Genomic DNA, 230,686 nt, shown 5'->3' with positions numbered 1-230,686 from the left:
GCGCGCCGTGGTGGAGGACGGGACCTGGACCACCCGCGCGGTGACCGACGGCCGGCCCATGGACACCTACCGCGCGCGCACCCTCATGCGCAAGATCGCCGAGGGCACCCACGTCTGCGGTGATCCGGGCATGCAGTTCGACACCACCATCAACGACTGGCACACCTGCAAGAACACCGATCGCATCCACGCATCCAATCCTTGCAGCGAGTACATGTTCCTGGACAACTCGGCCTGCAACCTGGCCTCGCTGAACCTGATGAAGTTCCGCAAGGCCAGCGGCGAGTTCGACATCGACAGCTTCCGCCACGCCATCAACGTGGTGCTGACGGCGATGGAGATCATCGTCGACAACAGCAGCTACCCGCGTGAGGAGATCACCGAGAACAGCAAGCGCTTCCGGCCGCTGGGCCTGGGCTACGCCAATCTCGGCGCGCTCCTGATGAGCCGCGGCCTGCCCTACGACAGCGACGAGGGCCGCGACTTCGCCGCCGCCATCACCGCGCTGATGTGCGGCCAGGCCTACCTGACCTCGGCCGAGATCGCCAAGGAGACCGGGCCCTTCGCCGGCTACGAGGAGAACCGCGAGCCCATGCTCGAGGTGATCCGCAAGCACCGGGCGGCGCTGAACGGGATCAACCGCAACCGCCTGCCCGAGGAACTCCTGGAGTCCGCCGACGAGGTCTGGCGCAAGGCCTTCGTGGTCGGTCACGATTACGGGTTCCGCAACAGCCAGGTCACGGTGCTCGCGCCCACCGGCACCATCGGCTTCATGATGGATTGCGACACCACCGGCGTGGAGCCCGACATCGCGCTGGTGAAGTACAAGAAGCTGGTGGACGGCGGGCTGATGAAGATCGTCAACCAGACCGTGCCCGAGGCGCTGGAACGGCTCGGCTACGAGGACGAGCAGATCCGCGACATCCTCCAGTACATCGACGAGCAGGAGACCATCGAGGGCGCCCCGCACCTGGCGGCCGAGCACCTGCCGGTCTTCGACTGCGCCTTCAAGCCGGCCAACGGCACCCGTACCATCCAGTACATGGGGCACATCCGCATGATGGCCGCGGTCCAGCCGTTCCTCTCGGGCGCCATCAGCAAGACCGTCAACATGCCCAACGACGTCTCGGTCGACGAGATCATGCAGACCTACGTCGAGTCCTGGAAGCTGGGCCTGAAGGCCGTGGCCATCTACCGCGACGGTTCCAAGCGCCTGCAGCCGCTGAACACCGCCCGGGACAAGGGCGACAGCAAGGACAAGACCGACAAGCTGCTGGCCCCGCCCGAGCCGCACCGGGTCCGTCTGCCCGACGAGCGCCAGGCCGTGACCCACAAGTTCTCCATCGCGGGACACGAGGGCTACATCACCGTCGGTCTCTACCCCAACGGCAAGCCCGGCGAGATGTTCATCAGCATGGCCAAGGAGGGCTCGGTGGTCTCGGGGCTCATGGACAGCTTCGCCACCGCGGTCTCGATCATGCTGCAGTACGGCGTGCCGCTGAAGGTGCTGGTCAACAAGTTCAGCCACATGCGATTCGAGCCCAGCGGCATGACCAGCAATCCCGAGATCCCGCTGGCCAAGTCCGTCATGGACTATATCTTCCGCTGGCTCGACCACAAGTTCGGGGAGCAGGCCCAGCAGCGGCAGCCCGATCAGGCGACCGTGGACCAGGCCAGCGCCGAGGCCGAGCCGGCCATGAAGGCCATGGCGGCGGCGGCCGGGGCTCTCGAGGACAAGGAGCACCGGATCTTCGAGACCCAGGCCGACAGCCCGCCCTGTCCCGAATGCGGGTCGGTGACCGTGCGCAACGGGGCCTGCTACAAGTGCAACAACTGCGGCGCCACCACGGGCTGCAGCTGAGCTGGGGGTCTGGCGAACGGACTCGCGATAAGCCCCCACCGGGCCGACCAGGATGGTCGGCCCGGTTTTTTACCCGACCGGGGCTGGATTCCTGGATCCGGATGTGCCAGGATGCTGCCGACCCCACCGTCCACATGTCAAGGAGGAGAGCTGGACATGGCGAGTCTCCACCCGCGCCGGCACGCAACGGTCGTGCTGGCGAGCCTGGCCCTGGTCATGCTGCTTGCGGCCAGCGCCCCGGCGGCCCCCGACTGGAATCGCCTCGATGATCCCATGCAAGGCGGCATCGGCCTGCACGCCGGCAAGATCGGCGGCACCGGCCTGGCCTTCAAATGGCCGCTGAAGTGGTTCCTGCAGTTCCAGGTGGCCGGCGGCATCTGGCGGAGTTCCACCACGCGCTGGGGGAACATCGGCTTCGAGCTGCAGTACATCCTGCGGCAGGATCCCAAGCTTCGCCTCTACCTGCTGACGGGGCTCGGCTTCTACAACGACCAGGACCGGAAGCGGAACGACGCCGGCCAGGAATACTGGGCCAACGACAAGCAATGGAACACCGGGTTCGGAGTGGGCGCCGAACGCCTGCTGGGGGAGCGGTTCGCCTTCAAACTCGACGTGGATTTCACTTACGGGGACAAGGACGAGTCCATCACGGTCTGGCCGCAGGCCGGCCTGCTCTTCTACTGGTAGAACCATGACCGACCGACGCACCGTCCGGGCCTGGATCCTCTACGACTGGGCCAACAGTGCGTTCGCCTGCACCGTGATGGCCGCGCTCTACCCGCCGTTCTTCCGTACCATCGCCGAGGCCGACGGCCTGGGCCCCGCCGCCGCCACCGCCCGCTGGGGACTGGTGACCGGCGCCGCGCTGCTGATCATCGCCCTCAGCGGCCCCATCTTCGGGGCCCTGGCCGACGCCTCGGGGGCCAAGAAGCGCATCCTGGCCGCGTTCCTGGCGCTCGGCGTGGTGACCACCGCGGGCTTCGCGCTGCTGCCGCAGTCGAACTGGCCGCTGGCCGGCGCGGTCTTCGCGCTGGCCAACCTGGGCTTCGCCGGCTCGATCATCTTCTACGAGTCGCTGCTGCCCCACATCGCCGCGCCGGGCGACCTGGATCGGGTCAGCGCCCAGGGGTACGCCTGGGGCTACGCCGGCGGCGGCCTGCTGCTGATCGTCAACATGCTCTGGGTCACCATGCCCGAGCGGTTCGGCCTGGCGGGGACGGGCGCGGCCGTGAAGGCGAGCTTCGTGAGCGTGGCGGTCTGGTGGGCGGTGTTCTCCATCCCGCTGCTGCGCCGGGTCCCCGAACCGCGGCCCCTGGGCGTGGTCGAGCCCCGGCGGCTCTGGCGCGAGAGCTTCGGCCGCTTGCGGGCCACCTGGCAGGATCTGCGCTCCTACCGTCCGCTCCTGATGCTGCTGGTGGCCTACTGGATCTACAACGACGGCATCGGCACCATCATCAAGATGGCCACGGCCTACGGCGGCGAGATCGGTCTCGAGACATCGCACATGATCCAGGCGCTGGTCCTGACCCAGTTCGTCGCCTTCCCCTGCTCCTGGTTCAGCGGCCGCCTGGCCCGGCGCTTCGGCGCGCGGTCCGTGCTGGTGGCCGGCCTGGCGGTCTACGCGGTGATCTGCGTGCTGGGGTACTTCATGACCACGACCTGGCACTTCTTCCTGCTGGCGGGTCTGGTGGGCACGGTGCAGGGGGGCTGCCAGGCGCTCAGCCGTTCGCTCTTCGGTCGTCTGGTCCCGCGCCACAAGAGCGCCGAGTTCTTCGGCTTCTACTCGACCAGCGGGAAGTTCGCCGGCATCGCCGGTCCCCTGATCTTCGCGGCGGTCAGCCAGCTGACCGGCCAGAGCCGGCTGAGCATCCTGGTGCTGGTGGTGCTGTTCGTGGCGGGAGCCTGGCTCCTGATGCGGGTGGATCTGGACGCGGGGGAGGCCCAGGCGCGGGCGGTGGAGGCGCGCGCGGCCCGCGCGGCCCGCCCGGCCTGAGCGCCGACAGTCAAGTCCTGCGAGGATCATCCGATACCATGGCTGAGGACCGTGCCTGACCCGTCGAGGAGATCCGCATGAAGGCCCAGCGACCGCAGTTCACCAAGGATCCCATGTACCTGCTGCTGCGGGTGGACGACACCCAGGGCTTCAACCTGCGCAAGGAGCAGGGCGGCACCTGTGATCTCCGTCAGGTCGACCTGCGCGGGCTCGACCTGCGCGGACTCGACGCCGAGGGACTGGACTTTACCGGCAGCTACTTCCGCGACAGCGACCTGCGCGGGATCGACTTCTCCGCCGCCTGCCTCGAGGGCTGCAGCTTCTACGGCTGCAAGGTCTCGGGCGCCCTGTTTCCCGCCGAGCTGTCGGCCGAGGAGATCCGGCTCTCGGTGGAACACGGCACGCGCGTGCGCTACCGCCGCTGAAATCCAACTTGATTACTCTGACAACCCGGGCTTTCGTTGGCCGTGGAGGTGATTCATGGCCCGTGCCGCCGTCGACCCCATCCTGCCCACCGGATCCCACCGCCGTCTGACCGCCGCGCTGTCCTTCGTGCTCACGGCGGGCCTGCTCTCGGTGGTGCAGGCCGTGGTGGACAACCCTCTGCTGCTGGCCGAACGCTTCGTTCCCGGCGCCGGTTGGCTCGAGGTGGTCGTGCTGGCCGCCTACGCGGCCTGGCTCGCCGCGGCGCTCCAGCAGCCCGGGCGCTGGGAGCGTCTGCGGCCACGGATCTGGCTGCTGTTCTCGGTGGTGTTCTTCGGCCAGCTCCTGCTGGGCCTGGCCGGGGTCGAGCGATGCCTGATGACCGGGGAGCTCCACCTGCCGGTGCCCGCGATGGTGGCCGCCGGGCCCGTCTACCGGGGCGAGGGCCTGTTCATGCCGATCCTCTTCCTGTCCACCCTCGTGCTGGTGGGCCCGGCCTGGTGCAGCTGGCTGTGCTACATCGGGGCCTGGGACGACCAGGCGGCGCGCCGCCGGCGCCTCCAGCGGCCGTGGTCGCCCCGCCGGCGCGAGGCCCTGCGCCTCGCCCTGCTGGCCCTAGTGGTCGGGGTAGCCTGGTTGTCGCGGCGGTTCGGGGTGGCCACGTCCACGGCGGCCATGCTGGGAGGGGGCTTCGGACTGATCGGAGTGGGGGTGATGGGGATGGTGTCCGCCCGACGCGGCTGGCTGGCGCACTGCACCGCCTACTGTCCGCTGGGCTGGCTGGCGGTGCGCCTGGGACGGCTCTCGCCCTTCCGGCTCCGCCTGACGTCGTCCTGCGTCGCCTGCAGCGCCTGCCGGCCGGTCTGTCGCTATGGTGCGCTGGACAGGCAAGCCTGGCAGGATCAAAAACCACACCTTTCATGTACACTATGTGGCGATTGCCTCGAGACCTGCGGTGCCATCACGCTGCATTTTCCCGGGCTCTCGCCGGCCAACGCCAGACGACTGTTGAGTGTGCTGCTGGTCTCGCTCCACGCCGTGTTCCTGGGCGTGGCGCGGATCTGAAGGACAGGCCATGGATTTCCTCCTCGATTTCGCCCGGGCTTTCTGGCTGGTGACCGCGCAGATGGCGCCCTGGCTGCTGCTGGGGTTCCTGATCGCCGGCCTCCTGTCGGTCTACGTCTCGCCGCGCTGGCTCGAGCGTCATCTCGGCGGGCGCGGCATGGGCCCGGTCTTCAAGGCGGCGCTGCTGGGGGTGCCGCTGCCGCTCTGCTCGTGCGGCGTGATCCCGGTGGCGGCGAGCCTGCGCCGGCACGGCGCCAGTCCGGCCGCCACCACCGCCTTCCTCATCTCCACACCCCAGACCGGGGTCGATTCCATCGCGGTGACCGGCGCGCTGCTGGGGCCGGTGTTCGCGGTGATCCGACCGGTGGCGGCGCTGGCCACCGGCGTCCTCGGCGGCGGGCTGGTCCAGCTGGCCGAGGGCCGCCAGCCGACGGCGATCGACGGCAACGAGGCCGAGGGACCGCCCCGGCGCGGGGATCGCCTGCGCACCGCGCTGCGCTACGGGTTCGAGACGCTGCCCCGCGACATCGGTCGGGCGCTCCTGGTGGGCCTGCTGCTGGCGGCGTTGATCTCGGTGCTGGTGCCCGCGGGCTCGCTCGGACGGTTCCTCGGCGGCGGCGTGGTCCCGGTGCTGGTGCTGATGGCCGTGGGCGTGCCGCTCTATGTCTGCGCCACCGGGTCGGTGCCGCTGGCCGCCGGGTTCATCCATGCCGGGGTCTCGCCCGGCGCGGCCCTGGCGTTCCTCATCGCCGGTCCGGCCACCAACGCGGCCACCCTGACCACCCTGCTCAAGGTCCTGGGCCGCCGCACCACGGCGATCTACCTGGCGACCGTGGCGCTCAGCGCGCTGGGCGTGGGCCTGTTGACCGATGCCCTCGCCGCGGGGCTCGATCTGCAGTTGCCGCTCCTGCACACCGCCCACGATCACGAAGCGATCGGCTGGCTCGGCCACCTCTGGGCCGGCCTGCTGGTGGCCTGTCTGGCCTGGGCCTTTCGACCCCGGGGCCAGTCGGCGGCCTGCGGTTGCGAGGGGGAAACCTGCCCATCGGATGACGAGGAGACGACCATGCAGACGCTCGAACTCGACATCGCCGGAATGAACTGCAGCCACTGCACGGCCAGCGTGGAGCGGGCGCTCGGGGAACAGCCCGGCGTGCGCAGCGTGGCGGTGACCCTGACCCCGGGGCATGCGACCGTCCAGGGCGAGAACCTCGAGTTGGCGGCCCTGACCGCAGCCGTCGCCGCGCTGGGCTACGAGGTCACTCCGGGATAGAGAAGCTGTTCATGGAGCGCACCAAATGTGTTAAAATCATGCCTCGGTAAGCCATGGACCAGGGTGGTCGCCTCAGCAACCGGGGGATGGAAGCATGTCCAGCAGGATCCAGATCTCACTTCTCTTTGCCAGTGTCCTCATCCTGGGACCCCTGCTGGGGCCGATCTCGGCGCAGGATCTGCGCCTGAACGAGATCCAGGCCGACAACGAACAGACCCTGGCCGACGACTTCGACGAGTATGACGACTGGCTCGAGCTGTACAACGCAGGGTCGGCGCCGGTCGACCTCATGGGACTCTACCTCACCGATGATGCCGACCTCGTCGACCTGCACCAGATTCCCGCCTCGCTCATAGTGCCCGCCGGCGGACGCCTGATCCTCTGGGCCGACGGCCAGCCCGGCCAGGGGCCGGCGCACCTCTCGTTCCGGCTCTCCTCCGGCGGCGAGGACCTGTTCCTGCTGGCGGCCGACGGGATCACCGTGCTCGACCAGGTCGAGTTCCCGCGCCAGTTCCCGGACCACGTGTACCAGCGCCTGCCCGACGGCGCCGGCGACTGGACCTGGGGCCGCGATCCCTCGCCCGGCCTGCCCAACACCGAGGCGCACCACGAGGGCCTCCTCATGCTCAACGAATTGATGAGCATCAACGCCACGGTCATCGCCGATGCGGCCGGGGACCACGATCCCTGGTTGGAGATCGCCAACCCGCTGCCGATCCCCGTCGACCTGTCCGGCACCCTGTTGCGCGACGCGGTGGGCACCGAGGCGGCACTGTCGGGGCTGATCGTGCCGGCCTCCGGGTACCAGTTGCTCTGGCTCGACGGCGAGCCCGCCGAGGGGCCGACCCACGTGGCGCCCCTGCTGTCGGCCAGCGGCGGAGCCCTGGTCTTCGAGGCCACCGACGGCCTCGCCACCGACTCGGTGATCTACCCGGCGCTCGGGGTGGACCAGGCCTATGCGCGCATTCCCGACGGTGGCGACTGGGAGGCCACCGACATGGTCACTCCGGGCCAGACCAACCCCGCCACGCTGGAACCCCTCCTGGTGATCAACGAGTTCCTGGCCAGCAACGAGAACGGCATCCAGGACGAGACCGGAACCGCCGAGGACTGGGTCGAGCTCTACAATCCCGGCAGCGAGCCCGTGTCGCTTTTGGGCCTGTCCCTGACCGATGATCTGACCGATCCCGAGCAGTGGCTCTTCCCCGACGTGGTGATCGGACCCGGCGCCTTCCTGCTGGTCTGGTGCGACGACGACCCCGATGACGGGCCGCTGCATGCCACCTTCAAGCTGTCGGCCGGGGGCGAGGAGATCGGTCTCTTCCTGGGCGAGGAGCTGCTCGACAGCGTGGTCTTCGGCGCCCAGACCACCGACATCAGCTACGGCCGCCGCGTCGACGCCGGCCTGCCCTGGATCACCTTCACCAACCCCACGCCCGGAGCGAGCAACGGCTCGGGAGTGAGCGCTCCCCTCGGGGAGGTCCCCAAGCCCCAGCTGGCCGTTCCCCACCCCAACCCCTTCAACCCGCGCACCAGCGTGGACTTCTACGTCCCGGCCGCCGACCGCGTGCACCTGGCGGTCTTCGATCTGCGGGGCCGGCACGTCCGCACCCTCGTGGACGGCCGGATGTCCGCGGGCCGGCACTCGCTCGTCTGGTGCGGCGATGACGCGGCCGGCCGGGCGTTGCCCAGCGGCGTCTACTGCCTCCGGATGCGGTGCGGCGGGCTGGTTCGCAGCCAGCGGGTGACCCTGGCGCGATGATCACGGTGCCGGGCTGCCGGTCTCGTGCTAGTCTTTATTTGACAAGACCTTAACAATTATTGTACAATCCTGTGGTTGACCGCCCTGGCGTGCCTCCCGGCCTAGGAAGGCTGCTGGGGGAACCGGGGGATGCAACCACGACGCCGGCGAATGCCATCATGCAGACCAATCTTGCACATGCCCACAACCCGGGATCTCGAGACCGCTTCTGCCGGTACGAGTTCAAGTATCGTCTGCCCCGGGGGCTGGCCTCGCCGGTCCGCGCCTTCGTCGCCGCCCATCTGCCCCACGACCCGTACAGCCTCGCCACCGGCGATCATCACTACGACATCTGCAGCCTCTACCTCGACTCGGCCGACCTGCGCCTCTGCCGCGAGAGCCTCAACGGCAAGAAGAACCGCTTCAAGCTGCGCATCCGCGGTTATGACGACCTGCCCGACAGCCCGGTCTACCTCGAGATCAAGCGCCGCCTCAACACGGTCATCCTGAAGGACCGCTGCTCGGCGCCGCGCTGCGACCTGGCCACGTTCTCGTCACCCTCCGCGAGCCAGGAGGGGACCCCGGCAGCCGCCCAGTTCCGCTTCTATCGCTCGTACCTCGCCGCCACGCCCCAGGCCCTGGTGCGGTACCGGCGCGAGGCCTTCGAGGGGGACGGGCCGTCCCGGGTGCGGGTGACCTTCGACCGCGATCTGCGCACCCGGCTCACCGGGGCCTGGGACGTGCACATGGGCGGCTGTGGCTGGCGGAACGTCCTCGCCGAGGAGGTGGTGCTCGAGATCAAGTTCAACGGTCGCTATCCCGCCTGGCTGCAGGAGATGGTGCGCCGCTACCAGCTGCAGGCCCGCTCGGTTTCCAAGTACACCATGTCGTTGAACGCCGGCACCCCGGCGGCGTTCGGGCTCATGGCCAGACAGGTGGAGGGCTGAGATGTCGGAACTCTGGTCCCTCCTGGAATCCGGCGCCGGGCCGAGCACGGCCTCGGCCACCGACATCCTGATCAGCCTCTTGCTGGCCTTCGTGCTGGGGCAGGCGCTGGCCTGGGTCTACTACGCCACTCACAGCGGTCTGAGCTACAGCCGCAACTTCGTCCAGTCGCTGGTCCTGATCACCGTGGTCATCGCCATGGTCATGGCGGTGATCGCCAACAGCATCGTCACCGCGGTGGGCCTGATGGGCGCCCTGGCCATCATCCGCTTCCGGAACATGCTGAAGGACACCCGCGACATCGCCTTCATCTTCTGCGCCCTGGCCATCGGCATGGCCTGCGGCTCCATGCGCTTCGCGGTGGCCATCCTCGGCACGGTGGTGCTCTCGGCCATCGCCTTCTACTTGCATCGGTTCGGGTTCGGAGCGCACGAGCCTCACAACGCGTTCCTGCGAGTGCGCACGGCGAGCCCGGTGGGCGACGGCACGGCGGTGCTCGACATCCTGGGCCAGTATTGCCGCCAGTGGGTGCTGGCTGCGGCCAACGAGCCCGGCGAGGGACCATCCGAGTACACCTTCCATCTGCAACTGCACGACATGCGGCAGAATCCCCAGTTGCTCGACGCCCTGCAGAAACTCGATCTGATCACCGATCTCGACCTCACCCTGCAAGAACAGCTGCTGGAGATCTGAGATGAGCCTGCTGAAGCAGAAGCCCCTGGTGAACCTGGTCCACCGCCATCGCGGTCCGATCATGGTGTGGCTGATGGCCTGCCTGGCGGTGGGGCTGATGCTCCGGGAACGGTCGGTTGTCGTGGAGGCGCAGGGACTGGTGCAGGCCAACAGCGTGGTGGTCTCACCGCTGGAGACCGGACAGCTGACCCGCATCGAGGTGGGACTGCTGCAGGAGGTGCGCCGCGGCCAGGTGGTCGCCCGACTGGACGATGCGCGGCTCCACGCGGAAGCGGCGGTGGTGCTGGCCGAGGTCGAGGCGTTGCGCCAGGAGAGCATCCTCGAGGATTCGGATCGCCGGCTGGACGAGGCGGGTGAACTGCGCCGTTTCACGGCGGATGTGGAGCAGGCCCGGCTCCACATCCTGGAGATCATGGCGATCCTCCAGCCCGACCGCATCACCCTGGCCGACCTCGAGCGCGACGTGGCGAGCTATGCCGAGCTGCTGGCCGGCGAGCTGGTGTCGGTGCGCGAGTGCGAACGGGTCCGCGCCGAACATGACGCCATGGCCGAGAAGGTGGCCGAGCACGAGGCCTTGCTGGTCCAGGCGCGCGGCGACCTCGAGCAGGCCGAACAGCGCCGGCAGGCCTTCCTGGCCCGGCAGCCGGCGTTGACGGCCGACGCATTGGCGGGCGACATGGCGGCCCAGAGCCTGGCCGCCCGCCTCGAGGTGCTGCAGCGCCAGCTCGAGGAGGTCGCCGTGCGGCGCGAGGACCTGGTGCTGACCGCGCCGTTCGACGGCGTGGTGATCCAGATCCCGGCGTCCCCGGGCCAGGTGGTGCGGCCGGGCGATCCGGTCCTCACCCTGACCACGGCCCGGGCCGAGCAGATCGTGGTCTGGCTCGATGAGCGGTCGGTCGAGCGCCTGCGCCGGCGCGAGGATCTGCTGGCCACGGTGATCCAGACGCGCGATGGCCAGCAGCGCCGCGCCGAGTGCCCCGTGGTGCGGATCGGACCGACGGTGATCCCGCTGCCCGAGGAGCTCTGGCCCAGCCCCACGCGACCGGTGCGCGGACGGCCGGTGGTGCTGGAGATCCCGCCCGGCCTGGACATGGTGCCCGGCGAGCTGGTGACCGTGCGCTGGGGCTGATCCCCGCCCTCCGCTCAGCGCCCTGCCGCATCCTCGCGCATGCTCAACGAGATCCGCCGCCGATCCGTGTCCACCTCGAGCACCGTCACGGTGACCTGCTGCTGCACCTTGACCACCTCGTTGGGGTCGCGCACGAAGCGGTCGGCGAGCTGGCTGATGTGCACCAGGCCGTCCTGGTGAACGCCCACGTCGACGAAGGCGCCGAAGTTGGTGACGTTGGTGACGATGCCGGGCAAGCGCATCCCCTTCTGCAGGTCGGCCAGATCGTGGACGTCGGCGAAGGCGAAGACCTCGAAACGCTGGCGCGGATCGCGACCGGGCTTGAGCAATTCGGCGCGGATGTCCTCGAGGGTGGGCAGGCCCACGGTCTCGGTGACGTAGTCACGCAGCTTGATGCGGCCGACCAGATCGGGATCGCCGAGGAGGTCGGCCACGGCGCGGTCCAGGTCGCGGGCCATGGTCTGGACCAGTTCGTAGCGTTCGGGGTGCACCGCGCTGGCGTCGAGGGGGTTTTTGCCGTCGCGGACGCGCAGGAAGCCGGCGGCCTGCTCGAAGGCCTTGGGCCCGAGCCGGGCCACGTCCAGGAGCTGCCGGCGCGAGGCGAAGGGCCCGGTCTGGTCGCGGTGCTTGACGATGTTCTCGGCCAGCGTGGGACCGAGGCCGGAGACATAGGTCAAGAGCTGCTTGCTCGCGGTGTTCAGCTCGACGCCCACCGCGTTCACGCAGCTGGTGACCGTGTCGTCGAGCGCCTGCTTGAGCTGCTTCTGATCGACGTCGTGCTGGTACTGGCCCACGCCGATGACCTTGGGGTCGAGCTTGACCAGCTCGGCCAGCGGGTCCTGCAGGCGGCGGCCGATGGAGATCGCACCGCGCACGGTGACGTCGTGGTCGGGGAACTCCTCGCGGGCGATGGGGCTGGCCGAGTAGACCGACGCGCCCGACTCGTTGACCATGACCACGGCGCAGTTGTCGGGCAGGGCGAGCGCGCGTACCCAGGCTTCGGTCTCGCGGCCCGCGGTGCCGTTGCCCACGGCGATGGCCTCGACCCCGTGACGGGTGGCGAGCCGTTCCACCGTCGCCGCGGCGGCGTGCACGCGGTCGCCGCCGGTGTGCGGGTAGACGGTGTCGTGATGCAGGAGCGCGCCCTGGGGGTCGAGCACCACCAGCTTGCAGCCGGTGCGGAATCCCGGGTCCAGCGCGAGCACCGCCTTGCGCCCCAGCGGCGCGGCGAGCAGAAGTTCGCGCAGGTTCTCGGTGAAGACGCGGATGGCCTCGGTGTCGGCGGCCTTCTTGAGCTCGAGGCGGAGTTCGGTCTCCAGCGCCAGCGACAGCAGGCGCTTCCAGCCGTCGCCCACCGCCAGCGCGACCTGGCTCGAGGCGGGACCGCGGCCGGTGAGGAAGCGCCGTTCGAGCACGTGCAGCGCCGACTCCTCGGGCACCGTCAGCCGGACCGAGAGCACCTCCTCGGCTTCACCGCGGCGCATGGCGAGCACCCGGTGGCTCACCGTCCGCGCGATGGGCTCCTCGAAATCGAACCAGTCGCGGAACTTCTGGCCCTCCTGCTCCTTGCCCCGGCGCATCTTGCTGCGGATCGTGCCGCGCTCGCGAAGCAGCGCACGCAGCTCGGCGCGCACCTCCGGCTCCTCGCTCACCTGCTCGGCGATGATGTCGCGGGCGCCGGCCAGCGCGGCCTCCGCGTCGGGCACGTCGTTGGCCGGGTCCACGTAGCGGGCCGCCTCGCGGTCGGGGTCGGTGTGCCGGTCCTGGGCCAGGAGCAGCGCGGCCAGCGGTTCCAGGCCGCGCTCGCGGGCCATGGTGGCGCGGGTGCGGCGCTTGGGGCGGTAGGGCAGGTAGACGTCCTCCAACGCGGTCATGGTCTCGGCGGCGACCACCGCCGCGCGCAGCGCGTCGTCGAGCAGTTCGCGTTCGGTGAGCGATTTGAGGATGGCTTCGCGCCGCTGGTCGAGCGCCACGAGCTCGGCGAGGCGGTCGCGGATGCCGGTGATCTGCACCTCGTCGAGGCTGCCGGTCATCTCCTTGCGGTAGCGCGCGATGAAGGGGACGGTGGCGCCCTCTGCCAGCAGCGCGGCCACGGCGGCGGCCTGGCGCGGCTGGAGGTGGAGTTCGCGGGCGATGCGGTCGGTGGACAGGGTGGTCATGGCGTTCCTCGCGGGTCGGTGCTCCATCGGGACGGTGGCAGAATGATCGGGGACCCGGGGTCTGCTGGCAAGTCGGAGGCTCGCGGGCGCGCTCAGCGGTCGTCCGGGCGGGGCAGCGGGCGGCCGGCGGCGGTGCAGAGGCGCTGGAGGCGGGCCACCTCGGCGGGGCGGGCGAAGTCGAAGAACGCGCCGTAGGGCTCGCGCAGCAGGTCGATCACCGCGGCGGTCTGGGGGTCGGCGCTGTCGGGCAGCAGGCGGCGCACTTCGTCCAGGTCGACCGTGCTGAGCTTCAGCGGCATGAACTCCTTGACCAGACCGACGTGCAGGCGGAGCGGGTCGAGGCCGTCGGCGAGGATGGTGTCCTTGGCGCGGCTCAGCTTCCGCTCGCCTACCTCCGAGAGCACCGCCTGGTACTTCTGGTGCAACACCCATTCATCGAGCAGCAGGGCGACCTCGTCGGGGGACAGCTGCTGCCACAGGGCCACGGGGGCGGCCGGATCCACCAGGCAGCCGATGACGAACGCGCCCGCGGTGTAGCCGTGGCGGCCCTGGTCGTGGGCACGGCGCGCGGCGGCACCCAGGAGCCTGGCCTGGCGGTCGGTCGACAGCGCCCGGAAGGCGGTGAGGTTGTTCAGGTGCATGCCCAGGGTGGTGTCGAAGAGGCGCGCGACGAGTTGCTGTTCGTTGGCGTCGAAGCAGCGGTCGGCGAACTCGGTGGCCTGCTCGGCCTGGCCGCGTAGCTTGCCGCTGCGCATGGACTGGCCCAGGTCGTGCAAGCTCTCGAACTCGCTGGCCTCCACGCTGTCGAGCACCGCGTGGTACTGGCGGTAATAGGTGGCCAGCCGTTCGAAGGTGGCGCGCTCCTCGGGCTGCAGGTCCACGGCCTCGCCGTCCATGTAGCGCAAGAGGCGGGCGGTGGCGAACACGGCCTTGCCCCGGTAGAGCTGCTTGTTCTTGCTGCTGATGGTGACCCAGTCGCCCTCGTTCAGCACGAGGCCGTCGCGGTTGTGCAGGCTCCGGCCGTCGGGCCCCAGGCGCACGCCGTCCTGCTCGAGATCGAGGAGCGAGGGGATGCCCAGGGTCTGGGCGGTGGTGACGACGTGGATCGCGGCCGGGCTCAGGCTGGCGATGCCGTCGACGCTCTGCATGGTGATGGTGTCGGTGGGTGTGAACCGGGCCTTGACCAGGATGGCGTGATCGCCGCCGCGCTCGCTGCGGGTCTCCTCGATCCGCTGGCCCGAGAAGTAGACGCGCCCGGTGACCGCGGTTCGGGGCAGGACCGAGATGCCCTTGCAGAACGGGGTCAGTTGTTCGAGGGAATCGGGGTCGATGGCGTCGGATTCGAGCTGGCGGATATGGAAGGGCTCGATGAGCTCGCGCACGCGCCGGGCGTCGATCTCGCCCGCCCGGAAGAGGTCCATGACCGCGGTCAGCATGCCCACTCCGGAGAGCTGGGCCCGGTTGACCTGCAGGATGGTGAAGGTGCCGTGCACCCCGGTGAATTCCACCATGACGGGCGCGGCGAAGATCTGTTCGAGCTGCGGCAGCCGGCGCCAGAAGTGGTACACCGCCGGGAACGCCTCGCGCGCCTCCTCGGGATCGTTGAGGTGGACCTCCTCGGGGATGAGGCGGCCGGTCATCAGGTCCTCGCCGTAGATCGCCCGGGCGTATTGCAGGTGGACCCCGGTGCCCAGCCGCGGGTGGCGGCTGTAGAGCACCCCGGCGTAGGATTCCTCGTCGATGACGCTGCAGACCATGCGCTGGAGGATCACGGCGGGGTGCAGGATCTGGTTGCCCATGAAGTTGCGCAGCGCGTCGAAGTGGTCGTCGTAGTAGGCGTAGATGCTCGCGAGGAAGAACTCGATCTGGTAGTAGGGATCGTCGAGCAGGTGCGGATCGGCGGCGGCGATGACGGCCTCGATCTGGTCGGCGAGGGCGTCGTTCTCGGCCCGGGACAGCGCGGGGTCGATGCGCTCCTCGAAGGCCCGCGAACGTTCGGGGTCGAGAACCTCCAGGATGGTGCGGCGGCTGCTCAGGCGCATCCGGGCCACGGCGTCCGCGCCGTAGCGTTGCGGCAGGCCGGGCAACAGGGCGGGCGTGAGGCCCACGTTCAGGTAGGTGGGCATGAAGCCGGGCAGGTAGTCGGGCATGGCCGACCGCATGGCGATGAGCAGCGGGTTGGCGGGGTCGCCCAGGCGCCGGCCGCTGAGCTTCTCCAGGTTGTGGATGGCGGCGTGCACGCAGGTCCGGCGATCGTCCACAGGCAGCGTGTAGACGCCGGCGGCCAGCACGTTGAAGTCGGGGGTGGCGAAACCCTGTCGGGTGAGCTGGAGCAGCACCGAACCCTTGTCGCTGATCTGGGTCTCGGGGTAGTGCCGATCGGTGGTGTAGGGGACGACGTAGTCGTTCTCGATGAGGTCGGACTTGAAGAAGCGGGGGGCGATCACCGGAAGCATGTCGCGTGTGATCCGGTCGAGTTCGTGGCGCGACGGCTCATCGCCCTGACGCGCCAGGTGGATCCGGCCGACGTGGTCGACGGCCTCGGCGGCGCCGACCCGATCGAGCAGCCGCACGTCGTAATCGCGCACCTGGATGGTGACGAACGCCCCGTCGGCGGTGAGATAGTCGATCTCCGGCGGCAGGTAGCCCGGCGCGCGCCCGTAGCGGCTGCCGGAGACCCGGTGCTCGAGGTTGGCGCAGATCAGGCGGGCGCTGGTGTATTCCGAGCGCACCTCGGCGATCCTGATCACCGGGTGAGTCGCCGAGGAGCCGTCACGATTCGCCGCCGTCATGCCTGCCTGCCGATGCGAGGGGCCGTAGATCCGCTCATGTTCTTTTGCTAGACGATCCGCCGCGTGCTGTCAATCGCTGCCTTGAGGCGAGTCGGGGACCATGATAGCATGCGTGATCGTCCGCAGTGGAGGCCATCATGCTCGAGTCCATCGACCTCGATCGCCAGGTCACCAAGGAAGAGTACAAACCACAGCGCGAGGCGCTGGAGATCCGGCTCGGCGAGCTCCAGCGGCGCGTCCAGGAGCTGGGCGTGCCCGTGCTCGTGGTGTTCCAGGGCTGGGGCGCCGCGGGCAAGGGCACCCAGATCAACCAGCTGATCCTGCCGCTGGATCCGCGCGGCTTCACGGTCTACACCACCAAGGACCCCAGCGAGGACGAGGCCATGCGCCCCTTCCTCTGGCGCTTCTGGTGCCGGATCCCGGCCCGGGGACGCATGGCGATCTTCGACCGCAGCTGGTACGGCCGCGTGCTCAGCGGGCGGCTCAAGAAGAAGCTCAAGGGCGAGGCGGTGACCCAGACCTTCCAGGACATCCGCTGCTTCGAACGCCAGCTCGCCGACGACGGCATGGTCATCGTCAAGTTCTTCCTGCACATCTCGCGCAAGGAGCAGAAGCGGCGGCAGAAGAAGCTGCTCGAGAGCGAGGCCACCGCCTGGCGGGTCGACGCCTACGACCTCGAACAGAACGAACGCTACGACCACTACCAGAACCTCATCGAGGAGATGCTCGCGGCCACCGACACCGATCACGCACCCTGGACCGTGGTCGAGGCCACCGACCGCCGGTTCGCCGCACTCAAGGTGGGTGAGACGGTGGCGCTGGCGCTCGAGCGCGGGATCGCGGCGGCGGAGCAGCGGCAGGCGTCGCCGTCACCGCCCGCCCCGTTGCCGGTGGGCTTGCCGGTGGCGCTGCGCACCTCCATTCTCGACCAGGTCGATCTGAGCCAGTCGCTCGAATGGGAGGAGTATCACCGCCATCTCGATCCCCTGCAGGATCGGATCGACGAGCTGGGGCACCAGATCTACCGGCATCGGATCCCGGTGATCATCGTCTACCAGGGCTGGGACGCCGCGGGCAAGGGAGGCAACATCCGGCGCCTCGTGCACAACCTCGACCCGCGCGGCTACGAGGTGGTGCCGGTGGCGGCGCCCAACGATGAGGAGAAGGTCCATCATTACCTCTGGCGGTTCTGGCGCAAGATGCCCAAGGCCGGTCACTTCGCCATCTTCGACCGCAGCTGGTACGGCCGGGTCATGGTCGAGCGGATCGAGGGCTTCTGCAGCGAGGCCGAGTGGCGGCGGGCATATCGCGAGATCAACGAGATGGAGCAGCATCTGGTGCATTTCGGCGCGGTGCTGCTGAAGTTCTGGCTGCACATCGACACCGACGAGCAGCTCCGCCGCTTCGAGGCGCGCCAGCAGACCGAGCACAAGAAGTGGAAGATCAGCGACGAGGACTGGCGCAACCGCGAGAAGCGCGACCTCTACACCGCCGCCGTGGAGGAGATGCTCTTCCGCACCTCGACCACCTACGCGCCCTGGACCGTCGTCGAGAGCAACTGCAAGCGTTACGCGCGGATCAAGGTCCTGCGGTCGGTCTGCGCGGCCATCGAGGCGCGCCTGGCAGCCGAATAGGGACGGAAGGGATGTCGGTCAGCTCGGGGTGTTCATCTCGCCCATGGGCAGGATCCGGACCTTGTCGCGCCGCAGCGTGACGAGTCGCGGCTTGTCGTAGGAGCGGTCGCTGACCAGCACGCTCGCGCCGAGGCGGAAGGTCACGCCCGACCAGAGTCCGATCAGGACTGCGACCTCGCGCACTCCGCCGCGGGTCGCCTCCTCGAGTTCACGATTCTGGGCCTCGGACTCGGTCTTCAAAGCCTCGTCGATCTGCGCGATCTTGGTCTTCAGATGCTCGACCGCCTGGCGGCGCGCCTCGTCGAGCACGCCCTGGGCCAGGGCCTTGCTCAGCGCGTCGGTGATCTGCTCGCGGGCGCCCTGGAGCTTGGCCATGCGTTCGCGATGCGCCTGCTGCTTGGCCTCGATCCGGTAGTCGCTGCCGGCGATCAGGGTGGTGCCGGTGGCGCCGCGGGCGCCGGCGTGACCGACCTGGATGCCCCGGTAGGCCATGACCTTGCCGCCGGCGATGCGCCCGCGGGGGACCTCCACCCGGCCGCAGCACAGGACCTCGGAGTGGTCGATCTGGCTGGTCACGGTCACGTTGCCCTCGCAACGCAGGTTCACGTCGTTGAGATAGCGCGCCTGGACGTCGCCCGCCACGGTGATCGAGTGTTCCGGATCGCCGACGATCCCGCCGGCCACGGTGAGGTTGGCGCCGCCCGTGATGTTGGCCGGTTCGACCAGTCCCTTGATCACGATCTCGCCGTCGCACTCGATGGTGGCGCCCTCGGTAACGTCGCCTTGCACCACCAGCGCGCCGGTGTGCTTGATGTTGCCGGTCTCCAGGCTCACGTCGCCGCGGATGGTGTAGACCTCGTCCACCGACACGGTGCCGTCCTTGTGGTTCAGGCGGCCGGCCACGGCGGCGTGGTAGAGGATGCGGTCGTCCTCTTCCTCGGTGCGGATGCCCTTGCCGGCGCGCAGCCGCGCGGGCTTGGGTTTGGGCACCGGGACCTCGTTGCCCTGGAGCGTCCGGCCCGGCGTCCCCTCCAGCGGCAGCAGCACGATGGCCACGAGCTGGTCCTGCGAGACCGCGCGCTTCTCGGCGCGCTCCCAGTAGTCCATCTTGTCGCGGTCCTCGTCGAGGGCGAAGCCGGTGGCGAAGAAGTCGTCCTGCCACTGGACCTCGCCGTCGCGCGGCGGTTCCGGCATGTTGCCCACCAGGAGCGGGAAGTCGAGCAGGTGTTCGCCGGGGGCGCAGGCCTGGGCCAAGAGGTCGCTCAGGATTTCGGTCCCGATGTCGACGGCCAGCTCCAGCGGCGGCAACTCGGCGGCGATGAGCGTGGCGGTGGCTTCGAGGTTGGCGTGGGGATCAGGCGCACTGACGTACATCGACAGCTTGTCGCCGCTGAGTCGGACTGCGAACGCCGGGGGGGCGTCCATAGCGGTGGCCTGATGCTCGGACATGTCTTCGTCCTCGGCGCCGGCGGACCCGCGCGCGGTTTCGGGCTTTGCCCCTTCCTCCATCCCTCTTATCGTTCGGTCTGAACTGGAACTTGAGCGAATCGCCAGGATTGTCTCCGGGAGCGGACATGGCCCTGCTGGAAATGCGCAACGTGAGCCTGGCCTTCGGTGGCCCGCCGGTGCTCGATGGCGTGGACCTGCGCCTCGAGCCGGGCGAGCGCGTGTGCCTGATCGGTCGCAACGGCACCGGCAAGACCACGCTGCTCGAGGTCGCCGCCGGCCTGCGCCCGCCCGACAGCGGCGAGCTGGTCGCCGCCCGCGGGTCCTCGGCCGCGCTGTTGCCCCAGGACGTGCCTGCCGACCTCCGGGGCCGGGTTCGCCAGGTCGTCGCTGCCGGCGGCGGTGCCGAGGACTGGCAGGCCGAGCTGGCGGTGGACCGGATCCTGGCCGAGATGGAGCTCGACGGCGAGGCCGAGGCCGCCGACCTCTCGGCGGGACAGAAGCGCCGCGTGCTGCTGGCGCGCGCGCTGGTGCGCCAGCCGGATCTGCTGCTCCTCGACGAGCCCACCAACCATCTCGACATCCCGAGCATCGCCTGGCTCGAGAACCTGCTCGCCCGCTGGCAGGGGACCCTGCTCTTCGTGACCCACGACCGCGCCTTCCTGCGCCGCTTCGCGCACCGCATCGTCGAGCTGGACCGGGGCCGCCTCGTGGACTGGACCTGCGATTACGAAACCTGGCTCGAGCGCAAGGCGGCCTTCCTGGAGGAGGAGGAGGTCCGTCACCGCGAGTTCGACCGGAAGCTGGCCGAGGAGGAGGCCTGGATCCGCCGCGGCATCAAGGCCCGGCGCACCCGCAACGAGGGCCGGGTGCGGCGCCTGGAGGAGATGCGCCGCCAGCGCGCCGATCGCCGCGGCCGTGACGGCGAGGTCCGTCTCCGCGCCAACGAGGCCGAGCGCACCGGCAAGCTGGTGGCCGAGGCCCGCGCACTGACCCTGTCCCGGGGCGGACGCACCCTGTTCCGCGACCTCGACGTGACCGTGATGCGCGGCGACCGCATCGGCATCATCGGCCCCAACGGGGCGGGGAAGACCTCGTTGCTGAAGGTGCTGCTCGGCGAGCTGGCGCCGGATGCCGGCTCGCTGCGCCTGGGCACCAACGTGCAGCCGGCCTACTTCGACCAGCTCCGCATGACCCTGGCGCCCGACGAGTCGGTGCGCTGGAACGTGGCCGAGGGCCACGACAAGGTCACCGTCGACGGCCACTCCCGGCACGTCATCAGCTACCTCGCCGACTTTCTCTTCACTCCCGATCGCTGCGCCCAGCCGGTACGGTCGCTCTCCGGCGGCGAGCGCAACCGCCTGCTGCTGGCGCGTCTGTTCACCAGGCCAGCCAACGTGCTGGTCCTGGACGAACCCACGAACGACCTCGACCTGGAGACCCTCGAGCTGCTGGAGAACCTGATCTCCGAGTTCCCCGGCACGGTGCTCGTGGTCAGCCACGATCGCTTCTTCCTCGACAACGTGGTCACCAGCACCCTGGTCTTCGACGGCCAGGGCGGGGTCAAGGAATGGGCCGGCGGCTACGCCGACTGGGAGCGCCAGTCGGGCGGCTATCAGGAGCTGCGCCCGGCGCGGTCGTCCACGGCCAGACCGGAGCGCCCCCGCCCGGCGGCGGCTCCGGCGGCGCGCAAGCTGAAATGGAAGGAGGCGCGCGAGCTGGAAGCCTTGCCGGCGCGGATCGAGGAACTCGAGACCGAGCAGGCCGGGCTGCACGCCCGCCTGGCCGATCCGCAGCTCTATCGCGCGGCAGGCGAGGAGGTGGCCACGATCCAGGCCCGGCTGGCGGAGCTGGGGGGCGAACTCGCCGCGGTCTATGCGCGCTGGGAAGAACTGGAGGACATCGCCGGCTCGGAATGAGCCGCCGGAGCCCAGGCCGCTTCCAGGTCGCCGGCCAGGGGCGCCGGACCATCGGGTGGCGGGCTGTCGCCCTGCCTGGCCGGGCGGGAAGATTCGAGCCTCGAGAGGACGCGGTTCAGGTGCTCGACCCGGCTCACCGCCGCCTCGAGTTCGACGACGGCCTGGGGGTCGTGTTGCGGCAGGCGCACGGCGCGGCCGGCCGACTGCTCGCGGCATGTGAGCTCGACGAGCTGGTCGGCGGTCTCGAGCCCCTTGGCCACCACGCCGGTCAGCGATTCGACGCTCTCCTGGAGGCGCTGGATCTGCTGGTCGCCGCCGGCGAGCTGGACGCCCAGCTTCTTGCACGACGCGTTCGCCGTCATGTTGCTCTCCAGCGATTTCTCCAGGGTGCCGCTGGAATTCTCCACGGTCTCGGCCGCCTTCTGGGCCAGCTTGCGGACCTCGTCGGCCACCACCGCGAATCCCCGGCCGGCCTCGCCGGCGCGGGCCGCTTCCACGCTGGCGTTCAGCGCCAGCAGGTTCGTCTGGGTGGCGATGCTGCGGATGTCCTGCAGGAGCTTGTCGGTCTGTTCGGTGGCTTCCTGGATGCCGACCATGGCGGTTCCCAGCTTCTCCAGCGACTGGCGCGCGCCGGTGCGGCTCTGCCCCATGGCGACGGCGATCTCCTCGACCGTGGTGGCGGACTCGCGGCTGCCAGCAGCCGCTTGCAGCCATTCCTCCAGGCGTCGGCCCGCCAGCTCCCAGCTCCCGGTGCTGTCGTGGCGAGCCCCTTCCAGCAGGTTCAGCCGCTCGCTCAGGGCGCCGGCGGCGTGACGGAGGGTGGTAGTGGTGCCGGCCAGGCCCTCCTGGACCGTGGCCAGGGGACGCCCGACCTTGCGGTCGCTCCAGTGCACCAGGGCCACCGCACCGGCCAGCGACAGGACGAGCCCCAGGATCGTCCAGCGCACCCCGGCCAGGCTGGCCTGACGCGCCGCCTCGGTCCGCTCGCGGGCCTCGCGACGGCTGGCCAGGCTCAGTTCCTCGGCGGTGCGGCGCAGGGTGCGGGCGGCCACCCGGCCGTCGCCGTCCAGGTCCAACAGCTGGGTCCAGGCCAGCTCGAGCTGGTCGAGGGCGAGGGCGTGGCGGTCCACGTCCTCGAGTGCGCTGGCCAGGCGCTGGGCTTCCTGGTCGCCCTTCTCGGACCAGGGCAGCAGCAGGTCGCGGATGCGCTGATGATGGCTGCGCACCGGTTTGAGTGCCTCCAGATCGCGTTCGGTGGTCAGGTCGCGGCGGGCGAGCTCGAGCTCGAGCATCCAGCGGTCGGCCTGGGTGGCCACGAAGATGCGTTCGGCGGTGGTGGTCCGGGTGAAGAAATCGAGACCGTCACGGCTGTTCTCGGTCTTCTGGTGCTGGGCCTGGGCGGCCAGCAGCACGCGGAGTTTGGCGCGGAACCCGGTGGCGGCCCGCTGGGCGGTGCGCGCGGCGGTGAGCAGTTCGATGGCGGCGTCCTCGGCCCCGGCCAGGACCGCTCCGTAGCGCAGGGCCGACTGGTGCAGGCTGTCGGCTTCCACGGCGATCCCCGTGCGATCGAGGCCTTCCAGCGATCCGGTCAGATCGCGCAGGCCGGCGCCGGCCACCTCGATCTGGGCCGGGTCCATGGTCCGGAAATAGGCCTCGCCGGCGTTGGTGGTGCGGCGCACGGCAAGTTCCAGGTCGGCACGGTGATCGAGGCCCGCCAGTCCGGAGCTGGCCTCGGCCAGCGGTCCGGTGGTCCAGCGCGCCTGGGTCACCAGGCAGACGACGCCGATGGCCAGGGCGATCCCGGCCAGGCCAGCGCTGCCGACGATGATGGCGGGTCTGATTCTCATCACCTGGGTCCACACCTCGGTTCCCGGCAAGCAGACGATCCATCCGCTTGCGGTTTGCACGTGCCATGCCAGAACCGAGTTTTTTCGAAATGGCCTGAAAAGCGTCTATTCCCAGCATGTTAGCACGAGCAAACCGCTCCCTGGTCGGTGGCGGGCCACCGCCGGCACAGTCCTGCCCGGCAATTCCTGCCGCCCGATCATTCTGCTGGGCGAGGCGAATGGGGGACGCTAACATGCGCCTGGATGGGGCCGGGATCGCCCGAGGAGGTCGGTGTGCACGAACTGGTCAGCATGCTCCGCGAGAGTCGCCGGACGGTGGTCTTCACCGGTGCCGGCGTCAGCACGCTCTCCGGACTGCCCGATTTTCGCGGGGAGACGGGCCTTTATCGCAAGGTCGACGGCAACCTGATCTTCGATGTGGATGTCTTCCACGAGGATCCGTCGCTCTTCTATACCCACGGTCGCGACCTGATCTACGCACTCACCGATCACGAGCCGAGCCTCGTCCACCGCGAATGCGCCCGGCTGGAGGAGCTGGGTCTGGTGTGCGCCGTGGTGACCCAGAACATCGACATGCTCCACCAGCGGGCGGGGAGCGAGGAGGTCATCGAGCTGCACGGTTCGCCGGCGCTGCACTCGTGCCTCGCCTGCGGTCGCAGCTACGGCTACGACTGGGCGCGCCGCCTCGTGTTGGCCGGCGAGATCCCGCGTTGCGAGAGCTGCCAGGGCGTGGTCAAGCCCGACATCACCTTCTTCGGAGAGATGCTGCCGCCCGGCGCGCTGGAGCGGGCCTGCGAACTGGCCGCCAAGGCTGACCTGATGCTGGTGCTGGGCTCGTCGCTGGTGGTGCATCCGGCGGCGGGAGTTCCGCTGGTGACCTGCCGCTGCGGCGGCAAGCTGGCCATCGTCAACAAGGGGCCGACCCCCCTCGATTACCACTGCGATCTGCGTCTGGACGATCTCGAGACCACCTTCGCGGCGGTGGCGGCGGAAATCTGAGCGCATGGGATCGGCCGGCGCCCGCTGCCTTGTCCTTGCCTGCGACCCCACGCGGATGATAGATTCCTTCACTGTGCGCATCCCCCTGCCCGAATTCACAAAGGAAGGTTCCCGTGACTGAGACGACCACCAAAGGGAGACACCCGCAGGGTCTCTACCCCCTCTTCTTCACGGAGATGTGGGAGCGCCTGGCGTTCTACCTGATGCTGGGCATTCTGGTGCTCTACGCCACCGATACCGAGCGCGGCGGCCTGGGCCTGCCGCTGAAGCAGGCGGTGGAGATCTACGGCACCTACATGGCCTTCGTGTACTTCACGCCCTTCCTCGGCGGCATGATCGCCGACCGCTTCCTGGGCTTCCGCCGCTCGGTCTTCATCGGCGGTCTCTTCATGGCCACGGGGCTGTTCCTGCTGGGCATCCGCAGCCTGCCCACGCTCTACGCGGGCCTGACGCTGCTCTGCCTTGGCAACGGCCTGTTCAAGCCCAACATCTCGGCCATGGTGGGCAATCTCTACGAGGCGGGCGATCCCAAGCGCGACGCCGGCTTCAACATCTTCTACATGGGGATCAACATCGGCGCGGCGGCCTCGGCGCTGCTCTCGGCGCCGCTGCGCAACCTGTTCAGCTTCAACATGGCGTTCATCGCCGCGGGCGTGGGCCTGTTGATCGGCGTGACCATCCTCTCGCTCAACTGGAAGAAGCTGGCCCGGGCCGACAAGCGCTCCGAGCCCGATCCCGAGGACATCACCTTCGGGCAGATCGTGGTCCAGATCCTGGGGCCCGCGGCGCTCTGCGGCGCCCTGGGCTACTTCATCGGCAGCAAGTGGGCCTTCGTGGCCGACAGCATCGGTCCGGTGACCTTCGCCTTCCTGGTGGGCATGCTGCCGATCATGGGCTACTTCCTCTCGCTGTGGCTGCGCGCCAAGCCCGCCGAGAAGCCGGGCTTCGGGGCCCTGATCCCGGTGTTCATCGCGGGCGGCACCTTCTTCATGATCCTGCACCTCTCGGGCGGCCTGATGACCATCTACGCCGAGCACGAGACCGACCGCGAGATCCCGGCCCTGGCCATCGGGCCCTACAGCCAGCAGGCCATGCCGGGCTACTTCAACAACGCCGCCGAGTCCGTGCCGCGGCCAGACGAACGCACCCTGGTCCAGACCAGCGACGACGTGGAGGCCATGTTCGGCGCCCGCCGCATCTCCCAGTCCGGCCTGGCGGCCGTGACCGAGCCGGCGTTCATCGAGGCGGTGCCGGTGGACGATCCGGCGGTCCAGGGCGAGTGGTCGTTCCTCGCCTTGAAGGTCTTCCCCGACGAGAACCTCGAGGTCGAATCCTCCCTCGACGCCCACGGCGTGCCCGTGACCACGGTCAAGACCGTGCCCGAGACCGCCAAGGCCACCGCCGAGGTGGTGGTGCTGAAGACCGTCGAGGGCGCCCAGGTCCCGGCCCTGCTGGTCTCCGACGGCACCTACGCCACGGTCTACGAGAACGCCGGCAGCGAGCGCCTCGCCCCCGGCAAGTTCCTGGGCCTGGTCAATGCCGAGATGATCACCGCGCTGTTCAACCCGGTGTTCGTGGTCCTGCTCACCCCGGTGGTGGTCTTCATCTTCGGCCGGCTGGCCATGGCGGGGATCATGGTCTCCACCGCGCGCAAGATCTTCATCGGCATGCTCCTGACCACGGCCTCGCTCCTGATCATGGTCTGGTCGGCCAAGGTGGGGGGCAACGGCGCCATCAAGGTCTCGGTCATGTGGCTGATCATCTACTACCTGGTGATCACCTTCGGCGAGCTCTGCCTCTCGCCCATGGGGCTCAGTCTGGTGACCAAGCTCGCGCCCAAGCGCTACGTCGGCCTGATGATGGGCGGCTGGTTCCTGTCGACCGCGGTGGGCAACAAGCTCTCGGGCTTCATCAGCGGCCTGGCGCCCACGGCCATGATGTTCTTCATCCTGGCCATGTCCACCCTGCTGGTGGCGCTGTTCATCCTGGTGCTCTTGCCGAAGCTGGACAAGGCCATCAAGCAATACGGGGGTTGATGCGAACGCACCCGCCCGGCGATGTCCTCGCGCCCTTCGGGCGCTGCGGAGTTCGCCGGGCGGGTGACTCGCATCAGCGATTCCTTCTCCCCTGACATCGGAGTGATTCGATGAGACGGAGTTTGGTGCTTTGGGTGGTCGCGGTGGTGGTGACGCTCGGCAGTGCGGTTTGGCAGAGGATGACGGGGCCGTCGTATCCGTTGCGGGTGGACACCGCGGTGGGCGAGGCCACGGTCGCGGGGAAGCTGCCGCGCACGGGGACGGTGGATGTGCCGGTGGCGGTGAGGCTCGCGGCGACCGGCGAGGTCGGCGGCGAGTTGCGCTGGCGACGCTGGCCCACCGAGGACCCCTGGCAGACGGTGCGCATGTCACGCGAGGGGGACGCTCTGGTGGCCGAGCTGCCGCCTCAATCGCGGAAGGCGGCCAAGATCGAGTACCGTCTGCGGCTGAGCGACGGCGACGAGAATAGCGTCATCATCCCGACCCGGCTGCGGTTCAAGGGAGCGGTGCCCCTGCCCATCCTGGTCGTCCACATCTTCGCCATGTTCTTCGGCATGCTCTTCAGCCTGCGCGCGGGACTCGAGGCGCTGGTCAAGGGCGATGGCCTGCGCTGGCAGATCCTGGCCACGCTGGTTTGCCTGGGCGGCGGCGGGCTCCTGCTCGGCCCCATCGTCCAGCGGTATGCCTTCGATGCCTACTGGACCGGCTGGCCGGTGGGCGAGGACCTCACCGACAACAAGCTCGCCGTGGCGGTGGTCTTCTGGCTCATCGCCCTCTGGCAGCAGCGCCGTGGCTGCCGGGCTTGGTCCATCGTGGCGGCCTTGGTCACCTTCGTGATCTTCATGGTGCCGCACAGCCTGCACGGTTCGACCCACGACTGGGAGAGCGGCAGGCATATCCAGGCCGCCCTGGCCCGTTTCTGGCCGCTGGCCTAGCGATCGCCGTCTGGTAAGAACGGGCCCCGGAGCGTCATGCTCCGGGGCCTCCCTGCCCCCTCGCGGGTGGAAAGGGCCGGCGGGGCAGGGGTTGTCGGGGGATCAGCCCAGGACGGCCATGAGCGCGTCGTCCTCCCGCACCAGGGGCCACTCGGCCCGCTGGAAGCCGTGCAGCACCAGGCGATGTCCCACCACCAGGGCCGCGATGACCAGGATCCAGATCCCCACCAGTCCGCCGGGCACGTGCGCCACCAGCCAGTCGCCACCGATGAACGCCAGGGCGAGGAGGCTACCGGGGTCGAAGCCCACCGTCATGGCGAGCAGGAAGGGAGCCATGTAGAGAGTCAGCAGCAGGACCAGCAGGACCACGAACGTCACCTTGCGCCGCTTCTCCGAAACGCCCGGCCGGAAGAAACGCAGGTAGGTGGCCAGGGCGATCTGGAAGATCACTCCCGCCAGTAGCGCCTGCAGCGCCGCTCGGGCCGGCCAGGAGCGTGGCTCGAGCCCGGGATGATCGTGCCGCAATTCCATGGTTTCGCCGCGCAGGATCACGACCCGGTTCTGTTCGTCCCAGACCAGGTAACGGTCGCGGAACTCGGCGGCCGGGATGGTCTGGCCGAAGATGTGTGTGGTGGCACGTTCCAGCTGCCAGGCGACGGCTGCCAGCGAGGCGCCCAGCGGCGTGTGGTAGGGTTTGTAGAGCACCGGCCCCGAACGCCCGAACGGTCGCCAGTTGTCGGGCGGCGTGATCTCGGTGCCGTCGGGCGCCACCTCCGTCGGTGGTGTGGACCAGGACACCGCGAAGTACTGGGGCTCCATGCGCAGGCCGTAGGTGTCGGGCTCCGTGTTGAAGACCAGCGGTTCCCAGCCGGGATCAGGCCGCAGCTCGGCGAGGATCTCTCCCGTGACATAGCCGCCGACCAGGAGGCAGAGCTGGGGGACCAGCAGGTAGCTCAACAGGCGGTGCCGCGACAGCGCCAGATGGTCGAGCAGCGAGAGGCGGAGCAGCGGCGCGCCCACCATGGCGAAGAGGCAGTACGCGGCGATGGTGACGAACAGAATACCCGTGTCCTCGCCCCTGGTCAGGGTGTTGGTGAAGCGGCTGAGCCACAGCCCGATCAACACCAGGAACGGCGCGGCCACCAGCAGCAGGGCCGGGTGCTTGCTGGCGGTCATCAGCACCACGAGCCAGGTCGGCAGGCGTCGCCACCAGGGCAGGCGGCCGGCCACGGCGCCGCTTTCGCGGTACGGTCGCGCCGGCAAGAGTGCGCGTGGGGCGAGGCTCAGCGCGGGGGGGACCCGGCGGGCCGTGACGAGCAGGAGGATCACGGCGGCCACCGTGACCACGGCCGCCAGCAACGGCCCGCCGTGACGGCCGCCGAGTACGAGTCCGGCGAAGCAGCCGAGTCCCAGCAAGGCCTGGCGCAGGATCCAGCCGCGAGTGCGGGGGATGATGGCGAGCTCGGGGCGATCGCTCACGATCAGGGCCACCAGCAGGAGCCACCAGGCCAGGAATTGCCGCCAGAGCGGGCCGAGCCAGGGGGCGAGCGAGGTGGTCTCCGCGCCGTTGCCGGCGACGGTGCTCGACACCTCCCGCACCAACCAGGTCTCCAGGCCGAGGCAGATCAAAAGCATCGCCCCGGAGACCAGCATGACGGTCGTCAGATGCGACCACCACAGCGTGCGCGAAGCGATGGGCAGGCTCAGAGGCAAGGACCGCACCCGGGTCGTGTGCGGGCCGTAGAGCAGGTAGAGCGCGGGCAGGATCCAGGTGGCGGTCAGCATCAACCAGGGCGCGCTCAGCGATTCCTTGGCGACCTGGTAGCTCAGCAGTCCCAGCCAGACCGTGGCCGTGGACAGGACCATGAGCGCCCACTTGATCACGGACGGATGGAGCGAAGGATGGTGACGCACCATGGTCCGGAACATCAGCGACCTCCTCCCACCAGCTCGATGAACATCTCCTCGAGGGGCAGCGGCAGGCAGCGCAGGTCGGCGAGGTCGAGGTCGCGGGTCAGGGTCCGGTGGCAACGTTCGGGCTCCAGCTCGAAGATGGCGCGGACGGTGCCGTCGCGCTCGCGCGCCGACAGGCAACTGGGCCGGGCCAGGAGGTCGGCGGCTGTCACCTGGTCGCTGGGCGCCAGGGCCAGGCAGTAGCCCTCGCGCACGTCGTCCAGCGCGCTGTCGATCCACTTCTGGCCGTCGTGGAGCATGACCAGCCGGCTGGCCAGGCGCTCGACGTCGGTCATGTGGTGGCTCGAGAAGAGGATGGTCGAGCCCGACTCGCCCAGCAGCTGGATGGCGGTCTCGAGGAACTCGCGCCGCATGGCGGGGTCGAGGCCACCGGCGGGTTCGTCGAGCAGGAGCAGCGGGGGGCGGTGGGCCACGGCGCAGAGCAGCGCCACCTGGCGCGCCTGGCCCTTGCTGAGCTGCTTGATGCGCTGGTCGCCGCGCATGTGGAAGCGGGACGAGAGGTCGCGGGCGAGGTCGGCGTCCCAGTCGGGGTAGAGGCGGCGGTGCAGGTCGATGACCTCCTCGACCCGCAGGAACGACGGCAGGACCTGGTCCTCCGAGACGTAGCCCACGCGCTGCTTCACCGCCACCGGATCCTGGCGCGGATCGCGGTCGAACACGCGCACGGTCCCGGTCTGGGGTTCGAGCAGGCCCAGGGCGATGCGCAGCAGGGTGGTCTTGCCGGCCCCGTTGCGGCCCAGGAGGCCGAGGACCTCGCCGGCGGTGACGGTCAGGTCCACGCCGGTCAGGACGTCCTCGTTCTTGTGGTAGGCACGGCTCACGTTGCGCATTTCCAGCACGTTCATGACGTCTCCTCGGAATCCTGTCCCGCGTCCGCCAGCAAGCGGCGCAGGAGGGTCACGGCCTCGTCGGGATCGATGCCCAGTTCGCGCGCCAGTTCGGCGGCGGGACGCAGGGTCCGCTCGAGCTGGGCCAGCTTGCGCGCACCCATCTCGTCGGCCGGCAGGTCGGACACGATCAACGGCTTGCCTGGACGGCGGTCGAGGATCCCCTCGCGTTCGAGCAGATTGTAGGCCTTGCTGATGGTCATGGGATTCACCCCCAGGGGAACGGCCAGCGAGCGGACGGAGGGCAGCGGGTCGCCAGGATGCAGGCGGCCGCTGGCGATGGCCAGCTTCACCTGATCCATGAGTTGTCGGAAGAGGGGCACCCCGCTGTGCGGGTCCACCACGAAGAGCATGCCGGGGATCCTTTCGCGCCTTGCCCTTTCCACCCGGACCGAAGGCCAACCCATGGGCCATGATAAAGTGTATTGGTGTATTAGTCAACCAATACACCTTACGCGGGATGGTGGGATGGGTTGCACGAAAAAATCGAGAGGTGCGCCGGATGGGCCAGGCGCATAGGACCGGAGTCCCGCTACCAGCCGACCTTTCGGCCGGCGTTCTGCTCGGTGAGCCAGGCCAGGAGCGGCTCGTAGTAATCCAGCAGGGCCGAGGCGCTGAGGGGTTCCCCGGTGGCTTCGTACAGGAGCTGGCTCCAGTCTCGGGTGGCGCCCGCGGCGAGGATGGACTCGAGGTAGATGCCCACCTGGGTGTTGCCGTAGTAGTTGGCCTCGCGCACGTCCTGCTGCAGGATCTGCTGGCAGATGTAGCGGTGGAGCTGGTGCAGGATCACGTAGCTGATGGCGTAATCGTAATACTGGGCGGGGTCGTCGTTGATGTGGGTCTTGGTGGCGGGGTCGCAGAAATCCTCGCCGCGGACGGCCGGTGGGGCGATGCCCTGGTACTGGGCGGCGTACTGCCACCAGCGCTCGTTGAAGAGATGCCGGGGCAGCTCGTCCTCGTAGAAGTCGTGCTCCCAGTGGGTCATGGTGCCGCAGGCGAAGGGCAGGAACACTACCGGTCCGGTGAGCGCCTGGCTCAGCAGCCAGCGCACCTGGTCGGGTGCCTCGGTGGCCTGGAGCAGGTCGATCTCCATGAGGTAGGGGACCTGGTTGCTGGCCAGCTCGATCAGGGTGCCCACGGCCTCGTGGAAACCGCGGTTGGCCCCGGCCCTCAGGATGGCGGGCACCTCGGGACGCGCGTAGCTGAGATAGTAGTACACGTGTCCCAGCTCGTGGTGGACCGTGCTGAACCAGCGGAAGTCGTTGCGGACGCTCATGAGCGAGCGGACGTCCTGGTCGAGGTCGATGTGCCAGGCCGAGGCGTGGGTGTTCTTGCGCCGGTTGGCGTCGGCGGGCAGTTCGTAGAGGTCGCTCCGACCCCAGAAGGTCAACGGCAGCGCGGGAAAACCCAGGCTCATGTAGAACCGTTCACCCTGCTCGATGAGCCACTGCGGCGAGACGTCGCGGAGCATGCCGTCCAGGTCGATGCCCGCCACGATGCCCGGCCACTCCTGGCCATACCGGTTGGGCAGCCAGTGCGCCGGGATCAGCGCGGGCACGGACTCCTGGGCGTAGCGGGCGGCCAGCTCGTGGCGGACCCAGCACTGGAGCTGTTCATAGAGCGGCCGGTTGCCCTCGATCAGATCGTCCATGAGCATCATCATCTCGGCGCTGGTCAGCCCGTAGTCGGCGCATTCCAGCCCGAAGAACGAGCTGTAGCCCATCTTCCGGGCCACGGCGTTGCGCAGGGTCTGCAGCTCGGTGAGTCCGTCCTTGAGGACCGGGCCCACGCTCTTGCTGCATTCCCAGACGGCCCGTCGCTCGCCCAGGTCGCGGCTGTCCATGAGCAGCTGATCGAGCTGGTTGACCGTGACCTCGTGGGGCTCCCGGCCCGGCACGGTCAGCAGGTAACGGTGGCCATAGAGCGCCGCGTTCTGGGTGGATTCGGCCTGCAGCAGCTTGCGGACCGTGGCCGGGGCGGTGCCGGGGTAATGGGCGGCCAGCTGCCAGGCCCGTTCGAGCTGTCGCGACTGCAGGTCGCTCAGCTCCTGAGCCTTGCGCAACTGCTGGAGGCGGTCGATCACCTTGCGGCTGCCGACGTAGTCGGCCAGGTCCTGGGCCGCCAGGACCTCGGCCTTGCTGTTGGCTTCGGTGATGTCCACGTTGGCCTGCCACTTGGCGCTCTCGGCGGCGGTCCAGAGCTGTCGGTACTGCGCGTTGTATTCATCGAGGAACGCATCCACCTCGCCGAGCGACGGGGGCGGGTGTTCCGCTGCGATCCGGTGGGAGTCGGCTGGACCGGCGGGCTGACGCTCGCGCCCGAGCAAGATGATGAGCAACACGCCGGCGGCGAGCAGCACCACGCCGGCGATGGTCAGCCTGCGGATCTCCATGCCTCTCCTTCCACGCCGCGAGTCGTTGGCCTCCAGGGCGAATCATACGCACGCCACCGGTTTCCTGTAAAGAAACGCCTGTGGCCTGGCGAAGGGTTCCTGCCCGGAAGTTGGCGGGGGACTGCTCAGCGACGGAAGCGCCAGAAACCATAGGCCCCGAGCAACAGGACGGCGGCCCCGATGGTCAGCCACGGGATGCGGCGTCGCTCGGGGCGGGGTCGCGCGCGCTCCGCCGGTGCCGGCTCGTCCCCGGTCTGGAACGCCGACTGGACGTCTTCCGGAGGCGGAGCGCCCACGCTCACCTCGACCTCTTCGCCCGGAGTCAGCGGCTCGCCGAGCCAGCGGCTGAATTCGGTGTAGGCGCTGCTCTGGTCACGTTCCAGATCGAAGCTGCGGATGGCGATATCGGCCGGCCAGGCGAGCAGGCTCCAGCTCGCCACCGCCAGGTTGGACGCCACCACCAGCTCCACCCGGTCGGGCGCCGACAGCAGTCCCTTGATCGAGATCCGCGCCTCGCCCGGGGGCAACGCGACGGCGACCCCGTGCAGGCCGTCGGCCGTGGCGCGCAGATCGGCCGTGAGCGGGTCCGGGCCCCGGTCCACCTCCACGGTCACCGAGCGCATCCCGGCCGGCAGTCGCAGCCGCACCGGCAGGGCCTCGGCGCTCATGGTCCGCTGGGGGCGCGACTGGTTGTCCACGGTGGCGATGTACTCCAGCTCGAAGCCGCCCTCGCGCAGGCGGACCACGACGTTCATTCCGGTGATGGAGAGGCCGTCGAGATCATCGGTCTGGGAGAAGGCATAGACCACCAGCGGCTTGCCGTCGAGGAACGCCTGGCCGGTCTGCTTGGCGTGATAGGCCACCCCGTCGACCCAGGCGGTGACGATGTAGGGCTTGAAGTTGAAGGCTTGAAGATCCTCGAAGGTGATCTCGCCGTCCACGGGCCCGCCGTCGGCCATGACGGTCATCACGGCGCCCATCTCGCGGATCAGCACCCGGTCGGCGCGCGCCGGCTCCCCGGTGGTGCCATTGACCACGCGCACGGTCATGGCGGTGGCCTGCCGTTCGAGGATGGCGTCCTGTCCGGTCGCGGTCTGTCCGAGCGGGCCCAGCAGGAGCACCAGCAGGCCGCAGGTGAGCAGGTGACGGGACATGCAGACCAACCTCCTTCACGACGGCCTGACTTGCCGGTGCGGGGATTCATGAGGTACACTCGGGCGGGATCTTCAACCCTGGCCGGGAGTATCGACCTCATGGCACGTCGTGTCCACCTCTGTCTGGCGCTGCTGCTGGCGGCTGGATCCGCCCTGGCGACCTTCCCGCCGCCGGGCCTGGTCCTGTGGGGTCGTGAGAGCTACACCCTCGACCAGGGCGAGTCGGTGATCTTCCAGGTGGATTTCGACCAGATCCCCGTGCGTCGCTGGACGCTGCTGGTGGAGGGCGATATGCGGCGCTCCCACCTCAACGTGCGCCGCGCCCGCGACGGTCAGCTGGTCCACGACCAGCGCGGCGAGGCCAGGCACGAGGTGGAGATCCCCTGGGGAACCGGCGAATCCATCTCCTGCGTCCTGACGGCCACCCACGAGAGCGGCCCTTACATGGTATCGATCTGGGGACCACCGCAGGATGATTACCTGCGGTCCTACGGCTACGAGGTCAACCGGGCGCTGGAGGCCCTGGAGCGCGAGGAGCGCGACGATGCCAGCCGACATCTGCAGCAGGCCATGCGCGACGATCCGGAGGACCCTGTGGCGGCCACCCTCTGGCAGGCCCTGACCCAGGGCGCCGATCTGCCCACCGCAGCGGGACAGCGACCGGGCAGCGGAGTCGTCGGGGATCCGGCGACGGTCCGGCGGGTCGCGGAGATGCGGGCGCACGCCGAGCAGTTGCGCCGCGAAGGGCAGGCCTATGCCGCCCTGGACACGCTGCAGCGCACGCTGCAGGAGCCCATGGGAGCCGACCTGCTGGCGCACGTCTATGCCGACCTGGTGCCGTTGCACCTCGATCTCGGCAATGCCGTCCAGGCCGCAGAAGCGCTGGCCGCCGCCGAGGCCCTGGGGCTGCCGGCAGACGAGATCGCCGCCTTGCGGCGGCGACTCGAAGCTGCAGGAGACTGAGGCGGATCAGGGCATCCGGCCGGCCAGGGCCGTCTGGCCCACGTCGCGGTCGTAGGCGCGCCGATCACCGCAGAGAAAGAACAGCCCATAGCCGGTATAGTAGCGCTGGGGTCGGTCGGAAGTGCCCAGGCGCTGAGCGGGCTCGGCGCCGGCCAGGGGGAAGAACGCCATGTACGGCCGGTACATCGCGGCCCATTCGAAGCAGTGCTGGGCGGTGGCCTGCTCGCCGGCGCGGGCATAGAGGAGTCCCTGGTCCTGCCAGAAGCGCCAGGCCAGGCGCGAGGGGAATTCCAGGTCGGTGGGCGGCGCGCCCAGCAACCAGATGGTGTGCTTCATGTCGCCGGATGGCGCCCCGGCCACGGCCTTGATCCAGCGGCGGCCGAAGTCGGATTCCTGCCGCGGCCAGGCGCCACGGTCGTAGCCCAGGGCCTGGAAATTGGGTGGCGACAGGTGCCAGCGGAGGTCCTCGCGGACTCCGCCCCGCAAGGTCCGGCGCAGGACCGCGTAGCGGGGGATGTCCCGGGCCTGCTCCATGGCGGCGAGCCATTCGCCCTGGTCGGCGAGGGCCAGGCCGCGCAGGATCCTGCTCTCGAGCAGGCGGTCGGCTCGTTCGGGCGAAGCCGCCTGGACCCAGGGCGCGGCGTGATCCAGATAAGCCAGGGTCAGGGCGGGCTGGCCGATGTCCCGGGCCAGCCAGGCCAGGTCCAGGAGGATGTCGCGGCGCAGGCGGGCCAGGTCGCCCTCGGTGCTCTGGATGGGATCCACCTGATCCATGGCGGCGAGGGCGGCGGTGAGGGCGCGCTGCTGGCGCTGGCGGTCGCCCACCACGCCGTAGAAGTAGGCCAGGTCGCGCCAGGCCGCCGCGTGCGACGGATCGAGGCCCGTGGCCCGCACGAGGTGGCTGATGGCGCTGGACACCGCGGTCTCGGCTCCGATGGGAATGGGGGCGTTGTCCACGGCGTTGAGGTTGGGCAGGTAGCCGCGCGAGGCTTCCATGCGGTATCGCTGCAGGGGATCGAGCGCCACGCGGCGGGCCTCGGCCAGGTGGTTGCGGGCGAGGCGGCGGCGCTCCGCCTGCTCTGATTCCACGAGGGAGAGGAAGGGGATCAGGCCCAGCGAGTCCCACTCCGCGACGTAGGTGACCGCCTTCTGGTAGTCCTCGGCGGGCTTGCGGCGGCCGAGGTTCTGGGCGGTCACGTAGTCCCGGATGTTGACCATGATGTAGCGGTCCAGCTGCCAGTCGGCATGGTCCCAGTCGACATACAGTCCGTCCGGGACGTGCTGGTCGGATCGGAAATCACTGGTTGGTGTCGTAGCGGCACAGCCGGCCAGGCCCACGAGGGCCACGCCGGCGAAGCCGAGCATCCAGGATCTGAACCGGTCCATTCCCAATCCCTCCGAGCTTCTCTCCCCGTATGAAGTTACAGCATCGCAGCAAGCCTGTCACCCCCGAGCTTGGCTTCCCCGGCGGCATCCTCTACCTTCGAGGAGAACCCGCGTCGCCAGCATCCATCGGAGGCAGCCATGCGTCTCGCGCTCTTCGGCCCCGCGCCCCCGCTGCGAGGGGGCATCGTCGCCGCCCAGGCCAACCTCTACCGCACGCTCGAGGCGCGGGGGCACGAGCTGCACTGGACGGGGTTCCGACGACAGTATCCCGACGTCCTCTTCCCGGGCACGTCCCAGGAGGGCGCCGTGGCGCCCTGGCTGCAGTGTCCGAGCCACCGGATCTTCGTGCCCTGGGATCCCTGGTCGTGGGCGCGGTCGGCCGCCGACCTGCTGGACAGCCGGCCCGACGCCGTGATCGCGCGCTGGTGGCTGCCCTTCTTCGCCGTGGGCTTCCGCGAGGTCCTGCGCCGCGTGCGCCGGCGGGCGCGGGTGGTGTGGGTGCTGGACAACGTGGTGCCCCACGAACGCTACCCGCTGGGGATGTGGCTGACCAGGCAGGCGCTGCGACAGGGACACGCCTTCGTGGCCCAGAGCGAACAGGTCCGCCGGGAACTGCTCGCTCTGCTGCCGGACACCGATGCCGGGGCGGTCCGCCTGGCGCCGCACCCGGTCTACGACTACGGCGATCCGCAGCGGCCCCGCCCCACGCGCGCCGAGGCCCGCCGCCAGCTCGACCTGCCGGCGGACACGCGGGTGCTCCTGTTCTTCGGCTTCATCAAGCCCTACAAGGGGCTGATGCATCTCATCGACGCGGCGCCCCGGCTGCGCGAACGCTACGGCCCCGACGGCGTGCGCATCCTGGCGGTGGGGGACATCTACGGCGATCCCGCACCCTACCGCGAGCGCATCGCCGCCTCGGGAGCCGCCGACATCCTGCGGCTGCATGCCGAGTATGTAGCCGACGAGGAGGTGGAGCGCTGGTTCGTGGCCAGCGACCTGGTGGTGCTGCCCTACGTCACCGCCACCCAGAGCGGCATCGTGCAGATCGCGTGGAACTACGACAAGCCGGTGGTCACCACCCGGGTCGGTGGCCTGCCCGAGGTGATCCGCGACGGCGAGACGGGCTTCCTGGTGGAGCCGGCCGACCCCGCCGCCCTGGCAGCCGCCTGCATCCGTTTCTTCGACGAGGGCCACGGCGAGCCGATGGCCGCGGCGGTGGCCCGGGAGAAGGGGAAGTACTCCTGGGATCGCCAGGCCGCGGCCATCGAGGATCTGGTGCGCGCCGGTCTGCCGGGCATCTAGGGCGCCTGGTCCAGGTTGCGCGCCATCTCCTGCAGGATCGCGCTGCCGGGGGTCAGAGCGAGCGCCCGGTCCACCACGGGGCGGGCGAGGTCGCGCCGGTCGTGGTCGAGCAGGATGGTGGCGGCGAGGATCAGGGTCTCGACATCCTCGTCCTGGCCGGCCCGGTCCAGGCCCGAAGCGATCTCTTCCGCACGGGCGAGGTCGCCCTGGTCTCGGTCGGCGTACAGCAGCAGCCGCCGCTCGGTGGGCGTGAGCCGGTCGGGCCACAGCGCCGCCAGGGTGGTCTGCGCCAGCTCGGGTTCGCCAGCCATGAGGGCCGCCTGGGCCAGGCGGGTCCGATTCAGCTCGCTGGGATCGTCGGCATATTGTTTTCGGAGCTGCTGCAGGATGGCGGCCCGCGTTTCCGGCGAACACGTCACCAGGTCGGCCAGCCCCTCGCCGCCGGCTACGGCCACGTCCATCAGGCCGGACAGTTCGCGACGTTGCTCCTCGGGCAAGTCCAGATGGACCGGTTCGGTGGCCATCTGGAGCGTGTAGTACGTCTCTTCGCCGGCCACCCGGACCATCTGGGCGATCTGCGGGTTCTCGGGCCAGAGTTCCTGGGCGCGGGCGAAATCGCGGCGAGCCAGCGGGAGGTTCCTGGCCCGATAGTGGATCAGACCGCGGTTGTAGAGATAGGTGGCGTTGGCCGGCTGCAATGCCACGGCCCGATCCATGGCCGCGACCGCCGCTTCCTGGTGTCCCAGCATTCCCTCGCACAGACCCAGGGATTGCCAACCCACGTGAGCCTCGGGCTCGCGCTCGACGAAGGTGGCGAGCCAGGGCCTTGCCCCGGTCCAGTCCTCGTCGTTGAAGCGACAGAGGCCGAGCATGAGGGCGAGGTCGGCGGGGGCACGGCCGCGGTCGGCGAGCTCGTCCCAGGCGGCGCTCAGGTCCTGCTCCGCCGCCGCGTAATCCGCGGCCAGGAAGGACAGTCGACCGCGCACCGCCAGGGCTTCGGCGGCGAAGAAGCCGCGCCGGATGCAGGCGTCGAGCGCCTCGCCGGCCACGCGCCGCAGCATGGCCTGGGCGTGGGGGTCGTCCTCGACCTGGCTGGCCAGCGCCGCGTTGGCGGCGTAGCTCCAGAGGCTGCCGCTGGTGAAGAAGGTGCCGTAGGCCAGGAAGTAGGGCTGGCCGGTCGCGGCCAGTCCGTGGACGCGGGGCACGCCGTGGCCCTGGCCCAGGGGATAGTAGATGAAGAACGGCCGGTAGACCGCCGCGCGCGCCCAGCAGACCTGGGCCAGTTCGTACTCGCCGAGCTGCTCGTAGATCAAGCCCTGGTCCTGCCACCAGCGCCGCGCCACCCGCGGCTGGAACTCGAGCTCGGTCATGACGCGGCCGAGGTTCTCCTGCACCGTGGCGGCCGCCTGCCCGCGCGCGAGCGACGACCAGGCCTTCACCCAGCGACGCAGATAGTCGCTGCTGCGGTGCTCCAGGGCCTTGGGGTCCTGCACCGTGTCCTGCCACTCGGGACGGAGGTTGTGGACGGGGCTTTCGCCCAGGTTGAAGCGCTGGTAATAGACGGTGCGCTGGTTCTCCAGGTGGACGTAGGTGCGGTGCGGCGCACCGGTGCGCGACGGCAGGTCCATGACCGGCAGCTTGGGCAGGATGGCGGTGGCGGCGTGATGCTCGCCCCGCTCGGCGTGCACGAGCGCCCGGATCAGCAGACCCTCGGTCCAGGACGCGAGGGCCGGTTCGACGGTGGTCCGCGAAAGCTCGTCGCGATGGTCCGCCAGCCAGTCGAGGCACTCCTGGAAGCGGCCCGCTTCCCGCAAGGCCCAGGCCCGATCGAGGATCACCTGGTCGCGGTAGAGGCGCCAGGCCTCGCGCTGATCGGCCGGCAGGTCGTCCCAGGCGGCAAGGAAGCCCTGACGGGCGCGTTCGGCGCGTTCGTGGTCGCCGGCCAGGTCGCTGAAGTAAGCCAGGTGGCTCCAGATCTCCGCGTTCGTGGGGTCGAGGACCGCGGCCCGGTCGAGCCGCCGCAGGGCGGTGGTCACCGCCTCGGCGAAGCCCGGCGTTTCCCACATGAGGTCGCCGATGTAATTGACCTCGTTCCGCTGCATGGCATCGCGGAGGCCGCCGGCGTACCCGACGAGGGTGGTGCGTGCCTGCTCGAGCAGGTCGGCGGCGCGCTCGCGCTGGGAGGCCTGGCGTTCGGCCGGCAGGGCGGCGAAGTCCTCGCGGTCGGCGAGCGAGGGGGTGGCGCCGGCGTTGAGGGTGGCGCGGTACTGCTGCCAGGGGTCGGTCGGCTGGCGGTCGTGGAAGAGGTAGCGGCTGACCAGGGTGGCGCGGTCGAGCCGCCAGTCGAGGCGATCCCAGTCGATGGGGTCGGCGCTGGCCAGACCGACCAGGCAGAGGCACCCCAGGGCGGTGCCGGCAAGGTATCGGCGCATGTTCCTCTCCCTCGGGTGGTGGGCCCCGATTCTCCACCTCACGATACGGGTTCGGCCGGGGGCCGTCCAGATCCCGGGCTTGGCCGCGGGCGCCGGCTGTCATAGACTGCCGCCCAACAGGGAGGTGCCCATGACCAGGGTCCTGACCGGACTGGAAGTGCTGCTGGCGGAAGACGCCGCGCGACTGCGGGGGCGGCGGGTGGGTCTGCTCGCGCATCCGGCCAGCGTCGACCGCCGCCTCGATCACGCGGTGACCAGGCTGCATGCCGCGCTCGGGCCCGACCTGCGCGCGCTCTTCGGCCCCCAGCACGGGCTGCGCGGCGAGACCCAGGACAACATGATCGAGTGGGAGGGTTACGCCGACCCTCTGACCGGCCTGCCCGCCCACTCGCTCTACGGCGAGCACCGCAAGCCCACCGCGGCCATGCTCGCCGACCTCGACGTGCTGGTGGTCGACCTGCAGGACGTGGGGGCCCGCTACTACACTTTCGTCTGGACCTTGCTGTTGTGCCTGGAGGCGTGTGCCGAGCGAGGCGTCGCCGTGATGGTGCTCGACCGCCCCAACCCCATCGGCGGGCAGACGGCGGGCAACGTCCTGGACCTGGCCTACCGCAGTTTCGTGGGCCTGGCGCCCATCCCCATGCGCCACGGCCTGACCATGGGCGAACTGGCGCGCTGGCTGGTGGACCACTTCGCCCTGGCGGTGGACCTGGACGTGGTGGCCATGGCGGGCTGGCGGCGCGACCTCTATTTCGACGAGACCGATCTACCCTGGGTCCTGCCCTCGCCCAACATGCCCACGGTGACCACCGCGCTGGTCTATCCCGGCGCTTGCCTGCTCGAGGGCACCAACCTGAGCGAGGGGCGCGGCACTACGCGTCCCTTCGAGATCCTGGGCGCGCCCTTCATCGCGCCGGAGCGGCTGGCGGGGGCGCTCCGGGCCCACGAGCTGCCCGGCCTCGTCCTGCGCCCCCTGCACTTCGAGCCCACCTTCCAGAAGCACGCCGGCCGGCTCTGCGGCGGTCTGCAGGTCCACGTCACCGACCGGCAAGCGTTCCGGCCGGTCCTGACCTATCTGGCCATCCTCACCGAGATCCAGCGGCTCTGGCCCGACCACTTCGCCTGGAAGCAGCCGCCCTACGAGTACGAGCTCGAGAAGCTGCCCATCGACATCCTCGCCGGCGGCCCGCACCTGCGCGAGGCCGTGATGCAGGGCGCCGATCCCCGCGCCGTGGCCGATGCCTGGCAGCGGGACGCCGACCGGTTCGCCGCGAGCCTGGCCGGGAGCCTGCTCTATGCCTGAGGTGCGCGGGCTCATCCTGGCGGCGGGACTGGGCACGCGCCTGCGGCCACTCACCGACGAGATCCCCAAGCCGCTGCTGCCGGTGCTGGGCCTGCCGCTGCTCGACCGGGCCGCCGCGGCCCTGACCGCCGCCGGTTGCCGGCAGCTCGCCATCAACACCCACCACCTGGCCGAGCAGGTCGCCGCTCACGTGTCGCGCCGGACCGATGCCGCGCGCTGCCATCTCAGCCACGAACCCGAGATCCTCGGCACCGGCGGCGCGCTCCACGGCGCCCGCGCCGTGCTCGCGGAGGCCGACACCTTCGTGGTCTACAACGGCGACGTGCTCTGCGATCTGGACGTGGGCGAGCTGCTGGCCGCGCACCGCGCCACGGGAGCCCGGGCGACCCTCGCGCTGGTGGACCGGCCCGAGATCAACACCGTGCTGGTGGCCGCGGACCGGACGGTCCGCGACCTCGCCGGCCGCCGGGCCCAGGCGCCGCACCCGGGCGACCGGTGGCTCACCTTCACCGGCATCGCCTGCTACCAGCGGTCGTTCCTCGAGCGGGTGCCCCACGGGCCGAGCGATCTGGTCAGCGTGCTCTGCGCGCTGATCGCCGAGGATTCCGCCGCTGTCCGCTGCCACCTCCACGCTGGCGACTGGGAGGATCTGGGCACGCTCCAACGCTATCTCGATGCGCACCGCCGTCTGCTGGGCCCCGACTTCGTGAGCGCGACCGACCCGCCCACGGGGTCGCCGGAGAATGACCTCGCCGAGTGCGTCCTCCTGCCCGGAGCCGCCGTCCCAGCCGGGATCGTCCTGCGCCGGTCGGTGATCGGACCGGGCTGGGTGGTGGTCGAAGACGCCATGGCCTGCGACGAAATCGCGCTGGCCGGCCGCGCCGGCTTCGCCGGTCCCACCCGTCTGCAGTGGATCACCGGCCACGGCAGCCCGCGCCGCTTCGTGCGGATCGCCGCCGGCAATCGGCGGGCCGTCCAGATGACCACCACGCCCGACGACCCCGAGTATCAGCGCTTCCTCGACATCGCCGCGTTCCTCTACGCCCGCGGACTCGGGGCGCCAGCGGTGCTGGCCCACGATCCCGCCACGCGCCAGGTGCTGCTGGAGGATCTGGGCACCGACACCCTCGAGACGCTGGTGCACGCCGAGCCGGACCGCGCCGCCGATCTCTACGCCCGCGTCCTCGACCGCCTGGCCGACCTCCAGGTCTTCGGCGCCGAGGCCCGGTCGCTCTGTCCGGCGGCGTGGGACCGCGCCTTCGACCGGGAGCACCTGCGCTGGGAGACCGATTACTTCCGTGAGCAGTTCCTGGTCGGTCATGTCGGACTCGCACCCGGCGAGCTGACCGGTCTTGACGCGGAGTTCGAACAGCTGGCCGCCGCCTGCCTGCGCCAGCCGCGCACCCTGGTGCATCGCGATTTCCAGTCGCAGAACATCCTGCTGAAGGATGGCATGGTCCGGCTGGTGGATGTCCAGGGTATGCGCTGGGGCCCCGTGGCCTACGATGCCGCCTCGCTGCTGCTGGATCCCTACGTCGAGCTGCCCGCCGCGCTGCGCGACGATCTGGCGGCCTCCTTCCCCGAGCGGGTGGCCGCGCGCGGGGGGCCCAGGCTCAAGGGCGCCGCCTGGCGCGACATGGTCCGGACCGCGGGGCTGCAGCGCCTGATGCAGGCTCTGGGCGCCTACTGCTTCCTCGGCCATGTTCGTCAGCGACCGGCTTTCCTCCAGCATATCCCCAGGGCGCTGCGGCTCCTGGGCGACCTGGTCGCTCTGGCCCCGAATGCCGGGAGCACCGAGTTCGCACCCCCACCGCTGCCGCTGCTGGCCCACCATCTCCAGCGGACCAGAAACCTCCTGGATCGACGCTAAAGAATATCCTTAGGTCGCCGATGCTCCCTCCAGAACGCCACCGTCTGTCGCGTGGCGCCCAAATCGACTGGAGGAGCAGCCATGGATCTCAAGCAGCGCATCACCGGCCTCAACCTCGTCGGCATCCTCATCTTCGCCTTGGCGCTCGGTGGCCTGGCCAGCTGGGGAATCGACCGGACCTTCGTGTCGGTGATCGACGATGTGGACACGGCCCTGGTCAACGAGAAGCAGACCTATATCCAGGACCAGGTGGACGGCGCCTGTGGCGCGATCACGTCGCTGGCGGGGGACGGCTCGCCCGCGGCCCGCGTGGCCGCGGCGCGCGTGGTCTCGGCCATGCGTTACGCCGGCGGCAGCGGCTACTTCTTCGCCTATGAGCCCGACGGCGACGGTGGCTGGCAGTTCGCGTTCCACGGCACCAAGCCGGAGCTCTGGGGCAAGCACGCCGACCTCAGCAAGCCGGACGTCAAGGGCTACGCCTTCCGGCAGGCCCTGGTGGATGCCGGTCAGGCGGGTGGCGGCTTCGTCCGCTACCACTACGAGAAGCCCACGACCAAGGAGGTGCTGGGCAAGCTGGCCTATGCCCGGGCGGTGCCCGAGCTCGGCTGGGTGGTCTGCGGGGGCATCTATGTCGACGACATCCAGGCCACGGTCGGCGCGGTGCGGAGCGAGGTGGTCAAATCCCGACAGCACCTGCTCATGCAGCTCGCCGGCCTGGCGCTGGCCCTGCTCCTGATCGTCGGCGGCCTGTCCTGGTGGCTGGCCGGCCACACCGCCGGCCCGCTCCTCGCCATCACCGAGCGCGTGCGCAAGACCGCCCTGGAGATGACCCTGGCCTCCGATCAGATCGCCGCGAGCAGCGAGGCCCTGGCCATGAGTTCGACCCGGCAGGCGGCCGACCTCCAGGAGAGCACCGCAGCGCTGACCCAGCTGTCGAGCCAGGCCGAGGACAACGGCCGCGGCGCCGTCGAGGTGCGCCAGCAGATGGCGGCCTCGGCCGAGGGGATCAACCGGACCGAAGAGGCCATGCAGGAGATGGTGCGGACCATGAGCGGGATCAAGACGAGCAGCGACGAGATCTCGACCATCCTCAAGACCATCGAGGAGATTGCTTTCCAGACCAACCTGCTCGCGTTGAACGCCGCAGTGGAAGCCGCGCGGGCAGGCGAGCACGGCAAGGGCTTCGCGGTGGTGGCCGAGGAGGTGCGCAACCTGGCCGGCCGGTCGGCCGAGGCCGCCAAGAACACAGCCAATCTCATCGAGGCCAACACGAGGCAGGCCGAGAGCGGCCAGGACATCACCGGGCGCGTGGCCGCGGAGATCCAGGCCGTGGCCGAGAGCGCGACCATGGTCACCGGTCGCGTGGGGGAGATCGCCGAGGCCAGCAGCCAGCAGAGCACGGCCATCGGGCAGATCACCCAGGCCATCCACCAGATGGACGAAGCCACCCAGCAGGTGGCGGCCCATGCCGAGGAATCGGCGGCCTCGAGTCGCGAGGTCGCCAGCCAGGCCGAGGGCCTGCAGGGGGTGGTCGAGGCGATGAACGTGCTGGTGCGTGGGGAACGCGGCGGAGTGCCCGCGCACGGGTCCCTGCCCCCGGAGGCGAACGTGCCCACGATCCGGTCGACCGCTCCGGCTGCAGCCGGCGTGCGTCCGGTCGAGCCCGTGGCCAGCCCCGACGTCGTCCTGATGCTCGACGAGGAAGACGAGGCTCTGGTCTGAGTCCCGTCCACGTGTCGCGTGCGGAGCTGCCCGGGCGGGGCGGCTCCGCGCCGTTTTGGGGTTGCCATCGCCCGCCGCTGCTGATTATGTGGCACCGTCCAGGCGTCCACGTCGCCCCCAGCCGGAGTACCGACCATGACCCATCCCGACGACCTCTTTCCCCGCGGCAGCGGCGTCATCCTGCATCCCACCAGCCTGCCGGGCCCGCACGGCATCGGTGACCTGGGCGAGGAGGCCTACCGCTTCGTCGACTGGCTCGTCGCCGCGGGCCAGAGCCTGTGGCAGGTCCTACCGCTGGGCCCCACGAGCTATGGCGACTCGCCCTACCAGACCCTCAGCGCCCTGGCCGGCAACCCGCTCCTGATCAGCCTGGCCGGGCTGGCCGAGGAGGGCTGGCTCCAGCAGGCCGACTTCCAGGACATGCCGCTCTTTTCCCGGGACCGGGTCGATTTCGGCGCCGTGATCTCCTGGAAGTTCGGACTGCTCGATCGGGCCTGGGCGCGTTTCCGCGACCACGCGGGCGAGGCCGACCGGGTGGCCTTCACGGCCTTCCGTGATCAAGAGCAGGCCTGGCTCCGCGACTTCACGCTCTTCGTGGCGCTCAAGGAGGAGCACGGCGGCCAGCCCTGGGTCGCCTGGCCGTCCGAACTGGCCGGACGCGACCGCGCTGCCATGGCCGCCGCCGCCGACCGCCTCCAGGAGCGCGTGGCGGCCCACGCGTTCCGGCAGTGGGTCTTCGCACGCCAGTGGGCCGACCTGCGCGACTACGCCAACGGTCAGGGCGTCCGTCTCCTGGGCGACCTGCCCATCTTCGTGGCCCACGACAGCTGTGACGTCTGGGCCCGCCCCGATCTCTTCCACCTCGATCCCGAGGGTTACCCCACCGTGGTGGCCGGCGTGCCCCCCGACTACTTCAGCGAGACGGGCCAGCTCTGGGGCAACCCGCTCTACGACTGGCAGGCCATGGCGCGCGAGGACTACGTCTGGTGGGCCGAGCGCATCCGCCTCTGCCTGCGCCAGACGGACCTCGTGCGGATCGACCATTTCCGTGGCTTCGAGGCGTACTGGGAGGTCCCGGCGACGGCCGAGAACGCCATCAAGGGTACCTGGGTGAAGGGGCCGGGCGCGGCACTCTTCGAGGCGCTGCAACGGCATCTGGGCGCCCTGCCCATCGTGGCCGAGGACCTGGGGGTGATCACTCAGCCCGTGGAGGATCTACGCGATACCTTCGGCATGCCGGGAATGAAGGTCCTGCAGTTCGCCTGGAGCGAACCGCGCAACCCCTTCCAGCCGCACAACCACCGGCAGAACTGCGTGGTCTATTCGGGCACCCACGACAACGACCCCACCAACGGCTGGTGGCACGAGGACTGCGACGAGGACACGAAGCAGAAGGTCCGCGACTATGTCGGGCATAATGTGGACGAGCCGAACTGGACGCTCATCCGTCTGGGCATGCTATCGGTGGCCCACACCTTCGTCATGCCCATGCAGGACGTGCTGTCGCTGGGGCGCGAGGGCCGGATGAACCAGCCCGGAGCCGAGAGCGGCAACTGGAACTGGCGATTGCCGGCCTGGGCGCTCGATCCCGAGCACGAGGCCCGGCACCGGCTGGCCCACTTAACCTGGCTGGGACGGCGCCGTCCCGACCAGCGGCGGTCGCTCTATGAGGATGATGTCGAGGGTGTGGAACAGACCAGTCCCGGGCCCCGTGGCGTGGACCCGGCGGTCTGACGGCGGCGGGCGATCAGGTCGTGGCGGAATCGCTCTGCGGATCGGTGTCGCTGATCTCGGCGAACTGGTGCAGGTGCATGATCTCGAGCACCTGTCGGCAGCGATCCTGCAGCCCCACCAGCACCAGCTGACCGCCCTGGTTGTTGGCCGAGGTGATGATGGCCGCGATGATCCCCACGCCGGCGCTGTTGATGATGTCCACCTGCTTCATGTCCATGACCACGCGGCTCAGCCCGTCCCGGATGCCGTCGCGGATGGTCTCGAGCAGCTCGTAGCATTCGGGGGTGCCCAGCATCCTGCCCTTGAGGATGATGGTCTGCTCGGCGCTCGTCGGTTCTGGAACGATGGTGGCGCACAGGCTGGGTTTGCGCTTCATGTCGAGTTCCCTTCCCGGGAATGAAGTGATGATGATTGTCGAGTCTAGTTCGAGATGGTCCACTTTTGCAAGCGAACTCTAGGTCACAGCTATTCGGTATCCGCCAGCTGTCGGGCCAGTCGCCTCGCGGCCCGCTCGTGCCCGAGGGCGGTCCAGTGGCCATCCACAGGATAATAAAGCCGGTTCCCGGTGCCGAACCCCGCCGCCACCTCGTCGCGCAGATCGAGCCAGGCGAAGCCCTCGCGTTCGAGAAACGCGGCCAGCTCGGCTTGCTGGCGCTGGGCCTCACCACTGCCGGGCACCGCCGGGATGGGCATCACCAGCAGCGCTGCGCCGTCGTGCTCGCAGGAGGTGCGCAACCGCTTCAGGAGCGCCGACATGAGCGCCTGTTCGTGCTGCCGGACCGCGTCCGCCGCCGCACCGTCGGCCGCCTCGAGTTCGAGCCGACCGTGGTGACGCACCGCGTACCACTGCCGGAAGCGGTTCAGGAAATGCGAGCGGGCGAACCAGGTGGCGTATCCCGGCAGGTCGCGCAACCGGCGCAGCCAGCGGAGGGTGCGGCTCTCCGTCGCCGGGTGCTGCCGCAACGTACCGTCGTCGGCGAGGGTGAACAGTCCGCCCTTGGTGTTGTCGGTCCAGTCGTTGACGCACGGGGCGACGATGACCACGTCCGCTGCGTAGCGCCGGCCCTCGAGCTCGTACCAGGCCAGTTGCTCGGCAGTGCCGGTGGCGGCCACGCCGGCATTCAGCACCTCGACCGAGGGCCCGAGCAGCTCGTCGAGGCGGGCGGCGTAGGTCTGGTCGGCGTCCACGCCCAGCCCGCAGGTGAACGAGTCGCCCAGGCAGAGCACGCGCCGGATGCCAGCGGTGCGGGCGTGGGGGATCTCGCGGTCGTGGCGCAGGCCGCCGCCGTTGATGCGCAGCGCGATGCTGTACTCGGGGCAGCGGACGAAGCCGCGTCCGTGAGCCTCCTGCCGGATGCGGCAGACCGGGTCGAAGGTGTTGGGGATCAGCTCGAAGCGGTTCTCGGGCATCAGCAGCCGTGTACCCAGTTCGAGCAGGAACACGGTCAGCAGCAGCGATAGCAGGAGCTTGCCCAGCACCACGGCCAGGCGACGCAGGAGGGAGGTCCTCAGGGGCGGCTTGCCTTTTCCTGTCCTTCGTTCGATACTCACGCCGCCGAAGATACGCCACCGCGGGCCGCCTTGCCCGCGCTTTTTCCACCGGAGCGATCGTGTCCACTGCAAGCCGACAGATCTGGCCCTGGCGCGACCAGGAATCCGGCGCCCAGGAGGCCCTCCGGGTAGCCCGCCTGCGCCGGCGTGGATTGATGCCGGGTCTGGTGGTGCTCGCCCTGGGGACGGTCCTGAACAAGGTTTTTGGGCACGACCTCGCCGGCCGCGTGCTCGTGGCACTGGGCGCGGCCCAGGTGCTGGTGGCACTGTGGCGCCCGCTCTGGCTCGGCCCTGTCCTGCAGGGGTTGGGGCGGTTCGGCGAACTGGTGGGTCGTGGCCTGGCCTGGTTGCTGCTGGGAACCCTGTGGCTGCTGGTATTCGTGCCGGTCGGCCTGCTGCTGCGCGCCCTGCGCCGCGATCCGCTCCACCGCGCACTGCACGCTCCAGGCCGGACGGCCTGGATCCCACGCCGGCTCATGGCGGCCGCCGACGCCAGCGAGCGCCAGTTCCTGATCGAGGACCGCCCGGCGCGAACGCTGGCACGTCCGGAAGGCGCGCTGCCCGATGCCGACCTCCTGGCCGAACTGACGCGCGACCGGGACGGAGGACCGCCCGCGTGAATATCCTGGGGATCAGCGCCTACTACCACGACGCCGCTGCGGCCCTCTTGCAGGACGGCCGGCTGGTGGCCGCCGCCCAGGAGGAGCGCTTCACGCGCCGCAAGCACGACGCGCGCTTCCCCCGCCACGCGGTGCGTTACTGTCTGGCCGAGGGCGGGGTCGGCAGGGGCGATCTGGACGCGGTGGTCTTCTACGACAAGCCGCTCACCAAGTTCGTGCGCATTCTCGAGACCGCCTTCGCCGTGGCGCCCCGCGGCCTGCGCACCTTCGTGCAGGCCGTACCGCCGTGGCTGGGCCAGAAGCTGTGGATCCCCGCCGAGCTCGAGAAGGAACTCGAGCGTGCCGGCGCCGGCCGCCCCGGTCGGATCCTCTTCACCGAGCATCACGAGGCCCACCTCGCCTCGGCGTTCTTCGCCTCGCCCTTCAAAAGCGCGGCGATCCTCGCGCTCGACGGCGTGGGCGAGTGGGCCACCAGCAGCCTGGCCGCGGGACGCGACCGGCGGCTGCGCATCCTCGAGGAGATCCACTTCCCGCACTCGCTGGGGCTGCTCTACTCCGCATTCACCTTTTTCTGCGGTTTCCGCGTCAACAGCGGCGAGTACAAGCTCATGGGCCTGGCACCCTACGGCGAGCCACGCTTCGAGCAGCGGATCCGCGAGCATCTCATCGACCTGCGCCAGGACGGCAGCTTCCGCCTCGACCTCTCGTACTTCGATTACCTTGCGGGCCTGCACATGACCAACGAACGCTTCGCACGGCTGTTCGATGGCCCGCCACGTACGCCCGAGTCGGCGCTCACGCGGCGCGAATGCGACCTGGCGCGGTCGATCCAGGCGGTCACCGAGGACGTGGTCCTGCGGATGGCGCGCCACGCGCACCGCGCCACCGGCGACCGCCACCTCTGCCTCGCCGGCGGCGTGGCCCTCAATTGCGTGGCCAACGGCCGCTTGTTGCGCGAGGGCCCCTTCGAGGAGCTCTGGATCCAGCCCGCTGCCGGTGACGCCGGCGGCGCGGTGGGCGCGGCTCTCTACGCGTGGCACCAGCTCGAAGGGAACGCCAGGGTCCTGGACGGGCGCGATCGCATGGCTGGGGCCTATCTCGGTCCGGCCTTCAGCGACGCCGACATCGCCGCCTGGCTCGACCATCGCGGCTACCCCTACCGCACCCTCGCTGACGGTGAGCTCGAGCAGGAGGTCGCCAGGCGCATCGCCGCCCAGGAGGTGGTGGGCCTGTTCCAGGGGCGCATGGAGTTTGGCCCGCGGGCGCTGGGCAACCGCTCCATCGTGGCCGATGCCCGGTCGCCGCGGATGCAATCGGTGCTCAACCTGAAGATCAAATTCCGTGAGAGTTTCCGGCCTTTCGCCCCGTCGGTGCTCGCCGAGCGTGCCCAGGAGTGCTTCGACCTCCAGGCGCCATCGCCCTACATGCTGCTCACCGCGCCGGTGGCCCGGTCGCGCTGGTGCGAGACCGACCACCCGGCCGCCGACGACGTCATCGCCACGGTGAACCAGGTCCGCAGCGACCTGCCCGCCATCACGCACGTCGATCGCTCGGCGCGGATCCAGACCGTGCACCAGGAGACCAATCCGCGCTACCACCGCATCCTCGATGAATTCGCCGCGCTCACCGGCTGTCCCGCCATCATCAACACCAGCTTCAACGTGCGCGGCGAGCCCATCGTCTGCACGCCGAGCGACGCCTATCGCTGCTTCATGCGCACCGAGATGGACACCCTGGTCCTGGGAAACCATTTCCTCGCGAAGATGGAGCAGCCGGCCTGGGACGAGGCCGGCGACTGGCGCGCCGCCCTGCCGCTGGACTAGAAGGAGCCCTCGCATGCACCGCCTGCGCCACCTGGGTCGCCTGCTCGCCGAGATCGGCCGCTTCGCCGCGCGCAACAAGGCCTGGTGGCTGGTGCCGCTGGTGGTGGTGATGCTGGTCCTCGGGTTGATGATCGCCACGGGCCAGGTGGCCGCGCCGTTCATCTACACGCTGTTCTGAGCCGCCGCCGGCTTGCCATTCCCGCCGGTGATGACGATGTTGCCGCCTCCTTGAAGGAGGCTTCCCGGTGACCCCGCAACAGCGCCTCGATTTCCGCCGCATGCTCCTGGCCAGCGTGGCCTTCGGCGCCACCGCCGGCATCTTCAATTCCACGCTGGGCAACTACCTCCACGACGTCCACGCGTTCAGCGCCGAGGCTCGCGGCTGGCTCGAGTTCCCGCGCGAGCTGCCGGGGTTCCTGGTGATCTTCTCGGTGGGCTTGCTGGCGGCGCACTTCCGCGAGGGGCGATCCATGGCCGTGGCCATGGTGGTGACCATGCTGGGTGCGGTGGGGATGGCGCTGCTGGCGCCGTCGGCGTGGTGGGCGGTGCTGTGGATCTTCGTCTGGAGCACCGGCGACCACATGAACTTCGCCCTGGAAGGGCCGCTGGGGCTGAAGCTCGCCCAGCGCGGCGGTGAAGGGCGGCGCCTCGGCCAGTTCGGGGGCGCCAAGAATCTGGGCGGGCTGCTGGGCGCCGGCGCGGTGTTCCTGATCGCCCGGATCCTCGGCGACGACTACACCGTCTTCTACCTCGTGGCCGCCGTGCTCGCCGTGGTGGCGGGCTACAACTTCTTCCGCATCGAGACCGGTCGGGGCGATCCGGCGCCGCGGCGGTTCGTGTGGCGGCGCGAGTACCACGTCTTCTACGCCATCTCGGCGCTCTTCGGCATCCGCAAGCAGATCTTCTTCGTGTTCGGCACCTGGGTCCTGGTGGACATCCACCGCGTTCCGGTCTCCACCATCGCCACCCTGATGTTCCTCGGCTCGGCGCTGGGCGTGGTGCTGCGGCCGCTCCTGGGCGACGTCATCGACTGGGTGGGCGAACGTCTGGTCCTGGCCGTCGACGAGATCCTGCTCATCGCCATCTGCCTGGTCTACGCCTTCGCCGACTGGCTCTTCCCCGCTACCGGCGTCATCTGGGCGCTGTACACGGCCTACGTCCTCGACCAGACCCTCTTCGCCCTGCGCGTGGCCCGCACCACGTACCTCAAGAAGATCGCCGTCGACCCCGCCGACATCACGCCCACCATGTCGCTGGGCCTGACCATCGACCATGCGGTGGCCATGAGCCTGCCCATCGCCTCGGGCTGGCTCTGGGCGCACCTCGGCTATCAGTGGGTGTTCGTGCTGGCGGCGCTGATCGCGCTGGCCGGCTTCTTCGTCTGCCTCAGGATCCGGATCCCGGCGCCGGCAGCAGCGCCCGCACCGCAGCCAGCAGCGCCGCCGGCGTGAAGGGCTTCCTGAGCCAGGGCGTCTGGTGGTCGATCCCGCCCAGCGCCTCGTAGTTCTCGCGCTCGAAGCCGCTGATGATCATGATCGGCAGGTCCGGACTCCGGCGGGCCACCTGCTCGCGCACACGCCGGCCGTCGAGGCCGGGCAGGGCCCAGTCCAGCAGCATGAGGTCGAAGTGGTCGCCGCCGCTGACCACGGCCAGGGCCTCCACCCCGTCGGCACAAGCGACCACGCCATAGCCGGCGGACTCGAGCACCGTCTCGCAGTACCTTCGGACAGTGGGGTCGTCGTCCACGAGGAGGACGACCTGGCCGGTGGCCCCGGCTGCGGGGGCCTCGCTCGGGACCTCGTCGGCGAACCGTGCCGGCAGCAGGACCCGGAAGGCGCTGCCCTGGCCCGGTTCGCTCTCGATCTCCAACCGGCCCCCGTGCTGGGCCACGATGCCGTGGGTCAGTGCGAGTCCGAGGCCCGCTGCGCCGTCCTCGCGGGTGGTGTAGAACGGTTCGAGGATCCGCTCGCGATCGGCGGCGCTCAGGCCTTCGCCGGTATCCCGCACCTCGATGAAGATCCAGGGCCGAGGGGCGGCGGCCGGCGGTCCGTCGGGTGGGCGCGCGGCGTCGCGGATCCCGGTGGTCATGGTGACCACGCCGCCGGCCGGCATGGCATCGCAGGCGTTGACCACCAGGGCGCGGATCACCTGGTCCAGCAGCTCGAGGTCGACGCTGGCCGTGGATCCGCCAGCTCCCGGCTTGAGGATCAGCGCATACTGCTGGGGAAGCTCGGGACGGATGTCCTCGAGCAGGGCGGTCAGGGTCGTGTCGATGTCGAGGTCACGGCGCAGCAGATCCTGACGGCCGGCGAGGGTGCGCAGCTGGAAGACCCGCTCGGCGGCCTGTTCGAGTAGCGGCAGCATCCCGGGCTTTTCCGCGGCCTCGGGGCAGTCGGCCAGGGCGACCACGAGTTGGTGCAAATCGTCGACCACGCCGCTGGCCAGTCCGGCCACGGCGTCCATCTTCTGCTGCTGGAGCCGGTCGTTCTCCTCGCTGAGCGTGGTGTGTTCGCGCCGCTGCCGGTTCGTGATGTCGCGCGCCACGCCCACGATTCCCTCGGGTTCGCCGGCCGTGTCCAGGACCACGCGGCTGTGGATCTCCACCGGCACGAGGTGGCCGTCGGCGTGCCGGACCCGGGTCTCGTAGAGCACGGGCCGCGTGCGGTCGCTGTGGCCGAGGGCCTGGCGCAGCCGCTCCTGCAGCCGACCGAGATCCTCGGCCTCGAGGTGGTCCCCGAGCTGGCTGCCGACCAGCGCTGCGGCGGGGATGCCGAACATGGTCTCGGCGGCGGGGCTGACGTAGGTCAGCCGCCAGTCGAGGTCCAGGCGCCAGATGCAGTCGACGATGTCCTCGACCGGAAGGCAGTCGTGTTCATGATGGTGTGTCATGCCGGATTCCTGAATGTGGGGTCGAGGGTCTCATGGTGACAAGATAGTCGACCTGGGGGTGGCCGGCTGGCCGCCGTCGACGGATGATCGGCCACCGCCGGCACGGTGTCCAGGTCGAATGAAGACCGCTGCAGGCAAGGCCAGGACAACGGCTGGACCCGGCCGCGGAGGAGGTCAGTCTCCGATCGTGAGCGCTGGACCCAGACCGGCGATCCGGAGATTCCAACCTTGGCGACGCGGCTGGGGCGGCAAGGGCGGCAACACCGTGGCGTCCGCCAGTTCGACCGTGACCTCGAGCATTTCGGGTGAACTGCTGGCCAGGCGCATCGCCTGCTGGCAGGTCCCGCGCCACGGCTGGCCGTCGGGCAGCGGGGCGATCCGGATCTCCGACGCGGTGGCGGCGATGTCGGAAGGGAGGGAAACCCAGATCCAGCCGGGGCCCTGGTTCTCCACCTTCAACGGGACCGTTCGCCGGGGCTGCCCGGCCTCGGCCATGATGGCGAAACCCGCCACATCCGGTAAGTCCTGGCCCAGCTTGGGGTCCTGGCGCAGGAGCACCACCGGGCCGTCGCTGCCCGAAAGCCGGATCGTCACCGCACCAGCGTCGTCGACGCGGGCGGTGGCCGGCGCCGTCGCCACGGCCACCGGGCCCGCCGCGCCGGTGGCTGGGGCCGCGGTGGACGCCACGGGTTGTGGCCGGCCGTCGATAGACCAGGCTCGGACCCGCTCCGGGTCGAGCAGCCGCGGAGGCAGGCCGGACTCGCTCAGGGAGCCGGCAAAGAACAGCTGCCGGCCGTCCTGGCGCACGAGGTCGAGGTCCAGCCCGCTGATCAGGGGCCAGGGAGAGTCCGTTCGCGGCTCGATCTCCACGATGCGCAGCGCGAAGGGGGCGAGGGCGATGGCCAGGGTGTCGCCGGCGGCATGGCCATGTCCGAGAGTGGAGAGGACGGGATAGGTGGCGATGGCCGCCAGATCGACCGCCGAGGCGGCCAGGCCGTGGGCCGGATCCAGCACCACCCGGAGGACCTGAGGCTCGGGGCCCGGGTTGCGCAGCGCCAGGATCCCCCGGTCGTCCAGGAAGTGCGCGTACCCATAGGCCTCGCCATTCGCGGGCGAGCCCCCGATCATCACGGTCTGCTTCAGGATGTCGAAGCGGTCCTTCGCCCACACCACCGAGCGCGCGATGGCGTCCCACTCGCCTTCGCTGAGCAGGTTGGGCGACACGTAGAGCTCCCACATGGCGACGCCGCGGGCGAAGTAGAGCAGCGCATTGTCGGTGAACCGATCCAGAGGTTCGACCTCGCCGCCCAGCTTCTGCAGGTGACCCTTGATGATGCCGTGGGTCATGAGGTTGGCCAGAGGGAACCAGCAGTCCTGCACCGCGAAGTCGTCGTGGAGGACGACGTCGCGGTAGGTCATGGCGGCGTCGCGGGCCGAGAGCGAGGGGACGCCGGCGTAGCCGTAGTCGTAGCCCTGCATCCAGATCATGTCGGCGATCTTCAGCCACCAGGGAGACAGCCAGGTGCCGCTGGTGATGTTGAGGTAGATGTCCGGGTCGGCCGCGCGCATGGTGCGGGAGAGGTCCACCACGTTCTCGAGGATCGCGCGGCGCGAGGCCAGGCCCACGGGGTGGCCGTGAGCGGGCTGGTTGCAGGCGAACTGGATGCCGTCCCACTTGAAGTAGCCCACGCCGTGCTGCGCGATGAAGTCCAGGTTGCGGCGTTTCAGCAGGCCGTGATAACGGGTGCCGCCCACGCAGAGCATGTTGTTGGCGGTGACCTCGTAGCCGTGGGCGCCCATCCAGTCAATGCGGTCCTGGCGGTAGCTGTAGCCGCCGGTGGGGCCGAACCATATGCCGAGGGTGGTGCCCATGGCGGCGAGCTCGTCGACCACGGGGCGCAGGCCGCCGGGGAATTCCTCCTGGCGCAGGACCCAGTCGCTGGCGTAGACGTCCCAGCCGTCGTCGAGGACGAAGGCGTCGAGCGCGATGCCGTAGGGGTCGCAGAAGCGTGTGCGGAAGTCGCGGGCGATGCGCAGGATGGTCTCGCTGGTCATGACATCGCGCTCCTCGCCGGTGAGGTGCTCCATGACGTAGCGCCGCGAGCGGATGTCGTACCACGAGTTGTAGAGGAGGTAGGGTTCGAGCGGGGCCACGCGGATGGTGTCGCAGTAGCGGTCGAACCAGAGGCGGACGTGAGGGTCGGGCGTGATCGCCGCCACGCACCACTCGCCGGCCGTGCCCTCCTGATCCACGGCTCGTTCGAGCGCTTCGACGCACTCGAGCCAGACCGCGCCGCAGCCCACGGGCTCGATGGTGTTGGTGGCGGCGGGCCACTCCAGCCCGAGGAAGGCGCCGCCGTCCTGGACCGTGAAGGCCACGGGCTGGCCGTAATCCCCATTCTTGACCAGCCGTGCGGTGTCGTGGATGACGCCGCGGCGCTGCCAGACGCGTACGAGGCGGTGGCCGCGCGCGGCGGGGTCGCGGAGCACGACGCGGCGGCGGACGGCGAACTCGTCGGCCGCGAGAGTCCAGGCCAGGTCGGCGGCGAAGCCCAGCTCCGCGTCGACCAGGGTGATCACGAGGGTGTCGCCGTCTGCGTGGTGAGTGTCGTAGCGGAAACCGGTGTGGTCGACGGTCACCGGGTTGGCCGAGTTGTGCACGTGGCCCGGCGAGCGCCAGGAATTCCAGACCAGTTCCCAGGCGAAACCGCCGTCCAGTTCCAGGCGCACGTTCTGCGCGCCGTACCCGTCGAGCCAGGCGTGCTGGCCGGCGAGGACCTCGCGCAGCAGCCGTCCATCCTCGGCGAAGGTGATGGTGCAGGCCACGCGCTCGTTCTGGATGGTGAAGACCTGTTCGCCGGTGTCGGCCCTCGCGACGGTGATCCGTTCCGGCTCGCCCGGGCCGCTGGACATGGCCTTGGCCGGATCCAGGGTGATCAGCAGGAGCAGCAGGATGACGAACGGCAGCATCACGGCCATGATGCCGAGGTGGGGCCGGGGGATGCGGGACATGGCAGCTCCTTGGGGCGGCGGGACGGTGGTTTCCCGGAACATGGCAAATCGATCGCGCGTTGTCGAGACAATGGCGCTCGGGGAGACGCGCTAGCCAGCCACCGCGATGATCCCCGGTCGATCTGCGCCGGCGATGGGCATGCTGCGCCCGATGCCCGCGCCGATGTAGGTGGGATCGCAGACGGTGTAACGGACCTGCTCGTAGGTGAATCGATCGCCGGGGATGTCCTCGTCGAAGGCCACCGCCGTGGCGATGTGCCCGGGATAGTCCAGCCCCACCACGTCCAGTCCCACCAGTTCGCGCACCAGCGCCGCGAAGAGCGCGGCCCGGTCCTCGCAGTCGCAGGCGGGGTAGAAGAGCGACTCGTCGGGGTAGAGGTAGTCCTCGTAACCGAACTGTTCCTGGTCGGTGGCGTAGGGCAGCGCGGTCTGGACGAAATGCAGCAGCACGCCGACCCGGCCGCTGGGACCGCGTTTCTCGAGCTCGGGGGCGAGCGCATCGCGCAGCGACTGGAGCGTCCGCGGCGAGAGGCTGGCGCCGAAGTGGCTGTCCAGGTTGGTCTGGGGCACCGAGCCCAGGAAGGCGACCAGCTGGCGGTCCAGGACCACCTCGGTCTCCAGATCGACCCCGTTGAGCTCCCAGCAGAGCGTGCGGTGCTCGAGATCCGGTCCGGTCAGCGGCAGCGTGGCGAAGTCGAGGGCCAGCGGCCGCAGGCCGCCGGGGCCCTGGCCGTCGTAGGTGCGCAGCTTCTCGGTCTCGGCGAAGCGGCCGGCGGGATCGTGGATGTAGTAGGCCACCTTGTCGCGCACCAGGAAATGGATCTGGTAGACATCGCGGACGGTGGCGTAGAGCACGACATAGCCGGGACGGCCGTAGGCCAGCCGCACGTCGAGACCGGCGCGGACCGCGAGGTACCAGTGCAGGAGCGCGCGGCGCGAGGAATCCATGGGGTAGACCTCGCCAGCGAGCGCCTCCAGCAGCTTGAACCGGCCCCAGTCGCCGAGCTGGCGCTCGCTGGCCTGTCGTGCGAAGGCGTCGTGGAAGGGTTCGCCGTCGATCTGGCTGAGGGCCAGCCAGGCCTCGCTGGCATCCGCGGGCCCGGGATCGCGACGGGGCAAGCGGCGCCATTCGCGGGCCACGGGCAGGCGGTAGACCAGGCCCAGGAAGTCCAGATCCAGGTCGCTGTCCGCCGCACGGGTGGCGGGTGGCTCGGGGATGGCGGGCGGGGGCGCGATGGGGGTGACGGGCGCCGCCCCGGGCAGGTCCGCAGGCGGTGGCGCCGGGGTCGCGGGCTCCGGCGCGCGCGGGACCGTCACGGGCTTGGGCGCCGTGTCGCGGATACGGCCGGCGGCGAGGTCGAACTCGCGCCAGGCATCGCTCAGGAACGCGGCGAACTCGCGGTCCTGTTCGGAGACGTACTCCGTGAATTCGTCGCGCTGCTGGCGCATCCAGCGGCGCATCTCGTCGGCGGGGTCCTCGTCTTGCTGGGGCCGCGCGGTGGCCGCGAGCAGCAGGATCAGGGCGAAGAGAGCGAGACGGCGCATGGATTCCCTCCTTGGGTGGCCGGATTATGCCCCAACCCGCTGCCGGGGGCAAGCGGTGTGCGTTCGTGCGCCTTGACGGGAACCCCGGGCCCCGCTAGCATCGGGGCGCATGACCCGTGGCCGACCGTCACGGACGACCCGCTGATCGGCAACACCAACCTCGAAAATGGAGGGGCTCGCCATGCGCCACGTTCCCATGATCCGGATCGCTCTCGCCTGCACGGCACTGATGATCGCCGTGCTGATCCTGCCCGGCTGTGGCGGCGGCAAGGACGAGGGCGTCCAGTCCAACCCCGACACGTACATCGCCGAGGAGTTGCGCGGGGCCCCCGAGTGGGTCATCAAGGGCAGCGGTCCCGACCAGGAGAAGATCTACGGCCTCGGTTCGTTCACCGGCAGCCGCGACGTGGGCCTGGCCCGCGATACCGCCCTGGCCCGCGCGCGCAACGACATCGTCCTGCGCATCCAGGCCGAGGTCCGCTCGCTGCTCGAGAGCTACCAGGCCTCCACCACCGGCGGCGAGGACTACGCCGGGGCGGCCAACGACGAGCAGCACGTCGAGAACATGGTGGCCCAGGTGGCCAAGATGGACCTCTCCGGCGCCGGCATGGAGGAGATGTGGATCTCCCCGACCAACACCATGTGGGTGCTGGCCGCCGTCGACATCGAGGAGTTCAGCAAGAAGGTCGGCCAGATGTCCCAGCTCAACGAGCAGGTCCGTCAGGACATCGTCGAGCGCGCCCGCGAGGGCCAGGGCCGTCTGTGGGAGAAGACTGGCGACTAGCCCGAGCGAGGTCCGATGCGAGCCCCCGAAGCGATCCTGTCGCGGTGTTCGCACCGCCGTCCGGCCGCGGCTGCCCTGGTGGCGGCCGCGGCCCTGGGCCTATTGCTGGTCGGCGGCTGCAACAGCGCCAAACCACCCGTGCAGACCGCTCCCCAGACCGTTTATCCGGAGCACGCGCACCTGGTGGCCACCGGCACCAGCACCGAGAGCATGGAGGATGCCGAGAACCGGGCGCGCAGCGCCATCGCCGCGCAGATCCGGTCGTCGCTCCAGTCGCAGACCGTGACCAGCATCGGCAGCGAGAATCGCGACGGGTTCGAGACCTACATCGCCTCGACCAACCAGCGCATCCAGCAATACGCGGCGTTCTCCCATGCCGAGCTGATCCACATCGACCTGGACAGCCGGCGCGAACAGGACGGCACCTACCACGTGGTGGCCTACCTGCCGCGCCGGGAGGCCGGCCAGGTCCTGTTCCGCGACTACGACCGCGCCGCCACGGCGCTCGCCCGCAGCACCGCGGCCGTGGACGCGGTGCCCAGCGGCGACCTGCCTGCCTTCGCCGCGGCCTACGGAGAGGCGCGCGAGAGCTACAACGAACTGCATCAGCGGGCCATGGAGCTGTGGGCGGTCACGGGTCAGCCGCCCGCCAATCTGCCCCAGGATCAGGCGCGCTGGGATGTAGTGGAGATGCGCCGCCAGGAACTGGTGGGCGACCTCCGCCTGTCGTTCAAGCTGCTGCCGGTGCGTCCGGCCGGCGACCGCCTGGACGAGGCCTACCTGCACCAGGAGTTCGTGCAGGCGCTCACCGATCTGGGCCTCACGGTGCGCGGCGACGAGTGCGGCGACGGCGATTTCCTGCTCGAGCTGCAGCCACGGCTCCACTACAAGGGCGTGATCGGGGTGGTCTGCCGCCTGGACTTCGCCGGCCGGCTGGTCGAATGCGTGAGCGGCGACGCCTGGAACGTCCACCTCGAGGACCCGGACTTCGTGGGCGAGGGCGCCAACGCCTACACCGCCCGCAACGGCGCCCTGGACCGGGTGGACCACGCCACGCTGGCCCCGCTGTTGATCGACGCCCTCGGCGACAACCTGCCGGTCAACTGACCGCCCCCAGCGATCCCGGCTGGACTTGCCCTGTTTTGCGGGACATCTTTAGTAGTTCACGGTCGGGGACGGTCCCGGGCGTTGCGACATCTGGACGGGACAACTCCATGGTCCGGCCGAAGGAATCCTGAAATGCTGCGTATCTGTCTGTTGCTGCTGGCCTGCCTACTCCTGACCCTCCTCGTGGCCTGCGGCAGTTCGGAGACCAAGGTCATCGAACCGGTGCCGGACAATCCCTTCCTGCCCTACACGGTCGGCACCGACACCACCTTCGAGGCCGTCACCTGGAACCTTCACAACTTCGCGCAGGACGCGGGCAACGAGGAGGTCGCGCTGGCCGCTCAGGCCATCGCCGGGCTCGGCGCCGACCTGGTGGCGCTGCAGGAGATCGCCCAGCAGCAGCGTTTCACGCAGCTCCTCGAACAGCTGCCCGACTGGTCGGGCTACATGGCCACCTCGGACAGCTACCAGAACCTGGGCTACGTCTGGCTCGACAGCACGGTCTCGGTCCAGCGGGTCCACGAGTGGCTGCCGGCGGCCGGCGACGCCTGGCGCGCCTTCCCGCGCGAGCCGCTGATCCTCGAGCTGACCTGGCAGGGCCACGAACTGGTGGTCATCGACAACCACTTCAAGTGCTGCGGCAACGGAGTGCTCGACCCCGATAATCCCGACGACGAGGAGAACCGGCGCCTGCTCGCCAGCACCTACCTGGAGGAGTACATCGCCGACGAGTATCCCGATCAGGCCGTGATCATGCTCGGCGACCTCAACGACCTGCTCACCGACCCGCCGCTGCACAACGTCTTCATGCCGTTCTACGACCGGGCCGAGTCGTATCGCTTCGCCGACCAGGCCCTGGCCGAGGGTCCCGCCAGCGGCTGGTCCTGGGGGCCGGGACAGAGCCATCTGGACCATATCCTGGTGACCGACGAGCTGTTCCCCGCGCTCGCCGCGCCCGGCGCGGACTGCCGCACGCCGCGCATCGACCAGGTTCTCGACGGCACCTACACGCGTCTGCTCAGCGACCACCTGCCGGTGGTGGTGATCCTGCCCGGCAGCGCGCTGCCCTGACCGCCGTCGTCGGTCTATTCCAGGGGAGTGCTCCTCAGTCCGCATCCCACGGCAGGGCGAGGCCGAGTTCCGCGGCCTTGGCCTCGAGTTCGGCGCGCTCGCGGTTGCGGATGAGCTGGCCTGTCTTGGCCGAACGCTTGAGCCAGCCCGCCTGCTCGGCCACCGCCAGCGCAGCCGCCTTGTCGCCCTGGCCCATGGCCGCCAGCACCCGGCGATCGAGACGCGAGAGCGCCAGGGCGCCGGCGCGGTAGTCCTGGAACGCCTCCCAGGTCAGCGGGATCCAGCGGGCGGCGATCTGCTCGCCGATCACCGTGGCGTACTCGCGGATCTCGAGCTGGGCGTGGCGATCCATCCGCAGGCCGAGGAAATGCAGCAGGTTGTGGAGGTCGATCTTCCAGTAGGCCTCGGTGTAGGTGCACAGCGGCAGGTCCTTGCGCGCCTGCTCGCGGGCGACGCCCAGGTCGAGGCGTTCCTGGTAGACCGCGCGGGCGTGGTCCTGAAGCTCGACTTCCTGCGCCGAGAGTGCCGCGCCGGTGTCGGCGGCCAGTTCGCCGTCGCTGCCCTGGCGGTTGTTGGCCGCCTGCATCCGCCACTGGTCGGGCGCGGTGCGCTGGGCACGGTCGATGGCGATGGAGTAGCGGGTGCTCGTTTCGTTCACCGACGCCGTGCGATGGCGGATCCACTGCCGCCAGGCGTCCATGGGCACCCGCACGTGGAGCTTGAGTTCGCACATCTCGAAGGGCGTCGTGTGGCGGTGCCGCAGCAGGTAGCGGATCAGGCCCCGGTCGTCGGAGATCTTCTTGGTGCCCTCGCCGTAGCTCACGCGCGCCGCCTGGACCACCGCGGCGTCGTCGCCCATGTAGTCGACCACGCGGACGAAGCCGTCGTCGAGGACGGGGAAGACCTGGCCCAGGATCTCGTCGAGGGCGGCGACGTGGGGGCGCTGGAGGCGTTCGGCGTGCTGTTCGGGCATGGGTCGGATCCTCGGGGCTGGTGTCCTGGGCGAGATGGGCAGGAATCTAGCACAGGAGCGCGGTAAGCGACAGGGCGGGTTGGCGTCGACAATGGATCGGACCCGGGGCCGGGGCCCCGGGCCATGAAAGCTAGTCGCCGAAGGCGCCGGTGATGGCCCCGTCCACCACGGTCTCATCCGCATGGGCCGGCACCGTCACCGTCAGCCGCGGATCGCGCGCCATGGCGCGCTTGATGGCGAACTCCGCGGGCTCGTTGCGCGCCCAGGCGCGGCGGGCGATGCCGTTGTTGACGTCCCAGTTGAGCATGAGGTTCAGGCGCCGTTCGGCGTCGGGCGAACCGTCGAGCACCATGCCGAAGCCGCCGTTGATCACCTCGCCCCAGCCCACGCCGCCGCCGTTGTGCAGCGAGATCCAGGTGGCGCCGCGGAAGCCGTCGCCGATGCAGTTCTGCACCGCCATGTCGGCGGTGAACATGCTGCCGTCGTGGATGTTGGCGGTCTCGCGGAACGGGCTGTCGGTGCCCGAGACGTCGTGGTGGTCGCGGCCCAGCACCACCGGCGCCGAGAGCTCGCCGCTGGCCACGGCGCGGTTGAAGGCCTCGGCGATGCGCCGCCGGCCCTCCTCGTCGCTGTAGAGGATGCGCGCCTGCGAGCCCACCACCATGCGGTTCTCGCCGGCCCGCCGGATCCAGCGCAAGTTGTCCAGGTACTGCTGCCTGGTCTCGGGCGGCGCGGCGTCGGCCAGCTCGGCGATCACGTCGCCGGCGATCCGGTCGCTCGTGATCAGGTCGGCCGGGTCGCCGCTGGTGCAGACCCAGCGGAACGGGCCGAAGCCGTAGTCGAAGCACATGGGGCCCATGATGTTCTCGACGTAGCTCGGATAGGTGAAGCGGCCGTCGGGCTTGGCGATGTCGGCCCCGGCGCGCGAGCACTCGAGCAGGAACGCGTTGCCGTAGTCCCAGAAGTGCAGTCCACGGTCCCTGGCCAGCGTGTCCACCGCGCCGATGTGCCGCCGCAGCGAGGCCTGGACGCGCTCCTTGAAGCCGGCGGGGTCGCTGGCCATCATGGCGTTGGCCTCGTCGAGCGTCATGCCCACGGGGTAGTAGCCGCCGGTGTAGGGGATGTGCAGCGAGGTCTGGTCGCTGCCCAGTTCCACCTCCACGTCGCTGGCCACGAACCGCTCCCACAGGTCGACCACGTTGCCCAGGTAGGCCAGGGCCACGGCTTCCCTGTTCCGCTTGGCCCGCTCGATCCGCAGCAGGAGCTGGTCGAGGTCCTGGTGGATCTCGTCGACCCAGCCCTGCTCGTGCCGCTTGTACGCCGCCGCCGGATTGATCTCGGCGATCACGCCGACGCAGCCCGCGATCACCGAGGCCTTGCCCTGGGCGCCGCTCATGCCGCCGAGGCCGCTGGTGACGTAGACCTTCCCGGCCAGGGGGTTCTGCCCACCGTCGCCGAGGTAGAGCCGGCCCGCCCCGAGGATGGTGATGGTGGTCCCGTGCACGATGCCCTGGGGCCCGATGTACATGTAGCTGCCCGCGGTCATCTGGCCGTAGCTGGTGACGCCGAGCGCGGCCATGCGCGTGTAGTCGTCGCCCGAGCTGTGGTTGGGGATGACCATGCCGTTGGTCACCACCACGCGCGGCGCGTCACGGTGGCTGGGGAAGAGGCCCAGGGGGTGCCCCGAGTACACGACCAGGGTCTGCTCCTCGGTCATCTCGCTCAGGTACTGCATGGTCAACAGGTACTGCGCCCAGTTCTGGAAGACGGTCCCGTTGCCGCCGTAGGTGATCAACTCGTACGGGTGCTGGGCCACGGCGGGGTCCAGGTTGTTCTGGATCATGAGCATGATGGCGGCGGCCTGCCGGCATTGCGCTGGATAGTCGCCGATGGGCCGCGCGTGCATGGCGTAGGGCGGGCGGTAGCGGTGCATGTAGATGCGGCCGTACGCGGCCAGCTCGCGGGCGAATTCGGGGGCGAGGTCGGCGTGCAGGTGGGCCGGGAAGTAACGCAACGCGTTGTGCAGGGCCAGGCGCTTCTCGTCGGCCGACAGGAGCATGGGGCGGACGGGGGCGCGGCTGACGGTGGGGTCGGTGGCCGGGGGCTCGGGCAGGGCCGCGCCGATCCCGCGTCGGATGTGGTCCTGGAACGCGCTCAGGGGCAGGTCGTTCACGGTGATCCTCCTGGATTTCTGGTTCACCCGGGAAGATAGCATGCCGACCGGGGAAAGGAAATGTGGGCGGGGGGTTGCCCCGCAGGGTCGTGACGCTGTATCATCAGGACACGGGATTGCCACCCCTGATGCGACCCCTGGGAAAGGCCCAGCCATGACACGCCTCCTTGTCCAGCGCGCCTGCGCATCGGCGCTGTTGGTGCTCCTGTGCCTCGTTTTCCCCGCCTCGGGTAAGCTCCTGGTGCCCCGCGACCTGACCAACGTGACCATCATCCTCGCCGGGGAATGGGAAATGCCGGGCATGACCGTGCGCTGGTCCGAGACCGACGGTGGCGTCTGGGCGGTCCGGGCCGATGGTGCCCGCCGGCTCTATCGTCCCTCCGAACTGGTCGGCCTTCGCGATGCCAGCGGTCGCGACATCACCAGCGAGGTGTTGCCCGCCTGGGCGCTCGAGAAGCTGGCCGTGATGCCGTGGTCGCCGGCCCCCGCCATGCAACCGCCGCCGCCTTCGCGTCCCCAGCAGGAGACGAGCTACGCCGAGATCGGCGCGCGCCAGCCCGAGAAGCCTCGCCGGGAGGATTGGCGCTTCCTGTTCGGCCTGGAAGCGGGGATGGCCAAGAGCCACGATGATGACTTCGGTGACCGCGGAGCCGGGCTCGGCTTCGGCCTGCGCACCCGGATCCAGCTCGTGGGGCCGGTCTTCCTGGCCGGCGGCTTCAGCTGGCACGAGTTGCCCGGTCGCCAGGACGTCTACGTCGACCCGGCGATCGATTACGATTTCGACCTGGTCGACCCCTCCGGCGACGTACAGATCGCTGGCTACTGGGCCGGTCTCTCGCTCCTGCCGCCAGGAGAGACCGACGACGCGGCGCGCTTCTACCTCGAGGGCGGCGTCGGGCGTTACGAGGTGGAGGGGCTCGCACTGCTCAATCCCGAAAAGGCCTACCTCGGCTACAACGGCGGCGTCGGGTTCCTGATTCCCCTGGGTACGGGCGGCGCGCTGGACATCGGCGTGCGCGGCCTGCACGTCGTCAATCTGGATACCGGCCGCGGCGATGATCAACACACCATGCTCGGCTTCCATCTGGGCGTCAGTCTGCTCGCCCGCTGATCGTCGGGGAGGGGGAACTATGAGGATTCGAAGCCAAGCACTGCTGCTCGTGCTCCTGGTCCTGATCAGCGCGACCCCGTCCGCGGTCGCCCAGCTCGCCCCCGAGGGCGCCTGGAGCGGTGTGACCCTGCTGCTGCAGGACGGCTGGCGCTTTCGCGACGTGACCGTCTATCTCGATCCCGATGGCGCCGGCCTCTGGATCCTGCGCTCCGACGGCGCCGAGCGTCTGGTGTCGGTGGAGCATGTGGCGAGGATCATCGACGGCGGGGGGCAGGACGTCACCCCGCAGGTCCTCGGCGGCCTACGGTCGCCACGGACCCAGCCCACGACCCCACCACCCGCGGTCCAGCCCTACCGCTCGGCCCCCGAGCAGGCCGACCAGCTCGGCTGGGACGGTTCCTACGAATCGGACGACCGGTCCTGGCCCGAGCCGCCGAGCAAGGAGCTTCCCTTCAAGCTCGGCCTGGGCGTCGAGGGCGGGTTCGCCATGCCGGCCGGCGACTGGTACACGGGTGTGGAAGGGAGCTGGTTCGTGGGTGGCAAGCTCCGCACCGTGGTGCACGAGCGCAGCTATTTCAGCATCGGCGCCCGCTACCAGGATCTCGGTAGTGCCAGCCTTTACCCGGACGGTTATTCGGACTTCTCGGCACACATTCTGATGCTCGAGGCCACCTTCGGCTGGATGTCGCCCACCAGCCCCGGGTCGCGCACCTTGACCTATTTCGAGCTGGGCGTGGCCATGCTCCAGAACGAGGTGCAGGTCTCTTCCGGGGACGAATACTACAAGGCCGCTGATTCGAGCGGCAGCTTCCTGCTGAGGACGGGGGTCCTCATGCCGCTGGGGCAAAACACGGCGGTGGACCTGGGCGTGTCCTGGTCCTACCGCGGCCTCATCTTCAGCGACGATTACGAGCCCAATGGATCGATCCTGGGCGCGCATCTGGGCGTGGTCCTGCTGAACTGAACCAGGCGAGGATTTTCCTGACAGCGGTCTCGCGTCCCGTTAACATGGCGGGATGCGAGACCGCTGGACGTTCAGCCCCGAAAGGACCGCACATGTACCGGATCGTCTTCATCGTCCTGGCCATGCTGCTCACGACCACCCTGGCGGCGGCCCAGGATCCCGTCTATCGCGAGCCCGAGACCTATCCCATCCTCGAGGAGATCAAGGCAGCGCGGGCCGCGCGCCAGGCCGAGCGTGACGCGCTGGTCGAGGCGGCCGACGAGCGCCACCGGGAGGAGGCGACCCGGCGCAAGGAGGCGGCACGGAAGCTCCGCCTCGACTGGTCGAAGATCCGGGTGCCGGCAGGGCCCGACGCCTTCGAGGCGGCCTGGCACAATCCGCCCACGCCGCAGTTCTACACCGGCAGCTGCTGGGCGTTCTGCTCGGTCTCCTTCCTCGAGTCGGAGATCCAGCGCCTGCACCAGCGTGAGGTCAAGCTCTCGGAGATGTGGATCGTCTACTGGGAGTACGTGGAGAAGGCCCGGCGCTTCCTGCGCGAGTACGGTCACAGCGTGGTGGCCGAGGGCAGCCAGGACCACGGCACGCTCGAGGTCTGCCGGCTGTACGGCGTGGTGCCGCGCGAGGCCTATCCAGGGGTGCTGACCGACGACGGCCGCCACGACCATACGCCCCTGATGGACGAGCTCGAGGGCTTCCTGGAGTGGGTGAAGGCGAGCGGGACCTGGGACGAGGCGCAGAACCTCGCCTACGTGCGCAGCATTCTCGACAAGCACCTGGGGCCGCCCCCCGCCGAGTTCGACTACCAGGGCCGCCGTTACACTCCCGAACGCTTCTTCGCCGAGGTCTGCGCGCTGGACGTGGACGACTACGTGAGCTGCGTATCGCGCCTCGACGAGCCCTTCGGCACCTACGTGCTGCTCGACGTGCGCGACAACTGGCGCCGCAAGGACGACTACCTGAACCTGCCGCTGGACGACTGGTACCGCGTGCTGCGCGAGACCGTGAAGGACGGCTGGACCGTGGCCCTGGGCGGCGACAACTCCGAGCCCGGCATGGACGGCCTGCACGATGCGGCGGTGATCCCCGAGTGGGACATCCCGGGCAAGGCCATCGACCAGGCGGCCCGGGAGTTCCGCATCGTCAACGGCGAGACCGGCGACGACCACGGGGTGCATGCCGTGGGCTTCCGCAAGCACAAGGGGCGGGAATGGTTCCTGATCAAGGACAGCAACCGCTCCTCGCGGCTCGGCAAGTACGAGGGCTACTACATGTGGGACGGCGATTACATCCGCCTGAAGATGCTGTCGTTCCTGATCCACAAGGACCGGCTGGCCAAGCTCCTGCCCTGACCGCAGCGGACCCCGCAACCGGATCCACCGCCGCGCCCCCGCCCGGGGCGCGGCGTCTCGTTGGCACGCGTCTTGATTGTCCATGTTCTTCTGGGCCGGGTCCTTGCGGAACGCCATGGCCCTGAATCAGTGAATTCCGTAATTCGTTGTTTCGGAATGCATTATCGCCCGGAGCTGGGAACTTCGTGGACCCTGGCGAGTTGAAACGGCCACGACCCGGCTCACGGACGTAAAGGAGCATGTCGATGCGGAGGGACTTCCAGGACGAGGAGCTGGACCACGGACCCTACGGGGACGTCGTCACCAGCAACATGCAGCGCATCAAGGATTCGATCTACGGCACCGGCGGCGGTCATCCCCTGCCGTCGCGATCCGGCCCCCGGACCTCCGGCCGGCAGAGCGACACCTAGAGGCAGGGCGACCGTCAAGGGAGCCGAGGCGCGGCATCGGTACGGTGGACCGATGCCGCGTCGCTATTCCAGCCACTCGGTGACGAAGATGTTGGTCTCGCCCGGCTCTCCGTTGTGACGGTTACTGGCGAAGACGAGACGCCGCCCGTCTGGGCTGAACATGGGGAACCCGTCGAAGCCCTCGCTCCAGGTCACGCGCTCCAGATCGCTGCCATCCACATCCACGCACCAGATGTCGAACTCGCGGCCCCGCGGATCGGGATGGTTGGTGCTGAAGAGGATCTTCTCGCCCGAGGGGTGGAAGAACGGGGCGAAGGACGCGCAACCCAGGTCGGTGACCTGCCGCCGGTCGCTGCCGTCGGCGTTCATGACCCAGACCTCGAGCTGGCCCGGCCGGATCAGGTTCTGAGCCAGCAGCTCCTGATAGTCGGCCAGCTCCTCGCCCTGGGGATGATGGGCCCGGTAGACGATCCGCTTGCCGTCGGGGCTGAAGAAGGGGCCGCCATCGTAGCCCGGCGTGTCGGTGAGCCGGCGCACGTTGCCGCCGTCGAGATCCATGGTGTAGATGTCGAGGTCGCCGTCGCGTACCGAGGTGAAGACGATGGTCTGGCCGTCGGGGGAGAGGGTGGCCTCGGCGTCGTAGCCGGGCGTGGTCGTCAGGGGCGTCAGCTCGTCGGTCTCGGTGTCCAGCCTCACGATGTCGTAGCTGGCGTAGAGCGGCCAGACGTAGCCCCGGCTCATGTCGGGGGCGGGAGGGCAATCGGGGTCGGCTGCATGGGTCGATGCGTAGACGATGTAGCGATCGTCGGGGCCGGCGAAATAGGCGCAGGTAGTCCGCCCCTGGCCCGTGGAGACGAGTTCGGCCGGGCCGCCCTGGGCGGGCATGACGTAGATCTGGTCGCAGCCATAAGGCGGTCGGTTGCTCTGCAGGACCAGCCGCTGGCCATCGCGGCTCCAGTAGGCCTCGGCGTTCTCGGCGCCGTCGGTGAGCATGAGCAGGGGGCCGAAATGGGTCTCGCGGGGATCCGGCTGGTGGGTCCGCGGCAAATCGCCGGCCATGCAGAGGGAGGCGAGGCCGGCGAGCAAGATCATGGTTTTCAGCAAGGTCACTCCTGTTCGGGTCCGCTGGTGGCCGTGGCGGGATCGCTCTCCCAGCGCTCGACCTGGACGCCACGCCGCGCCAGCTCTTCGAGCAGGCGTTCGGCCGGGATGATGGTCTCCTGAGGCCGGGCGCCCGGGGCCGTGACCTCGCCCGAGGCGAGCATGCGGGCGATGATGGCCACCGGGAAACCGGTCATCCGCATCATGGCCGACAGGCCGGTCTGCGGATCGTTCCGGTCGATGATACGAATGCTCCGGCGGACCGGCAACGCGGGGCGGCCGTCGGGCTGGGGCGCGAAGCCCTCGGCCTCGGCCAGCAGCAGCACCACGTCCTCGCCGCGCTGGGGGAGCATGGCTTCGAGCCGGCGCGCCAGCACCGAGCGCGGCTTGATCCAGGCGCCGTCCACCTCCACCGGCTCGCTGCTGGTCAGGCCGAGCTCGTGCAAGAGCCGGATCTTCTCGCAGTGGCCCCGGTAGCGGATGGTCTTGTAGTCCAGGCTCCGGACCCGGCCCAGCAGCGATTGGGGCAGGGTGGAGGTGCCGCCGCTGGTCTGGAACGCCTCGAGGTCGCCGTACGGTGCGGGGAAGGCGATGGTCTCGAGCTCGGAGAGGCCGGGCACCGTGGCGATCTTGCCGTCGCGGATCACCACGCAGTCCTCGATGTACTCGTTGATCAGGCCCTGGACCGAGAAGACCACCTGGTACTCCAGGGGCGGTCGCGGGTCCTGGGGCAGGCCGCCCACGCGCAGGCGGACCGTGTCGCAGGGGTCGAGCCCGGTGGCCAGGTGCCAGCCGAGGATGCCGGCGAGGCCGGGGGCCAGGCCGCAGTCGGGCACCACGGTGACCCCGGCCTGGCGGGCGGCCGGATCGCGGGCGAGCTGCCGGGCCACGATGTCGTTGTTGCCGCCGAGGTCGAGGAAGTGCGCGCCGTGGGCGATGGCCAGGGCGGTGAGGTCGTCGTTGAGCCAATAGTTCACGGCGCTGATGACGGCGTCGACGGGTTCGACCAGGGGCCCCACGAACTCGTTGTCGCTCACGTCGCCTTGCCGGAGGACCAGGCGGGCATCGGCGCTCAGCCGGTCCTTCAGGCGCTCCAGGGCCGCCGGGTCGCGGTCGGCCACGGTCAGGCTGGCGGTGTCGTCGACCTGGCGCAGCAGGTCCCAGGCGATGGCCGTGCCCTGCAGGCCGGCTCCGAGCAACAGGTAGTTCACGCGGGCCTCCGTTTCGCTGTCCGCCGGGATGACGGTGCACGGCGGCAGGCTATCATTTGCCCGGCTGCGAGGCAAGTCGCGGCAAGAGGGGGTTTGACCGCCGGGCCGGCTGCGTCTAACATCGCCGTCAGCGCGGAGCGTCCCCGTCGGCCGGACGACGGCGCGTCACCCCCGTCAAGGAGCGACCATGGAGAACAAGATCCTGCAGGCGCAGCTGCTGGAGTTGATCCGGCGCACGTCGTCCCGACTGCCGGGGGACGTGGTGCGGGTCCTCGAGAAGAGCTGGCGCCAGGAAGCGAAGGATTCCACCGCCAAGTACGCCTTGCGGGTGATCCTCGACAACATCGACATGGCCCGGGACAAGTCCCAGCCGCTCTGCCAGGACACCGGCACCATCATCGTCTATGCCGATCTGCCGTCCTGGTGCGACGAGGCCACCTTCAAGCGTGCGTACGAGAAAGCGGTGGTCCAGGCCACCAAGAAGGGCTACCTGCGGCAGAACTCGGTGGACTCGATCACGGGCAAGAACTCGGGCAACAACCTGGGCCCCGGCAACCCCGCCTTCCATCTCCACCAGTCCCGCGGCAAGAGCCTCGCGGTGCGCATGATGCTCAAGGGCGGTGGTTGCGAGAACGTGGGTATCCAGTACAGCCTGCCCGACACCCGGCTCGGCGCGGGCCGCGACCTCACCGGCGTGCGCCGGTGCGTCCTCGACGCCGTGCAGCAGGCTCAGGGCAAGGGCTGCGGCCCCGGCATCCTGGGCGTATGCATCGGGGGCGACCGGGGCAGCGGCTACCTCGCCAGCAAGGAGGAGTTCTTCCGCACCCTCGACGACACCAACGCCGATCCCAAGCTGGCCAAGCTCGAGAAGCAGCTGGTGAAGGAGGCCAACACCCTGGGCATCGGCCCCATGGGCTTCGGGGGCAAGACCACGCTGCTGGGGTGCAAGCTGACCCACCGCAACCGGGTGCCGGCGTCGTTCTTCGTCTCGGTGTCCTACATGTGCTGGGCCTTCCGCCGCGACGGCTTCCGGCTGTCCGAGTCCGGCAAGATCACCAGCTGGCTGTACGACTAGGAGGTCGACCATGCTGCTCGAAGCCCCGTTCACCGAGGACAAGATCCGCAGCCTGCAGGTCGGCCAGATGGTCGAGATCAGCGGGCTGGTCTTCACCGGCCGCGACGCCGTGCACAAGTACCTGCACGACGGCGGCAAGCCGCCGGTGGATCTGACCGACAGCATCATCTACCATTGCGGCCCGGTGGTCGTGAAGGAGAAGGGGCGCTGGGTGGTGAAGGCCGCCGGCCCCACCACGAGCATCCGCGAGGAGCCCTACCAGGGCCCGCTCATGGAGCAGTACAAGATCCGTGGCGTCATCGGCAAGGGGGGCATGGGCCCCAAGACCCTGGCGTACTGCCAGAAGGTGGGGGCGGTGTATCTGCACGCCATCGGCGGCGCGGCCCAGGTCCTGGCCGAACGGGTGACCGCCGTGGAGGGCGTCCATCTGCTCGAGGAGTTCGGCTCGCCCGAGGCGATCTGGGAATTCCGGGTGGACCGCTTCCCCGCGGTGGTTACCATGGACGCCCACGGACATTCGTTGCATGCCGAGGTTCAGGCGGCGTCGCAGGAGGCGCTGGACCGTCTGGGGTAGGCTCCGGCCGACCCCGTAACTAGCCCGAGGAGGCTGTGGGCTTGACCATGGAACACGAAACGCACGACCAGGAATTCAGCCTGGCCAGTATTCTGAACATCCTCTGGCGACGGCGCCTGATCGTGGTCGGACTGCCACTGCTGGGCCTGCTGCTGGGCATCCTCTACGGGATCTTCGGCACGCGGCGCTGGGAGGCCACGGCCACCATCCGTCCGGGCATCACCGCCTTTTCCCCCGACGGTGGCCCGCAGCGGCAATGGCAGCTCAAGGACGTCACCCGCTACTACGAGCAGATGCTCTACCGCCAGGAACTGGTCAAGCGTCTCGATCTGGCCGCAGGGGCTCGGCCCGTGATCCGCGCCGAGTTCATCGCTCAGGGGTTGCAGAATCTCCAGGGCGGCGACGTCATCACCCTCTGGACCACGGCCACCAGCCCCGAACTGGCCGCGGCGATGCTCGACACCTCGCTCACCCTGTTCGATGAATACGCCGAGGCGGACACGGTCGGCAGCCAGCTCAAGCTGACCAGGGACGGACTGGAGATCCAGATCAACGGGCTGGAGATCCAGCTCGACGGGCTGGCCAAGAAGGCGGCGAGTCTCGAGCTGGCGCTGGAGCAGGCGCGGGCCGAGTCGTTGATGGTGGTGGCGGAAGACCAGAGCATCGCCCTGGATCTCGACGAGCTCGCCGAGGAGCAGGCCTACTACACGCGCCGGCTGGCCGACCTCCAGGAGGCCGAACCGCGCCTGGCCACGGACTTGACCCAGCTTGACCATACCCTGCGCCGTCTGGTGGCCAACGGGGAGCAGGAGATCTCCGACCAGGACGTGCCGTCGTGGGTCCGCCGGGACGCCGTGCTCGACAGCGGGGATGTGCTGGAGGCCCTGACCATGGCCAAGATCCAGCTCCAGGCCGCCCTCGCCGAGAATCGGGCACTCCAGGACAGCCTGGTCTACATCGCCGAGAAGACCAGACTCGAGCGGGCCAAGCTGGAGATCCAGCGCGAGACCATGATCCGGACCAAGACCCGCGAAGCGGGGCGCAAGATCGGTGATCTCCAGCTCAAGCGGCAGTACGAACTGCCGGCCGAACGGCGCGATCTGGAGAACCAGATCCGGGAACGGACGGTGAAGCTGGGCACGCTGTCGCCGTTGCAGCGGGTTGGCAGCACCATGGTCAGTGACAAGCCCGTGCGGCCCCGGAAACTCCGGGCCACGCTGATCCTCGTCTTCCTGGGGGCGTTGGGTGGGCTCGTGCTGGCGTTCGTCTGGGACTATCTGGTGGCGCACCGGCGCGAGATCTTGCGGAGCTGATCTCCGCCATCAGGCAGTGGCGGGCGCCTTCGTCCGTCGCTGCAGATGGGTGGTCGCCGCCACCAGGAACCAGCAGGCCAGGATCACGAAGGTCGGGTTGTTCAGGTGTTCCTCGAACAGGAACACGCCTGCCGTCTGACAGGCCAGGAGGCTCTCCAGGAACAGGGGCCCGTCCCGGCCCGCGAATCCCCGCAACACCAGCGCGGTCATGGCCACCAGCAACGCCAACCCCAGCGGCAGGCCGAGGTAGATGGCCGCCTGCAGGAAGGCGTTGTGCGTGGCGCTCGCGCCGGACCGCTCGAAGAGCAACTCCTTGCCGCGGGTCACCCCGTAGCCCTGGGGGCGCTCCAGCGCCATCTCCAGCGCGGTGGCGTTGCTCGCGAGGCGCTCTTGATAGTTGGCGCCGATGGCGTTGGTGTCGTTCCAGCGGGTCCAGCCGCCGGGGGGGCCGTACACCAGGACCAGCGGCACCACCATCGCCAGCAGCACCAGCCCGATCACCACGCCACGCCCCACCTCGCGAGCGGCCACGAACGCGTAGATGGTGGTGGGGATCGCCACGATGAGCGGGCTGCGGGTGCTGGTCAGGTGCAGGGCGATGAGGAATCCCGCCAGCGTGGCCAGCACCACGAGCAACGAGCATCGCCAGCGGAAATAGAGGTAATAGACCGCCGGCAGCGCCAGGCTGATCACGGTGGCCGAGGCGTTGTGCTGACCGTGCAGCCCCGGCAGGCGCACCGAGACGAAGACGTAGTGGTAGTAGGCCGAATCGCTCGACGACAGACCCACCAGCCGCAGCAGCGACTCGAGCCCCAGCCACTGCAGCAGGATCACGCCGACTCCGACCCAGCCGCCCCAGACCAACCCCCAGGCGAAGCGGCGGTGGTCCTCGGGCTTGATCAGGATGGCGGACAGCGCCATGGCCCAGGGCGCGGCCAGGAGCCAGCGTACCGTCTGGAAGCTCAGCGCCGCATCCTGGTTCAGAAGGCCCACGCCCAACCATGCCAGTGGCATCAGACAGACCAGGCTCAACAGGACCAGCGGCCCCGCGGGCTGGGACCCTGACGCCAGACGACGCAGGATCCAGATCCCGAGCAGCAGCCCCAGCAGGTCCGTGGCCCGCGGCGAGGTCGCCAGCGTGGGGACCAGGTAGAGGTTGGCCATCAGCAGGAAGCCGAGGAGCCAGGGGATGCGCGGCTGCAGGAGACGGATCATGGATCGTCCCGGGGGTTGGGTTCGGGGATCGTGCCGCCGGCTAGTATTCGCGCCAGGCGTCCCGGCGTCAAGCCGTGGTGGGCCGGACCTGCCGGATCAGCCGGTGGCGCCGGCACGAGCACGCTGCAGGAAACGCCAGAGCGGCCAGCCCGCGACCAGTCCGTAGGCCACCGCGCCGGCCGTGATGCGCCAGAGCACCGGCCACCCATCCGTAGCGAGGACCAGGCCGACCAGACCGGCCATCGCCGGTATCAGCTGCAGCACCAGACGACCGAGCGGACGACTGCAATGCCGGTGCTGTTTCATCAGCAGGATCGCCAGCAGCAGCGTATGGGCGGCCAGCATGCCCAGGCTGGCTCCGAACGATCCGTGCCGGGGCACCATCAGGACGGTGCCGACGACGGCCACCGCCGCACCCAGGAGCAGCGGCGGCAGGTAGGCACGCTGGCGATCCTCGGCGACCAGGGTGTTGCCCAGGTAGGTGGCCACGGCCAGGAAGGAGTAGGAGATCGACAGCACGCGAAATACGGGGCCGGCCGCGGCGAACTCGTCGCCGTAGAGCAGCGCCATCAGGTCCGGTCCTACCAGGAAGCCGCCCACGGCCACCGGCAGCAGGCCGGCCAGCACGAAGCCGAGGAAGGCGTTGAACGTGCTGCGGAACGCCAGTGGTTCGCGCTGGGCGAGCCGTGAGAGCCGTGGCAGGAGGGCGGCCCAGAGCACTTCCACCGCCACCACGACCATGAAGATCACTCGCGAGGCGGCGGCATAGTTGCCGGCTGCGGCGGGCTCGGCGAGCAGGCCCAGCACGATGAGGTCGACATTCAGGAGCACGCGCAGGATGACGATGCCTCCGCCCAATGGCGCCGCCTCGCCCCAGCGGCGCAGGGCCTCGTGCAACGACGGCAGTCCCGGCAAGATCCAGTGGCCGAAGTGGTGCCGCAGGGCCGTGCCGATCACCAGGTTGCCCCCGATGTTGGCAGCCAGGAACAGGATCGGCACCCAGCGTGCCGTGGGCAGGCCGTCACCGAGGCCGCTCAGAGGCTTCAGGATGGTGAGCACCAGCACCGCGTAGAGGAGGCTGCGCAGGGTCTTGGTCACACCGACCCAGGTCATGCGCTCGATCCCGATGGCGACCCAGGAGAGCATGCCGACCTGCAGGACCACGGCCAGCAGGTAGAGCCGGAACACCCAGGGATCGGAGACGGTGAAGCTGAGGTGCGGCAGCAGGAGCAAGCCGAGACCGAGCACGAGGATGGCCTGCAAAGCCAGCAGGCCGGTGTGCCGGTGCGCGTAGGCGAGGACCTCGGTGTCGTCGTCCAGCCGCGAGACCTCGCGCACGCCGAGGGAGAACATGCCCCATTCGGCGACCACCAGGGCGTAGGCCATGAAGGCCACGCCCACCTGGACCACGCCGTACCAGTGGGCGCCGAGGAGGTCGGCCAGGAAGACCAGCGCCCAGACGTTGAGCAGCTGGGAACCGATCTGCCCGACGGTGAGGATGCCGAGATTGTGCAGGACGCCTTGACGAGCGGGCATGGGGTTCCTTCCGTGGCGGGCCAAGTTATCCCACCGCGGGAGGCGGCGTCAAGGCGTCGGGCTGCGACCTTGCCAGAGACCCCGTGGTCCGCTTAGAATTTCCTGGCTGCCGCGACTGGAAACGGCCGCCCTTGGATCGGATCCCTGACTCAATCCTGCAGGAGGACGCCGCGTGGATTTCACCAGCCCTGAACCGAGAGTCTGGTCGCCGTGGACCATCCGTTCGCTTTTCTTCCTGGTCGCAATGCTGGGGCTGGTGGCCTTGAGCAGCTGTGGCGGCGGCGTCGATGCCGACCTCGAGAGTCACCAGATCCACGTGGCCGATCTGACCACGGGGACAGGCGACGTGGCCGCGACCGGCGACTACATCAAGGTCTCCTATTCGGTCTGGGTCTACCTGGACGGGGCGAAGGGCCACGAGATCGACCACTCCGGCGACGCGCCGCTCGGCTTCGTCCTCGGCGATGGCAGCACGCTGGCGGGGCTGGACGAGGGCCTGGTGGGGCAACGGGTCGGTGGTACCCGGAAAATGGTGATCGGTCCAGAGAAGACCACGGGGCCGCTCAGACCCCGCGGGGTGGCGCAGCAGGTGGCGCTCTGGTACGAGGTCACCCTGGAGGACATCGTGCGCGTCGAGTCGTCCGACCTCTCCGTCGGCGACGGTGCCGTGATCGGGGTGGGGGATTACGTGCAGGTCCGCTACACCGGGTGGCTGTTCGAGGAGGGCCAGCGTGGCGCCCAGTTCGACAGCAATCGCGAGAGCAGCGCACCCCTCGGCCTGATGATCGGTGCGGGCATGGTGATCCGCGGCTGGGAACTCGGCTTGCCCGGGATGCGGGTCGGCGGGATCCGGCGCCTGGTCATTCCTCCCGAACTGGCTTACGGCGCCGAGGGCAAGGGCGACATTCCCGGCGGAGCGACGCTCGAGTTCGAGATCGAGGTGGTGGCCAGGCCGGAGGTGACCGTGGAGATCCTCCAGGAGGGACAGGGCACCCCCGTGGAACCGGGACATCGGGTGCAGATCCACCTGGTGGGTTGGACGGACGCGGGGGAGGGCCAGAAGGGCGAGAAGTTCCAGGACAGTCACGATCTGGGTGGTCCCTTCACCATCCTGCTGGGCAACTTCAAGATCCAACCGGGTCTCGAGCTGGGAATCCGGGGCATGCGCATGGGCGAGCTGCGCCGACTCGAGGTGCCTGCGGCGCTGGCGTTCGGGCACAACGGCTTCCACCGGGGCGATCGAACCCTGGTGCCGCCCGATACGGACGTGATCTTCGAGGTGGAGCTGGTTTCCGCGCCCCTCAAGGTCCGCTGATCAGGGTGGATTGCCGACCTTTTTTCTTTTTTTTGGCGCTTCGGCCTGGCCGAAGCGCCGAATTTTGCTAATCCTTGATCGCTATTGCCACACCGCTTAATTTGAGCGCCGGCTACCGCCGTGGATTGGCCGCGATCCACCGACTCCCGCCATGGCCGGTCCCGGGGACGGCCAGTTTGTATTGGGGAAGGGTGTCCGGGCGGGACACCTCCCCACAAAGGAGTTCTCACCAATGATCTACCTGATCCCCCTCGCAGGTGTCCTGGCGCTGGCCTTCGCCGCGCTCAAGGCCGGCTGGGTCCGCCGCCAAGATCCCGGCACCGAGAACATGCAGACCATCGCCTCCCACATCCAGGATGGCGCCATGGCGTTCCTGGTGCGCGAGTATCGGGTGCTGCTGATCTTCGTGATCGCCGTGGGCGTCCTACTGGCCGTGGGCAACGCCCGGCAGGCCGACTCGCACTGGCTGATCGGCGTCAGCTTCCTGGTGGGCGCCTTCAGCTCGGGCCTGGCCGGTTTCTTCGGCATGCGCATCGCCACCATCGCCAATGTCCGCACCACCAGCGCGGCGCGCACGGGCCTGAACAAGGCCCTCGCCGTGGCGTTCTCCGGCGGCACGGTCATGGGCATGTGCGTGGTGGGCCTGGGCGTGCTCTCGCTGAGCCTGCTGTTCATCGGCTACGACCGGGCCTTCGCCGACACCTGGACCACCCAGCGCATCCTGCAGGTCCTCAGCGGCTTCTCCCTCGGCGCCAGCTCCATCGCGCTGTTCGCGCGTGTGGGTGGCGGTATCTACACCAAGGCCGCCGATGTGGGCGCCGACCTGGTGGGCAAGGTGGAAGCGGGCATCCCCGAGGACGATCCGCGCAACCCCGCCGTGATCGCCGACAACGTGGGCGACAACGTGGGCGACGTGGCCGGCATGGGGGCCGACCTCTTCGAGAGCTACGTCGGCTCCATCATCGGCACCATGATCCTGGCTGCCACCTTCCTCCCCGGCGACCTGAACGCGGTGCTGCTGCCCCTGTCGGTGGCCGGCCTCGGCATCGTGGTGAGCATCGTCTCCACCTTCATGGTGCGGGTGAAGGAGGGCGGCAACCCGCAGACCGCGCTGAATATCGGCACCTTCGGCGCCGGCGCCATCATGGTCGTGGTCACCTTCTTCCTGGTGCGCACCATGCTGCCGGAGAGCCACGCCATGGGCGTGTTCTACGCCACCATCGCCGGCCTGGTCGGGGGCATCGCCATCGGCATGCTCACCGAGTACTACACCGCCGAGAACCGGGGTCCCGCCCACTCGATCGCCAAGGCCAGCGAGACCGGTGCTGCCACCAACATCATCGCGGGTCTGGCCACGGGCATGCTGTCGACGGCGGCCCCCATCGTGGTGCTGTGCGGCGTGATCCTGGTGGCGCATCAGACCGCCGGCCTCTACGGCATCGGTATCGCGGCCCTGGGCATGCTCTCCACCACGGGCATCCAGCTCGCCGTGGATGCCTACGGCCCCATCGCCGACAATGCCGGCGGCATCAGCGAGATGGCCGGCCTTGGCCCCGAGGTCCGGGCACGGACCGACCGTCTCGACGCCGTGGGCAACACCACCGCGGCCATCGGCAAGGGCTTCGCCATCGGTTCGGCCGCGCTCACGGCGCTGGCCATGTTCTCGGCATACCAGGCCGCGGTGGGCCTGGAGAAGATCGACCTGCTCGAGCCGACGGTCCTGGTCGGCCTGCTCCTCGGCGCCATGCTGCCGTTCCTGTTCTCGGCCCTGGCCATGAACGCCGTGGGCCGGGCCGCCTTCTCCATGATCGAGGAAGTGCGGCGCCAGTTCCGGGAGATCCCGGGCCTGCTCGAGGGCAACGCCACCGCCGATTTCCGCCGCTGTGTGGACATCTCCACCGCCGCGGCCATCAAGGAGATGGTCCTGCCGGGATTGATCGCGGTGGCGACGCCGGTGCTGGTGGGATTCATCGGCGGGACGCACATGCTGGGCGGTCTGCTGGCCGGTGTCACGGCCAGCGGCGTGCTGCTGGCGCTCTTCCAGAGCAATGCCGGCGGCGTGTGGGACAACGCCAAGAAGTACATCGAGGGCGGGCACCATGGCGGCAAGGGCAGCGAGGCGCACAAGGCGGCCGTGGTGGGCGACACCGTGGGGGACCCTTTCAAGGACACCAGCGGCCCCAGCCTCAACATCCTTATCAAGCTGATGTCCGTGATCTCGGTGGTCATCGCGCCGCTGCTTTGACCTTTCATCTCTGACCTCATGGCTCATGCAGCCGGTCCACTTGCAGTCAGGTGGACCGGTTTTTCATGCTTCTGCATGCTGGACCTGAAGGTGTGTCGTGATGGATAGCTTGGCAGGTATCATGGGCGAGGTTTAATGCTAGATTCTATTTATTTTAAAATGGTATCATTTTGATCTGGCAAATACCCGTATACCTTACCTCACAAAACAGATTTCTGTATATTTTTGGGCTAGATTCGTGAGTTGATTTGCGCTATGATCAGCGAGGTAACTTGGGGACCGGGATGCATCCCGCCATGCTACCGGCAACAGCTCGAGCAACTTTGCTAGACAACAGTCCCCACCTCGGAGACATCGGGTCCTATCCACCCGATGAACACGTAAGACAATCCGCCCCGAGTGGGCGGATCAAGAGGAAGGGAACACCACCATGCGGAAACTGCTAGTGTTCGCCCTGATGCTGACCTTCGTTGGCACGGCCATGGCTTACGACCTCGGCAACGACAAGCCTGCCAAGCCCGTCGTCGACTATCCCCAGAACGTGCCCTCCGGCCAGCGCCAGGGTGGCGACACCATTCTGGACGCCGTGATGGTCACCCTGCCCGTCGAGGGCGGCACGGGTACCACCATCGGTTACGTCAATGACTACGATGAGGTCTGCCCCTACAGCGGCTCCACCTCGCCGGACGTCGTCTACACCTTCATCGCTGACATGGATCAGCCCATCGACATCGACCTGCTCGGCTCCGACTACGACACCAAGGTCTACGTCTACGACGAGAACCTGGTGCTCATCGCCTGCAACGACGACTTCTACAGCGACTATGTCTCGAAGATCGAGCAGATGCCTGTGGTCGCCGGCGTGCAGTACTACGTCGTGGTGGACGGCTACGGTGGCGATGCTGGTAACTACGTTATCGCCATTGTCCCCTTCGAGCCCTGCGTGATCGAGTGCCCGGCCGGTGCCCAGCTCGAGGGTGAGCCCCCGCTGGTCGACGGCTATGCCGATGCCTGGAACGGTGGCTGCAACAGCCCCGAGTTCGGCAACCCCTTCCAGCCCATCACCGAGCCCCTGTTCTGTGGCGTGAGCGGCTGGTACATCAACGCTGATGGTGGCCAGAGCCGTGACACCGACTGGTTCGAGATCGCCATCCCCGAGGGCGGCGTCCTCGAGATCACCGCTGATGCCGAGTTCGCTAGCTACACCTTCGAGCTGGGTCCCCAGGACTGTGGCTCGGTTGGCGTGGTCCAGAACGTGCCCGTCGGCCCCTGCACCCCCGGTACGATGTTCATCAGCGGCGCTGCCGGCTCGACTGTCTGGTACTGGGTCGGCCCCCAGACCTTCGATGGCTCGGGTGAGTTCACGTACCTGCTCGAGCTGAACATCGAGGGCACCACTGCCGTCGAGAACCACAGCTGGACTGGCGTGAAGGCTCTCTTCAACTAAAGACGCTCTGACAGCACCCGTCGGCGGGACGGATGCGGGGCCGGGAGGCGACTCCCGGCCCCGTTTTCTGTCCGCGGCCCGCGCGGGTTCCTCGGGCGAATGCGGAGGTCGGCTCTCCTGAGATGGCCGTGTGGCGATAATGCAGGTGTGGTATCATGATCATGTTCGCCATCACCTGGCCTCGAGTGAGTCTGGAGGGGACCATGAGATTGCTAGCGATCGCCCTGATGCTGAGCATGGCCGGCACGACACTGGCTTACGATCTCGGCAACGAGAAGCCCGCCAAGCCGCCCGTCGACATACCGCACAACGTGCCCGGCACCCGCCAGGGCGGCGATACCATCCTGGATGCCGTCGAGATCATCCTGCCTGTCTATGACCTCGAGGGCACCACCCTCGGCTACGTCAACGACTACGACGAGATCTGTCCCTACAGCGGCTCCACCTCGCCCGACGTGGTCTACACCTTCACGCCCCAGGTCGACGAGGTTTTCGACATCGACATGCTCGGCTCGACCTACGACACCAAGATCTACGTTTACGACGAGACCATGATGCTCGTGGCCTGCAACGACGACTACTACAGCGACTACGTCTCCAAGATCGAGGCCCTCTACATGGTCGGGGGCAGGGCCTACTACCTGGTGATCGACGGCTACGGCGGCGATGCCGGCGATTACGTGCTGACGATCATGCCCCCCATGCAATGCTGGATCGACTGCCCGTCCTACGCCGTGCTCGAGGGTGAGCCCACGCTGGTCGACGGCTACGCCGACGCCTGGAACGGCGGCTGCAACAGTCCCGAATTCGGCAATCCGTTCCAGCCCATCACCGACTGGGTCTTCTGCGGCCGGAGCGGCTGGTACATCAGTGCCGATGGCACCCAGAGCCGCGACACCGATTGGTTCGAGCTCGTCATGGCCGGAGCCGGCGTACTCTATATCATGGGCGACGCCGAGTACGCCTCCTACATGTTCGAGCTCGGGCCCCAGGACTGCGGATCGGTGGGCGTCCTCCAGAACGTTCCCATCGGTCCCTGCACACCCGCCGAGATGACCATCCTGGGCGAACCCGGCTCGACGATCTGGTTCTGGGTCGGGCCGCAGACCTTCGACGGGGTGGGAGAGTTCACCTATCTGCTGCTCATCGATGATGGATTCTCGGCCGTGGAGAACCACAGCTGGACCGAGGTGAAAGGGCTCTTCGACTGATCACGGGCGGACAGCGGTTCGCCATCACCTGGCCTCGAGTGAGTCTGGAGGGGACCATGAGATTGCTAGCGATCGCCCTGATGCTGAGCATGGCCGGCACGACACTGGCTTACGATCTCGGCAACGAGAAGCCCGCCAAGCCGCCCGTCGACATACCGCACAACGTGCCCGGCACCCGCCAGGGCGGCGATACCATCCTGGATGCCGTCGAGATCATCCTGCCTGTCTATGACCTCGTGGGCACCACCTTCGGCTACGTCAACGACTACGACGAGATCTGTCCCTACAGCGGCTCCACCTCGCCCGACGTGGTCTACACTTTCACGCCCCAGATGGATGAGGTCCTCGACGTCGACATGTTCGGCTCGACCTACGACACCAAGATCTACGTCTACGACGAGGACATGGCCCTGGTGGCCTGCAACGACGACTATTACAGCGACTACGTTTCCAAGATCGAGAACATGCCCGTGATGGGCGGCGTGACCTATTACCTGGTGATCGATGGCTACGGCGGCGATGCCGGCGACTACATGCTCACTGTCGCCGTCCCCATGCAATGCATCCTCACATGCCCGCCTGGCGCCATGCTCGAGGGCGAACCGCCGCTGGTCGACGGCTACGTCGACGCCTGGAACGGCGGCTGCAACAGTCCGGAGTTCGGCAACCCGTTCCAGCCCATCCCGGCCCAGGTCTTCTGCGGCCGGAGCGGCTGGTACATCAACGCCGATGGCGGCCAGAGCCGGGATACGGACTGGTTCGAGATCTTCATCCCCATGCCCGGCATGGTGACGATCGAGGGCGATGCCGAAGACGCTTGCTACATGTTCGAACTTGGACCACAGGACTGCGACGACGTGGGCGTGCTCCAGAACGTTCCCATCGGCCCCTGCACGCCGGCCGAGATGGTCATCACCGGCTCACCCGGGTCGACGGCCTGGTTCTGGGTCGGCCCGCAGACCTTCGACGGTACCGGGGAGTTCACCTACATCCTGATCCAGGACGGGGGAGGGTGCACCGCAGTGGAGGACCGCAGCTGGACCGGGGTGAAGGCGCTCTTCGACTAGCCGCGCGCCGATTCGGCCCGGCGATCGTGACAAGAAACGGCCGGGACCCCGCGGGTTCCCGGCCGTTTCTTGCAAACCAGCCCTTCGGGGCAGACTCAATCCTCGGGCATCCGCGCCACCTTCCGCACCTCGTCGATGACCAGCGCGATCTGATCGTCGGTGAGGTCGCCGTGCATGGGCAGGCTCATGATCTCGTCCTGGTACTTGTGCGCGATCGGGAACTGGTCGGGCGCGCCGCCCAGGTCCTGGTAGGCGGCCACGAAGGGCAGCGCCTTGAGGTAGTGCACGCCGGTGGCGATGCCGGCCTCCTGCAGGTGCTGGCGCACTTCGTCGCGGTTCGCCACACGGATCACGTAGAGGTGGAACACGTGGCGGGCGTCGGGGTGGGTCCGGGGCACCGCGCAGACGTCGGCCAGGCCCTCGTTGAGGCGGGCGGCGGCCGCGATGCGGGCCTCGGTCCAGGCCTCCAGGTGGCGCAGCTTCACCGCGAGCACGGCGGCCTGGAAGCCGTCGAGGCGGCTGTTGATGCCCACCATGCCGTGCATGAGGTGGTCGTGGCGGCCGTGGTTGCAGTAGCTGCTCATGAAGGCCTGCAGGTCGTCGTGGTCGGTGAGCACGGCGCCGGCGTCGCCGTAGGCGCCCAGGTTCTTGCCGGGGTAGAAGCTGAAGCACGCGGCGTCGCCCCAGGTGCCGGCGTTCCGGCCCTGCCACACAGCGCCGTGGGCCTGGGCCGTGTCCTCGATCACCTTCAGGTCGTGCTGGCGCGCGATCTCCACGACGCGGTCGATGGCGCAGGGCTGGCCGTAGAGGTGGACCGGCGCGATGGCCCTGGTCCGCGGCGTGATGGCGGCCTCGAGCTGGTCGACGTCGATGTTGTAGTACGCCGGATCGTTGTCCACGAAGCGCGGGACCGCGCCGGTCAGGCTGATGGCCTCGGCGGTGGCGATGAAGGTGTTGGCGGCGGTGATGACCTCGTCGCCGGGGCCCAGGCCGAGGCCCTTCATGGCCACGAAGAGCGCGTCGGTGCCGTTGGCCAGGCCGATGCAGTGCCGGCGGCCGATGTAGGCGGCGAACGCCTCCTCGAAGCGCGCGGCGTGCTTGCCGCCGATGAACGCGCAGTCGCCGATGACGTCGGCGAGCGCCTGGTCGATCTCCGGCTTGATGGTCTGGTACTGGGTCTTCAGGTCGACGAAGGGCACGCGCATGGGGCAACCTCGGAGCGGTTCGGGTGAGCGGATCTCTCTGTGTCTATCGGCCCCCTGATCCGGAACTGGAGGGCAAGGATCGTCGCTCAGGGAAGCGGCGTCCAGCCGTGGTTATCGAACAATGATAACTCATTGTTATTTTTTTGTCAGCAAGAGAATGAAGAGCGTGCAAAATGGCGATAATCAGCCACTTGTCGGTTACCGGCGTGGTATCATGGACAGGCCAGATCCGTGGCGCGGACACGAAAGGAGGGAGTCCATGACCAGATTCGTCATCGCCCTGGTCATCCTGGGCCTGGGGACGGTCACCCTGGCCGCCGATCTGCCGTTCGCCCGGCTGGTCCCGGACAAACCGGCCAGTTCGGCGACCCCGCCGCCGGCCGATCCCGCGGTCTGGCGCCAGGGAGGCGACACCATCGCCGATGCCGTGCCCATCGCCTTCCCGGCGTACGAGACCGGCACCACCGCGGGCTACACCAACGACTACGACGAGGTCTGCCCCTACAGTGGCAGCACGAGCCCCGACGTGGTGTACAGCCTCGCGCCCGAGCTGGATCTCCCAGTCGGGATCGACCTCTTCGGTTCGGACTACGACACCAAGGTCTATGTCTACGACGCGGACGGTAATCTCTTGGGCTGCAACGACGACTATCACGCGGACTACACGTCCTACCTCGAGGTCGACCTGCCTGCGGGCGGGGTCTACTACATCGTCATCGACGGTTATGGCGGGGCTTCGGGCACGTACGTGATGGATGTCCATACGGTTCTCGAATGCGAGCTCGAGGTACCCGCGGACGCCTATCTCGAGGGCGAGCCGCCGCTGGAGAACGACGCCTGGGACTGCTACAACAACGGCTGCCAGACCCAGGAGGGCTGCGAGGTCTACTGGAACTGGCAGACGCTGCCCGGCGACGAGGGCGGCAACCTGACCTTCGCGGGCAAGAGCGGCTGGTACCTGTTCAATGGTGGACAATACCGTGATGCCGACTGGTTCGAAGCCACTCTCGGTGCGGACGGAATGCTGGAGATCGTTGCCGATGCCGAGGAGGGCACCTACGTCTTCCATCTCGCGCCAACCGATTGCGCTGCCGTGAGCCCGGTGGCCACCGTCCTGGTCGGTCCGTGCCAGCCCGGCACCCTGACCATCTACGGCGAGCCCGGCGAGCTGGTCTGGATCTGGGTGGGAGCGTCCACCTTCGAGCCGCCCGGCGGCGAAGATCCGCCGCTCGAGTACGACTACCTGCTGTGGATCAGCGGTCTCGAACCGGGACCGGTGCGCGCCGAGTCGCATTCTTGGAGCGAGGTGAAGTCGCTCTACCGGTGAGGCGCCGCTGACCCCGACTCCGCACGACGCGAGGACCCGGGCCCACCGGGTCCTTGCGCATTTCCGGCGCTCAGGGCACCTTCCTGGCGGAGCCGGCTTTCCGGAGGAATACCTTTGCCCACGGGCCTGATCTTCGATCTCAAGCGCTACTCGGTCCACGACGGTCCCGGCATCCGGACCACCGTCTTCCTGCAGGGCTGTCCGCTGGCGTGTGCCTGGTGCCACAACCCCGAATCGCGTGCCGAGACCCCGGTGCCCGCGTTCCGGGAGGACCTCTGCCTGGCCTGCGCCGCCTGCACCGCGGCCTGCCCGCAGGAGATCGGGCCCGAGCCGGCCGCGCCCTGGCCGGCGGTCTGCCGGCAATGCGGCCGGTGCGTGGCCGTCTGCCCCACCGGAGCCCGCGAGCTGTCGGGTCGCGAGGTGACGGCGGCGGATCTGTTGGCCCGGCTCGAGCGCGACCGCCTGCATTTCGAGGAGAGCGGCGGCGGCGTGACCTTCTCCGGCGGCGAGCCGCTGGCCCAGCCCGACTTCCTGCTGGCGCTCCTTTACGGCTGCCGCGCGCGCGAGCTGCCCACCGCCGTCGACACCACCGGCCACGCCGACGCCGCAGTGGTCGAAGCCGTGGCCCGGCTGGCCGACCTCTGGCTCTTCGACCTCAAGCATCCCGACGCCGCGGCCCACCAGGATCTCACCGGGGTGGACAACGCGCTGATCCTGGCCAACCTGGAGCGTCTCGCTCGCGCCGGTCGTAACGTGTGGCTGCGGGTGCCGCTCATCGCGGGCGTCAACGACCAGCCTGCGGTGATCGAGCAGACCGGCCGGCTGGCCCGCGATCTGGGTCTACGCCGCATCCATCTCTTGCCCTACCACGCGACGGGCGGCGCCAAGCACCGTCGCTTCAACCTGGAGGACGGCGTACTCGCCCTGAGCGCGCCGACCACCGCGCACCTCGACCGTCTGGCTGCCCTGCTCCGCGGCCTGGACCTGGACGTGCACCTCGGAGGCTGACCGTGAACGACCGCGTCGCGCGCCTGCGCCAGGAGAGCTTCGAGACCCCGGTGTCCCTCGACCACGAGCGGGCGGCCATCGTCACCGACGTCTACCGCGAGCACCTGGGCCGGCTGCCGCTGCCCATCCTGCGCGCCCGGGCGTTCCACGAGCTCTGCGCGCGCAAGACCCTCTGGATCGGCGACGGCGAGCTGATCGTGGGCGAGCGCGGCCCGCGGCCCAAGGCGGTCGCCACCTATCCCGAGCTCACCTGCCACAGCCTGGAGGACCTGACGGTCCTCGACACGCGCGCCCAGAACCCCTACCGGGTGAGCGACGAGTGCCGCCGCGTCTACGCCGAGGACGTGATCCCCTTCTGGCGGGGGCGCACCATGCGCGAACAGATCCTCGCCCGCATGACCGACCCGTGGCGCGACTGCTACGAGGCCGGCCTCTTCACCGAGTTCATGGAGCAGCGCGCCCCCGGCCACACCACCCTCGACGGCAAGTTCTACCGGCGCGGCCTCGTCGCATTCCAGGCCGACATCGACGCCGCGCTGGCGGCGCTCGATCCGGTCGACCCGCAGTACACCGCCCGCCACGACCAGCTCACCGCCATGCGCCTGAGCTGCGACGCGGTGATCCTCTTCGCCGAACGCCACGCCGACCTCGCCGACGAACTGGCCCGCACCGCCGAGCCCGAGCGCGCCGACGAGCTGCGCCGCATCGCTGCGGTCTGCCGCCACGTCCCGCGTCACGCCCCGCGCACGTTCCACGAGGCGCTGCAGACCTACTGGTTCATGCACCTGGCCACCATCACCGAGCTCAACGGCTGGGACGCCATGAACCCCGGCCACCTGGACCGCCACCTCCAGCCGTTCTTCGACGCCGACCTGGCGGCCGGCCGCCTCGATCGTGACCGGGCCAAGGAGCTGCTGGGCTGCTTCTGGATCAAGTTCGACCACCATCCGGCGCCGCCCAAGGTGGGGGTCACGGCCCAGGAGTCGAGCACCTACAACGACTTCACCAACGTCAACCTGGGCGGCGTGCTGGCCGACGGGTCGGACGCGGTGAACGAGCTGAGCTACCTGGCGCTCGAGGTCATGGACGAGGTGCACTTGCTGCAGCCGCAGGGCAACATCCAGCTCTCGCGCCTGACCAGCGACCGCTTCCTGAAGTCTGCCTGCCGGGTGATCCGCCGGGGCCACGGCTACCCGTCGGTGTTCAACGCCGACTCGGTGATCGCCCAGCTCATCCGCCAGGGCAAGCGGCTGGAGGACGCCCGCGACGGCGGCTCCAGCGGCTGCGTGGAGACCGGCGCCTTCGGCAAGGAGGCCTACATCCTCACCGGGTATCTGAACCTGGTGAAGATCCTCGAACTGGCGCTCCACGACGGCCGCGATCCGCGCACCGGCAAGCAACTCGGTCCGCGTACCGGCCCGGCGGCGGCCTTCGCGAGCCTGGAGGAGGTCCTGACGGCGTTCGCGGCGCAGCTGCGGCACGTGGTGGCGGTCAAGCATCGCGGCAACCAGGTCATCGAGCAGCTCTACGCCGCCCGGATGCCGGCGGTGTTCCTCTCGGTGCTCATCGACGACTGCATCACGACCGGCCGCGACTACAACGCCGGCGGCGCGCGCTACAACACGAGCTACATCCAGGCCGTGGGCATCGGCACCATCACCGACAGCCTCTCGGCGCTGGCGCACCACGTCTTCGAGTCCGGCCAGGTGGCGCTGCCCGACCTGCTCGCCGCGCTGGACGCCGACTTCGCCGATCAGGAGCCCCTGCGCCAGACGCTCTGGAACCGCACGCCGCGCTGGGGCAACGACGACGACCGCGCCGACCGACACATGCGCCGGGTCTTCGACCTGGTGCTCGCGGCCATCGAGGGCCTGCCCAACAGCCGGGGCGGCCGCTACTACGTGGACATGCTGCCGACCACGTGCCACATCTATTTCGGCAAGGTCTGCGGCGCCACCGCCGATGGCCGCCGCGCCGGCCGGCCGCTGAGCGAGGGCATCTCCCCGGTCCAGGGCGCCGACACCCACGGGCCCACCGCGGTGGTCAACAGCTGCGGCAAGATGGACCACGCCCGCACCGGCGGCACCCTGCTCAACATGAAGTTCCTGCCCGGGGTGCTCGCCGGCGACGAGGGGCTGGAGAAGCTGGCGCGCCTGATCCGCACCTACTTCCGCCTGGGCGGCCACCATGTCCAGTTCAACGTGGTGGACGCGGCGACGCTGCGGCGGGCGCGGGAATGCCCCGAGGAGCATCGGGACCTCATCGTGCGCGTGGCGGGCTACAGCGACTACTTCTGCGACATTGGCGCGGAACTGCAGGAGGAGATCATCGCCCGGACCGCCCAGGACGAGGTCTGATTCTCCGAATCGCGTTCCAAATCCTTCTCGCACATGGTACAATGATACTCCGTTGTCGTTCGGGGGCCGCTCGTCGTGGAGGGAGAACCATGGTCCGCGTCCTCATCTTCTGCTGCCTGCTGCTGGCCCTGGTCGTACTCTCCAGCCACGCCGCCGAGAAGCCCTGGTCCGCCACCACGCCGCCACCCGCCGACCCCGCGGTCGTGCGCCAGGGCGGCGACACCCTCGCCGACGCCGTCGTGGTCGAACTGCCCTATTGCGGGGAGGGCACCACCGCGGGGTATACCAACGATTACGACGAGATCTGTCCCTACTCGGGGTCTGCGTCCCCCGACGTGGTCTACACGTTCACCGCGCCCTACGACATGTCCCTGATCATCGACCTCTTCGGTTCGTCCTACGACACCAAGGTCTACGTCTACGACGCCGAGCTGAACCTGGTCGCCTGCAACGACGACTTCTATCCCGACTACACCTCGAAGCTGGAGAACGTCCCGGTCGAGGGGGGCCAGCAGTACTACGTGGTCGTCGATGGTTACGGCGGCGCCCATGGCGATTACGAGGTGGGGATCTGGGAGTGGGACAACTGCCTGATCGCCTGTCCGCCCGGCAGTCCCCAGGAGGGCGAGCCGCCGCTGGAGGACGGCCACGTCGACGGGTATAACGGGGGTTGCGACTCGCTGGACGCCCTGGGCTACGCTCCGGTTCAGGAGCTGCCCGCTCCGAATCTCTGCGCGACCACCGGCTGGTACCACGATGCCGCGGGCGACCTGCGCCGCGACACCGACTGGTTCAGTTTCACCTGCCCCGCCGGCGGCGCGGTCCAGGTGACCGCTGACGCGGACTGGCCCATCATCATCACCATCTACGAGCCCAGCGACTGCGTCGAGATGACCGAGCTCGCCAGCTACACCGCGGGGCCCTGCATCCCCACCGAGCTCGCGGCCATGAACCAGCCTGGAGAAGAGGTCTGGATCCGGGTCCTGCCGCAGTCCGAGGACCATCCCTGCGGCTCGGTCGAGTACGAGTTCCCCTACGTGTTCTACGCCGAGGTCGTCGCCGTCGAAGATCATAGCTGGAGCAGCGTCAAGGCGCTGTTCCGTTGACCGTGACCGAGAGGACAGCCATGCGGTACTTGATCACGACCATGCTCCTGCTGGTGGTGGCGGCGCCCACCCTGGCCTTCGATCTGGGGGCCCAGGCGCCGGCCAAGCCCCAGCATCAGAGCACACCGCCCGCGGCCGATCCGGCCCTCCAGCGCCAGGGCGGCGACACCATCGCCGACGCGGTGGCCATCGCCATGCCTTACACCGGCGCCGGCTCCACGGCCGGCTATACCAACGACTACGACGAGGTCTGCCCCTACTCGGGCAGCACCAGCCCCGACGTGGTCTACCTGCTGTCGCCCGACATGGACATGCTGGTGAACGTCGACCTGCTGGGGTCGTCCTACGACACCAAGACCTACCTCTACGACGCCGAGCTGAACCTGGTCGCCTGCAACGACGACTACCATCCGGACTACACCTCGTTCCTCGAGGCCGTGGCGCTGGTCGGCGGCGCTCAGTACTACCTGGTCATCGACGGTTACGGCGGCGATTTCGGCGCGTACCAGCTGGCCATCGACACCGCCGAAGAGTGCGTGCTCGATTGTCCGGCCGGCGCCCAGCTCGAGGGCGAGCCGCCGCTGGTGAACGATTACGAGGACCACTGGAACAGCGGCTGCGGCGGACCCGGGCTCTACTGGCAGTCCATCTCGGCGCCGGAGTTCTGCGGCGTCGGCGGCTGGTACCTCAGCTCAGGCGGCAACGCCCGCGACACCGACTGGTTCCTGATCACCATCCCCGCCGACGGGGTGCTCGAGATCACCGGCGACTCCGAGCGGCCGCTTTACATGTTCGAGCTGGGTCCCCAGGACTGCGGTTCGGTGGGCGTGCTCCAGAACGTCCAGGTCGGGCCGTGCACGCCGGGGACGATGACGATCTACGGCGAGGCCGGCAGCGAGGTCTGGTTCTGGACCGGCGCCAGCACCTTCGATTCGCCCGACGGCACCTATCCCTACGAGTTCGATTACGTCCTGCAGCTCAACCTGCCGGTGGCGGTGCAGGACCATAGCTGGAGCAGCGTCAAGGCGCTGTTCCGTTGACTGACGAAAGAATCGAGAGCCCCCTAGTTGACACCAACCGAAAGGCAGACACCATGCGTCCGAGGCTATCACTTCTTTTGATCCTGCTCCTGGCCGTGCCGGCCCTGGCCTTCGACCTCGGCAACCAGGCTCCGGTCAAACCCGAACGTCACAGCACGCCGCCGCCGGCGGATCCCGACCTCCTGCGCCAGGGCGGCGACACCGTCGCCGACGCGGTGGCCATCGCCATCCCGTACGCCGGCAGCGGCGTGACCTCCGGCTACACCAATGATTACGACGAGGTCTGCCCCTACTCGGGCAGCACCAGCCCCGACGTGGTCTACCTGCTGACCCCCGAGACGAACATGACAGTGGATGTTGACCTCTTCGGGTCGGCCTACGACACCAAGACCTACCTCTACGATGTTGACCTGAACCTCGTCGCCTGCAACGACGATTTCTACTCGGACTACACGTCGAAGCTCGAGCAGGTCGACCTGCTGGGCGGGGCGAGCTACTACCTGGTCATCGACGGCTACGGCGGCGACGCCGGCGAGTACCAGCTGGCCGTGGAGGCCTTCGTGCCCTGCGAACTCGATTGCCCGCTCGGCGCCCAGCTCGAGGGCGAGCCCGAGCTGGTGGAGGGCTACGTCGACGCCCACAACGGTGGCTGCGGCAGCCCCGAGTTCGGGAATCCCTTCCAGCAGATCAACGATCCCGAGTTCTGCGGCAAGAGCGGCTGGTACCTCAGCGGCGGCGGCAATTTCCGCGACACCGACTGGTTCGTGGTGACTATCCCCGCCGACGGCGTGCTCGAGATCACCGGCGACGCCGAGTATGAGCTGTACATCTTCGAACTGGGGCCCACGGACTGCAACGACGTGGGCGTGCTGCAGGACGTCATCGTCGGACCCTGCAGCGAGAATTCGCTGGTGATCTACGGCGAGGCGGGCAGCGACGTCTGGGTGTGGGCCGGCCCGACGACGTTCGCGGCTCCCGACGGGACCAGCCCGCTGGAATTCGACTACGTCCTGCACCTGAACCTGCCCGTGGCCGTGGAGGACCACAGCTGGAGCAGCGTCAAGGCGCTGTTCGCCGATTGACGAGCATTTCGAGAGCCCTCTAGTTGACACCAACCGAAAGGTAGACACCATGCGCCTGATGCTATCACTTCTATTTATCCTGCTCCTGGCCTTGCCGGCCCTGGCCTTCGACCTCGGCAGCCAGGCTCCGATCAAGCCCGCCCGTCAGACCACGCCGCCGCCGGCGGATCCCGACCTCCTGCGCCAGGGCGGCGACACCGTCGCCGACGCGGTGGCCATCGCCATTCCCTATACCGGCAGCGGCGTGACCACCGGCTACACCAACGATTACGACGAGGTCTGCCCCTACTCGGGCAGCACCAGCCCCGACGTCGTCTACCTGCTGACGCCCGGGACGGACATGGTGGTGGACGTGGACCTCTTCGGGTCGGCGTACGACACCAAGACCTACCTCTACGATGCGGATCTCAACCTGATCGCCTGTAACGACGACTACTATTCGGACTACACCTCGAAGCTCGAGCAGGTCGACCTGCTGGGCGGCGCCAGCTATTACCTGGTCATCGACGGCTACGGTGGCGCTTCCGGCGAGTACCAGCTGGCGGTCGAGGCCTTCATGCCTTGCGAGCTCGATTGCCCGCTCGGCGCGCAGCTCGAGGGCGAGCCGGCGCTGGTGGAGGGCTATGTCGATGCTTACAACAGTGGCTGCGGCGGCGACCAGCTCTACCTCCAGCCCATCACGGCGCCCGAGTTCTGCGGCGTGAGCGGCTGGTATCTGAGCGCCGACGGCGCCCAGTACCGCGACACCGACTGGTTCACCGTGACCATCCCCGCCGGCGGCGTGCTCGAGATCATCGGCGATGCCGAGTATGCGCTGTACCTCTTCGAGCTGGGACCCCAGGACTGTAATGACGTGGGCGTGCTCCAGAACGTCGAGGTCGGACCGTGCGCCGAGAACTCGCTGGTCATCTACGGCGACGCCGGCAGCGTGGCCTGGGTGTGGGCCGGTCCCACGGTGTTCGAGGCTCCCGACGGCACGAGCCCGCTGGAGTTCGACTACGTTCTCAGCCTGAACCTGCCCGTGGCCGTGGAGGACCACAGCTGGAGCGAGGTGAAGGGGCTGTTCCGCTAGCCAGGGAGCACGGGCCATGGGCCGGTCAGCAGTCGCGATCACGATCCTGATCCCTGCCGGCCCCGTCCTCCCTCGCCAGCCGGGGACCGAGGCGTCGGCAAGTCCGGCGTCCTCGGTCCCACCGCTCATGGAGAAGACGCGGTTCCTCGAGCAAGAGGAGGCACGATCATGCAACGTCCCGTCGTCATCGTCCTGATCCTGATCCTGGCGGTGCCCGCGCTGGCCTTCGATCTGGGGAGCCGGGCGCCGGCCAAGCCGGACCGCACGGTCGCGCCGGCCCCCGCCGATCCCGTCCTGCTGCGCCAGGGCGGCGACACCTTCGCCGACGCGGTGGACCTGGGCTACCCGCCCTACCAGGGCACCGGCACCACCACCGGCTACACCGACGACTACGACGAGGCCTGCCCGTACGAAGGCTCCACCTCGCCCGACGTGGTCTACACCTTCACCGCCGAGGGCGGCTCGGTCTTCTACGCCATCGACCTCTACGGCTCGTCGTACGATACCAAGGTCTACGCCTACGACAGCGAGTTCAACCTGCTGGCGTGCAACGACGACTACTACTCGGACTACACCTCGCTCATCTATGGCCTCGAGGTGCCCCTGCCGGGAGAGCAGGTCTACCTCGTCATCGACGGCTACGGCGGCGACCACGGCGTCTACCAGCTGGCCATCGACGTCTACTACTACGACGTCACGGAGTGCCCCGGGGACGCCGTCCCCGAGGGTGAGCCCGAGCTTCACGACGGCTACCTCGACGCCTACAACGGCGGCTGCAACAGCCTCGGCGAGCTGGGCTACGCCCCCTTCCAGCCGCTGCAGGCCGACCTCTTCTGCGGCCACGGCGGCTGGTACTTCGGCCCCGACGGCGGCAATTTCCGCGACACCGACTGGTTCACCCTGATCCTGCCGGCCTCGGGCACCCTCGAGATCACCGGCGAGGCCTACTACCCCACCTACCTCTTCGAACTCGGCCCTCAGGATTGTGGCTCGGTGGGGGTGATCCAGTCCGTCGAGGTGGGGAACTTCGACCCGGACACCATGATCATCACCGGCGAGCCGGGTGCCGAGGTCTGGTTCTGGGCGGGGGCGGTCGCCTTCTCGCCTCCCGACGGCCATGCCACGCCGCTGGAGTACGAGTACGTGCTCTACATCCCCGAGGTGGTGGCGGTGCAGAACCACACCTGGACCGGCGTGAAGGACCTCTTCCGCTAGATCCTCAACTCGCCAGCAACCTGGCCGATAACGCCGGAAAGAGCCCTGCTTTCCGGCGTTTTTCCTGGCGAGGTCGGACGTGAACCAGACGAGGCGCGCGTGGTGGGTCCTGGGACCCCTGCTGGCGATGATCCTGATCGGCGTGGGTTGCGACATCGAGGATCCGGTGGATCCCGAACCGGTGCCCGAGGCCACACCCTACCCGCTCAGCGGCAGCGTGGACATGGGGGTGCCCCAGGAGCTGCGCTGGTCGCTGACCCGCGAAGTGGCCTGGACCGACAGCTTCAAGGTCTTCGCCGACACCACCAACCCGCCGCTGATCCAGGTCTACGCCGGCACCGACACCGCCTGCACCCTGGGCGACCTCATGGAGGGCCAGACCTACTTCTGGCAGGTGGCCGCCACCGACAGCACCGGGCGGGAGTGGCTCTTCGGGCCGTGGTCCTTCGCGGTGCGGCCGTTCCGCTGCCGCGTGCTGCCCGAGCCCGAGAACCTGACCCTGAACCTGGAGATCGATCCGGTGATGTCGTGGACGGTGGCCAGCGCCAGCGACACGCCGCGCTACTACCTGGCCTACGTCGACACCGTGAACCCGCCGCAGCACCTGGCCTACGCCGGCGCCGACAGCAGCTTCCGGATGACCGAGCTCGCGTACGAGACCGAGTACTTCTGGCGCGTGACCGCCGTGGACGCCGCCGACAACACCGACACCTCGGGCCCGTGGCGCTTCACCACCGGCCCACCGGCGTTCCTGGTGGACCTTGCGCCCACGCCCGCCGACAGCAGCAGCGAACTGGACCGCGTGGTCGCCCTGGCCTGGGACCAGATCATGGCCACCGCGCCGGTGGAGAACTGGGTGGTCTTCCTCGACGAGGATCCGCAGCCGACGACCATGGTCTATGCCGGCACCGAGAACTCGGTGACCCTCACCGACCTGCGCTACGGTCGCACCTACTGGTGGGCGGTCACCGCCTTCGACGGCGATGGCCACACCTTCCAGTGCGGCCCCTGGTCGCTGGCGATCCGCGAGTTCGACGTGGCGCTGACGCCGTCGCCCGCGGACGGGTCGACCCAGGTGGCGACCACGGGCACCCTGAGCTGGAACGTGACCGAGGGCGCCGACATGGTGGTAAACTACCTGGTGTGCCTGGACACCGCGGTCCAGCCCACCAACCCGGTCTACACCGGCCCCGCCACCTCGCTCGACCTGGCGGGCCTGGGCCTCAGCCCCGGCACCACCTACTACTGGCGCGTGACCGCTCTGGACGTGGACGGCTTCACCTGCCCGCTCGGCCCCTGGAGCTTCACCACAGCACCTTGACTCCCGCCGCGGTGATCTCGACCACCTGCACGGAGCTGCCGTAGTACACGGCGGCTCCGCTGTCCAGACACCAGACCTGCTGGTGGCAGTACGCGGTGATCCCATCCTCCTGGACGGTGTGGCCCACGAACATGCGGTCGCAGTCGAGGGCGGCCAGGACCTGGGCGAGGAGGGCGCAGTCCTCGGCGTCGGGTTCGTCGGAGTAGTGGCGGGCCCAGACCGGGTCGTCCCTGGCCTGGTAGATCTCGGGCTCCGGGCCGTCGCCGCGGAGCCAGGCACGGGTGTCGCGGTTCAGGCGCTCGAGGCCGTACTCCAGGTGGGCGGGCAGGAGGCCGCCGTGGACGAAGAGGTCGCGGCCGATGATCAGGGCCACGCTGGAGCCGCTCAGACGCAGCGCGTAGGGGCCGCCGGGGGCGAAGGCCGCGGCGCGGGGACGCTGCTCGGGCGGCAGGGCCTGGAGCGCGGTGTCGGCGGGGTCCACGGCGATGTCGGCGAAGTCGCGCCAGCCGCCCTCGGTGACGTAGCGGAAGTCCCCGGCCACGTTCATCAGCTCGTGGTTGCCCAGCAGCGCGTGGACCGCGCCGCCGGCGGCGGCGGCCTCCCGGGCGAGGCGGTCGAGGAGGTCGAGGATGGCGCGCTCCTGGTCGCCGCGGTCGAGCTGATCGCCGGTCTGCACCACCACCAGCTCGCCGCCGATCCAGTGGTCGTCCTGGTCGATGGCGCCGGCCAGGCGCAGCGCCCGGCGGGCGGCGTCCAGGTCGCCATGCCAGTCGGCCATGGCCACCAAGCGCGGGACCGCGGGCAGGCGGGTGGGGGGTTCGCTGGCGCCGGCGGCGACGGCCAGTAGCAAGAGGAGCACGATCAGGTGTCGGCGCAAGGCGGGTTCCTCCGGGACGGGTTTGTCGCTATCATGGGCCAGGGGGAAAGGTACATCATGCGCGGTCGTCCGTCAGTGGGAGGTGGGCCATGATCCACGGCGAGTTCCTTGAACGCGAGACCCGGGGATTCAGCGACATCCACGACCTCACGGGGGACGTGCGCGACATCGTCCACCGCGCGGGGGTCACCGAAGGGGTGGTCCATGTCTTCGCCGTGGGCTCCACCGCGTCGATCACCACCATCGAGTACGAGCCCGCCCTGGTGCGCGACATGGAGGAGGCGCTGGAGAAGCTCTGGTCCCGCCGCATGCACTCGCACCATAGCCAGACCTGGGGCGACGACAACGGCTTCAGCCATCTGCGCGCCTCGTTCATGGGACCGGACATCGCGGTGCCCGTGCATCGCGGCGAGCTGGTCCTGGGCACCTGGCAGCAGATCGTGGTCCTCGACCACGACAACGAACCGCGCCGGCGCAAGGTGTTCGTGCAGGTGGTCGGGGAGGGCGGGCCCGCCCAGCCGGATTAGCCGCCCTGCTGGCCCACGCGCTGGAGGTGCCGCTTGGCGGTGAGCGCCTCGCGTCCCAGGCCGGCCAGCAGCGCTTTCATCCGCTGCCGCGCCGAATCGGGTGGCTCGGGGCGGCCGTCGGGGCAGGTGCAGGTGGCCAGGGGTACGGCGAGCAGCCGGGCCACCGCCGCCAGCTCGGCCTCGGTGGCCATGATCAGCGGCCGGACGATGGCCACCCGGTCGCCGAAGTACGGACGCCGCGGCGCCAGCCCCTGGACGCGCCCCTGGTGCAGCAGGTTCATGAGGACGGTCTCGGCGTCGTCGTCCAGGTGATGCCCCAGCGCCACCTTGGTCCAGCCGCCGTCGACCGCGAACCGCAAGAGCGCCTCGCGCCGCAGCCGCCCGCAGCGGAAGCAGGGGTGGGTGAGGCGTCCTCGGGGGCCGGGCCCGGCGGGATCCGGCGCGAAGGAGGTCAGGTGCAGCGGCAGCGAGGCGGCCGCGGCCAGCGCCGCCAGTTCTTCGCGGCGGTCCGGCCCGCCCGCGGTGGCCACGTGCACCGCCGCCAGTTCCAGCCGCAGCCCGGCCGACCGCGCCCACAAGGGCAGGGCGTGCAGCAGCGCCAGGCTGTCCTTGCCGCCCGACAGCGCCACCAGCACGCGGTCGTCCGGGTCGAACAAGCCGAACTCGCGCTGGGCGCGCGCCAGGCGCTTGCCCAGCCAGTGCAGCTTCCTGTCGAGGTCGGTCCCGCTCATGGTCCCAATCTGCAGCTTCGCCCGCGCCGGGACAAGCTTGCGCCTATCCCGGATGATGACCAACTTTCAGACTGGAGCCACCCCAGCCACCGGTCACAGGAGCGTCGACGCATGGATCCCAAGCTCTCCGCCCACTTCGCCGGCCGCACGCCCAGCGTGATCCGCCTCGCCCAGATCGAGTTCGCCAAGCGGAGCGATCGGACGGACGCCATCAACGTGGCCATCGGCAACGTGTCGCTGCCCATGCACCCGGCCATGATCGACCGCCTGCGCAAGGCCGGCCAGACGGGCAGCCCCTTCGCCGAGGGCGTGGTCAAGTACACGGCCACCGTGGGCCTGCTCGAGACCAACGAGGCGTTCCTGAACATCATCGCCGCCAGCGGCCTCGACACCACGGGCCTGAAGAGCCAGATCACCGACGGCGGCAGCCAGGCCATGGAGCTGGTGGTGACCGGCTGCTGCGGTCCGGCCGGCAGCAAGGAGCGGCCCCTGCTGCTCATCGACGCGGCCTACACCAACTACAAGAGTTTCGCCGAGCGGCTGGGCCGCGCCACCGTGTCGATCACCCGCACCCTCGACGACGACGGCAAGTTCGCGCTGCCCGACCTCGCCGAGATCGAGCGCGTCATCGTCGAGCACCAGCCCGGCGCCCTGGTGGTCATCCCGTACGACAACCCCACGGGCCAGCTCTATTCGCAGACCCAGCTCGCCGGCCTGGCGCGCCTCTGCGTCAAGCACGGCCTGTGGCTGATCAGCGATGAGGCCTACCGCGAGCTCTACTACACCGGCGCCGAGACCGTCAGCGTGTGGGGGCTGACCGAGGACGAGGTGCCCGGCATCACCGGTCGCCGGATCAGCATCGAGACCAGCAGCAAGGTCTGGAACGCCTGCGGACTGCGCATCGGCGCGCTGGTCACCGACAGCGCCGAGCTGCACGCGCGCGCCGTGGCCGAGAACACCGCGGGTCTCTGCAGCAACCACATCGGGCAGTGGATCTTCGGGGCGCTGGCCCACGAGAGCCACGCCAAGCTCCAGACGTGGTTCGCGCAGCAGCGCGAGTATTACCGCGGCATGCTGGTGGAATTGACCGAGACCACGCGCCGCCTCCTGCCCGGCATCATCGTCTCGAGTCCCGACGCGAGCATCTACTCGGTGGTCGACGTGCGCAACCTGGTGAACCCTGACTTCGATGCACTCCAGTTCGTGATCTGGTGCGCCCGCGAGGGCCGCGTCCTGCTCGAGGGCCAGCACCTGACCCTGCTGACCGCGCCCATGGCCGGCTTCTACAGCCTGCCGGCCGGCGTGCCCAATCCCGGCCGCACCCAGATGCGCATCGCCTACATCGAAACCCCGGGGAACATGCGCCTGGTGCCGCACCTGCTCGCCGAGCTGCTCGACCGGTACCGCCAGCTGTAAAGTCTAGCCCTGGTCGCTGGCGCCCATGGCCCGTGCTGCCGCCTCGAAGGCCTCGGCCGCATCCTCGGTGTCGGGATCGTCGACCATGCCCTCGGCCACGGTCGGCGCGAAGGTGAAGGTGTCGAGCCCCTCGTAGGCCAGTTCCACCACCTTGTCCCACGAGCGCAGGCTCGCCGCCAGCAGCCGCGTGGCGGCGGCCGTGTTCTGCAGCATCTCCTGCATGGCGATCACCTCGGCGGTGCCGTCACGGCCCAGGTCGTCGAGGCGCCCGACGTAGGGGGCGGCGTAGGCGGCGCCCAGCGCCGCGGCGGCGAGCACCTGGCCGGCGTTGTACACCGCGGTCACGGTGACGGACAGCTCCTCGGCCACCAGCCGCCGCGCGGCCCGCAGCCCCGGTTCGGTGGCGGGCAGCTTCACCGCCACCTGGGGGGCCAGGCCGGCCAGCAGACGCCCGCAGGTCACCAGCGAGTCCTCGCCCTCGCCCCAGGCCTGCAGGTGGATCTCGCGCGCGCCGAGGGCGAAGGCGCGGTCGCCGAGCCGGGCCAGGTTCTCCGGGGTGCAGTCCTGGCCAGCGCGCTCGAGCAGCAGGGGATTGGTGGTCACGCCGTGGAAGACGCCCAGGGGCAGCCAGCGTTCCCAGTGCGCGGGGTCGGCGCTGTCGAGGAAGAAGCGGAGCGGGCGCGGGGACATGGGAACCTCCAGGGTCAGAACAGGGGGAGCTGGTCGGGAGGGGTGTCGTGCCGGGGGGCGATGAGATCGGGACCGTCGTGGTCGGCGCGGTTGACCAGGGGTGACACCGGCCAGCAGCGGAGCGCGTCCTCGCCGGCGGGGACGAGGAGCGCCCGGAGTCCGTCCACCTCGTCGGCCGTGGTGTCGAGCCAGGGCGCGCGCGCGTCCGGCGCCAGGATCACCGGCATGCGATGATGGATGCGGCGCATGAGCTGGTTCGCCGCGGTGGTCAGGATGCTGCAGGTCTCCAGCACCTGTCCGCCGGGATACTCCCAGTGTTCCCAGAGGCCGGCCAGCGTGAGGAGCGAACGGTCGGTGGCGCTGAAGTAGTACGGCTGCCGCTGCTGGCCCTGCTTGCGCCACTCGTAGAAGCCGTCCACGGGGATCAGGCAGCGGCGCCGGGCGAAGGCCTCGCGGAAGGCCGGCTTGTCGGTGACGGTCTCGCTGCGGGCGTTGAACATCTTGGCCCCGATCCGGGGATCCCGGGACCAGGGCGGGATGAGGCCCCATTGTAGCAGGTCGAGGGTGCGCACGCCGTCGGGCCCCAGCCGTACCGCCGCCACCGGCTGTGTGGGCGCGATGTTGTACCGGGCCGTCAGGACCGGCTCCTGCGCCAGCTCCAGCTCCTCGGCGAGCTGGCGCGAGGGGGCTTTCAGGACGATGCGACCGCACACGGCGTGGTATCCTCCGCTCGGGTTCCGGGCAAGCTTAGGCGCTGTCGCGGAAAGGCGCCAGCCGGAGATCCCCGCTTGGCTGCAGCTGTCGGGACGACTATGCTCCGGCGTCAACCGACCGCCCTGCAAGGAGGCCGTCCATGGGCGTGGAGATCGAGCGCAAATTCCTGGTGGCGGGAGCTGGCTGGCGCGCGTCTGCCGACCGGGGGCGAGTGTTCCGTCAGGGTTACCTGAGCACGGGGGAGCGCGGCACCGTGCGGGTGCGCCTGGCGGGCGAGGAGGCCTGGCTGACGATCAAGGGACCGAGCCGCGGCGCCACGCGCGCCGAGTACGAATACGCCATTCCGCGCGCCGACGCCGCCGAACTGCTGGCGCTCTGCGAGCCGGTCGTCATCGACAAGACGCGGTTCCGGGTGCCCCACGGCGGGCACGTCTGGGAGGTCGATGTCTTCGCCGGCGCGAACGACGGCCTGGTGGTGGCCGAGGTCGAACTCGCGCACGAGGAAGAGCGGCCCGACCTGCCCGACTGGCTGGGCCGGGAGGTCACCGGCGATCCGCGCTACCGGAATTCAAGCCTGAGCCAGCACCCGTTCACGCGCTGGTAGGAGGTCGACATGCCCATCTTCCGGACCACCCGCGTCATCGAGCGCCAGATCGACGAGTTCCTCGATGCCGTGAATCAGGGGGCCCTGGTGTTCCGCGACGCCATCAACAGCTATCTGGTGGGTCGCCACGACGATTTCGTGCAGAAACGGGCGGTCCTGGAGAAGCTGGAGATCCAGGCCGACCAGCTCAGCCGCGACGTCGAGGCCATGCTCTACGCGCAGTCGCTGATCCCCGAGCACCGGGGCGACGTGCTGGGCCTGCTCGAGCACACCGACGACATCATCGACCGCGCCAAGACCTGCCTGCAACGCTTCGACGTCGAACGCCCCGACATCCCACCGACCTGGCACGACCACTACCGCCACCTGGCCGAGACCGCCTACAATGCGGCCGAGGCGGTGATCCTGGCCGCGCGGCGCTTCTTCCACGAACCGGCCGCGGTCCAGGACCACCTGTTCAAGGTCCACCACTACGAGGGCGAGTGCGACCAGATCGGCCTCGAACTGCGGCGGGGGATCTTCGCCGATCCCACGCTCGACCTCGCCCGCCGCCAGCACCTGCGCTACTTCGCCGAGGCCATCGACCGCGTCGCGGACATGGCCGAGGCGGTGGCCGACCGGCTGGCGATCTACTCGATCAAGCGACGGATCTGATGAGCCTCGGGATCCTCTTCTTCCTGTCGAGCGGGCTGTTCCTGGGCTGGTCCCTGGGCGCCAACGACGCGGCCAACGTCTTCGGCACCGCCGTGGGCACGCGCATGGTGCGGTTCCGCACGGCCGCGCTGGTCTGCTCGTTCTTCGTGGTGTTGGGCGCGGTGCTCGGCGGGGCGGGGGCGGCGCACACGCTGGGCCGGTTGGGCGCGGTCAACGCGCTGGCCGGGTCGTTCACCGTGGCGCTGGCCGCGGCGCTGGCGACGCTGGTCATGACGCGCTTCGGCCTGCCCATCTCCACGAGCCAGGCCATCGTGGGGGCGATCATCGGCTGGAACCTCTACGCGGGCATGGTCACCGGCACCCGGGCGCTGTCGAGGATCGTGCTGTCGTGGGTGCTCTGTCCGCTCCTGGCCGCGCTGGTGGCCATGGCGCTGTTCCTGATCCTGCGCCGGATCCTCGAGCGCAGCCGCATCCATCTCCTGCGCCAGGATGCCCTGGTGCGCTGGGGGCTCCTGCTGGTGGGCGCCTTCGGCTCGTACAGCCTGGGCGCCAACAACATCGCCAACGTCATGGGCGTCTTCGTCCCCGACAATCCGTTCCGCGACCTCTCCATCCTGGGTGTGACCGTGACCGGCGTGCAGCAGCTCTTCCTGCTCGGCGGCGTGGCCATCGGGGTGGGCGTCATGACCTATTCCGACCGCGTCATGCGCACCGTAGGCGGCGGCCTGCTGCGCCTCTCGCCGGAGACCGCGCTGGTGGTGGTGCTGGCCCAGTCGCTGGTGCTCTTCGCGTTCGCCAGCGAGGGCCTGGAGCGCTGGCTCGCCGCACACGGTCTGCCCACCATCCCGCTGGTGCCGGTCTCCAGCAGCCAGGCGGTGATCGGAGCCATCCTCGGCCTGGGCCTCCTGAAGGGCGGGCGCGGCGTGCGTCTCAGACCGCTGGGCCTGGTGGGCCTGGGCTGGCTGGCCACGCCCGTCGTCGCCGGCGTGGTGGCGTTCTTCGGCCTCTTCTTCGTGGACAACGTGTTCGACCAGCAGGTGGCCCGGCCGGTGCGCTTCCGTTTCGACGACGCGGTGCTGACCCGCCTGGAAGAGGCCGGGGCTCCCGGGACGTTGCGAGCCGACTGGACCGACCGCGAGGGAACCAACGCCCTGCGCCTGCAACGGGCCCTGGAGCGCGAGGCCGGCCTGTCGCGCGACCAGGCCGAGACCGCGCTCGAACTGGCCGAGGTCACGCCGCTGGTGATCGACCTCGCCCGCACGAACCTCGAACTCGACCGCGACTGGCTCGGCCTCGACCAGGTACGCGCCCTGCGTTCGCTGGCCGGCCAGCGCTACGACCATCGCTGGCAATTCCATGACGCGCTGGCCGCGGCGTCGCCCCTGTGGCGCCTGCGGTCCGATACTCCGCTGAACCGGACCTGGAACCAGGAGGTGCGGCAGAAGCGGACCTATCTCGAACGCCTGTTCCGGGAGGATCCGAGTCCATGAGAACCCTCTTGCTCCTGCTCATCTGCCTCGTCGTCACGAGTTTCCCGGCTCCGGCCGAGGAGATGACCCTGGACCTTTCGCTCCGCCTGGCCGTCGACGCCGGCGACTTCATGGGCGCCGGCGGCGACAGCCTCGCCTCGGGCAGCGAACTGCGCCGCGCCCGCGTCATCCTCGCCAGCGCGTCGGGGCCCTGGGACGCCAAGCTCGACGTGGATCTCGCCGGCAACGAGGTCACCCTCAAGGACGCCTTCGTGCGGCGGCTCCTGGCGCCCGGGATCGCGGTGCGGCTGGGCCACGTGCGCGCGCCTTTCGGTCTCGACCCCTGCACCAGTACCCGCGACCTGGTCTTCCTCGAGCGCTCGCTGGCCCTGGATGGTTTCGGTCCCGGCCGCCGCGTGGGGCTCGAGGGCGCGTGGTACGGACGTACCGGTCGGCTGGCTGGCGCCGTCATGGGCCATGCCGTGGGCCTCGAATCGACCCCGCCCGACACCAACCTCGCCCAGCCCAACCAGGCGGTGACCTGGGCCGGCCGCGGCACCCTGGTGCCCTGGCGGAGCGATGACGGTCTGCTGCACGTGGGCGCCAGCGGCGTCTGGCGCCAGACCCAGGAGTTCATCGGCGTGACCAGGTTCCGGACCCGCGACGAGATCCACCTGACGGGCATGCAGTTCGTGGACACCGGCTACATCTTCGACGTGAACCACATCCGGCAGGGCGGCGCCGAACTGCTCGCCTTGAAGGCTGGCTGGCGTCTGCAGGGCGAGTACACCCGGACCTGGACCATGCGCAACACCCTGGCCGACCTCGCCTTCGACGGCGCCTACGTCCAGCTCTCGCATCTCTGGGGCGCCCGCTACCGCTACCGCGACGACAAGGCGCTCATCGGACGCGTGAAGCCCGAGCGCGGCCAGGCCTGGGAAGCCGGACTGCGCTGGTCGTGGGTCGACATGAGCGACCAGGACGTGCGTGGCGGCAGCGCCACGGTCTGGACCGTGGGCGGCAGCTGGTATCCCGACCAGGTGGTCAAGCTCACCGTGGCCTGGCTCCACGTCGACCACGACGAGGAGGCCGACGGCGCCGGCCGGCTCTACGGCGGCCTCGACTACGACGCCGCCATGATCCGCTGCCGCGTCGCGTTCTAGGGGAGGCCGTGACGGTGCCCGACCGCGCCATCCTGCACGTGGACATGGACGCGTTCTACGCGTCGGTGGAGGTGCTGGACGACCCCTCGCTGGCCGGCCGGCCGGTGATCGTCGGCGGCTCGGCCGAGGGCCGGGGCGTGGTCTCGGCCGCCAGCTACGAGGCGCGCCGCTTCGGCGTGCACAGCGCCCAGCCCGTGGCGACCGCGGTGAAGCTCTGCCCCGACGGCGTGTACTTGCGGCCGCGGATGGAGCGGTACCTCGAGATCAGCCGGCAGATCTTCGCGGTGTTCCACGCGTTCACGCCGCTGGTGGAGCCGCTGAGCATCGACGAGGCGTTCCTCGACGTCACCGGTTGCCAGCGGCTCTTCGGCTCGGCCGAGGACATCGGCCGGAGCATCAAGCGACGCATCGCCGACGAGGTCGGTCTGACGGCCTCGGTGGGCTTGGCTCCCAACAAGTTCCTGGCCAAGCTGGCCAGCGATCTGGAGAAACCCGACGGCTTCGTGGTGTTCACCACCGCCGACGCCCGCGCGCGCCTGGCGGTGCTGCCGGTGGGCAAGCTCTGGGGTGTGGGCAAGGTCACCGAACGCGAACTCAACCGCCACGGCATCCTCACCGTGGGCGACCTCTTGCGGGTGCCCCGCCAGGTGCTGGTCGACCGCTTCGGCGACCATGCCGCGCACCTGCTCGAGCTGGCCGTGGGCCAAGACGAGCGGCCGGTGGTGCCGGTCCACGAGGCCCGCTCGGTGGGCAACGAGATCACCTTCGCCGAGGACATCGCCAACGGCGACGAGCTGCGCCGGATCCTCGATCTGCTCGCCGAGAAGGTCGCCTGGCGGCTGCGCCGGCACGGCCTGTGCGGCCGCACTGTGACGCTCAAGGCGCGCTATCCCGACTTCTCCACCCACACCCGCAGCCTCACCCTGCCCCAGCCCACCCAGTCCACCACCGAGCTGCGCGACGCCGCCCGCCAGCTCCTCGAGCGGCGGCTCGAGCGACGCGGCCGGCCGCTGCGCCTGATCGGCGTGACCGCGAGCAATTTCGCGGATCCCGACGCCGGCCAGGGCACGCTCTTCCGCGACCCCGACGAGGTCCGCGAGCGCGAGCTGGACCAGGTCATGGATCACGTCAACGAACGGTTCGGCAAGGTCTTGCGCCGCGGCGGGCCTCCTCGCGATCCCCGGCGCTAGCGATCCTCAAGTCTTGTGGCCAGGAGCCGATCCCAGGGGGGAGAAGGACCGCCGCCGGCGGTCCCCCGTCGCCGCCCAGCCCCTGGAGGCTCGCCCGTGCCCGACATCAAGGACAAGGTCATGCAGGCCATGCGCGACCTGCCGCCCCTGCCCACGGCGGTCCAGAAGCTGCTGGCCGTGATGAACGACGAGGACAGTTCCGCCGACGACGTCACCAAGGTCCTCTCCAGCGACCAGGCCATGGCGGGCAAGATCCTCAAGCTGGTCAACAGCAGCTATTACGGCATGAGCGGCGAGGTCTCCACCATCACCCGCGCCGTGGTGGTGCTCGGCTTCAGCGGCGTGCGCAACGTGGCCATGGGCTTCGGCATGGTCTCGGCCATGCAGAAGCTGGGGGGCACGTCCATGAGCGCATTCTGGGACCACGCCCTGGCCGCCGGCGCCGGCGCCATGGCCATGGCGGACCAGCTCTCTCCCAAGCATGATCCCGAGGAGGCGTTCATCGCGGGCCTGATGCACGACATCGGTCACGTGGTGCTGGCGGCCGCAGCTCCCGACGAGTGGCGCCAGGCCCAGGACGAGGTCCGGGCCGGAGCCGACGTCATCGAGGTGGAGAAGAACGCGCTGGGCATGAGTCACGCCTCGGTGGGCCAGCGGCTCATGAAGTTCTGGCAGCTGCCCGAGACCTTGCAGGAGTCGGCGCGCTGGCATCATAACGTCAAGATCGCCTCCGGTCGCGAGCAGCCCCTGACCACGCTGGTGGCGCTGGGCGATGTGCTGGCCTGTATCCACGGCGGTGGGTTCGAGCGGCCGCTGGAGGAGGCCGAGCTCGGTCGACTGCTCCGTCTGCATTGCCTGGAGGTCGACCAGATCCGCAATGCGCTGGGGCGCATGGACGCCAGGATCGACGAGATGAAGGTCTTCCTGAAGATCGCCGACGAGGGCGGCGACCTGCAGGCCGGCGAGGCCGCCACGGCCCAGACCTGCGCGGCGGTGGTCCTGTCCACCGACCAGGACCGGGTGAGATGGGTCGGCGGTCTGCTGCAGCACTTCGGGTGCAGCCTCTATCCGCTCAAGGAGTACTTCAATCGGGAGCCCGGCCACGAGGCGGTGGAGCTCGTGGTGGTCGATCCCAACTGCGTCACCCTGCCGCAGCTCGAGAAGATCCTGCCCTTCCTCGATCAACAGCCGGCCACCACCTGCGTGCTGTGCGACAGCGGCGAGAGTCCGCTGGCCGCGAAGCTGGCGCAACGCTATCCGGTGCTGCCCTACGTGTTCTCGCGGCAGGACGTCCAGCGGGTGCTGGCGGGTCCGGTGATGGCCTGAGCCGGTCGCCGCCACTTGCGTCCCGCGACGCTCCGTGTCATCCTGACATGCGGCCGCCCCGCCGGGGCGGCCGCCATCGTTCTCGCCGCACCACGCAGCCTGGAGGAGTGACATGCGCCGCACCGTCATCGGGGTCATGGGAGGGACCGAGGCCACGCCCCGGACCGCGGCGAACGCCCGCGAGCTGGGTCGGCTCATCGCCGAGAACGGCTGGCTGCTGCTGAATGGCGGCCGGCCCACCGGCGTCATGGGTGCCTCGGCCGCAGGCTGTCGCGAGGCTGGCGGGCTGAGCGTGGGCATCCTCTTCGATGCCGAGCGCGAGGCGGCCTGCGAGCATCTGGACATCGTCATCCCCACCGGCATGGGCGCCGCCCGCAACGTGGCCAACGTCCTGGCCAGCGATGTGGTGGTGGCCTGCCAGGGCCAGGGGGGGACGCTGAGCGAGATCGCGCTGGCGCTCCGCTTCGAACGGCCGGTGGTCCTGCTCGATTTCGATCCCGGCGCGGCGTTCCTCGACGCCTGCGGCCGCGGCCACTGGTTCCTGGCGGCGACCCCCGACGAGGCGGTCCTTAGGGTCCGCGAGCTTCTCGCGGAGATGGGGCGATCGTGAGCGGCACGGGCCCTGACTTCGATTTCGACCGCGAGGTGGATCGGCGCCGGACCGCCAGCATCAAGTGGGAGAAGTACGGCAACCGCGACATCATCCCGCTGTGGGTGGCCGACACCGATTTCCTGTCGCCACCGGCGGTGCGTGAGGCGCTCCACGCGCGGGTCGAGCACGGAGTGTTCGGCTACACCATGGCGCCAGGCGAGCTGGTGGAGCAGGTGCTGGGCCATCTCGAGCAGACCTACGCCTGGCGCGTGGAGCGCCAGTGGCTGGTCTGGCTGCCCGGGCTGGTCTCGGGGCTGGCCACGACCTGCCGGGCGTACGCCGATCGCGGCGAGGCGGTGCTCACCAGCACGCCGATCTATCCGCCGTTTTTGGCCTGCCCGGGCGCCATGGGCCGGCAGTTGCAGACCGCGCCGCTCGGTTGCGAGGACGGCCGCTGGGTCTTCGACTGGGACGCCTTCGAGGCCGCCATCGATGCACGCACCCGGCTGTTTCTCTTCTGTTCCCCCCACAATCCCTGTGGCCGGCTCTGGGAACGCGGCGAGCTGGAGAAGCTGGTCGAGGTCTGCGCGCGCCACGATCTGATCATCTGCAGCGACGAGATCCACAACCAGCTTCTGCTGGACGAGCGGCCGCATCTGCCCACGGCCACCATCGCTCCTGAGGCCGCGGCTCGCACCATCACCTTGATGGCGCCCAGCAAGACCTACAACACCGCGGGCCTGGGCTGCAGCTACGCCATCATTCCCGACGAGAACCTGCGCCGCCGGTTCGTGCGCGCCGGCGCCATGATCGTGCCGCACGTCAACGCCCTGGGCTACACCGCGGCGCTGGCGGCCTACCGCGACGGCGGGCCGTGGCTCGCGGCCCAGCTGGCTTACCTGCGTCGAGGTCGCGACCTCATCCAGGAGGAGGTAGCCGGGATCCCACAGGTGACCATGGCCCACGTCGAGGCCACCTACCTCGGCTGGATCGATTGCCGCCAGCTGGGCCTGACCGATGCCGCGGCCCATTTCGAACGCTTCGGGCTGGGCTTCCAGGCCGGCCGCGAATTCGGCCATCCGGGATACGTGCGCTGGAACTTCGGGACCACCCACGCGCGCCTCGAGGAAGCGCTCGCGCGGTTCCGCGAGGGCTGTGCGGCGCTGGACTGATCGGCCGTACTCCACACACGCAGAAGGCCCCGCCATCTGGCGGGGCCTCCGTGTCTCCGGCTCGCGCGGAGCTATTCTTCGATGCCGAGCAATTCCACCTCGAAGATCAGGGTGGCGTTGGGGCCGATCTTGCCCCCGGCGCCGCGCTCGCCGTAACCCAGCGCGCTGGGGATGAAGAACTTGTACTTGCTGCCGACGGGCATCAGCTGCACGCCCTCGGTCCAGCCCGCGATGACGCGGTTCAGCGGGAAGCTGATGGGCTCGCCGCGATCGACGCTGCTATCGAAGACCTCGCCGTTGATCAGCGTGCCGTGGTAGTGCACGTTCACCTTGTCGGTGGCCGCGGGCTTGGGCCCGTCACCCTCGACGATGACCTCGTACTGCAGGCCGCTGTCGGTGACGATCACGCCCTCGCGCTGGGCGTTCTCGGCCAGGAACTTCTCGCCCTCTTCCAGATTGACCAGGGCCATCTTCTCTTGCTGGGCCTGCTGGTACTCGGTGATGACGTTGCGCGTCTCCTCGGCGGGGATGAGGCACTCGCCGCCGGCGAGCTGGTCGGTGAAGCCCTGGCGGAACGCGCGGGTGTCGAGATCGGCCACCATGTTGGCGGCGAAGCCGGCCATGGTCACGCCCACGGCGTAGCCCGTGCGCTCGTCGGCCGAGGCGAAGTTGGGATCGGAGAACTCGGCCTCATCGGCGGGCTGGCCCATGGTCTGCATGACCTGCCGGGCCTCCACCTCGGTCAGCTTGGACTTGTCGGCCAGGCAGTCGTTCAAGCCGGCGGTGATGGCCGTGGTGTCCGGGGTGCCGGGCAGCATGCTGGTCTGGTTGGCCAGATCCATGCCCAGGGCGTAGCTGGCCGACTGCAGACCGGGCTCTAGCGTGGTCAACGGGGTCTCCTTGTCCTGGCCGGCGCCACCGCAGGCTGCCAGCACCAGCAGGGCGGCAAGCAAGGGGACCAACACGAAGAGGTGCTTCATGGGGAATCCTTTCGGGGGATGATGACGGCCGGGGCGGGCCTACCGCAGGCCCGCCCCGCAGCTTCCGTACCCCCGCAACCTAACGGACACGGCAGCCGGAGGCAATCCCGGAGTGTCCGCTTATTCTGGCTCCTTGCCCAGCAGGTAGCGGTCGAACCAGGCCAGATCCCAGTGGATCTTGGCCATGCGGTTCTCGGCGGTGGTCAGGCCGTGGGGCTCGCCGGGGTAGACGACGAGCTCGCAGGGTACCTCGAGATAGTGGTGCAACGCGCGGTAGAGGGCCTTGCTGTGGGCGGGCGGGACCCGGGGGTCGGCGCCGCCCACGTGGATGATGGTCGGGGTGCGGACCTTGTCGAGCGCGTAGAGCGGCGAGGCGGCGCGGTAATGCTCGGGGGTCTCCCACGGCAGGCCCTCGGCGAAGTTGATCACGTGGCCCGGAGTGTCCTCGGTGCCCCACTGGATGACCATGTCGAGCACGCCGGCGCCGCTGCTGGCGGCCTGGAACAGCTCGGGGGCCTGGGTGATGACGCAGTTCGTGAGGTAGCCGCCGTTGCTCCAGCCCATGACCCCGATCCGGTCGCTGTCGGCGATGCCGGTATTGATCAGGTGGCGCACTCCGGTCAGCAGGTCGGCCACGTCGATATCGTTCTCGCGGCCGATGAGTTTTTCCAGGAACTCATCGCCGTAACCATTTGATCCGTGGTAATTTGGACTGAGCAGGGCATAGCCCCGGGCTGCCATGACGGCGCGGCCGTAGATCCAGAGGCGGAGGCGATGCAGGGTGGACGATGTGGGGCCGCCGTGGATCTCCAGGACCAGGGGCAGGGGGCCGTCCCGGTCGCGGTCGTAACCGGGGGGGAGCTCGAGGATGCCGCTGCAGGGGTCGCCATCGCCGCCGGTCCAGGTGATGTGCTCGATCCGGGGCAGCTTCCAGGTGTGGACTTGGGGATTGAGGTCGGTGACGGGCTCGAGACGGCCGCCCTTGACCTGGTAGATGTCGGCCAAGCGTTCGGTGGTGCCCAGGGCGGCCAGGTGGGTCTTGCCGTCGGGGGTGAGGCTGAAGTACTCGACCACCACGTCGCCAGGGGTCAGTTCCTGGGTCGCGCCCTGGCCGCCGGCCTTGAGGTCACGCACCGCCAGCACCCGGACACGGCCCTCGGCCTCGCCTCGGTAGCAGAGTGTGCGGCCCCGGCCCAGCCAGGCCAGGCCGCCGGCGAAGGTCACCGGGTGGGGGCGTGCGACCGTCTGCAGGCTCCACCCCGTGCCCGCGGCCTCGGCGACGTAGATCCGCGAGGCGTAGCCATCGAAGCTGATGGAGAAGGCCAGCGCCTTGCTGTCGGCCGACCAGGCCAGTTCCTCGACCCAGCCGTAGGGCGAGGGGTGGTCGGCGCGCCAGTTGTCGGCGGTGATGATACCGACCCCGCCGGTGTCCAGATCGAGCACGTCGACCCGCGACCAGCCCTCCTTGAAGATCAGCTCCTCGTCCTCGGTGGTGATCATGGCGAGCTGGCGTCCATCCGGCGCCAGCCGGAGCTCGTGGATCACCCGCTGGGCGGGCAGCACCTTCTCGGCTCGCCAGCTCGTGACATCGAGCCGCCAGACCGCGTCCCACTCCACGGTGCCGTGGCCGTACTCGAGGTGGCCGTACTCCTTCTTGAGCGTCCGCCAGGCCTCGTCGTGGTGCTCCTCGCCGGCGGTGAAGTAGATGGTCCGGCCGTCGGGAGCGAGGCAGAACGAGCCGACCCCGTCCTCGGTCCGGGTCACCGGCATCAGGTCGCGCCCGTCGGGACGGAGGCGCCAGACCTGTCGGGAGCCGTCGTAGGGCGGTTTCTCGGCGCCGGCATGGGACTGGCGGCCCTGGAAGTAGATCCAGGCGCCGTCCGGCGACCAGGCGGGGTTGGCGGCGCCGAAACCGTCGAAGGTCAGGCGCCGTGTGAGCGGCTGCTTGGCGTCGCGGTCCAGCAGCCAGAGATCCTGGAAGCGGCCCTCGCTGCCGCGGCCCCAGCGGCTCTCGGTCCAGACGGCCTGCTTGCCGTCGGGAGAGACGGCCAGGCTGGTGATCGAGGCGATGTCGAGGTAGTCTTCCGGGACGATGTCGTGATCGCGTGTCACGGGGTCGGCGGCCTGGACGGCGGCGGGGCCGAAGGCGGTGACCATGGTCAGCAACGCCCAGATGGCCGCGTTCGCGAGGATGTGCTGGATGCGCAAGGAGAAACCTCCAGGTGAGGATGGACGGTCCGGCTGAACCGGGCCATTGTAAGGCATTCCGCCGGTCAAGACAGCGGCCAATCCGCCGATATGAAAGCAAGCCCCACAGGGGGAGCGGCCACGTGGTCGGAAGGGGAATCGAACCGTATGTGCGGCATCTGTGGCGCCGTGGCCCTCGACGGGCCCCTGCAGCTTCCCGAGGGTCTGCCCGAACGTATGATCGGCAGCCTGCGCCACCGTGGGCCCGACGAGTTCGGTGCCTGGCGCGACGAGTCGTGCTTCCTCGGCCACGCCCGGCTGAGCATCATCGATCTCGCCACGGGTCAGCAACCGCTCACCGACGAGGTCGGGCGGCACTGGATCGTGTTCAACGGCGAGATCTTCAACTACCCCGAGTTGACCACCCAGCTCGAGGCCCGCGGCCACGTCTTCCGCACGCGTAGCGACACCGAGGTCATCGTCCACGCCTTCGAGGAGTGGGGCGAACGCTGCGTCGAGCGCTTCAACGGCCAGTTCGCCCTCGCCATCTGGGACCGCCGCGAGCGCCGGCTCTTCCTGGCCCGCGACCGCTTCGGCATCCGGCCGCTGTACGTGGCCCGCGTGGGGGAGGTGCTGCTCTTCGGTTCGGAGATCAAGGCGCTGGCCGCCTGGCCCGGCCTCGATTGCCGGCCCGATCCGTCGCGCCTGGCCGAGGTCTTCACCTACTGGTCCACCATCGCGCCGGCCACGCCGCTGGCCGCGGTGAGCCAGCTGCCGCCCGCGACCACCGCCTTCTGTGCCGGCCGCGAACCGGTGGCCGACCCGCCGCCGTCGCCGCTGCCCGCGTGCCTCGCGCTGCGGCGCTACTGGCGTCCCGAATTCCTGCCCGCGCGCGAGGATGCCCGCCACCTCGACCGCGAGACGAGCCGGCGCCTGGCGCGGGAGATCCGCGAGAAGCTCGAGCAGGCCGCCGTGATCCGGCTGCGCGCCGACGTCCCGGTGGGCGCCTACCTCTCGGGCGGACTCGACAGCTCGGCCACCACCGCGCTCATCCAGTCCTGCACCCGGAACCGCCTGCGCACCTTCTCGGTGGGCTTCACCGACCACGATTACGACGAGAGCCAGTGGCAGCACGCCATGGTGGCCCACCTGGGCACCGAGCACAGCGCCATCGCCATCGACGGCGCCGAGATCGCCGCCCGCTTCGCCGAGGTGATCTGGCACACCGAGACCCCGATCCTGCGCACCGCGCCGGCGCCGCTCCATGCGCTGTCGGGCCTGGTGCACCAGCACGGCTGGAAGGTGGTCCTCACCGGCGAGGGCGCCGACGAGGTCTTCTGCGGCTACAACATCTTCCGCGAGGCCAAGGTGCGGCGGTTCTGGGCGCGCCAGCCCCAGTCGGTCCAGCGGCCCCGCCTGCTGACCCGGCTCTATCCCTACCTGGATCAGTCGCCGCCCCAGTTCCTGCAGCGCTTCTACGGCCAGGGTCTCGACGCTCCCGACGACCCCTTCTTCAGCCACCGCCCGCGCTGGCAGAACACCGGCATGATGACCACCTTCCTGGTCCCCGAGGCCCTCGCCGCGCTGCAGGCCGGCGAGCCCGAGGCCCGGCTGCTGGCCGACCTGCCCGCCGACTTCGCCGGCTGGGGTCCGGTGGCCCGCGCCCAGTACGTGGAGATGACGACGTTCCTCGCGGGCTACCTCCTCAGCAGCCAGGGCGACCGCATGCTCATGGGCCACTCGGTGGAGGGGCGGTTCCCCTTCCTCGACCACGAACTGGCGCAGGCGGCGCTGGCCACGCCGGCCGCCGCGCGAATGCCCCTCCTGCAGGAGAAGGCCCTGCTCAAGGACGCCGTGGCCGACCTGCTCCCCGCCGCGATCCTCCAGCGCCCCAAGCAGCCCTACCGCGCCCCGGACGCGGCCAGCTTCGCCGGCGAGGCCGGCCGGGCCATGGTGGCCGCGGCGCTGGGACCGGAGGCGCTGGCCCGGACCGGGTTCTGGCAGGCCGAGCGCATCGCCAGCCTGGTCCGCAAGTGGGAGGCGGGCCGGCTCACGAGCGCCCGCGAGAACATGGCGTTCATCGGGGTGCTGAGCACCCAGTTGCTATTCGAAGCGTTCACTTGCACATTGGGGGCACGCCTGGACGCCGATGCCCTGACTCCGGACGAGCTCGTCTGGCGTCAGCCCGACGTAGACACCCTGGAAAGGAACTGATTGCCCATGGACCCGCGTCTCACCATCCGGAATTACATCGTCGAGAATTTCCTCTTCGGGGACACCGAACCGCTGCAGGACGACGCCATGTCGCTGCTCGACAACGGCATCATCGATTCCACCGGCGTCATGGAACTGGTGGCCTTCCTCGAGCAGGACTTCGGCCTGACCATCGCCGACGAGGAGCTGGTGCCCGAGAACCTGGATTCGGTGGAGAACCTGACGAACTTCGTCTCCCGCAAGCAAGCAGTGGCCTGAGCCGGAGGCGCGCGTCATGGCGGATTATCCGCCGGTCCATGAGCTGCTGCAGGCAAGCGCCGACCGCCATCCCGAGGTCGTGGTCCTCGAACACGGCCGGCAGACCCTCCGCTACGCCGAACTCGACGCCGCCGCCAACCGTGTGGCCCATGTCCTGCGGGAGCAGGGCGTGGTCCACGGCGACCGGGTGGCGCTCCTGCTCGAGAACGGCCTCGAGTACGTGGCCGGCTTCTTCGGGATCCTCAAGGCCGGGGCGTGCTGCGTCGCGCTCAACAGCGCCAACAAGACCCGCACCACCGCCAGCCTGCTCGCCGACAGCGGCGCGGTGGCGCTGATCACGCGCGCGCTGCAGGTCCGCCACGACCTGCCCGACCTGGTGGCCGCGGCGCCGGATCTGCGCTGCGTGATCCTCGACCGGCAGGCGCCGCACTGGGAGCTTCCCGAACGGCTCACGGTGCTCTTGGCCGCCGACCTCGAACGCGCCGCCGACGCCCGGGTCGAGGTGCCCGTCACCGCGGACGACCTCTGCGTCATCCTCTACACCAGCGGTTCCACCGGCATGCCCCGCGGCGTGACCCTGAGTCACGGCAACCTGGCCGCCAACACCAGCCAGATCTTGGCCTATCTCGAACTGACCCGCGACGACAGCGTGCTCTGCGTGCTGCCCTTCCACTACAGCTTCGGCAACAGCCTGCTGATGACCCACGTGGCGGTGGGCGGCCGGGTGGTCGTCGACAACCGCTTCGCCTACCCCGCCACCGTGGTCGACAACCTCGAGGCGAGCCGGGTGAGCGGCTTCTCGGGCGTGCCCTCCACCTACGCCATCCTCGCCTCGCGCACCGATTTCCTGAAGCGCCCCTGGCCGGATCTGCGCTACCTCACCCAGGCCGGCGGCGCCATGACACCGGCCCTGCAGCGCCAGCTCCGCGAGACGCTGCCCGAGCGCATCCGCCTGTTCGTCATGTACGGCCAGACCGAGGGCGGCGCGCGGCTGAGCTGGGTGCCTCCGGACCGGCTGCCCGAGAAGTACGGGTCGATCGGGATGGGGATCCCCGGGGTCGACCTGGTGGTCCGCCGCCCCGACGGGACGCCCTGCGCTCCCGGCGAGGTGGGCGAGGTCACCGCCGAGGGTGACAACATCATGCAGGGCTACTGGAACGACCCCGCGGAGACCGCGCTCGTGCTCCGGGGCCGGCGCCTGCACACCGGCGACCTGGGCAAGACCGACGCGGACGGCTTCATCTGGCTCGTCGACCGCATCAAGAACATGATCAAGGCCGGCGCCAACCGGGTCAGCGCCAAGGAGGTGGAGGAGACCATCGCCGAGGTGGCCGGGGTCCAGGAGGCCTGTGTCCTGGGCGTGCCCGACGAACTGCTGGGCGAGGCGATCGAGGCCTTCGTGGTGCCCCGTCCCGGCAGCGACCTCGACGCCGCGGCCATTCTCCAGCACTGCCGCACCCAGCTGGCGCTCTACAAGATTCCCCGGGCCATCCATTTCCGCGACGGTCTGCCGCGCAACGCGGCCGGCAAGGTGGTCAAGCGCGAACTGCTCCCCGAGACTTGACCACCGCGTCCAGCCCTTCCCGGTGACATCGGCACCGCCCGCGTTATGTTGTGCCTCCGGACCCCAGCGGAGGAAGTCATGAAGATGATCACCATCGCCATCGTCATCGTCGTGGTCGCCGTGCTGGCGGGCGCCGCGCTCTGGGCCCAGCGGACCTTCTCGGCGGGCGCGCAGCTGGCCACGCGCACCGCTGCCGCCTCGCTCTACACGCTGCAGACCGAATCGCTCGAGGGCCAGCCCGTGGACCTCGGGAAGTATGCGGGCCAGGTCGCCCTGGTGGTCAACACCGCCAGCAAATGCGGGCTGACTCCGCAGTACGAGGGCCTGGAAGCGCTCTATCGCGAACTGGCGCCCCGCGGTTTCGTCGTGCTGGGCTTTCCGTCCAACGACTTCATGGGGCAGGAGCCGGGGTCGGCGGACGAGATCCGGGGGTTCTGCAAGACCCGGTACGACGTCACGTTTCCGCTCTTCGCCAAGTCCCGGGTCAAGGGCGACCAGCGCAGCCCGATCTACCGCCTGCTGACTGCGGACCTGGACGAGCCCACCTGGAACTTCACCAAGTACCTGGTCGACCGTTCGGGCCGGGTCCTGGCGCGATTCGGTCCCAGGACGGCCCCGGACGATCCGGCGCTGCGCCGGGCCATCGAGGACGCGCTCCAGGCCGGGTAGATCAGCGCAGCAGCACGTGGATCGCCACGCCCAGGAGCGCCAGCCAGAGGTTGGTGATGTTCGAGACCGTGATGTTGAGCACAGCCGAGGACACGCGGTCGCGCTGCAGCAGGCTGAGGCACGACCGGAATTCGGGCCAGCTGGTGAGCGCCGCGAGCACGAAGAAGCCGATCAGGCCCTTGGGCGCGCGGCTGGCCTCGGCGGTGAAGCTGACCACGGGGTCGAGGAAGTAACCCGCGCCGACGAGCAGCAAGCCGGCCGGGATCACCGACCAGCGCGGCACCGAGGCCTTCTGGTCCTCCAGCTGGCCGGGATCGCCCGAGCGCAGGCGGAAGAGCACGCCGCTGGCCACCAGGGCGACGAGGATCCACCACGGATGGTGGCTGGGGTCGAGGGCGAAGAAGACCCCGGCGAGGGTGGCGGTCACCACCAGCGTGGTCACGGTCACCGCGGGGTGGAAGCGGAGGATCCTGGCCAGGGAACCGGTGCAGATGGCGGCGGCCATGAGCATCACCGGATTCATGAAGTTCGAGCCCAGCGGGGTGCTGGCGGCGTAGAAGATGTCGCCGGCCAAAAGCCCGACCAGCAGGCAGAGCGCCTCCGGTCCGTTGGTGATGAAGCCCACCACGGTGCCCAGACCGGGCGTCTCGCGCAGCGCCTCGACGATCACCTCGATGGCGCCGCCCACCACGAACATCACCAGCATGATGAGCAGGGCGCCCTGCAGCGAGCGGGGCACGTCGCCGTCGGAAACCACGGCCGAGGTCAGGAAGAAGGCGGCGACCAGGCAGCCGATGACGAGGTCCAGGGGCTGCAGCAGCACCAGGCCACGGATCACCAGACCGCGTCGCAATCGCTGGGAGAAGGTGGTCATGAAGCCTCCAGGCTGCGCAAGGTGTCCGCATTCTCGGCAATGCCACAGGATTTGGCAAGGCCGGGCTGAGGTTCTGGCTGGCTGGCGAGGTCGCACGGCTGCTATGATGCGGCCGGCCGCGCAGGACCGTGGCCGCCGCCAGGAGGATTCGAGATGAGCGAACGCGAACGGCCCGCCCACCCATGATCGACCGGGGACACCTGACCGCGGCGGTGGCCACCATCGTGGGGCACGACCCCACGGCGGCCAGGCCGTTGCGCGAGCTGCTGGCCACGGGCCGGCTGGCACCGGTGCCTGACGCCGAGTCGCCCCGATTCCAGATCGACGGCGAGGTGGTGCACGTGCGGCGCCACCAGTGGATCCACCAGGGCGAGCCGGCGCTGGTGGAGCGGCTGCTCCTGGCCTTCGGCCAGTGGCGCGCGCGGCAGGGGAACCACGAGGAGAACGCTGACGAAGCGGGCGACCATCTGCGCCGCCGAGCACGGCAGGCCGGGCTCATCGATCTGCTCGATTTCCGGCTGGCCGAGGCCGAGACCACGCTGCGGGCCCGGGTCGAGGCCGATCCCGGTGACGGCGACGCGGCCGCCAGGCTGACCCTGGTCGAGGACCTGCGCATCGAGTTCCCCGACGAAGCCCTGCCCTGGAACCCCGCCCACCACGACGTCTTCTTCAAGGGCGTGGTCGACGTGGACACCGCGGCGCTGATGTGCCGCTTCCCCTTCACACGCGACGGCCTGCTCCAGGTGGCCGACCGCAACCTCGAGTTCTTCAACCTGAAGTTCGTCCTCGACGTGCTCCTGCGTGGCGAGAACCGCAACCTGTTCGCCTGCGTGGTGCACGGTCGGCTGGCCGGACTGATGCTGGTGCGGCCGGTCGTGGAGTACGGGCGCCGCGAACTGGAGGTGCAGTGGCTGGCCACGGCGCGCGGCGGACCCACCGGCCGGCCCGCGCGCGGCGAGTGGGTGCACCGCGGTGCGGGCGCCATGCTCCTGGCCGGCGCCTGGCTGCTCTGGAAGCTGTACGAACCGCGCCTCGGCGGCCTCGTGGTGCAGTCCGAGCCGACGGCGGTGGACTTCTACGAATCGCTGGGCTTCGTGCACGCGCGGCCCCACGTCTTCCACCTCGATGATCCGCGGGGGCATTTCCTGCGCAACATCGTGGCCATGGCCAACCGGGTCGAGCAGCTGCCCGTCGAGGTTCAGCGCGAGATCAGCTTCCTGGTGCGCCGCCAGGCCAAGGCGCTCATCGCGGCCGAGGTTTCCAATCCCTATCCCCAGCCCGACACCGAGGCCCGCCGCCTGGCCGGCGCCTTCTTCTTCGAGGAATGCTTCCGCGCGAGCCGGAGCCGGCCCTGGGCCGGGGAGGCGGCGGCGGTGCTGGTGGAAAGGGGCCAGAATCTGCCGTGGGGAGAGGAGCTCCTGCGCTGCGCCCACGAGTACGGACTGGTCCAGCCGCGCGGCGTGCCCGAGCCACGCAAGCCGCTGCTGCTGGTGATCGACGATCGCTTCGGCGGCCACCTCGAGAAGATCACCAGCTACGAGAGCGGCAAGCGCCTCCGCGCGCTGCTCACCGTGCTCGAGGATCCCGAGCTCGAGGATCGCTGGCGCAAGCTGCCGCCACGCCAGGCCACGGTCGAGGAGCTCATGCTGGTGCACACCCACGACCACGTCGTGCGGACGGTGGGCGCCATGGGGCCGACCACGCAGCCCGACGGCCACGCCGTGGCCGAGACCGTCAAGGTCCAGGACACGGCGCTCTTCGCGGTGGGCGGTCTGCTCGAGCTCCTGGATTCGTTGATGGCGGGGCGCTGCGACCGCGGCTTCGCGCTGGTGCGTCCGCCGGGACATCATGCCGAGCCGGACCAGGCCATGGGCTTCTGTTTCTACAACAACGCCGCCATCGGAGCCCGGCATCTGCAGCAGGCCTACGGGCTCGAGCGGATCCTGCTGCTGGACGTGGACGCGCACCACGGCAACGGGACCCAGAAGGTTTTCTGGCAGGATCCGGGCGTGCTCTACGTCTCGATCCATCGCGCGGGCGCCTACCCCTGGACCGGCGCCGCCGAGGAGGTTGGCGAGGGGGCCGGCCGCGGATTCACCGTGAACGTGCCCATCGACCGCCGCGTGGGAGACCGCGACTACGCCCGCATCCTCACCGGCCTGATCGACCCCATCGCCCGCCAGTACCGACCCCAGCTGCTGCTCGTCAGCTGCGGTTTCGATCTGCATCACCAGGATCCGCTGGGCCAGCTCTCGCTCACTGCCGAGGGTTATGGCCTGATCACCGACGTGGTGGTTCGCCTGGCCCAGGACCTGTGCGGCGGCAAGCTGGCCTACGTGCTGGAGGGCGGCTACAGCGTGGCGGGGATCAAGGATGCCGGTAGCCGGGTGATCCGCCGGCTGGCGGGCCTCGACGTGCTGTCGTCCAAGGACCTCGATCGCCTGCGCCAATCCGGTCTGGAAGGCGTGCCGGGACTCAAGAAGGTGGTCCGCATCCAGCGCGAGTTCTGGCAACTGGATTGAGGGTCCGACCCACCTCCGGAACTCGGCACGCGCCAGGGGACCATCTTGCTCATGGTGTGTGTTATTCCGCGAAGAATGTTCCCACCCCCCAAGTGAATTAGCGGCAACCACTTCACACCGCGTACGTCAAGTCATGCCGCCTGTTGATCTTCAGCGCCCGCGTCACCACCTCCTGCCAGTAGTACCGCCGCCACCGCACCGGCAACCCCACCTGATCCACGAATAATCGCCTGCCCAACACCTCCCCCACCGTCAACCGTCGACGACACACACCCAGCAGCTGCGCTGGCGTTTGCCCACAACCCCGCACACGCTTCGTCTTCACGTAGTTCTTCACCACCAGGAAGATCGACAGCTTGTAAGCCGCACTGTTCCGACGCTTCGTGTAAGCGATCGTCTCCCGCTTGTGCTCCGCCTCACCATGGCGGATCAGCAGATCCAGCAGGTTGATCTCGAACAGCTTGTTGATCCGGTTGCGGACCTCCTTCGAACTGGTCACGATATGGCGGATCCGGCAGCTAAGAGCCCGCAACGCCCTGGGATATGCCTTGTGCTCGTCGCTGTGGATGGTCATCGCACTCGCGCCCTCGGTCAGGTATTCCAGCAGCTCCTGCATGTCCTTACGCACGGCCTGCGGGTCTGGCCTGCCGCGGACCTGCTCGTAGACGGCGCGCCGCTCCTTCTGCTTCGGGGTCATCGTGCCCGACCGGCGTACCTCGCTGTCGGTGAAGTAGGGGAAGAAGGCGGTCTCCCTGTCCACGGCGACGTGGAAATGGAACGGGTGGAACTGGCTGTGCTCGAAGGAAACGAAGCCGTCGATGGCCAGGTCCTTGAAGACAGGCCTGTTCTGCATCATCCGGGTGTGGAAGAGCAGGGCATGCCGACCGAGACGGTAGATCTGGCGGTCGATGGTCGAGGGCGCAACGCCGAGGTCGAAGGCGATCTGGCTGTTGCAGGCGCCGCCGGTGACCTTGGTGGGCAGTTGGTCGAGGATGTCGGGCCGCTTGAGCCAGTAGGTGGTGCTGAAGGTCTGTGAACTGAAGGTGACGCCGCAGGCTTTGCAGCGGAACCTGCGGATACGGTTTGGGGGCACCTTTCGCCGGTAGTAGCCGGAGCGTTTCCAGCGCCATCCTTTGTTCAAGGGGTTGTGGAAGTGGCACTTGCGCGAGGGGCAGTGGGGTGGGACCCACGCGGGATTGTACAGATCGTGATTTTCCATGCAGAGGAAACTGCAAGGATGGGGCCGGCAACATTTTGCGCGGAATAACTCATTGCTCCGGATTCACCCAGTCCACGGCGAGAATGACCACCTGATTTCAGGAGTGGTCAATCTTCGGCCAGAGAGATTCTAGACGTCGGAATGGCGTTTTACAGGCTCTCCAGGCCATTCGATCAGAAAAATCCTACCAGCGGTCCAGAACTTGCAATCAGCTGACTCATCGTATGGAGGGGAAGTCGTGAACGGTTCCATAACTGGAGGTTGGACATGCGGATCGGTTTCATGAACGGAGTCATGCGCGTCGCGTCGTGCCTCGTGCTCGGGCTCGTACTGTTGTCGCTGCCCGCGGTGGCCGGCGAGGTCACCAGCTCGGTCGATACGAAGATCTGGGGCCGGGCCATCTTCAACACGCACTACGATACGGCGATCCTGTCCCAGGATTTCATGTCCTACATCACCGATGACAGCCAGGAGCAGTGGAGCTTCAACCCGCGCGACACGCGCCTGGGCTTCTCGGCCGGGCAGACCCAGGACAACTGGGCCTACCGGGCGGTCTTCGAGATGGACTTCTACGGCAGCAACGCCAGCAACAACCTGCTGCCGCGCCTGCGGCTGGGCTTCGTCGAGGCCAAGAACGACCAGGGCCTGACCATCCGCGGCGGCCAGGACTGGGTGCCCGTGGCCCAGCAGAATCCCGGCACCATCGACTTCGGCGTGATGTCGTGGTCGGGCAACCTCTGGTGGCGCGTGCCCCAGCTCACCCTGCGCTACAAGCCCAAGAACCTGGAGTTCCTGGTCAGCGCCATGAAGCATCGCGTGTCCAACGACCAGGAGCAGCAGGAGAAGATGCCCTGGATCCTCGGCCGGGTCGGTGCTTCCGACCTGCTGGGCGAGGGCAGCCTGCTCGCCATCGGCGGCGGTTTCCGCTCGGTCACCGTGTCGGAGAACGACTACTCGCCCTACATGGCGGCCGTGGAGCTGAAGATGCCCTTCGGCGAGAGCGGCATCGCGCTCAACGGCGAGTTCTACGTGGGGCAGGGCGTGGGCCGCGAGTACGTGCACTACGGCTTCGACTACAATGCCTCGCATCCCGACGGCGCCACCGAGATCCAATCGCAGGGCGGCTTCGCGAGCCTGAAGGTCCCCGCCAACCCCAAGATCGAGTTCAATGCGGGCTACGGGTTCGACGATCCCAAGGACGAGGACATGGAGGGCATCGACGCGGCCTACCTGAAGAATCAGTCCATGTTCCTGAACTTCAAGCACAAGATCACCAAGCAATTCGGCTGGGGCCTGGAAGTCATCCACTTCATCACGACCGTGGGCGACGACGAGGCCGAGGCGGCCGACGCCACCAAGGACCTCACCGGCGAACGCTTCACCACCTCGATGTGGTTCGTCTTCTAGCCTCATCCGACAGCGCTGACGACGAAGGGGCCCGGCGCCATGCCGGGCCCCTCGCTCGTCTGGTGCGCGGGCGGTGGTGATCAGGCCAGCAGTCCGCCCCGCTGGTAGATCTCCAGCTGCACCTCGCTGAACCGCTCGCCGCGCGCCTCGCCGCCGTCCCAGGTGATCAGGCCGGTGGCCATGTCGACGGTGATCTCCTGACCGTTCTCGAGGCCTGCTGCGAGCAGGTCGGCGATCATCACCGGCATGCCGGCGTTGATGGCGTTGCGTTCGTAGATGGCGCCGTAGCTGCGCGCGATGAGCAGCGAAACGCCCAGCGCCTTGAAGCAGTCCACGGCCTGCTGTCGCGATGAGCCGCAGCCGAAATTACCGCCCGTGACCACGATGTCGCCGGGCTGCACCTTGCGCGGGAAGTCCTCCCAGCCGGGCAGGTTGCCGAAGGTGTGCGGCCCCATCTCGGCGAGGTCGGTGATGGCCAGGTGGCGGTTGTGGAAGATCATGTCGGTATCGATGTTGTCCTCGCCCACCAGCCAGACGCGCCCGGTCACGGTGGTGGGCTTGTCGCCCGCGGCCTGCCTGGCGGCCGCGGCGGTGGCCGTACCCGTGGCCACGGCGGCTTCGTACGGAGCCACCGGCTCGGGAATGCGATCGGCGCGGCAGATCACCCCGGCCAGTGCGGTGGCGGCGCAGGTGGCGGGGCTGGCCAGGTAGACCTCGCCCTTGCCCTGCTTGCCCGCGAAGTTGCGGTTGCCGCTGGAGACGGTGACCTCGCCCGGACCGTTCTGGCCGATCTGGCCCGCGGCGCAGCCGGCGCAGCCCGCGTTGCCGATCAGCGCTCCGGCCTGCAGCAGGTCCTCGATGAGGCCCTCGTCCAGCGCCCGGGCCCAGATCTTCCGGGTGGCCGGCACCACCTTGAGCACCACGTCGGGAGCGATGCGCTTGCCGCGCAGGACGTCGGCGGCGGCGCGCAGGTCCTCGAGCCGGCCGTTGGTGCAGGAGCCGATGAAGATCGAGTCCACCCGGCGGCCTGCGACCTCGTCCACGGCCACCGCGTCGTCGGGATGGCCCGGCCGGGCGATCATGGGGGCGAGGCCTTCGATGTCGATCTCGATGGTCTCGACGTACCGGGCGTCATCGTCGGCCGCGATGGCGTCCCAGTCGCGCCCGCTGGCCTCGCGGCAGAACTCCAGCACCGCGCGGTTGGGCGTGAAGAGGATGATGATGCCACCCATCTCGGTGGCCATGGAGGCGATGGTCACGCGGTCGGCCACGTCGAGCGAGTCGACCACGTCGCCGCAGACCTCGGCGGCGCAACCCAGCAAGCCGGCGGCACCGAGTTCGGCGGCCATCTTCAGCGTGATGTCCTTGGCCGTGGCAGCCGGGCCGGGTCGGCCCTTGAGGATGACCTTCTTGGTGGGCGGCACCTTGAACCAGACCTTGCCGTGGGCCCACGCCGCGGCGATGTCCTGGTCGCCCATACCCTGCCCGAAGGCGCCCACGGCGCCCATGATGTTGGCGTGGCTGTCGGTGGAGACGAAGGTGGCGCCGGGGCCCACGAGGCCGTCCTCGATGGCCAGGTGCGTGCCGATGCCCTTGTCGATGTCGCGCAGTGCGACCCCGGTCTCGCGGGCGAAGCTGCGGCAGAGCTGCTGGTTGGCGGCATAGCCCTGGTCGCTGCCGCCCGGGTTGCAGTCGAAGGTGAAGACGGTCTTGGTGGGGTCGGCCACGGAGAGGCCGGCCGCCTGGAGGTTCTTGACCACGTTGGCGCCGCCGAAGTCGCGTGCCGCGCGCACGTCGATGGTCACGTCGGCGATCTCGCCGGCCGTGACCGGACCGGCGGCATGGTTGCTGAGGATCTTCTCGATGAGGGTCTGGCCCACGTCCTGCCTCCCGAAAGGATGTGTCATGAATCGTCTTCCGGCGCGGTGGGCGCGTGGAAGACCGGGGTGCGGTTATCCTGCCAGGCCTTGAGGCACTCGGCGGATTCCTGGCTGTCCCAGCACTGCTGCTGGGCCTCGAACTCGAAGCTGAGCATGCTGACCAGGTCGAACTGGCCCGACTGCTGGGTGGCGAGCTTGGTCAGCCGCAGCAGCGGCTGGGGCAGTTGCGCGAGGCGCTGGAGCAGGCTCTCGATCACCTCGTCCCACTGGGTGTCGGGGATCACCCGGTCGACCAGGCCGGCGAAGTAGGCCTCGCTGGCCGACAGCGTCCGTCCCGACCAGAGGAACTCCAGCGCGCGGCCCGGCCCGAGCACCCGGGGCAGCGTGTAGGTCAGGCCCCATTCGGGCATCAGCCCGGCGGTCATGTCGGGCGCGGTGAAGCTGGCGGTGCTGCCTGCCAGGCGGACGTCGCCGGTCATGTAGAAGCCCAGTCCGATGGCCCGGATATCGCCCCTGGTCGCCATGATCACCGGCTTGGTGGACTCCTGGCAGAGGTTGACCATGCGCTGCGCCACTTCGAGGCCCGCGGCCACGGTCGCGAAACCGCCGCTCTGGCCGGCGTCCTTGCTCAGGTTGTAGAGGTCGGGCTGCAGATCGAAGGCATGGTCGCCGTCGCTGACCAGGATGGCGCGCACGGCAGCGTCCTCCTGCAGGCGGAGCATGAGATCGATGAACTCGTCGCACAGCTCGCTCAGCAGGGGATTGCCGGAGCCCAGGAAGGTGACGCGGGCGGCGCCGTCGCGAATATCGCAGTCGAGGTGTTCGTACTGCATGTCTGGGTCCTTTCGGATCGGGTTTCCCCGGCAAACATAACGCCTGGACGCGGACGGGCCAACTTCCTCTGACGCCGGTGGACAGCCGCCCGTGGCGGGGTTACTGTGGCCAGGCGAAGGAGGCTCCATGCAGGTCCTGTTCACTGGTGGCACCGGCCTGATCGGCCGGGCGCTGATTCCCGAATTGCTGGCCCGTGGCGACGAGGTCGTGGTGGTGACGCGCGATCCCGCCAGCGCGGGCATGCGGCTCCGCGACGAGGTCGAGCTGCTCGAGGCCGACCCCGCGGTGGCCGGCCCCTGGCTCGACCGGGCGCTCACCGCCGACGCGGTGATCAACCTGGCGGGTGAGAGCGTGGCCGACGGGTTCTGGACCCGGGGCAAGCGGCGTCAGCTGCGGCGCAGCCGCCTGCGGCCCACCAGCCACCTCGCCGACGTGCTGCGCGACAGCGACCGCCCGTGCGTGCTGCTGAGCGCCTCGGCCACCGGCTACTACGGCGATGGCGGCGCGCGCGCCCTGGCCGAGGACGCCGAGCCGGGGCAGGACCACCTGGCCATGCTCTGCTACGAGTGGGAGCGCAACGCCCAGCGGGCCGAGCACGAGACCTGCCGGGTGGTATGCCTGCGCTTCGGGGTGATCCTCAGCCGGGACGGCGGAGCGCTGCAGAAGATGCTCCCGGCCTTCCGGCGCGGCCTGGGTGGACCGCTCGGCAGCGGCCGCCAGTACTTCCCCTGGATCCACATCCGCGACGTGGTGCGGGCCATGCTGTTCGCCCTGGACACGCCGGCGGTCCGCGGCTCGCTGAACCTCACCACTCCCGATCCGCCGCAGCAGATCGAGTTCGCCCGGGCGCTGGCGGCGGCCGTGGGCAAGTCGGCGCGGCTGCCCGCCCCGGCCTGGGCGCTGCGACTTCTCCTCGGCGGCCGCTCCCAGCTGCTGCTGCACAGCCAGCGCGCCGTGCCCAACCAGCTCAAGGCCCACGGCTTCCGCTGGGAGCTGGGCGAGCTGGACCGGGCGCTGGCCGACCTGGTGCCTGCCTGAGCCGGTCGCATCCGAACGAACATCGGATTTCCGTTGCCGCGGGGCGCCGCCTATATTTGGTCGGGCACGCCGCCGACGCCATCGTCGGCCTGGATTCGTCCTGTTTCACGCAGCGAGGTCCCGTCCATGGTGCCCGAGAAGTTCGCCCAGGTCCGTCAGGAAGCCGCCGCCAAGGGGATCGAGTTCGTCGACCTCAAGTCGCTCGACCTCAACGGCCGCCTGCATCACATCTCCTTGCCGTTCGACCGCTTCACTCCCGATAGCTGCACCGAGGGCATCGGCTTCGATGGCTCGAGCTACGGGTTCCTGAAGGTCGAGAACAGCGACATGGTGCTGATCCCGGACCTCGCCACCGCGGTGATCGACCCCTTCCGCGAGCGCCCCACGCTGCACATGTTCGCCTCGGCGCACCTCACCGACGACCAGCGCACGCCGTTTCACCAGGACGGTCGCCACATCGCGCGCAAGGCCGAGCGGGTCCTGGCGGCCACCGGCCTGGCCGACACCTCGCACTGGGGACCCGAGTACGAGTTCTACATCTTCGAGGAGGCCGAGTTCGCCTCCAACACCGCCGACAGCTTCTTCTCGGTGCAGAGCAACGAGCGCTTCCACGGCAACGCCTACCACGCGTGCAACCCCTTCGACCTGCACGACGACTTCCGCGACGAGGTCTGCCGGCTGATGAAGGCGTTCGGCATCCCGGTGCGCTACCACCACCACGAGGTGGGCGCCCACGGCCAGCACGAGATCGAGGGCTGGTTCGCCGACCTCCTGACCACCGGCGACCACGCGGTGCTGACCAAGTACATCCTGCACAACGCCGCCCACCGCCACGGCCTGCGCGTGACCTTCATGCCCAAGCCGCTCCACGAGAACGCGGGCAACGGCTTCCACCTGCACCAGTTCCTGACCCTGGACGGTGAGAACGTCTTCAACGACCCCGCGGGCTACGCCTGCCTCTCGCCGCTGGCGCTCCACTACGTGGGCGGGATCCTGGCCCACGCCGACGCGCTCTGCGCCTTCACCAACCCCAGCACCAACAGCTACAAGCGCCTGGTGCCGGGCTACGAGGCGCCCACGGTGCGCACCTTCGGCCGCAGCAACCGCGGCGCCGCGATCCGCATCCCCAGCTACGTCAACGATCCCCAGCTGCGCCGCATCGAGTACCGTCCGCCCGACTTCACCGGCAATCCCTACCTCTGCGCCGCCGCCATCCTCATGGCCGGCCTCGACGGGATCCTCAACGAGATCGATCCCATCGAGCGCGGCTGGCAGCCCGCCGACGCCCCGAGCCAGGACTCGCGCAAGGACGCCGAGTTTTTGCCACGCAGCCTCGACGATGCGCTGGACGCGCTGGAGGCCGACCACCAGTTCCTGTTGCACGGCGAGGTGTTCCCGGAGTCGCTGATCCGGCGCTGGCTCGAGATCAAGCGCGACGAGATCGGGCGCATCAACCAGCGTCCGCATCCTTACGAGTTCACCATGTATTTCGACCTCTAGCCGGGCCGGGGCGGTGGCCTCACCCTGAACCAACCCGAGGAGACGCCATGCAGACCCTCGACCTGCGCACCACCGCCCACGACCAGCTGATCGACATCACCCGGGACGTCGCCGCGGCCGCGGCGGCGCTCGGCGTCACCGACGGCACCGTCCTCGTCCACGTCCCGCACACCACCGCCGCGGTCACCGTCAACGAGGGTGCCGACCCCGACGTGGTCCGCGACCTCCTGCGCCGCCTCGACCAGCTCGCGCCGTGGTCCGACCCCGCCGACCGCCACGCCGAGGGCAACAGCGCGGCCCACCTCAAGAGCTCGCTGGTGGGCTGCAGCCAGCTCCTGCCGGTGCGCGGCGGCCGCCTGGTCCTGGGCACCTGGCAGACCGTCTGGTTCTGCGAGTTCGACGGCCCGCGGCAGCGCCGTGTCCAGGTGTTCGCCGGGTAGTTGCCGCCGCGTCGGGTCCTTCTTTTCTTGGGGGTGACGGCCGCACGCCGCGACCGCGGAAAGGAGGGGCCATGCTGCGCCTGAAGACCATCCTGGTCCCCACCGACCACACCCGCTGTGCCGATCAGGCCCTGGCCCAGGCCGCCGACCTCGCCCGACGCTCCGGGGCCATCCTCCATCTCTTGCACGTGGACACGCCGCCGGGCGCCCAGCACGCCGATCCCGACCTCCTGCATCAGCTCCGCACCACCCCTGCCGGCGAGGGCGTGACCATCGTGGAGGAACAACGGCGGGCCTTCAAGGCTGCCCCGGCCATCCTCGAGCACGCCGCCGAGATCGATGCCGACCTCATCGTCCTGGGCACCCACGAGCGCGGCGCGCTGGCCGCCTCGCTGGTGGGCCGGGTGGCGGTGGACGTGGTGCGCCACGCCGAGTGTCCGGTGATCACCGTCCGCGAGAGCATCCAGCCCCGACTCCTGGCCACCATGACCGACCTTTTGGTCCCGGTGGACTTCTCCGACTTCTGCCGGCGCGCGGTGCGCAAGGCGGCGATCCTCGCCCGTCAGGAACAGCTCAACCTGCATCTCTTGCACGTGGTGGACCTGCCCGTGCATCCATCGTTCTACGCCGCCGGCGTGGATACCGCGTTCGTGGTCGACCCCGACCTCCCCGTGCGTTGCCGCGACCAGCTCGCCGCCCTGGCCGTGGCCGAGGCGCCCGACGTGCCCGCCGCCCTGCACGTGCTGGAGGGCAACCCGGCCCAGGTCATCTGCGACTTCGCCGCCGAGCATGCCAGCGACCTCGTCTTCATCGCCACCCACGGCCTGACCGGGTTCCGCCGGTTCTTCCTGGGCAGCGTCACCGAGAAGGTGGTGCGGCACGCGCCGTGCCCCGTCTTCGTCATCAAGGCCTTCGGCAAGTCGTTGCTCGCCGTGGGCGAGGAGGCGCGCGCTTGACGTTCCGGATCACCCTCATGCTCGTGGTGCTGGCGGCCGGGGCGGCCCTGGCCGGCCAGTCGGTCCCCACCGGGTCCTTCGCGTTCTCGTTCGAGGTGGCGCTGCCCGGAACGCCCGAGGAGATGTACGAAGCGCTGACCGGGGACATCTCCGGCTGGTGGGACCACTCCATGAGCGGCGATCCGTACCGGCTGGAGATCGAGGCCCGGCCCGGGGGCCGCTTCCTCGAGATCTTCGACGAGAGCGGCGACGGGGTGGTCCACGCCACGGTCACCCACGCCGAGCGGGGCCGGACGCTGCGGCTGGAAGGACCGCTCGGCCTGGCGGGACACGCCATCACCATGGTCACCACCTACACGCTCGCGGCGGACACGGAGGGCGGCACGGTCCTCACGCTGGCCGTCCACGCCGCGGGCGAGATCCACGACGGCTGGGCCGAGGTGGTCGAGAGCACGTGGCACCATTTCCTCGACGACCGCTTCGTGCCCTACGTCACCGCGGGCCTTCATCGACAGGAGTCGCCATGAACACGGGCAAGGAATTGACACGCGGCAGTCCGGCGACCCTGGGCATGCGCTTCTTCCTCCTGTCGCTCACCGTGCTCTTCGCGGCGAGCCTCCTCGGCTATATCGTCACCAGGATGCGTCTGGGCGATGCGGTCACCGTGACCGTGCCCCGCCTGCTCTGGGCGAGCACCGTGGCGCTGATCGCCGCGGGGATCCTGCTGGAGAGCGCCGCCAAGCGGCTGCGGCGCCTGGCGGTCGGTCCGGCCCGGGTCCTCTTGCGGGCCGCCGCACTGGCCGCCGTGCTCTTCTTCTGCCTGCAGGTGCCGGCGCTCGGTCAGCTCATCGCCGCCCACCCCGCCGCCAGCGCCCAGGGCAATCCGCTGCTGGGCTTCGTGTTCTTCCTCGTGCTGCTGCACGCGCTCCACGTGCTCGGCGGCCTGGCGGCGGTAGGGGTGCTGCTGCGCCGATCGTGGCGGCGGCCCCTGGTGCCGGACCTGGATGCGCTGGCGCTCACCACCACCGCGCAGTACTGGCATTTCCTGGACCTGGTCTGGCTGGTGATGTTCGGGGTCTTCCTGCTGAGCTGAATCAATCCTCGCTGGGACGCTGGCGCCGCCGCTTGACCTCGGCGCGCTGGCGCTTGCTCTTGAGCCGGTTCTCGCGGGCCGACCGTGGGGTCCGGGTGGCCCGGCGGGTGCGGGGACGATGGAGCGCGGCGCGCACCATGGCGGCGAGCCTGGCGCGGGCCTCCTCGCGGTTGCGGTGCTGGCTGCGGTGGGTCTCGCAGGCCACCAGGAGGTCGCCGTCGCGGGTCAGGCGTGCGGCGAGCATGGTCAAGAGGCGCGCGCGCTGCTCCTCGCCGAGGACCCGGCTCGCCGGCACGTTCCAGCGCAGCTGGACCCGGGTGTCGGACGTATTGACGTGCTGGCCACCGGGCCCGGAGGAGCGGCTGGTGGTGATCAGCAGCTCGTCACCGGGGATGACGAGGCCTGGCTGGATGGGCAGATCGTCCTGGCTGGACATGTCAGGGCTCCGTGCTGGCGAAGAGGTCGGCCAGATCCCGGGGGGTGGTCTTGGCCGTGAGGGTGAAGCGGCCGAGGTGCCAGGTGGGGCTGGCCGCAGTCACCGTGACCGGTCTCAGGCTCAAGGTACCCTCGAATCCGAGCGCTGCCGCCAGGCTGTCGAGGTCGCCGTGACCGAAGCCGTAGGGCCAGGCGAGCCAGCGGCAGGGCTGGCCACCGTGGCGCTGGATGAGGCGGCGGCTGAGCAGGAGATCGGCGCCGACAGGATCGTCCATCGTCTGGGGGTCGACAGCTACCCCGGGTAGCGTGGCGAGGTGGCGGCGCAAGTCGTCGAGGCGGGCCGGTTCCAGACGGTCGGGATTCCAGAAGACCGGCTGGCGGCCGCGGTCGGTCATGACCTTGAAGTGCAGGTCGTGGGTATGCGAGCCGAGGATGATGGTGCCCGAATCGGCCATCTCGCGCAGGTCGGCCCAGGAGCACACCCGGATGCCGCTCCAGTCCCTATCGACTCGACCGGTGGGCACGAAGAGGTGGGCGCGGACGCCGTACTCCTGCAACAGCGGCCAGGCCAGCTCGTGCACGCTGCGGTCGGCGTCGTCGATGGTCAGGACCACCGCGGGGTCGGGGAGCGCCTCGCCGCGGCGATGGCTGGCGGCGATGTCGTCGAGGGTCAGCACCGGGATGCCGGCCTGGCGGAAGTAGCGCAGGTGGCGTTCGAACTGGCCGATGGGCGTGGTCCAGAATTCCTGCGGTCCCAGGGTGGGCATGCCGAGGAGCACGGCGGCGACGACGCGGGCGAGGTAGCCGGCGTCGACATCGCGACGGAAGTAGTGGTAGCAGAGGACCCGCACGCCGGGACCGAGCTCGCCCAGCTGGTGGGCGGCGAGATCGGTGGGGTCGAGGTGGTAGCCGGGGCTGTGCTCGGCGGGGCCGGCCGTGAGGTGGCTACGGACGGTGAGCAGGCCTGCGACCGTTGCGGCGAGCAGGCCGGCCAGCAGCCAGGAGCGCGTGCGCCTGCCGGGCCGCCACCGCATGTCAGAAGAGCGCGCGCACGTTGAGGTGGATGGCGGTGCGGCTGTAGCCGCTGGCGCTGGAGAAGCGGCTGCGCGAGTAGCCGCCGCCGGCGGTGACCAGCCAGCGCGCCGATACGCGCCAGGCGAGGCGGCCGGCGAAGCCGCCGACCGTGAGCGCGTCCGAGCCCAGTTCCTTCTCCTGGCCGAGGCTGCCGTCGAGGTGCAGCGCTACCCGGTGCCAGCGGTGGACCAGGCCGGCGGCCAGGCTCAGGTTGCGCACCCAGTCGGGCGACCAGTAGCCGCCGGGGTAGGCCAGGTCGTGGTCCATGTAGGTGAACGTGGGGCCGGCTCGCAGCTCCCAGGTGCCGGACCGCTTCCACATGAGGTGGCCGTAGCCGCGGCGGCGCACGTTGCCGTCGCTGAAGTCGGCGCGCTGGCCGGCGGCCGAGAGCTGCCAGTGACGCAGCAGGCGGTAGTCGGCCGACAGGCCCACCATCTCGTGGTGCAGGTGCTTGGCGAACGCCGGCATGGTCTCCACCGGCAGGCTGCTCGCGCCCAGGTCGAGGCGCAGGCGCGGGGTCGCCAGGAAGGTGAGCCAGGCGTCGCCGCTGAGGCGGGTCCAGTCGAGCTCGCCGTCGGGGTCGATGTCGCCGTCGCTGCGGAAACGGTCGAGCCAGCTGTAGGCGTGCAGCGTCCAGCGGTGAGACAGCGGCGCGATGCAGCCGATCTGCAGGCGCGGGGCGGTGACGCGGGGCTGGCCGGGCTGGCGGTACCAGCCGAAGCCGGCGCCGGCCTCCACAAGCACGTTGCCCAGGTTGGTGCGGCCGCGCGCGGCGAGGCGGTCGATGTCCAGGTCGTCGCTGTCGCGGCTCGAGTCCCAGCGCAGGTCCAGGTTCGGGTCGTACTCGTCGAGCACCAGGAGCAGGAACTGCGAGGCGCCGCGGCTAGCGCCGGTGCCGCGGTGGTCGGTCTCCAGCGGGCGCAGCACCCGGTAGCCCTCGGCGTAGCGGTTGTCCCAGACGAGGGCGCGGCCCAGGCCCAGCTGCGAGCCCAGGTCGTCGGGATCCTCGGCCACCAGCTCGCGGTAGAGCGCGATGGCCTGGGGCTGCCGACCGCTCCAGCTGTAGGCCATGGCCAGGCCCTTGCGCGCGTCGCGGTTGGTTTCGCCGGGATGGCGCGCGAGGTAGCGGCGGAAGTAGAAGATGGCCTTCTCGGCGTCGTCGCGCCACAGCTTCTGGTAGGCCAGCTCGTCGACCACGGTGCCCACCAGGCGGGCGTCGTTGTTCAGCGCGTCGAGGTAGCTGCGGGACGCCTCCTCGTGGCGGTCCTTGCTCGCGGCCGTGCGGGCCAGGTCCACGCTGGCCAGCGCGGCCTCGGTGTCGATGGCCGAGCCGGACTGGGCCACGACGACCGGGGCGCTCAGCAAGAGGACGACGATGGGGATCCAGGCGCGCACCATCACTCCCTCACCGGTTTCCAGAGGGTGAACTGCCGCTTCTGCCGGTTGACGCCCACACCCTGCGGGTGGGTGGTCACGGTGATCACGGCCATGAGGATCCAGTAGACCAGCGGATAGAAGACGGCGGTCACGAAGTACCGCGGCAGCTTGGCGTCGTAGCCGCGATCGAGCACCACGCCGGTGATCAATTGCCCCACGCACACCGTGGCGATGAGCATGCCCCAGAAGTTGGGGATGGGGCTGGCGCCCACCGGCGGGTAGCCCAGGGCGTAGCTGGTGATCCAGACCATGCTCAGGAGCACGTAGGCGTAAGCCCAGGCCACCGAGAGGTTGGCCTCCAGCAGCACCGGCCAGAAGCGGCGGTGCTCCCAGCGGATGACCGTACGCCAGTGCCGGTGCAGGACCTGGCTCAGGCCCAGCGCCCAGCGGCGGCGCTGGCGCCACAGCCCCTGCAGCGACTGGGGCACGCGCATCCACATCACCGCCCGCGATTCGTAGCGGATGTCCCAGTGCCGGATCTGCAGCCGCCAGGTGATGTCGATGTCCTCGGTGGCCATCTCGGGGCTGTAGTAGCCCACGTCCTGCAGCGCCTCGCGCCGGAAGATGCCGACCACGCCCGACATGGTCATGATCCGGCCCCACACGCGCTGGGCGCGGCGCATGAGCGAGATGATGCTGGCGAATTCGATGGCCTGCAGCTTGGCCATGAAGCTGTCGCGGTTGACCACCCGCGGGTTGCCGGTGACGCCGGCCACGCGTGGCGAGGCGAAGTGCGGCACCATCATCTTGAGGATGTCGGGGTGGGGGATGGCGTCGGCGTCCATGATCAGGAGCAGTTCGCCGGTGCAGACCGGGATGGCGTCGTTGAGCGCCATGGCCTTGCCCTCGTTGACGCGCTTGCGCACCAGGCGGATCCGGCCGCGGTCGGCGAACGGCTGCAGGAGCGCCAGCGTGCCGTCGCTCGAGCAGTCGTCGACCACGACCACCTCGAAGTCCGGGTAATCCACTGCCAGGACGCCGCTCAGGGTCTCGACGATGTTGGCCTCCTCGTTGAAGGCCGGGATCACGAAGCTGACCCGCGGGTGGCGCGAGAGCAGGTAGAAGTCGGTGCGCCCTTCGCGGTCGCCGTACTCGCGCCGGCGGTAGAAGAGGATGGCCGTGTAGATCCACATGGCGCTGGAGGCGATGGGATACCAGGCGAAATACACCAGCAACGCCGCGTAGAACCAGGTGTTCTCGAAGGAGACGACCAGATCGTAGAGGCTCACGGCGCCGCCTCCCCGCCGGCCGTGGTGTAGGTCTTGGTCTCCTCGTCGGCATCGATGTCGATGACCCGGGCCGCGCGCAGCGTGGCGAGGCCGGGCTGGGCGATGGCGCGGCCGAGGGTGTCCCGGGCGAGCTCGGGGTCGGGGACCTGGCGCGCGCCGCATCGCCGCCCCTCGAACTTGCGGGCGAGGCGGAGGTTGTGGCCCACCCAGAGGATGGTGACCGCGAGGCCGATCAGGACCAGGGACACCAGCAAGAGCATGGCGCGCACGGTGCCCGGGCCGATCTCGCGGCCCAGCACGACACGCCAGTAGTAGCCGAAGAGGCCCCACATGGCGAGGGAGACGAGCACGTGCAAGAGGTGGCGCATCGCTGGACGTCCATGTCGCTTGAGCACAACGAGTGTCCTGGTCCATCATTTTATCGGACGCTCAAAGCTGGTGTTTAACGTGGATTTGCACAAGCGGAGCCGCTTCAGAGGCTCCCAGCCGCCCTTGCGACCGCCGCGGCCGGCCGGAACGCCGCCGCCGCCCGGGTTGACCACCGCCCCGGCCGTCATTAGACTTCCGGAGCTCAGGACGGCCCACGCCCCGCGGGCCGCGCCCCCGGAACCCCGACCAGAGGTCGTTGCCCTTGAAGATCAGCGAGATCCGCGCCCGTTTTCTGGAGTTCTTCGCCGAGCACGGTCATACCGTGGTGGCTTCCAGCACCCTGGTGCCACAGGACGACCCCACCCTGCTCTTCACCAACGCCGGCATGAACCAGTTCAAGGGCGTGTTCCTCGGCCTGGAGACCCGCGACTACAAGCGCGCGGCCAGCGTCCAGAAGTGCATGCGCGTCAGCGGCAAGCACAACGACCTGGAGGAAGTGGGCAAGGACGCGCGTCACCACACCTTCTTCGAGATGCTCGGCAACTGGAGCTTCGGCGACTACTACAAGGCCGAGTCGCTGCGCTGGGGCTACGACTTCCTGGTCCGCGATATGGGCCTGGATCCGGACCGCCTCTGGTACTCGGTCTACAAGGACGACGACGAGGCCTACGGCGTCTTCAAGGACCAGCTCCAGATCCCGGCCGAGCGCATCGTCCGCCTCGGCGACATCGAGCAGGGCGACGAGGAGAACTTCTGGTCCATGGCCGACACCGGCCCCTGCGGCCCCTGCGCCGAGATCCATTACGACCAGGGCGCGCAGATGGCCTGCGACCATCGCGACGGCTGCGCGCTCGGCGTCTGCGACTGCGACCGCTGGCTCGAGCTCTGGAACCACGTCTTCATGGAGTTCGACCGCGACCGGGACGGCAAGCTGCACCCGCTGCCCATGAAGAGCGTCGACACCGGCCTCGGCCTCGAGCGCCTGGCCGCGGTGCTGCAGGGCGTCCAGAGCAACTACCAGACCGACCTCTTCCAGAAGCTCGTCGGGGCGGCCGCCGAGCTCAGCGGCCGCCGGCCCGTGGGCGAGGACCTGATCAGCATGCAGGTCATCGCCGACCACGCCCGCGCGGTGGCCTTCACCATCGCCGACGGCGCCACGCCCAGCAACGAGGGCCGCGGCTACGTGGTCCGCCGCATCCTGCGCCGCGCCGCGCGCCACGGCCACCTGCTGGGCCTGGAGGAACCCTTCCTCTACCGCGTGGCCGACGTGGTGGTCGACGAGATGGGCGACGCCTACCCCGAGCTGCGCGAGCGCCGCGACCGTGTGCTGCAGGTGATCCGCCAGGAGGAGGAGCGCTTCCTGCGCACCCTCGCCGCGGGCCTGAAGATCTACGGCGACATCCGCGAGCAGATGAAGGGCGAGGGCCGCACCGAGGTGACCGGCGACGAGGCCTTCAAACTCCACGACACCTACGGCTTCCCTGTCGACCTCACCGCGGTGATGGCCGAGGAGGACGGCTTCACGGTGGACGAGTGGGGCTTCCAGGAATGCATGGACCGTCAGCGCGCCCAGAGCGGCAAGGAGCGCGTCTTCATGCAGGGGATCGGCGCCTGGCAGCCGCTGCGCGAGGGCGCCGTGCTGCGCAGCCTTTTCACCGGCTACGACGAGCTCGACGGCGAGAGCGAGGTGCTGGCCGTGCGGGTAGGGGGCCGGGACGAGGAGGGCCCGCTCGCGCATCTGCTCTGCGCCGAGACCCCGTTCTATCCCGAGGGCGGCGGCCAGATCGGCGACACGGGCACGGTCCGTCTGGCCGGTGGCCAGGAACTGACGGTGCTCACCACGCTCAAGTCCGAGGAAGGCCCGGCGCTGGTGGTCCGCGGCGAGGCGAACGACATCGCCGCGCTGCTGCGAGCCGCTGGTCCGGTTTTGCTCGCCGTGGACACGAGCCGCCGCCTGCCCACCATGCGCCATCACACCGCCACGCACCTGGTCCACGCTGCGCTGCGCCGCGTTCTCGGCGACCACGTCGAGCAGGCGGGCAGCGAGGTCACGCCCGACCGGCTGCGCTTCGATTTCCGCCACGACCAGCCGCTGACCCGCGCCGAGATCGCCGCGGTGGAGGACCTGGTCGGCCGCGCGGTGCTGGACAACCAGCCGGTCCTGCGGCGTGACGATGTGCCGCTGAATGAGGCCAAGGCCGCCGGCGCCATGGCGCTCTTCGGCGAGAAGTACGGCGACCGCGTGCGCATGATCGAGATCCCCGGCGGACCCGTGGTCGCCACGGCGCTGGGTCAGGAGGACGGCGACACCTACTCGCTCGAGCTCTGCGGCGGCACCCACTGCGACGCCACCGGCGACGTGGGCGCCTTCCGCATCACCAGCGAGGGCTCGGTGGCCGCGGGGGTGCGGCGCATCGAGGCGGTAGCCGGAGAGGCGGCACTGGCGCTGGACCTTGCCGACCGCGACCAGGTCCACGCCCTCGCCGACGTCCTGCGCCGCGAAGGCGGACCCTACGCCGACCAGGTGGAGACCTTGCGCCACGAGCTGAACCAGCTCCGCAAGGAACTCCAGCGGGCCCAGCAGGCCTCGGCCCAGGCCGGGCTCGAGGACACGCTGGCGGCGCCGCGTCAAATCGGCGACGTCCAGCTCGTGGTGGCCCACGTGCCGGCCGAGGACCGCGAAGCCCTGCTCCAGCTCGGCGACCATGTGCGCGACAAGCTGGGTGCGCACGGCGTGGTGGTGCTGGGGGCCGAATGGGAAGGCAAGGCCACGTTGCTGGTGACCCTCACCAACGACCTGGTGCTGGCCAAGACGCTGCATGCGGGCAACCTGGTCAAGGACCTGGCCACGCGGGTCGGCGGGCGCGGCGGCGGCCGACCCAACACGGCCCAGGCGGGGCTGCCCGACGCGGCGGCGCTGCAGCAGGCGCTGGACTCGGTCGACGAGGTGCTCAGGACCCAGCTCGGCTAGCGTGCCTCCAGCCGCACGCGCTGCAGGACCTGCCTGTCATCGGGCAGGTCCGCATCGCTGAATTCCAGCACCGGCTCCGGTCCGGACAGCGGGCCCAGTTCCGGCTCCAGCGTTGCCTGGAGTGCGGGCCATTCCTCGTCGGCCACGTAGAGGTCGGACCCGGCGAGGAGGGCGCGCCGGGCGTCGGCCACGGCGGCCCGCCAGACGGTGTGGTCGGCATCATCGCGATCGGATCGCGGCCCGGGAATGCCGTGGACCGTCTGTCCGGCGCGGAAGTAGATGGCGCATTGCCACACCCGATCCTCGCGCAGCACCACGGCATCGTCGGGCCCGACATGGCGCGCCAGGAAGACCAGCAAGGGCTGGTGCGCGTCGTTCTCATGGTGCCGGGGCAGGATCCCACCCACCAGGTTGTAGGCCACCGTGGCGGCGAGCACCAGGCCCAGGAGCACGGGTGCCAGCCGGGCGCCGCGACCCCGCCAGGCGGTCCAGCCCAGCGCCGCCAGCGCCACCAGTCCGGGCAGGACCGGCGCCCAGAACTTGCGGTTCGAGGGTTCCCACCAGCCGGCGAACAGGAAGCCCAGGACGGTCAACAGGAGCACGTTGAGCAGCGCCCGTCGCTCGCGGCCGCCGCGGCGGGCCCAGGCCGGCAGCACACCCAGCAGACCGAGCCCCAGCAGGAGGGCCAGCAGCAGGAAGGGCGCCAAAAGCAGCATGAGCCGGGCGTCGGCCGGCCGGCCGGCGAAGGCGTATTCCTTGAGCGGCATGCCCGTCAGGAGCGCGGAGCCCAGCCCGCGCGGCACGTCCCGCGAGAAGAGCAGCTGCAGCGACCCGCACTGGCCGGAGAACTCCTCGCTGTAGCCGGTGACCCAGCGGGCGAGTTCTCCCGGCACGACGCCGCCCGTGGCCACGGCGCCCGCCACCAGGTAGCAGGCCATGACCGTGCCGCCGGCCGCGGCCAGGCAGATGGCGCCCAGGCGCAGCCGGCGCCCGGGTTCGGCCTCGCGCGCGAGCATCCAGGCCAGCAGCGGGGTCCAGAGCACCAGCGACTGGTGGACCAGGACGCTGCCGACCATGGTGGCGGCCAGACCCAGGGCATGGCGTTTCGTCACGCCGGCGGCACGGTCGTCACGAGGTAGTTCGGTGGCCCAGGTGAGACAGGCCGTGCCGAAGAAGGCGAAGAGCGGGACGCCCTCGGCCTGGGTGGCGTGATACCAGGTCAGATAGAGGGTAGCCAGCAGCGTGGTCCACAGCGCGAGCGGGAGCGGCCGGGCGCCGGTGAGACGCGCGAGCAGGCGCCACATCAGGCCGAGCGTGGCCACGGTCACCACGACGTTGAAGGCCTGCAGGGGCAGGACCGCCCGGCCGGGCCAGCCGAACCATTGCCACAGCCGGTACCAGGCGCGCAGCAGGGGTTCGAGCGCCAGGTGGTGCGGGTGCAGCAAGGTGGGCCAGTCGGCGAATTCGGCGTCCCAGAGGTAGTAGAGGCTGTCGATGGTGAAGATGTGCTGGCGGAACAGACCGTAGAGCACGGCGCAGGCCGACAGGATCGGGCAGACGATGAGGAAGCCGTCGAGGGTGGGCGAGGAACGGCGGGTCACGAGACAGCTTTCCTTTCATGCGGGCCGCAGCGGGCACGGCGGGCAGCCTAGCACGAACCATCAGCGAGGCGAAAGCGATTCGTGGGCTCAATCCTGGACCAGCATGGGTCCGGCCACCTCGTCCCTGGTGGTGCGACCGTGGAGCTGGGCCACGAGCTCGAGGGCGAACGCCAGCGCGGTACCCGGACCGGCACTGGTGACGATATGGCCGGAGACCACCACGCGCTCCAGATCGCGCTGGGCGGCCGGGATGCGCTCGAGGAACGCGGGATGGCACGTGGCCCGCGCATCGGTCAGCACTCCCAGGGGCAACAGGACCACCGCCGGCGCGGCGCAGATGGCGCCGATGAGTCCCCGGCGATCGTGCTGCCGCGTGAGGATCGCGACGAGAGCGGCGCTCCGGCTCAGATGTTCGGCGCCGGGCATCCCGCCGGGCACCGCCACCAGATCCCAGTCGCGGTTCGCCAGGTCCTGGAGCCGCTGGTCGGCCACGAGCCGCACCCCGCGCGAGCAGGTGATCGCGAGCTGGTCGCCGGCTGCGGCCACGGTCACGTCGGTGCCGGCGCGGCGCAGGGTGTCGATGATGGTGACGGCCTCGATCTCCTCGGTGCCGTCGGCCACGGGAACGAGGGCGGTGCGCTGGGTCATGACGGGCCTCCGCTCGCTGGTCGGGGTACCTGGACAAGACTAAGGCCGAACGTCGGATCCGCCTAGCCCACCGGCGGCCAGAAGAAACCGCCGCCGGCGATCGCCGGCGGCGGTGGGTGAAGCTCCCGAAAACGTCAGCGCGCGCCGCCGGTGAATTCGGCCTGCAGGTAGACGTGCATGGCCGAATCGGGCTGGGCGGCGGCCACGGGTTCGAGGTACCGGAACGCCGAGGGGCTCTCGAACGCGAGGAGCGAGTGGCAGAGCGTGCAGTCGGCGGAGATGGAGCGCCCCTCGCTGTCGACCATGTCGCTGTTGTGGCAGCGGAAACAGCCGGCCTTGCCCTGACGGTGCCCGAGATGGCTGGGGTAGTTGCCCCAGTCCACGTTCATGGCCGGATGCACGTTCCGAGCGTGGGCCTCGGCCAGCGCGGCGGCCATGACGTCCAGCGCGTCGAGATGGCGGTTGGCCGCCGCGGGATCCCGGCGCCGGTAGAAGCCGCGCAGCGACCGGGCCATGGCCGCCTCGCGATTCTCGCCCTCGCCGATGGTGGCGGTGAGCGCCGCCAGGCCGGCGGCCTTGGCCCACGGCACCGAACGGTCGATCCTGCCCTCGGCCAGCAAATGGTCCACCACATCGTCGGGAGTCTGGTAGACGTGGGTGGCCCGGTTGTGGCAGTCGATGCAGTCGAGGGTGCGGACCTCGGGCCGCGGCTCGCCGGCGGGGACGATGGCGCGCCGGTTTTCGTAGCGGTGATACTCTCCGTCCCGCTTGACCTCGACCCAGGCCATCTCCAGACGATCCTCGCTCAGCGACTGGTACCGCACCTCGTTGTCGGCGGAGACGTGCCAGTGGATCTTACCAGTCTGACCGCCGGCACCCACCTTCAGGGCCAGGGTGCTGTAGCGCGGCGTGCTCTCCACGTCGGTCGCGAAGCGCGTGAAGGTCTTGATCCGGTCGCCGTAGAATTGGTCGGGCCAGTGGCATTTCTCGCAGGTCTCGCGCGCGGGGCGCAGGGTGTGCACCGGCGTGGGGATCGGCCGGTTGAACCCGCCCACCGTGACCAGCCACATCTGGCGCAGCCCGTTGAGCTTGGCGTCGACCAGCGCCTCGGTGCCCTCGCCGACGTGGCACTCGACGCAGGCCACGTGGGCGTGAGGGCTGCTCTGGTAGGTGACCCATTCGGGATTCATCACCGTGTGGCAGGTGGTGCCGCAGAACTCGGGACTGTCCATGTGGTGCAGGATGGCCGCGCCGCCGAAGCCGATGACCAGCAGGTTGATCACCGTCAGCCCCGCGATGGTCAGGGACAGGCTCGACCCCAGCGGGTTGGCCTTGACCAGCTCCTGCGGAAAGGCTTCCCGCAGGAGCTGGTCGGTGGAGAGCCCCGTGCGCCGGCGCAGCTGCCACCAGCCCACGGGGATCAGGATCAGGCCCAGGATGAAGAGCCCCGGCAGCACCAGGAAGGTGACCAGCCCGGCGTAGCTGTTGCCCATGACCCCGGCGGCCTGCAAGAGGAGCAGGAAGATCAGGAGCAGGAACGAGCTCGTCGTCAGGGCCACCCCGAGGGTGCCGGTCCGGGTGGTGGACAGGCCCCTGATGAAGGATCGGAAGCGCCGAAGCATGGTCGCTCCTTACGTCGGGGCTACTGGCCCAAGGGGCCCTGGAACATGGCGGCGTACTTCTCGGCCAGCTTGCCCGACTTGATGTCCGCCTTGATGTCGGCGGTGGGTCGGCTCAGCCAGACGTGGAACTCGTCGGCCATGATTTCGTCGATGGCCTGGTCGAGTTCGGGGTCGTGGAACTCGCGCAGCTCGGGGATGAACTTGAAGTAGAAGTGCTGCGCCACCTCGTAGATCCCATGCCACCAGGTGTAGTCCGGTCCCATCATGGCGGCGCCGTGGCGGGCGCGGCGACCCTCGTGGTGCCAGATCTCCCAGTAGGTCCACTCGTACTTGTTGCTGAAGTTGGCAACACCCTCGCCCAGCTTCTTCTCCTTGGCCAGCTTGTGCAGGCGGCCGGCGGGCTTGGCGAACTTCTCGTTGTACATGTTGACCAGGCCGTCGAACTGCGCGTAATGGCCGTCCACGAAGTTCTGGCCGTGGCAGTTGCGGCAGACGTCCTGCATGTTGGCGCGCTTGATCTCCCAGTTGTCCTTGGTCTTGGAGACCGGCGGCCGCAGCGTCCAGCTGATGCGCTCGCCCACCTCGTGGGTGACCGGCTGGGTGCTGGTGGCGGACATGTGGCAGGTGGCGCAGGTGGGCGCCGCGTAGTAGTCCACGCCCACGACCCAGCGGTCGCTGTCGATGTTCATGTCGTCCAGGTTGGTGTAGTAGGCGTTGCCGTGCTTGCTCTCCTCGTAGACCTCCTTCTGCGGATGGTCGGGACCGAGGTGGCACTTGGAGCAGGCCTCGGGCTTGCGGGCCTGGGCCACGTCGAAGGCGTGGCGAGTGTGGCAGGCCGAGCAGGCGCCCTTGCTGCCGTCGGGGTTCAGCCGGCCGATGCCGCTGTTGGGCCAGCTCAACCGATGCAGCTTGTTGGGGGAATCGGGGTCGATGCGGACCTTGCCGCCGTGGCAGCTCTCGCAGCCGGCGATGGCCACCGGGTGGCCGCCGGCGGCGTGGGCGAGGTAGGCGTCGGCCGACTCGAGGATCTCGCCGGCGTGGGCGTGGTAGCTGTTCTGGACCTGCTGCGATTCCTTCTCGTGGCAGGCGCCGCAATCCTTGGGCGTGACCAGCGTGGCGATGAGCGCGCCCTCGTGCATGTAGGCGTCGCTGTCGCTCTGCCTGGCGCCGTGGCAATCGATGCACGTCACGCCGGCAGAGCCGTGCTTGCTGGTGAACCACTGCTTGTACAGTCCAGGGGACTTCTCCTTGTGGCAGGTCATGCATTTGCCGGCGGGACTGTCGGCGTCCACGGCCAGCACGGGGGCGGCCGCCAGCAGGATCAGGCCGAGGCAGAGAAGGTAACGCATCATGATTCCGTCTCCCGGTCGGGGGCGAAAGAGGGTTGTCGTTAACCATATAACGACCTGGTCAACAAGGGATGCAACCCGCAATCCCATGGATCTTGACATCCGTCAACTACGAGCCAAGAACGGCAACGGCTTACAGAAAGGCCGGTTACGATTAGCGTTCTCGTTGTGGGCCGGACGCTGCTTCGTCCCGGCGCCAAGTGACTGCCGGTGCGGATGGGCGACCATTCCCGGGCCGGGCCAACCCGGTCTTGCCCAAGTCCCCTGCCCGTGTTTCCATGGCCGGCATGACCACGCTGCACCCCCTGGACTGGACCATCATCGCGCTCTACGCCGTGGGCACCGTGGCCCTCGGCGTGGCCTTCAGCCGCCGCGCCAGCCGCGACAGCGAGAGCTACTTCCTCGCCGGCCGCACGCTGCCCTGGTGGATCCTGGGCACGAGCATGGTGGCCACCACCTTCGCCGCCGACACGCCCCTGGCCGTGACCGGCTTCGTCCGCGAGCACGGCATCTGGTACAACTGGTTCGGCTGGCATTACGTCCTGGCCCAGACCCTGGCGGTGTTCCTCTTCAGCCGCTTCTGGCGCCGCGCCGAGGTGATCACCGACAACGAGCTGATCGAGCTGCGCTACGCCGGCCGTCCCGCCGCCGCGCTGCGCGGGTTCAAGGCGTGCTACTTCGCGGTGGTCTACAACTTCATCGTGCTCGGCTGGGTGCTCAAGGGCATGGCCACGGTGGCCGAGACCGTGCTCGGCATCGACCCCACCGTGGCGGTCCTCGCCGGCGCCGGCTTCGCCCTGGCCTACGCGCTGCTCGCGGGATTCTGGGGCGTGGTGGTCACCGACGTGGTGCAGTTCGCCCTGGCCATGGCGGGGTCCATCGCGCTGGCCGTCATCGCGGTCGACCGCATCGGCGGCATCGCCGAGCTCCAGGCGCGCCTGGCCGCCTCGCCGCTGGTCACCGCCGACACCACCGCCTTCATTCCCGGCGGCGGCCTCGAGCTGGGCAGCAACCTCTTCAAGTTCCTGGTCTTCGTCACCGTGATGTGGTGGGCCTCGCACAACGCCGACGGCGGCGGCTACCTCATCCAGCGCATGGCCGCCGCCCGCGACGAGCGCCACGCCCGCGGCGCCACGCTCTGGTACGTGATCGCGGTCAACGCGGTCCGCTACTGGCCCTGGATCCTGGCCGCGCTCGCCTCGCTGGTCTTCTTCCCGACCCTGCCCGCGGGCCAGGGCCAGGAGGCGGCCTACCCGCTCCTGATGAAGGAGGTGCTGGGGCCCGGCCTGCTGGGCGTGATGCTGGTGAGCTTCTTCGCGGCGTTCATGTCCACCATCGACACCCACCTGAACTGGGGCGCCAGCTACCTGGTCAACGACCTCTACTTGCGCTTCCTGCGCCCGCGGGCCAGCGCCCGCGAGACCGTGACGGTGGCCAAGATCTGCGTGGCGCTGATGATGGTGCTCGCCGCAGTGGTCGCGTTCTTCCTCACGAGCATCGGCAAGGCCTGGCTCTTCGTCTGGGCCATGGGCGCGGGCATCGGACCGGTACTGATCCTGCGCTGGTTCTGGTGGCGCATCAACGCCTGGAGCGAGATCTCGGCGCTGGCGGCCTCGGTGCTCATGGCGGTTGGTTTCGAGGTGGCCGCCGCGATCCAGAGCGGCGCCGACTACGCGCTCTTCGCCACGCCTTTGTACGTGGGCAATCTGGTCCTGGCCACCCACCACAAGGCCCTGATCCTGGTGCCGGTGACCATCGTGATCTGGCTCGTGGTGACCTTCTTCACCGCGCCGGTGCCGGCCGAACGGCTGGCCGCGTTCTACCGGAAGGTGCGGCCGGGCGGGGCGTGGGGGCCGGTGGCCAGCGCGTGTCCCGAGGTGGTCTGCGACGGGATCGGGCGCGGCACCATCGTGACCTGGCTGGGCGGGGTGGCCATGGTCTACGGCATCCTCTTCGGGCTGGGCAAGCTGCTGCTGGGCGCGCCGGGCAGCGCCGCGGTGCTGGGGGGCGTGGCGGCGCTGGGCGCGGTGGCCGTGGTGCGGGAGTTCCGGCGCTAGGCCCCGAAGAAATTCACCGGCTCGAATTCCTCGCTGTCGCCGCCGTAGGCCTTCACCTCGTCGCCGGCCTCGATGAACGTGGCGTGCGTCCCGTACTTCCGGCTGAACCGCACCCGCCGGGCGTTCTGCCCGGGCGCCGCCAGATGCAGCTCGATGAAGTCCTTGTGCGTGGGGGAGGTGAGGTCGGCGCTGCAGACCGGGCAGGCGAAGTTGACCTTGGCGCCGGTTGCGAGCAGGTCGGCCACGTTGCGGTCGAGCGTGAACTTGAAGTTGCCGGGCAGCGGGCTGAGCAGGATCAGACCCTGCCGCTTCCGGTAGCGGGCCACCAGCACGACCTTCACGCTGGGGTTCAGGTTGGCCTGGCAATGCGGGCAGTAGTAGAGATTCTTCATGGGACGACCTCCGGTGCGGAAACCGGTGCCACGGCCGCCGGCGAACAGGGCGGTCGCACGTTGCTCGTACCCTAACGTGAAACACAAGGCCGGCGATTTGTCCACCGTCTTTGGCGGGAAAACCGGTCTCCGTGGCGGGGGGACTACCCCTCGGCCTCGCCGGCGAGCAGGGTCTCGGCGGCGGCGAGCCGGAAGCGGAAGCAGGCGCCGTGGCCGGGCTGGCTCTCCACGGTGAGCCGGCTGCCGTGCCCCTCGACGATCTTGGCGCTGATGGCCAGGCCCAGGCCGCTGCTCTGGCCCTTGCGGGTGCGGGCGGGGTCGCAGGTGAAGAACCGCTCGAAGATGTGCGGCTGGTCCTCGAGAGCGATGCCCGGGCCTTCGTCGCGCACGGCGACCTCCACGGTGCCGTCGCCCTTGTCGCGCACGATGATCCAGACCTCGCTGTCCTCGTGGCTGAACTTGATGGCGTTCTCCAGGAGGTTCTGCATGACCTGCGCCACCTGCAGCGGATCGGCGTGGACCATGGGCAGGTCGTCGGGGCAATCGCACTCCACGGCGATGCGCTTCTCCGCGGCCGGGGCAGCGCAGCGCGCCAGCACGCCCTCGGCCAGCTCGGGCAGCGGGAAGTCCTCGAGGTTGAAGCGCGCCTGGCCGGCGTCCAGTCGCGAGAGCTGGAGCAGGTGATCCACCAGGCGGTCGAGGTGGGCGAGGTTGTCGGTGATGATCTTGAGGTAGCGCTGGTACTCCCCGGCCTGCATGTCCGCCCCGCGCATGCTCAGCGTCTCGATGTAGCCGCGCAGGCTGGCCATGGGCGTGCGCAGGTCGTGGGAGATGTTGGCGATGAGCTGGCGCTGGAACAGTTCCTTGTTCTGCAACTCGTCGATCATGGTCTCGAGCTTGGCGGCCATGGCGTTGACGTCGCGGCCGAGGCGGCCGAGGTCGTCGGCGCTGTTGTCGGCGACCCGGCGCGAGAGATCTCCGGTCGAGAACGCCGCCACCGCGGCGGAAAGTCCATGGATCCGGCGAGTCAACCAGGCCATGACCACCCAGCCCACCAGGAAGCTGCCCACCAGACCCACCAGCACCGCCTGCAGCCAGAGCGTGCGCGGCGACAGCGCCACGTCCGCCTCGGAGAAGATCAGCGGGCGCCAGCTGGCCGCGAGGAAGGCGGTGGCCGTGCCGTCGGGGCCCTCCACCGGCGCCACGTGGAAGATGCGGTTGACGTAGGCGTCGATGTTAGAGGGGTCGGGGTAGATCTCGTCGAAGGCCCAGGCGGGGTCGCTCATGTCGGCCAGCAGCTGGGGATCGACCGTACCCACGGCCGAGCCCAGGCTGTCGGGATCGCTGGTGGCCAGGACGTGGCCGTCGGCGGCGAAGAACACCACCTCGGCGTCGAAGGAATCGATGCCCCGGCCGTAGGTCACCGCCAGCGCCTCGAAGTCGGCCACGGTCATGGTCTCGGCCACGTCGGCCAGGCTGTCCACCTCGGCGTCCGCCAGCTCGGCGTACCAGTACTCCTCGGCCGCGTCCTGGGCGGGGGGCGCGAACACCGTGTGCTCCATCCAGAGGTAGTAGAACCCTCCGACGACGAGGAGCAGCACGAGGAACAGGGCCGGGACCCGGACGTGCAGCATGGTGGTGAAGCGCGGCCAAGCCATGGCGACCTACAGGTATTCCTCAGTGAAGCGGTAACCGATGCCCCAGACCGTGAGGATCAGGCGCGGGCGGTTGGGATTCTCCTCGACCTTGTTGCGCAGGCGGTTGATGTGGCTGTTGACGGTGTGCTCGTAGATGTCCGAGTCCTGGTCCCAGACCAGGTCCAGCAGCTGGCGCCGGCTGAACGTGCGGCCGGGGCGGGCGGCGAGGGTGTGCAGGAGATCGTACTCCTTGACCGTCAGCTGGATGGGCTCGCCGCGGACCTCGACCTTGCGCTTGCCGTGGTCGATCTTCAGCGGGCCGAGGTCGAGGATCTGGTCGCCGGCGGCGATGCGGGCGAGTTCCTCGGCGCGCTCGATACGGCGGCGCAGCACCTTGATGCGCGCCACCAGCTCGCGGACCGAGAACGGCTTGGTCATGTAGTCGTCGCAACCCAGCTCGAGGCCGAGCACCTTGTCGGCTTCCTCGTTGCGAGCGGTGAGCATGAGCACCGGCGTGCGGCTGTCCTGGCTGCGGATCTCGCGCAGCACGTCGAGGCCGGACATGGACGGCAGCATCCAGTCCAGGATGACCAGCGAGTAGGACCCCTCGTGGAAGGCGTGCAGGCCCGCCTCGCCGTCGGCGGCGGCGGTCACCTGGAAACCCTCGCTCTGCAGGTGCATGGAGAGCAGGTCGATGAGCTCCTGGTCGTCCTCGATCAACAGGAGCTTCTTGCTGGTCTGGTTGCCTTCGGTCATGCGCTCACCTTCTTGGGGTCGGGGTGGGGCCCCGTGATACTTTCGGCTAAGTGCAATTTTATCATCTTCATAGCCCTAGTGCCAAGCCCTGTATTATGGCTAAAATGGGACATCTTTGTGCGTAAAATGTCGTATTTTAAGTTAAAAATGGCCGTCTTAATACAAATAGAATCTTGGCGTGATGAAAATGTGATATTTGCCTGTCATGATTCCGGCACATCGGGAATTTCGAGGGAGCATTCCCGTCCCGGATTAACCTGCGATTGTCTTGGGTAGCGGCCCACACTGTTGAGCCGATGGATCATCCCCACGACGCCTGAGGACTCGTGGTGACGCCCTGCCAGAGGATGGATCGCAGGTTGAATCGACGCCCGGATCGCGACACGCGGTCCGGGCGTCCGCTTTCGCGCAACTTCCCCGCCGCCGCCACGTAACCGGTTCCGTCGCCGAACAGTCCACCTCCCCGACGGGTAGGGCTGGCCGGAGACCGGACTGTCGCGTATGCTTCGGCGCGATCCTGCCGCTTCCTGTTCACGGACCCCCGACTCCGTCGGAAGGAAGGAAGGGACCATGTCCCCCGTCAACTTCGAATTGCCTCCGGTGGGCTCGCCGCTGCTGGAGGTGGCCGGCCTCTGCAAGCGCTACGGCGCCAAACAGGCGGTCGACCAGGTGAGCCTCAGCATCCCGCGGGGCAGCATCTACGGCTTCCTGGGCCCCAACGGCGCGGGCAAGACCACCACGATCCGCTGCCTCATGGACATCATCCTGCCCGACAGCGGCACCATGACCCTGGCCGGCCATCCCCTCGAGCGCAGCCTGCGCGACCGCATCGGGTACCTGCCCGAGGAACGCGGCCTGTACCGCAAGATGACCTGCCAGGAGCAGCTCGCGTACCTGGCGCAGCTCAAGGGCGTGCCGCGCAAGGTGGCGCTCGCGCGCGCGGCCGAATGGCTCGACCGGCTCGAGCTGGGCGACTACGCCGCCCGCAAGGTGGACAACCTCTCCAAGGGCATGCAGCAGAAGCTGCAGTTCGCCGCCACCTTCATCTTCGAGCCCGACCTGGTGATCCTCGACGAGGTGTTCAGCGGCCTCGACCCCCTGAACATCGAGCTGATGCGCGACTTGATCCTCGAGCAGAAACACCGGGGTACCACCATCCTCTTCTCCACCCACATGCTGGCCGAGGCCGAGCGCATCTGCGACGCGGTCTGCCTCATCGAGGGCGGGGTCAAGATCCTCGACGGCTCGCTGGCCGAGGTCCGCGCGGCGTTCCCGTTCCACATGGTCCGCGTGGCCTACCGCGACGGCCAGGAACCGCCGCACGAGCTGCCTGGCGTCCGCGACCGCCGTCTCGACGAGGGCACCTGGCGGCTCGAGCTCGAGCCCGACCGCGATCCGCAATCGCTACTGGCCGCGCTCGGCGAGGTGGGTCCGCTGTCGCTCTTCGCGGCCAACCGCCCCACCCTCAACGAGATCTTCCTGACCGCCGTGCGCCGCCAGCGCGACGACCTGGCCGTGGAGAGGAGCGCGTCATGAACAAGGTCCTGACCGTGATCCGCAAGGAATACCTCGAGCGGGTGCGCTCCAAGGCGTTCCTCATCGGCACCCTCCTGGGCCCGATCCTCATGGGCGCCATGATCCTCGGCCCCTCGCTGCTGGCCGACGCCGCCGGCGACCAGGCGCGCTCGGTGGCGGTGATCGACCTCGAGGGGTCGGTGCTGCCCGAGCTGAGCAAGGTCCTCGCCGAGCGCGGCGACGACCACGTGACGCTGGTGCCCGTGACGTGCACCGGCGATGTGGAGGCCTGCCGCGAGGACCTGAAGGCCCGGATCCTCGCCGCCGAGGTGGATGCGGGCGTGGTGATCGCCGCCGACTTCTACGACAACCCGGCGCTCACCTTCTACAACACCGCCGTCGGCGCGGTGGTGCTGCGCGACGACGCCCTGCGTCCGGCGCTCAACCGGGTGCTCCGCGAGGAGCGGTTCCGCCGCGAAGGGGTCGACCCCGCCAAGCAGGGCTACCTGCTCGCGCGCGCCGACTGGAACTCGCTGCAGCTGAGCAAGGAGGCCGAGTCCGAGCAGAGCGGCGAGGTGGGCATCATCGGCGGCATCATGATGGTGATGATCATCTACTTCATGACCCTGGTCTACGGGCAGCAGAACCTGACCGTGGTCATCGAGGAGAAGAGCAGCCGCATGGTGGAGGTGCTGCTGTCGAGCCTGCGCCCCGAGGAACTGATGCTCGGCAAGGTCATGGGCATCGGTCTGGCGGCGCTGACCCAGGTGGCGGTGTGGGCCCTGGCGGGCATCCTCACCTCGACCCAGGGCGTGGCCATCGCCGGCGCGCAGATCAACCTCTCGCTCTTCGGCCCCTGGTTCTGGTTCAACTTCCTGTGGTTCTTCCTGCTCGGCTACTTCCTTTACGCCAGCCTCTACGCCGGGATCGGCGCCATGTGCAATTCGATCCAGGACGCGCAGCAGTTCAGCGGCGTGCTGACCATGGGCGTGGTGCTGCCCATCATGCTCATGATGTTCGTGATCAAGGCGCCCGACGGGACGCCGGCCACCGTGCTGTCGCTGATCCCGTTCTTCTCGCCGATCCTCATGTTCATGCGCATCAGCGTGAGCAACCCGCCGCTGTGGCAGGTGCTGGCGAGCTACGCGCTCCTGGTGGCCACGATCTGGTGGGCCAACAAGGCCGCGGGCAGGCTGTTCCGCGCGGGGATCCTGCTCTACGGGGCGGCGCCCACGTGGGGGTCGTTGGGGAGGGCGTTGCGGGGGTAGGTCCCGACATCAACGATACAGGGAGGCCCCGTCCGTCAGTCGACAGGCGGGGCCTCATCGTACCCGAGGGCTATCACTCGCCCACCACCTCCAGCCGGTAACGGTCCCCCCGCTCGATCCGGTCGACCACGTCCATCCCCGAGACCACCTCGCCGAACACGGTGTAGCGCCCGTCGAGGTGCGGCTGCGGCGAGTGGCAGACGAACCACTGGCTGCCGCCGGTGTCCTTGCCCGAGTGGGCGATGCCCACCGTGCCGCGGCCGAACTGACGGCGCGACCACTCGCTGCGGATGGTCCAGCCCGGCCCGCCCCAGCCGTCCCCGCGCGGGCAGCCGCCCTGGATCACGAAGTCGGGGACGACGCGGTGGAAGACGTTGTCGTCGTAGAACCCGTCGGCGATCAGGTCGAGGACGTTGGCGCAGGTGTTGGGCGCGGCCTCGGCGTCGAGGCGGATGGTGAAGGTGCCGCGGTCGGTGACGCAGCGGATCTCGGGGCCGGCGAAGGGCAGGCGGACCGCCGGCTGGCGCGGGTCGCGGACCGCGGGCGGCAGGGTCTCGCGCAGGCTGGCGGCCGAGGGGATGAGCGTCTCGGGGAGCAGGCCGGTCTCGTCGGCGCAGCGGCGCGCGGCGAGGCGGATGCGCAGGTCGGGGTGGTCGAAGGCGCCGCGTAGCAGCGCGGCCGTGGCCTCGCGGTGGGCGGGGCAGAGCTCGCGGCAGGCCAGGGGGTCGGCGGTCGCGGCCGCGTCCGCGCAGGTTTCCACCGTCGCCGAATCGAGGCAGGTCGGCGCGAAGGGAGCGTGTCCCGCTTCGTCGTCGGCCCAGATCTCCTGCAGCGCCGGGAGGATGGCCAGGCGCACGTCGGCGGCGCCCTCGGCGAGGTCGGCGCCGGCCCGGACGTAGGCCTCGAGCAGGGCGTTGCAGGCCAGCCCGCCGGGGAAGCGGCCGAGCAGGGTGGCGGCCGAGGTGCGCACCGTGAAGTCGCTGTCGTCCAGGCCGAGCGTCGCCGTGCGGTAGGCCTCGCAGGCGAAGGCCGGCCGGGCGGCGAGGGTGGAATCGGTCCAGGCTGCCGACAGCGCGCTCTGGAGCGCCTCGAACACGCGCGGGCCGCGGGCGCGGGCCAGGTCGCGATATTCGATCAGCGACGCGGTGTCGGTTGGTAGCGCCACCAGCGCCTGCAGGGCCGCTGCCGCCACGCTCGGGTCGTCATCGTCGAGCATGACCTCGAGTTCCTGGCGGGCGCCCTCGCGGCGCAGCGACCCCAGCGCTCCGGACGCGGCGGCGCGGACCGCCGGCGCGGGGTCGGCCAGACGCTGGCGGGCCACGCGGACCATGCGGATCCGCCAGACCGGCAGGAGGCTCTCCTGGCTGGCCGCTTCCGCGGGAAGGTCGAGGTCCGCGGTGGCGGCGGCCATGGCCACCAGCGCGGTCTCGGCCACCGGCGGATCGGTGCTCTCGGCGCCGCGCATCATCAGGGCGGCGGTGCGGCCCGACAGCGACGTGTGCTCGCCCTCGCGGTCGGCGGCGAGCACGGGGGAGGCCAGACGGCCCAGCGCGCGCAGCTCGGCCACCTGCACCCGGCGCCGGTCGAGGTCGGACAGGCGGCCGCGCCGGTCGCCGCTGCGCAGGACGGCCTCGAGGGCCGCGGTCCCCGCTTGTCGAGCGAGGGCGCGCAGGGCGTGGACGCGGACCTGGACGTCGCGGTCGGCGGCGAAGGGGGCGATCTGATCGACGAGCGTGGGGTCGGTCACCCGTTCGGCGCAGCGCAGGACCCGCCAGCGCACTGCGTTCTCGGGATGGGAGAGGCCGGTGCGGATGGCGGCCACCAGGCTGTCGTGGTCGGCGCGGGCGGCCACGTTGCGCAGCGCGGTCCAGGCCGCCATGGCCTCGCGGTCCTCGCCGCGCAGCGCCGGCTCGTAGAGCATGGCGCCGTCGTGCTCCTGGTGCGCCAGGCCCTGGCAGGCGGCCACGCGGACCGCGAGGTGCGGGTCGGCGAGCGCCTGGGTCAGCGGCGCCACGGCCACGTCGCCGCCGAGCAGGCCCATGCTGAACGCGGCCTGGCAGCGGATGGCCTGGCTGCGGTCGCTCAGCGCGTCGATCATGGCGGGGACCACGTCGGTGCGGCCGATGAGCCCCGCGGTGCGCAGGGCGGCGCGGCGGATGGCGGCATCCGGGCCCGCGGTCATGGTGGCCAGCGAGTCGGTCGCGGCCAGGCGGCGATCCTCCCAGCGGGCGAGGGCCTCGCGCTGGTCCAGGCGGTCCTCGGGCGCGCAGGCGCCGAGCAGCCCCATGGCGATCACGACGGCGAGCAGGGCAATGGCGGAGCGGGGCATGGGTTCTCCTCGTCTCGGGTCCGCGCGCAGCTTAGCACCGGGCCAGAGCCCCGTCTAGCTGCCGGCGTGACCGCCTCCAGTGGCGTTTTGACCCCGGTGCCCGGCGCTGCTACCATACCGCACACCCGTTCGTCGCCCGAAAGGACGCCCCATGCAGACCGCCATCCTCGGCGCCAGCGGCCTGGTCGGCCGCACCATGCTCGCCCGGCTCGAGCAGGAGCCCTGGCTCGACGCGCCGCCGCTCCTCTTGACGAGCCCCCGCTCGGCCGGCACCCGCCTGCCCTTCCGCGGCGCGGAGCTCGTGTGCCGCGAGGTCGGTCCGACCTCGTTCGCCGGTGTGCGCATCGCGTTGTTCTCGGCTGGCGGCGAGACGAGCCGGCGCTGGGCGCCCGTGGCCGCCGAGAGCGGCGCCTGGGTGGTGGACAACAGCTCGGCCTGGCGACAGGACCCGGCCGTGTCCCTGGTGGTGCCCGAGGTCAACGGCGACCTGGTCCCGGCGCTCGTGCCCGGCGCCCAGGGCGGCGGCATCATCGCCAATCCCAACTGCTCGACCATCCAGATCGCGCTGCCCTGCGCCGCGCTCGACCGCGCCGTGGGCCTGTGCGAGGTCCACGCCACCACGCTGCAGGCGGTCAGCGGCGCCGGCGCCCAGGGCCTGCGCGAACTGGAATCCCAGGCCACCGACCTCGCCGCCGGGGAACGGCCCGGGGCGGCGCGCGGCGGCGCCAAGTTTCCCCGGCGCATCGCCGCCAACGCCATTCCCGAGATCGGTCTACTGGCCGACGACGGCTTCTTCGCCGAGGAGCGCAAGGTCCACGACGAGCTGCGCAAGATCCTGGCGCGCCCGGCGCTGGCGGTGACCTGCACCGCCACGCGGGTACCGGTCTGGAACGGCCACGCGGCCGCGGTCCGCGCGGTGCTGGCGCGGGATGCCGGCCGCGACGAGATCCTGGCCGCGCTCGCGGATTTCGACGGGATCGCCTGCGCCCGGGGGGCCGGCGAGTACCTCACGCCCGCCGAGGCCAGCGGCGACACGCTGGCGCACGTGGGCCGCGTCCGTCACGAACCGGGTCGAGCCGACGCGGTCCTCTTCTGGGTGGTGGCCGACAACCTGCTCAAGGGCGCGGCCTGGAACGCCGTGCAGATCGCCGCGCGGCTGGCCGGCGCCGGGGCGCCATGATCCCCGCCGCGGTCCATGCCTGGCGCCCGGTGTCCCCGTTGCCCCTGCAGGGCGTGCATCCCGCCGCCCGGCTGGGCCTGGGCCTGCTGGCGGCCGCGTCGGCGCTGCTGTTGCCGGCGCCCGCACTGGTCCCGCTGGCCGTCCTCGTGGGCTGGTTGCTCGTGCGCGCGGGCTGGCGGCGCGCGCGCCTCGTTCCGACCCTGCGCTCCTGGCTCTGGCTGGCGCTGGTGGTGCTCGCCGCGCACACGCTCAGCGCCACCGACACGGCCCCGCTGGGCCACCCCTCCTGGACCGGCCTGGGCCGCGGCGCCCTGGCGCTGGGCCGGCTGGCCCTGATGCTCACGGCCACGGGTCTCTTGATCCGGCTTTTGCCCCTGGCCGACCTCACCGCCGCCCTCGCCTGGTGGCTGCGCCCGCTGCGCCCGCTGGGCGTCGAGACCCGCCACCTGGGGGTGACCCTGGCGGTGGCCCTGAGCACGGCGCCGCGGACCCGGGCCGAGGCGGCGCGCCTCGCGGCCTGCCTGCGCCTGCGGCGAGCCGACGGCCGACCCCGCCGCCGCGGTCTGCACCTGCGCGAGCGCCTCATGGTGGTGCCGCCGTTGATGGAGGGCCTGGCGCGCCAGGCCGAGAGCCTGCCGCTGGCGCTGGCCGGCCGCTTTCCCGCGACGCCGACGCGCCAGGCGCCGCTGCCCTGGCCGCAAGGCCTGCTGCTCGCCGCCTGGACGGCGCTGGTGATCTGGGTGGCCTGAGCCGCGAAGGAGTCGACCGTGACCGGACTCGTCCCACCGCCGCGCGTGCGCATCGACCTGGCCTACGTGGGCAGCGGCTTCCACGGCTGGCAGGTCCAGCCCGCGCTGCGCACGGTGCAGGGCGAGCTGGCGGCCATGCTCGAGCGCCTGCTCGCGCGGCCCTGCCTGCCCACCGGCGCCGGCCGCACCGACACCGGGGTCCACGCCCACGGCCAGGTGGCCCACGCCGAGCTGCGCGACCAGCGCGAGGTGGCCCGGGTGTGCGGCGCGCTGGCCAAGCTCACACCCGACGACATCCAGATCACCCGGGTAAGCCAGGTCTCGCCGGCCTTCAACGCCCGCCTCTCGGCCACCGCGCGCCGCTACGCCTACCGGCTGGCCCTTCTCCGCGACATCTTCGCGCCCCACGCCTTCGTGGTGCCCTGGCGCCTCGATCGCGGCGCCATGGACGCGGCCTGCGGGCCCCTCCTGGGCACCCACGACTTCAGCAGCTTCTGCAAGGCGGGCTCCCTGAAGGACGACAACACCTGCCGCGTGGACCTCTGCGAGCTTGAATGGCACGACCAGGGCGGTATATTCCACATCCGGGCCGACCGCTTCCTGCACCACATGGTGCGCAACCTGGTGGGCCTGCTCCTGGAGGTCGGCCGCGGCGCCGTGGCGGCCGAAGACGTGGACCGCATCCTCGCCGCCCGCGACCGGCGCGAGGCGGGCATGATGGCCCCGGCCCACGGCCTCTTCCTGGAAGAGGTCACCTACCCCGCGGACCTGCTCGACCCCGGCCACCTGCCGGCCGATTTCACCCCGCGGCCCGACCCGGCCGCCGAAGGAGACCCGTCATGAAGTTCTTCATCGACACCGCCGACATCGAGGCCATCCGCGAGGTCAAGGCCATGGGGATGTGCGACGGCGTGACCACCAACCCGTCGCTCATGGCCAAGGCCGGTCGGCGCGACACCGACGCGCTCCTGAAGGAGATCTGCGATCTGGTCCAGGGCCCGGTCTCGGGCGAGGTGGTGGCCACCGACGCCGCGGGCATGATCGCCGAGGGCGAGCGGCTGGCCAAGCTCTCCGAGCACATGGTGGTCAAGATCCCCACCACCTACGAAGGATTGAAGGCCATCGCCGCGTTGAGTGGCCAGGGCATCGCGGTCAACGCCACGCTGGTGTTCTCGCCGAGCCAGGCGCTGCTGATCGCCAAGGCGGGCGCGGCCTACTGCTCCCCGTTCGTGGGCCGCCTCGACGACGTGAGCCAGGACGGCATGGAGCTCATCGAGCAGGTGGTGACCATCTACACCAACTACGACCTCGACACCGAGGTCATCGTGGCCAGCGTGCGGCACCCGAACCACGTGGTCGAGAGCGCGCTGATGGGGGCGGACATCGCCACCATCCCGCCCAAGGTGATCGCGCAGCTGGTCCAACATCCGCTGACCGACAAGGGCCTGGCCGGGTTCCTCGCCGACTGGGACAAGCTGCAGGGGAAGTAGCATGCACGATCGTCGACTGCCCACCTGGAGCGCCGTGGCCATCGGCCTGCTCGCCGGCGCCCTCCTCGGTGCCCTCCTGCTGCTGGTGCGCGAACGCACCTGGCGCGGGGACTGGGAGGCCGAGCGACAGGCCGCCATCGAGCAGCTGCTGGCCGAGGTCGCGGTCGACAGCGCGGTGGTGGCGGGGCTGCAGGCGCCCCCACCGGCCGAGCCCCTGCCCACCATCACCGCCAGCCGCAAGAACGCCATCGTGGCCGCCACCGAGCTGGCGGCGCCCGCGGTGGTCACGGTGACGGTGACCCAGCGCGTGGTGGTGCGCGACCCGCGGCTGTCGTTCTTCGACTTCTTCTACCCCGAGCGCCGCTCCCAGCGCCTGCAGTACCAGGAGAACCAGAACTACGGCTCGGGCGTGATCATCTCGCGCGACGGCTACGTGGTCACCAGCGCCCACGTCATCGGCAACACCCCGATCCAGGTGCTGGTCACCCTCTCGGACGGCGCCAACTACGCCGCTGAGCTGGTCGACGTGGTCGACCGCTTCGACCTGGCGTTCCTGCGCATCCAGGGCCAGGGCTTCCCCGTGGCCGAGCTGGCCGACAGCGACAAGCTGCACATCGGCGAGTGGGCCATCGCCATCGGTTCGCCCTTCGGCCAGCTGCTGGCCGACACCCGGCCCACGGTCACCGTCGGCGTGGTCTCGGCGGTGGGCCGGGACATCGTGCGCCAGAGCGACCGCGACCGCTACTACCTCGGCATGATCCAGACCGACGCGGCCATCAACCCCGGCAACAGCGGCGGCGCGCTGGTCAACGCCGACGGGTCGGTGATTGGCATCAACACCTTCATCTTCAGCGAGAGTGGCGGCTCCATCGGCATCGGGTTCGCGGTGCCCAGCAACCGTGTGCGCTGGGTGCTGGAGGAGATCCGCGAGTTCGGCCGCTACCGCCCGCCCAACCTGGGCGTGGTGCTGCGCCCGCTCAACAGCGAGATCGTCAAGGCCCTGGGCCTCACCGAACCGGTGGGCTTCCTGGTGCGCGACATCATGGAGGACTCGCCGGCCTGGGTGGCGGGCCTGCGCCGCTTCGACGTCATTCAGACCATCAACGGCCAGCTGCTCGACAGCCGCGACACCGTGACCCGCCTGTTCTACGAGGCCATGGTCGGGGATCGCCTGCACTTCACCGCGGTGCGCGACGGCAAGGTCTTTTCGGGACAGATCGTCCTGGAGGAGGTGCCCCGATGATCGTGGTGACCGGCGCGGCCGGCTTCATCGGCTCGGTCCTGGTCTGGTTGCTGAACCAGCGGGGCGAGACCGACATCCTCACCGTCGACGTCTACCCCTCGGACGCCGGCGAGCCCAACCTGGCCCCGCTGCGCTACGACCGCGGGTACCAGGACCACGAGAGCTTCCGCCGCGACCTGCTCGCCGGCAAGTTCGACGGCCAGCTTCGCGGCATCCTGCACATGGGCGCCTGCAGCTCGACCACCGAGACCGACTGGGACTACCTCGAGCGCAACAACGTCCAGTACACCAAGGACCTCTGCCTGGCCGCCCGCCGGCTCGGGGCCCGCTTCATCCACGCCAGCAGCGCCGCCACCTACGGCGACGGCTCGGCCGGCTACCGCGACGACCACGCCGAGCTGGACGACCTGGAGCCGTTGAACTTGTACGGCAAATCGAAACAAGACTTTGATTTATGGGCAAGATCTGAGGGTTTACTGGAAGAGATATGCTGCCTCAAGTACTTCAACGTCTACGGCCCCAACGAGTGGCACAAGGGCGACATGCGGTCCATGGTCTGCAAGGGCTACGAGCAGGTCCGCGACCACGGCGTGGTCCGCCTCTTCAAGAGCGACCGCCCCGAGTATCCCGACGGTGGCCAGCGGCGCGACTTCGTCTACGTGAAGGACGCCGGGGCCATGACGCTCTGGCTCTACGACCACCCCGAGGTCGGCGGCATCTTCAACGTCGGCACCGGCGCGGCCAACGACTGGAACACCCTCATCGGATCCATTTTCGCCGCGCTCGACCGCGAGCCGAACATCGAGTACATCGACATGCCCGCCCACCTGAAGGGCAAGTACCAGTACTTCACCCAGGCCGCGATGGGGAAGCTGCGCGCCGCGGGCTGCACGGTGCCGATCACGCCCATCGGCGAGGCGGTGCGGGATTACGTGGTGAACCATCTGGTGACTGGCACCCACCTCGGCAGCGGCGGCTGAACCCTGTGCCATGGAGAGTGTGTCCGCCTGTTTTCGTGACCTGGGAGGCCGCCGTTTATGACGTTCCGGCATCTTGACGGCAGTGATTGTACGGTCAAATCGACCCTAGTAGCGATGGACACAATCTCGATGGTACAACTTTGGGGTTGCGCATGGGGGGGCTCGCTCCGACCATTAATGGAATCCGTTTTCACCCGAATCGACCGGACATGCTCATCGCACCCGCCTGCAAGCCCCGCTCTCTCGGCCTCGTCCTCGCCGTCGCGATCCTCGCGTCTGCCTCGCCCGCCATGGCCTACATCGGCCCCGGCGCCGGCTTCGCCCTGGGCGGCTCGCTGCTGTTCGCGCTGGCGGGGATCCTGCTCGCCATCCTCGGCATCCTCACCTGGCCGTTCCGCCTGCTGATCCGCCTGGTCCGCCACCGGCGGGTGCGGGCCCGGGCGCGGGCACGCCGGGTGGTGGTCCTGGGGCTCGACGGCCTCGATCCCGAGCTGACTCGCGAATTCGTGGCCGCCGGCGACATGCCCAATTTCGCGCGCCTGGCCGAGACGGGCTGCTTCCACGACCTGGGCACCACCCTGCCCGCGGTCTCGCCCGTGGCCTGGTCCACCTTCGCCACCGGGGTCGACCCCGGCGGCCACGGCATCTTCGACTTCCTGCGCCGCGACCTGCGCACCTACCTGCCCGAGCTGTCGAGCACGCGCCTGGTGCCGGGCCGCGAGCGGCGGCTGGGCCCGCTGCGCCTGGGCCGCCGGCCCGACCACATGCAGCTGCGCCGCCACAGCCGCAGCTTCTGGTCGATCCTGGGCGATCACGGCGTGGAGACCACGGTGCTGCGGGTGCCGCTGACCTTTCCGCCCGAGAAGTTCCGCGGCCGTCTGCTGGCCGCCATGTGCCTGCCCGACCTGCGCGGCACCCAGGGCACCTTCACGTTCCTGGCCGCGCCGGGTCTCGAGACCGGGGGACTGACCGGCGGCGAGCGCCGGCCGCTCCGCACCGACGGTGACGGCGTCTGGGTGGGCGCCCTGCCCGGCCCCGACCGCCCCGACGGCGCGGGTCCCATGGAACTGCCGGTCCGCTGCGAAGTGGACGCCGGCGCCCGCCGGGCCCGCCTCACCGTGGGCCGGGAGACCGTCACCCTCGGTGACGGCGCGTACTCGCCCTGGCTGCGCCTCGAATTCCGCCACGGAGGCGCCCGGGCGCGGGGCATCGCCCGCTTGCGCGTGACCAGCTGGGAGCCCTTCGGCCTCTACGTCACGCCCGTGAACATCGATCCGCAGTCGCCGTCCATGCCCATCAGCCAGCCGCCGCACTACGCCATGATGCTGGCGCGCCTGCACGGTCCCTTCGCTACCCTGGGCCTGGCCGAGGACACCTGGGCGCTCAACGAGAAGGTCCTCGACGAGGACGCGTTCCTCGAGCAGGTCTGGGCGATCCACGCCGAGCGCGAGTGGCAGTTCGCGCACGCGCTGGAGCGCCAGCGCGAGGGCGTGGTGGTCTGCGTCTTCGACGCCACCGACCGCCTCCAGCACACCTTCCTGCGCTTCCGCGAGGACGACCATCCCGCCAATCGCGGGGTCGACGTGGACCGCTACCGCGAGGTGATCCGCGACCTCTACCGCCGCGCCGACCAGCTCGTGGGCCGCACCCTCGCGCGCCTGGGCGAGGACGAGGTTCTGCTCGTGATGAGCGACCACGGCTTCAAGCCGTTCCGCCGCGCGGTGAATCTGAATGCCTGGTTCCGGAAAGAAGGCTATCTTTATCTGGAAGGCGACCCCGACCAGGGGACGCCCCCGCCGCTGGCGGCGGGCGAGGTGGTCACCACCGAGCGCATCGACTGGTCGCGCACCCGCGCCTACGCCAACGGGCTGGCCGGATTCTACCTGAACCTGGCGGGCCGCGAGCGTCACGGCGTGGTGCCCCCGGCCGAGGCGCCGGCGTTGCGCGCCGAGCTCATGGACCGGCTACGCGGGCTGCCCGACCCGACCGGCGGGATCGCCATCGAGGAACTGTGGGCCAGCGCCGAGGCCTATCGCGGTCCGTACCGCGACGAGGCGCCCGACGTGATCGTGGGCTACAACCCCGGCTGGCGCGCCGACTGGGACATGGCCACCGGCGGGGTCACCGGCGCGGTGTTCCGCGACAACGACAAGCCCTGGTCCGCGGACCACTGCATGGACCCGCGCCAGGTGCCCGGGGTGCTCCTCAGCAACCGGTCCCTGCGCGGCGACGGCCCCTGGCTCGCCGACCTGGCGCCCACCATCCTGGACCTCTGCGGCGTGCCCGTGCCCGCGCACATGCACGGCCGCAGCCTGCTGGACGAGACGACATGAAACGCTTGATCCTCACCATGACGCTGCTGGCCCTATTGGCCGGCCCCACCCTGGCGGCCAAGGTGCTGGTCATCGGCTTCGACGGCATGGACCCGCGCCTGGTGGCCGAGTACCGCGCCCAGGGCCTCTTGCCCGCCTTCGACCGCGTGCTCGACGCCGGCGGCCAGCTCGTGCCGCTGGGCACCTCGATCCCGCCGCAGTCGCCGGTGGCCTGGTCCACCTTCATCACCGGCATGGACCCCGGCGGCCACGGCATCTTCGACTTCATCCACCGCGATCCGCACACCATGGCCCCGTACCTCTCCACCAGCGACGCCAAGGGCCCGTCGGCGTTCTGGGACCTGGGCTCGTGGCGGTTCCCGCGCGGCGGCGGCGCGGTGCAGAACCTGCGCCAGGGCGTGGCGTTCTGGCAGCTCCTCGACACCGCCGCCGTGGACGCCACGGTCTTCAAGGTGCCCGCCAACTTCCCGCCCGTGCCCACGGATGCGCGCACCCTCAGCGGCATGGGCACCCCCGACATCCAGGGCACGTACGGCCAGTACACCTACGTCACCGACGATCCCCTGGCCGAGCGCGACCTCTCCGGCGGCGTCCTGCGCGCGGTCTACCTCGCCGACGGCCGCTGCGAGACCGTGATCGCCGGCCCGGCCAACATCTACCGCGAGGGCGCCCCGGCGGCCACCGTGCCGCTCACCGTGGCGGTCGACCGCGAGAGCCGGGCGGCGCTGGTGGAGGTGGCCGGCCGCCGCATGCTCCTGCGCGAGGGCGAGTGGAGCGAGTGGCTGACCCTGGAGTTCGGCCTGGTGCCGCTGCTCAAGTCGGTGCGCGGCGTGGCGCGGGTCTACCTCATGGAGACCGAGCCCTACCTGCGCCTCTACGTCACGCCGGTGCAGATCGACCCCGCCGCCCCCGAGATGCCCATCTCCACCCCGGACGACTACGCGCGCGAGCTGGCCGAGGCGCTGGGACCGTTCTACACCCAGGGCCTGCCCAGCGACACCAAGGCGCTGGAGGAGGGCGTGTTCACCGACAGCGACTATCTCTCGCAGTCGGACCTGGTCTTCGCCGAGCGCAAGCAGCAGCTCGCCCACGAGCTGACCCGCTTCGCCGCGCGGCCCGACGGCTTCCTCTTCTTCTACTTCAACTACCCCGACCAGGACTGCCACATGTGGTGGCGCGGCATCGATCCGCGCTCGCCGCTCCACGCGGCCTGCGCCGAGGAGCACCACGGCCGCATCCCCGAGATCTACCAGGCGCTCGACGCGGTGCTCGACGGCGTGCTCGACACCGTGGACGACGAGACCCTGGTCATGGTCATGAGCGACCACGGCTTCGCGCCGTACCGGCGCAGCTTCCACGTCAACACCTGGCTGCTGGAGCACGGCTTCCTGGCGCTCCGGGACGGCGTCGCCCCCGGCGAGGTCGCCTACCTCGAGGGCATCGACTGGTCGCGCACGCGCGCCTACGCCATCGGGATCAACGGGCTCTACCTGAACCTGCGCGGCCGCGAGGACCAGGGCATCGTCGAGCCGGGAGCCGAGCAGGCCGCGCTGCTCGCCGAGCTGGTGACCGCGCTCGAGGCCACGGTCGATCCGCAGGTGGGCGCCCAGGCCATCAAGTACGCCTACCGCGCCGACGAGATCTATCACGGCGAGCATGCCCAGGGTGGTCCGGACATCGTTCTCGGCTACCACCGCGGCTGGCGCGGCAGCAACGAGTCGGCGCTGGGCGAGGTGCCCCCGCAGGTGTTAGTGGACAACGAGCAGAAGTGGAGCGGCGACCACTGCCAGGCCGCCGACGAGGTGCCGGGCATCCTCTTGACCACGCGCCCCATCGCCCGGACCGATCCGACGCTGGCCGACCTGGCGCCCACGATCCTGCGCCTGTTCGGCGTCGAGCCACCGCCGGAGATGACCGGGCGCGACCTCTTCACCACCAGCACCGCGAGGAGATGACCATGTTCGGAGGCAGCAAGATCAAGCTCGACAAGGACCTTCTCGCGCGTGCCGAGCGCGTGAGCGAGGCAGCGGGCTACGCGTCGGTGACCGAGTTCGTCCAGCACGTGCTGGAGCGCGAGCTCGACCGCCTCGACCAGGGCGGTGCCGACGAGGAAGAGATCCGCAAGCGCATGCAGGGGCTGGGGTATATCTCGTGATTGCGGTGACGCACCTCACCACCCGCATCGGCGACCTGCTCATGAAGCCGTTCGGCGATCATGCCGGCTGGGCGCTGGCAGTCGCCTCGGTGCTCTTCGCGGTGGTGGCGCTGCTGCTCTTCAAGTGGGCTACCCCGCAGCGCCGCCTCGCCGCGGCGCGCGATCGGCTCATCGGTCGGCTCTACGAGGCCGCGCTGTACCAGACCAGCCTGCCGGTGATCCTGCGCGTGCAGGCCGGCGTGCTGGTGGCCAACCTCCGTTACCTGGTCATGGCGCTGCCCGCCGTGGTGGTGCTGGTGGTGCCGCTGGTGCTGGTGGTGCCGCAGCTCGAGTCGCGGCTCGGTCGGCAGCCGCTGGGGGTGGGCGAGGTGGCGCTGGTCACGGCGGCGCTGGCGCCCGAGGCCTCGGCGGCGTCGGCGGCGCCGGTGCTCACCGCGGGCGAGGGCCTGCGGGTGGAGGCCGGACCGGTGCGCGACACCGCGCGCGGTGAGCTGGTCTGGCGCGTGCGGGCCACCGCGCCGGGTCGTCACGAACTGAGCCTGACCGGCCCCCGGACCACGTTGACGCTGGCGGTGTCCGTTGCCGAACGCGGATTGCCAGCCCTGGTCGCGGCGCGGCATGCGGGCGCGCTCGATCAGATGCTCTTCGATCCAGCGGGAGAGCGGTTGCCGACCACGGCGGAGCTTTCCCGGCTGGCGATCCAGTTGCCGGCGCGCGAGGTGTCGGTGCTGGGCGTGGCCTGGCCCTGGCTGGTGAGCTTCTCGGTGCTCTCGCTGGCGGCTGGGCTCCTGCTCAAGAACCGGCTGCGCGTCGAGCTCTAGAACGTTTCGCGCCGTCTGCTCAATCCACGTATCCCAGCGATCGCAGCTGTTTCTTGACCGCCGCTTCCAGCGCCGGGTCGTCCTTCACGGACGGTGGCGGCTGCGGGGCCAGGGCGGCGTAGCTCGCGATGCGGTCGGCCTCGAGGTGCTCGACGTACGCCAGGCCCGCCGCGGTCAGGCCGTCGCGCAGCACGCGGCCCGGCATCTCCTTGCTGGCCGGCAGGCCCAGCAGTGCCAGCGCCGTGGGGCCGACGTTGAGCACGAAGCTGCGGTCGAAGCGCGAGCCTGGTTCGTAGAGCACGCTGCGGATCACCAGCACGCCGTCGGGGCGGTGCTCGGCCACGCCCTTGCGGAAGTTGCCCGCACGGTCGCGGCGCGCGCCGTGGAAGCCGTGATCCGAGACCACCATCACGTTGGCCGCGTCGGGGAACAGCGGAAGCAGCTCGCCCAGCCAGCGGTCCACGACCCTGGCGTAGCCCGGGATGATCTGTCCGTACAGCGCCTGGTCCTCGGCGCTCACCTCCTGGCCCTCGGCCGGGCGATAGAAGCGCCAGTAGTTGTGGCAGGCGATGTCGAAACCGCGGAAGTAGACCGCGAAGAGGTCGTACTGGCCATGGGCGGCCAGGTGCCTGGCGGTGGCCAGGTAGGTGAGATCGCCGGCCAGCGCCAGGCGCAGGTCGCGCAGCGCCGGGTGATCGGTGTCGGCGAGGAGCGATTCGTCGGCTGCGGGCAGGAGCACGCGCAGCAGGTCGGCCGGCAGGTTGCGCCAGTCCACGGTGAGCGCCGTCAACTGGGCCGCCAGCTCGGCGGGACGGACCAGGCCGGTGTAGTCGCGGTTGCCGGCTTCGGTGTAGGTCACGTGGTCGCTGACCAGGACGCCGGCGATGGCGCGTGCGGGGTAGGTGACCCACCAGCCGATGACGCAGCTCTCGAGTCCGGCCGCGCCGGCGATGTCCCACAGCGCGGGAGCCTGCCAGTCGGCGGCGGAGGCCAGCGCCGTTCCCTGCCCGTCGCGCTGCTTGAGGAAGCCGCCGACGCCGTGGTCGGCGGGCTCGAGGCCGGTGGCCATGGAGGCCCAGATCAGCGGCGACTTCTCCAGCGGCACGAAGCTCAGGTTGACGCCGCTGGTCCCGCGGTCGCGGAGCGCGGCCAGGGTCGGCAGCTCGCCGGCCGCGAGGAGCGGATCGAGCACCTGCCAGTCCCAGGCGTCGACGCCGAGGATCACGGTGGTGCGCGCGGCGGGCGAGGCGGGCGTGCGGGCCTGGTCGCCGCAGGCGGTCACGAGGCCTAGGATCGCGAGGCAGTAGAGCATGGCTGAAAGGCGCAGCATGGGATTCCCATCGCTGGTGGAGCTTGTCGTCAGGATGATGATAGGGCGCGGCCGCGGTGGCAACAACCCGCAGCGGATGGCTGGGAGACTTGCGCCGACGCCGGACATCGCCCATCATGCCGCCAGATGGAATTGGGCCACACTCCAGCCGCGGAGGCTCCCCGCATGATCGACCGTTACGCCACTCCCGAGATGACCGCCATCTGGTCCGACGAGGCCCGCTTCGAGCACTGGAAGGAAGTGGAGGTCACCGTGTGCGAGGTGCGCGCCGCGCGCGGCGAGATCCCGCAGGAGGCGGCGCGGGAGATCCGGGCGAAGGCGGCGTTCGACACCGCGCGGGTACTCGAGATCGAGCGCACGGTCCAGCACGACGTCATCGCCTTCCTGACCAACATGGCCGAGCACATCGGGCCGGCCAGCCGCTTCGTGCACCAGGGCATGACCAGCAGCGACCTGCTCGACACCTCGTTCGCGCTGCAGATCCAGGCCGCCGGCGGGGTGCTGCGCGAAGCGCTGGTGGCGCTGCTGGACGCGGTTGAGGTCAAGGCCCGGGAGCATCAGGCGACCGTGATGATGGGGCGCAGCCACGGCATCCACGCCGAACCCACCACCTTCGGCCTGAAGCTGCTGGTGTACTGGGAGGCGTTGCGCCGTGGCCTGGCGCGGCTGGACGCGGGCATCGCCGAATGCAGCTTCGGCCAGATCTCCGGCGCCGTGGGCACCCACGCCCACCTGGCGCCCGCGGTGGAGGCCGAGACCTGCGCGCGCCTGGGGCTGGCGGTGGCGCCGGTCTCGACCCAGATCCTGCAGCGCGACCGCCACGCGGCGTTCCTGAGCGCGGTCGCGCTGGTGGGCGCCACCATCGAGCAGATGGCCGTGGAGATCCGCAACCTCCAGCGCACCGACGTGCACGAGGTGGAGGAGCCGTTCGGCAAGGGGCAGAAGGGGTCGAGCGCCATGCCGCACAAGAAGAACCCCATCGTCTCGGAGAAGCTCACGGGCATGGCGCGCCTCCTGCGCGGCTACGCCCACACCGCCACCGAAAACGTGGCGCTCTGGCACGAGCGCGACATCAGCCACAGCTCGGTCGAGCGGATCATCTTTCCCGACGCCTGCCACACCCTGCACCACATGCTGCTGAAGATGCGCTGGCTCGTGAGCGGGCTGGTGGTCTTCCCCGAGACCATGCTGGCCAACATGGAGAAGGTCCGCGGCATGTACTTCAGCCAGGCCGTTCTGCTCGAGCTGACCGAGGCCGGCATCACCCGCGAGGACGCCTACGCCTGGGTCCAGCGCTGCGCCATGCGCGTCTGGGACGAGGGCGTGGCGCTGCGCGAGGCGCTGGGCGAGGACACCGAGATCACCGCCGTCCTCGACGCCGCCACCCTCGACCGCTGCTTCGACCTGCAGCATCAGCTGCGGTACGTGCCGGAACTCTTCGACCGGACGCTCGCGCAGAAGGACTGGTGAGCCGGCGCTGCGGATCCCGACGTCATCCGATCGGTTGGCCATGGTTACGTAGGCTTGGAAGCGGGGACGGCATCGGTTAGAATCTTGTCGAAGCCGACACCTTTTCGCCCCGGACACCGAGGACTCCATGGCGGCTGCCATCTTTCGCGCCAAGTTCACCGTGCCGTCGTTGCCGGCCGACTATCGCCCACGCCCGCGCCTCGATCGCTGCTGGCGGCAGTCGCGGCCGCCGCGCCTGGTCACCGTCACCGCCGGCGCCGGCTGGGGCAAGACGTGCTTCCTGGCCTCGCGGGCCCACGACCTCGCCGATCAGGCGCTCTGGTACACCCTCGACGATCTCGACCGCGACCCCTCGGTGCTGGCCGCGCACCTGACCACCGCCTGCGGTCTGCCCTTGACCGAGGAACCGCCGCTCGAACAACTGGCCGGCATCATCGGGGCCATGGATCGGCGACAGCTCCTGGTGCTGGACGACGTGCAGTCCATCGCCGACAGCGAGGCCGCCCGCCAGTTCCTGGGCCGTCTCCTGCGTTACCTGCCGTCATCGTGCGGACTCGCCCTCTCGTCGCGCGAGCCGGTTGTCCTGGCCGCCGCACGGCTCGAGACGCGCGGGGAGGCCCTCCACCTGTCGGCGGTCGACCTCTCCCTGACTCCGTCCGAGAGCAGCGAGATCCTGGCCCGCCGTTGCGGCCGCACCGTGGAGACGCTGGCCGACCGTGTCCATGCCCTCACCGAGGGCTGGCCCACCGCGCTGGAAATCGTCTGCCAGGCGCTGGCCGAGGTCGGCACACCGGAGAAGGCCGCGCGCCAGCACGCCGTCCTCGATCGTCTGGAAGCCGGCGGCAGCCGCTGGTTCGATTTCTTCGCCGAGGAGATCCTGACCGATCTGGACCCCGGAACCCGTGACTTCATGCTGCAGACCTCGCTGCTGCCCCATCTCGAGGCCGACCTCTGCGATCGCCTCCTGGAGCGCCGTGGCAGCGACCGCTTGCTGCGCACCCTGGTGGAACGGAACCTGTTCACCGTTCCGGTGGGCGACGGCTGCTGGCGTTATCACAATCTCCTGCGTTCCTGCCTGCGCAGGCGTCTGGCCCGCGATCTGTCCCCGGCCCAGTGGCGCCGCTTGCATCGCCGCGCCGCGGTGGTGCTGGTGGAGGCCGGCGAACCCGAGGCCGCGATCCTCGATCTGGCCCGGGCCGGCGATTGCGACCAGGCCGTGACGTTGCTCACGCGCCACGCCCGCTGGCTCGCCGACTCGCGCCGGCCCGAGACGCTGCGCTGTGCCCTGGCCGCCCTGCCCGACGCCGCCATCCGGTCCCAGGCCGGTGCGCTCGTGGTGCGGGCGAGCCAGGCGCACCTCTGCGGGCGCTGGCAGGACGCCGAGGACGATCTGCGCCGCGCCCGACGGCTGCGCCCCTCGGCCGACCTGGCCTCCCAGCTGCAAGCCCGGCTGGTGCGGCTGCACCTGCAACGCGGCCACTTCGAACAGTGCCTGCGCAGCGGCCGCCGGGTACTCGCCGGCTCGCGGCGCCTGGCACTCGCGGATCGTGGGCTGATCCTCTCGTCGCTGGGAGTGGCGGCGGCGAGTCTGGGACGGCTGGACCAGGGCGAAGAATTCCTGCAACAGGCGCTGGCCGGGGCCCGGCGGCGCGAAGATCGGACCCTCGAGGGGCGTTGTCTCTATCTTCTGGCGGCCAACGTCCACTATATCCGGGGTGATCTCGACCGCGCCCTGGCCACTGCCAGGCGTGCCCGGGATCTCTACCAGGAGCTCGGCCGTGGCGACCTGGCCTGCCACGCCGAGGGCGTGCTGGGCTTCGTCCTCGCCGGCCGGGGTGACGCGGCGGCGGCCCGGGCGTCCTCGAACTGGGCCCTGCAACACGCCGAGGCCATCGGCTACCGGCTCGTCGCCGGCTACGCGCGTCTGACCCTGGGAGAATGCGAGCTCCTCAACGACGATCCAGCGGCGGCGGCAGCCCGCTTTGGCGAGGCCTACGCCATCGCCGGCGAGCTGGGCGAGGAGGCGCTGGAGACCTGGTGCCGGCTGGGCCTTGCCGAGGCGGCCTGGCGCCGGCAGGACCTCGCGGAGGCGCGCCGGGAGGTCCAGCGTGCCCTGGCCCTGGCCAAGCGTCGCGGCGACCTCTTCTGCCAGGCCCGGGCCCTGGCCCAGCGGGGTCGGCTGGAGGCGGTCGACCACGATCCCGCGGCGCGCCGCACCTGGCAGGCCGCCGAGCGCCTGCTGGCTCGCCTGGGCGCCGATCTCGAACGCTGGCGGCTTCGGCTCTGGCGCGCCGCCGCCGGCGACGAGGATCCGGCCCAGGTCCTGGCGCGCCTCGCGGAATCGGCGCCGGCCTTCCTGGTCGACCGCCTGGAGTCGGAGCTGGCGCGGCGGCTGGGCGAGGAGCAGAACGCCGCGGACAGCCCGACGGCCGCCGAGGCTGCCGCGTCCGGACTGACGGCATTGCATCTGAGGGTCCTGGGACCTCTGGAGGTGGTGCACGGCGAGGCGGAGCTGGACCCCGGAGTCTGGCGCTCGCGTCGCGCCCGCCGTCTGCTGAACCTGCTGGTCGTGCGCTACCCGAGGCCGGTGCCGCGTGAACAGGCCATGGAGGCGATGTGGCCCGAGGCGGATCCCGACAAGGCCGCCGTGAGCCTGCGGCAGGCGGTGTTCCAGCTCCGCAACGTGCTCCAGCAGGATCACGTGCTCACCGAGGGGGAAACGCTGCGCCTCGAACTGGGGCCCGGCGGCAGCTGCGACGCCGAGGTCTTCGCCAGGCGACTGGCGCGAGCGCGCGGCGCTCGTCGCGTCGGCGATCGCGATGGCGAGCTGACGGCGCTGCAGGAAGCCGTGGCGTTGTGGCGCGGACCACTGCTCGCGGACACACCCTACGACAGCGTGGTGGAGGAACCGGCGGCAGCCTTGCGCCTGGATTTCCTCCGCGCCGCCGAGCGTCTGCTCGAACTGCAGACCGCCGCCGGCACCTGGGACGAGCTGGTGATCGTGGCCCGCCGCGCCCTCGACGAGGATCCGCTCCACGAGCCGTTCGCCCGCTCGCTGCTGCTCGGGCTCCTGCGGCTGGGCCATCGCCAGGACGTGGTCGACACCTACGCCCGCTTCGAGTCGCGCCTGGTCCGCGAGCTCGACCTCCTGCCCTCGGCGCGGCTCAAGGAACTGGCCGAGCAGGCCTCCGGTCACGATCACTCGCTTATGCCGTAGTCCGGCGCGTTGCGGTTGACGATCTTCACCGGCCGCCAGCTCGGCTCGGCGTCGAGGACCGGCGGGTGCTCCTGGTCGCTCAACAGGTAATGGCCCTGGCCGTCGGTCCAGGCGTGGTCGTACATGGGCAGCTCGGTGAGCTCGCCGGTCACCGGATCATAGGTCTCCATCTGCTCGGTCAGGACCTTGAAGGTCTCGTGGTTGATGTCGCTGTTGGTCTGCATGCGGTCCTGCTGCATCTGGGCGTCGAGGCCGTTCATGTACTTCTGCAGCTCGTGGTACTGTCCGCCTCGCTTGCGGGCGCCCTCGGCGGCGCGAGCCACCCACTGCGGGTCGAGCCGGAAGCTGCGCAGGCAGAACTCCATGACGCGCTCGGCGTCCTGCCACTGGTCGCGCGGCACGGCATAGCCGAAGGTGGCGGCATTGGTCCACAGGAATCCGCCGATGTCGATGAGCACGCAGTAGAGCCGACCGCATTTGTCGACCCCATCCTGCCGGCCCGTGAAGGTGAGCGACCCCACCTGCCACCGCGACGCCACGTTGCGGGGCACCAGCGGGTCGAGCCAGGGGGCGGGCTGGACCTGGCCGGTGAAGCGGACGTCCTGGATGGCGCCCTGCAGGAGGCTGGGGAAGACGATCTGCTCGAGGTACGCGGGAATCTCCACCCAGGGATAAACGATGCAGCCGTTGAGCATCTGTCCGGGTTGCGGGTTGAGCATCCCACCGCTCGAGCGGGCCAGCGACTCCGGCGTCTGGAAGTAGAACTTGGGCAGGAACGCCAGCGCGCTCCGCCCGTCCGCGCTGACGGCGGCGAAGTTGATGTTGCCCTCGATGAGGTCGACGATGTTGCCGGGCACGCCGCTGGGCACCATGCCGCCCTGGGTCTGCCAGCCCCGGGGGATGAGCATGGTGAACGCCCCCTGGGTCCGCTCGTGATGGACCTCGAGGACGACGTCGCCGGCCAGGTCCTCGCTGGCGGTGGCCGTGAGCCCCGCCAGGATGATCAGGGCGCTCGCGGCGGCGAGGAGGACACCGTGCCACCGGTCCTGGTCGGCGGTCCTGGCCCGGGGCCGGTGCTTGAGGGTGATCATGGGGGACCTCCATCTGGTTTGCGGGATGCCTGATGGTCACGATTCCAGCTTAGTGGGGTGGCGTTACGCCACCGTTACTCCCGGCCCCCCTTGGTCCGTGCGGGAGAGTTCCTGACCGGTGCCTTGGAGAGTGTGTCCGGTCGGCCTCCACGGACCTGGAGCGGGATTCGAATGATGAATTGTCATTTCCAGGGCAGGTATTGTCATGTTGCGGACGCCTGAATGGGCCTCGCCAGGGCCGGACACACTCTCCGTGTCACAACCTGCGGCTTTTGGTTTGCCAGTTCAGGAGTTACATTGTCGGTTCCCTGGCGTTCGCTCAGGTCCTGAACCGGTTCCGCACCGCCATCTCCGGGGGTAACCGTGGCCACACGAGACGAGAGTTTCGCTCCTATTCCCGTTGCCGAGCACGACGACGAAAGTCTGCGCAAGTTCTTGCGCGGCCACGGTTTGACCCTGGCTGCCAGCGAGGCGCGCAAGGTCGCCGAGTTGCTCGGCCGCGATCCCACGCTCACCGAGATGACGCTCTTCGACACCATGTGGAGCGAGCACTGCTCGTACAAGAGCAGCCGGCCGTACCTCAAGAAGTACCTGCCCAACGACGCCACCAACGTGGTGATCGGGCCGGTGGAGGACGCGGGCGTGGTGGATTTCGGCGAGGTAGACGGCCGGCGCTGGGGCATCATCATGGCCCACGAGAGCCACAACCATCCCAGCCAGGTCATGCCCGTGGAGGGCGCGGCCACCGGGATCGGCGGCATCGTGCGTGACGTGTACTGCATGGGCGGCGAGGTCATCGCCACGCTGGACCCGCTGCGCTTCGGCTGGCCGCTGGCCGAGGGCCCAGACGACGCCGGCGACGCGCACCGCCGTGACATCGCCCGCGAGGTGGTCACCGGCATCTGGGAGTACGCCAACGCCATCGGCGTGCCCAACCTGGGCGGCGACGTCTACTTCCACCACTCGTTCAACGAGAACTGCCTGGTCAACGTGGTCGCCATCGGCCTGGTCGACCAGGATCACATCACGCACAGCCGCGTGCCCCGCGAGGCCGCCCAGGAACCCTACGACCTGATCCTGGTGGGCAAGCCCACCGACTGGTCGGGCATGGGCGGGGCCGCCTTCGCCTCGGCCACCCTCGACGCCGAGGCCGCCACCGAGAACAAGGGCTCGGTCCAGACCCCCGACCCCTTCCTCAAGCGCATCCTCACCGTGGCCAACCGCGCCGTGCTCGAGCTGTGCCGCGACCAGAAGGTGACCATCGGCTTCAAGGACCTGGGCGCCGGCGGCGTGTCGTGCGTCACCAGCGAGCTCTGCGACGCCGGCGGCTTCGGCTGCGACGTGGACCTGGCCCTGGTGCACCAGATCGCCGACCTGCCCGCCCGGGTCTGTGCCTGCAGCGAGACCCAGGAGCGCTACGGCCTGGCGGTGCCCTCGCGCCTCACCGAGCAGGTCCTGAAGATCTACAACGAGGATTTCGCGCTGCCCATGGTCTACGACGGCGCGTGCGCTTGCCGCATCGGCCGCGTCACCGTGGACCGTCGGTACGTGCTGCGCCACGGCGACCGGATCCTGGCCGACGCGCCCATCGACACCATCACCGAGGGCATCCGCTACGACCGTCCGCTCGAGGCTCCGGACACGCCGGACGTTCCGGCGGACGCGCGGCTGGACGAGGCGCCGGCCACGGCCATCGCCGCCGAGTGGCAGGCGCTCATGGGACACCCCAACATCGCCAGTCGCGAGTACCTCTTCCGGCACTACGATCCCGAGGTCCAGGCCGGCACCATCCTGCGTCCCGGCGAGGCCGACGCCGGCGTGGTGGCCCCGGTGCCCGGCAGCCGCCGCGCCGTGGCCATGACCTGCGACGGCAACCCGCTGCTGGGCGTGGCCGACCCCTTCGCCGCCGGCGCCCGCGCGGTGATCGAGGCCTGTCGCAACGTGGTCTGCGTGGGCGGCGAACCCGCCGCCATCACCGACTGCCTCAATTTCGGCAATCCCGAGGTGCCCCGCGCCATGTGGCAGTTCGCCGAGAGCGTGCGTGGCGTGGGCGAGGCCTGCAGCCGCCTCGGTCGCCTCTCGGCGCCTCACGAGCCGCTGCCGGTGATCTCGGGCAACGTCTCGTTCTACAACCAGTCGGCCAGCGGCCGGTCGGTGGCGCCGTCGCCGGTGATCGCCTGCGTGGGCGTGGTGGACGATTATCGCCGCTGCCGCAGTCAGCACCTCAAGAACCCCGGCGATCGCCTCTACCTGGTGGGTCGACCGGTCCGCGAGACCGGTGGCAGCCTCTTCCTCGAGGCCGGTTTCCAGGCCGGCCGCCCCGCGGTGCCGGCCATCGATTTCGACGCGGTGCGCGCCGAGCTGGCGGGCGTGCTCTCGCTGGTGCGGGCGGGGATCGCCAACGCCGTGCACGACATCGCCGACGGCGGCCTCGCGGTGGCCCTGGCCGAGATGGCCGTGGGCCTGGAGGGCCAGGCCCGCCTCGGCGCCCGCCTGCGCGTGCCGTCCGAACTGACCGACCTCACCCTGCGCGAGGTGCTCTTCAGCGAGGGCGGCGGATTCCTGGTGTCGTGCGCCGCGGCGAGCGCGGGCGAGGTCGAGAAGCTGCTCAGCTTCAGCAGCAGCCAGTGGTGGCCGCTGGGCGAGGTCACCGCCGAGCAGGATCTGGTGGTCTGCGGGGTGGAGGGTACCACGGTCACCGTGCCGGTGGCCGACCTGGCCCGGGTGTGGCAGCAGGGGTTGCCGCGTCTCTTCGGCGGCGAGGCCGCCGCCGATGCCGTGCCGGCCGCCGCGACGGCGACCGGCGATCCGCTGCCGGTCCAGCCCGGCCCGGCGGTCCTTTCCCGCGTGCCGCGGCTGGGGGTGCTGCAGCTGCCGGGGGTCAACTGCGAGACCGAGTCGGCGCGGGCCATCGAGATGGCCGGCGGCGCGGCGGAGATCTTCCGCTGGACGCGGCCGGCCGCCGAGCTCGCGCGCTTCGACGGCTTCCTCATCCCCGGAGGCTTCAGCTACCAGGACCGGGTCCGCGCCGGCGCCGTGGCGGCCAAGGATCCGCTGCTGGCGGTGCTGCGCGAGGCGGCCGCCGGCGGCAAGCCCATCCTCGGGATCTGCAACGGCTGCCAGGTGCTGGTGGAGAGCGGCATCGTGCCGGGGATCGAACCCGGTGCGGTGGAGGTGGCGCTGGCAGCGAACCGGCAGCCGGGCCGGCGCGGCTACTACTCGCGCTGGGTGGGGCTGGAGCCTGTTTCCGGCGGGCGCTGCTCCTTCCTCGATGGTCTGGATGGTGTCTTCCCGGCGCCGGTGGCCCACGCCGAGGGCCGCTTCACTCACGAGGATCCCGCATACTTCGACCAGCTGGCCGCCGACGGCTACGTGGCGCTGCGCTATCATGCTCTGGCCGGCGGCAGCGGCGGCAACCCCAACGGATCGCTGCGTGACGTGGCGGGCCTGACCAATGCTGGCGGCAACGTGCTGGCCATGATGCCCCATCCCGAACGCGCGCTGCAACTGCGCATGGTCCCGGAGGACCTGCCGCACGCCTGGGGCGCCCTGCGCCGCGATGCCGCGGCCGATCCCGAACGCCTGGAGGCCGCCGGTCCCGGCTTCTGGCTCCTGCGGCGACTCGTGGAGCTGTGCTGATGACGGTCACCGAAGGGACGACGACGATGACCCAGACCACTCTGCTCGTGAGCCACAAGGGCGTCGACCTGCACGCCGCCACCGCCGTGCGCGTCATGCAGCGTCGGCTCGAGGGCGGCGACGCGCTGCAGGCGCTTTTTCGCGGTGAGCTGCACACCTTCTGGGGCGCGGGGGACGGGCGCCGGGTGAGCGACCTGCTCGAGATCGGGCGCTTCTTCAACCCCAACAAGCACCACTACGGACACTTCGAGCTGGCCGCGGCCGGTGAGCCCTGGCTCGGCGACCTGGGCCAGGGCGGCGCGCAGCTCGCGCCGAGCTGGCCCGGCTCGGCCGTGGCGTCGGACCTGGCGCCGGTGGATGCCGGCCTGGCCGACCGCCTGCTCGGCGGTGCGGTTCCCGCCGGTCACGTGGCCGTGGACGTGGCAGCGTTCCCGCTGGGCGAGCCCGGACCGATCCTTTCGGGCGTGCTCTGGCGCCTGATCCTGAGCGACGATGGCCGAGACCCCGGCCGCCTGGCCGACAAGCTCACGGTCGCCCGCAGCGGCGACCAGGGCCTGCTGGTCAACCCCCATCTGCACGGCTGGCTGACCGCGGTCCGCCGGCCCTGAGGAGACGACATGAGCGACCACAGGCACTGGCGCGAGGAATGTGGCGTGGTGGGCATCGCCGGGGTCAACGGTGCCGCCGAGCTGGCCAGCATGGCCATGCATGCGCTGCAGCACCGTGGCCAGGAATCGGCGGGCATCACCGTCTCCGACGGTCACCTGATCCGCACTCACAAGAGCATGGGCCTGGTGGCCGATTGCTTCGACGAGAACACGCTCAAGAGCATGCCCGGCACCTTCGCCATCGGACACGTGCGCTACAGCACCAGCGGCAGCAGCAACCTGATCAACGCCCAGCCGATCCAGGTGGCCAGCCATCGCGGCGCCGTGAGCCTGGCCCACAACGGCAACCTGGTCAACGCGCCCCAGCTGCGACGGGCCATGGAGCTGGCGGGGTCGATCTTCTCCACGACCAGCGACAGCGAGGTCATCCTGCACCTGATGGCGCGCAGCCGCGCCGAGACCGTGGCCGACGCGTTGCAGGAGATCCTGCCCGAGGTGAGCGGCGCTTACAGCCTGGTGCTCTTGACCGGTGACACGCTCATCGCCGCACGCGACCCGCTGGGCTTCCGACCGCTCTGCCTGGGCCGCTTCCAGGACAGCTACGTGGTGGCCAGCGAGAGCTGCGCGTTCGACATCATCGGCGCGCGCTACCTCCGTGACGTGGAGCCGGGCGAGATGGTGGTGCTGGGGCAGGGAGAGCTGGTTAGCCGGCGCGTGGCCGAGGCGGGCATCGAGCGCCGCTGCGTGTTCGAGCACGTTTACTTCTCGCGCCCCGACAGCCAGATCTTCGGCACCAGCGTGGAGCGGACACGGCGGGCCAGCGGCGAGATCCTCGGCCGCGAGGCGCCGGTGGAGGCCGACCTGGTGACCGCGGTGCCCGACAGCAGCAACACCGCCGCGCTGGGCTTCGCCCGCGCCACCGGCATCCCCTTCGAGCTGGCGCTGATCCGCAACCACTACGTCGGCCGGACTTTCATCTCGCCGGCGCAGCAGGTGCGCGACATGTCGGTGCGCATCAAGTTCAACCCGGTGCGCGAGGTGCTGGCCGGCAAGCGCGTGGTCGTGGTGGACGACTCCATCGTGCGCGGCACCACCATGCGCAAGCTGGTCAAGCTGCTGCGGCAGGCCGGGGCCGAGGAGGTGCACCTGCGCATCGCCTCGCCGCCGGTGAGCCATCCCTGCTTCTACGGCATCGACACGCCGGTGCGCAAGGAGCTCATCGCCAGCAGCCACACCAACGAGGAGATCGCCGCCTACCTGCGCGTCGACAGCCTCCACTACCTCAGCCTGGAGGGGCTGCTCGAGGCCACCGGCGAGGGCGACCGCTACTGCAACGCCTGCTTCACCGGGAAGTATCCGGTGCCGTTCGATCTCGAGCCCGACAAGGCGGTGTTCGACCGCCATGCCGCCGGTGCCGAGCTGATCCTCAAACCGCGCCCGGGCAGCGGCGCCGACGAACCGGAGGCGTGATCGACATCACCCCCGACACCTGGCGGCCCGACGGCCGCTTCGCCGATCCGGCGGAGCTGGGACGCGTCCTCGAGGGGCGCGTCCTGCCGCTGGTGACACGGCCGGCGCGCTACATCGGCGGCGAGGACGGCGCGGTCCCGGCGGATCGCTGGCGCGCCGACGGCGCCAACGTCCTGCTCTGTTTCCCCGACGCCTACGAGGTGGGCATGTCCCACACCGGGCTGCGCATCCTCTACACGCTGCTCAACGCGCGTCCGGACACCTTCTGCGACCTGGCCTTCACCCCCTGGCCCGACCTCGAGGCCGCCATGCGCCGCGAGGGCCTGCCGCTCCACGGCCTGCAGACCCGCCGCGCCGCTAGCCAGTTCGACCTCATCGGCTTCTCGCTGGGTTATGAGCTGGCTTACACCAACATGCTGACCATGATCGACCTGGCGGGCGTGCCGCTCCGCGCCGCTGCTCGCGGCGAGGGCGATCCGCTGATCATCGCCGGCGGGTCCTGCGTCATGAACCCCGCGGTGATCGGCCCGTTCTGCGATGCGGTGCTGCCGGGCGACGGCGAGGAGGTGCTGGGCGAGGTGGCGGCCGTGGTGGCGGCCGCGCGCGCCGTGGGCGTCTCGCGCCAGGAAACACTGGCGCGCGTCCGCGCCCTGGACGGGGTCTGGTGGGAGGGCGTGGCCGGTCCGGTCCCGGCCCGCGTGCTGGCCGATCTCAACGCGGTGCCCATGCCCGACGAACTGGTGCCGGTCACCGAACCGGTGCACGACCGGCTGGCGGTGGAAGTGATGCGTGGTTGTGCGCGCGGGTGCCGGTTCTGCCAGGCCGGGATGATCCAGCGGCCGGTGCGCGAGCGCGACGTCGCCCGGGTGGTGGCCGCGGCGCGCGACGGCAGCCAGGCCTCGGGATTCGCCGAGGTCGGACTGCTCTCGCTGTCGACCAGCGACTACACCGGGCTCAAGCCCGCGGTGGCGGGGATCCAGGACGAACTCGCCGGGACGCGCACCAACCTGGTGCTGCCGAGCCTGCGGGTCGATTCGGTCGATCAGGAACTCCACGAGCGGATCGGCCGCGAGCGACCCAGCAGCGTCACCTTCGCGCCGGAGGCCGGGACCCAGCGGTTGCGCGACGTGATCAACAAGCAGATCACCGAGCAGGAGATCGTCACCGCCGCCGAGCAGGCGCTGCGCAGCGGAATCAAGCGGATCAAGCTGTACTTCATGATCGGGCTGCCCACCGAGACCAACGAGGACCTCGACGGGATCGTGGCGCTGGCCGGCCGGATCATCGGGGTGGCCCCCCGCGGCGGCTCCCAGGTCACCATCTCGATCTCGCCCTTCGCGCCCAAGGCGCACACGCCGTTCCAGTGGGCGGGACAGATCGGCCGCGAGGAGATCGCGCGCCGGAACCAGTACCTCGCGCGACGGCTGCACCGGCTCAAGGCCAAGGTCAGCCTGCGCGATCCCGAGGTGAGCTTCCTGGAAGCGGTGCTCGGGCTGGGCGACGCCAGGCTGGCGGACGTGGTGGTGGAGGCCTGGCGCCAGGGCGCGCGGTTCGACGGCTGGGACGAATGTTTCGCTTTTACCCGCTGGGAAGGTGCCCTGGCCTCTTGCGGCGTGGATGGCGATGCGGTGGTGGCCCCGCGCGACCCCGCCGCCGGCTTGCCCTGGGACACGGTGGCCGGCCCGGTGGACCGGGCCTTCCTGCAGCGTGAGTGGGAGCGGGCGCTGGCCGGGGAGACCACCGCCGACTGTCGCCTGGATGGCCCCTGCACCGCCTGTGCGGCCTGCGGCGATGGGCTGACCCATCTGGCCGCCGACCCTGCGCCCGGACCGGTCACCAGACCGGCGGCGACCGTGGCACCGGCGGAGCCGCCGCGGGCCGCAGAGGATCCGCGCTGGCGGTCCTGGCGCGAGCGCGCCTCGGCCAAGATCTGGTGCCGGCTGGAGTTTGCCAAGCACGGCCGTCTGGTGTTCCTTGGGCATCTGGATTTCCAGCGCATGCTGCACCTGGCCCTGCGGCGTTCCCGCTTGCCGGTGGCGTACAGCAAGGGTTATCATCCACATCCGTTGCTGAAGTTCGGTCCACCGCTGCCCGTGGGGGTGGCGGGCGACCACGAGGTCCTGGACCTCGCCTTCCAGTGGGAGGAGCCCGGTTGGCAGCGCCGCCTGGCAGCGGTGTTGCCCGAAGGGCTTGCCGTGGTGCGTGGGGTGACCGTGGGCTCCATCACGCCTCCGAGCATCGACGCCCGCGCCGAACGGTCCGACTTCCGGATCGTGCTGCCGCTTGCCGCGGATGGCGGACCGACCAGCGACCGCGCACGGGAGTGCGTGGCGACGTTTCTTGCTTCGGAGAGCTGGCCCTGGCGCCGGCAGCGCCCTGGCAAGCCGGACATCGAGGTGGATGCCCGCTGTCTGGTCCCCGCAGGGGGGCTGGTCTGGGCGAAGGGAGCGGACGGGCCCGAGTCCGCGGTCTTGCGCCTGAGCCTGGGGCGCGATGCCGCCGGCGCCGGCCTGCCGGTGCATGAATTCCTGGCCGCCCTCTTCGGGGCGGACCTGCCTGAGCCACGCTGGTGCCGGGTGACGAGGACGGGCCTCAGCGGCTGTGACGAGACCGGCCGCTGGCTCTCGCCGTTCGAGGAGATCCTGGCGCTGCGGCGCCGCGTCTGGCTGCAGGCACACTTGAACGACTGACATTGGTATCGGAAACGGAGATATGCGCAAAGACATCATCATCAATTCGACCCCGCACGAGGTCCGCGTCGCGATCCTCGAGGACGGCGAACCGGTCGAGTTGCTCATCGAGCGGGCCGACGCCCGCCGCATCGTGGGCAACCTCTACAAGGGCAAGGTGACCTCGGTCAAACCGGGACTGCAGGCGGCTTTCGTGGATATCGGCATGGAGAAGGCCGGCTTCCTGCACGCCAGCGATGTGGTGCACAGCGGCACCGGCGAGGACGACGAGGACGACGACGACGACGATCGCCGCCGTGACCGCAACGCCCCCGTGCCCGACATCGGCGACATGCTCAAGGTGGGCGACGACATCGTGGTCCAGGTCACCAAGGAGCCCATCAGCACCAAGGGGCCGCGCCTGACCGCCGACCTCTCGCTGCCGGGCCGCTACCTGGTCATGATGCCCAAGGGCCGCCACATCGGCGTGTCGCGGAAGATCGCCGACCGCCGCGAGCGCGTGCGCCTTAAGCAGTACCTGCAGAAGCACCGCCCCGATCGCGGCGCGTTCATCATCCGCACCGCCGCCGAGGGCGCCGACGAGGACGCCATCCGCACCGACGTCCACTACCTCTCCGACCTCACCAACACCATCCGCGAACGGGCCAAGGAAGTGGTGGCGCCGGGGCTGGTGCACGAGGACGTGGGCCTGGTGGTCGGCCTGATCCGCGACATCTTCAAGGAAGACGTGGAGGAGCTGATCATCGATGACCGCGAGGATCAGCGGAAGCTCCTGGAGTACGCCCGCTTCTTCGCACCCAAGCTCGAGAAGCGCATCCGCCTCTACACCGGCGACCTGCCCATCTTCGACCATTACGACATCGAGCAGGAGATCAAGAAGTCGCTCGACAAGCGGGTCTGGATGAAGAAGGGCGGTTACCTGATCATCGAACCCACCGAGGCGCTGGTCTCGGTCGATGTGAACACCGGGCGCTTCACCGGCAAGCGCAACCAGGAAGACACCATCCTGCAGACCAACATGCTGGCGGCGCGCGAGGTGGCGCGCCAGCTCCGGTTCCGCGACTTCGGCGGCATCATCGTCATCGACTTCATCGACATGGAGAGCGAGGCCAACAAGCGGCGTGTGCTCAACGAGCTGCGCAGCCATCTCAAGCGCGACCGGGCCCGCACCAAGGTCTTCCAGGTCTCGGGACTGGGCCTGATCGAGATGAGCCGGCAACGGGTCCGGCCCTCGATCCTCGCCCAGCTCAGCGATCCGTGCCCTTACTGCAGCGGCACCGGGAAGGTGCTGTCGCTGGACACGCTGAGCAACCGCATCGAGCGGCTGGTGCACCGCATCGCCATCGTGACCAAGGAGCGGCGCCTGCAGATCCAGGCCAACCCGGTGCTGGCGCTGTTCCTCCTGGAGGAGCGGCCCGAGCACTACCGCGAGATGTGCCGCGCCTTCGATCTCGAGATCAACGTCATGGACGATCCCGGGCTGCACGTCGAGGAGTTCCGCATCGTCTCGCTGGAATCGGACAAGGATCTCATCGCCGAGTTCGAGAAGAAGGCCAAGGGTCGCGGCCGACGCTGATCGTTAAGCCAGTCGGCGCCCGCCCCTCCCGATCATCGGGAGCGGCGGGCGTCGTCGTTTCAGGCGGCGCGGTCGGTGGTGTCGGGGGGCGTGGGGGCGATGTCGCGGCGGAACTGGAGCGCGGTCTCGAACGCGAAGCGCCGCGCCAGGCGGCGGCTCCGCGGCGACCAGAAGCAGGCGGCGTGGCGCAGGGTCTGCAGTCCCTTCTCCCAGACCTGCGCGAGGCGCGCATGCCTGACCGCTCCCCGCCCGGCGTTCTTGGCGAGGTACAAGCGATAGCTGTGCTGGAACTGGGCGAGGCTGAATCGCGAGACGAGCTCGGCGGCGCGGCCTTCCAGATGGACCACCTCCACACCGCCGATCAGCACGATGGGCAACCCGGCCCGCCACGCGCGCCGGCACCAGTCGGTCTCCTCGAAATAGAGGAAGAACCGCTCGTCGAGCGGCCCCACCGCGGCGAGGGCCGCGCGCGGGATGAGCAGGCAGGCGCCGGCCACGTAGTCCACCTCGCGGTCGGACTCGCCGTGCCGGGGGATGTCGGTGAAGCGGATCCAGCGCTGCCAGCGGCGGCCCAGGGGAAGGTCCGCCAGGGGACGCAGCCAGTGGAAGCGCGGCGAGGGGAAGTTGCCGCAGGTGATGGTGGGAACACCGTGACGGTCGGTGAGCAGCGGACCGAAGCCGCCGCAGCCCGGACGGGCGTCGGCCGCGGCCAGCAGCCGGGTGAGCGACAGCGGCGGGCAGACGGTGTCGGGGTTCAGCAGCAGGACCGACCGGCCGCGGGCGCGGGGCAGGACCAGGTTGTTGGCCCTGGCGAACCCCAGGTTGCCACCCGAGGCCACCAGCTCCACGTCCGGGAACTCTTCGCGCACCATGGCGGCGGTGCCGTCGCGCGAGGCGTTGTCGACCACCACGACCTCGCAGGCCAGGCCCGCCGTGGCGGCGGGCAGGCTGGCCAGGCAGTCCCGCAACAGGTCGCGGGTATTCCAGGCGACGATGACGATGCTCAGGTCGATGGTCTGCATGAGGGCCCAATGATAAGCCGATACCGGCGGTGAGACAACCGGCGGCAGCGGTCGGGGCCTTCCGGGGCCACGCTCAATCGAAGAGGTTCTTCACGGCCGACCAGGTCACCTGCTCGACGGTCACCACCAGTTCCTCGACCACGATGTTGTCGTAGCTCACCAGCTGGTGCATGGCGATCCCGCCCGAGTAGCTGACCACCGCGAACTGGCCGGTGCGCAGGCGCGCCGGGCTGCTCGTGTCCTGGTGCTGGAGGACCAGGTTGCCGTCGAGAAAGACCGCGAAGTGGAAGCCGTCCAGCCGGAGCAGGACGTGGTGCCAGTCACCACCCGCGAAGGGAGCGGGACTCGCGGCGATCACCGTCCGCTGGGTGTTCAGGGTGCGGGTGAGGATCGCGTCGTTCCAGGGCGCGCTGCGCAGGTTGACGTCGTAGAAATCCGCGAAATCGTTGACCCGGAACCGCAGCAGGTGGTTGGTGCTGTCGAGTGAGCGGATGTCGAAATCGACGCTGACGTCGGCCCACAACGGATCGCCGAAGAGCGAGCTGGAGTAGATCTCGAAGCCGGTGGTCTCGCAGTTGTAGGTCCCCCCGGAGACCGCCCAGCCCGGTCCCACGGGATAGAAGCCGTCAGCGCTGCCATCCTCGAAATCTTCCGCGAAGAGGATGGCCGAGGCCGTCAAGGGCAGGCAGAGGACCAGCAACGAGAGCATGAGGCGGCTGGGGCGAGGCAGCATGACAATCCCTCCGTGCTGCATGGTGGAAGAGATTGTTCATTATGAACCGGTTGGACGCGGCCGTCAACCGGCCGCAGCCGGCGTCCGGGCCGAGGCGGCCAGGAAGATGCCCGGAGCGTCGGTCGCCACCATGGATTCGGCCTCGTCGAGGCGCCGCGAGAGCTGGCTGGCGCCCACCCGCCCGAAGTTGAAGCCCTGGCGGATGCCGCGTTCGAAGAGCAGCCGGGCATAGTCGCTGCGGAAGAGCGAGCGGATCTCGATGTCGACGAAGCCCGCGTCCGCGAGGAGTTCGCGCAGACCCTCGGGCGTGTAGTACTGGACCACCTCGTGCTGGGCGCGGTGGCTCTCGCGCAGCGCCTCGTCGGTGATGGTGGCCAGGGTGTCCACGGAGAAGATCATCTCACCGCCGGGCTTGAGCATGCGGGTGCACTCCGCCAGGATCTCGCGATGCTCGGGGATGTGTTCGAGCACGCAGATGCTGAAGATGCGGTCGAAGGAGTGGTCGGGCCAGCCGACCTCTGGCAGCGGCCGGTCTTCGAAGTCGATGGCGCCGCAGTCGCGCACGTGGCTCGCGTACCAGCGCGCCTGGGCGATGAACTCGGGATTGATGTCCTGGCCGGTGGTGTGGCCGGCGTGCCGGGCGATGAGCAGGGTCTGCAACCCGCTGCCGCAGCCGATGTCCAGCACGCGCTCGCGTCCGGTCCACTCGAGGTCCTCCACCAGCTCGCGGAACTCGATCACCTTGAAGGGTGAGTAGGTGAAGTAGATGTGGGGCCAGAGGCGCATGGCCATCAGCGCGCGCAGGCCGAGTTTCTTCAGTGGGCTCAGCATCGGCATGGCTCAATCCTTCTTGCTGGCCCGGCGGAGGATGTCCTTCTCCTCGTCGGACAGGCTGGTGATGCCCTCGCGGGAGATCTTCTCGAGGATCGCGTCGACCTTGGTCACATCCTGTCCGCCGTAATTCCGGCCGTTGCCGGGGCGGGGCCGCGGGCTGCCGTCGGCGCCGCGCTGCGAGTCGACCACCTTCATCCGCATCCGCGTGCGCCAGCGGTGGTACGCCATGATCAGGCGCTCCAGCAAGTTCGCCTGGCGATTCGGGCCGCGCTGGTAGCCGCCGCCGTCGCTGGTCCGATAGCTGCCGCTGGTCCGGTGGGTATTGCGCTTTGCGCCCTGACCAGGCAGCTGGGGGACCCGGCTCGGGTGGCCGTTCGTGAACAGCCAGAGGAACAGGAACCCGGTGATCATGCCGCCGAGGTGGGCCATGTGGGCGATGTTGCTCCGCCCGACGCCGCCGGCCCCCAGCAGCGAGATCACGCCGAAGACGATGACCGCGATCCGCGCGGGCATGGGGAAGAAGAACACCAGGATCACCGCGTCCGGGAAGGCCAGTCCGAACGCCAGCAAGATCCCGTAGACCGCCCCCGAGGCGCCGAGCATCCAGGAATCCGCGCCGATGCCCACCAGGGTCAGGAGCCCGTAGAGAAGGCCGCCGCCCAGGCCCGAGATCAGGTAGTACCAGGCGAAGGTCCGGGTACCCCAGAGGCCCTCCAGCCGCGACCCGAAGAGCCAGAGCCCCAGCATGTTGAAAAAGAGGTGCATGAAGCTGCCATGGAGGAACTGGTAGGTGAAGAATCGCCAGATCTGGAACTGGCCGATGGCCAGCTCGGTGCGGTAGGCCAGCCAGGTGCCCGGATAGTCGATGCCATTGGCAAAGACGCCGGAGAGGAACTGCAGCACGTAGATGCCGACGTTGATGATCAGGAGCGTGAACACCGCGGGTCCCATGCCGAACCGCGCGCCGTACTCCTCCAGCCGTTGCTGCCGATATCCTCTCACGGGGTCCTCGCTTCTCCATGGGGTCGGTGATCCGCCGCGCCTCGGGCCAGACCACAGAGTAAGTCACGGACCGGCCCCGGGGCAAGGCGGGGGAGCGAAAGGCTCCCCCGCCGAGGCGATCCGGCTTTGCCGGGCGGCTAGTGCGCCGCCAGGCCGGCCAGCGTGGGCACGGGCGGAGCCGGGTACGTCGGATCCCAGGCCTGCTCGGGAACCTCCCCGAGCGCATCGTCTCCCGTGAGCTCCAGCTCGGCGTTGATGGCCTGGATGAACTCGTTGGCCACCAGGCTGTAGCCCCGGTTGTTGGGGTGGACGCCATCGAGGGAGAAGTAGGTGGCGCCGGCCGCATCCTCGACGGACATGCCGTTCATGACCAGGAAGAGGAAATGCGTGTTCGCGGGCGCCGACAGTCCTCCCAGCAGCGTGTGGATGTCGACCACGGTGAAATCGTACTCGGCGGCCAGCTCGTCGATGGCCGTGTTGTAGGCGTCGACCGCGTTCTCGACCACGGTCACCTCGGCCTCGGTCAAGGTGCTGGTCGACGGGATCGGCGGTGTGAAGCCGGCGGACTGCACCAGGCCGAGGGTGGGGAAGGTCATGTAGACGACGTTCTCCTCCTCGGTGGGCAGCGCGGCCCCGACGATGGCGTCGAACTGGGCCTTGGGGATGAAATAGGGGATGGAGGTGATCGAGAGGATGTTGCCCACCACCAGGTGCGGGTCGTAGCCGAAGCGGTCGCGCACCCCGTTGGCGAGGCCGCTGACCACGCCCTCGAGCATGTCGCGGAACGCCGCGCTGGGGGTGACGTTCACGCCCACCTCGGGATTGCCGCCGGTGGCGCCGCCGAGGACGTCGTTGTTGCCGATCCAGATCGTGGCGAGCGTCGGCCCCTGGCTGATGGCCTGATTCAGCATGTTGACGTCGCCGAAGGTGGGGTTGCGCAGGATGAAATCGAAGTAACGATTGCCCGGTGACTGGCTGGTCCCGCTGTCCAGCGCGTTGGTCACGTCGCTGAGCGTGGCTCCGGGCACGCCCAGGTTGTTGTACGGCGTGGGCCAGGAAGCGGCCAGCAAGAGGGTGGTCTGGACGTCGACGAGCTGGGTCGAGTCCCGCACCGCGATGCTGGTGCCGTTCCAGTGGAGCACGCCCGCTGCGTAGGCGGGATTGCTGAGCTGGCTGGTACCGACGCCCGGCCAGGCGATCAGCGGCTGGGCGAACCAGGGATCCATGGCGCTGCTGGGCGAGTAGCCCAGCTGCATGGCGATCTGCAGCGGGAAGCTGGAGAGCTGGCCGTTCATGATCAGGCCACTGTCCATGTAGCCCGCGGTCAGGCTGTTGCCGATGGCCACGTAGCGCTCGAGCGCCGCGGTGCCGGTGGGCTGGGTGATAGCGAGGGATTTTTGTTCGGGGTCGTCCGGGCTGCACCCGGCCAGCACGAGGGCCAGCAGGACGGCGCCGGACATGATCAGCTTGGTCGTCTTCATCACGGCACCTCCTCTAGAAATGATAGCCGACGCCCATGGCCCAGATGTTGGCCACGGTCTCGTAAGAGCCGGCTTCGTAGGACTTGAGCTCGACGGTCTCGGGGTCCTCGGCCTCCTCGGGGAAGAGCGCGGGCTGCCCGCCGTCGAGGTTGTCGCGAGACTTGTTGATGACGGCCATGAACGAGCCCGTGAACCGCCAGGGGCCGGTGGTGTACTGCAGGCCGAAAGAGAAGTCGTTGCGGTCGCCGTCGGGCAGCAGCGGGCTCATGCTCTCCTTGGGCTGCGGGGTCTTGTCGTAGGCGTAGCCCGCGAGCACCTTGAGCTTGGGGGTGGCGTCGAAATCGGCGCCCAGGCGGAACTGCCAGCGGTCCTCGTACTTCTCGGGGATCACCGAGGAGAGGCTGCCGGTGGGGTCGGGATTGAACTTGAGATCGAGCTCCTCGAAGTTGGACCAGCCGAAGTGGACCGCGTCGAACTCCACGAGGAGGCGGGGCGTGAAGCGGTAGGCTGCGCCCAGGCTCAGCATGTGGGGCAGGCCCAGCTCGGTGTCCACCTCGTAGGTGCGCTTGCCCGCCTCGCCGGCGTAGGCGTCGAGCACCGCGTCCACGGCGTCGCGCAGCGCCGGCGGCGCCACGTTGGTCAGCGTGCCCTCCTGGGCCTTGTACTTCATGGTCTTCTCGTGGTGGTACATGACGCCGAGCGACAGCTTCGGGGTCGGCTTGTACATCACGCCGAGGCAGGGTGTGACGTTCAGGTCGCTGGAACCGTCGAGCTGCACGGCGACCACGTTGGTGTAGTCGTTGTTGCCGCCGAAGCGCTGCGGGTTGTAGCGGTTCAGCTCGATGCTCTGGTAGGCCACGTCCACACCCACGGCCACCGCCACCTGCGGCGCCGGCTTGAAGCTCACGGCCGGCGTGATGTAGATGGTGGCCAGGTCGACGTCGTAGCTGGTGTAGCGTCCGACCCAGGTCTCGGGATTCTCCCACTCCACGCCCAGACCGAAGGGCGCCGAGACGCCCAGGCCGAAGGCCCACTTGTTCCCGGTGTTGTGCGTGATTCCGAATCCGGGAATGAGGAAGCTCTGGCTGACCGTTTCACCCGTGGCGGACGGCACTGGAGGGTTGACCTGCTGGTAATTGGTGCTCGGCGCCACGGGCATGAGGTTCAGGTCGACCACGTTGCCGGGCATGAAACCCAGGCCCGCGATGTTGTAGAACAGGGCCGAGCCGTCGTCCACCGAGGCGGTGACGGCGCAACCCATGCCGGTGGCCTTGGCCCCGGCTTCGTAGATGCTGAAGCCACCGGCGAGGGCCACGCCCCCCGTGGCCAGCAGCACGGCCGCGGCCAGGCAGGTCCGCGAATGCAAGGTGTTCATGGTTCCTCCTAAGATGCCGCACCGGCAGGGGGTGCCGGTCGCACGGCGACACACGGTCGTCGTTCCACGCAGGCTGCGCGGCGTCCCGTTCGCTGCCTCACCGCCCGCCCACGATCGGCATCCGGGCAGTGAGACCTTGGCAACGGCGGTCGGCGGGTTATGATCCCGGAGACCTCCGTAACCCCCTCTCAAGGAGACCGGCGTTGCTGTTGCTGACCGACCTCGACGAACAGGGCCTGAGGTCGCTAGACTGGCCAACCGGACCCCTTCTCGTCAAGCCTCGTTTGACAAAATCCGAACATAATCGGGTGGCCACGCTGCGGGCGCTGTTCCCGGCCCCTGGGCGGGTGGCCGTGCACGAGGTCCCCGCCAGCGGTCCCTGGTTGGCGCTGGCGCTGGTGGACCGGGCGGAGGGTTCGCAGTATGACGCTCTGCTGGCCGCGGCGCGTGAGCCGGCCGGTGCGGCGGGCCCGGTGGCGGCGGTGGCGGTGACCGGCCACGGCTTCCATGGCAACCGCGGGCGACCGTGGCACGCGATGCGGGGCAACCTCCACCTGAGCTGTTCTCTGCCGGTGGATCTGGTGGCCGGACATTGCCTCGCGGCCGTCCCGGCGATCCCGGCCGTGGCGGTGGGCGACGCGCTGGCGAGGTGCGCCCCCGATCTGGACGTCCGCATCAAGTGGGTCAACGACCTGCTGATCGCCGGCGCCAAGGTGGCCGGCGTGCTGGCGGCGGCCCAGAGCCGCGGCGAGCGGATGACCGCTCTCACCTATGGGGTCGGTGTGAACGTGGCCGTGAGCCCGCCGGTGGCGCCCACGCTCTTCGTGCCCCGGGTGACCTGCCTGCACGACCATCCCGCGGCCCGGGAGCTGACGTTGGGCCGGCTCTGCATGGCCGTGCTCGCGGCATTCGGGGAGCGGCTGGCGCAGCTGCAGGCCGACGGCCCCGGGCCCGTGGTCGACACCTATCGCCAACGTTGTGGCGATGTGGGGCGCCTGGTGCGGGTCTGGGCCGAGGGGCTGCCCGACGCCGTGGATCCCGCTGCGCTGCCGCCGCCCTTGGCCAGCGGGCGGGTCGTGGGGCTCACCGAGGATCTGGGTCTGCTGGTGGCGGGCGCGGCCGGACCGCTGCATGGCGGCCGCCTGGCGCACCTCGCCTGACCGGAGGTCGGGGCACTCCGCTGGAACCGGCGGAGCCGGCCGGCGTATGCTCTTCCCATGACACGCCATCGCCCCCGCCATCGCCCCGACTGGCTCTGGCCGCTGAGCTGGCTGGTGACCATCGCCATCGTGGTCGTCATCTGGTCGTTGCCCCAGTCGTGGTGGGATGCCATCTGGCCCCGGGGCGAGCTGCACGGGCGTCAACTCACCGGTGAGCCGGCGATGGTCCTCGAGATCGTCGAGCTCGAGATCCGCCGACCGCCGCCGATCGTGGAGGTGACCGAGCGCCAGGAGGAGACCCGGTCCCCGGAACCCTTCGTCGACACCGACTGGTGGCACCGCTCCTGGCAATTCCGCATCGAGGCCGACCTGGGCCGGAGCGCGGCCACGCTGCCCGATTCGCTGCTGCCGACGCCCTTGCTCGCGATCTACGGCGCCCAGGCCACGGTCGATCTCATCCTCGCCGCCCCCGACAGCGTGGTCCAGGCCCGGTTGTGGCAACTCGTCAGCGAGGAGGCGCTCACGCGCGACGACCTCGACGGCCTGTTTTCCGCCATCGCCAAGGCTCGCGCCTACGCCGATCTGAAATCCCGCGAGGCGGCCATGTTCGACGAATTCCAGTTCGAGACGGTACCGGTCCCGCGCTGACGGAGGAGGGGTTGCGGTCTGGGAGGACGGCGTTAGCTTTGGCATCGTAAAGTTGACCAATAATGTCATGTAGATCGGCTCAGAGCCGTTAAACCGATGCAAGGAGACGAGATGGCTTTTTCGCCGTTGATGGTGCAGCCCATGCGCGACGAGGTCGTCCGCCTGGGGGTCGAGGAACTGCGGACGCCCGAGGCTGTCGATGCCTTCCTGGCCGAGGACAGCGGACCCGCGCTGGTCTTCGTCAACTCGGTCTGCGGCTGCGCGGCTGGCAACGCCCGGCCGGCGCTCCTGCTGGTCACCGAGGACCCGGCGTGCCCGGCGCGCCGGGGCACGGTGTTCGCCGGCCAGGACCCCGAGGCCACCGCGCGCCTGCGCCAGCATTTACCCGACCTGCCGCCGAGCAGTCCCTGCTTCTATCTGATCGAGGATGGTAAGGTGGTCGCCCACGTGCCGCGCGAGAGCATCGAGGGCCATACCGCCGAGCAGGTCGCCGTCCAGTTGCGCGCGGGTTTCCGTGATCTGCGGTCCGGATCCGAAGGTTGAACGACGATCCCAACGGGAAGGAAGACCATGTCCAGCCTGGCCGACAAGAAATGCATCCCTTGCAGCGGTGGGGTGCCCAAGCTCACCACCGACGAGATCAAGGCGCTCCACCCGCAGGTAGCGCAGTGGGAAGTGATCCTGGGGCACCACCTGCGCCGGGTCTTCGCCTTCGACGATTTCGTGAGCGCGCTGGCCTTCGTCAACCGCATCGGCGAGGTGGCCGAGGCCGAGAATCACCACCCCAACATCATGCTCACCTGGGGACGCGTGGAGGTGGAGATCTGGACTCACAAGCTCGACGGCCTGGCCGAGGCCGACTTCGTCCTGGCCGCCAAGCTCGATCAGTTGCCGCGCGACTGAGCCGGTTCAGGCCTGCCGGGCATAGCGCCGGGCGATGAAGCGCTGGACGATGCCCTGGGCGAGATACTGTTCGCGCACCCCTCGGGGTAGGAGCCGGAAATCGGTGACGAGGCTGCGGCAGTTGTGGTGTCCGCAGCGGCACGGCATGGTCCAACCGTCCTCGTCCATGGTGGTGGAGTAGTCGTAGCAGATCTCCTCGCCGGGGAGGATGGTGCGGATGGCCACCAGCTTGCGGTTGGCCACGATCCCCGCGTTGGGGTCGCACGAGTGGTTGGCGAAGACGCCCGGTGGTTCGAGCATGATGTAGGTGCGGGGGCCGGTCTGCAGCAGGTTGGCCCCCGTCTCCGTCTGGTGGATCGGGTCTTGCCGCTCGAAGCGCACGCCGTGCAGGCGGATGATCAGGTCGCCGGGCTGGAAGATGCGGCACGCGAACAGACCGCGCCCGAGGGCGCAGCGGTCGACGATCACTTCTTTTTTCATGGCGTGGACCTGGCGGCTCAGAAGAGACGATTCAGGCGTCGGTCCGGGCGCGCACGCCACGAGCCACGGTGGTAGGCGTCGCTCGCCAGGAGCGGCAGCACCAGGGTGGCCTCACCGTACACCATCTGTTCGTACGTCATGTCGACCTTGCCCCAGGAGCAGGCCTCCTGGAGGGTGGAACCCGAGAGCGCACCGTCGCGCTCGTCGGCCACGGTGATCTGGACGGCGTACTTGTGCATGGGCCGTTCCTCGCCCAGGATGTCGGTGGCCACCACCACGTCCTGGGTGAAGTTCTTGGGCACGCCGCCCCCCAGCATGAGGATGCCGGTCTCGCCGACCTCGAGCTTGAGCTGGGTCAGCTCGCGGAAGTCGGCCACCGAATCGATGGTCAGGTGCTCCTCGTTGTGCCACTGGTGGTGCACCAGGCCGAAGCCCGCCGAGCAATCGCTGAACGCCGGACAGAAGATGGGCACGTCGTGCCGGTACGCGGCGTGGACGATGGAGCGGTCGGCCTTGACGCCGCGGTCCTCGAGGTAGGCGCCCATGGCCGCGATGAACGCGCGGGAGGAGTAGGCGCGGGGCGGCAGTGTACCGGCGATCTCGGCGATGGTCATGTCGCAGACCCGCAGTTCTTCCTCGTCGATGTAGGTGTCGTAGATCCGGTCGATGCCCAGCTCGCGCAGTGCGTTGTCGTCCGCCTGCGGGCGGCCCTGGTAGTGGCGGAAGCCGAGGGCCTCGAAGAAGTCCTGGTCGACGATGTTGGCGCCGGTGGCGACCACGGCGTCGACCATCCGGCACTCGATCATGCGCGCGATCACGTCCTTGAGGCCGGCGCTGCAGAGCGATCCGGCGAGGGTCAGGATCACCGCGCATTCGGTGTCGGCGAGCATGCGGTCGACGATCTTCGCGGCGCTGGCCAGGTTGCGGGCCTGGAAGGCCATGTCGCCGTAAGCGGCGATGAGGGGACGTGCGTCGAAGGCCTCGATATCGACATGGCGGACCACGTCCTGCAGATAGTCACGCTTCTGCATGATGAAGAGCTCCTCGCTCAAGCCCTGGCGAGGTAGGCCAGGATCTGGTAGACCAGTCGGGCGGCCAGGAAATCCGGCGCCTTGTTTTGGGCATTGGGCATGAGTTCGACCACGTCGAATCCGACCACCGGGACCCGGCGGCAGACCGCGTCGATCAGCCGCGTGACCTGTCGGTAACGGAGCCCGCCGGGCTCGGGAGTGCCGGTCGACGGCATTTCCGCGGGATCGAGGACGTCGAGGTCGATGGTCAGGTAGACCGGCCCCGCGAGGCGGTCGAGGATGGCCGCGGTGATGGCGGCCTCGTCGGTGAACTGATGCGCGAAGAAGGTGCGCGAGCGGTCCAGGCGCTCGGTCTCGCCGCGATCCATGCTGCGGATGCCGACCTGGACGTAGCGGGCGACCTCGGCGGCGCGGGCCATGACGCAGGCGTGATTGTTGCGCGAGCCTTCGTACTCGTCGCGGGTGTCGGCGTGGGCGTCGAGCTGGAGCACGGTCAGGTCGCCGTGGTGGCGCGCATGGGCCTGGATCAGGCCGATGGACACCGAGTGCTCGCCGCCGAGTCCGACCACGGTCTTGCCGTCCCCGAGGAGCGCCAGGGCCGTATCATGCACCGCGGCCACCATGGCCTCGGGGGTGGCGAAATCGGCGAGAGGGGCCAGGGTCACCAGGCCTTCGCGCCACGGCTCGCTGTCGGTTTCGATGTCGTAGAGCTCCATCTCGGCCGAGGCCGCGAGGATCGCCGCGGGACCGTTGGCGGCGCCCTTCTGCCAGGTGGCGGTGCCGTCGTAGGCGATGGGCAGGATCGCGAATCGCGACGAGGCATACTCCGGCTTCGCCGCCAACCCGCCGAAGGCGCCGGGATCAGGATGCAGGACAGGACTCATCGATCGAAGTCGTCGTCGAGGAAGTCGTCGCCGTCGGTATCATCGAAGTCCTCGAATTCGTCGAGCTCGTCGAGTTCCTCGTCGAGTTCGTCGTCAAGATCATCCTCGAACTCGTCTTCCAGCTCGAGCAGATCGTCGTCCTCGAGATCGCGACGGGACTGCCCTGTCGGCCGTCGGCGCGGGTTCTCCTGCTCCGGGGCCGTCTCGGTCCGGGGCTGGTAGCGGCGCTTACTCGTCGGCTTGGGCTCGCCTACATCAGAGGCGGGTCGATCAGGACGCTTGGCCATGGTCCATCCTCCAGAATCAGACTTGCGGTAAGGCCAGGTTCTCGGCGGACACGAAGCGCTGGAAGCAGCGTTCCGTCACCTCGGCATCGTGCAGCTCGATCAACTCGCTGACCCGAGCCCAGATCTGTCGAGGATCGGTGGTTCCGCAGGTGAAGAAGTCGAAGGCGACCAGCCCGAGGTCGGCATAGGTATGCACCGAGCAGTGACTCTCGTCGAGCACGACGATCGCCGTACAGCCAGCCGGCGAGTTGTCGCCGAAACGGTACCGGACCTGGGAGATGACCGTAGCGCCACTCTCGCGGGCGGCCTGGGCGAGAGAATCAAGCAGGAGCTGATCCGCCAGGCAAAGTTCACGCGAGACATTACGGCAGTCGATCAGAAGGTGTTGTCCCTTATGCAATTCATAAGACCCCCATAAAAAAAGCCCGAGCCAGTGCCGCCTTACGCTTCAGTTCCTGGGGGTCCAGGGCTTGGGGACGGCAATAGAACGGTGCGCAGGGCACCGGATGGCGGAATGATTAGCTCCTTTTCGGGCGATGTCAAGCCCCGTCGTGACCGACGAGGTTTCGGCGCCGACTGGCCAGCAGCGTGTCCAGACTGAACAATCCCAGCGCGCTCCAGATGAGGAGGAAGCTCAGGAGCTCCGAACGGGCGAAGGGTTCGCCGAAGGCCAGGACCGCCAGCAGGAACTGCAGGCTGGGGGCCAGGTACTGCAGGAAGCCCACGGTGGCGTACCGCAGGCGACGCGCGGCGTTGGCGAACCAGACCAGCGGGACCGCCGTGATCACGCCGCTGAGGATCAGGAGCAGGTCGGTGGCGCGGTCGAGATGTCCGAAGACCAGGACTTCGCGCCCATTCCAGAACAGGAGAGCCGCCAGAGCCAGCGGGGCCAGCAGGCCCGTCTCGATGGTCAGGCCGCGCACGCCGCTGACCGGGGTCAACTTGCGCAGCAGGCCGTAGAAGCCGAAGGAGAACGCCAGGACCAGCGAGATCACCGGCAAGCCGCCGAGGCGCAGGCCCATGATCACCACGCCGGCGGTGGCCAGGCCCAGGCTCGTCCATTGCAGGGGCCGGAGCCGTTCGCGCAGGATGACCAGACCCAGCAGCACGTTCACCAGGGGGTTGATGAAGTAGCCGAGACTGGCCTGGAGGAGGTGATCATGGGCCACCGCCCAGATGAAGGTGAACCAGTTGGTGGCCACCAGGAGTGTGGAGAGGGTGAGGGCCAGGAGCAACCGTGGGGCCCGGGCGGCCTGGACGGTGGCCGCGAGGTCGCCCCGACGGGCGAGCAGCAGGGCCAGCAGCACCAGGGACCACACGATCCGGTGGGCGAGGACCTCGCTGGCCGGGACATGGGCCACGGCCTTGAAGTAGAGCGGACACAGGCCCCACCAGAGGTAGCAGGCCAGGCCGTAGAGGACGCCGGTGGTGGTCTGGCGCTGGTCGGTCATGGGCGTCCATCGGTTGGAAGGTGGCGGGGCGGAACCCAAGATCGATGCCGTCCTGGGCGTGGGCAAGGGACAGCTGCGCCATAATACTTGTTGCGACAAATATAGAGCAAACATATATTATCGCTGAGAATCGACCAGGCTATTGGACCCGCTCATCGTCTTCACCGGCAGATGAGTGCTGCAGGAGGGCGCACCATGATCGTCAAGCGACCCGCGGCCGAACGGGGCCACGCCGACCACGGCTGGCTCGACACCCATCACACCTTCTCCTTCGGCCAGTACCACGATCCCCGGCACATGGGTTTCCGCACGCTGCGCGTGATCAACGACGACATCATCCAGCCGGGGCAGGGTTTCGGCACCCATGGGCATCGCGACATGGAGATCGTCAGCTACGTGGTCTCGGGAGCGCTCGAGCACCAGGACAGCATGGGCAACGGTTCGGTCCTCAGGCCGGGCGACGTCCAGCGCATGACCGCGGGGCAGGGGGTCCGGCACAGCGAATTCAACCCGTCCGACACCGAGCCCGGCCGCTTCCTGCAGATCTGGATCCTGCCCGAGCGCGAAGGGCTGCCACCCGGTTGGGAGGAGAAGCATTTCGATCCGGCGGACCAGCAGGGAAGGCTGCAGCTGATCGTCTCGCCCGAGGGCGAGGACGGCGCGCTGAAGATCCACCAGGACGTGCGGATCTACGCCTCTCGCCTGGCGCCGGGCGAGACGGTGAGCCAGGAGCTGCGGGCCGGCAGAGCCGCCTGGGTCCAGGTGATCCGGGGCCGGGTCGACCTGGACGGCTTGACGCTCGAGCACGGTGACGGGGCGGCGATCAGCGAGGTCGACTCGTTCGGGCTGGCCGGGATCGAGGCGGCCGAACTGCTGGTCTTCGACCTGGCCTGACCTGGCGCCGGAGTCCGCTAGACCTCGGGTTTCGCCTTGCTCTTGGGCTTGATCCGTCCCAGGACGTGCCACACCGGCAGCGCGGTGAACCCACCGACGATGCCGGCGAGGTAGCCGGGCATGCCGCGCTCGAAGAGGGCGTGCCAGAGCAGCTCGGCCAGGAAGCTCGCCGCCAGCATGGCGATGACCGTGAAGAGCAGGCGTTGCCAGAAGACCATCGAATTCCTCCGGGGTCAGAAGTTGCGGTGGAAGCGTCGGGCCAGTTCGGCCGCCGACAGCGATTCGTCGAGATACTCCTCGCGGGCCAGGGCCATCCACTTGGGATTGGGCCGCCGCCGGGCGATGCGATGGATGTTCAGCAGGTGTCGCGCGCTGATGTTGTCCATGGTCACGTTGCCGCCGCCGGGACCGCAGGAGAGCATGAACGAGGGATTGAGCGAGGTCACCATGCCGCCCAGCGCACCCTGGGTCGAGGGGACGTTCACCAGGATGCGGCCGGCGTCGATGACACGGGTGAAGTACTCGATCCGCTCGTCGTCATTGGAGTAGATCACGGCCGTGTGGCCGGTGCCCCCGAAGCGGGTGATCTCCGAGCAGCGACGGATGGCCAGGTCGAAGTCGGGCTCGACGTAGAAGGCCAGGATGGGGGCGAGGATCTCGGCCGACAGCGGCTGGTCCAGCCCCACGGCATCGAGGTGTGCCAGCAGGACGCGGGTGCCCACGGGCACCGTGAACCCGGCGCTCTCGGCGATGCGCCCGGCGGGCTGGCCCACCACGCTGGCGGTCATGGTGCCACGTTCGCGGTCGAAGGCGATCCGCCCGACCGCCTCGGCCTGTGCCGCATCCAGGAAGTAACCGCCCGCGGCCTCGAACGCCGCGATCACCGCGCCCGCCACCTCTTCCTTCACCACCACCGCCTGTTCGCTGGCGCAGACCGTGCCGTTGTCGAGCAGCTTGGATTCCAGAATGCTCCGCACGGCGAAGGGAATGTCGGCGCTGGCACCGATATAGGCTGGCACGTTGCCGGGCCCCACGCCAAGGACGGGGCGGCCGGTCTGCAGCGCCTTCTGCACGAGGCGGGTCGTGCCCGTGGCGAGGATGAGGGCGAGACGCCGGTCGGCCATGAGTTCGTCCAGGATGCGCGGGCTGGGCTTGGCCAGCCACTGGATGGCATGTTCGGGAGCTCCGGCGGCCAGGGCCGCCTCGTAGCAGCATTCGGCCGCGGCCACGCAGGTCCGGCGCGCGGCCTGCGGCGGACTGATGATCAGGGGGTTCCGGGTCTTCAGGGCGATGAGGATCTTGAAGATGGTGGTGGCGCTGGGGTTGGTGACCGGCACGTAGCCGAGCACGGGGCCGATGGGCTGGGCCACCTCCACGAGACCGCCGCAGGGGTCGGAGGCGATGACCCCGACGGTTCGCTGATCCTTGATGTCCTCGTACACGAGCTGGGTGGCGATGACGTTCTTGAGCACCTTGTCGCGCCAGTCGCCCAGGGCGGTCTCCTCGGCGGCCATGCGGGCCAGCACGATGCGTTCGTCGAGCGCCCGCAGATAGACGGCCCGGACGATGCGGTCGGTGGCGGCCTGGTCGAGTTGCCGGAAGGTGGCCGCGGCCGTGGTGGCGTTTTCGAGCAGGGTCTGAGCCTTGGCCATGTGGTCCTCCAGGGGAGAAGGGCATGGTGGGCATGGTAAACCGGATGAATGGTGGTGGAAACCGAATCTTGGGGGAAGGGGCGTGGCGGCCGACCACCAGCGGGCACAGAAAAAAGCAGCCCCGGGAGGCTGCTGATTCGGTATGGCGTCCCCTACGGGACTCGAACCCGTGCTGCCGCCGTGAAAGGGCGGTGTCCTAACCACTAGACGAAGGGGACGCCTCGAGAAGGCGGAAAGCTATCCAGAACGAGAGGATCTGTCAAACCGAATCGGTCGGGCCGACCCGTCGCCGCCGGCCAACGAGGACCGGCGACGGCTGGGTCCGCAGGTTCAGGCCCTGGCTGCTTCCTCCAGGAGGATCGCCGTGGTCCGGCACCCGTTCACGAAATTCGCGACGTGGAACTTCTCGTTGGGGCTGTGGATGTTGTCGGTGGAGAGGCCGTAGCCCAGCAGCAGCACCGGCGACTTCAGGCATTCCTGGAAGGTGCCGACGATGGGGATGGAGCCGCCCTCGCGGATGAAGACCGGCCGCGCCGAGAATCCCGTCTCCAGCGCCTTCATCCCGGCCTGCATCATGTCCGACTTGCGCGGCACCAGCACGGGGTTGGCGTTGTGCAGGTTCTCCACCTCGCACTGGACGCCCGGCGGGCAGATCGACTGCACGTAGTCCTGGAACGCCTTGGCGATCTTCTCGGGATCCTGGTCCGGCACCAAACGCATGCTCACCTTGGCGGTGGCCTTGGCCGGGATGATGGTCTTGGCGCCCTCGCCGCCGTAGCCGCTGGTGATGCCGTTGACGTCGCAGGTGGGCCGGGCCCACATCCGCTCCAGGGTGGTGTACCCGGCCTCGCCGTAGGCCGACGGCGCTCCGGTCTCCTGCCGCAGCACCTCGTCCGTGTAGTTCAGCGAAGCGAAGGCGTCGCGCTCGTCCTGCTCCAGCGCGATGACGTCGTCGTAGAAGCCGGGGACCAGGCAGCGGCCCTGGTCGTCCTTGAGCCGCGCCACGATGTCGCAGATGGCGTTGCCGGGATTCTGGACCGTGCCGCCGAAGCTCCCCGAATGGAGGTCCATACCGGGTCCCGAGAGGCGGATCTCCATGAAGCAGAGGCCCTTGAGCGAATAGCAGACCGCCGGAGTCTCCTCGTTGTAGAGGGTGGTGTCGCTGACCACGACCGCGTCGCAGGCCAGCTTCGCGGGGTTCTGCTCGGTGAACTCGTAGATCGAGTGGCCGCCGGCCTCCTCCTCGCCCTCGATGATGAACTTCACGTTCACCGGCAACTCGAAGCCCAGCTTCCGGTAGGCTTCCACGGCCTTGACGTGGCAGTAGACCTGGCCCTTGTCGTCGCTCGACCCCCGGGCATAGATCCGGCCATCCTTGATCACCGGCTCGAAGGGTGGACTGTCCCAGAGGTCGAGAGGATCCACGGGCTGGACGTCGTAGTGGCCGTAGAACAGCAGGGTCCTGCGATCGGGGCGCTGTTCGCTCTCGGCATAGACCAGGGGGTGCCCGTCGCCTTCGATGACCTCCACGTGCAGGCCGAGATCGCGCAGCTCGTCGGCCACGAAGCCGGCGGCCTGGACGATGTCGGCATCGTGGGCGCTCTGCGAACTGATGGAGGGGATCCGGAGCCAGTCACAAAGCTGGTCGAGGTGGCGCTGCTGGTGCTCGGCGAGGTAGGCGAGAACCCGATCGGTACTCATGGGCAACTCCTTGGAACTGGGCCGTGGTGGCCTGCAGGGAGGGTTTGGGCTCGAAATGAGTGTCCAAACTAATGCTTGACAGTATTCCCTGTCGAGACGATTGTGTGCCGGCACGCTAGAGGCGCAGAACCAGCCAAAGGCGCCCTTTTCCGATTGATGGAGCAAGTCGTGGCGGATGCGACTTCATTCCGAGGAAGCAGCCGCACAACCCGGACCCGAGCGCGAGGGAGGACCCCAATGGCCGACCTGATTATCAGCAAGAGCAAGACCAAGGAAGCCGTCAGCGAGTGTAACGTGAGCGGTGAGTTCTACGAGGCCCTGGATGCCAAGGTGCGTCAGCTGATCGTGACCGCCGAGAAGCGCGCCATCGCCAACGGTCGCAAGACCGTGCGCCCCCAGGATCTCTAGGCTGCTGCGGGACGACCCGCACGGAGATCTCGAGGGACCCCGACCGGGGTCCCTTTTTCTTTGCCCTGCATGACAGTCGCCGCCGGGATGTCGACTGCGGTGGACACCGGGCTCCTCGTTCCGGTGCCGACGCCCGTCCGATCCCGACGATACGCCGCCGGGTCCGGCGTTTGCTTGGCGGATCCCGGGAGGTGAGCCATGGCCATGGTGGTGCGCACCGGCGGTTTGCAGGGGATCGAGGGCTGCCTGGTCAATGTCGAGGTGGATCTGACACGGGGCTTGCCGGGCTTCCACCTGGTGGGTTTGCCGAATACCGCGGTCCGGGAGAGCCGGGAACGGGTGCTGGCGGCGATCCGCAACAGCGGCCACCAGTTGCCGGCCGGCAAGGTGACGGTGAACCTGGCGCCGGCCGACGTGCGCAAGGAGGGCTCGGGACACGACCTGGCCATCGCCGTGGCCGTGATCGCGGCCCAGCGCCAGCGCCAGGGCCGGACCATCGCCGGCGGCGACCGGGGGCTCCTGCTCGGCGAACTCTCGCTCTTCGGCGACGTCCGCCCGGTCCGGGGTCTCCTGGCCATCGCCCTCGACGCGGCGGCGCGGGGGGAGGCCACCGTGGTCGTGCCCGCGAGCCAGGTCTGGGAGGCCCGCCTGGTTCCCGCGCTCGACGTGGTCGGGGTGCAGGACCTGCGCGAGGCCGTGTCCTGGTACCTGGACGGCGTGCGACCGGCGGCGCGGCCGGGATCACCGCCGCCACCCCGGACCGGCGAGTCTCCCCGTCCCGAACAGCTGGCCCTGCAGCCCCTGGCCGCGCGCGCGGCCGAGCTCGCCGTCGCCGGCCGGCACCACTTGCTGCTGCTGGGGCCTCCCGGGGCGGGCAAGACCAGGTTGGCGCGACTCCTGGCCATGATGCTGCCCGACCTCGAAGAAGCGGAGGGGCTCGAGGTCACGCGCATCCACAGCGCGGCCGGGCTCCTGGCGGCGCATGGCCTGGTCCGCCGGCCGCCGTTGCGGGCGCCCCACCACACCATCACCACGGCCGGGCTCCTCGGTGGCGGCCCGCACTTGCGACCCGGCGAGGTGACCCTCGCTCACCGCGGCGTGCTGCTGCTCGACGAGTTCACCGAGTTCGCCGCCCGCACTCTCGACGCGCTGCGCGAGCCGCTGGCCGAAGGGCGGGTGCGCCTGTCCCGCAGTCCGGGACAGCGGACCCTGCCGGCCGCATTCCAGCTCGTGGCGGCCGCCAATCCGTGCCGGTGCGGTTTTCTGGGCAGCCGTCACCGGAGCTGTCGTTGCAGCGCGGGAGACCTGACCCGCTACCGCGCGCGCCTCTCCGGTCCCCTGCGCGACCGCTTCGACCTGGCCGTGGAGATGGGAGACGGTCGCACGGAGTCGCTCTCGACCGTGCCGGACCGGCTGGACCGTGACCTGGCGACCTGGCCGCAGCGGCTGGCCCGTGCCCGGAACCTGCTGGCGGAGCGCCCCGATCCGCCGGCTGGCTGGAGCCTGGCGCGTCGCGTGCATGCCTATGGGCTCGATCGTGGCGCGGTGGCTCTGCTCGAAGAAGCCCGCCAGAAACTGGGCCTTTCGGCGCGTGGCGTCCTCCGCGCCTGCAAGGTGGCCAGGACGGCAGCCGCGCTCGAGGGCCTGCTCACCGTGTCGGCACCCCAGGTGCGCGAAGCCCTGGTCTACCGACACGAAGCCCTCGGCTGCCTGCAGGCTGCCGAGGGCTGAAGCGGGGCACGGCCGTGGCGGTCGGTCAGAAGGAGACCACGAAGCCGAGCTGCCAGGCCAGGCCGCCGAGAGTCTCGCTCTTGTAATCCTTCACCCTGGTGAAGGTGCCGGTCTCGTCGAATTCATACACCGGGATCTGGACGGTGTCCGCATCGCGCGAATCGAAATAATCGGCAGGTGTGAACTCGATCGAGTGGACCTGGTAGAGCACCTCGGCGCGCACCGAGATCATGCTGTCGGCGATGACGCGGATCCCGCCGCCCAGGTTGAAGCTGACGTTGCCGCTGCCGGTGTCGGTGTAGTTGGAATCGAGATTGTAGTAGGCATAGCCGGCGCCACCGGTCACGTAGGGGTGCCAGCGTCCCTCGCCGCCGGACATGTTCAACGGATACCAGACCGCGTTGAGATTGCCGATGAAGACCAGCGCCGAGCGATGCTCGGGGTCGAATTCGCCGATCTCTTCGACCTCTTCGGGGTTGCCGCCGCCCTCGGGGCTGATGGAGTAGGGGTTGGTGATCTCCTGCTCGTAGTTGGCGAAGGTGATGCCGAACTGGGTCTCCAGCGCCAACCAGCTGGTGAAATTGTAGCCCACGCGGAGGATCGGGTTGAAGGCCGACTCGCCCACCAGCTTCATGTCGCCGTAGTAGAACGCCTCGTCGGTGGCCTTGTAGATGATGCTGTCGTGCTGGAGGAGGGTCTTGTTCAGGTTGAAGTAGCCCAGGGTGAGGGACAGGTCCCAGCGGCCCCCCTCGATGGCGGGGACGTACTTCTCCTCCTCGGTTTCGACCTCGGTGATCTCCTCCTCGACTGCATCGCCGACGGTCAGGTCGAAGACCTTTTCGTCCTTGTCTTTCTGGCCCGCGGGCGGGGTGGTCTGGGCCCAGGCTGCGCCGGTCGCGAGAAGAATAGCGAGACTAAGCAGGGCGACGACAGACTTCTTGGCCATGAAACTGCTCCTGTCGGATCTGACCCGGTGGGGCGGACCAGCCCACTTGGCGCATGCGGCGGGGGCACGTCGCACGTGCGGGACTGTGGATGCACCGTATTAAAATCAGGTGCGCGGTTGGGAGTGTCAACCGGAACTTAATCCACGCTGCCATCAGGGCTTGCGCCGGGGGTGGCGAGGTGGCGGACCTCCTCGCTCAACTCCTCGCCGAAGCGATCGTGCACGGCGCGCTTCATCCTCTCAGCCAGCGTCAGGACTTCACGGCACGTGGCCCGGCCGGCGTTGATGATGATGTTGGCGTGCTTGGGATAGACCGCTGCGTCGCCCTCCCGCATGGTCTTGGCGCCGACGGCCTCGAGCAGCTGGCCCGCGGCCCGCCGCCGCCGGCCGGGAGCCTCGGGGGGCAGGTTCTTGAAGTAGCTGCCGGCGCACGGTTCGCGCCAGGGGTGCTTGCGTCGGCGGTCGGCCAGGTGTTCCTCGCGGACCTGGCCGGCCGCGGCGAGGTCGCCTCGGGACAGGTTCAGCACCAGGTCCAGCACCATGTCGTTGCGACCCTTGAGCGCGCTGGAGCGGTAGTCGAAGGCGAAGTCCTCGGGGCCGAGCACCTCCAGGCGACCGTCGGCGCGCAGTACCGTGGCCTCGACGAGGAGGCTGCCGATCTCCACCCCGTAGCAGCCGGCATTGCCCACCAGGGCGCCCCCCACGGTGCCGGGAATGCCCGAGGCGAATTCCAGTCCCGTCAGGCCCTGCCGCAGGGTTTCTGCTACCAGGTCGTCAAAATCCCAGCCAGCGCCCGCATGCACCGCATCGCCCCTGATCGCCAGATCGTGGCAGCGCATCAACAGGATCATGCCGGCATAACCCTCGTCGGCGGCCAGGATATTGCTGCCGCCGCCCAGGCAGGTCCAGGGCAGCCCGTGTCCTGCTGCGAAGTCCAGGAACCTTTGGGCCTGCTCGGCGTTTTCCACCGGACAGACCAGGCCGGCCGGCCCCCCGATGCGGAACGTGGTCAGCTCGGCGAGGGGCAGGCAGGAGGCCACGTCCAGGCTCGACGCCATCCGCTGCCAATCGTGTTCGGCCAGGTTCATGTTCCCTGCTCGCTGGGTTCGAGAGACCGCGGCGTTGGGGTTGCCAGCACCGGGACACCTTTGCAAAGATACGGCGAGTGGGTACATTCCCACCCCGTGGACCATGTTGGGGTTCCGGCGAACACTGATCAAGGCTGGATCGTGACCGATCGTCGTATTCTCAGGAACACCCTCGCGGTGTCGTTCGTGCTGCACCTCCTGCTGGCGGTGCTCACCTGGAACGTGCCGTTCCTGCCGTCGGTTCCTCCCGAGGCCGCCGCCGAACCGACAGTGGAGCTGTTCCTGGTCCCCGACGACCTCGCCGCGCCCGCGGCCGCGGAGGATCCCGAGCAGCCCACCCGCTATACCGAGATTCCCGACCGGCTGGCGAGCGAACGGCCAGACCAGGCCGATTTCCTGGCCATGCGCGACAGCCGCGCCGCGGATCGCCTGCCCGGGGGCCAGGACGGCGACCAGCCCGGCACCGAACGCGAGGCCGAATTCCCCCAGGTGGCCGTGGCTCCCGAGAACCTCGCCGGCGCCGAGGGCGTCACCGTGGAGCAGCCGGTGCTCTCGCCCCAGGCCCAGCCGCGCGAGGAGGCCGAACGCGCCCAGGCCGAGCAGCAAGAGGAGCAGCGCGGCGCCGAGGTCGAGGGGCCGGGAGACCTGCTGATCCCCGAGGCCAACGAGGCCGAGGGCGAGCAGCAGAAGGAAGGCGCGGAGGAACCGAATCCCGAGCGCGGCGACTTCGACGACTGGCTCGCCGAACAGCGCACGCCCTCGCTGCTCAAGGAAGGCGAGCAGCAGGCGCCGGGCGATCGGGGCTTCGACTACCGGCAGCAGGAGCAGAGCCGGATCGGCGCCAACGTCGCCCTCGACGGCGACTTCTCGCTCAGCACCTACGAGTGGAACTTCGCGCCGTGGATGCGGCGCTTCGCCAACGACCTGCACCGCAGCTGGATGGCGCCCTATGCCTACCGGCTGGGCATCATCAGCGGCTACACGCGGATCCGCCTGGTGGTGGAGCGTGACGGCCGGCCGAGTCGCATGGAAGTCCTGGAAGAAGAGGGGCACGAGTCCTTGCACACCGCGAGCATGGCGGCGTTGCAAGCCTTCGCGCCCTACGCCCCGTTGCCCCCCGATTTCCCCGACGATCAGCTTGTGATCTTGCTGGGGCTGCACTATCCTGCGTGGAAGCGACGGTGATCCCGGCCTGAGGACGGCAAGGGGCACCGGCTTTTTTTGCAGATCGACGAACGTGCCGAAAGGAACCTGACCGACATGTGGGACATGATACTGGCCGGCCGCTACATGATGATCCCCATCGCGCTCTGCTCGCTGGTGGGCGTGGCGGTATTTCTGGAACGGCTGCTGGTGCTGCGCCACAAGCGGATCGTGGTTCCCGAGATCGCCAGCGCGGTGGAGACGCTGCCCCGGGCCAGCGATTTTTCGGTGGCCTACGCGGTCTGCGACCGCCATCCCGGCCCCTTCGCCAACGTGATCCGCGCTGGCCTCGACCACGCCGGGAACGAGTGGGAGATCACCCGGGACGTGCTGCAGGAAGTGGGGCGGCAGGAGTCGGTCCGCCTGACCCGGAACCTGCGCGTCCTCGAGACCATCGCCGCGGTGGCGCCGCTCCTGGGGCTGCTGGGCACGGTGGTCGGCATGATCCGGGTCTTCGGCGCCATCGGCAAGGTGGGCCTCGGCAACCCCGAGGTCCTCTCGTCGGGCATCAGCGAGGCCATGGTCACCACCGCCGCGGGCCTCTTCGTGGCCATCCCGGCGCTGGTCTCGCACAACTGGCTCGAGGGGCGCGCCAACGCCATCATCTTCGACATCGAGGTCTACGCCACCAAGGTCCTGGACACCATGCGGGCTCGCCGTGATCGGGCCGCCGGTGCGGTCTGATGGACTTCCGGCCACCCAAGAAGGGACAGGGGATCGTCATCAACGTCACGTCGCTGATCGACGTGATGTTCCTGCTGCTGATCTTCTTCATGGTCTCGAGCACGTTCAAGAACCAGCCGGCCATCGACCTCGCGCTGCCCCGGTCGACCACCGCCCAGGAGACGGCGCTCACGCCCTCGGTCGTCTACCTCACCCGCGATGGCAGGCTCTTCCTCGATGAAAACGAGATCGACGAAGCCGACCTCGGCGAGCGCCTGCGCCAGTTGCAGGCGGCCAGCCAGGAGGATCGCATCGTGCTGCGCGCCGACGAGCACGCCGAGCACGGCGCGGTGGTCGAGCTCATCGACCTCATCAAACAGAGCGGGTTCCGCCGTGTGAGCCTGGCCGCGCGGCCGCAGGGGGGGTCCTGATCGCGGGAACCCGGGATGGTCCGGGTTTGTTGGCAAGTTCGATGTGCTGAGCTGGCCCAGCGGTCCGGAGGGCCGGGCCGGGCGGCAGGGAAACCCTTCCTTCTGGCGCCAGCGCAGGCTATCTTCCCCGGATCCGAATACCGAGTCGATGCCCATCGTCGAGACGAAAGAAGCGCCCTTGGCACGGAAGCGACCTCACCTGGACCGCCCCCTGATCCTGGCGATCAGCAGCCTGACCTTCGTCGTGCTCGTGGTTGTCGGCGGCAGCGGCTGCAACAGCGACACGCCCTCGCCGCTGGGCGCCAACCTGCACGAGACCGTCATCGACACCTCGCTGGCGACCCTGGCCATCGACCAGGTCGTGCAGTACGGCGCGCTCGCTGTCAGCAACCCCAGCGTTCCCGCCGACAAGTTCGAGGTGCTGTACCTGGGTAGCGACGGGGTCGACGAATCCTCGATCCTGGCCAATTACGACTTCGGCGTGTTCGACCACCCCGATTCGGCCTACCTGTTGCCCTTCCTCACGCCCGAGAACATCCGATCGGTGGACATCCGGCTGACCATGCTGCGCTGGTACTATCCCGCGTATGACGACACCAACTACACCGAGGGGAAACCCTGGCCGGGGGCGGCCAAGTACTACGACATCCACCAGCTCGCGGCTCCCTTCGACTCCCTGACCTATCCGGGCGCCGAACCCGCCTACGACGGCACGCGCCTCGATGTCCCGCGGTCGGACCCCCTGCCCAAGGATGGCGCGATCTCCATCGACATCTTCGAGGAGCCGGTCCTGGAGTGGCTCGCGGCGCGTGCCGAGGTGGGGGTGATCATCCGCGAGGGTGCCGGGAGCGATCCGGGCCTGCTGGGTTTCGCCAGCAAGGAGATGGCCCACGGCGCCTCGACGCTCGAGGATGCCTACAACGCCCAGATCTCCCTCGGGCCGGCGCTGCGCATCGACCTGGAACTCACGCCCGATGAATGGGGCAACGACCGCACCGTCCTGATCGTCCGGCCCCGCGCCGACGTCTCGACCTGGCACCAGCTCCAGCCGCCGAGCACCGATGTCACCCAGTCGCTGATGCTGCGGTCGCACGTGCGCGCGCTGCCGGTCATCCGCTTCGACCTGAGCAACCTGCCTCCCGCCATCAGGATCAACAAGGCCGAGCTGGTGGTCTGCAACGACACAACGCAGAGCGTGGGGCACTGGAACGCGCTCACCGTCTCGGAGATCGCGCCCACGTTCGCCCCCGACGGCGCGCTCACCAGCGTCAAGCTCGACGACATCGAACCCGAGATCTACTTCCTGGACGGCCTGTCCGCCGATCCCATCCACCTGGAGAACCACACCTTGCGTTTCGATGTCGCGGCCTCGATCCAGCGCTATGTCAACGGGGCGTACGAGGGAGAGCGCGCCTTCCTGCTGGCCAACGGCGAGTACTTCTTCCCGGGCTGGAACAGCAACCCCGATCCCGATTTCTGGTTCACCAAATGGGTGTTCTTCGGCACGGCCGCCGCGGACCCCGAGCAGCGTCCCCGTCTCGAGATCACCTACACGCGGGCCAACGAACTCAGCGACGGAAAGGAGCAGTGATGATGCGCCGGCTGCTGCCCTGCCTCCTGCTGTCGCTGATGGCCGCCACGGCCACCGCCCAGACCCCCTTCGCGCTGAAGGCCCTCGGCCAGAACGTGGAGACGGGGTCGGCCCGCGACTCCGGCCGCGGCGGCTGGGGCATGGCCGACAGCGACACCCTGACTCCCGGTTCCCTCAACCCCGCGGCGCTGGCCGACCTGCGCTACACCGGCCTGATCTTCAGCGGCTACGGCGAGAGCACCACCAGCGAGGGCTACGGCGAGAAGCGCAAGAACACCCGCGTCTTCCTGCCCAACATCCGCCTGGCGTTGCCGTTGCGCGCGGGGCGTCTGGCACTGCACGCGGGCTTCAACATCAAGCGCTCGATGCAGTACGAGACCCGCATCGAGGTGGACTACTCGCCCTTCGACTCGACCTATGCCGGCTACCAGCGTTACCGCCGCGAGGGGACGCTCTACGAGATGCCCCTGGGTCTGGCCTGGCGACCGACCTCCGGGCTGGCGCTGGGGGCGAGCTACAACGTGGTGCGGGGGAACATCGACGAGTCCGTCGGCGAGATCGTCAACCTGCACCTGCCGACGAACCGCGACCAGACCGACGAGCTGAACGGCCACACGGGCACCTTCGCGCTACTCTGGAACCGCTGGGGCTTCCTGCAGCTCGGCGGGTCCTACACGCTGCCCTACGATCTCGAGTTCAACCGCACCATCCGGCTGGGCGGCGTCAGTCAGGCGAGCACGACCAGCTTCCCGACGCGGATGCCCGAGGAATACAAGGCCGGCCTCATGCTGAACCTGGGCAAGCACTGGCACTTCGGCGCGGACGGACAGTTCATGCCCTTCAGCAAGATGTCCGGCCACGACCTGTGGGAGCCGTATCTGCGCGACGAATGGACGCTTTCGGCGGGGTTCGAACGCAGCTGGTACGCGCACACGCACGGTCGCCGCTACAGCCCGCCCATCCGGTTCGGGTTCCAGTGGCGGCACTGGGGGCACGCCATCAACGGCTACCCCATCGACGAGCAGGTCTTCAGCGTCGGGACGGGCTTCCCGTTCCGCAACCGTCTGGGCACCATCGACATCTCCCTGTCCTATGCCCTGATCGGCGACGAGGCCAAGAACGGCTATCAGAGCCGGTCGCTGCGACTGGGTGTTTCCATCACCGGCCTGGAGCCCTTAGTATTCTAGGGCTCGCCACGGATCTCGTGCCACATCGTGAAGTGGAGGACTCATGACCACCGAGCGTCGCCTGACATTGCTGCTGTTGCTGGGTGTGCTGGCCGCCAGCCTGTTGATCTCTGCCTGCAACAAGGACGTCCCGCCCAGCGAGCTCGATCGCTTCATCGCTCGAATCGAGGCGCTGCCCGCCGCGGCCGCCATGGACACCCTGTACCACCTGGCCGCGGGGCCGGTCCCCGCCGCCACCTACGCCAAGTACGAACTGGGCAACATCTACTACGCGCAGGCGGCCGACTCGGCGCAGACACGTGGTTGGAACGACGAACACGCCAAGGCCTTCCTCGACTCGGCCCAGATCTGGTTCGAGGCTGCCGTGGCCGCGGATTCGCAGTTCGTCGAGGCCTATGTCAACCTCGGCGCGCTCTGGGACGACCGGGCCGACATGATGGCCACCAGACGCGAGCGTGAAGCCCGCATCGCCCAGGCCAAGGAGAACTACGAGAAGGCCATCGCCCTGAAGCCCCACGACGAGAAGGCCCGGTGCAACCTGGGCTCGCTCTACAAGCGGCAGAACAACTTCGAGAAGGCCATGCAGGAGTACCTGACGGTGCTCGAATACGACCCCAAGAGCGCGCTGGCCCACTACAATCTGGCCATCCTCTTCGCCACGCAGAAGATCTACCGCGAGGCGATCCGCGAGTTCGAGCTGGCCGTGAAGTACGACCCCAAGGGCGATATCGGCGAACGTTCACGCGACAACATCAAGATCATCGAGGATCTGCAGGAGTCCGAGAAGCCGAAGCCGGACAAGCCCAGCTGACGGCGCGCCGCCAGGGGTGCTCGTATATTGTCGGCATGAGTTTTCCGTTGCCCATCCACGACGAGTTGCGCCGGGCCCTGGAGCCCGGCGCCACCGTGCTGCTCGCGCTCTCGGGCGGGGTCGACAGCGCCCTCAGCCTGGCGGTGCTGCGCGAACTCGGCTGCGACGTGCTCGCGGTCACCTTCAAGAATTTCTGCTATGCCGAGGACAAGGATCCTGGCGAGAAGGCGTGTTGCTCGCTCGACGCCATCGAGGACGCGCGGCGCCTGGCCGACCGCTTCGGCGCCCGCCACTGGGTGCACGACGTGGCCGATTTCTTCCAGGAACGAGTGATCGAGCCCTTCGTGGCCGAGTACGCGGCCGCGCGCACGCCCAACCCCTGCCTGGCCTGCAACAGCAGCGTGCGCTTTCCCGAACTCGTGCGCCTGGCCGACCAGCTCGGCTGTGTCCGGGTGGCCACGGGCCACTACGCGCGGCTGCACCGGGTCGGTGACGGCACGGTCGAGTTGCTGCGCGGGGTCGATGCGGAGAAGGACCAGTCGTACTTCCTGTCGCAGGTGGCGCGGGACATCTGGCCGCGCGTGGTGTTGCCGCTGGGGTGGTCGACGAAGCAGGAGGTGCGCGCCGCCGCGCGCGCGCTGGGGCTGCCCGTGGCCGAGAAGGCCGAGAGCCAGGAGATCTGCTTCGTGCCCGAGGGTGATCGAGGCTTCCTCTTCGCCGGGGGCACGGCGGGGCGGCCCGGGGATATCGTCGACGTGGACGGCACGGTGCTCGGTCGGCATCGCGGGCTGATCCACTACACCGTGGGGCAGCGCCGTGGCCTGGGCGTGGCGTTCCGCGAGCCGCTCTACGTGCTGGCCCTCGATCCCGCGGCGAACCGTCTGGTGGTGGGCACGCACCAGCAGCTGGCGGTGCGGCAGCTGCGCTGCGACCGTTTCTCGGCCGCGGTGGCCGGACTGCCCGACGAAGGCCCGCCCGACCGCCCGGGGCCCTGGATCGCCCGGGTGCGACACCGGCACGGCGGCGTGGCGGTGGCGGGCTGGCGACGTCGGGGCGACCGGATGGACGTGGACCTGGCCGAGCCCGTCTATGGCGCGGCGCCGGGCCAGGGATTGACACTGTACGAAGGCGAACGGGTTCTGGGCAGCGGCCGCTTGCTGGCCGCGACCGGCGAGGATTTCGGCCAACCGCGAGGAGGCGACTGATGGTACGGCGACGTGGACGGGTGGTGCTGGGAATCCTGGGCGGCCTGGTGGCGTTGCTGGTGGTGGCGGTGATCGCGCTGCCGCTGCTGGTGCCCCGGGAGAAGCTGCGCTCGCTGGCCGAGGACCAGCTGCGGACCGCCACGGGCGGCGAGGTTTCGCTGGGAGCGCTCACACTGCGCGTGCTGCCGCGGCTGCGCCTGGTCCTGGGGGCGAGCACCCTGGCCGTGTCGGGCGACGGCCTGCGCGGGGCGGGGCAGGATCCCGGCCCCCTGCAGACGGCGGAGATGTCGCTGGAGCGCCTGGAGGTGGATCTGGGGCTCTGGCCGCTGCTGCGCAAGCAGCTCGAATTCGGCGAGGTGCGCCTGATCAAGCCCCGCGTCGACCTGCTGACCGCGCCGCTGGAGGCGCCGCCGGCGGAAGACGGTGACAGCGCCGGCGGTGGTCCGCCAGCACCGGCCGCGGTGCCCGCGTTCAGCCTGGCGCTGGCCGCGGTGGAGATCCAGGACGGCGAGATGGTTTGGCGCGAGGCCGGGACCGGCCGCGGGGTCACGGTCCGCGGCTGGGACCAGGGCCTCACGGCGCCCGAACTGGGGGTGTTCTTCACGCGTCTGCAGCGCCTGGGCGGCGCCGACCTGCCGGCCGACGCGATGGCGGGTCCGGTGGCGCTGGGCCTGGAATCCCGGGTCGCGACCCTGGAGCTGGCCGGGTTCGGCGAGACGCCGCTGCCGCCGCTGACCGACCTCCGCCTGGTGGCCAGGCTGGTCCTGCCGGCCACGGCCACCACGCTCGAATTCACCGTGGACGAACTGTCCCTGCCCGACTGGCAGGCCACCGCCCACGGGACCGGCTCGCCCGCGCAGGTCGTGCTCGACCAGCTCGTCATCAGCGGCGGCGAGGCCGTCCATCTCGCCGGCTCCAGCCGCTTCACCCCGCCGCCGGCCAGCGGTCCGTTCCAGGCCAACCTCGAGGGCGAGGTCGATCTGGCGCGGTTGCCGGCGCTGTTCGAGCCGTGGCTGCCGCCGGCACCGGCGGACGCGCCGGCGCCTCCCGAGGTGACCGGCACCGTGAACCTGAGCGCCGCCATCGATCTGCCCCGGCCGCCCGACCTGGCCGATCCCGTGGCCTGGCAGCAAGCCTGGGCCGGCAAGGGTCTGGGCGGCAAGGCGACGCTGACCGCCAGGAGCGGTCCGGTGACCGTGACTGCGCCGCAGCTGGGACCGCCGCTGGTGATCGGCGGCCTGACGCTGACCGCGGATCTGCACCGCGCCGGCGCCGTCACCCGCCTCGAGGCCACCAAGATCGAACACCCCGGGCTGCGCGGCGACGCAGCGGCGGAACTGGTGCCGGCGGGCGAAGATCAGGCCATCCAGGCCACGCTGAGCCTGCCCCTGATCGACCTCGACGCCCTGGCGGCCCTGGCCCAGCAGGCCCAGGCCGCCCAGCAGCAGGCACGGGCCGGCTTCGCGCTGGTGCGCGCCGCCTGGGCCGACGAGCCTGGCCAGGTGGCCCCCGGCGAGCTGATCCCCGAGGACCTGAAGGTCGATCTCGCCGCCACCGTCGCGACCCTGCGCTTCCTGAAGACGCCCTACACCCAGGTCGAACTGAAGGGGACCCTGCGCCGGAAGGTCATCGACGTGCCCCGGCTCTCGGCGCACCTCGGCACCGGCCGCCTCAGCGGCCAGGCCCGGGTGGACTATGCCGCCGATCCCGGCGGCCGGGCGGCCTGGGACGTGAAGATCCAGGATGCCCCGGCCGAGGCCATCCTGCGTCCCTACTCGCCGTTCCTGGCCGACATCTGGACCGGCGCCCTGGGCGCCACGGCCAAGGGGTCGTGCGACCTGGCCGATCCCGAGGCCATCCGCGGCTCGCTCGACCTGGAAGGCGTCCTCTCGGGCACCGACGGCCGCATCGATCTGCGCGAGTCGCTGGCGGAGGTCGCCAAGTACCTCGGCAAGCGCCAGGACCTGCTGCGGGTGACCTACAGCGCCGCCCGGCAGCAATTCCGGGTCCGCGACGGCAAGGTGCTGGTGGAGGGCCTGCGCGTGGACGGCCATGACACCGACTGGACCGGCGCCGGCTGGATCGGCCTCGACGGGACCCTGGACATGGCGCTCAACGTGCGCCTGCCGGCGGGCTACACCCCCGATCTGGGGGACATGAGCTTCCTGGCCGACGCGCTGCGCGATGAGGAGGGCCGCATCGGACTCGACTTCTCGCTCACCGGCGAGACCACCCGGCCCACCGTGGCCCTGAACCTCGATCCGGCGGCGCTGATGAAGTCCGACGCGGTGCAGGACAAGGTGGAGGAGGAGGTCAAGAAAGGGTTGGGTGGGCTCCTTGACAGACTCAAGGGCAAGTAGTATCGTGCCGGTTCGCCGTGAGAGGACGGGCGTTTCTCGCCGTGCTTCAATCGGCCCTAGGATAGTGATCTTCCCGGCTGGGCGGGTCAGGCAAGGCCCGGGGAACATCCCGGAGGGCTAGCCTAACTGGTAAGGCAGCGGTCTTGAAAACCGCCGGGTGAGAGCCCTTGGGGGTTCGAGTCCCCCGCCCTCCGCCAAGATCTCTGGAGAGGTGGCCGAGTGGCTGAAGGCGCACGCCTGCTAAGCGTGTGTGGGGTTAAACTCACCGAGGGTTCGAATCCCTCCCTCTCCGCCAGATACAACGCAATACGGTGCGCCCATAGCTCAACTGGATAGAGCACCTGACTACGGATCAGGAGGTTGGGGGTTCGAATCCTCCTGGGCGTACCACCTAAATCGCGACAGGACAACGGCTTGGCGGATTTGCTGAGCCGTTGTTCTTTTTTGTATGTGCGCTGGTATACCTCTGGGATACTTTTCGGAGCAAAGTAGAGCAAACCAAAGCAGCAGAAGATCCTGGCTACATCCTGTGCTTATCCGCCTATAAACCCTCCCGCAAAGCTCCTTCCCAAAAAAAACCTCCTGCGATACAATCCAAAATCTCCATGGGGGAGCGGGCAGCGTTATAAGTTGCTGCCAATAAGCGCATTAGTTCCATCTTCTTTCGAGGACGCCAATGACCAATCACAGCCAAATCGTCAGCTTCATCTGGTCAATCGCTGAGATCCTCCGAGGCAACTACAAGCAGTCTGAATACGGGAGGGTCGTGCTGCCCTTCACCGTCCTTCGCCGCCTCGACTGCGTTCTCGCCCCGACCAAGGATGCCGTTCTCAAGCAACTCAAGGAACTCCCCAAGAATGTGGACGACACCATGCGGGAGACGATGCTGAACATGGCGTCGGGGCACAGCTTCCACAACACCAGCAAGTTCACCTTCGAAAAGCTCCTCGACGACCCCGAGAACATCGCCGCGAATCTCCAAAATCTGATCAACTGCTTCTCGGACGATGCCCGCGAGATTTTCATCGACCGCTTCAAGTTTGCCGACCAGATCACCCGTCTGGACAAGGACAACCTGCTCTACATGGTGGTTCAGCGGTTCGCGCAGGCGGATCTCCACCCCGATAGAGTGTCCAATATCCAGATGGGCTACATCTTCGAAGAACTAATCCGCAGGTTTTCTGAGCAGTCCAACGAGACTGCTGGTGAGCATTTCACGCCACGCGAAGTCATCCGCCTGATGGTCAACCTGTTGTTCCTTGAGGACGCGGATGTGCTGACCAAGAAGGGGATCATTCGAAAACTCTATGACCCTGCGTGCGGCACGGGAGGAATGCTGTCTGTCGCTGAGGACTATCTGAGAGAACTCAATCCAGACGCAAAGCTGGTCGCTTTCGGGCAAGAGCTCAACGATGAGTCATACGCAACTTGCAAGAGCGATATGATGATCAAGGGGCAGGAAGCCAGAAATATCCATGCTGGAAATAGCTTCACTCAGGATGGAGTGCCGAACGAGCGGTTCGACTACATGCTCTCCAATCCGCCTTTTGGGGTTGAGTGGAAGAAAGTCCAAGACTTCATCACGGACGAACACCAGAGCCAAGGCTACAAAGGTCGGTTTGGGGCTGGTCTTCCAAGGGTCAGCGATGGCTCCCTGCTTTTCGTCCAACACATGATCTCGAAGTTCAATCGAGACGGAAGCACCTCGCGTCTGGCTGTGGTGTTGAACGGCTCACCTCTGTTCACGGGAAGTGCTGGAAGTGGCGAGTCTGAGATTCGCAGGTGGATCATCGAGAACGACTGGCTTGAGGCAATCGTGGCTCTGCCGACCGACATGTTCTACAACACGGGCATCGCGACCTACATCTGGATCATCACCAACCAGAAGACCCACCAGCGCAAGGGCAAGATCCAGTTGATCGATGGCACTGCGTTCCACAGCCCGATGAGAAAGAGTTTGGGCAGCAAGAGGAAGTATCTCTCCGACGATCAGATCGCTGAGATCACGAGGCTGTTTGGGGAGTTTGAAGAGAACGAGAAGTCGAAGATTTTCGACAACGCGGATTTCGGGTTCAACAGGATCACGGTGGAGCGACCGCTCAAGCTAAACTTCCAGACGAGTCCAGAGCGGATCGAAGTGCTGAGGCAGACGAAGGCATTCGCCAAGCTCAAGGAGAAAGCTCAGGCTGAGATCATCGAGGCGCTTGGATCGCTGGATGCTGGCAAGGTCTACAAGAGCCGTGATGAGTTTTTGAAGGCTCTCAAAAAGGCGTTCAAGAGTGCTGGGGTGGAGGTCAAGACTCCCCTTCTGAAAGTGATCTGGAATGCCCTCAGTGAGCGGGACGATGAGGCTGAGATCTGTGCTGACAAGAAGGGCAATCCCGAACCCGACACAGATCTCCGCGACAACGAGAACATCCCGTTGAAGGAAGACATCGAGGAATACTTCCAGCGGGAAGTGATCCCGCATGTGCCCGATGCTTGGATCGATCACGACAAGACCAAAGTCGGCTATGAGATCCCGTTTAATCGTCACTTCTACAAGTATGTGCCGCCAAGGTCGCTTGAGGAGATTGATGCGGATCTGGCTGAGGTGAGTGCGGAGATCATGCGGTTGCTTGGCGAGGTGAAGGGATGAGCTACCCTTCCTATCCAATCCAGAGGCAAGTTGACCAACTCTGTCTGGAAGAACTTCCGTCCGATTGGTTCTTCAAGAAGCTCAAGTTTCTTGCTGATGTTCAGCCAAGCAATGTGGACAAAAAATCACATGATGACGAAGAGCCTATTTCGCTCTGCAACTACACAGATGTCTACTATAACGACGAAATCACGCTGGATATCGACTTCATGAGAGCGACTGCTTCGAAAGAGCAGATCCATAAGTTCAGGCTGAAAAGAGGCGTCACGATCATCACGAAAGACTCAGAGGATCGAAACGATATCGCCGTTCCCGCCTATGTCCCTGAAACTCTCCCCGATGTAGTTTGTGGCTATCACTTGGCTCTTCTTCGTCCAAAGCGTGAGATCGTCGGCGCGTTCCTAAAACGAGTGATGGACTCAAAGTATGCCCGAAGCGAGTTCTCTACCCGTGCTAATGGTCTGACGCGGTATGGACTTGGCACTTATGCGTTGAAAAACTTCTTGGTGCCTCTCCCCAGCCTCGGCGAACAAACCACCATCGCCAACTTCCTCGACCGCGAGACCGCCAAGATCGACACCCTGATCGACAAGCAGGAGCAGTTGATCAAACTGCTTGAGGAAAAGCGGCAGGCAGTGATTTCCCATGCCGTGACCAAGGGGCTGAATCCTGATGTGCGGATGAAGGATAGTGGGGTTGAGTGGCTGGGGGAGGTGCCTGAGCATTGGGTTGAATCAAAGTTCCGTTGGCTCTATCGATTCGCAAAGCGGCAGGATTATCCCGATCTCCAAGTCCTGTCCGTTTATCGAGATCACGGGGTTGTCGTCAAGTCGGAGCGCGACGATAACGCGAATAAGACACCAGAAGATGTCACATCCTATCAGCTAGTCGAGGTTGGAGATTTAGTTGTAAATAAAATGAAAGCGTGGCAAGGGTCGTTAGGGGTGTCGTCCTATCGCGGGATAACAAGCCCCGATTACATGGTGTTTGTTCCGACTCATGTAGGATCGGACGACTTTATCCATCACATGCTTCGCGCTAAGCACATGACGGGCGTTTATCGTAGCATTTCAAACGGTATCCGCCCCAGTCAGTGGAGGATTGAGCCAGAGAAGTTGAATAAGCTTCGAATATACTTACCGCCCCTAGATGAGCAGAAAAAGATAGCTGGTGCAATCAAGCGCGAAGCTACGCGCCTCAATGACCTGATTGAAAGGTCAAATCGCGCTATTTTGCTGCTGCGGGAACGCCGCACCGCCCTAATCTCCGCAGCTGTCACTGGGAAGATCGATGTTCGTGAAGCTGTCTAGAATGGTGTTTGTGATCCAGTCGAGAGCTTGAGGGGAAGCAATGGCAACGAAGGTCGAATACAAGATCGAAGCTCACGATCGGACGATCCATGATGTCCTCAACGAGCGGAAGTATTCCGTTGACTACTTTCAGCGTGAATACAACTGGGGGACGAAGCACATCGAGCAGCTTGTCACGGATCTGACATCTGCCTTCTGGTCTGAATACTCAGAGGGCGATCCGAGGAAAGCGGTTCAGGGCTACAACAACTACTACCTCGGACCGTTTGTCGTCAGTGAGAAGAACGGATCCCGAAGCATCATTGATGGACAGCAGCGTCTAACCTCGATCACGCTACTTCTGATTTATCTCAATAACCTACAGAAAGAATCAGAGCAAAAAGAGAACATCGAGCCGATGATTTTCTCTGAGAAATACGGTGAGAAGAGCTTCAACTTGCAGGTCGATGAGCGGATTCCTTGCCTCGAAGCTCTTTTTGGTTCTGGGGAGTATTCTGCGAACGACCACGATGATGCATCAGTGGTCAATATGGCGTCTCGCTATCAGGACATCGTCCAGTCATTTCCTGACGAGATCAAAGGCGATGTTCTCCCGCATTTTCTGGATTGGCTGAGACACAATGTCGTGCTTGTCGAGATCATCGCGTATTCGGACGACAACGCCTACACGATCTTCGAGACGATGAACGATCGTGGCTTGAACCTGACTCCAACCGAGATGCTCAAAGGCTACATCTTGTCCCGCTTCGACGATCCCAAGAAGCGAGAGCGGGCAAACGGATCTTGGCGAGAAGCAGTCCAGAAACTCCAGTCCTATGAAAAAGACGAAGATCAGCGGTTCTTTCAGGCGTGGCTCAGGGGTCAGTATGCCGAGACGATTCGAGCAACCAAAGCGGGTTCAAAGAACGAGGATTTTGAGAAGATCGGCACCCGTTTCCATAGTTGGTTTCGCGACAGTCTACCGCTGATGGGATTGAATGGGGAATCCTCGGAAGACTTCGAAGAGTTGATTGGGAAAAGGTTCGCGTTCTATCTGAGGGCATACCTCCTGATCCTTGAGGCTGAACAGCACCTCACCGAAGGACTGGAGCATATCTTCTACATCCACAAGTGGGGGATCGCCTCGTCCTTGAGCTATCCGCTACTTATTGCCCCTTTGCGGCTTGATGATGACGATGCCACGGTGAAGGCGAAGCTGAATCTGGTGGCTCGCTACATCGAGACTTTTGCGGTTCGTCGCTCGGTGAACTTCCGTCGATTCGCTTCGAGTTCCATCAGGTATACGATGTATACCCTCGTCAAAGAGATCCGAGGCAAAGGACTCGACGAACTACGAGCAATCCTCGTCGGAAAACTCGTCGAAATGGAAGAGCGGTTCGACGCGGTTGATAGCTTCCGCTTGCACGGACAGAACAAGCGGTTTGTCCGATTTCTACTTGCACGGATAACCGCGTTTATCGAGCAGCAGTCGGGGGAGAACAAGTCTTTCGCGACCTACTACCCGACCAATAAGGCTAAACCGTTCGAAGTTGAACACATCTGGGCGGATAAGTTTGCTGAGCACAAAGACGAGTTTAGCCACGAAGCAGAGTTCAAGGAGTGGCGCGATCGACTCGGTGATCTCGTTCTGCTCCCAAGGGGTGTCAATCAGTCCTTTGGCTCAAAACCCTACAAGCAGAAACTCAAGCACTATGTGAAGCGCAACCTGCTCGTTCAGTCTCTGTGCGAGGTCGCTTACGAGAACAACCCGTCGTTCAAAAAGATGTGCGAGGATTACGGCTTGCCGTTCCGACCGCACTCCGATTTCAAAAAGGTGGACATAGAAGAGCGGCAGTCGCTCTACCGAAGACTGTGCGAGATCATCTGGAACGAGGGTCTTGAAGGCGAGTCATAGACACGGTTGCTGAGGAAGGAAGCCACTTCCCGTGAGCGATACAAGCAAGATCACCTCAGAGCGAGCGTTTGAATCCGCCATCGAGGCGTGGCTCATCGAACATTCGGGCTACACCACAGCTACGAACGATCAGTTCGACGCTGAACTCGGTCTGGACAAGTCCACCCTGCTTGAGTTCATCAAAGACACGCAGGAAGAGACTTGGACGAAGCTCTCTGCCAGCTACGGAGCAAGTGTTGAAGAAGCGGTGGTCAAGCGCATCGCCAGCGAGTGCGACAAGCGGGGCTTGCTGGATGTCGTCCGCAATGGGGTAAAAGACCGAGGGCAACTGATCAGGCTCGCCTACTTCCGCCCACCGACTTCCCTGAATCCTGAGACGGAAGCTCTCTACGCCAAGAATCGCCTCACGGTGATGCGGCAGGTCTACTACGACCCCGACAGCAAGAACTCCATCGACATGCTGCTGTCCCTGAACGGACTGCCCATCGCTACGGTTGAGTTGAAGAATGCGATGACGGGGCAGACGGTGTTCCATGCGATCAATCAATATAAGAAGGATCGCGTGCCGACCGAGAAAACTAAGCTGATCCAATACAAGAAGCGTGCGTTGGTTCACTTTGCGGTAGACACCGATGAAGTCTATATGGCGACCCGCCTGTTGGGAAAAAGCTCCTTCTTCCTACCCTTCAACACTGGCTGCAATGGGGGCAAGGGGAACCCAGACCAACACAGCTATGCCACTGGCTACAAGACAGGCTATTTGTGGGAGCAGGTCTGGGAACGGGACTCTTGGTTGGACATCATCCACCGCTTCATCCACGTCCAAGTAGAAGAGAACAGAGATCCCGCGACGGGCAAAAAGACCAAGAAGGAAAAGCTGATCTTTCCTCGCTATCACCAGCTTGTCGCGACCCGCAAGATGCTGGCAGCAACCAGAGCGAGTGGGGTGGGTAGCAACTACCTCATCCAGCACAGTGCTGGGTCAGGAAAGACGAACACGATTTCGTGGACTGCCCACCAACTTGCCAGCCTTCACGACGACCAAGACCAGCCCATCTACAGCACTGTGGTCGTGGTGTCTGATCGTCGGAATCTCGATAAGCAACTCCAAGACAACATCTACAGCATGGATCACAAGGAAGGGGTCGTTGCGAAGATCGACGAGGACAAGCATTCCTCCGATCTGGCGGATGAACTGAACAAGGGAACGAAGATCATCATCACGACCCTCCAGAAGTTCTCCTTCCTGATGGGCAAGGTGAAGGATCTGTCTGAGAAGCGTTTTGCCGTGATCGTAGACGAGGCGCACAGCAGTCAGAGTGGTAGGAGTGCGGGCAATCTTCGCGGCGTTTTGGGGGGCGCTCAGGGCGTTTCTGAGGAAGAACTATTGGCTGAGGCAGAAAAGCTCCAAGCACAGGAGCCTGAGCCGATGGACATGGAAGATCTCATCCTACAGGAAGCCAAGAGTCGAGGTCGTCAGCCAAACCTCAGCTTCTACGCCTTCACGGCAACACCGAAAGCAAAGACGCTTGAACTGTTCGGTGTGATGGGGGCAGACGGCAAGCCCTATCCCTTCCACCTGTATTCCATGCGGCAGGCAATCGAGGAAGGCTTCATCCTCGATGTCCTCAAGTTCTACACGACCTACAAGACCTACTACAAGCTGTCGAAGGCGATCGAGGAAGACCCTGAGGTCGATGAGAAGAAGGCGAAAAAGGCTATCGCCCGTTTTATGAGCCTTCATCCCCACAGCATTGCCCAAAAAACCGAGATCATGGTCGAGCATTTCCGCAAGACCACCAGCAAGAAGATTGGTGGTCGAGCGAAAGCAATGGTCGTCACGCGCTCTCGACTTCATGCGGTTCGCTACAAGCAGGCGTTCGACAAATACATCACAGAGCAGGGCTACACTGATCTCAAAACGCTGGTGGCTTTTTCGGGGACTGTGGACGATTCCGATATGCCCGACACCAGCTACACCGAAGTCAGCATGAACAGCATGAGCGAGAAGGAACTACCCAGCAGGTTCGCCTCGCCTGAGTTCCACATCCTGATCGTGGCTGAAAAATACCAGACAGGCTTCGACCAGCCCTTGCTCCACACGATGTTCGTGGACAAGCCGCTAACGGGGCTGAAAGCTGTCCAGACCCTATCTCGTCTAAATCGGACGATGAAGGGGAAGACAGATACTTTCATCTTGGATTTCGCCAATGAAGCGCCAGAGATTCGCGAGGCTTTCAAGCCATACTTCGAGCAGACCGAGATTGAAGAACCGACTGACCACAACCATGTCTACGAGCTTGAGCGGAAGCTAAGGCAGAGTCCAGTGCTGCGGGCGCAGGAAATCGATGAGTTTGCGAGGGTCTATTTCAAGCGGCATAGGGATCAGAAGAAGCAGGATCACGGGCTGCTGAACAAGTGGATTGATCCAGCGGTTGAGAGATTCAAGCAGGAATTTCGCGATCCAACTGCCCCTGCTGGTGACGAGGTCTACACGGACGAAGGCGAGGAGTTCAAGAGCCTGCTCAAGAGCTTCGTGCGGTTCTATGGATTCCTCAGCCAGATAATCGACTGGCAGGATGTGGAGTTGGAAAAGCTCTACGCCTATGCGCGGTATCTGGACAAGAAGTTGCCTCGTCAGGACGGAACGCCGCCTCTGGATCTCCAAGATGAGGTTGAGCTAAACAGCTACCGCAATGAGAAGACCTTCGAAGGTAGTGCTGCTTTGACTCAGGGGGAGACGGAGACTGTCCGTCCTGCGACTGATGTGGGGACTGGAGTTGTTCGCGACAAATTCACCGCGCTATCGGAGATCATCGAGATCATCAACGAACGATTTGGCACCGACTGGACACCAGAAGACCGATTGTTCCTCGATCAGATTTCTGGTGACATGGTTGCGGATGAGACGCTTGCGAGCCAAGCACGGGCAAACACCAAGGAGCAGTTCAAAGAGGTGTTTGAGCCTGAGGTGATGAAAGCGTTCGTCACGCGTCGAGGTCGGAACGAGAAAATCGTCAGCGACTTCATGTCCAACGCGGATATGCGTGCTGTGATCATTGGGGCGCTGCTGGAGGATGTCTATCGGCAGGCGCGGCATGGGGGGACTTCTGCCTAAGGAACTGTTGCCGCCCGACCGCTGTGATTGAAAGAGGGAATGGTATGAGCAGTGCGCGATCTTCACATGGTGATAAGGAGCGCGAAGCCGTTTGTAGTTTCCTCGGGAGGATTGCGGACACCTCTGAGGCGATAGAAAAAACGCTGATTCTAGATGTCTCGGAGCATAAATGCTTCGGGTGCTTTTCGACCGACAAGAGATTGAGCACCGTCTCCACTTTATCCCAGATACCTATCGAAGCTAAATACGATCTCGTACTCGGTGATCTGCCGATTGGATTACGATCACGAACCCTCACATCGCGCCAGACCGATGAGTCATTCAGTGTTCTAGAGAACTGGCTATATGTCGAGCAAGCAGTTGAGCATTTGAGTGATGCGGGACTCGGATTTTTCATTCTTGAGCCGAACTTCGTCTGGTATGAAAAATCTCGGCGCTTTAGAGAGGAGCTAGCAGGCAGAGGCTTCGATGTACGAGCGATTATTCGTTTGCCTGAGAATATATTTGCCCCAGCTACTAGTATTCGCCCGTTATTGATCTGTTTTTCGCGACGTAAGTCCGATGTCGTTTTTGTTGGTGAGTTGGACGCGGGTCAAGATAGTACGGATTTAGCGGATTACTTTTTGAGCTCCACTGACTCACGGGAGATGTCTAGGGGGTTGTTGGTAGATCTCAAAGAGTTTGAGGGATTTGATCAGTTTCACGTGGCACGCCAGATCGACGCGCTCGAAACACAGTTCAAGAGCTACAAGACGATTGTACTGGGTGATATTGCAGAGGCGATCAATGTAGTTACTGGAGAGAGCCAGTTTCAAGATATCGATAACTGTATCTATATCCCGAAAATCGGTACCTCGGGCGTCGTCGCTTCTATCGATGACCTAAAGATAAAGCCACACAACTATTTTCAAGTCGTGTTGGGCTCAGATGTGCGTGCCGAGTACTTGGTGTCGTATTTTTCGTCACCGCTCGGGCGCCTAGTATTGGATTCGGTGTTGTCTACCTCGTTCATCCCAAAGAGAAACAAGTCCTCAATAGTCCACGCCGAGATCGCGGTGCCGAGCAAAGAGGTGCAGGACTCAATCGTTGCTATCCGCAGGAAGTTGTTTGAATTGAAAACAGAGTTGGACAGGTTGGAGTCGGAGTTGTCGCTAAATCCAACCAGCTCGGAGGAGAAGTTAGGTCGTCTAGATGCAATGCTGGATGCGGTCGGAGCCCTATCTCACGCAGATATGGTGCGGGCGCGAATACGCATGGGTGAATCGAAAACGACAGAGTTCAAGGAGACCTACTGCATTGATGTACGCAAACAAACTAAGGAATCGTATATCGAGCAGATGGTTTTGAAGACGCTAGTTGCCTTCTTGAACTCTGACGGTGGAGTTCTTCTTGTTGGAGTTTCAGATGCTGGAAAAGTCGTTGGTCTACAGCGGGACATAGATGTCTTCGCCAAGAGCCAAGATCGCCTACTCCTGCACATCAAGAACCGTGTCAAGGAACGTATAGGAGAGCAGTTTTACGATTACATAGACTACAAGCTCGTGGGTGTGGATTCGGTGATGATTCTCTGGGTCGAATGCCTTCGTTCGCCAGAGCCTTGTTTTCTGGATGGCAAGGACTTCTACATCCGTACCAATCCAGCAACGGACAAGTTGGAGGGCAAGAAGGTATTAGACTACATCACGCACCATTTCGAGAGCCGTCGGCACTAGGTAGGGATCCGCAATGACGAGATTGCTTCAACAGCTATCAGACCTTCCCCTGCAAGCTGTCTTAGACGCTCTCAGCGAGTACGCGAACCTCGGTGAGGACGCCTTCCTCAAGAGATACCATCCCTACAAGCCAGCCACTGTTCACTTCGGCTACTATGGCGATCTACGATTCCCCCCGCGCGCGATTTTGTCTGCCGCCTATTCCCAAGTTCACGGGCGTATTCCAGAGCCAGACGAGGGAATCAGGCAACTCTCGGCTGAGCAGTTGGTCCAGATATACGCCCAGCACGGAATCGAAGTGCGTGCGGAGTTGCTGAGGATTGGAGATCTCGTTGCTGGTCACCGATACAAGCGGGCAGATATTCAAGACCGTTTCGGTGGACCGCGGCAAAGTGGGATCTCGCCATCCAGAAAGGGTCCGTGGGTGTTTCTGTTCTCGGGTCCAAGCGGAGAGTCCTACGGCTACCACGATGGCTGGGAGGGGGACCATTTCGTCTTTAGTGGCGAGGGGCAAGAGGGTAACCAAGAGTTCACGCGGGGAAACAAGAGGATCCGTGACCACATCGAGGATGGGAACGAACTTCTTCTGTTCGTCAAAGGCGCGAAGAACGCTCCTTTCACCTTCGAAGGGTCGATGGTCTGCGACGGTTGGGAGATCTCGCGGGGGAAAGACGCCAAAGGCAACCCCCGCGATTTGATTCGATTCTATCTCGCCCGTGAGGCTGGGGGATTGCGAGTCGTAGAAGGCGATTCGGGTGAAGCGACGAGTCCAAGTGGGGAATCTGGACAAGGGTATATCCAGTCATTAGAGGAGAGGAAGGCGATCGAGGTATACGCGGAAGACGCAGCCGTCGCCTTCTACGAGTCTCAAGGCTGGTCAGTCACGCGAGTGGGCAAGCCCTATGACCTCCACTGCGAGAGAGATGGTGAAATTCTCTATGTCGAGGTGAAGGGAACGAAGGGTGGCGACTCGCAAGTCCAACTCACCGCGGGAGAGGTTGCCCACCAGCGAAATGTCTTCCCTAACAATGCTCTCTACATCGTCTATGGGATCGAGATCCAAAAGGTAGACGGGCAGCTGGTTGGGGTTGGTGGGCAGGATCGTGAAATCCGACCCTGGGAGATTGGTGAGGACGACTTAGAAGCAACGGCATTCCGATATTCGGTGCCGCAGGTGTAAGCGTGTCATTGCCAGAAGGGATCGGATTGACTGATTGGATCTATTTACCAATCTATGCTAAGAAGTTTCTTTCAGGGGGTAGACCGTGATTTTTCCTTGGACATGTCCTTTTTGTGGTAGAGACGCAACGATTGGAGAGCATAATTTTGAGCGCAGCGTTTCTAATTTCGACATGAATAACATATATGGCATGCAGAGAATAGTCGTAGTTGCGATTGTGTGTCCAAACCAGAATTGTAGAAGATTTCAAATAAAGGTCAGTCGCGAACAGAATTTCGGCATCAGTGGGGAAGATAAGTTCAAGCTCGTCGAAAAATGGCAACTTGTGCCCGAATCAAACGCAAGGGTATTCCCAGAATATGTGCCGAAACCAATAAGAGACGATTATAGAGAAGCATGTTTGATAAAGGACAAATCGCCAAAGGCATCGGCGACACTATCGAGACGATGCTTGCAGGGGATGATTAGAGATTTTTGGAATGTGAGAAAAGACAATCTCGCCGCCGAGGTCAAAGCATTAGAAGAACTGATTGATCCTATAGTCTGGGAGGCTATTGATTCAGTAAGAAGAATAGGAAACATTGGGGCGCACATGGAGAAAGATATTAGTTATATTATTGATGTAGATCCAGATGAGGCAGACCTACTAATCGGTTTGATAGAAAATCTAATCGACGAGTGGTATGTTGCACGGCACACGCGAGAAAGTAGAATGAAAAAAATCAAACAAGTAGCCGACGAGAAGAAGCGGGGAGATCCATCAGCGTGACGACTACTCAATACGGTTCATGATTAGTGTTCCGAGTGAGTCTTCCTCATTCAAGGAGCTATACGCTATGCCTGCCAAGAAGATAACTGACCCCCAGCAACAAATGCTCAACTTCCTGATGGAAAAGACTGGAATGTCCGAAGCTGATGTCCAGAATGAGATCTACAAAGACCGCATCATCGATCTGGCTGCCAAGGGACATACCATCGGGAAGATGGTGGACATTGCCAACGAAGAGGGTTGGCTCGATGTGCTTTACAAAACCAAGTTCGTCGATGCGATGCCTGTGAAGCGTCCTATGGCTCGTAGGTCGTCCAGTGGTCGTCTGACCAAGCAAGAGGTCGAAGACCTCAGAGACGCGATTCTGGGCTTTCTCAAGAAGAACCCGAAGAGCAAGAAGGCTGAGATTGCCCAAGCTGTCGGCTATGACCCCGCCAAGATCACGCCCCAGTTGACCAAGTTGAAGGATGAGGGGTTGATCAAGACGGAGGGGGCGAGGGTCAATATGGTGTATCGGTTGACTTGATGGCTTAGTGTTCCGAGGTGATTTCGATGTCGACGAGAAATAAGACGATTATTGCCGCACTGTGCCTGTTGATTGTTGTTTTTACTTCACCAGCGTTTGGAGATCCGAGTGCTGAGGTAAGGGAGTTGATGACCCAGAATATTTCAGTGTTTGATGTATTGTTGTGGAGGATTGAGGACAAGCTTTCGACTGGTATAAAGGCATTCTATTTTGGTGACGACCGCTCTTTGCCACAACAGTTGATTGAGATTAGATGTCCAACTTGTGACGCTGCCGATATAGCGTTACTTGAATCCGCGCAGGGGACATTTAGGGAGTTGGACTATGACTGGGATGACAATATTATTAGGGTATACTTCGGTGTGGGCTTCGATGTCAATTCTTCTGAGTTCAACGAGGATATCATCGAGGCGATCTGCTTCATGTTCGATATGTCCGTATCTGGCACAATAACAGGAATACGAATAAAGAACGGCTATCAGTCATCAGGTTTTGAGGAGGAAGAGCTCAAGTCGCATTTAGCTGGTCGCGTAGAAGTGCGAGTCGATGTCTTGACAAATGACCATAGGTATCACGCCGTCTACGATCACAATGACAGATATACCATCGATAAGTATAGCAGGAAGTGAATCTGCGGCGTGGTTCCCAGCCTGCAACCTGTGGTTCTGTTCTTGCTTTACGGGTGACTTCAAAGGCGCAATCATTGGGAATCAGTCTTGCCCCGTCAGAGAATTCCTTTTCTGACCCGACTACTCCTTAGCCATTTAGCTCTCCTCGCATACTTCTAACCCTCTGCTCCCGTCTCGCCTCCCTGTTCTCAGCCGAGTTGTATCCCTTCAATTCTGGTATATACTCCTTGATGAACTGCTTCACTGTGGCAGGAGTGGTGTCGAAAGCCTCAGCAATCTCCCGACGCGTCTTTCCTCGTCGGATCATTTCCTCTACTTCTGGGATGTCGTGAATCTTCATAGCCTGACCGATACCTTTCTCGGATCTAATGCCTATCCTAAGAGCTTAGAGAGTGCCCTGTCTAATTTCTGAACCCAGTTTGGTCTACTCGTGTCAATGTAGTTCTCTTCCTTTACTGGGCACTTTCTAATCTCTCCTCGTTTCTTCATTCGATATGCTGTTCTTTCTGGAATACCAGTTTCTTTTATAAGCTGGGACATGCTGGGATAGAGTCTGCCTTTGTAGACTACTGGTTTAGAATTGTATTTAGCCATATTTGAAATACCTTTCGTTGTAGATGTATATATTTGTCAGATCGAATAGAATAGAGTGTTTATAATGGAACCTCATTTACTTCCTAAGAGCTGCCCCCTAACCCCCAATGACTTCCTTCATAATATAAGTATGTAGATGGCAGGAGTCGGTGCCGATTTTCTTTCGGTTTCTGCCGTGACCTATATGTCTATCTGATGTAAATAGCGTATTGGCAGCGTGTAGTGGCATAGAATGTTATTGAGGGAGATGTTCTTCTCTTATCTGGTTCAAGTCTGAGTTCAAAGTTCTTATTGGGCAGTCTGGCTGCCAGGTTTCGTTCCGACAGCCAGCACTACAATCGGCTTGGTAGTAATTCCATTGATTATCGTGAAAAAGAAATGGTCAGACGAGACTTCTCGTCTCATAGGTGCCGTTGGTAGGGGCAAAATTTGCGTTTGAAAAACCGAGCAGAAACCCACCTAAAATGCAGAAAGACTTAGGCAGCGTTCTGGAGGTTGTCCTCGATGAACTGCTCCACATCGCTCAACCGATACATCACATTCTTCCCGATCTTCACGTGCGGCAGGTTGTATCGCTGGACACAGCGCCAGGTAGCCAGGGTTGCCTCAGAAACACCGAGGATTTCAGACACTTCACTCGGCTTCAAGAGACGAGTATTCCCATTTTTCGTGACATAGTCGTTCCGCTTCATTTCAATATTATCCTTCACTTAGGTCTCTGGTATCTTGATTCAAAACCCATCTGCTTTGCTTCTCAACCATGTTAGAATAATACCATCATTAGATGAGAAAGTATATAAAAACGGAGAGATTAGAGGCAATTTATATTATTGTATGGCAACAACTTAGGGCGCTCGACAAAGAAAATTGTCCCGCCCGTAAATTCATATTTTATATAGGATAAGCGGCGCAGCGTAAAAGCCTATAAATCGGGCAAATAGAGGCTTGTTCGTGATAGCTGTCACCTATAGATAAGGATAGTCCAGCGAGCAGAATGTATTGCGTCCGTCCACATCACTGTAATCCAGGATTTGTAATTCCCTGCTCAGATCAACCTGAAAGCTCCAGGCTAAGAACAGTTCTTTCAGCCACAGTTTCTGCTGGTAGGACAGTGACAGGAAATTGAGAGCCACGCGATACAGGTCGCGAAGATGCTGCTGGCAGTCTTCACGGCTGATTTCTCCATCTTCGAATCCCTTCATCAGGCGGCGATGAGATTTCGCCAGCCTGGAGGCTTGGATACTGCCCTCGTCGCCAGAGAAGAGTTCTCTTTTGACCAAGGCGATCAGTTCCGCAGCGGTAGATGAATGTTGGATTGGGGTTTCTTCCTGGCGACGATCTGCTATCCACTTGGAGGCATAGAGACGAAGCGTGAACTCGTCAGCGTCGGTCATTCCGCCTGGCTTCAAGTGGCAGAGATGGAGAGCAGCAACGATGAGATCGTGGATGAATGACCAGCCATCTGGAACTGGCACAGCCGTGAGTTCGTCTTCTTCCCAAAAGAGAAATGGCTCGATAGGGAACTCGTTGAGTCGTTCGTAGAAGAAGCACTCCAGAAATTGGATCAGGCGAGCGACATCACCAGTTCTGTCGATCTGCGCTTCGGCAAGCCTGTGGAGGTCGTTCATCAGCAGGCGTATTTCATCGTCGGTCATTATGTCCCTTATCAGAACCAAGAGCGACCAGAAGTGGGGCTTCAATTCTCTTGGCTGGAGAGATTGCGTCCAGGCAATAGTCTCGTGGCAGATTTCCTCTGCTTCGCTTTCGTCGTAAAATTCGCAAAATCTCGCTAAGTCAGTGGTGACTCCAATGAGATCTGCCAGACCCACTGGGCTTCCGAGTTGAAGCACACACATGTAGAGGTAGGCGATTCCATGCTCGCAGTTGAAATCGTCTGGAATGAGTTCGTAGGGCTTATCGGGTGGTAGTTCGTTCGGCAGGTAGTCCGACAGCAACGAAGGAATGCCTACCTCTGGCTCCTCGGTGATCGTTGTTGGATCTGGATGGAGATAGGATGTGCTGGCTGGTGCGGAAACTCTACGAACGACCTTTTTGCTGTTCGCGGTTGGCTCTTCTTCCCAGTCAGGTGAAATCGGGTTTGTGTCTATGTTCTTTGGCATAGCGTCTCCTTTCTATTCAGTCCCCACGCGTGGGGGGTATAGGAGTAAATAGTCTGGAGGATTTGGCTGGAGGCGACAGAAGTGGCAGAAAACAAAAGGTCGGGACGATTTGCCCCGACCTTGGTGGGTTGATTGGGTCTGTAGAGGCGGGATCTACTTCGAGGTGGCAAACCCCATTATCACCGCACTGACCGCCTCTCTTGCGTCCCGAACAGCAGCGTTGTTCATACGAGCATAAACCATCGTCGCTGCTTGGCTGCGATGTCCAAGAGAGCGACCGATGGTGAGCAGGTTGATGCCCAAGTCAGCCTGGATGCTCGCGTTCGTTCGGCGCAAATCGTGGATGCGAAAATCTACGATGTTCGCCTGCTTCAAGATTCGCTTCCAGGCAGTCTTCACTTCAACGATATGCCCCGTCTTGCCGTCGCTGGGAAACACCCACTCGCTTGAAGATCGTTCGTGGCGAGCTTTGAGGATGTTCATCGCGTTATCCTCAAGCGGCACGATCAACGCGTCGTCGTTCTTCGTGCGCTGGATGAGCCAAGTCTCCTTCTCCCAGTCAATGTCTTCCCAGCGCATCTCCAGCACATTAGTCTTTCGCGCACCAGTCAGTAGGAGCAGCCAGAAGATGTCCCGCATATCGTCGTTCGGCTCGTTCTCCAGGGCTTCAAGGAACCTCGGGAACTCGTCATCCTCAAGACGGCGACTGCGAGACTTTTCAGCGAGCTTCTCAACGCCGATCGCTGGGTTCTTGCCACTGAAATAGTCCCGCTTGTAGCCGAAGTTGTAGAGCGTCTTCACCAAGGCGATCAATCGGTTGGCAGAGTATTTTCCGTTCTCGCGAACCATCTGGTCGTATAGACCCTGTAGGTCGCTACGAGTGATGGCGTCAATCTTCCTGTGGTGGAACTTCTTGAGGTAGTTGTTGAACTGGCGCACATCCTCCGCCCAGGTGCGCTTTCCGCCTTCTTCTGGAGGACGCTTAGCTCGCTCCAAGAAAGCGTCAAACAACTGGGTGAGCGTCAATCCACCACGGATGCTCGGACCGATGCCGCGAGGATCAATCCCTTCTGCGATACAAGCATTGTATTCGTGCGCTTTGCCTTGTGCCTTCTGGTAGGCAAGATCGGGAAATAGACCGATGCGGATGCGGATCGGCGTTCCCTTGAACTTGCGGTAGAAGTAGAAGGTCTTTTGTCCCGCTGGAGAAACCTGGAGTTCCAGCCCACGGGTTTCCGTGTCGTAGTAGTAGTCCTTTGAGCCGTTGGTTGGCGGCTCAATGCTCTTGATGGCGTCCTTATTGAACTTGAAGCGGCGGTTCATCTCAAAACCTCGTCTGCTGATATACCTGTGGGATACTTCTGATGCTTAGAATTATACCAGTTGAGCAAAGAAGAGTAAAGACAATTGATCGATAAAGCGTTATAAATGAGGTATATAATGGGTTTCGGCAAAGATGATCAAAGTAGGTCAAACTAATGACCACCTGACTACGGATCAGGAGGTTGGGGGTTCGAATCCTCCTGGGCGTACCACTCAAATTGCGAGAAGAGCGGGCTGTCGAGGCAGCCCGCTCTTCTATTTGTCGTGAGGTGAAGACCGGGCGGTGGTGTCTTGGACCGTCGACTGCCGGAACCGTCAATGGCCCACCGCGTTTATCCCCGTGGACAGGTCCGATCCCGGGGATCTGGTTTGATCCTTGCTCCGGCATGATGGCCGCCGCCAGCGCGCCCCTTGCCATTTTCCGCCCTCGTCCCTACTGTCCGCTGGAACGGGCGCCCGGGCGCGCCCGCGCACCACCAACCTGGATGGAACCCATTGCGAAGCCTGCCCTGCTCGATACTCCGGCTCACGGCCCTGCTGCTGCTGCCCGCGCTGGCCCTGGCCGCACCGCCGCCCCGCGTCCCCGTGAGCGAACTCGCCCCGGGCCAGACCGGGTACGGTCTGACCGTCTTCCAGGGCACCGAGCCCGATACCTTCGGGGTGACGATCCTCGGTGTGCGCCACCAAGCCCGCGCCGGCGGCGACATCATCCTGGTCGAGCTGTCGGGCCATGACCTCGAAGAGACCGCCGTGGCCCAGGGGATGAGTGGCAGCCCGGTCTACCTC

At 68.0% G+C, this 230,686-nt stretch carries 183 protein-coding genes, 4 tRNA genes and 1 pseudogene (2 of these 188 only partly in view); 119 read left to right on the top strand and 69 right to left on the bottom strand.

The features are described 5' to 3' along the window. From IFSED24_RS07850 to IFSED24_RS07805, 10 genes are all read left to right on the top strand, one after another. Positions 1 to 1,861, top strand: partial view of a vitamin B12-dependent ribonucleotide reductase gene (locus IFSED24_RS07850; protein WP_491334663.1) — the 3' portion only. 935 nt of this gene lie to the left of the window's left edge; 1,861 of the gene's 2,796 nt are visible here — the last part of the coding sequence; its start codon lies beyond the left edge, outside the window; it ends in the stop codon at positions 1,859 to 1,861. A 156-nt stretch (positions 1,862 to 2,017) separates the two neighbouring features. Further along, entirely contained in the window at positions 2,018 to 2,548 is a 531-nt protein-coding gene (locus IFSED24_RS07845) for a hypothetical protein (protein WP_491334662.1), read from the top strand. A 4-nt stretch (positions 2,549 to 2,552) separates the two neighbouring features. Then, on the top strand, positions 2,553 to 3,854 hold the full coding sequence (locus tag IFSED24_RS07840) for an MFS transporter (protein WP_491334661.1): 1,302 nt from the start codon (positions 2,553 to 2,555) through the stop codon (positions 3,852 to 3,854). 77 nt (positions 3,855 to 3,931) lie between these two features. Next, positions 3,932 to 4,279 (top strand): pentapeptide repeat-containing protein, encoded by a 348-nt coding sequence (locus IFSED24_RS07835; RefSeq protein WP_491334660.1) that lies wholly within the window; start codon positions 3,932 to 3,934, stop codon positions 4,277 to 4,279. 55 nt (positions 4,280 to 4,334) lie between these two features. Next, positions 4,335 to 5,342, top strand: a complete 1,008-nt coding sequence (locus IFSED24_RS07830; protein WP_491334659.1) for a 4Fe-4S binding protein — start codon at positions 4,335 to 4,337, stop codon at positions 5,340 to 5,342. A 10-nt stretch (positions 5,343 to 5,352) separates the two neighbouring features. Continuing rightward, a complete protein-coding gene (locus tag IFSED24_RS07825) occupies positions 5,353 to 6,615 on the top strand; it encodes a permease (protein ID WP_491334658.1) in 1,263 nt (420 codons plus the stop codon). A 94-nt stretch (positions 6,616 to 6,709) separates the two neighbouring features. After that, positions 6,710 to 8,377, top strand: coding sequence for a lamin tail domain-containing protein (locus tag IFSED24_RS07820; RefSeq protein WP_491334657.1), 1,668 nt, complete (start codon positions 6,710 to 6,712; stop codon positions 8,375 to 8,377). Positions 8,378 to 8,535: 158 nt separating this feature from the next. Continuing rightward, positions 8,536 to 9,303 carry a VTC domain-containing protein gene (locus tag IFSED24_RS07815; RefSeq protein ID WP_491334656.1) on the top strand — a complete coding sequence of 256 codons (768 nt, stop codon included), beginning with the start codon at positions 8,536 to 8,538 and terminating at the stop codon, positions 9,301 to 9,303. 1 nt (position 9,304) lies between these two features. Further along, positions 9,305 to 9,994: a DUF4956 domain-containing protein gene (locus tag IFSED24_RS07810; RefSeq protein WP_491334655.1), complete on the top strand. Its 690-nt coding sequence runs from the start codon at positions 9,305 to 9,307 to the stop codon at positions 9,992 to 9,994. A 1-nt stretch (position 9,995) separates the two neighbouring features. Then, positions 9,996 to 11,123 carry an HlyD family secretion protein gene (locus IFSED24_RS07805; protein WP_491334654.1) on the top strand — a complete coding sequence of 376 codons (1,128 nt, stop codon included), beginning with the start codon at positions 9,996 to 9,998 and terminating at the stop codon, positions 11,121 to 11,123. A 14-nt stretch (positions 11,124 to 11,137) separates the two neighbouring features. Here the strand turns inward: IFSED24_RS07805 and IFSED24_RS07800 are convergent, their stop codons facing one another. Continuing rightward, a complete protein-coding gene (locus IFSED24_RS07800; RefSeq protein ID WP_491334653.1) occupies positions 11,138 to 13,282 on the bottom strand; it encodes a Tex family protein in 2,145 nt (714 codons plus the stop codon). Between the two features lie 92 nt (positions 13,283 to 13,374). Next, positions 13,375 to 16,074 (bottom strand): hypothetical protein, encoded by a 2,700-nt coding sequence (locus IFSED24_RS07795; protein WP_491334652.1) that lies wholly within the window; start codon positions 16,072 to 16,074, stop codon positions 13,375 to 13,377. A gap of 137 nt (positions 16,075 to 16,211) precedes the next feature. Here IFSED24_RS07795 and pap point away from each other — a divergent pair, with 137 nt between their 5' ends. Beyond that, positions 16,212 to 17,708 (top strand): polyphosphate:AMP phosphotransferase, encoded by a 1,497-nt coding sequence (gene pap / locus IFSED24_RS07790; RefSeq protein WP_491334651.1) that lies wholly within the window; start codon positions 16,212 to 16,214, stop codon positions 17,706 to 17,708. A gap of 18 nt (positions 17,709 to 17,726) precedes the next feature. Here pap and IFSED24_RS07785 read toward each other — a convergent pair whose 3' ends face one another. Continuing rightward, positions 17,727 to 19,157: a FapA family protein gene (locus IFSED24_RS07785; protein ID WP_491334650.1), complete on the bottom strand. Its 1,431-nt coding sequence runs from the start codon at positions 19,155 to 19,157 to the stop codon at positions 17,727 to 17,729. 125 nt (positions 19,158 to 19,282) lie between these two features. On the opposite strand from IFSED24_RS07785, the gene IFSED24_RS07780 reads away from it, so the two are divergent. Further along, complete coding sequence (locus tag IFSED24_RS07780) at positions 19,283 to 21,073, top strand: ATP-binding cassette domain-containing protein (RefSeq protein WP_491334649.1); 1,791 nt, start codon at positions 19,283 to 19,285, stop codon at positions 21,071 to 21,073. Here the strand turns inward: IFSED24_RS07780 and IFSED24_RS07775 are convergent. Continuing rightward, positions 21,028 to 22,920, bottom strand: a complete 1,893-nt coding sequence (locus IFSED24_RS07775; protein ID WP_491334648.1) for a methyl-accepting chemotaxis protein — start codon at positions 22,918 to 22,920, stop codon at positions 21,028 to 21,030. The two genes, IFSED24_RS07780 and IFSED24_RS07775, sit on opposite strands and share 46 nt — an antisense overlap. Before the next feature lie 273 nt (positions 22,921 to 23,193). On the opposite strand from IFSED24_RS07775, the gene IFSED24_RS07770 reads away from it, so the two are divergent. The 3 genes from IFSED24_RS07770 (at position 23,194) to IFSED24_RS07760 (ending at position 26,890) form a co-directional block, all read left to right on the top strand. Next, positions 23,194 to 23,919, top strand: coding sequence for a Sir2 family NAD-dependent protein deacetylase (locus tag IFSED24_RS07770; protein WP_491334647.1), 726 nt, complete (start codon positions 23,194 to 23,196; stop codon positions 23,917 to 23,919). A 113-nt stretch (positions 23,920 to 24,032) separates the two neighbouring features. Next, the gene (locus IFSED24_RS07765; protein WP_491334646.1) at positions 24,033 to 25,955 is read left to right on the top strand and encodes a peptide MFS transporter; all 1,923 of its coding nucleotides are present in this window, start codon (positions 24,033 to 24,035) and stop codon (positions 25,953 to 25,955) included. Between the two features lie 110 nt (positions 25,956 to 26,065). Next, the gene (locus IFSED24_RS07760; RefSeq protein ID WP_491334645.1) at positions 26,066 to 26,890 is read left to right on the top strand and encodes a hypothetical protein; all 825 of its coding nucleotides are present in this window, start codon (positions 26,066 to 26,068) and stop codon (positions 26,888 to 26,890) included. Between the two features lie 102 nt (positions 26,891 to 26,992). Here IFSED24_RS07760 and IFSED24_RS07755 read toward each other — a convergent pair whose 3' ends face one another. The 5 genes from IFSED24_RS07755 to IFSED24_RS07735 all read right to left on the bottom strand — a co-directional run bounded on the left by IFSED24_RS07755 (position 26,993) and on the right by IFSED24_RS07735 (position 33,297). Beyond that, positions 26,993 to 28,819 (bottom strand): hypothetical protein, encoded by a 1,827-nt coding sequence (locus tag IFSED24_RS07755; RefSeq protein WP_491334644.1) that lies wholly within the window; start codon positions 28,817 to 28,819, stop codon positions 26,993 to 26,995. Next, complete coding sequence (locus IFSED24_RS07750) at positions 28,819 to 29,709, bottom strand: ABC transporter ATP-binding protein (RefSeq protein WP_491334643.1); 891 nt, start codon at positions 29,707 to 29,709, stop codon at positions 28,819 to 28,821. Before IFSED24_RS07750 ends, IFSED24_RS07755 begins: the two co-directional genes overlap by 1 nt. Continuing rightward, complete coding sequence (locus IFSED24_RS07745; protein WP_491334642.1) at positions 29,706 to 30,104, bottom strand: GntR family transcriptional regulator; 399 nt, start codon at positions 30,102 to 30,104, stop codon at positions 29,706 to 29,708. Before IFSED24_RS07745 ends, IFSED24_RS07750 begins: the two co-directional genes overlap by 4 nt. A 179-nt stretch (positions 30,105 to 30,283) precedes the next feature. Continuing rightward, complete coding sequence (locus tag IFSED24_RS07740) at positions 30,284 to 32,143, bottom strand: M2 family metallopeptidase (protein ID WP_491334641.1); 1,860 nt, start codon at positions 32,141 to 32,143, stop codon at positions 30,284 to 30,286. Positions 32,144 to 32,268: 125 nt separating this feature from the next. After that, positions 32,269 to 33,297 (bottom strand): hypothetical protein, encoded by a 1,029-nt coding sequence (locus tag IFSED24_RS07735; protein ID WP_491334640.1) that lies wholly within the window; start codon positions 33,295 to 33,297, stop codon positions 32,269 to 32,271. A 99-nt stretch (positions 33,298 to 33,396) separates the two neighbouring features. Between IFSED24_RS07735 and IFSED24_RS07730 the strand changes: the two genes are divergently transcribed. Then, entirely contained in the window at positions 33,397 to 34,260 is an 864-nt protein-coding gene (locus IFSED24_RS07730) for a hypothetical protein (RefSeq protein ID WP_491334639.1), read from the top strand. A gap of 6 nt (positions 34,261 to 34,266) precedes the next feature. Here IFSED24_RS07730 and IFSED24_RS07725 read toward each other — a convergent pair whose 3' ends face one another. Beyond that, a complete protein-coding gene (locus IFSED24_RS07725; protein ID WP_491334638.1) occupies positions 34,267 to 35,646 on the bottom strand; it encodes a hypothetical protein in 1,380 nt (459 codons plus the stop codon). Between the two features lie 138 nt (positions 35,647 to 35,784). Between IFSED24_RS07725 and IFSED24_RS07720 the strand changes: the two genes are divergently transcribed. Continuing rightward, positions 35,785 to 36,948, top strand: coding sequence for a glycosyltransferase (locus IFSED24_RS07720; RefSeq protein WP_491334637.1), 1,164 nt, complete (start codon positions 35,785 to 35,787; stop codon positions 36,946 to 36,948). On the opposite strand, the gene IFSED24_RS07715 is transcribed toward IFSED24_RS07720, so the two are convergent. Beyond that, on the bottom strand, positions 36,945 to 39,380 hold the full coding sequence (locus IFSED24_RS07715; protein ID WP_491334636.1) for a tetratricopeptide repeat protein: 2,436 nt from the start codon (positions 39,378 to 39,380) through the stop codon (positions 36,945 to 36,947). The two genes, IFSED24_RS07720 and IFSED24_RS07715, sit on opposite strands and share 4 nt — an antisense overlap. Positions 39,381 to 39,510: 130 nt before the next feature. On the opposite strand from IFSED24_RS07715, the gene IFSED24_RS07710 reads away from it, so the two are divergent. The 4 genes from IFSED24_RS07710 (at position 39,511) to malQ (ending at position 46,009) form a co-directional block, all read left to right on the top strand. Next, a complete protein-coding gene (locus IFSED24_RS07710; RefSeq protein ID WP_491334635.1) occupies positions 39,511 to 40,683 on the top strand; it encodes an exo-beta-N-acetylmuramidase NamZ family protein in 1,173 nt (390 codons plus the stop codon). Beyond that, positions 40,676 to 42,553 carry a sugar phosphate nucleotidyltransferase gene (locus IFSED24_RS07705; protein ID WP_491334634.1) on the top strand — a complete coding sequence of 626 codons (1,878 nt, stop codon included), beginning with the start codon at positions 40,676 to 40,678 and terminating at the stop codon, positions 42,551 to 42,553. Before IFSED24_RS07710 ends, IFSED24_RS07705 begins: the two co-directional genes overlap by 8 nt. Before the next feature lie 81 nt (positions 42,554 to 42,634). After that, positions 42,635 to 44,275: a methyl-accepting chemotaxis protein gene (locus IFSED24_RS07700; RefSeq protein WP_491334633.1), complete on the top strand. Its 1,641-nt coding sequence runs from the start codon at positions 42,635 to 42,637 to the stop codon at positions 44,273 to 44,275. 135 nt (positions 44,276 to 44,410) lie between these two features. Beyond that, on the top strand, positions 44,411 to 46,009 hold the full coding sequence (gene malQ / locus IFSED24_RS07695; protein WP_491334632.1) for a 4-alpha-glucanotransferase: 1,599 nt from the start codon (positions 44,411 to 44,413) through the stop codon (positions 46,007 to 46,009). A 13-nt stretch (positions 46,010 to 46,022) separates the two neighbouring features. Here the strand turns inward: malQ and IFSED24_RS07690 are convergent, their stop codons facing one another. Together IFSED24_RS07690 and IFSED24_RS07685 are read right to left on the bottom strand one after the other, a co-directional pair. Beyond that, a complete protein-coding gene (locus IFSED24_RS07690; RefSeq protein WP_491334631.1) occupies positions 46,023 to 46,385 on the bottom strand; it encodes an STAS domain-containing protein in 363 nt (120 codons plus the stop codon). An 89-nt stretch (positions 46,386 to 46,474) separates the two neighbouring features. Continuing rightward, complete coding sequence (locus IFSED24_RS07685) at positions 46,475 to 47,560, bottom strand: SGNH/GDSL hydrolase family protein (protein ID WP_491334630.1); 1,086 nt, start codon at positions 47,558 to 47,560, stop codon at positions 46,475 to 46,477. A gap of 59 nt (positions 47,561 to 47,619) precedes the next feature. Here IFSED24_RS07685 and IFSED24_RS07680 point away from each other — a divergent pair, with 59 nt between their 5' ends. From IFSED24_RS07680 to IFSED24_RS07665, 4 genes are all read left to right on the top strand, one after another. Continuing rightward, positions 47,620 to 48,180 carry a hypothetical protein gene (locus tag IFSED24_RS07680; RefSeq protein WP_491334629.1) on the top strand — a complete coding sequence of 187 codons (561 nt, stop codon included), beginning with the start codon at positions 47,620 to 47,622 and terminating at the stop codon, positions 48,178 to 48,180. Continuing rightward, the gene (locus tag IFSED24_RS07675) at positions 48,177 to 50,003 is read left to right on the top strand and encodes a carbamoyltransferase family protein (protein WP_491334628.1); all 1,827 of its coding nucleotides are present in this window, start codon (positions 48,177 to 48,179) and stop codon (positions 50,001 to 50,003) included. Before IFSED24_RS07680 ends, IFSED24_RS07675 begins: the two co-directional genes overlap by 4 nt. Before the next feature lie 13 nt (positions 50,004 to 50,016). Next, positions 50,017 to 50,181, top strand: a complete 165-nt coding sequence (locus tag IFSED24_RS07670; protein ID WP_491334627.1) for a DUF5989 family protein — start codon at positions 50,017 to 50,019, stop codon at positions 50,179 to 50,181. Between the two features lie 67 nt (positions 50,182 to 50,248). Then, positions 50,249 to 51,454: an MFS transporter gene (locus IFSED24_RS07665; protein WP_491334626.1), complete on the top strand. Its 1,206-nt coding sequence runs from the start codon at positions 50,249 to 50,251 to the stop codon at positions 51,452 to 51,454. On the opposite strand, the gene IFSED24_RS07660 is transcribed toward IFSED24_RS07665, so the two are convergent. The 3 genes from IFSED24_RS07660 to IFSED24_RS07650 all read right to left on the bottom strand — a co-directional run bounded on the left by IFSED24_RS07660 (position 51,390) and on the right by IFSED24_RS07650 (position 57,449). Next, positions 51,390 to 52,892: a two-component system sensor histidine kinase NtrB gene (locus IFSED24_RS07660; protein ID WP_491334625.1), complete on the bottom strand. Its 1,503-nt coding sequence runs from the start codon at positions 52,890 to 52,892 to the stop codon at positions 51,390 to 51,392. The genes IFSED24_RS07665 and IFSED24_RS07660 overlap by 65 nt on opposite strands. Positions 52,893 to 53,066: 174 nt before the next feature. Continuing rightward, the gene (locus IFSED24_RS07655) at positions 53,067 to 55,904 is read right to left on the bottom strand and encodes an alpha-galactosidase (protein ID WP_491334624.1); all 2,838 of its coding nucleotides are present in this window, start codon (positions 55,902 to 55,904) and stop codon (positions 53,067 to 53,069) included. Positions 55,905 to 55,994: 90 nt separating this feature from the next. Next, entirely contained in the window at positions 55,995 to 57,449 is a 1,455-nt protein-coding gene (locus IFSED24_RS07650) for a ubiquitin family protein (protein WP_491334623.1), read from the bottom strand. 181 nt (positions 57,450 to 57,630) lie between these two features. Here IFSED24_RS07650 and IFSED24_RS07645 point away from each other — a divergent pair, with 181 nt between their 5' ends. The 3 genes from IFSED24_RS07645 to IFSED24_RS07635 all read left to right on the top strand — a co-directional run bounded on the left by IFSED24_RS07645 (position 57,631) and on the right by IFSED24_RS07635 (position 60,411). Continuing rightward, positions 57,631 to 58,233: a hypothetical protein gene (locus IFSED24_RS07645; protein ID WP_491334622.1), complete on the top strand. Its 603-nt coding sequence runs from the start codon at positions 57,631 to 57,633 to the stop codon at positions 58,231 to 58,233. A gap of 15 nt (positions 58,234 to 58,248) precedes the next feature. After that, on the top strand, positions 58,249 to 59,340 hold the full coding sequence (locus IFSED24_RS07640) for a hypothetical protein (protein WP_491334621.1): 1,092 nt from the start codon (positions 58,249 to 58,251) through the stop codon (positions 59,338 to 59,340). A gap of 132 nt (positions 59,341 to 59,472) precedes the next feature. Then, the gene (locus tag IFSED24_RS07635) at positions 59,473 to 60,411 is read left to right on the top strand and encodes an endonuclease/exonuclease/phosphatase family protein (RefSeq protein ID WP_491334620.1); all 939 of its coding nucleotides are present in this window, start codon (positions 59,473 to 59,475) and stop codon (positions 60,409 to 60,411) included. Positions 60,412 to 60,445: 34 nt separating this feature from the next. Here IFSED24_RS07635 and thyX read toward each other — a convergent pair whose 3' ends face one another. Continuing rightward, on the bottom strand, positions 60,446 to 61,384 hold the full coding sequence (thyX, locus tag IFSED24_RS07630; protein WP_491334619.1) for an FAD-dependent thymidylate synthase: 939 nt from the start codon (positions 61,382 to 61,384) through the stop codon (positions 60,446 to 60,448). Between the two features lie 130 nt (positions 61,385 to 61,514). Next, positions 61,515 to 63,548, bottom strand: a complete 2,034-nt coding sequence (hutU, locus tag IFSED24_RS07625; RefSeq protein WP_491335037.1) for a urocanate hydratase — start codon at positions 63,546 to 63,548, stop codon at positions 61,515 to 61,517. Positions 63,549 to 63,711: 163 nt separating this feature from the next. Between hutU and IFSED24_RS07620 the strand changes: the two genes are divergently transcribed. The 4 genes from IFSED24_RS07620 (at position 63,712) to IFSED24_RS07605 (ending at position 67,391) form a co-directional block, all read left to right on the top strand. Then, entirely contained in the window at positions 63,712 to 64,668 is a 957-nt protein-coding gene (locus IFSED24_RS07620) for a hypothetical protein (RefSeq protein ID WP_491334618.1), read from the top strand. A 19-nt stretch (positions 64,669 to 64,687) separates the two neighbouring features. Beyond that, positions 64,688 to 65,632: a hypothetical protein gene (locus IFSED24_RS07615; protein ID WP_491334617.1), complete on the top strand. Its 945-nt coding sequence runs from the start codon at positions 64,688 to 64,690 to the stop codon at positions 65,630 to 65,632. 92 nt (positions 65,633 to 65,724) lie between these two features. Next, a complete protein-coding gene (locus tag IFSED24_RS07610; RefSeq protein WP_491334616.1) occupies positions 65,725 to 66,981 on the top strand; it encodes a C1 family peptidase in 1,257 nt (418 codons plus the stop codon). A 245-nt stretch (positions 66,982 to 67,226) separates the two neighbouring features. Further along, positions 67,227 to 67,391, top strand: coding sequence for a hypothetical protein (locus IFSED24_RS07605; RefSeq protein ID WP_491334615.1), 165 nt, complete (start codon positions 67,227 to 67,229; stop codon positions 67,389 to 67,391). Between the two features lie 63 nt (positions 67,392 to 67,454). On the opposite strand, the gene IFSED24_RS07600 is transcribed toward IFSED24_RS07605, so the two are convergent. Then, positions 67,455 to 68,501 carry a TolB family protein gene (locus IFSED24_RS07600; protein ID WP_491334614.1) on the bottom strand — a complete coding sequence of 349 codons (1,047 nt, stop codon included), beginning with the start codon at positions 68,499 to 68,501 and terminating at the stop codon, positions 67,455 to 67,457. Further along, positions 68,498 to 69,703 carry a saccharopine dehydrogenase family protein gene (locus IFSED24_RS07595; RefSeq protein WP_491334613.1) on the bottom strand — a complete coding sequence of 402 codons (1,206 nt, stop codon included), beginning with the start codon at positions 69,701 to 69,703 and terminating at the stop codon, positions 68,498 to 68,500. The genes IFSED24_RS07600 and IFSED24_RS07595 overlap by 4 nt, the downstream gene beginning before the upstream one ends. Positions 69,704 to 69,890: 187 nt before the next feature. Between IFSED24_RS07595 and IFSED24_RS07590 the strand changes: the two are divergent. Then, positions 69,891 to 71,352 (top strand): annotated as a pseudogene (locus IFSED24_RS07590) (FumA C-terminus/TtdB family hydratase beta subunit). A gap of 47 nt (positions 71,353 to 71,399) precedes the next feature. Continuing rightward, positions 71,400 to 72,665, top strand: coding sequence for a Wzz/FepE/Etk N-terminal domain-containing protein (locus tag IFSED24_RS07585; RefSeq protein ID WP_491335036.1), 1,266 nt, complete (start codon positions 71,400 to 71,402; stop codon positions 72,663 to 72,665). 9 nt (positions 72,666 to 72,674) lie between these two features. On the opposite strand, the gene IFSED24_RS07580 is transcribed toward IFSED24_RS07585, so the two are convergent. Together IFSED24_RS07580 and IFSED24_RS07575 are read right to left on the bottom strand one after the other, a co-directional pair. Further along, positions 72,675 to 73,880 (bottom strand): hypothetical protein, encoded by a 1,206-nt coding sequence (locus IFSED24_RS07580; protein ID WP_491334612.1) that lies wholly within the window; start codon positions 73,878 to 73,880, stop codon positions 72,675 to 72,677. 96 nt (positions 73,881 to 73,976) lie between these two features. Further along, positions 73,977 to 75,416 carry an oligosaccharide flippase family protein gene (locus IFSED24_RS07575; protein ID WP_491334611.1) on the bottom strand — a complete coding sequence of 480 codons (1,440 nt, stop codon included), beginning with the start codon at positions 75,414 to 75,416 and terminating at the stop codon, positions 73,977 to 73,979. A 172-nt stretch (positions 75,417 to 75,588) separates the two neighbouring features. On the opposite strand from IFSED24_RS07575, the gene IFSED24_RS07570 reads away from it, so the two are divergent. The 5 genes from IFSED24_RS07570 to IFSED24_RS07550 all read left to right on the top strand — a co-directional run bounded on the left by IFSED24_RS07570 (position 75,589) and on the right by IFSED24_RS07550 (position 82,701). Further along, positions 75,589 to 76,731, top strand: coding sequence for an FKBP-type peptidyl-prolyl cis-trans isomerase (locus IFSED24_RS07570; RefSeq protein ID WP_491334610.1), 1,143 nt, complete (start codon positions 75,589 to 75,591; stop codon positions 76,729 to 76,731). Between the two features lie 232 nt (positions 76,732 to 76,963). Further along, positions 76,964 to 78,976, top strand: coding sequence for a sodium-translocating pyrophosphatase (locus IFSED24_RS07565; RefSeq protein ID WP_491334609.1), 2,013 nt, complete (start codon positions 76,964 to 76,966; stop codon positions 78,974 to 78,976). Positions 78,977 to 79,406: 430 nt separating this feature from the next. Beyond that, positions 79,407 to 80,423, top strand: coding sequence for a hypothetical protein (locus IFSED24_RS07560; RefSeq protein ID WP_491334608.1), 1,017 nt, complete (start codon positions 79,407 to 79,409; stop codon positions 80,421 to 80,423). A gap of 203 nt (positions 80,424 to 80,626) precedes the next feature. Continuing rightward, positions 80,627 to 81,634, top strand: a complete 1,008-nt coding sequence (locus IFSED24_RS07555; protein ID WP_491334607.1) for a hypothetical protein — start codon at positions 80,627 to 80,629, stop codon at positions 81,632 to 81,634. Between the two features lie 56 nt (positions 81,635 to 81,690). Further along, complete coding sequence (locus IFSED24_RS07550) at positions 81,691 to 82,701, top strand: hypothetical protein (protein WP_491334606.1); 1,011 nt, start codon at positions 81,691 to 81,693, stop codon at positions 82,699 to 82,701. Positions 82,702 to 82,796: 95 nt separating this feature from the next. On the opposite strand, the gene IFSED24_RS07545 is transcribed toward IFSED24_RS07550, so the two are convergent. Then, entirely contained in the window at positions 82,797 to 83,906 is a 1,110-nt protein-coding gene (locus tag IFSED24_RS07545) for a DegT/DnrJ/EryC1/StrS family aminotransferase (RefSeq protein WP_491334605.1), read from the bottom strand. Positions 83,907 to 84,165: 259 nt separating this feature from the next. Here IFSED24_RS07545 and IFSED24_RS07540 point away from each other — a divergent pair, with 259 nt between their 5' ends. The 9 genes from IFSED24_RS07540 (at position 84,166) to IFSED24_RS07500 (ending at position 95,434) form a co-directional block, all read left to right on the top strand. Beyond that, on the top strand, positions 84,166 to 85,233 hold the full coding sequence (locus tag IFSED24_RS07540; protein ID WP_491334604.1) for a PPC domain-containing protein: 1,068 nt from the start codon (positions 84,166 to 84,168) through the stop codon (positions 85,231 to 85,233). A 114-nt stretch (positions 85,234 to 85,347) separates the two neighbouring features. Next, entirely contained in the window at positions 85,348 to 86,241 is an 894-nt protein-coding gene (locus tag IFSED24_RS07535; protein WP_491334603.1) for a glycyl-radical enzyme activating protein, read from the top strand. Positions 86,242 to 86,243: 2 nt separating this feature from the next. Further along, positions 86,244 to 88,598, top strand: a complete 2,355-nt coding sequence (hypD, locus tag IFSED24_RS07530; protein ID WP_491334602.1) for a trans-4-hydroxy-L-proline dehydratase — start codon at positions 86,244 to 86,246, stop codon at positions 88,596 to 88,598. Between the two features lie 89 nt (positions 88,599 to 88,687). After that, entirely contained in the window at positions 88,688 to 89,704 is a 1,017-nt protein-coding gene (locus IFSED24_RS07525; RefSeq protein WP_491334601.1) for a hypothetical protein, read from the top strand. Positions 89,705 to 89,724: 20 nt separating this feature from the next. Further along, positions 89,725 to 90,744, top strand: a complete 1,020-nt coding sequence (locus IFSED24_RS07520; RefSeq protein ID WP_491334600.1) for a hypothetical protein — start codon at positions 89,725 to 89,727, stop codon at positions 90,742 to 90,744. 53 nt (positions 90,745 to 90,797) lie between these two features. After that, positions 90,798 to 91,826, top strand: coding sequence for a hypothetical protein (locus IFSED24_RS07515; protein ID WP_491334599.1), 1,029 nt, complete (start codon positions 90,798 to 90,800; stop codon positions 91,824 to 91,826). 49 nt (positions 91,827 to 91,875) lie between these two features. Further along, positions 91,876 to 92,898, top strand: a complete 1,023-nt coding sequence (locus IFSED24_RS07510; RefSeq protein WP_491334598.1) for a hypothetical protein — start codon at positions 91,876 to 91,878, stop codon at positions 92,896 to 92,898. A gap of 168 nt (positions 92,899 to 93,066) precedes the next feature. Continuing rightward, positions 93,067 to 94,113 carry a hypothetical protein gene (locus IFSED24_RS07505; protein WP_491334597.1) on the top strand — a complete coding sequence of 349 codons (1,047 nt, stop codon included), beginning with the start codon at positions 93,067 to 93,069 and terminating at the stop codon, positions 94,111 to 94,113. Between the two features lie 79 nt (positions 94,114 to 94,192). Further along, complete coding sequence (locus tag IFSED24_RS07500) at positions 94,193 to 95,434, top strand: fibronectin type III domain-containing protein (protein ID WP_491334596.1); 1,242 nt, start codon at positions 94,193 to 94,195, stop codon at positions 95,432 to 95,434. Here the strand turns inward: IFSED24_RS07500 and IFSED24_RS07495 are convergent. Continuing rightward, a complete protein-coding gene (locus IFSED24_RS07495) occupies positions 95,418 to 96,311 on the bottom strand; it encodes a metallophosphoesterase (protein WP_491334595.1) in 894 nt (297 codons plus the stop codon). The genes IFSED24_RS07500 and IFSED24_RS07495 overlap by 17 nt on opposite strands. An 89-nt stretch (positions 96,312 to 96,400) precedes the next feature. Here IFSED24_RS07495 and IFSED24_RS07490 point away from each other — a divergent pair, with 89 nt between their 5' ends. Next, entirely contained in the window at positions 96,401 to 96,838 is a 438-nt protein-coding gene (locus tag IFSED24_RS07490) for a secondary thiamine-phosphate synthase enzyme YjbQ (RefSeq protein ID WP_491334594.1), read from the top strand. Here the strand turns inward: IFSED24_RS07490 and IFSED24_RS07485 are convergent. Further along, the gene (locus IFSED24_RS07485; RefSeq protein ID WP_491334593.1) at positions 96,835 to 97,569 is read right to left on the bottom strand and encodes a PP-loop family protein; all 735 of its coding nucleotides are present in this window, start codon (positions 97,567 to 97,569) and stop codon (positions 96,835 to 96,837) included. The two genes, IFSED24_RS07490 and IFSED24_RS07485, sit on opposite strands and share 4 nt — an antisense overlap. A 111-nt stretch (positions 97,570 to 97,680) precedes the next feature. On the opposite strand from IFSED24_RS07485, the gene IFSED24_RS07480 reads away from it, so the two are divergent. Further along, positions 97,681 to 98,985, top strand: a complete 1,305-nt coding sequence (locus IFSED24_RS07480; protein ID WP_491334592.1) for a pyridoxal phosphate-dependent aminotransferase — start codon at positions 97,681 to 97,683, stop codon at positions 98,983 to 98,985. Between the two features lie 3 nt (positions 98,986 to 98,988). Here the strand turns inward: IFSED24_RS07480 and IFSED24_RS07475 are convergent, their stop codons facing one another. Both IFSED24_RS07475 and IFSED24_RS07470 read right to left on the bottom strand, forming a co-directional pair. Further along, the gene (locus IFSED24_RS07475; protein ID WP_491334591.1) at positions 98,989 to 99,675 is read right to left on the bottom strand and encodes a transaldolase family protein; all 687 of its coding nucleotides are present in this window, start codon (positions 99,673 to 99,675) and stop codon (positions 98,989 to 98,991) included. 14 nt (positions 99,676 to 99,689) lie between these two features. Next, positions 99,690 to 100,388: an SOS response-associated peptidase gene (locus IFSED24_RS07470; protein WP_491334590.1), complete on the bottom strand. Its 699-nt coding sequence runs from the start codon at positions 100,386 to 100,388 to the stop codon at positions 99,690 to 99,692. 140 nt (positions 100,389 to 100,528) lie between these two features. Between IFSED24_RS07470 and IFSED24_RS07465 the strand changes: the two genes are divergently transcribed. From IFSED24_RS07465 to IFSED24_RS07430, 8 genes are all read left to right on the top strand, one after another. After that, positions 100,529 to 100,993 (top strand): CYTH domain-containing protein, encoded by a 465-nt coding sequence (locus tag IFSED24_RS07465; RefSeq protein WP_491334589.1) that lies wholly within the window; start codon positions 100,529 to 100,531, stop codon positions 100,991 to 100,993. 9 nt (positions 100,994 to 101,002) lie between these two features. After that, on the top strand, positions 101,003 to 101,647 hold the full coding sequence (locus IFSED24_RS07460) for a DUF47 domain-containing protein (protein WP_491334588.1): 645 nt from the start codon (positions 101,003 to 101,005) through the stop codon (positions 101,645 to 101,647). Further along, positions 101,647 to 103,137, top strand: a complete 1,491-nt coding sequence (locus IFSED24_RS07455) for an inorganic phosphate transporter (RefSeq protein WP_491334587.1) — start codon at positions 101,647 to 101,649, stop codon at positions 103,135 to 103,137. Before IFSED24_RS07460 ends, IFSED24_RS07455 begins: the two co-directional genes overlap by 1 nt. Then, complete coding sequence (locus tag IFSED24_RS07450) at positions 103,134 to 104,279, top strand: OprO/OprP family phosphate-selective porin (RefSeq protein ID WP_491334586.1); 1,146 nt, start codon at positions 103,134 to 103,136, stop codon at positions 104,277 to 104,279. Before IFSED24_RS07455 ends, IFSED24_RS07450 begins: the two co-directional genes overlap by 4 nt. A gap of 14 nt (positions 104,280 to 104,293) precedes the next feature. Next, on the top strand, positions 104,294 to 105,469 hold the full coding sequence (locus tag IFSED24_RS07445; RefSeq protein WP_491334585.1) for a DNA polymerase IV: 1,176 nt from the start codon (positions 104,294 to 104,296) through the stop codon (positions 105,467 to 105,469). A gap of 96 nt (positions 105,470 to 105,565) precedes the next feature. After that, complete coding sequence (locus tag IFSED24_RS07440; RefSeq protein WP_491334584.1) at positions 105,566 to 106,795, top strand: HDOD domain-containing protein; 1,230 nt, start codon at positions 105,566 to 105,568, stop codon at positions 106,793 to 106,795. Between the two features lie 112 nt (positions 106,796 to 106,907). Beyond that, entirely contained in the window at positions 106,908 to 107,405 is a 498-nt protein-coding gene (locus tag IFSED24_RS07435) for an SLOG cluster 4 domain-containing protein (RefSeq protein WP_491334583.1), read from the top strand. Then, the gene (locus tag IFSED24_RS07430) at positions 107,402 to 108,559 is read left to right on the top strand and encodes a MalY/PatB family protein (RefSeq protein WP_491334582.1); all 1,158 of its coding nucleotides are present in this window, start codon (positions 107,402 to 107,404) and stop codon (positions 108,557 to 108,559) included. Before IFSED24_RS07435 ends, IFSED24_RS07430 begins: the two co-directional genes overlap by 4 nt. A gap of 71 nt (positions 108,560 to 108,630) precedes the next feature. On the opposite strand, the gene bamJ is transcribed toward IFSED24_RS07430, so the two are convergent. Then, the gene (bamJ, locus tag IFSED24_RS07425; protein WP_491334581.1) at positions 108,631 to 109,539 is read right to left on the bottom strand and encodes a BamJ family beta-barrel-assembly machinery protein; all 909 of its coding nucleotides are present in this window, start codon (positions 109,537 to 109,539) and stop codon (positions 108,631 to 108,633) included. A 120-nt stretch (positions 109,540 to 109,659) separates the two neighbouring features. Continuing rightward, the gene (locus IFSED24_RS07420) at positions 109,660 to 111,747 is read right to left on the bottom strand and encodes a S9 family peptidase (protein ID WP_491334580.1); all 2,088 of its coding nucleotides are present in this window, start codon (positions 111,745 to 111,747) and stop codon (positions 109,660 to 109,662) included. A 147-nt stretch (positions 111,748 to 111,894) separates the two neighbouring features. Between IFSED24_RS07420 and asnB the strand changes: the two genes are divergently transcribed. The 4 genes from asnB (at position 111,895) to IFSED24_RS07400 (ending at position 116,431) form a co-directional block, all read left to right on the top strand. Next, on the top strand, positions 111,895 to 113,940 hold the full coding sequence (gene asnB / locus IFSED24_RS07415) for an asparagine synthase (glutamine-hydrolyzing) (RefSeq protein ID WP_491334579.1): 2,046 nt from the start codon (positions 111,895 to 111,897) through the stop codon (positions 113,938 to 113,940). Between the two features lie 6 nt (positions 113,941 to 113,946). Next, complete coding sequence (locus IFSED24_RS07410; RefSeq protein WP_491334578.1) at positions 113,947 to 114,198, top strand: acyl carrier protein; 252 nt, start codon at positions 113,947 to 113,949, stop codon at positions 114,196 to 114,198. Positions 114,199 to 114,214: 16 nt separating this feature from the next. Continuing rightward, entirely contained in the window at positions 114,215 to 115,762 is a 1,548-nt protein-coding gene (locus tag IFSED24_RS07405) for a class I adenylate-forming enzyme family protein (protein ID WP_491334577.1), read from the top strand. 78 nt (positions 115,763 to 115,840) lie between these two features. Then, positions 115,841 to 116,431, top strand: a complete 591-nt coding sequence (locus tag IFSED24_RS07400) for a glutathione peroxidase (RefSeq protein ID WP_491334576.1) — start codon at positions 115,841 to 115,843, stop codon at positions 116,429 to 116,431. 1 nt (position 116,432) lies between these two features. Here the strand turns inward: IFSED24_RS07400 and IFSED24_RS07395 are convergent, their stop codons facing one another. Beyond that, positions 116,433 to 117,305: a calcium:cation antiporter family protein gene (locus IFSED24_RS07395; protein ID WP_491334575.1), complete on the bottom strand. Its 873-nt coding sequence runs from the start codon at positions 117,303 to 117,305 to the stop codon at positions 116,433 to 116,435. A gap of 182 nt (positions 117,306 to 117,487) precedes the next feature. Here IFSED24_RS07395 and IFSED24_RS07390 point away from each other — a divergent pair, with 182 nt between their 5' ends. Further along, positions 117,488 to 119,827, top strand: coding sequence for a hypothetical protein (locus IFSED24_RS07390; RefSeq protein ID WP_491334574.1), 2,340 nt, complete (start codon positions 117,488 to 117,490; stop codon positions 119,825 to 119,827). Between the two features lie 112 nt (positions 119,828 to 119,939). Here the strand turns inward: IFSED24_RS07390 and IFSED24_RS07385 are convergent, their stop codons facing one another. Next, positions 119,940 to 121,046 carry a hypothetical protein gene (locus IFSED24_RS07385; RefSeq protein WP_491334076.1) on the bottom strand — a complete coding sequence of 369 codons (1,107 nt, stop codon included), beginning with the start codon at positions 121,044 to 121,046 and terminating at the stop codon, positions 119,940 to 119,942. A 267-nt stretch (positions 121,047 to 121,313) separates the two neighbouring features. Between IFSED24_RS07385 and IFSED24_RS07380 the strand changes: the two genes are divergently transcribed. Then, positions 121,314 to 122,453 carry a hypothetical protein gene (locus tag IFSED24_RS07380; protein WP_491334573.1) on the top strand — a complete coding sequence of 380 codons (1,140 nt, stop codon included), beginning with the start codon at positions 121,314 to 121,316 and terminating at the stop codon, positions 122,451 to 122,453. Positions 122,454 to 122,533: 80 nt separating this feature from the next. Here IFSED24_RS07380 and IFSED24_RS07375 read toward each other — a convergent pair whose 3' ends face one another. Both IFSED24_RS07375 and IFSED24_RS07370 read right to left on the bottom strand, forming a co-directional pair. Next, a complete protein-coding gene (locus tag IFSED24_RS07375) occupies positions 122,534 to 124,360 on the bottom strand; it encodes an aconitase/3-isopropylmalate dehydratase large subunit family protein (RefSeq protein ID WP_491334572.1) in 1,827 nt (608 codons plus the stop codon). Then, on the bottom strand, positions 124,357 to 125,166 hold the full coding sequence (locus IFSED24_RS07370) for an enoyl-CoA hydratase/isomerase family protein (RefSeq protein ID WP_491334571.1): 810 nt from the start codon (positions 125,164 to 125,166) through the stop codon (positions 124,357 to 124,359). The genes IFSED24_RS07375 and IFSED24_RS07370 overlap by 4 nt, the downstream gene beginning before the upstream one ends. 127 nt (positions 125,167 to 125,293) lie before the next feature. Between IFSED24_RS07370 and IFSED24_RS07365 the strand changes: the two genes are divergently transcribed. The 6 genes from IFSED24_RS07365 to IFSED24_RS07340 all read left to right on the top strand — a co-directional run bounded on the left by IFSED24_RS07365 (position 125,294) and on the right by IFSED24_RS07340 (position 130,194). After that, positions 125,294 to 126,205, top strand: coding sequence for a TIGR01777 family oxidoreductase (locus tag IFSED24_RS07365; RefSeq protein ID WP_491334570.1), 912 nt, complete (start codon positions 125,294 to 125,296; stop codon positions 126,203 to 126,205). A 126-nt stretch (positions 126,206 to 126,331) separates the two neighbouring features. Then, a complete protein-coding gene (glnA, locus tag IFSED24_RS07360) occupies positions 126,332 to 127,705 on the top strand; it encodes a type I glutamate--ammonia ligase (RefSeq protein WP_491334569.1) in 1,374 nt (457 codons plus the stop codon). Between the two features lie 47 nt (positions 127,706 to 127,752). Next, positions 127,753 to 128,145, top strand: a complete 393-nt coding sequence (locus IFSED24_RS07355) for a secondary thiamine-phosphate synthase enzyme YjbQ (RefSeq protein ID WP_491334568.1) — start codon at positions 127,753 to 127,755, stop codon at positions 128,143 to 128,145. 71 nt (positions 128,146 to 128,216) lie between these two features. Then, positions 128,217 to 129,101 carry a universal stress protein gene (locus tag IFSED24_RS07350; protein ID WP_491334567.1) on the top strand — a complete coding sequence of 295 codons (885 nt, stop codon included), beginning with the start codon at positions 128,217 to 128,219 and terminating at the stop codon, positions 129,099 to 129,101. Next, complete coding sequence (locus IFSED24_RS07345; protein WP_491334566.1) at positions 129,098 to 129,628, top strand: SRPBCC family protein; 531 nt, start codon at positions 129,098 to 129,100, stop codon at positions 129,626 to 129,628. The genes IFSED24_RS07350 and IFSED24_RS07345 overlap by 4 nt, the downstream gene beginning before the upstream one ends. Continuing rightward, positions 129,625 to 130,194 carry a cytochrome c oxidase subunit 3 gene (locus tag IFSED24_RS07340; RefSeq protein ID WP_491334565.1) on the top strand — a complete coding sequence of 190 codons (570 nt, stop codon included), beginning with the start codon at positions 129,625 to 129,627 and terminating at the stop codon, positions 130,192 to 130,194. Before IFSED24_RS07345 ends, IFSED24_RS07340 begins: the two co-directional genes overlap by 4 nt. A 1-nt stretch (position 130,195) precedes the next feature. On the opposite strand, the gene arfB is transcribed toward IFSED24_RS07340, so the two are convergent. From arfB to IFSED24_RS07315, 5 genes are read right to left on the bottom strand one after another with little or no spacing between them, the layout of a single operon-like run. Further along, complete coding sequence (gene arfB, locus IFSED24_RS07335; RefSeq protein ID WP_491334564.1) at positions 130,196 to 130,630, bottom strand: alternative ribosome rescue aminoacyl-tRNA hydrolase ArfB; 435 nt, start codon at positions 130,628 to 130,630, stop codon at positions 130,196 to 130,198. 1 nt (position 130,631) lies between these two features. Next, positions 130,632 to 131,663, bottom strand: a complete 1,032-nt coding sequence (locus IFSED24_RS07330) for a polysaccharide deacetylase family protein (RefSeq protein ID WP_491334563.1) — start codon at positions 131,661 to 131,663, stop codon at positions 130,632 to 130,634. 1 nt (position 131,664) lies between these two features. After that, a complete protein-coding gene (locus IFSED24_RS07325; protein ID WP_491334562.1) occupies positions 131,665 to 133,098 on the bottom strand; it encodes a tetratricopeptide repeat protein in 1,434 nt (477 codons plus the stop codon). 2 nt (positions 133,099 to 133,100) lie between these two features. Beyond that, positions 133,101 to 134,369: a glycosyltransferase gene (locus IFSED24_RS07320; RefSeq protein ID WP_491334561.1), complete on the bottom strand. Its 1,269-nt coding sequence runs from the start codon at positions 134,367 to 134,369 to the stop codon at positions 133,101 to 133,103. Then, positions 134,366 to 134,737: a hypothetical protein gene (locus IFSED24_RS07315; RefSeq protein ID WP_491334560.1), complete on the bottom strand. Its 372-nt coding sequence runs from the start codon at positions 134,735 to 134,737 to the stop codon at positions 134,366 to 134,368. The genes IFSED24_RS07320 and IFSED24_RS07315 overlap by 4 nt, the downstream gene beginning before the upstream one ends. A gap of 263 nt (positions 134,738 to 135,000) precedes the next feature. On the opposite strand from IFSED24_RS07315, the gene alaS reads away from it, so the two are divergent. Next, positions 135,001 to 137,709, top strand: a complete 2,709-nt coding sequence (alaS, locus tag IFSED24_RS07310) for an alanine--tRNA ligase (RefSeq protein WP_491334559.1) — start codon at positions 135,001 to 135,003, stop codon at positions 137,707 to 137,709. On the opposite strand, the gene IFSED24_RS07305 is transcribed toward alaS, so the two are convergent. The 4 genes from IFSED24_RS07305 to IFSED24_RS07290 form a co-directional block, all read right to left on the bottom strand. Beyond that, positions 137,706 to 139,310 (bottom strand): hypothetical protein, encoded by a 1,605-nt coding sequence (locus IFSED24_RS07305; RefSeq protein WP_491334558.1) that lies wholly within the window; start codon positions 139,308 to 139,310, stop codon positions 137,706 to 137,708. The two genes, alaS and IFSED24_RS07305, sit on opposite strands and share 4 nt — an antisense overlap. A gap of 87 nt (positions 139,311 to 139,397) precedes the next feature. Continuing rightward, complete coding sequence (locus IFSED24_RS07300; RefSeq protein WP_491334557.1) at positions 139,398 to 139,958, bottom strand: DJ-1 family glyoxalase III; 561 nt, start codon at positions 139,956 to 139,958, stop codon at positions 139,398 to 139,400. Positions 139,959 to 140,092: 134 nt separating this feature from the next. Then, complete coding sequence (locus IFSED24_RS07295; protein ID WP_491334556.1) at positions 140,093 to 141,580, bottom strand: cytochrome c3 family protein; 1,488 nt, start codon at positions 141,578 to 141,580, stop codon at positions 140,093 to 140,095. Positions 141,581 to 141,600: 20 nt separating this feature from the next. Continuing rightward, the gene (locus IFSED24_RS07290; RefSeq protein WP_491334555.1) at positions 141,601 to 142,932 is read right to left on the bottom strand and encodes a multiheme c-type cytochrome; all 1,332 of its coding nucleotides are present in this window, start codon (positions 142,930 to 142,932) and stop codon (positions 141,601 to 141,603) included. A 284-nt stretch (positions 142,933 to 143,216) separates the two neighbouring features. Here IFSED24_RS07290 and IFSED24_RS07285 point away from each other — a divergent pair, with 284 nt between their 5' ends. After that, complete coding sequence (locus IFSED24_RS07285; RefSeq protein ID WP_491334554.1) at positions 143,217 to 144,986, top strand: sodium:solute symporter family protein; 1,770 nt, start codon at positions 143,217 to 143,219, stop codon at positions 144,984 to 144,986. Here IFSED24_RS07285 and IFSED24_RS07280 read toward each other — a convergent pair. From IFSED24_RS07280 to IFSED24_RS07270, 3 genes are all read right to left on the bottom strand, one after another. Next, positions 144,983 to 145,378 (bottom strand): hypothetical protein, encoded by a 396-nt coding sequence (locus IFSED24_RS07280; protein ID WP_491334553.1) that lies wholly within the window; start codon positions 145,376 to 145,378, stop codon positions 144,983 to 144,985. The genes IFSED24_RS07285 and IFSED24_RS07280 overlap by 4 nt on opposite strands. 143 nt (positions 145,379 to 145,521) lie before the next feature. After that, positions 145,522 to 147,036 carry a sensor histidine kinase gene (locus IFSED24_RS07275; RefSeq protein WP_491334552.1) on the bottom strand — a complete coding sequence of 505 codons (1,515 nt, stop codon included), beginning with the start codon at positions 147,034 to 147,036 and terminating at the stop codon, positions 145,522 to 145,524. A gap of 6 nt (positions 147,037 to 147,042) precedes the next feature. Then, positions 147,043 to 147,771 carry a response regulator transcription factor gene (locus tag IFSED24_RS07270; RefSeq protein WP_491334551.1) on the bottom strand — a complete coding sequence of 243 codons (729 nt, stop codon included), beginning with the start codon at positions 147,769 to 147,771 and terminating at the stop codon, positions 147,043 to 147,045. A gap of 570 nt (positions 147,772 to 148,341) precedes the next feature. Between IFSED24_RS07270 and IFSED24_RS07265 the strand changes: the two genes are divergently transcribed. Both IFSED24_RS07265 and IFSED24_RS07260 read left to right on the top strand, forming a co-directional pair. Further along, positions 148,342 to 149,307, top strand: a complete 966-nt coding sequence (locus IFSED24_RS07265) for an ABC transporter ATP-binding protein (RefSeq protein ID WP_491334550.1) — start codon at positions 148,342 to 148,344, stop codon at positions 149,305 to 149,307. After that, entirely contained in the window at positions 149,304 to 150,554 is a 1,251-nt protein-coding gene (locus IFSED24_RS07260) for an ABC transporter permease (protein ID WP_491334549.1), read from the top strand. Before IFSED24_RS07265 ends, IFSED24_RS07260 begins: the two co-directional genes overlap by 4 nt. Before the next feature lie 73 nt (positions 150,555 to 150,627). On the opposite strand, the gene IFSED24_RS07255 is transcribed toward IFSED24_RS07260, so the two are convergent. Beyond that, the gene (locus IFSED24_RS07255; RefSeq protein WP_491334548.1) at positions 150,628 to 152,883 is read right to left on the bottom strand and encodes a peptidylprolyl isomerase; all 2,256 of its coding nucleotides are present in this window, start codon (positions 152,881 to 152,883) and stop codon (positions 150,628 to 150,630) included. Positions 152,884 to 153,034: 151 nt separating this feature from the next. Here IFSED24_RS07255 and IFSED24_RS07250 point away from each other — a divergent pair, with 151 nt between their 5' ends. From IFSED24_RS07250 to IFSED24_RS07205, 10 genes are all read left to right on the top strand, one after another. Next, the gene (locus tag IFSED24_RS07250; RefSeq protein ID WP_491334547.1) at positions 153,035 to 154,063 is read left to right on the top strand and encodes an aspartate-semialdehyde dehydrogenase; all 1,029 of its coding nucleotides are present in this window, start codon (positions 153,035 to 153,037) and stop codon (positions 154,061 to 154,063) included. Continuing rightward, positions 154,060 to 154,812, top strand: coding sequence for a hypothetical protein (locus tag IFSED24_RS07245; RefSeq protein WP_491334546.1), 753 nt, complete (start codon positions 154,060 to 154,062; stop codon positions 154,810 to 154,812). The genes IFSED24_RS07250 and IFSED24_RS07245 overlap by 4 nt, the downstream gene beginning before the upstream one ends. 18 nt (positions 154,813 to 154,830) lie before the next feature. Beyond that, entirely contained in the window at positions 154,831 to 155,655 is an 825-nt protein-coding gene (gene truA, locus IFSED24_RS07240) for a tRNA pseudouridine(38-40) synthase TruA (RefSeq protein ID WP_491334545.1), read from the top strand. Beyond that, positions 155,652 to 156,302, top strand: a complete 651-nt coding sequence (fsa, locus tag IFSED24_RS07235) for a fructose-6-phosphate aldolase (RefSeq protein WP_491334544.1) — start codon at positions 155,652 to 155,654, stop codon at positions 156,300 to 156,302. The genes truA and fsa overlap by 4 nt, the downstream gene beginning before the upstream one ends. 1 nt (position 156,303) lies before the next feature. Continuing rightward, entirely contained in the window at positions 156,304 to 157,545 is a 1,242-nt protein-coding gene (locus tag IFSED24_RS07230; protein WP_491334543.1) for a S1C family serine protease, read from the top strand. Further along, positions 157,542 to 158,525, top strand: a complete 984-nt coding sequence (rfaD, locus tag IFSED24_RS07225) for an ADP-glyceromanno-heptose 6-epimerase (RefSeq protein ID WP_491334542.1) — start codon at positions 157,542 to 157,544, stop codon at positions 158,523 to 158,525. Before IFSED24_RS07230 ends, rfaD begins: the two co-directional genes overlap by 4 nt. A 209-nt stretch (positions 158,526 to 158,734) precedes the next feature. After that, positions 158,735 to 160,858 carry an alkaline phosphatase family protein gene (locus IFSED24_RS07220; RefSeq protein ID WP_491334541.1) on the top strand — a complete coding sequence of 708 codons (2,124 nt, stop codon included), beginning with the start codon at positions 158,735 to 158,737 and terminating at the stop codon, positions 160,856 to 160,858. After that, on the top strand, positions 160,855 to 162,813 hold the full coding sequence (locus IFSED24_RS07215) for an alkaline phosphatase family protein (protein WP_491334540.1): 1,959 nt from the start codon (positions 160,855 to 160,857) through the stop codon (positions 162,811 to 162,813). The genes IFSED24_RS07220 and IFSED24_RS07215 overlap by 4 nt, the downstream gene beginning before the upstream one ends. A 2-nt stretch (positions 162,814 to 162,815) precedes the next feature. Further along, a complete protein-coding gene (locus IFSED24_RS07210) occupies positions 162,816 to 163,013 on the top strand; it encodes a ribbon-helix-helix domain-containing protein (RefSeq protein WP_491334539.1) in 198 nt (65 codons plus the stop codon). Positions 163,014 to 163,018: 5 nt separating this feature from the next. Beyond that, entirely contained in the window at positions 163,019 to 163,834 is an 816-nt protein-coding gene (locus IFSED24_RS07205) for a hypothetical protein (RefSeq protein WP_491334538.1), read from the top strand. Between the two features lie 19 nt (positions 163,835 to 163,853). Here IFSED24_RS07205 and IFSED24_RS07200 read toward each other — a convergent pair whose 3' ends face one another. After that, a complete protein-coding gene (locus tag IFSED24_RS07200; RefSeq protein WP_491334537.1) occupies positions 163,854 to 165,164 on the bottom strand; it encodes an alkaline phosphatase family protein in 1,311 nt (436 codons plus the stop codon). 165 nt (positions 165,165 to 165,329) lie between these two features. Here IFSED24_RS07200 and purB point away from each other — a divergent pair, with 165 nt between their 5' ends. Next, positions 165,330 to 166,634, top strand: a complete 1,305-nt coding sequence (purB, locus tag IFSED24_RS07195; protein ID WP_491334536.1) for an adenylosuccinate lyase — start codon at positions 165,330 to 165,332, stop codon at positions 166,632 to 166,634. Positions 166,635 to 166,761: 127 nt separating this feature from the next. After that, complete coding sequence (locus tag IFSED24_RS07190) at positions 166,762 to 169,851, top strand: AfsR/SARP family transcriptional regulator (protein ID WP_491334535.1); 3,090 nt, start codon at positions 166,762 to 166,764, stop codon at positions 169,849 to 169,851. Here the strand turns inward: IFSED24_RS07190 and IFSED24_RS07185 are convergent. Beyond that, positions 169,833 to 170,942 carry a hypothetical protein gene (locus IFSED24_RS07185; protein WP_491334534.1) on the bottom strand — a complete coding sequence of 370 codons (1,110 nt, stop codon included), beginning with the start codon at positions 170,940 to 170,942 and terminating at the stop codon, positions 169,833 to 169,835. The genes IFSED24_RS07190 and IFSED24_RS07185 overlap by 19 nt on opposite strands. A 363-nt stretch (positions 170,943 to 171,305) precedes the next feature. Here IFSED24_RS07185 and purL point away from each other — a divergent pair, with 363 nt between their 5' ends. The 5 genes from purL to IFSED24_RS07160 are packed head-to-tail and all read left to right on the top strand — an operon-like array spanning position 171,306 to position 180,925. Next, positions 171,306 to 174,581, top strand: a complete 3,276-nt coding sequence (gene purL / locus IFSED24_RS07180) for a phosphoribosylformylglycinamidine synthase subunit PurL (protein WP_491334533.1) — start codon at positions 171,306 to 171,308, stop codon at positions 174,579 to 174,581. 26 nt (positions 174,582 to 174,607) lie between these two features. Continuing rightward, complete coding sequence (locus IFSED24_RS07175; RefSeq protein ID WP_491334532.1) at positions 174,608 to 175,189, top strand: hypothetical protein; 582 nt, start codon at positions 174,608 to 174,610, stop codon at positions 175,187 to 175,189. Positions 175,190 to 175,198: 9 nt separating this feature from the next. After that, on the top strand, positions 175,199 to 176,659 hold the full coding sequence (gene purF, locus IFSED24_RS07170; protein ID WP_491334531.1) for an amidophosphoribosyltransferase: 1,461 nt from the start codon (positions 175,199 to 175,201) through the stop codon (positions 176,657 to 176,659). Then, positions 176,656 to 179,349, top strand: coding sequence for a TIGR03936 family radical SAM-associated protein (locus tag IFSED24_RS07165; protein ID WP_491334530.1), 2,694 nt, complete (start codon positions 176,656 to 176,658; stop codon positions 179,347 to 179,349). Before purF ends, IFSED24_RS07165 begins: the two co-directional genes overlap by 4 nt. A gap of 22 nt (positions 179,350 to 179,371) precedes the next feature. Beyond that, entirely contained in the window at positions 179,372 to 180,925 is a 1,554-nt protein-coding gene (locus IFSED24_RS07160; protein ID WP_491334529.1) for an Rne/Rng family ribonuclease, read from the top strand. A 59-nt stretch (positions 180,926 to 180,984) separates the two neighbouring features. Here IFSED24_RS07160 and IFSED24_RS07155 read toward each other — a convergent pair whose 3' ends face one another. The 6 genes from IFSED24_RS07155 to IFSED24_RS07130 all read right to left on the bottom strand — a co-directional run bounded on the left by IFSED24_RS07155 (position 180,985) and on the right by IFSED24_RS07130 (position 187,372). Next, on the bottom strand, positions 180,985 to 181,947 hold the full coding sequence (locus tag IFSED24_RS07155; protein WP_491334528.1) for a glycosyltransferase family 2 protein: 963 nt from the start codon (positions 181,945 to 181,947) through the stop codon (positions 180,985 to 180,987). A 73-nt stretch (positions 181,948 to 182,020) separates the two neighbouring features. Continuing rightward, positions 182,021 to 182,680 carry a LamG domain-containing protein gene (locus IFSED24_RS07150; protein WP_491334527.1) on the bottom strand — a complete coding sequence of 220 codons (660 nt, stop codon included), beginning with the start codon at positions 182,678 to 182,680 and terminating at the stop codon, positions 182,021 to 182,023. A 63-nt stretch (positions 182,681 to 182,743) separates the two neighbouring features. Next, complete coding sequence (locus IFSED24_RS07145) at positions 182,744 to 183,517, bottom strand: class I SAM-dependent methyltransferase (RefSeq protein ID WP_491334526.1); 774 nt, start codon at positions 183,515 to 183,517, stop codon at positions 182,744 to 182,746. 3 nt (positions 183,518 to 183,520) lie between these two features. Next, positions 183,521 to 184,516, bottom strand: coding sequence for a rhomboid family intramembrane serine protease (locus IFSED24_RS07140; RefSeq protein WP_491334525.1), 996 nt, complete (start codon positions 184,514 to 184,516; stop codon positions 183,521 to 183,523). A 137-nt stretch (positions 184,517 to 184,653) separates the two neighbouring features. Then, complete coding sequence (locus tag IFSED24_RS07135) at positions 184,654 to 185,997, bottom strand: SGNH/GDSL hydrolase family protein (RefSeq protein WP_491334524.1); 1,344 nt, start codon at positions 185,995 to 185,997, stop codon at positions 184,654 to 184,656. A 13-nt stretch (positions 185,998 to 186,010) separates the two neighbouring features. Further along, positions 186,011 to 187,372, bottom strand: coding sequence for an OmpP1/FadL family transporter (locus IFSED24_RS07130; protein WP_491334523.1), 1,362 nt, complete (start codon positions 187,370 to 187,372; stop codon positions 186,011 to 186,013). A 308-nt stretch (positions 187,373 to 187,680) separates the two neighbouring features. Here IFSED24_RS07130 and IFSED24_RS07125 point away from each other — a divergent pair, with 308 nt between their 5' ends. The 4 genes from IFSED24_RS07125 (at position 187,681) to IFSED24_RS07110 (ending at position 190,083) form a co-directional block, all read left to right on the top strand. Beyond that, positions 187,681 to 188,532 (top strand): biotin--[acetyl-CoA-carboxylase] ligase, encoded by an 852-nt coding sequence (locus IFSED24_RS07125; protein WP_491334522.1) that lies wholly within the window; start codon positions 187,681 to 187,683, stop codon positions 188,530 to 188,532. A gap of 57 nt (positions 188,533 to 188,589) precedes the next feature. Continuing rightward, positions 188,590 to 189,180: a hypothetical protein gene (locus IFSED24_RS07120; protein ID WP_491334521.1), complete on the top strand. Its 591-nt coding sequence runs from the start codon at positions 188,590 to 188,592 to the stop codon at positions 189,178 to 189,180. A gap of 111 nt (positions 189,181 to 189,291) precedes the next feature. Then, entirely contained in the window at positions 189,292 to 189,723 is a 432-nt protein-coding gene (locus tag IFSED24_RS07115; protein WP_491334520.1) for a BrxA/BrxB family bacilliredoxin, read from the top strand. Positions 189,724 to 189,750: 27 nt separating this feature from the next. Continuing rightward, positions 189,751 to 190,083 carry a 4a-hydroxytetrahydrobiopterin dehydratase gene (locus IFSED24_RS07110; RefSeq protein ID WP_491334519.1) on the top strand — a complete coding sequence of 111 codons (333 nt, stop codon included), beginning with the start codon at positions 189,751 to 189,753 and terminating at the stop codon, positions 190,081 to 190,083. A 6-nt stretch (positions 190,084 to 190,089) separates the two neighbouring features. Here the strand turns inward: IFSED24_RS07110 and IFSED24_RS07105 are convergent, their stop codons facing one another. The 6 genes from IFSED24_RS07105 to rarD all read right to left on the bottom strand — a co-directional run bounded on the left by IFSED24_RS07105 (position 190,090) and on the right by rarD (position 194,216). Next, positions 190,090 to 190,563, bottom strand: a complete 474-nt coding sequence (locus IFSED24_RS07105) for an SET domain-containing protein (protein WP_491334518.1) — start codon at positions 190,561 to 190,563, stop codon at positions 190,090 to 190,092. Positions 190,564 to 190,580: 17 nt separating this feature from the next. After that, complete coding sequence (locus tag IFSED24_RS07100) at positions 190,581 to 191,594, bottom strand: 1,9-bis(guanidino)-5-aza-nonane synthase (protein WP_491334517.1); 1,014 nt, start codon at positions 191,592 to 191,594, stop codon at positions 190,581 to 190,583. Between the two features lie 17 nt (positions 191,595 to 191,611). Further along, a complete protein-coding gene (gene speB, locus IFSED24_RS07095; RefSeq protein ID WP_491334516.1) occupies positions 191,612 to 192,478 on the bottom strand; it encodes an agmatinase in 867 nt (288 codons plus the stop codon). Next, a complete protein-coding gene (locus tag IFSED24_RS07090; RefSeq protein WP_491334515.1) occupies positions 192,475 to 192,765 on the bottom strand; it encodes a hypothetical protein in 291 nt (96 codons plus the stop codon). Before IFSED24_RS07090 ends, speB begins: the two co-directional genes overlap by 4 nt. Before the next feature lie 16 nt (positions 192,766 to 192,781). Beyond that, positions 192,782 to 193,165, bottom strand: a complete 384-nt coding sequence (gene speD / locus IFSED24_RS07085; protein WP_491334514.1) for an adenosylmethionine decarboxylase — start codon at positions 193,163 to 193,165, stop codon at positions 192,782 to 192,784. A gap of 139 nt (positions 193,166 to 193,304) precedes the next feature. Further along, positions 193,305 to 194,216, bottom strand: coding sequence for an EamA family transporter RarD (gene rarD, locus IFSED24_RS07080; RefSeq protein ID WP_491334513.1), 912 nt, complete (start codon positions 194,214 to 194,216; stop codon positions 193,305 to 193,307). Between the two features lie 195 nt (positions 194,217 to 194,411). Between rarD and IFSED24_RS07075 the strand changes: the two genes are divergently transcribed. Continuing rightward, the gene (locus tag IFSED24_RS07075) at positions 194,412 to 195,110 is read left to right on the top strand and encodes a pirin family protein (RefSeq protein WP_491334512.1); all 699 of its coding nucleotides are present in this window, start codon (positions 194,412 to 194,414) and stop codon (positions 195,108 to 195,110) included. A 17-nt stretch (positions 195,111 to 195,127) separates the two neighbouring features. Here IFSED24_RS07075 and IFSED24_RS07070 read toward each other — a convergent pair whose 3' ends face one another. The 4 genes from IFSED24_RS07070 to IFSED24_RS07055 form a co-directional block, all read right to left on the bottom strand. After that, positions 195,128 to 195,328 carry a hypothetical protein gene (locus IFSED24_RS07070; protein WP_491334511.1) on the bottom strand — a complete coding sequence of 67 codons (201 nt, stop codon included), beginning with the start codon at positions 195,326 to 195,328 and terminating at the stop codon, positions 195,128 to 195,130. Positions 195,329 to 195,343: 15 nt separating this feature from the next. Continuing rightward, positions 195,344 to 196,762, bottom strand: a complete 1,419-nt coding sequence (locus IFSED24_RS07065; RefSeq protein WP_491334510.1) for an aldehyde dehydrogenase family protein — start codon at positions 196,760 to 196,762, stop codon at positions 195,344 to 195,346. Positions 196,763 to 196,905: 143 nt separating this feature from the next. Next, positions 196,906 to 196,980 (bottom strand) — tRNA-Glu (locus IFSED24_RS07060). 112 nt (positions 196,981 to 197,092) lie between these two features. Beyond that, entirely contained in the window at positions 197,093 to 198,463 is a 1,371-nt protein-coding gene (locus IFSED24_RS07055; protein ID WP_491334509.1) for a dipeptidase, read from the bottom strand. A gap of 237 nt (positions 198,464 to 198,700) precedes the next feature. On the opposite strand from IFSED24_RS07055, the gene IFSED24_RS07050 reads away from it, so the two are divergent. Both IFSED24_RS07050 and IFSED24_RS07045 read left to right on the top strand, forming a co-directional pair. Next, positions 198,701 to 198,871, top strand: coding sequence for a DUF1931 domain-containing protein (locus IFSED24_RS07050; protein WP_491334508.1), 171 nt, complete (start codon positions 198,701 to 198,703; stop codon positions 198,869 to 198,871). A gap of 198 nt (positions 198,872 to 199,069) precedes the next feature. After that, the gene (locus IFSED24_RS07045; protein ID WP_491334507.1) at positions 199,070 to 200,602 is read left to right on the top strand and encodes a YifB family Mg chelatase-like AAA ATPase; all 1,533 of its coding nucleotides are present in this window, start codon (positions 199,070 to 199,072) and stop codon (positions 200,600 to 200,602) included. Positions 200,603 to 200,627: 25 nt separating this feature from the next. Here the strand turns inward: IFSED24_RS07045 and IFSED24_RS07040 are convergent, their stop codons facing one another. After that, positions 200,628 to 201,548, bottom strand: a complete 921-nt coding sequence (locus IFSED24_RS07040) for an outer membrane protein (RefSeq protein WP_491334506.1) — start codon at positions 201,546 to 201,548, stop codon at positions 200,628 to 200,630. Between the two features lie 137 nt (positions 201,549 to 201,685). Beyond that, positions 201,686 to 202,636, bottom strand: coding sequence for a UDP-N-acetylmuramate dehydrogenase (gene murB, locus IFSED24_RS07035; protein WP_491334505.1), 951 nt, complete (start codon positions 202,634 to 202,636; stop codon positions 201,686 to 201,688). A gap of 141 nt (positions 202,637 to 202,777) precedes the next feature. On the opposite strand from murB, the gene IFSED24_RS07030 reads away from it, so the two are divergent. From IFSED24_RS07030 to IFSED24_RS06935, 20 genes are all read left to right on the top strand, one after another. Then, positions 202,778 to 203,821 (top strand): energy transducer TonB family protein, encoded by a 1,044-nt coding sequence (locus tag IFSED24_RS07030; RefSeq protein ID WP_491334504.1) that lies wholly within the window; start codon positions 202,778 to 202,780, stop codon positions 203,819 to 203,821. Between the two features lie 75 nt (positions 203,822 to 203,896). Continuing rightward, on the top strand, positions 203,897 to 204,523 hold the full coding sequence (locus tag IFSED24_RS07025) for a MotA/TolQ/ExbB proton channel family protein (protein ID WP_491334503.1): 627 nt from the start codon (positions 203,897 to 203,899) through the stop codon (positions 204,521 to 204,523). Continuing rightward, positions 204,523 to 204,933, top strand: coding sequence for an ExbD/TolR family protein (locus IFSED24_RS07020; RefSeq protein ID WP_491334502.1), 411 nt, complete (start codon positions 204,523 to 204,525; stop codon positions 204,931 to 204,933). Before IFSED24_RS07025 ends, IFSED24_RS07020 begins: the two co-directional genes overlap by 1 nt. 178 nt (positions 204,934 to 205,111) lie before the next feature. Then, on the top strand, positions 205,112 to 206,524 hold the full coding sequence (locus IFSED24_RS07015) for a hypothetical protein (protein WP_491334501.1): 1,413 nt from the start codon (positions 205,112 to 205,114) through the stop codon (positions 206,522 to 206,524). Beyond that, complete coding sequence (locus IFSED24_RS07010; RefSeq protein ID WP_491334500.1) at positions 206,524 to 207,711, top strand: hypothetical protein; 1,188 nt, start codon at positions 206,524 to 206,526, stop codon at positions 207,709 to 207,711. Before IFSED24_RS07015 ends, IFSED24_RS07010 begins: the two co-directional genes overlap by 1 nt. A 43-nt stretch (positions 207,712 to 207,754) precedes the next feature. Continuing rightward, positions 207,755 to 208,522 (top strand): tetratricopeptide repeat protein, encoded by a 768-nt coding sequence (locus tag IFSED24_RS07005; RefSeq protein ID WP_491334499.1) that lies wholly within the window; start codon positions 207,755 to 207,757, stop codon positions 208,520 to 208,522. 35 nt (positions 208,523 to 208,557) lie between these two features. Next, positions 208,558 to 209,727 (top strand): tRNA 2-thiouridine(34) synthase MnmA, encoded by a 1,170-nt coding sequence (gene mnmA / locus IFSED24_RS07000; RefSeq protein WP_491334498.1) that lies wholly within the window; start codon positions 208,558 to 208,560, stop codon positions 209,725 to 209,727. Next, positions 209,727 to 212,087, top strand: a complete 2,361-nt coding sequence (locus IFSED24_RS06995; RefSeq protein ID WP_491334497.1) for an AsmA family protein — start codon at positions 209,727 to 209,729, stop codon at positions 212,085 to 212,087. The genes mnmA and IFSED24_RS06995 overlap by 1 nt, the downstream gene beginning before the upstream one ends. 111 nt (positions 212,088 to 212,198) lie before the next feature. After that, positions 212,199 to 212,284: transfer RNA gene (locus IFSED24_RS06990), tRNA-Ser, on the top strand. 8 nt (positions 212,285 to 212,292) lie between these two features. Beyond that, a tRNA-Ser gene (locus IFSED24_RS06985) sits at positions 212,293 to 212,382 on the top strand. Positions 212,383 to 212,400: 18 nt separating this feature from the next. Further along, positions 212,401 to 212,477, top strand: a tRNA-Arg gene (locus IFSED24_RS06980). Positions 212,478 to 212,763: 286 nt separating this feature from the next. Beyond that, positions 212,764 to 214,725: a type I restriction-modification system subunit M gene (locus IFSED24_RS06975; RefSeq protein WP_491334496.1), complete on the top strand. Its 1,962-nt coding sequence runs from the start codon at positions 212,764 to 212,766 to the stop codon at positions 214,723 to 214,725. Then, entirely contained in the window at positions 214,722 to 216,035 is a 1,314-nt protein-coding gene (locus IFSED24_RS06970) for a restriction endonuclease subunit S (RefSeq protein ID WP_491334495.1), read from the top strand. Before IFSED24_RS06975 ends, IFSED24_RS06970 begins: the two co-directional genes overlap by 4 nt. A gap of 40 nt (positions 216,036 to 216,075) precedes the next feature. Beyond that, positions 216,076 to 217,929, top strand: coding sequence for a DUF262 domain-containing protein (locus IFSED24_RS06965; RefSeq protein ID WP_491334494.1), 1,854 nt, complete (start codon positions 216,076 to 216,078; stop codon positions 217,927 to 217,929). Between the two features lie 31 nt (positions 217,930 to 217,960). After that, positions 217,961 to 221,047, top strand: coding sequence for a type I restriction endonuclease subunit R (locus IFSED24_RS06960; RefSeq protein WP_491334493.1), 3,087 nt, complete (start codon positions 217,961 to 217,963; stop codon positions 221,045 to 221,047). 44 nt (positions 221,048 to 221,091) lie between these two features. Next, the gene (locus IFSED24_RS06955) at positions 221,092 to 222,759 is read left to right on the top strand and encodes an ATP-binding protein (protein WP_491334492.1); all 1,668 of its coding nucleotides are present in this window, start codon (positions 221,092 to 221,094) and stop codon (positions 222,757 to 222,759) included. A gap of 13 nt (positions 222,760 to 222,772) precedes the next feature. Next, positions 222,773 to 223,939, top strand: a complete 1,167-nt coding sequence (locus IFSED24_RS06950; protein WP_491334491.1) for an SRA domain-containing endonuclease — start codon at positions 222,773 to 222,775, stop codon at positions 223,937 to 223,939. 190 nt (positions 223,940 to 224,129) lie between these two features. Next, positions 224,130 to 224,708, top strand: coding sequence for a DUF4145 domain-containing protein (locus IFSED24_RS06945; RefSeq protein WP_491334490.1), 579 nt, complete (start codon positions 224,130 to 224,132; stop codon positions 224,706 to 224,708). A 67-nt stretch (positions 224,709 to 224,775) separates the two neighbouring features. Beyond that, a complete protein-coding gene (locus IFSED24_RS06940; RefSeq protein ID WP_491334489.1) occupies positions 224,776 to 225,234 on the top strand; it encodes a winged helix-turn-helix domain-containing protein in 459 nt (152 codons plus the stop codon). A gap of 26 nt (positions 225,235 to 225,260) precedes the next feature. After that, entirely contained in the window at positions 225,261 to 225,863 is a 603-nt protein-coding gene (locus IFSED24_RS06935; protein WP_491334488.1) for a hypothetical protein, read from the top strand. Between the two features lie 1,070 nt (positions 225,864 to 226,933). Here IFSED24_RS06935 and IFSED24_RS06930 read toward each other — a convergent pair. From IFSED24_RS06930 to IFSED24_RS06920, 3 genes are all read right to left on the bottom strand, one after another. Next, the gene (locus IFSED24_RS06930) at positions 226,934 to 227,149 is read right to left on the bottom strand and encodes a helix-turn-helix domain-containing protein (RefSeq protein ID WP_491334487.1); all 216 of its coding nucleotides are present in this window, start codon (positions 227,147 to 227,149) and stop codon (positions 226,934 to 226,936) included. A 273-nt stretch (positions 227,150 to 227,422) separates the two neighbouring features. Next, complete coding sequence (locus IFSED24_RS06925) at positions 227,423 to 228,577, bottom strand: hypothetical protein (RefSeq protein WP_491334486.1); 1,155 nt, start codon at positions 228,575 to 228,577, stop codon at positions 227,423 to 227,425. A gap of 153 nt (positions 228,578 to 228,730) precedes the next feature. Further along, entirely contained in the window at positions 228,731 to 229,900 is a 1,170-nt protein-coding gene (locus IFSED24_RS06920; RefSeq protein ID WP_491334485.1) for a tyrosine-type recombinase/integrase, read from the bottom strand. Between the two features lie 495 nt (positions 229,901 to 230,395). Between IFSED24_RS06920 and IFSED24_RS06915 the strand changes: the two genes are divergently transcribed. Further along, a protein-coding gene (locus tag IFSED24_RS06915; RefSeq protein ID WP_491334484.1) for a hypothetical protein crosses the window boundary here: on the top strand, positions 230,396 to 230,686 show its 5' portion. It continues 1,557 nt past the right edge of the window; 291 of the gene's 1,848 nt are visible here — the first part of the coding sequence; it begins with the start codon at positions 230,396 to 230,398; its stop codon lies off the right edge, out of view.

The organism is Candidatus Latescibacter sp. IFSED24, assembly GCF_058273205.1.
Note: the sequence above shows the minus strand (reverse complement) of the source record. Positions and strands in the feature narration are given on the sequence as shown.

What these genes read in the sequence shown, in the direction of transcription:
- IFSED24_RS07845 (WP_491334662.1), top strand. Translation starts at nt 2,018, where the DNA reads ATGGCGAGTCTCCACCCGCGCCGGCACGCAACGGTCGTGCTGGCGAGC.
- IFSED24_RS07840 (WP_491334661.1), top strand. Translation starts at nt 2,553, where the DNA reads ATGACCGACCGACGCACCGTCCGGGCCTGGATCCTCTACGACTGGGCC.
- IFSED24_RS07835 (WP_491334660.1), top strand. Translation starts at nt 3,932, where the DNA reads ATGAAGGCCCAGCGACCGCAGTTCACCAAGGATCCCATGTACCTGCTG.
- IFSED24_RS07830 (WP_491334659.1), top strand. Translation starts at nt 4,335, where the DNA reads ATGGCCCGTGCCGCCGTCGACCCCATCCTGCCCACCGGATCCCACCGC.
- IFSED24_RS07825 (WP_491334658.1), top strand. Translation starts at nt 5,353, where the DNA reads ATGGATTTCCTCCTCGATTTCGCCCGGGCTTTCTGGCTGGTGACCGCG.
- IFSED24_RS07820 (WP_491334657.1), top strand. Translation starts at nt 6,710, where the DNA reads ATGTCCAGCAGGATCCAGATCTCACTTCTCTTTGCCAGTGTCCTCATC.
- IFSED24_RS07815 (WP_491334656.1), top strand. Translation starts at nt 8,536, where the DNA reads ATGCAGACCAATCTTGCACATGCCCACAACCCGGGATCTCGAGACCGC.
- IFSED24_RS07810 (WP_491334655.1), top strand. Translation starts at nt 9,305, where the DNA reads ATGTCGGAACTCTGGTCCCTCCTGGAATCCGGCGCCGGGCCGAGCACG.
- IFSED24_RS07805 (WP_491334654.1), top strand. Translation starts at nt 9,996, where the DNA reads ATGAGCCTGCTGAAGCAGAAGCCCCTGGTGAACCTGGTCCACCGCCAT.
- IFSED24_RS07800 (WP_491334653.1), bottom strand. Translation starts at nt 13,282, where the DNA reads ATGACCACCCTGTCCACCGACCGCATCGCCCGCGAACTCCACCTCCAG.
- IFSED24_RS07795 (WP_491334652.1), bottom strand. Translation starts at nt 16,074, where the DNA reads ATGACGGCGGCGAATCGTGACGGCTCCTCGGCGACTCACCCGGTGATC.
- pap (WP_491334651.1), top strand. Translation starts at nt 16,212, where the DNA reads ATGCTCGAGTCCATCGACCTCGATCGCCAGGTCACCAAGGAAGAGTAC.
- IFSED24_RS07785 (WP_491334650.1), bottom strand. Translation starts at nt 19,157, where the DNA reads ATGTCCGAGCATCAGGCCACCGCTATGGACGCCCCCCCGGCGTTCGCA.
- IFSED24_RS07780 (WP_491334649.1), top strand. Translation starts at nt 19,283, where the DNA reads ATGGCCCTGCTGGAAATGCGCAACGTGAGCCTGGCCTTCGGTGGCCCG.
- IFSED24_RS07775 (WP_491334648.1), bottom strand. Translation starts at nt 22,920, where the DNA reads ATGAGAATCAGACCCGCCATCATCGTCGGCAGCGCTGGCCTGGCCGGG.
- IFSED24_RS07760 (WP_491334645.1), top strand. Translation starts at nt 26,066, where the DNA reads ATGAGACGGAGTTTGGTGCTTTGGGTGGTCGCGGTGGTGGTGACGCTC.
- IFSED24_RS07755 (WP_491334644.1), bottom strand. Translation starts at nt 28,819, where the DNA reads ATGTTCCGGACCATGGTGCGTCACCATCCTTCGCTCCATCCGTCCGTG.
- IFSED24_RS07750 (WP_491334643.1), bottom strand. Translation starts at nt 29,709, where the DNA reads ATGAACGTGCTGGAAATGCGCAACGTGAGCCGTGCCTACCACAAGAAC.
- IFSED24_RS07745 (WP_491334642.1), bottom strand. Translation starts at nt 30,104, where the DNA reads ATGCTCTTCGTGGTGGACCCGCACAGCGGGGTGCCCCTCTTCCGACAA.
- IFSED24_RS07740 (WP_491334641.1), bottom strand. Translation starts at nt 32,143, where the DNA reads ATGGAGATCCGCAGGCTGACCATCGCCGGCGTGGTGCTGCTCGCCGCC.
- IFSED24_RS07735 (WP_491334640.1), bottom strand. Translation starts at nt 33,297, where the DNA reads ATGTCCCGTCACCTGCTCACCTGCGGCCTGCTGGTGCTCCTGCTGGGC.
- IFSED24_RS07730 (WP_491334639.1), top strand. Translation starts at nt 33,397, where the DNA reads ATGGCACGTCGTGTCCACCTCTGTCTGGCGCTGCTGCTGGCGGCTGGA.
- IFSED24_RS07725 (WP_491334638.1), bottom strand. Translation starts at nt 35,646, where the DNA reads ATGGACCGGTTCAGATCCTGGATGCTCGGCTTCGCCGGCGTGGCCCTC.
- IFSED24_RS07720 (WP_491334637.1), top strand. Translation starts at nt 35,785, where the DNA reads ATGCGTCTCGCGCTCTTCGGCCCCGCGCCCCCGCTGCGAGGGGGCATC.
- IFSED24_RS07715 (WP_491334636.1), bottom strand. Translation starts at nt 39,380, where the DNA reads ATGCGCCGATACCTTGCCGGCACCGCCCTGGGGTGCCTCTGCCTGGTC.
- IFSED24_RS07710 (WP_491334635.1), top strand. Translation starts at nt 39,511, where the DNA reads ATGACCAGGGTCCTGACCGGACTGGAAGTGCTGCTGGCGGAAGACGCC.
- IFSED24_RS07705 (WP_491334634.1), top strand. Translation starts at nt 40,676, where the DNA reads ATGCCTGAGGTGCGCGGGCTCATCCTGGCGGCGGGACTGGGCACGCGC.
- IFSED24_RS07700 (WP_491334633.1), top strand. Translation starts at nt 42,635, where the DNA reads ATGGATCTCAAGCAGCGCATCACCGGCCTCAACCTCGTCGGCATCCTC.
- malQ (WP_491334632.1), top strand. Translation starts at nt 44,411, where the DNA reads ATGACCCATCCCGACGACCTCTTTCCCCGCGGCAGCGGCGTCATCCTG.
- IFSED24_RS07690 (WP_491334631.1), bottom strand. Translation starts at nt 46,385, where the DNA reads ATGAAGCGCAAACCCAGCCTGTGCGCCACCATCGTTCCAGAACCGACG.
- IFSED24_RS07670 (WP_491334627.1), top strand. Translation starts at nt 50,017, where the DNA reads ATGCACCGCCTGCGCCACCTGGGTCGCCTGCTCGCCGAGATCGGCCGC.
- IFSED24_RS07660 (WP_491334625.1), bottom strand. Translation starts at nt 52,892, where the DNA reads ATGACACACCATCATGAACACGACTGCCTTCCGGTCGAGGACATCGTC.
- IFSED24_RS07655 (WP_491334624.1), bottom strand. Translation starts at nt 55,904, where the DNA reads ATGTCCCGCATCCCCCGGCCCCACCTCGGCATCATGGCCGTGATGCTG.
- IFSED24_RS07650 (WP_491334623.1), bottom strand. Translation starts at nt 57,449, where the DNA reads ATGCGCCGTCTCGCTCTCTTCGCCCTGATCCTGCTGCTCGCGGCCACC.
- IFSED24_RS07645 (WP_491334622.1), top strand. Translation starts at nt 57,631, where the DNA reads ATGCGCCACGTTCCCATGATCCGGATCGCTCTCGCCTGCACGGCACTG.
- IFSED24_RS07640 (WP_491334621.1), top strand. Translation starts at nt 58,249, where the DNA reads ATGCGAGCCCCCGAAGCGATCCTGTCGCGGTGTTCGCACCGCCGTCCG.
- IFSED24_RS07635 (WP_491334620.1), top strand. Translation starts at nt 59,473, where the DNA reads ATGCTGCGTATCTGTCTGTTGCTGCTGGCCTGCCTACTCCTGACCCTC.
- thyX (WP_491334619.1), bottom strand. Translation starts at nt 61,384, where the DNA reads ATGCCCGAACAGCACGCCGAACGCCTCCAGCGCCCCCACGTCGCCGCC.
- IFSED24_RS07620 (WP_491334618.1), top strand. Translation starts at nt 63,712, where the DNA reads ATGACACGCCTCCTTGTCCAGCGCGCCTGCGCATCGGCGCTGTTGGTG.
- IFSED24_RS07615 (WP_491334617.1), top strand. Translation starts at nt 64,688, where the DNA reads ATGAGGATTCGAAGCCAAGCACTGCTGCTCGTGCTCCTGGTCCTGATC.
- IFSED24_RS07610 (WP_491334616.1), top strand. Translation starts at nt 65,725, where the DNA reads ATGTACCGGATCGTCTTCATCGTCCTGGCCATGCTGCTCACGACCACC.
- IFSED24_RS07605 (WP_491334615.1), top strand. Translation starts at nt 67,227, where the DNA reads ATGCGGAGGGACTTCCAGGACGAGGAGCTGGACCACGGACCCTACGGG.
- IFSED24_RS07585 (WP_491335036.1), top strand. Translation starts at nt 71,400, where the DNA reads ATGGAACACGAAACGCACGACCAGGAATTCAGCCTGGCCAGTATTCTG.
- IFSED24_RS07580 (WP_491334612.1), bottom strand. Translation starts at nt 73,880, where the DNA reads ATGATCCGTCTCCTGCAGCCGCGCATCCCCTGGCTCCTCGGCTTCCTG.
- IFSED24_RS07575 (WP_491334611.1), bottom strand. Translation starts at nt 75,416, where the DNA reads ATGCCCGCTCGTCAAGGCGTCCTGCACAATCTCGGCATCCTCACCGTC.
- IFSED24_RS07565 (WP_491334609.1), top strand. Translation starts at nt 76,964, where the DNA reads ATGATCTACCTGATCCCCCTCGCAGGTGTCCTGGCGCTGGCCTTCGCC.
- IFSED24_RS07560 (WP_491334608.1), top strand. Translation starts at nt 79,407, where the DNA reads ATGCGGAAACTGCTAGTGTTCGCCCTGATGCTGACCTTCGTTGGCACG.
- IFSED24_RS07555 (WP_491334607.1), top strand. Translation starts at nt 80,627, where the DNA reads ATGAGATTGCTAGCGATCGCCCTGATGCTGAGCATGGCCGGCACGACA.
- IFSED24_RS07550 (WP_491334606.1), top strand. Translation starts at nt 81,691, where the DNA reads ATGAGATTGCTAGCGATCGCCCTGATGCTGAGCATGGCCGGCACGACA.
- IFSED24_RS07545 (WP_491334605.1), bottom strand. Translation starts at nt 83,906, where the DNA reads ATGCGCGTGCCCTTCGTCGACCTGAAGACCCAGTACCAGACCATCAAG.
- IFSED24_RS07540 (WP_491334604.1), top strand. Translation starts at nt 84,166, where the DNA reads ATGACCAGATTCGTCATCGCCCTGGTCATCCTGGGCCTGGGGACGGTC.
- IFSED24_RS07525 (WP_491334601.1), top strand. Translation starts at nt 88,688, where the DNA reads ATGGTCCGCGTCCTCATCTTCTGCTGCCTGCTGCTGGCCCTGGTCGTA.
- IFSED24_RS07520 (WP_491334600.1), top strand. Translation starts at nt 89,725, where the DNA reads ATGCGGTACTTGATCACGACCATGCTCCTGCTGGTGGTGGCGGCGCCC.
- IFSED24_RS07515 (WP_491334599.1), top strand. Translation starts at nt 90,798, where the DNA reads ATGCGTCCGAGGCTATCACTTCTTTTGATCCTGCTCCTGGCCGTGCCG.
- IFSED24_RS07510 (WP_491334598.1), top strand. Translation starts at nt 91,876, where the DNA reads ATGCGCCTGATGCTATCACTTCTATTTATCCTGCTCCTGGCCTTGCCG.
- IFSED24_RS07505 (WP_491334597.1), top strand. Translation starts at nt 93,067, where the DNA reads ATGCAACGTCCCGTCGTCATCGTCCTGATCCTGATCCTGGCGGTGCCC.
- IFSED24_RS07490 (WP_491334594.1), top strand. Translation starts at nt 96,401, where the DNA reads ATGATCCACGGCGAGTTCCTTGAACGCGAGACCCGGGGATTCAGCGAC.
- IFSED24_RS07485 (WP_491334593.1), bottom strand. Translation starts at nt 97,569, where the DNA reads ATGAGCGGGACCGACCTCGACAGGAAGCTGCACTGGCTGGGCAAGCGC.
- IFSED24_RS07480 (WP_491334592.1), top strand. Translation starts at nt 97,681, where the DNA reads ATGGATCCCAAGCTCTCCGCCCACTTCGCCGGCCGCACGCCCAGCGTG.
- IFSED24_RS07475 (WP_491334591.1), bottom strand. Translation starts at nt 99,675, where the DNA reads ATGTCCCCGCGCCCGCTCCGCTTCTTCCTCGACAGCGCCGACCCCGCG.
- IFSED24_RS07465 (WP_491334589.1), top strand. Translation starts at nt 100,529, where the DNA reads ATGGGCGTGGAGATCGAGCGCAAATTCCTGGTGGCGGGAGCTGGCTGG.
- IFSED24_RS07460 (WP_491334588.1), top strand. Translation starts at nt 101,003, where the DNA reads ATGCCCATCTTCCGGACCACCCGCGTCATCGAGCGCCAGATCGACGAG.
- IFSED24_RS07455 (WP_491334587.1), top strand. Translation starts at nt 101,647, where the DNA reads ATGAGCCTCGGGATCCTCTTCTTCCTGTCGAGCGGGCTGTTCCTGGGC.
- IFSED24_RS07450 (WP_491334586.1), top strand. Translation starts at nt 103,134, where the DNA reads ATGAGAACCCTCTTGCTCCTGCTCATCTGCCTCGTCGTCACGAGTTTC.
- IFSED24_RS07435 (WP_491334583.1), top strand. Translation starts at nt 106,908, where the DNA reads ATGCGCCGCACCGTCATCGGGGTCATGGGAGGGACCGAGGCCACGCCC.
- bamJ (WP_491334581.1), bottom strand. Translation starts at nt 109,539, where the DNA reads ATGAAGCACCTCTTCGTGTTGGTCCCCTTGCTTGCCGCCCTGCTGGTG.
- asnB (WP_491334579.1), top strand. Translation starts at nt 111,895, where the DNA reads ATGTGCGGCATCTGTGGCGCCGTGGCCCTCGACGGGCCCCTGCAGCTT.
- IFSED24_RS07410 (WP_491334578.1), top strand. Translation starts at nt 113,947, where the DNA reads ATGGACCCGCGTCTCACCATCCGGAATTACATCGTCGAGAATTTCCTC.
- IFSED24_RS07405 (WP_491334577.1), top strand. Translation starts at nt 114,215, where the DNA reads ATGGCGGATTATCCGCCGGTCCATGAGCTGCTGCAGGCAAGCGCCGAC.
- IFSED24_RS07400 (WP_491334576.1), top strand. Translation starts at nt 115,841, where the DNA reads ATGAAGATGATCACCATCGCCATCGTCATCGTCGTGGTCGCCGTGCTG.
- IFSED24_RS07395 (WP_491334575.1), bottom strand. Translation starts at nt 117,305, where the DNA reads ATGACCACCTTCTCCCAGCGATTGCGACGCGGTCTGGTGATCCGTGGC.
- IFSED24_RS07390 (WP_491334574.1), top strand. Translation starts at nt 117,488, where the DNA reads ATGATCGACCGGGGACACCTGACCGCGGCGGTGGCCACCATCGTGGGG.
- IFSED24_RS07385 (WP_491334076.1), bottom strand. Translation starts at nt 121,046, where the DNA reads ATGGAAAATCACGATCTGTACAATCCCGCGTGGGTCCCACCCCACTGC.
- IFSED24_RS07380 (WP_491334573.1), top strand. Translation starts at nt 121,314, where the DNA reads ATGCGGATCGGTTTCATGAACGGAGTCATGCGCGTCGCGTCGTGCCTC.
- IFSED24_RS07375 (WP_491334572.1), bottom strand. Translation starts at nt 124,360, where the DNA reads ATGACACATCCTTTCGGGAGGCAGGACGTGGGCCAGACCCTCATCGAG.
- IFSED24_RS07370 (WP_491334571.1), bottom strand. Translation starts at nt 125,166, where the DNA reads ATGCAGTACGAACACCTCGACTGCGATATTCGCGACGGCGCCGCCCGC.
- IFSED24_RS07365 (WP_491334570.1), top strand. Translation starts at nt 125,294, where the DNA reads ATGCAGGTCCTGTTCACTGGTGGCACCGGCCTGATCGGCCGGGCGCTG.
- glnA (WP_491334569.1), top strand. Translation starts at nt 126,332, where the DNA reads ATGGTGCCCGAGAAGTTCGCCCAGGTCCGTCAGGAAGCCGCCGCCAAG.
- IFSED24_RS07355 (WP_491334568.1), top strand. Translation starts at nt 127,753, where the DNA reads ATGCAGACCCTCGACCTGCGCACCACCGCCCACGACCAGCTGATCGAC.
- IFSED24_RS07350 (WP_491334567.1), top strand. Translation starts at nt 128,217, where the DNA reads ATGCTGCGCCTGAAGACCATCCTGGTCCCCACCGACCACACCCGCTGT.
- IFSED24_RS07340 (WP_491334565.1), top strand. Translation starts at nt 129,625, where the DNA reads ATGAACACGGGCAAGGAATTGACACGCGGCAGTCCGGCGACCCTGGGC.
- arfB (WP_491334564.1), bottom strand. Translation starts at nt 130,630, where the DNA reads ATGTCCAGCCAGGACGATCTGCCCATCCAGCCAGGCCTCGTCATCCCC.
- IFSED24_RS07330 (WP_491334563.1), bottom strand. Translation starts at nt 131,663, where the DNA reads ATGCGGTGGCGGCCCGGCAGGCGCACGCGCTCCTGGCTGCTGGCCGGC.
- IFSED24_RS07315 (WP_491334560.1), bottom strand. Translation starts at nt 134,737, where the DNA reads ATGCGCCACCTCTTGCACGTGCTCGTCTCCCTCGCCATGTGGGGCCTC.
- IFSED24_RS07300 (WP_491334557.1), bottom strand. Translation starts at nt 139,958, where the DNA reads ATGACCCAGCGCACCGCCCTCGTTCCCGTGGCCGACGGCACCGAGGAG.
- IFSED24_RS07295 (WP_491334556.1), bottom strand. Translation starts at nt 141,580, where the DNA reads ATGCTTCGGCGCTTCCGATCCTTCATCAGGGGCCTGTCCACCACCCGG.
- IFSED24_RS07290 (WP_491334555.1), bottom strand. Translation starts at nt 142,932, where the DNA reads ATGATGCGTTACCTTCTCTGCCTCGGCCTGATCCTGCTGGCGGCCGCC.
- IFSED24_RS07285 (WP_491334554.1), top strand. Translation starts at nt 143,217, where the DNA reads ATGACCACGCTGCACCCCCTGGACTGGACCATCATCGCGCTCTACGCC.
- IFSED24_RS07280 (WP_491334553.1), bottom strand. Translation starts at nt 145,378, where the DNA reads ATGAAGAATCTCTACTACTGCCCGCATTGCCAGGCCAACCTGAACCCC.
- IFSED24_RS07275 (WP_491334552.1), bottom strand. Translation starts at nt 147,036, where the DNA reads ATGGCTTGGCCGCGCTTCACCACCATGCTGCACGTCCGGGTCCCGGCC.
- IFSED24_RS07270 (WP_491334551.1), bottom strand. Translation starts at nt 147,771, where the DNA reads ATGACCGAAGGCAACCAGACCAGCAAGAAGCTCCTGTTGATCGAGGAC.
- IFSED24_RS07265 (WP_491334550.1), top strand. Translation starts at nt 148,342, where the DNA reads ATGTCCCCCGTCAACTTCGAATTGCCTCCGGTGGGCTCGCCGCTGCTG.
- IFSED24_RS07260 (WP_491334549.1), top strand. Translation starts at nt 149,304, where the DNA reads ATGAACAAGGTCCTGACCGTGATCCGCAAGGAATACCTCGAGCGGGTG.
- IFSED24_RS07255 (WP_491334548.1), bottom strand. Translation starts at nt 152,883, where the DNA reads ATGCCCCGCTCCGCCATTGCCCTGCTCGCCGTCGTGATCGCCATGGGG.
- IFSED24_RS07250 (WP_491334547.1), top strand. Translation starts at nt 153,035, where the DNA reads ATGCAGACCGCCATCCTCGGCGCCAGCGGCCTGGTCGGCCGCACCATG.
- IFSED24_RS07245 (WP_491334546.1), top strand. Translation starts at nt 154,060, where the DNA reads ATGATCCCCGCCGCGGTCCATGCCTGGCGCCCGGTGTCCCCGTTGCCC.
- fsa (WP_491334544.1), top strand. Translation starts at nt 155,652, where the DNA reads ATGAAGTTCTTCATCGACACCGCCGACATCGAGGCCATCCGCGAGGTC.
- IFSED24_RS07230 (WP_491334543.1), top strand. Translation starts at nt 156,304, where the DNA reads ATGCACGATCGTCGACTGCCCACCTGGAGCGCCGTGGCCATCGGCCTG.
- rfaD (WP_491334542.1), top strand. Translation starts at nt 157,542, where the DNA reads ATGATCGTGGTGACCGGCGCGGCCGGCTTCATCGGCTCGGTCCTGGTC.
- IFSED24_RS07220 (WP_491334541.1), top strand. Translation starts at nt 158,735, where the DNA reads ATGCTCATCGCACCCGCCTGCAAGCCCCGCTCTCTCGGCCTCGTCCTC.
- IFSED24_RS07215 (WP_491334540.1), top strand. Translation starts at nt 160,855, where the DNA reads ATGAAACGCTTGATCCTCACCATGACGCTGCTGGCCCTATTGGCCGGC.
- IFSED24_RS07210 (WP_491334539.1), top strand. Translation starts at nt 162,816, where the DNA reads ATGTTCGGAGGCAGCAAGATCAAGCTCGACAAGGACCTTCTCGCGCGT.
- IFSED24_RS07200 (WP_491334537.1), bottom strand. Translation starts at nt 165,164, where the DNA reads ATGCTGCGCCTTTCAGCCATGCTCTACTGCCTCGCGATCCTAGGCCTC.
- purB (WP_491334536.1), top strand. Translation starts at nt 165,330, where the DNA reads ATGATCGACCGTTACGCCACTCCCGAGATGACCGCCATCTGGTCCGAC.
- IFSED24_RS07190 (WP_491334535.1), top strand. Translation starts at nt 166,762, where the DNA reads ATGGCGGCTGCCATCTTTCGCGCCAAGTTCACCGTGCCGTCGTTGCCG.
- IFSED24_RS07185 (WP_491334534.1), bottom strand. Translation starts at nt 170,942, where the DNA reads ATGATCACCCTCAAGCACCGGCCCCGGGCCAGGACCGCCGACCAGGAC.
- IFSED24_RS07175 (WP_491334532.1), top strand. Translation starts at nt 174,608, where the DNA reads ATGACCCAGACCACTCTGCTCGTGAGCCACAAGGGCGTCGACCTGCAC.
- purF (WP_491334531.1), top strand. Translation starts at nt 175,199, where the DNA reads ATGAGCGACCACAGGCACTGGCGCGAGGAATGTGGCGTGGTGGGCATC.
- IFSED24_RS07160 (WP_491334529.1), top strand. Translation starts at nt 179,372, where the DNA reads ATGCGCAAAGACATCATCATCAATTCGACCCCGCACGAGGTCCGCGTC.
- IFSED24_RS07155 (WP_491334528.1), bottom strand. Translation starts at nt 181,947, where the DNA reads ATGCAGACCATCGACCTGAGCATCGTCATCGTCGCCTGGAATACCCGC.
- IFSED24_RS07150 (WP_491334527.1), bottom strand. Translation starts at nt 182,680, where the DNA reads ATGCTGCCTCGCCCCAGCCGCCTCATGCTCTCGTTGCTGGTCCTCTGC.
- IFSED24_RS07145 (WP_491334526.1), bottom strand. Translation starts at nt 183,517, where the DNA reads ATGCCGATGCTGAGCCCACTGAAGAAACTCGGCCTGCGCGCGCTGATG.
- IFSED24_RS07135 (WP_491334524.1), bottom strand. Translation starts at nt 185,997, where the DNA reads ATGAAGACGACCAAGCTGATCATGTCCGGCGCCGTCCTGCTGGCCCTC.
- IFSED24_RS07130 (WP_491334523.1), bottom strand. Translation starts at nt 187,372, where the DNA reads ATGAACACCTTGCATTCGCGGACCTGCCTGGCCGCGGCCGTGCTGCTG.
- IFSED24_RS07120 (WP_491334521.1), top strand. Translation starts at nt 188,590, where the DNA reads ATGACACGCCATCGCCCCCGCCATCGCCCCGACTGGCTCTGGCCGCTG.
- IFSED24_RS07115 (WP_491334520.1), top strand. Translation starts at nt 189,292, where the DNA reads ATGGCTTTTTCGCCGTTGATGGTGCAGCCCATGCGCGACGAGGTCGTC.
- IFSED24_RS07110 (WP_491334519.1), top strand. Translation starts at nt 189,751, where the DNA reads ATGTCCAGCCTGGCCGACAAGAAATGCATCCCTTGCAGCGGTGGGGTG.
- IFSED24_RS07105 (WP_491334518.1), bottom strand. Translation starts at nt 190,563, where the DNA reads ATGAAAAAAGAAGTGATCGTCGACCGCTGCGCCCTCGGGCGCGGTCTG.
- IFSED24_RS07100 (WP_491334517.1), bottom strand. Translation starts at nt 191,594, where the DNA reads ATGCAGAAGCGTGACTATCTGCAGGACGTGGTCCGCCATGTCGATATC.
- speB (WP_491334516.1), bottom strand. Translation starts at nt 192,478, where the DNA reads ATGAGTCCTGTCCTGCATCCTGATCCCGGCGCCTTCGGCGGGTTGGCG.
- IFSED24_RS07090 (WP_491334515.1), bottom strand. Translation starts at nt 192,765, where the DNA reads ATGGCCAAGCGTCCTGATCGACCCGCCTCTGATGTAGGCGAGCCCAAG.
- rarD (WP_491334513.1), bottom strand. Translation starts at nt 194,216, where the DNA reads ATGACCGACCAGCGCCAGACCACCACCGGCGTCCTCTACGGCCTGGCC.
- IFSED24_RS07075 (WP_491334512.1), top strand. Translation starts at nt 194,412, where the DNA reads ATGATCGTCAAGCGACCCGCGGCCGAACGGGGCCACGCCGACCACGGC.
- IFSED24_RS07070 (WP_491334511.1), bottom strand. Translation starts at nt 195,328, where the DNA reads ATGGTCTTCTGGCAACGCCTGCTCTTCACGGTCATCGCCATGCTGGCG.
- IFSED24_RS07065 (WP_491334510.1), bottom strand. Translation starts at nt 196,762, where the DNA reads ATGGCCAAGGCTCAGACCCTGCTCGAAAACGCCACCACGGCCGCGGCC.
- IFSED24_RS07055 (WP_491334509.1), bottom strand. Translation starts at nt 198,463, where the DNA reads ATGAGTACCGATCGGGTTCTCGCCTACCTCGCCGAGCACCAGCAGCGC.
- IFSED24_RS07050 (WP_491334508.1), top strand. Translation starts at nt 198,701, where the DNA reads ATGGCCGACCTGATTATCAGCAAGAGCAAGACCAAGGAAGCCGTCAGC.
- IFSED24_RS07045 (WP_491334507.1), top strand. Translation starts at nt 199,070, where the DNA reads ATGGCCATGGTGGTGCGCACCGGCGGTTTGCAGGGGATCGAGGGCTGC.
- IFSED24_RS07040 (WP_491334506.1), bottom strand. Translation starts at nt 201,548, where the DNA reads ATGGCCAAGAAGTCTGTCGTCGCCCTGCTTAGTCTCGCTATTCTTCTC.
- murB (WP_491334505.1), bottom strand. Translation starts at nt 202,636, where the DNA reads ATGAACCTGGCCGAACACGATTGGCAGCGGATGGCGTCGAGCCTGGAC.
- IFSED24_RS07025 (WP_491334503.1), top strand. Translation starts at nt 203,897, where the DNA reads ATGTGGGACATGATACTGGCCGGCCGCTACATGATGATCCCCATCGCG.
- IFSED24_RS07020 (WP_491334502.1), top strand. Translation starts at nt 204,523, where the DNA reads ATGGACTTCCGGCCACCCAAGAAGGGACAGGGGATCGTCATCAACGTC.
- IFSED24_RS07010 (WP_491334500.1), top strand. Translation starts at nt 206,524, where the DNA reads ATGATGCGCCGGCTGCTGCCCTGCCTCCTGCTGTCGCTGATGGCCGCC.
- IFSED24_RS07005 (WP_491334499.1), top strand. Translation starts at nt 207,755, where the DNA reads ATGACCACCGAGCGTCGCCTGACATTGCTGCTGTTGCTGGGTGTGCTG.
- mnmA (WP_491334498.1), top strand. Translation starts at nt 208,558, where the DNA reads ATGAGTTTTCCGTTGCCCATCCACGACGAGTTGCGCCGGGCCCTGGAG.
- IFSED24_RS06995 (WP_491334497.1), top strand. Translation starts at nt 209,727, where the DNA reads ATGGTACGGCGACGTGGACGGGTGGTGCTGGGAATCCTGGGCGGCCTG.
- IFSED24_RS06975 (WP_491334496.1), top strand. Translation starts at nt 212,764, where the DNA reads ATGACCAATCACAGCCAAATCGTCAGCTTCATCTGGTCAATCGCTGAG.
- IFSED24_RS06970 (WP_491334495.1), top strand. Translation starts at nt 214,722, where the DNA reads ATGAGCTACCCTTCCTATCCAATCCAGAGGCAAGTTGACCAACTCTGT.
- IFSED24_RS06965 (WP_491334494.1), top strand. Translation starts at nt 216,076, where the DNA reads ATGGCAACGAAGGTCGAATACAAGATCGAAGCTCACGATCGGACGATC.
- IFSED24_RS06955 (WP_491334492.1), top strand. Translation starts at nt 221,092, where the DNA reads ATGAGCAGTGCGCGATCTTCACATGGTGATAAGGAGCGCGAAGCCGTT.
- IFSED24_RS06950 (WP_491334491.1), top strand. Translation starts at nt 222,773, where the DNA reads ATGACGAGATTGCTTCAACAGCTATCAGACCTTCCCCTGCAAGCTGTC.
- IFSED24_RS06945 (WP_491334490.1), top strand. Translation starts at nt 224,130, where the DNA reads ATGCAGAGAATAGTCGTAGTTGCGATTGTGTGTCCAAACCAGAATTGT.
- IFSED24_RS06940 (WP_491334489.1), top strand. Translation starts at nt 224,776, where the DNA reads ATGCCTGCCAAGAAGATAACTGACCCCCAGCAACAAATGCTCAACTTC.
- IFSED24_RS06935 (WP_491334488.1), top strand. Translation starts at nt 225,261, where the DNA reads ATGTCGACGAGAAATAAGACGATTATTGCCGCACTGTGCCTGTTGATT.
- IFSED24_RS06930 (WP_491334487.1), bottom strand. Translation starts at nt 227,149, where the DNA reads ATGAAGCGGAACGACTATGTCACGAAAAATGGGAATACTCGTCTCTTG.
- IFSED24_RS06925 (WP_491334486.1), bottom strand. Translation starts at nt 228,577, where the DNA reads ATGCCAAAGAACATAGACACAAACCCGATTTCACCTGACTGGGAAGAA.
- IFSED24_RS06920 (WP_491334485.1), bottom strand. Translation starts at nt 229,900, where the DNA reads ATGAACCGCCGCTTCAAGTTCAATAAGGACGCCATCAAGAGCATTGAG.